Below are 230,686 nucleotides of genomic sequence, written 5' to 3'. Positions count from 1 at the left end.
TGCTGTCTGGTTCTGTATTAGCAGATGAACAGGCTGTCGATTGTGAAAATGCGATGAATACCATCGAGATCAACCACTGTGCGTCGATTGAGTTGGAATCTGCAACGGTGGAGCTTGATCAATACCTTGAAGCGAGCTTTGAACACAATGCTTATGATGAGGAATTGGTGAGTTCAATAAAGGTCGCTCAAGAGAGTTGGCAAACGTACATGACAGATCATTGTGATTCTGTGTATACCCAGTGGCGCGATGGTTCAATTCGTGGCCTGATGGCACTTTCTTGCAAAACCAAACTCACCAAGCAAAGAACACATGAGGTGTGGGAAAACTTCTTAACCTATATGGATAGCACGCCGCCCGTTTTGCCAGAACCTAAGCTAATGAAGTAGATGACCCGCTTATGAGAGTGTGCGCTTGCTTCAACCATTCGCGTTCGCGTCAGCAAGTGAGAGGGGATTTCGTTACTCTGCCGTTCTTAGTTTCAAGTTTAAGTGTTACCCAGTAAGGATTCGATTTTGGATAGTGTCAGCATTACCCTTATTCAGCTTGAGGTTGAATACAAAAATAAGCAGAAGAACATCGCGTTGGTCTCTGGGCTTTTAGAAGCCGAGATGTCAGTGGGTGATATTACCTTGCTGCCTGAACTCTTCTCGACGGGGTATATTTTTAACGATGCTGCAGAAATTCGTGAGTTGTGTGAAGACTTCACGAATAGCCCTACCATTGATTCGTTAACGGTTTTAGCTGCGAAGCATGAGACGCTAATTGTTGCTGGTATTGCAGAACAAGATAATGGTCAGTATTACAACAGTGTGGCGGTGATTGATGGATCTGGATTGCGCCATAAATACAGAAAAGTCAGCCAAACAAAGTTCGATAAGCAGTACTTTTCGAGAGGTTCAGAGGCGCTAACCTTTGAGCACAAGGGCTTAACGTTTGGTGTTGCGATTTGCTTTGATGTTTGGTTCCCAGAGATCATGAGAGCGTATCAGTCGGTAGACGTTGTTCTTCATCCTGCTAATTTTGGCGGACATCATAGCTTTGCCATTGCTCAAGCGAGAGCTTTGGAAGAAGGGTGTCACATGGTTACTTGTAATCGCGTTGGGCAAGATGTGGTTGATGCGTTTACCGCGACATACTGTGGTGGTAGTCGAGTTTATTCACCAAAAGGCGACTTGATACTTGAGCTGAATGAACAGCAGTCTGTAGAAACGATGGTGATTCAGGATTTGTCTATCGCACCTCAATACAATGGCGTCGATGTGTTAGACGAAATACAGCAAATCGCATCTGTGTTGAATCGCTAAGTAGATAAGTGAAGCGTATTAGGATCGAAAAGGGCAAGGTTATTTAACCTTGCCCTTTGTTGTTTTGATCTGTTTTTAGATGTGTAAGAAGGCACTTTAAATGGCTTTTACGCTGCTTCGTTCAACTAATGTTGGCTCTAACTCAACCACCTGCGGGTAAGCGTCTGGTGTTTGTAATCTGCTTAGCAATGTATCGACAGCCGCTTTGCCTAAACGGTGTTTTGGCTGGTGGACAGTGCTTAACGCAGGTGTCATGTATTTAGACAGGTGGATGTCATCGTAGCCAATGATAGATAGGTCATTCGGAATCGAAGTACCATCTTGAGCCGCTGCGTGAATCACGCCCATAGCCATCATGTCATTACTCACAAATAGTGCACTTGGCATTCCACCACGCGCTTTCAGTGTTTGGTAAGAATCAAAACCGCCATCACATTCGAAGTTAGATTCTACAATCCAGTTTGGGTTGATCTCTAAATTCGCTTCTTCCATCGCTTGCTTGAAACCTTGATAACGAGACGAGGCTTGATTGCGATGAAGTGGGCCTGTAATACAACCAATCTGAGAGTGCCCGTTATCTATCAAGTGCTTGGTCGCCATGTAGCCACCTTGATGCGAGTTGTCTTGAATCTTATCGCTCGCAAACAACATTGGGCCCCAGTCCATCACCACAACAGGCAGCTCTGGGTAACGTTCAAACACATCGATATGTTCGCCTTCAAGGGTAGAACACATCAGCATTAAGCCATCGACACGCTTTTGCAGCAAAGTATCGATAGATGACTTCATGCGTTCGCTGTCGCCCTCGGTGTTACACAAAATCAGGTTGTAACCTTTTTCGTAGCAACGACGCTCAACGCCTTTTACTACTTCTCCAAAGAATGGGTTAGTAGAGGTCGTCACCAGCATCCCAAGGGTTTTGGTTTGCTTCATTTTCAAGCTACGAGCCAATGCAGACGGTGCGTAGTTCAATTCTTTAGCCGCATTGTTAACACGCTCAGCTATCTCTTCACTGACAAAACGTGACTTGTTAATCACATGGCTTACGGTAGAAGTCGAAACCTTTGCAAGCCGAGCGATGTCTTTCATTGTTGCCATAAAAAATCCTTGTGGGAGTAACTTGCCACGTTGCGCGATATTCTGCCTGAAAACAGGGGCTTATGCTTGTAATTTGTTGTTAACGAATCTTAAGGTTAACCGTTAAAAATCAACTAAGAAGACAGTTGCTCTGCTAAAAACGCATCGGTTTCTGCTCGGCTTGGAATAGAGGTTTGAGCACCAAAGCGAGTCACTGAAATTGCAGCTGCGGCGTGAGCAAACTTAATTGCGCGTTCTAATGGCATGTCCTCAAGTAAGCCTGTCACTAATGCGCCGTTGAAGGTATCACCCGCCGCAGTTGTGTCTGTTGCTTCAACTCGGAAGCCAGCGATTAACTCACCTTCACCGTTTGTACTCACCCATACACCCTTCGCGCCAAGTGTGATCATCACAGTCTCGATGCCTTTAGTGTGCAGAGCCAAAGCCGCCTGATGAGCAGATGCGCTGTCGGTTACGGTAACGCCTGTCAGTACTTCTGCTTCGGTTTCGTTTGGTGTAATCACATCAACACAAGCTAATAAGGTGTCCGATAGTGGGCGAGCAGGGGCAGGGTTTAGAATCACGCGAGTTCCGCTCTCTTTTGCGGTTTTTGCTGCGTACTCAATGCCTTCAATTGGCGTTTCAAGTTGAGTCAGCAGGTACTTAGCTCCGCGAATCTTTTCTAGATGTGGTTCGATTTGATCGCAAGTCAGCTTGTTGTTCGCTTCTGGAGAAAGACAAATGCTGTTTTCACCCGCTGCTGATACTTGGATCATCGCGATGCCAGTCGGTGTGTTGTCTGCCACGATAACACTGTCGATGTTGATGCCGTCTTTAGCGAAGTCTTGACGAATGTTGATACCAAATGGGTCGTCACCGACACAGGCAATAAAGCCGATATCTGCGTTTAATCGCGCAGCAGCTACTGCTTGGTTTGCGCCTTTACCGCCAGGGATGACCTGATAGTTACCGCCAATCAAGGTTTCCCCCGGACGAGGGAACGAAGGAACTTGCAGTACGTGGTCAGCGTTAACGCTACCTAAAACAATCAGTTGAGTCATGATACGAGCCTTATGATATATCGTATTTGAAAATGCATGGGTCTTTCTCATTACGTTAATTCTCGTTACGTAAATTGCACGCCTTGTTAGCGGCTTATGAGAAACAGCGATGCACTGTCGGGTTTTGCTTTTTGTTTGAGTCAGTGAGCTAATGAGTTAATCAAAGCAGGGAGATAGGGGACTCCCTGCTTTATATCGCGTTACCTAGTAACTATTACTTAGCGATGATTTTTAGAGGTACTGGTACGTACACGTCAACTGTTTCGCCTTTCAGTACTTTGTCTGCCATTTCAATACCTAGAGAACCGATTAGGTCAGGTTGTTGTGCTACTGTAGCGCCAAGTAGGCCACGGTTAACTGCTGCGATGCCGTCGTCTGTGCCATCAAAGCCAACGATCATCACTTCTTTACCTGAAGCTTGAACTGCGCGAAGTGCACCTAGTGCCATTTCATCGTTCTGAGCGAATACTGCTTGTACATCTGGGTTAGCTGCAAGTAAGTTTTCCATTACGTTCAGACCTTTAGTACGGTCGAAATCAGCAGGTTGGCTTGCAAGAAGCTCAAGGTCGCTGCCGTTTACTGCGTTCATGAAGCCTTCACCACGTTCACGAGCTGCAGAGGTACCAGCAATACCTTCAAGTTGGATTACTTTCGCTTTTTCGCCCACTTTTTCCATGATGAAGTGACCTGCCATTTCACCACCGATTACGTTATCAGAAGCGATGTGGCTCACTACGTCACCACGGCTTGCGCCACGGTCTAGTGTTAGTACTGGGATGTTTGAACGGTTAGCCATGCGAATCGCGTTAGACACAGCATCTGAATCTGTTGGGTTGATCAGGATTGCCTTAACACCACGAATGGTTAGATCTTCAATGTTCGACAGCTCTTTGCTTGGGTCGTTTTGAGAATCCAGAACGATAAGCTTGTAGCCTAGCTCTTCAGCTTTCGCTTCTGCGCCATCTTTCATGGTTACAAAGAATGGGTTGTTCAATGTAGACAGAACGATTGCCATTGTATCTTGAGCCTGTGCAGACACAGATACCGTTGTAGAAAGAAGAGCAGCAGAAATAAGAGTCGCTAATTTTTTCATGGTGTAAGTCCTTTGTGTAGGGTGAACTAGGAGGTGAGTCCTAGCTCGTTGTTACATTATTTATAGATTCTAATATTTAAAGGTAAAACAGGGTGTTACTTGTATTAACCTAGAGTGTGAATAGGTTTTATTTGTTTTTGTTGTCGACCAATACTGCCAGAAGAATAACCACTGCTTTTGCAATCATCTGGTAGTAAGAAGATACGTCTAGTAGGTTTAGGGCGTTGTTTAGGAAGCCGATAATCAATGCACCAATCAATGTGCCCATGATGCGGCCACGACCGCCCGCTAAGCTTGTTCCGCCAAGAACCACGGCTGCGATAGCGTCTAGCTCATAACCCATACCTGCGGTTGGTTGAGCCGATGACAAACGAGATGCCACGATGATGCCTGCAACCGCTGCTAACAGACCACAGATTGCGTAAACACCGATTTTTACTTTGTCTACGTCGATGCCTGATAGGCGAGTTGCTGATTCGTTGCCGCCCAGTGCGTAAACGTAACGACCAAAGCGTGTGTGGTTAAGTAGGTACCATACCGCTGCGAATACCACGACCATGATCCATACTGGAACTGGGATGCCCATTGCGTAGCCTGTACCGAACCAAGCGAATGCGTCTGCTGTGTCGGTGAAGCCTGTTGAGATAGGACGACCATCGGTGTAAACCATGGTTACACCACGAAGTAGTGTCATGGTGACAAGCGTTGCGATGAAGGCTTGAACCTTACCCTTAGCGATAATCACACCACTGATAGCACCTAATGCTGCGCCAGCTACAAGAGCGGTTGGTACTGCGATCATCACAGGGATTTCCATGCCAATCATGCTGGCTGCGAACGCACCACAAAGCGCCAGTACAGACCCGACACTCAAGTCGATACCAGCGGTTAAGATAACCAGAGTCATACCCACAGCGATGATTGCGTTAACCGAGGTTTGACGCAGAATGTTTAGGATGTTGTCGACAGTAAAGAAGTTCGGGTTTAAGAAAGAAACGACAACAATCAAGAAGATCAAAGCAATCAATGACTTTTGATCAATCAGCCACTCTTTGCTGATTAACGGTTTCTTCTTTGGCGCTTCAGTTTCAGTTGTTTTGCTCATGGTTTTAGTACTCATGCTGCGTCCTCGTTGATCTTTTTACCGACCGCACACGCCAGTAATAATTCTTGGTTTGCTTCTTTAGCATCAAATTCACCGCTTACACGGCCTTCATGCATCACCATGATGCGGTCACTCATTCCTAATACTTCTGGCATTTCAGAGGACACCAAAATGATGCTCATGCCGTCGGCTTTAAATTTATTAATGAGTTGGTAAATTTCTTTCTTAGCACCGACATCGACACCACGGGTTGGTTCGTCGAGAATCAGTACTTTTGGTTTTGTCATCAAGCCTTTAGCGATAGCGACTTTCTGTTGGTTACCACCAGAAAGGTTGCCGATGATTTGCTCGCGAGTAGGGGTTTTGATGTTGAATAGCTTGATGAAGTCATCCACTGCGATCACTTCGTCTTTGTGTTGGATTTGGCCGCTCTTAGTCAGTAGATCCAGTGAACACAGAGACATGTTCTCTTTCACTGAAAGCCCAAGCACCAAGCCATCGCCTTTACGGTCTTCAGAGATGTAAGCAATACCATTAGCAAGACCATCTTTCGGGCTTACTGGGTTAATGGTTTTGTTTTCTAGGTTGATAACGCCGCGCTCACTTGGAAGGGCACCGTAAATCACTTTCATTAATTCAGTACGGCCAGCGCCCATCAGGCCAGATACACCAAGGATTTCGCCACGCTTTAGAGTAAAGCTCACGTCATGAACGCCAGAGCCAGTCAAGCCAATCACTTCAAGGCAAGTCTCGCCAAAGCCAGAGTGGATTCTTGGGTATTGCTCATCCAATTTACGACCAACCATCATTTCGATTAGGCCATCTTCATCGGTGTCTTTTACTTCACATTGACCAATGAATTTACCGTCACGAAGCACGGTGATGTCGTCACAAATCTCAAAGATCTCTTTTAAACGGTGAGAGATGTAAACAATGCCGCAGCCTTCATCACGCAGTTCGTTAATCACTTTAAACAGAGACTCAGTTTCAGTATCGGTTAGCGCATCCGTCGGCTCATCCATGATGATGACCTTAGATTCAAACGATAGGGCTTTCGCGATCTCTACCATTTGTTGCTCACCAAGACTTAGCTGACTTAGAGGTGTTTTAGAGCTGTGTTTTACGTTTAAGCGCTTAAGTAGCTTGTCTGCTTCTTGGTACATCTCGTTCCACAAGATGCGACCCATGGTGCCCGTGATTTCACGACCTAAGAAGATGTTCTCGGCGATGGTTAACTCAGGGATTAGGTTCAATTCTTGGTGAATGATACTAATGCCTGCTTGTTGAGAATCACGCGGCCCTTTGAATGCAGCAGGCTTTCCTTGGTAGGCGATAGTACCGCCGTCCAAGTGATAAATACCTGTCAGCACTTTCATGAGGGTTGATTTACCTGCACCGTTTTCGCCCATTAACGCCATTACGCGTCCCGGGTAAACGTTGAGGCTTGCCTTATCCAGTGCTTTCACACCAGGGAAGGCTTTCTCAATTGAGCTAAGTTCTAAAATGGCTTGAGTCATGTCGGTTCCTTTACTCGGGGCCAGTTGTATTTGATTGTTCTGTATATGTATGTTTTTCAGTGGTGACACTGAGCTGTCGTGCGTTTTACTTAAGTTAAAAGGTTACGCCAGCTTGGAAAATGACATTCGCGTAAGGCGTGCATTCACCTGTACGAATCACAGCGCGGCTATCATGTGTACGCTGCTTAAACTCTTCATGAGTGATGTAAGTAATCGAAAGTGGTTTGCCACAACGCGCTTCTTCCGTTTTGATTTGATCAATCAGCGCTGCGTGATGTTCAGGGCTGACTTCCGCGAATTCTTCTGCAATCACAACGCCTTCAATTTGAGACTCATCAAGCATGGTTTTCACTGTTTGGGCGAAGCTCGGCACACCGTGAGTCAAAGCAAGATCAATACGAGTTACATGATCCGGAATCGGCAAGCCTGCGTCACAAATCGTGATTTCATCTGTGTGGCCAAGAGTCGCCACTAGGTAAGAGAGTTCAGAGTTTATTAGAGTACTTTTTTTCATATCACGACCTATCGAAAAATAACGTTTGATGGGTTGAGAACAACTCAAGAAAAAGCCATCGAAACGTTTCGATAGTGATAATAGTGTCTGATTTATCATTTGCACTATTCACTTTCTTAGAGTGTGATAACGATCATCGAAACGTTTCGATGGGGTGTTTTTTGGTGATCTCAGTCACCGACATTGATTGCATAAATACGAACAAAACTGAGGACTACAAGGGGGATTCGTCGAACACAAGATTGAATTGAAAGTGGGGATGGTTGCGACGCGTTACTCGCACAGTGTTGTTTAAATCTGGCGTTTCCTAATCCCCAATTCTAGCTAATTAAGTGGGCTCAACCGATAACGCATAGCCAAACTTGTTGATGGTAACTATTTGGATGTTTGGGGTTCTTAATCGCGCAAAGACATTACGAAGGTTATAAACCACATTAGCCAGAGCGTGAGGTGACGAGAGTTCTCCGTCCCAACAGATATCTACGATGTGTTCTCTCGAAATGGGCTTTCCAACATTCTCTAGCAGTAAGCAGAGCACCGCCAAAAGGTGAGGGCGCAACGTTATTTTGTTTCCCTGTGGGTTGGTGATAGTTCGAGCGTCGATATCAAGGATTAAGCCGTTGAGGTTTATGGTTTGGTTCATCGTGTTTCTGTTCGTCTTATTTTGAATGGTGGAGATTGATCGGGTAGTTCGTTAGGTGTGCTAGTGATTCAAAGCGCGCGGATTATGCGAAATAACACCACTCTTGAAAGTAAGCGTTCGTAAGTCTGCGCGAGGAAAATCTAAAAATGGGATGGTTTGAAAATTGAGTGGAAGGTTTTATCTAGAAAAGACCTGTTTTTATTTCTTTATTATTCAGGTGCTTATTTGGTTATTACTGATTGTGTTGTTTGAAATGACAAAGTGATTACATTTTTATTTATTTTTTTGTTTTCTGTGAGCTTAACCTGCTTGCGAATTCGACGGGGTGTCGGATAACTCTAACAAGATTGTGCAGCAGAGGAAGGCGTGACAATCTTGATTTGCAATAAGTAAGGTCAAGCAGTAATGAACAACAAATTTATTCTAAGCATCGCGATGATGTCAGCAGTGGCAGCAAACAATGTAATGGCAGCGGACAGTGGCTTTTACCTAGGCGGTGCAATCGGTACGTCTGGTGTGGATGATGGTGGTCTATTTTCGGGAAATAACGATCCTGTGACTTTCAAAGCAGAAGACAATACTTACCGACTTATCGCAGGCTACAGGTTTAACCGTATTGTATCACTTGAACTACAGTACACGGATTTCGGTGATGTTGTTGCTAAATTCCCACGAAGCGGAGACGGCTTTACATGGACTCCTCAAATCTTTTCGGCTGCTGCAAATCTTGGCTACACATTTGATAATGGCGTGCGCCCATTTGGTACAATTGGTTTATCTTCAATCGATTTAGATATGAAGAACTCTGATGGTTCACGTCCTTCTGGCGCAGACTTCGACGATACAGGTACAGGCGTACGTTTGGGTGTTGGTGTTGAATACACACCAACAAAACACCCAGAATTTAGTTTAAGACTCGGTTACGAAGCGGATACATTTACGGTAGACACTTACGAGGGGTACAGCTGGAACCAAAGAAAAGTTGAGAAAGACGTAGTACTTGATTCGTTCTACCTTGGCGCAACATACAACTTCTAAGTTTCACACTTTGTTAAACGGTAAATCGGTTTCTAAATGGGGCGTCGGTTGGCTCAACCCGTTTAGCTAAAGTGGAAAGCCGCAGTTTGAACTGCGGCTTTTTTAATGCTTATCGTTGGTGAATCTCGAGTGAGAATGTCACAAAATCGCTAGGCGTCACGGATATGAGCGGTAACAGAAACGACAGCATGATCGGTACTGAATTGGTCGTTTTCGAAGCTTGGGTTAATCAGATGATGATCGAGTACGGTGTATTTTGATATTTCCATCAAACTTGAGGAGTTCTGGCAGTCAAACTCGTTCGACATCAATATGTAATCCAGCACAGAACCAGAAGCACCGTAGTAATGGGTTGGTTTGCGTTGTTCGAGCAAGTCTTCTTCGTGTAACTGGTGATAAAGATCCCAACTGTCTCTCAATCGAAAATGCGATAACCAATGTCTGCTCGCTTCATCTCGATTCAATGAATAGCTCAACAGCCCTTTGAACTCATCGTTGAATAGGGGCTTGTTAAAATCGCCCATCAACACAACAGGTTGATCCGTTTGGTAGCGTTGATTGGTGATGTATTGATGAAGCATTTGAGCTTCTAGACCACGTTGAACGCTAGATAACCAAGACCCAAGTTGCTCCTGATGAAGCTTAACCAAGGTGTCACTTTTTGGCTTTTGGTTGTCTGAGGTTTCCGAGGCTTTAGCTCTATCAGCGTTATCTAGAGTGTCATTTTTTGGTTCGGTTGCTCGCTGAGATTTGAAATGTACAACGTAAAAATCAGTCGAGCCCAAGTGAGGAAGCGTAATGGTCGCGTGAACCGGTGTTCGGTTGAATGAAAATTTGTCGCTAAGGTTGAAGGCTGAAAGTAGCTCTGCATCCGGTGTCACAGGCTGCACATTTTCAATTGGGTAACGCGATGCGATACCAACGACAGGAGAGGTGTACAGGTAATCATCTTCAACATGTGGGCAATCGACAACCGCAAAGTACGGATAACCCAGATCATTCATTAACTGCTCTAAAGACTGCGGGCTAAATATCTCTTGGAAGCCGATCACATCACAATCTAATGAACCAATCGCTTCAGCCATCCAGCCTTGTTTCTTCTGCCACTCCTCGAAGCTGTAGATGTTCTCAAAATCATAATAAGCATTCGGTGGTTCGAGGTAGTTCAAAAGGTTGAACGTTGAGAATGTTATTTGGTTTGGTTTGTTCAAGGTTGAATCCTATTGAAATCACTCCTTTAAGGATATCTAAAATATGAAGATATTGTTCGGGTTTAGTCAGTTATTTTCATTAGCTCTAGATTAGGGAATCACTTTCTGCTTAGATTCTCTCCGTTCGAGGCTTTTAAGGCGTCGCGTTTCTTTTTATCTACGATGCATCAATCGATTTTTAAAGGTTTCAACAATGAAAAAGTACACTTCACTTGCTCTTATGTTATTGAGTGCTCTCTTCTCAGCGTCATCACTGAGTCATTCCCTTGAGGCTAAATCTATTGCGCAAATCGAATCTCGTGTCTCGGAGCGAATTGGTGTCGCAGTGTATGACTCCGCGACTGAGCAAACATGGAGTTATAAGGGCGACGAACGTTTTCCAATGATGAGTACCTTTAAAACTTTAGCGTGCGCGAATCTTCTTTATGACCATGAGAATGAAGGATTAGATTTAGAGTCTAACGTTGGGGTTAAATCTGATGAGCTTATTGCTTGGTCTCCTGTGACTAAAGCGTTTGTCGGTAAAGAGATCTCACTCAGAGATGCATGTGCCGCCACCATGGAAATGAGCGACAACACGGCCGCTAATATAGTGTTAGGCAGTATTGGTGGACCTAACGGGTTAACTGAGTTTTTGCGTTCCATGGGAGATAGCAAAACACGTCTTGATCATATCGAACCCGATTTGAACCATGCTCGCCCGGGCGATGAACGTGACACCACAACACCAAAAACTATGGTGAAAACGTTGAATGAATTGGTGTATGGCAACGTGCTATCAGAAGAGTCTAGAGTTCAGTTAAATAATTGGATGATGGATAACAAAGTCTCTGATGGGATGATTCGTTCGATTCTGCCTGATGGTTGGAAGATTGCCGACAGATCAGGAGCGGGCGCTTACGGCTCACGTGCTATTACGGCTATCGTGTGGAGTGAAACCCGCGCCCCGTTGATTATCAGTATCTCTCTTACAGAAACAGAACTAACTATTCCAGAGCGTGACGCGGTGATTAATGAAATTGGTGAACTTATCTTTGATGAGTACCATGTTCAATAGTTAGGGCGTGTCGTATTTCTCTAGACTGAACCCGAGTAATTTGTAAATAAACCGTCAGAGATGAAGTGCTGATGGTTTTATTAGTTATTACATGATGTTAGATTTGAACCTATACTTGTTTTAACGGTGTGCATTCAAAGCCGATTAATCAAGTTGAATATCGAATTCATAACATTTGAAGGGAGAGTCAAATGGGAACAGTTTTCCGAAGCAAAGCCTCGCAGCGCACTCAGTTTTTCAGGTTAAATTTAACTTCATGTGCAGTCATGCTGCCGCTTATTGCTCTATATCCTTCCGTTACACACGCCTCTGATACCGAATCAACTCCTGCTGTCACCGTTATTGAAACCACTCAACTGGTCGGTTTTGGTGAAGCAAAATATCCAGTCGATTTCACTCACTTTGATTACGTTAATCCTGATGCGCCAAAACTAGGCAAAGTGACCTATGGCAGCATTGGTACCTACGATAGCTTTAATCGATTCGGTTCTCGTGGCGTTGCTGCAAGTTACACGGGTGAGATTTACGATACCTTGATGTTTTCTCCTAGCGACGAGATTGATGCGTATTATCCATTGATCGCCTCTAAGGTTCGTTACGCCAGTGATTTCACTTGGATGGAAATCGATATCAATCCAAAAGCTAAGTTTAATGATGGTGAGCCTATTACGGCTCATGATGTGGCATTCACCTTTAATAAGTTTTCAACCGAGGGTGTGCCTCAATACCGTGTCTATTACAAAGAAATTAAGTCAGTCACAGCGGTGTCTGATTTAGTGGTTCGTATTGAGATGGAGAAGCCAAATCGTGAGAAGTTGTTTAGCTTTGCCCAAAGCACTCGCGTATTGCCAGAGCATTATTGGAAAGACAAGAAGCTGTCTGAACCTCTAAGTGAGCCGCCAGTAGGCAGTGGCCCTTATAAGATCATCAGCTATAAATCGGGTCAAAGCGTGACTTACGGTTTAGATGAAAATTACTGGGCAGCCGACCTGCCTGTTAACGTCGGTCGTAATAACTTCAAAGAAGTACAATACGATTACTACCGTGACGACACAGTAATGCTAGAAGCCTTCAAAGCAGGGGAGTTCGATCTTCGAACGGAAAACTCGGCTAAGTTCTGGGCCAACTCTTACACAGGCGCAAACTTCGACAAAGGCTACATCATCAAAGAAGAGATCAACCATGAGAAGCCAGAAACGACTCAAGGTTTTGTCTTCAACATTCAATCTCCCGTGTTCTCTGATCCAAAGGTTCGTGAAGCGTTAACCTACGCGATGGACTTTGAGTGGATGAATAAGAACATGTTCTACGGTCAGTACAAGCGCACACGTAGTTACTTCCAAAACACCGACTATGAAGCGAAAGGCTTGCCAAGCGAAGCTGAAGTAGAGTTGCTGTCTCAATACAAAGATCAAATTCCACCCCGAGTGTTTACGGAAGAGTTTCAACCACCAGTCACCGACGGCAGTGGCCGTATTCGTAGCCAAATGCGTACAGCTTTCAAACTATTGAAGGAAGCAGGTTGGGTTCTAAAAGACAAAGTAATGACCAACGAAAAGACCGGCAAGCCGTTGTCATTTGAATTGTTGATTTACAGCCCAACCACAGAGCGTATTGCTACACCTGTTCAGAAGAACTTGAAGCGCATGGGGATCGAGATGAAGATCCGTACCATCGATACGACTCAGTACATCAAGCGTCTTCGTGATCGTGATTTCGATATGGTGTCTTCGTCATTTTCTGCAAACCCTTATCCTAGCCCGAACTTAATGATTGTTTGGAACTCTAACTACATTGATTCTACTTACAATACTGCAGGTGTGATGGATCCGGTGGTTGACGCGTTAACAGAACAAATCGCGAGCAATCAACAGAATCCAGAAAAGCTTCTTACTTTAGGTCGTTCACTAGACCGAGTATTGCAGTGGAATTTCTACAACATCCCTCAATGGCACGTTGGCGAATATCGCGTTGCAATGTGGGACAAGTTTGAGCGTCCAGATGTATTACCTAAATATGACTTAGGTATCGATACATGGTGGATTTCAGAAGAGAAGGCGGCATTGCTTCCTGAAAAACGTCGCTAGGAGTTAGTTAGCATGGCCGCGTATATATTTCGGCGTTTACTGTTGGTGATCCCCACGTTGTGGGCGATCATCACCATCAACTTTTTCATCACAGAAGAGAAGGCGGCATTGCTTCCTGAAAAACGTCGCTAGGAGTTAGTTAGCATGGCCGCGTATATATTTCGGCGTTTACTGTTGGTGATCCCCACGTTGTGGGCGATCATCACCATCAACTTTTTCATCATTCAGATCGCCCCTGGTGGCCCGGTAGAACAAGCCGTTGCCCAATTAGAAGGGCACAACTCTGGCATCATGGAGCGCTTTTCTGGTGGTGGACAAGAAGTTGATTTAAGCGAAAGTGACCAAGCGTCTGCCAGTGGCTATAAAGGCTCACGTGGGCTTGACCCTGAAGTGGTTGAAGAGATCAAAAAGCAGTTTGGTTTTGATAAGCCGATTCACGTTCGCTACTTCGATATGTTGAAAAACTACGCGACCTTTAACTTTGGTGAAAGCCTGTTTAAGGGCGGTAACGTGATTGATTTAATCATTGAGCGTTTACCTGTCTCCATCTCCTTGGGGTTGTGGAGTACGCTAATAATCTATGTGATTTCGATACCCTTAGGCATTATGAAGGCGATACATCACGGCTCTCGCTTTGATATTTGGTCTAGCGCGGTAGTGATTGTCGGTTACGCGGTCCCTGGCTTCCTGTTTGCGATCATCCTGATTATTTTGTTCGCGAGTGGCAACTACTTCAGTTGGTTCCCATTGCGTGGGTTAGTGTCGAGTAACTTTGATCAGCTCAATTGGTATCAGCAAATTGGCGACTACTTCTGGCACTTGGCATTGCCTATTTTTGCGATGGTCATTGGCGGCTTTGCCACATTGAGCATGCTGACCAAAAACTCTTTCCTTGATGAAATCAATAAGCAATATGTGGTGACTGCGAGAGCGAAAGGCTTAGACGAGAGCAGTATTCTTTACAAGCACGTTTTCCGTAACGCCATGCTGATCATTATTGCGGGTTTCCCAAGCGCATTTATTAGTATTTTCTTCACGGGTTCTATGTTGATTGAAGTGATGTTTTCACTTGAAGGCATCGGTCTGCTTGGCTTTGAATCGACCATTCAACGCGACTATCCCGTGGTGTTCAGCTCTCTCTATATCATGACCTTGCTTGGCTTGGTGCTGAGCATTATCTCCGACCTGACTTATACCTGGGTTGATCCTCGAATTGATTTTGAAGCGCGTTAATGGCGAACGAATAACAAGGTATTGATAATAAATGTTTAACAACCCTTTAGCTGAAGCTCGTTGGTTACGTTTTAAAGCAAACAAGCGTGGTTTTATCTCCCTATGGATATTTACCATCTTGTTTGGCTTGAGCCTGTTCGCTGAAATCATTGCCAACGATAAGCCACTTTTGGTTTCTTATGATAATCAGTGGTTTGTGCCTGTTATCAATGAATACGCCGAGACAGAGTTTGGTGGCGAGTTTGAAACCGAAGCCGATTACAAAGATCCGTATGTTATTGAGCTCATCGAAGACAGCGGTTACATCGTGTGGCCAATCATTCCGTTTAGCTACGACACGATAAACTTCGATATTTCAGGTGCGGTGCCATCTGAACCCGATTCGGTGAACTGGCTAGGAACCGATGATAAAGGACGAGATGTATTAGCTCGTATCATTTATGGTTTCCGTATTTCGGTTCTGTTTGGTTTTATTCTGACGATTGTATCGAGCGTGATCGGTGTCGTCGTTGGCGCAACCCAAGGCTATTACGGTGGTTGGGTTGATCTATTCGGACAGCGCTTCATTGAAGTCTGGTCTGGTATGCCGACCCTGTTCTTGTTGATTATTTTGTCGAGTTTTATTGAGCCAAATTTCTGGTGGTTGCTGGGGATTATGGTGCTGTTCAGTTGGATGAGTTTAGTCGGTATTGTACGAGCGGAATTTTTACGCTGTCGAAACTTTGATTATGTGCGAGCCGCGCAGGCCATGGGCGTTGATGACAAACGCATTATGCTTCGCCACATGTTACCCAATGCGATGGTTGCATCATTAACTATGATGCCGTTTATCCTTTCTGGCTCAGTGACCACATTGACCTCATTAGACTTCTTGGGCTTTGGTCTTCCTGCGGGCTCGCCTTCGCTAGGTGAGCTTTTGGCGCAAGGTAAAGCGAACTTACAAGCACCTTGGCTTGGTATCTCTGCTTTCGTCGTGCTTTCACTGATGCTTACGTTACTTGTCTTCGTTGGTGAAGCAGTGCGTGATGCCTTCGACCCACATCAACAGAAGTAAGGATAGGTTATGACTTCAAATACAACGCCTGCTTCTCCTGTTTTGACCATAGATAAACTGTCTGTCGGTTTCGGGCGAAAAAACTCGATAGAACAAGTGACACAAGATGTCTCTTTAGAGATATACAAAGGTGAAACGCTCGCGCTAGTGGGTGAGAGTGGTTCCGGTAAATCGGTCACGGCAAATTCGATTTTAAAGCTTTTACCCAAAGGCTCGTCTCATTACTTAAACGGTAAGATCAATTTCTCTGGCACCGATATTCTGAGTTGTTCTGAAAGAGAACTGCGTGGGATTCGTGGTGGTCGTATCGGAATGATCTTCCAAGAGCCTATGGTTTCGCTGAATCCGCTTCATCGAATTGGCAAACAGCTTGTTGAAACCCTCGCGATTCACCGAGGTATGCGAACCAACAAAGCGCAAGCCTTGGCGATAGAGTGGCTTTCAAAGGTGGGTATTCGCTACCCCGAGCAAAAGATTTCAGCATATCCACATGAATTATCTGGTGGCGAACGTCAGCGCGTGATGATTGCGATGGCTCTCATCAATGAACCAGAGTTACTGATCGCTGATGAGCCGACAACTGCATTGGATGTGTCGGTACAAGCGCAGATCCTCGAACTGTTAAAAGATCTACAGCAAGAGCTGGGCATGGCGATGCTCTTTATCACTCATGACTTGAGTATCGTTCGTAAAATTGCCGACAGAGTCGCAGTAATGAAAGACGGTCGTCTTGTGGAAAGCAACGACTGCAAAACGCTGTTTAACGCGCCTGCTCACCCTTACACGCAAAAGCTTATTAATTCCGATCCAAAAGGTTTACCTGTTCCCGTATCACCAGAAAGCAAACCTCTGCTTGATGTAAACCAACTGCGTGTTTGGTTCCCCATTACGGGCGGTTTGTTCAAGCGTACGATTTCGCATGTTAAAGCCGTCACGGATATGGAGTTCACCTTGAAGAAAGGGCATTCCATCGGCTTAGTCGGTGAGAGTGGCTCGGGTAAATCAACAACCGGTATGGCGATTTTAAAGCTGGTGGAGAGTGAAGGTTCGATTACTTATTCGAACGAACAGCTTCAAGGCTTAAACCGCCAACAGATGCTGCCGTTTCGAAGCCGCATGCAAGTTGTCTTTCAAGACCCGTTCTCGGCATTGAACCCAAGGATGTCAGTAGCTCAAGTGATTGGTGAGGGTTTACTGGTACATCAACAATTGGATGACACTGAACTCGACCAACGCATCTGTGACGTAATGAAAGAGGTCGACCTTGACCCAGAAACTCGTCATCGTTACCCGAATGAGTTTTCTGGCGGGCAGAGACAACGCATCGCCATTGCTCGTGCTTTGATTCTGAAGCCAGAGTTTATCTTGTTAGATGAACCGACATCGTCACTCGACAGAACCGTGCAAGCGCAAGTGCTGGATCTACTGAAGTCACTCCAAGAAAAGTACGACCTGACGTATCTGTTCATTAGCCATGATTTGAACGTCGTGAAGTCCCTATGTCATTACACCATCGTGATGAAAGCGGGAGAGGTGATAGAGAAGGGCGACACTGAGACTTTGTTTGGTAATCCGCAACATGAATACACCAAGCAGTTGGTTAGCCTCTCGAATGTCGGTGGGGCTTTATAACGCAGAGAGTTTATTTAAAACAAATGGGCTCTGGTTGAATTCAACATGGTCATTTACTTGTTTTACGATTACACTGCGCCCAATATTTCAGAAGTACATATTTAGGTAGAGGTCACCATGGACCAAGAACATTACGACGACGCTGATTACGAAGGTTATGAGCACGGTGAAGAAGGCGAAGAGATTGAAATTGAAGCCATTGGTATCGATGTTTCTTCTCAGCCAATTGAGCTCTACAAAGTGTTTAAAATTGCTAATCTAGTAAGCGGTGGCGGTGAAGCTAAACACATTATTTCAGAAGGCTACGTAGCGGTAAATGGTGAACTAGAAACGCGTAAGCGCCGCAAGATGTACGATGGTGATTTTTTCGAATTCAACCAAGAATACTATGTAGTGGTATGTGATCAGCCAGTACAAGAAGATTCAGAAAAGCCGAAAAAGAAAGAAGCGCCTAAACAAAATAACAAGGCGAAGAAAGGCCAATCTAAAAAGGGTTCAAGCAAGAAAGAACCACAGCGCAGTACTGCAGAGATGCTAAGCGCTAAAGCTGAACCTAAGAAACAGAAAAAAGAGAAGAAAGAAAACAAACCGAAAAAGAAAGCGGACACGCCAAAGCCAACACGTGATGGCAAAAGCGGCCGTAACTCTATCGAATTCTTCTAAACTACAGCTCTAAAACGATTCTTCGGTAGCTTAGCTTCGCTACATGTATTTTTAGCGTTTGCCAGATACCAAAAGGCTCACTGTGATAGTGAGCCTTTTTTGTTGTAGCGAGCTTAATTTGAGGATAACTCTAGCTGGTTTGTTCTACTTCATTTGACGTCTTAGATCGCTTAAATGAGTAAATCATATAACCAATGATACTTGCAGCAACAATAACCGAACAGACACGAATAAAGTTAATCAACATTGGTGCGTTCTCAATGAACTCGTTAATTCCCCAAAGTAGAACGAGCGAGAATACAAACATGACGAGTAGTCCCCAACAAGGCGCATCTACTTTACCCGGAACAACATACCAACCATCTTCTTTGATCGGCTTGTTCAAGCGTGCATACTCTGCTTGCTGACCTTTGACGGTATAAAGGTGCATTTCTGTCTGTTTGCCAGTTAGTAGCAAGCTTGCAGCGTAGGCGACAATCGCATTGACGAAAACACCGATTACACAGTACCAAGGCCAAGCAATATCAGTTGCAACCGCAACATACCAAATCGCCACGAAGCTTGCTGCGACACCAATTAATAGTCCCTTTTCTGTAATATGTTTGGAGTAAAAACCAAGCACGAACATACAAAAGTTTGCACCTACAAAATAGGAACCCGCTTTACTTAATATTTCTAAAACTGAGCCTGTACTGGTTGCAAACATGAAGGCTGGGATGATGATACATAGCGCCCACATAACCGTGAAGAAACGCGATACTTTGAGGTAATGTTCCTCTGACTCGTTTTTCTTGTAAAAGCGTTTATAGAAGTCAGTAACAGATACGGTAGCCATTGAGTTGAATGCGGAATCTAGGCTCGACATACTTGCTGCAAGGATAGCTGCGGCGATGATTCCCATAAGCCCTGGCATACCATATTCGCTGGCATAGTGCAGGATAATGGTGTTGCCATTCTCAAACTCTTTACCATCGTAGTAAGCGTTAAATAACACGCCTAATAGAATGAATACGAAGTAGATGAAGAACGCAATGTAACCCATCATTAGCATCGCTTTTTTCGCATCACCCATGCTTTTCGCCGCCATGCAGCGTTGAACCATCATTTGGTTGCCGCCATACACCGTAGTGTGGAACATTGTCATTGCGATAACGCCAGCCCATACGGTGGTAACTTGGCTCAAATCTAAATTAGTTTGTAACGCATTGGTCATGCCTTGTGACTTCAGATCTTGCATCACTTCAGTCATTGGTTGTGGCATACCATTCCACACAGCTTCGATGATGATGAATGCCCCAAGAAACAAAATGACCGCTTGAATGACATCTGTCCAAATAACTGCGGCAATTCCCCCCATTACGGTATAGATCAGCGCGATAACAGTGACAATGACGATGCAGTAAGTCACGTCGATACCGGTAATGAACTCGAGGATTAACGAGGTCGCATATAAGACCGCAGCTGAGCTAATCGCCTGTTTAATTAAGAAAATCAAAGACAGAGTGATACGCGAGGCTTTACCAAAGCGTCGCTCTTGATACTCATAAATTGAAGTGAGGCCGTTGTTGTAGAAAAACGGCATAAACACCGCAACGATGAAGAAAATAACCAAAGGGTAGTTTAGGTGGATAGCGATCACCGACAAGCCTTCTTTGTAAGACCAAGCTGGCCCACCTAAGAAAGACATCGCACTGACATAGGTACATACAACGGAAATACCAATGGCCCACCATGGAATATTTCTATCGCCTAATGCAAATTGGTTCGCGGAAGTCACACGTCTACCAACTAGTGCACCCATAACTAAAGTTAGGACGATATAGGTACCAAGAATTGTCCAGTTTAAAGCGCCAAACTCATACATGCTCACGTCCTTTTAATTGTTCTTCCATTTGCTCAAACAGATCGTAACCAAGCTGTTTTAAGATGTGTGCGATATCGATAGCGACCCAGTTCTCTTTGAGTAATTCACCTTCGCGTCGCCAGATATCCATAACGCGAAGCTCGATGTGTTTGCCTGTCGGTGCTAATCCTAACCAGCCACTACTGCCAGTATGTGTACCGTGCATGTGTGGCCAACCACCTGTGGATACGTAGTCATTTTTGGACAAAATATTGAGCTCTATATCGACACTTCGGTCAGGGAAGGCAAATACAAATGGTCCTTGATGGTGGTCTCGGAAACCTTGAATTCCACGTGTCGTACCAATTGCAGCAGGCCCGTACCACATAAAGTCGTCATGCCAGTAGTTTTCTAGGTCCATTGAATCAAGGCGTTTACCATCAAATCGACCTAAGCAAGCTAACATGTCTAGCACTAGCTTTTGGCTTTTCTCACTCTCTTCCGCTGCGATGCTGCCTGCCTGTATTCCGTCTTGAGTCGCCGGGGCAGGGACTAATCCTGCATGGCCTAGGCTCTTGCGTAACGGATTCACCCCAGCTTGGTTCATTGCATCAATAAAATCAGGGATTAGATAGGACTCAATAACTTGACCATCTTGGGTACAAACCATTTCGGTGTAGCGCAAGTAGAGCGTTTTTCCTGTTGCCGGGATACCAAATAACGGTTGAGTAAATGTACCGACAAAATAACCCGTAGAGTTTACCCAAGTGCGGCCTTCGTATTCACCTTGCATAATGATTGAAGGGCGTCGTTCAACATCAGGTAGCGAGTTTATTAGCGGCAATAGAAACGCTTGCTCAGTCGCATCGACACCAGAGACGTCGTTAATTGGATGAGCGACACACCATTTAACGTCAGCATTTAGCATCTCTTGGGCTACTTGAGTCCGTTCGGATGAGTGAGCGTTAAAATAGGTTCTGTAGAAATTTTCTATCAAGCTGTTCAACATAATACTTCCTTATATAGTTAACCGATTTGGATGAGAATCTGTTTCCAGACAGCACTTTCATCAAGTAGAGTAAATTCTCTGCGTAGGCCCCAAGGTCCAAACTCTGCATGGCTGATTCCCATGATGTAAACGTCTTTTCCTGTAGGCTTTCCAAACATGCCGTAGCCTTCATGCTTACCTTGTAGAGACCAACGAATAGCCGCACGTGGTGACATCATTTCGTCATTGCGGCCAATACGGTGGTGTATTTTGAATTCCGCGTTCGGAAATGAAGAGCGCAGTGACATCCAAAACTGGTCGATCTCGTTATGAGAGAGTGCAGTTTGACCGCCCGTGTATTCGCCGATACAAGCTCGGTCATACTCTTTTGGTATTACTGAGAACTCAGCACTCATTACGCGTCGCAGTATGTCTTCATAGCGCTGACCGTATTTATTGTCATTCCCTACACCAAGGTAAGGACCTTGAATGTCGACTTGGGGAGTGAAAGGGAAGGGGCATTGGTCAACGCCACCTTCTATTTCGATTTGTTGACGAGCGTACTCTTCTGACGTCATACCCAGTTGGTTTGCAATCGCAGCGATGTCTCGGATCATCCACTCGTCATTGATTTGGTTATTGATGGCATGGCAGTCAGCAATAATTCGAAACTTAAGTGTTTTGTTCGTGGCTTTACCAAATACACCATCATTAGTGTGAGTGGCTGTAGAAATGATTCGATGTGATGAAAGCATGCCTTGTTCAGGAGTCCCTGACCAAATAACGTCTTCACCCAATAAGGTACGGTTCGGGAACTCGGCTAGTGTGCCCATGGTCGCGCTGATGACCTGTTCGTTTCCCTTGGTGATGGAGAGTGGTGTACGGACGATAATGTCAGGTGAGTAATAGTTATGTAGGGTACTCAGACCTCGATCTTCCCAAATTTCTTTAGTGATACCTAATATGTAATCTGGAAAATCTTGCCATTTAGAATCAAAGCCAACCATAGCCATTAATCACCTCCTGATGCGTCATAAAATTAGTTATTGGATTGTTTTTGGTTACGTATCCAATATTGCCTTTTGTTATCGGTGTGTCAATGAGGTGTTTTGCATATGTTTCTTTATTGTGGGTTTGATCTGTTTTTTAACAACTCTCAAAATACAGTTATCTGTAAGATAATTGAGTGATGGTTCAGTATTTTTCGAGTGTATATGAACAAGATGATTAGGTTTGAACGTAGTGAAAATCCACATAAGTTGTTGTATTTATATGTATTGTAGGTGGTTTGGTGAGGTGAATATTAAATCGGAGAATGCTCTGTGACGATTTGTTATATCGAAGTCATGATGAGAGAAAATTTAGAGTAATTATTCTTATAAGATGGGGTTTTACTCAGATTGTTAATTTTTTGTTTGTATTTATTTAATTAGAAATGGATTCGCATGCAACGATAACTTCGGGAATGGTTGGATTGAAAAAGCCACTCAAAGATGAATATTGAGTGGCTTTGTTGATGGGGACGCTTAAGACAATAACTCTGGAAGATACAATGATATCGTTGGCACAAAGGTAATGATCATCAAGGCGACGAGCATGGCACCAATCCAGCCTAGAATCTCTCGAGATAAGGATTCAATCGGCACGTTACCCACCTGACTGGCCATAAATAAGTTGGCGCCGAGTGGAGGAGTAACAAACCCGATGGCTAGATTCACTATCATCACGATACCGAAGTGAATTGGGTCCATTCCTAATGCTGTCACGATAGGCAGCAGGATTGGAGTTAAGATAACAATCGCCGCTAATGTCTCCATGAATGTACCGACGATGAGCAGGAGCGCAGTGATACATAGCAAGATGAGCAGTTTATTTTCCGTAATAGAGAGAATGAACTGTGCGATTTCCGTTGGCAGGCGTTCAAGCGTTAGGATTCGACCAAAGGTGACCGAAGCGCCGACAATCACAAGTACAGCACCTACCAATAACGAAGATTCTAAAATGATCTTCACGACCTTTTTGTAATCCAGCTCTTTGTAGACAAACATACCGAAAAACAAGCCGTATAACACACCAATCGCAGCAGATTCAGTTGGCGTGAATATACCAGAGTAGATACCACCAAGAATGATTACGGGTAATAGCATTGCCCAAATTGCTTCTTTGAGTGCTGCCAGTCGTTCAGGCCATGTTGCTTTCTTATCGTTACCTTTGTAGCCGCGGATTTTAGATACGATCAAGCAATAACCGATAAGTACCAAGCCAACTACAAGTCCAGGTACGATACCCGCCATGAACATTTTGGTTACGGAGACTTCGGCAGTAATGGCGTACACGATCATCACAACAGACGGTGGAATAATTACCCCGATACCGCCAGAAGAAGCGATCAGTGCACCGGCAAAGCTTCGGTCGTAGCCTTTTTTAACCATAGACGGGATCATGGTTAAGCCAATCGCCGCAACGGTTGCAGAACCAGTACCAGAGATGGAAGCAAAGAACATACATGCAACGATCGCCACAATCCCTAAGCCACCAGTGAAGTGTCCAAAGAATACTTCAGCAACATGCAAAAGGCGTTTTGATATACCGCCCTGACTCATTAGGTTACCGGCCAATGTGAAGAGTACAACAGCCAATAGAGGGAAAGAGTCCAGGCCTGTCACTAAGCCCTGTACTAAAAACTCAACGTTTAAAAAAGGCAAACTCAATATAGCGAGCATGCTGGCGCCAGCGAGGGCAATACCAACGGGAACACCAATGAGAAGCAGTAATCCGAAACTACCAAATAACAAAGCAGAGGTCATAAGCTTAGCTCCAACAAACGGTTAGATGTGCGGTGTTTTGCCTTCAAGTGGCGGTAACGGTGTTGCGTGAGTCGAACCGGTTTTGGTGAATAAGCAATGACTGAGATACGTTTGTTGATGCTGACTACCAAACGTATAGAACTTAATACCGCACACACCAGAACGGATGCATACAAGCAAGCAATCGGGATTTCCATCGCGGGAGCGATTTGACCCAGTTTCAAGCTTCGACCAATCACTTTGAAGCCAAACCACGCTACGGTGCAGCTGAAGGCAAGGTAGATAAGATCAGAAAGAATCAAACTATAGTGAGTGAGATTTCCAGGTAGTTTGTCGATGAACAGACGAATACGAATATGTCGATCATCGCGAATGCAATAGCTGATGCTTAAGTACATCGCCCAAACGAAAAGGTAGCGGGCGAGTTCTTCAGCCCAAGCGATTGAGGCATCGAATAGGCGCAATGCTATCTGTAAACACAGTAGAGCGGTCATCAGCGAGATAGAAAGTACGATCAGTGTTGGTTCGAAGTATCGGTCGAACAGGCGAAACCATTTCATACGTAACTCCAAAGAGTGTTGAAAAGGGCATTAAATGCCAATGAATACACGACAGCTCAGACCTAGAACACCGTTTATAGAATGCCCTGAGATCTGAGGTAACGATTGTTAGATCGTTAAAACGGTTTGTCGGTAATAGGTGATAGATGACAAAGGTATGAACTACAGATGTTCGATCTCTGTAATCACGCTGTCGAATAGCGCTTCACCGGTTTTACTGCGCAGTTCTTGGTAGACCGCTGCATTCATCTTCTCTTTCATCTGAGCACGAACCTCAGTAGGTACGACGTTCACTGTCATGCCTTTCGCCTCAAGTTCTTTAATGACTTCTTGGTTCTGCTTTGCTGCGAGATCACGCTGTACCGCGATGGTTTCTTGGCTTACTTCATTGATAAGCGCCTGTTGATCACTCGGTAGAGAGTCCCAGAACTCTTTATTCATGAATAGCACGTAGTTAGTGTAAATATGGTTAGTTAGCGATAGGTATTCTTGTGCTTCATAAAAACGCTCAGCGTAAATAGAGTAAACCGCGCTCTCTTGTGAATTGATTAAGCCTTGTTGTAACGAAGTGAAGATCTCACCCCAAGAGAGTGGTGTAGGTGCTGTGCCCACTGATTTCCAAGCACTGATTTGTGTTGGGTTTGACGCTGAACGAATTTTTAAACTATTAAGATCTTCAATACTTTCGATAGGTTGCTTGTTGTTGGTGATGCTACGAAAACCAACCTCCATGAAACCTAAGCCGTGGAAGCCTTTCGATTCCATTGACGTAAGAAGTGGTTTACCGATCTTGTCGCTGTCCAATGCCTTGTGCGCTTGTGCTTCATCTTCAAATAGGTAGAAAACATCAAGTACGTTGAACTCAGGCACGTAAGGTGACAGCAACACCGATGCACCAAAGGTCATTTGTAAGTTGCCTTGCTGGACAAGCTCTGTGGTTTCACGAACATCACCGAGCTGTCGAGCTGGGTAGATCTCCACTTCAAGTTCGCCATTAGAGCGAGCTTCAAGTTCTTTTTCAAAGTGCAGCATCGCTTTATGTACGGGTGAAGTTTCTTGGCTATCGTGAGCAAGACGAATCACATTGCTTGCAAACGTATTCATGCTAGATAGGGTTAAGCCGAGGGCAGTTATCGAGGTAAAGATTGCGCGTTTCATTGTTCTTCCTTTTTCATCACATGACTTTTTATGTGCATTCATTAGAGTCATGTTGGTCAGTGGGTTTTTATTCCGCACTTCATATCCTTATTTTGCATACGAATCCAAAATATAAACGCACAACTAACAAGTCAATAACAAATCCATGAAAGTGATAAAGAAGTTAATTCGAATAGACGAAATTTTAGGCGAGGTCACAGAAAGAAGCCCTAATATGATATTAGGGCTTCTACTCTAAATTGAATGACGTTTTGTTTATGGGAAAACAGCGGATTTAATAAGTTGGAGATGGGACTAAGTTGGCTAAACCTTTTATGAACTTAGTGATGTACTGCCTCGTTCCACTATAATTCCGGGTTCCAATAGGTAAGCCCCTTTGGCATCGGTATTTTCATTGATACGTTGCATCAAATCTCCCACTGCACTCTGTACTATCTTGTCTACTGGTTGCGCAATAGTCGTAAGATCGTAACTCGGCCATGCGGCCATTGGGATATCATCCACGCCCATGACGGCAAAGTCTTTCGGGATATGGCAACCAAGTTTTCGCAGGCCGTCCATGACACCCATAGCAAGGATATCATTGGCACAGAACACGGCGTCAGGTTTTGATGTGTGTTCCATCAGCTCTTTCGCTGCCTCTAATCCAGCCTCAAAACTGTATTTTGCATTGATGAAGATAGGGGAAGCTGCTTCACGTGTTTTTACGGTTTCAGAGAAGCCTAACCAACGCTTGTCACTGGTCATGGAACCTGCGTCACCACTTACATAAGCCAGCTGTTTGTAGCCTTTATCAAGTAAATAATCTGCTGCTTGCGTGCCAGCTTGCTGGTTGTCTAGGCCTGCACTGTTCGCATTGATACCTTCGGTATATCGGTTGATGAGGCTTAAGTGAACACCAAACTTTTCACATTGTGCAAACGCACGAGAGGTCAGGCGGCTGGTGGCGATGATCAAGCCATCAACCTGATATTCAATTGCTCGTGAAATGGCGAGATCCAAGTCGTCTTTGTCGATAGGGCAAAGGACAACTTGACCGCCGCGCTTTTGAATTTCCATCGCGAGTGCACGAGATTGCAAGTCGTACATTGGGTTTGATTCGCTATCAAGTGCGATAGCCACTAACCCTGAACGATTGGAAATAAGGCTGCGAGCGATCGCATTTGGCGTGTAGCCAAGCTTGGTCGCGGCATCCATAACCATTTTACGCTTCTTCTCACTAATGCTCGCTGTCGGACTGAATGCCCGAGAAACAGTAGACTGAGAAACGCCAAGCATTTTGGCAACATCAATAGAGGTAACTTTCGCTTTTATGGTGAATCTCCTTATATCGCGATAAATCCAAGCGCTACCTTGATTAGGTCAACAGACTCTAATGAGCAAGGTTTGATAATTACAATACGTGTAACATTTGAAATCACAAAGAAAAATTATGATTTCATGACGGCTTGCTCATTTCGAAAGCCATCAATGATCATTTTGTGTTCAGAACCGACGCAAAAAAAGTTAACGCCGAGCTCTTTCCAGTGACGAGCCGCTTGAGCATTTGCGACAAACATTCCCACAGGCTTGTTAACCTGTTGAGCTGCTTTGATTATTTTTATGCTCGCTTCTCGCACGCATTCATCATTCACACTTTCAGCACCGTAAGACACAGCTAAGTCTACTTGGCCAATGAACAGGGCATCAACGCCTTCCACTTTTGCAATTGATTCAGCATTTACCACACCTTCTGGATCTTCAATTTGCGCAATCACTACCGTGTTGTTCTGGCTGTCTTTCAAGTGACTTGCCATTGGTTTAGTTGCGTATTTTGCTGCGCGGCTTGAGCCTGCATAGCCTCGGCCACCTTCACCATAATGGGACATCTTCACCAGTTTTTCTGCTTGCTCGGCGCTGCATACGTGAGGGATCTGGATTCCTGTCGCACCGCAATCTAACGCATTCAAAATGGTCGATGGCTGGCTATCTTGAACTCGAACTACGCAAGGGAGTTGATTTGCGCGCGCAGCCAGAATACAGCTATCCAGTGTCGATCTATCAAAAGGGGCGTGTTCCGCGTCTAGCACAATGAAAGGGAGTTCTGCCAACGCAAGCACTTCAATGATGTGTGGGTGAGGGGTTTTAACAAAAGTCCCAAGTAGCTCGGTGTTGTTCAGTGTGTACTTAAAGTTATCCATTACTTTTTTTTCTCCATTACTTTTCGTTCGCTTTTGCAAAGGTATGCAAAACTTAACATGTGTTGTTGTAAAAAAAGAGTAAAAACAATGTGATCAATGCAACATAAATTGATTGTATTTTAATTCATCAGGTATCGTATCTGGCCGTTTTGAAATGATTTTTATCTTTAAAACAATAATTTGCATTTAATTTTTCAAGTCGAGAAATGAATTTGCCAAGTGTTAAAAAAATGTTTATGTTTGTTTTGCATTCGTATCCAAAAGTATACAAAACAAAAAATAAACTCTGTTAAAACTACACACAAGCAAACACTAGGCATACGCCACAAGGAGAATTAAGCATGGCTCGCATTCTAAAACACGGCATCACTGAAGAAGCATCAGCATCAAACAACGCGCAAGTACGTCAAACGGTTGAGAACATTCTTTCTGACATCGAAAAGAAAGGTGACAGTGCAGTACGTGAGCTTTCAGAAAAATTTGATAACTGGTCTCCGGAGCAGTTTCGCTTAACAGATGACCAAATTCAGGCATGTGTGGACGCATTGGACGAATCTACTAAGCACGACATTGAATTTGCACAAACACAAGTTCGCAACTTCGCTCAGATCCAACGTGACTCAATGCATGACGTAGAAGTAGAAACCATGCCAGGTGTTGTTCTAGGTCACAAAAACGTGCCAGTAAACAGTGTTGGTTGTTACATCCCAGGTGGTAAGTACCCATTGGTTGCATCAGCGCACATGAGTGTTCTTACTGCAAAAGTGGCAGGCGTGAAGCGTGTTATTGCTTGTGCTCCTCCTTTTAACGGTCAACCAAATGTGGCAATTGTAGCGGCAATGGCGATGGCGGGTGCGGATGAGATTTATTGTTTTGGTGGCGTACAAGCGGTGGGTGCAATGGCGCTTGGTACAGAAACGATTGCTCCAGTAGATATGATCGTTGGCCCGGGTAACGCATTTGTTGCAGAGGCAAAACGTCAGCTGTTTGGTCGTGTTGGTATCGATTTGTTTGCTGGCCCAACAGAGACGCTTGTGATTGCAGACGAAGAGGGATGTGATCCTGAATTAGCCGCAGCGGACTTACTTGGTCAAGCTGAGCACGGTTACAACTCTCCTGCGGTACTGCTAACCAATAGCGAAACTTTTGCTAAAGAGACAGTAAAAGAAATTGAGCGTCAGCTAACGATTCTTCCTACTGCTGAAGTAGCTGGTAAAGCTTGGGAAAACTACGGCCAGGTTATTGTTTGTGATAGCTACGAAGAGATGGTTGAAGTAGCAGATGACATTGCTTCTGAACACGTCCAAGTAATGACAAAAGATCCTAAGTACTTCCTAGATAACATGACTAACTACGGCGCATTGTTCTTAGGTCGTGAGACGAACGTTTCTTACGGCGATAAATGTATCGGTACTAACCATACACTGCCAACAAACAAAGCAGCACGCTACACCGGTGGTCTGTGGGTTGGTAAATTCATTAAAACATGTACTTACCAGCGCGTAACTGAAGCGGCTTCGCTAAAAGTCGGTGAGTACTGTTCACGTCTATGTGCACTAGAAGGTTTCGCTGGCCACAAAGAGCAAGCAGACATTCGTGTTCGTCGCTACAAAGAAAAATCGGTAGAGGCATAACATGACAAAACTCGCCTTAGTTACAGGCGGCAGTGGCGGCATCGGTGCCGCCATATGTCACAAATTAGCGCAATCTGGCTATCGCGTTGTGTTTACCTACAACAGTAATGAGGTTGCAGCTCAACAGATCTTGGACAGCTTACAAGGTTCAGGTCATGCCATGTATCAACTTAATGTTGAAGACAGCTCTGCGATTGGCGCTTTGGCTGAACAAGTTAAAGAATCGTCGGATTCAGTAGACTTGCTAGTCAACTGTGCTGGTATGACAAAGTTTGTCGCGCACAGTGATTTAGAGTCCTTAAGCGACGATCTGATAGACAAGATCTTCCGCGTCAATGTTCGCGCTCCATTTGCGATGGTTCGCGCGTTTGAGCCTTTACTTCGTAGCGCTAAAGGTTGCGTCGTAAACATTACCTCGATTGCAGCGCAAACCGCAATGGGTAGCAACGTGGCGTACTGTGCGAGTAAGTCGGCGGTTGAAAACATGACGCGCTCATTAGGCCGTGCTTTATCTCCAGATATCCGAGTGCTCGCTGTAGCACCTGGCTTAGTGGATACCGAATTTGTCAAAGGGTTAGATGATGAATGGCGTAACGCACAAGAGCAGTCGACTCCGCTTAAACGATTAGCGAGTGACGAAGAGGTTGCCAACGCCGTTTATGCAGCCGCTGATCTACTAACATTTTCAACCGGAACTACCATCGCCGTCGATGGTGGAAGACCGCTAGGTTAGGTAAGAAGGAATTTAGAATGACCCTACAAAATAAAATAAATAACAATCTCGTTCGTTACATGGAGCTTATCCCCGGAACGAGTGCTTTCATTGATGCACGTACGCCAGGAAGCGATCTAAAAGACAACTTCTGCATCATTGGTGCTGGTGTCGCTGAAAGCAGCCGCCAACATGTTCATATCCGTGAAACTGCTGGTTTTAACATTGGTGCAGCTGGTCAGCCTCCAGGGATCAAGAACTCTCTGCACTCTCACCATACTGCTGAGCTATTCGTCGTCTTCAAAGGTCAGTTTAGATTCTATTGGGGTAACGAAGGTGAACACGAAGCAGTGTTGTCGCACGGCGATGTTATCTCGATTCCTACTAACCTGTTCCGAGGTTTTGAGGTTGTAGGGCGTGATTACGGCTTTATGTACTCCGTGTTAGGTGGTGATAACTCTGGCGGTGGCGTGGTTTGGCACCCTAGCGTGATTACAGACAGCCAAGGCTATGGTTTATACCTAAAAGCAGACGGCACATTGGTTGATACGATTGACGGCGATGCAGTGCCAAATCAATCTGATCTGATGCCACTGTTATCGGAAGAAGAGCTGAGCAAGTTCGATACGTATACGGCTGAGCAGATGATGCCTTTCGTCGCATTGAAAAAGGATTACCGAGAAATCTCAGGTGATTTTGACAAGCCTGGCGTTAAACAGTTTGCATTAACGGGTCACCCATCTGCGAGCTACGACTTCCAAGTTAAAAGCGTTGATGACGTGAGTATCATGGCGTACGAGTTAACGGAAGGTGCGAGCATCCCTGTTCATCAACGTGACGAAAAGCAGGTGTTGATTAACTTCGAAGGCGATACATTATTAAACATCGTTCAAGACGGCGAGCAAGCGCAAGTCGTCCTGACCACTGGCGACGTATTTAGTGTACCCGCAGGCGCATCGTACAGCCTTGAGAACCTAAGAGGCACCAGCTTCACTTACGTGGTATTGGGTTCTGACCAACCACAAACACTGCAGGACAATTAATGATGAAACCAGAAGTACCACTGCTATGGTTACCTGGTTTGTTATGTGATGAAGCGTTGTTTCAAGACGTCAATAAAGAGCTGCCCGATTGGGTGGCTCCTTTTACTTGTGACTTGGGAGCCGACACATCCATGCAAGCCTTGGCGAGTAAAGTGCTAGATAACGCCCCGGAAAGTTTCGTGCTTGGCGGCTTATCTATGGGCGGCATTCTCGCGTTTGAAGTCTTTCGACAAGCGCCACAACGTGTGAAAGGCTTGATCTTAATGGACACCAATTCTGCAGATGAAAAGCCAGAAGTGTCAGAGAAGAGAAACGCCTTGGTTGATAAAGCAAAAGCAGGGGAGTTTGAGTCAATAACGCCTGACATTCTAATGCCAGTGCTTATCCATCTGAACCAGCTAGCGAATCAAGAGCTGACTCAAAGAATCACACAAATGGCGAACAATATTGGCGTTGAACGGTTTGAAGCTCACGCTCAGGCATTGGCGACTCGTCCTGACGCGAGACCGCTGCTGGCCGATATTCAGGTTCCTACTTTGCTCATTACTGGCAAAGATGATCTGTTATGTCCAATCGATAATCACCTGTTAATGGCAAAACACATCAAGCAGGTATCGCTTCATGTTATTCCTGATTGCGGACACTTATCGACAATGGAGCAGCCTAAGATCGTTGCGCAGCATATTCGTAATTGGTTTGAGACCAGTCAGCTGTAATTTTTAATAGTGATCTGCCTAAGTCGCTTTTCATGTCGAGTATGCAATATAAAGTGCAGTGCGCTTTATATTGCCCTTGTCACCATGTATGCCACCGCACTTAAACACTTAAACACTTAAACACTTAAACACTTAAACACTTAAACACTTAAAGCCATCGCTGACTTACAAGCTGCTTCCTACCTGCTGAACCACAAATTCGACGAACCTATCCCTGAGTGGATTTTCACTCTCTCCATTCCATATCAATCCGATAGGCCAAGTGGTGTGCTTGCCTTCTAATGGAATGAACTCAACCTTGGTGTTGCTAATGTACTGCGCGCTGCTCGGTACTATGGTGAAGCCGATATTGGCTGATACTAACGCCAGCAGGGTAAGAATGTCGTCGGCTTCTTGTGTCTTGGATAGGTCGATATTATTGGCGAGACAATATTGTTGGATCTGCTTGTCCAGTCCGGGGCCGCGGTGTTGAGCGAGCTTTAGATAAGGCCACTTAGGTAATTCAGAGATAACCTGATCTTTGTTTGGCGCTTGCTTGAGAAGATCTTTGTGAATGGCTATCACAAGGGAATCATTGAACAGCGTTAGGCTATTTAGAACTGACGAAGTGGGTATTCGATTGAAGCTGATATCGAGTTCGTGGCTCAATAGCTCATCCGTCTGCTGCTTGGAGGGCGTGTCATTCAAGGTGATGTGAACGTCTGGGTACTGTTGTTTATAAGCGGCAACCAGCTTAGGTGCTTCATGGTATGTAGACACACCAAAACCAATGTTCAAATGTCCCTGAGTTCCATTCACTACAGAGCCTGAAAGTTGCTCAAACGCTTGCATTGAATGAACTAAGCGTTGGGCTTCAGGTAGTAAGGTTTTGCCTGCATACGTCAGCTCTGCGCCGTTCCTGCCACGAGAAAACAGACTTGCTCCTATATTGGATTCTAATCGCTGAATCTTTTTGGTGAGCGCCGATTGAGTGATGTAAAGCTGCTCTGATGCCAAGCGATAATTGCCCGATTTAGCTAACTGACAAAACGCCTTCAGTAAATCAAATTCCATTCCAAATGCTCATTGAATTGAGAATATCTTTCATTATATGGAATTGAATCGATTTTTTATACTGAGTTCATACCAAATCAGATAAAGCGGAATTTGAGGACAAATAATGAAAAGAGACATCAAAGTAGCGTCGGTTCAGTTTAACCATCATGCAGGCGACAAGGCGTATAACTTGTCGGTGATTGAGCAATACGTTCAACAAGCTGCGGAGAGCGATGTGGAGATCATCAGCTTCCCAGAAATGTGCATTACAGGTTATTGGCATGTGTCTGCACTGTCGCGATGCGAGATAGAAGCACTCGCGGAACCTGTACCAAGCGGCGAGTCGACTCAAAAGCTCGTTTCGCTAGCGACACAATTTGGCATGAGCGTTGGCGCAGGTTTGATAGAGAAGGGCTGCGATGGCGAGCTATACAACACCTATGTATTTGCCATGCCCAATGGTGAAGTACAGAAACATCGAAAGCTGCACACTTTCGTTAGCCCATACATGAGCAGTGGCGACCAATACACGGTGTTCGATACACCTCATGGTTGCAAAGTCGGTATTTTGATTTGTTGGGATAACAACTTAGTTGAGAATGTACGAATCACCGCGTTGAAAGGCGCCGATATTCTGATTGCACCGCATCAGACGGGCGGTTGCCAATCACGTAGCCCAAATGCCATGAAACGAATCGACCCAGAGTTATGGTTTAACCGAGATGAAAACCCGGAAGCGATTCGCGCTGAAATGCAGGGTAAGAATGGCCGTGAATGGCTAATGCGTTGGTTACCGGCAAGAGCGCACGACAACGGTATGTTTGTGGTGTTTAGTAATGGCGTTGGTGTGGATATGGATGAAGTTAGAACAGGCAATGCGATGATCCTAAGCCCTTATGGAGAAATTATTACAGAGACAGACAGCGTTGATAACGACATGGTAATTGCAGAGCTAAAAGCCGAAGAGTTGGAGATGTGTACCGGAAGGCGCTGGATTCGAGGTCGTAAGCCGGAGCTATATCATTCGCTCACACAACCGCTAGGTCATGAATTGGGCCCACACCAAGCACGTTTTGCAGAGAAGTAATGCTGTAAGCGCTGGCGAAAAAGGGTGTATTGGAACGGTTAAAAGGGCGGGGAAGTTGAAAGAGAAGTAAGGGTTATTGATGTAGTCTACCCACTTAAACGGTTTTTAAGTGGGTAGACTATTTACACATCAAACACTAAGCATCTAGTAGCAGCATCTAAGCTCTATTCTCAGTGACGAGTGCGAGAAGACGTTAATTCTGATGCACGAAGCTGAGCGACGGCTTTTGCCAGTTCCAGTTGAGCTTGTGCAAAATTGATGTCGACATTGCCCTTGTTGATGTTCTCTAGGGCAGCGTATTTCGCTTCTTCTGCACGAGCGCGGTCAATGTCCTTACCATGCAAGGCCGTATCGGCTAACACGGTGACCACATCCGGTTGCACTTCGACCATACCACCAGAGATGTAAAGCACTTGCTCCTCGGCTTTAAGGTCGGTAACGAACACGGACACACCCGGTTTTATCTTACTCAGAAGAGGGGAGTGACCTGGGCGAATCCCCAGTTCACCGTCTGCACCGGAGATAGCTAGGGCATGTGCCGGCCCTGAAAACAGTGTACCTTCCGCACTTACGATATTAAGTTGAAATGTATTGTCTGTAACTCCAATAGCCATGATGCACCTACCTTTTAGAGTGATTTCGCTTTGTTAAGCACTTCGTCGATAGAGCCACAGTACAAGAATGCTTGCTCTGGGATGTCGTCATATTCGCCATTTAGCAGGCCTTTAAAGCCTCGTAGCGTTTCGCTTAGCGGTACAAACACACCTTTCTGACCAGTAAATACTTCTGCTACGTGGTAAGGCTGAGTTAAGAAACGTTCAATCTTACGAGCACGAGATACGATCTGTTTATCTTCGGTTGAAAGCTCATCCATACCAAGAATCGCGATGATGTCTTTAAGCTCTTTGTAACGTTGCAGCGTGGTTTGAACCGTTTGTGCAATGTCGTAGTGCTCTTGACCAACCACGAGAGGATCCAGTTGACGAGAGGTCGAATCCAGCGGGTCAATCGCAGGGTACAGACCCAATGCAGCGATGTTACGAGACAGTACAACTGTTGCATCTAAGTGAGCAAAGGTTGTTGCTGGCGATGGATCCGTCAAGTCATCCGCAGGTACGTATACCGCTTGGATAGACGTGATAGAACCTTGTCTGGTTGATGTAATACGTTCTTGTAGAACACCCATCTCTTCGGCAAGTGTTGGTTGGTAACCTACTGCTGATGGCATACGACCTAACAGTGCAGATACCTCTGTTCCCGCAAGCGTGTAACGGTAGATGTTATCAATGAACAACAGTACGTCACGACCTTCATCACGGAAACGTTCAGCCATAGTAAGACCAGTCAGCGCAACACGAAGACGGTTTCCTGGTGGCTCGTTCATTTGGCCGTAAACCATGGCAACTTTGTCTAGTACGCCAGCTTCTTTCATCTCGTAGTAGAAATCGTTACCTTCACGAGTTCGTTCACCAACACCGGTAAATACAGAAAGACCTGAGTGGGCTTTAGCGATGTTGTTGATAAGCTCCATCATGTTGACGGTTTTACCTACACCCGCACCACCGAACAGACCGATTTTACCACCCTTAGCGAACGGACAAATAAGGTCGATAACCTTAACACCGGTCTCTAGAAGCTCTGTGCTGTTGGCTTGCTCTTCATAAGAGGGCGCTTCACGGTGAATTTCGTAGCTCTCTTTCTGGCCGATTTCACCACACTCATCGATAGGTTGCCCAAGCACGTTCATGATACGGCCTAGAGTCTCTTCACCCACAGGGACGGTGATCGGAGAACCTGTATTTTCAACGGTTAGACCGCGGCGCAAGCCATCAGATGTACCCATTGCAATACAACGAACGATGTTGCCGCCAAGTTGTTGCTGAACTTCCAATACTAGCGAGCTTGCTTCGTCGCTGGTGACTTTCAATGCATCATAAACGCGAGGGCTGTTGCCGCCGCTGAATTCGACGTCAACTACCGCGCCGATTACTTTAACTATTTTTCCAACACTCATCTCTAAATCCTCAAATTCTGTTCTGACCCACTCTCTGCTGCCTTTAGACAGCTTGAGCGCCTGAGACTATTTCACTCAGTTCTTGGGTAATGGCAGCCTGTCTCGCTTTGTTGTACACCAACTGCAAATCATCAATGAGTTGGCCTGCGTTATCGGTCGCCGCTTTCATGGCTACCATTCGGGCTGCTTGCTCACAGGCAATGCTCTCTACGATGCCTTGGTACACTTGCGATTCAATGTATCGATGTAACAGCTCAGAGAGGATATCTCTTGGCGCTTGTTCATAGATGTAATCCCAACGACGTGCTTTTCTTGCTTCACCATCAGCCTCTGTATCAGAAGGGTGGGGTAGCAACTGCAAAGCCGTGGGTGCTTGAACCATGGTGTTCACGAACTGGTTGTAAACGAGAAATAAACTGTCGATCTTTTCTTCGTCGTAATGCTCCAGCATCGCATTTACTGTGCCTAAGATGTCTTCCAATTTAGGCGCGTCACCAAGGCCTGACGTTTGCGCGATAACATTGCCGCTGCGTTGGAAAAATGAGATAGCTTTCGAACCGATTAGAGTGGTTTCTACCTCAACCCCCTTGGCCTGCCATTGCTCCATTTCTTCCAACACTTTCTTGAACAGGTTTGAGTTCAAGCCACCACATAAGCCTCTGTCAGACGAAATAATGATGTAAGCAACGCGTTTTGGTTCACGCTGTTGAAGATAGGGGTGCTGGTATTCCAGTGACCCCGATGCGACGTGAGAGATAACTTTGCGCATGTTCTCGGCATAGGGACGCGTTAACGTCATGTTGTCCTGAACCTTACGCATCTTACTTGCCGCAACCATCTCCATTGCACTGGTGATTTTCTGAGTGTTACTAACACTGCCTATCTTGGTGCGAATTTCTTTAGTATTTGCCATTATCTGCTCCTAATTTGTTTTGATTTCCAGCCAACAAACCGGAGCGTTTACCAAGCTTTCAACGCTACAAAGTCACCAAGCAGTTTTGCAAGTGCACTGTCGATCTCATCGTTGTAGTCACCGTTCGCATTGATGGTGTCGAACAACTCTGGGTTCTGAGCTTGTGCATAAGCAATTAACTCTTCTTCGAAACGCGCTACTTTGTGTAACTCTACGTCAGCCAAATAGCCTTTTTCTGCTGCGTAGATAACCGTTGCTTGCTCAGCGACAGACATCGGAGAGTATTGTTTTTGCTTCATCAGTTCAGTTACACGCTCACCATGGTCAAGCTGTTTACGAGTCATCTCATCTAGGTCAGAAGAGAACTGAGCAAACGCGGCTAGCTCACGGTATTGAGCCAGTGAAGTACGGATACCACCCGACAATTTCTTGATGATCTTGCACTGCGCAGCACCACCCACACGAGATACCGAGATACCTGGGTCAACAGCAGGACGTAAGCCTGAGTTGAATAGTTGGGTTTGAAGGAAAACCTGACCATCGGTGATTGAGATTACGTTGGTTGGTACAAACGCAGACACGTCACCCGCTTGGGTTTCAATGATAGGCAGCGCGGTTAATGAGCCTGTTTGGCCTTTCACTTCACCGTTAGTGAACTTCTCTACATACTCTGCGTTCACTCGTGCTGCACGTTCTAGAAGGCGTGAGTGAAGGTAAAATACGTCGCCAGGGAAGGCTTCACGACCCGGTGGGCGTTTCAATAGCAATGAGATTTGACGGTAAGCAACCGCTTGTTTTGATAGGTCATCGTAAATGATCAGTGCGTCTTCGCCGCGGTCACGGAAATATTCACCCATGGTGCAACCCGCATAAGGGGCTAGGTATTGAAGCGCTGCTGATTCTGATGCTGACGCCACAACAACGATGGTATTTTTAAGTGCATCGTGGTCTTCGAGTTTACGAACCACGTTAGCGATGGTTGACGCTTTTTGGCCAATCGCAACATAAACACATTTAATGCCAGAGTCTTTTTGGTTGATGATGGCATCGATAGCGAGCGCTGTTTTACCTGTCTGACGGTCACCGATGATAAGTTCACGTTGACCACGACCGATTGGCACCATGGTGTCTACCGCTTTGTAGCCGGTTTGAATTGGCTGATCGACTGACTTACGTTCGATTACACCCGGTGCAATCACTTCTACTGGGTCAAGTCGGTCACAGCTTACTGGGCCTTTACCATCGATGGGTTCGCCTAGTGTGTTCACTACGCGACCAAGTAGGCCGTTACCTACCGGTACTTCCAAGATACGACCCGTACCTTTTACTTTCATACCTTCAGATAGATCAGTGTAGGGGCCCATAACAACGGCGCCGACTGAGTGGGTATCTAGGTTAAGTGCGAGTGCGTACTTGGCGCCCGGTAGCTCAATCATCTCACCTTGCATCACATCCGCTAGGCCATTAATGGTGATGATACCGTCACGAACCGATACGATCGTGCCTTCATTGCGAGCTTCGGTGCTCACATTAAACTTCGCGATGCGATTTTTGATTAGATCGCTGATTTCATTAGAATTTAATTGCATAATTGTTACCTATCTCGCGTGAAGCTGATTAGCTAATCGGTTAATTGATGTATTTAGAGAACCATCGATAACGGTTTCACCCGCTTTGATAACAATCCCACCAACCAGCGTGTCATCAATAACCTGTTCCATTTCAACTTGACGCTCTAATTTCTTCTCAAGTGCAGCCGTTAGGGAGATAACCTGATCTTGTGTAAGCAATTCTGAACTGGTGACAGTGACAGGAATTACACGTTCATGTTCGTCCTTTAGATCGCTGAACAAGTTAAACAGGTCTCTTATCACTGCAAGACGGCCATTCTCAGCCAAGACTCGAACGAGATTAATGACGTGGTCATCAACGAGCCCTTGGCAAATATGAATGAAGAGATTGGCCAGTTCTTCAGAGTCAGTGCGAGAGCCTTCTGCTGAAGAGATCTGCTTAGCGATTGTTTCTTCTTCCGCTACCGTCACAAGAATCAACAGCATTGAGTGCCACTCTTGCAACTTGTTTTCACCTAAAGCAAAGTCGAACGATGCTTTAGCGTAGGGATGAGCAATATTGGTGTAATCTGACATATTGCCTCCGTTTAGAGTTCGCTAATCAATTGATCAACTAACGCTCGGTTCGTTTCAGAATCTAGGTTTTTGCTAATCAGTTTTTGTGCACTTTGAATAACAGCGTCTGCCATGTCCGCCTGAAGCTCACGGCGTAACTTTTGACGTTCGCCTTCGAGTTCAGCTCTACCTTGTTCTAAGATGCGTGCCTTCTCTTGCTCGGCTTCTTCGTGAGCTAAGCTGATGATTTCGTTGCGGCGCTTTTTGCCTTGTTCAATCAGTTCAGTCACGTTTCTTTTTGCATCTTCGACGAGTTGTGCGCCATTCGATTTCGCTAGTTCTAGCTCTTTCGCAGCATTCTCTGAGTGGCGTAAACCATCAGCGATCTCTTTTTGGCGCTCGTCTAACATTGCGGTGAGAGGGGGCCATACATATTTCATGCACAGCCAAACAAAAATCACGAATGATATTGCTTGTCCAAACATGCTTGCATTTAAGTTCATACCTTCCTCGCTAAATCTTGATTATTTACAAATCGATCTTTTCAAAGCTATTTAATTAAGCCACGGCAAAGATGATGTATAGACCGATACCAACACCGATCATCGGTACAGCATCCACAAGGCCCATCATGATGAAGAATTGAGTACGAAGCATTGGAGTAAGATCCGGTTGACGAGCAACACCTTCAAGGTATTTACCTGCTAAGTTACCAATACCAGATGCCGCACCCGCTGCACCTAAACCGATCAGTAATGCACCTGCTACATATAAAACTGCGCTTACGATATCCATTTGTATCTCCGATAAATAATTTGTTAGTTAATTTTTTAGTTATTAATTAATGGTGTTCTTCTGTTGCCATTGCTAAATAAACAACGGTCAGTACCATAAATATAAATGCTTGTAAGAATACGATTAATATGTGGAATAAAGCCCATGGAACACTCAGTGCCCATTGCATCCACCATGGCATTAATGCAATAAGGATGAATATCATCTCACCTGCATACATATTTCCGAATAATCGTAAGCCTAGTGATATTGGTTTTGAAATTAATGTAATTAATTCAAGAACAAAGTTAACAGGATATAAAAGAGGGTTATCAAATGGCTGTGTAGTAAGCTCTTTGATAAAGCCTTTCAAACCTTTATTTTTTAACGTATAGGTTAACAGTAAAATAAACACACCGAGTGCCATCGACATTGGGATATTTACATCCGCTGTCGGTAAGTCTCTAAAGTGTTCAAGGCCGATTACTCGAGTTAACCCTGGTATTAAATCAATAGGTAATAAATCAACCGCGTTCATTAACAACACCCAAACAAAAGTGGTTAATGCCAGTGGCCCTATTAATTTATCTTCCGCTTGAAAAATCTCTTTGACTAGGTTGTTAACAAAATCAAAGATGAGTTCGATAAAACATTGAAAACGACCTGGAACACCGCTAGTGCCTTTGGTCACGACATATCGAAACGCCCCAATGAACAGTAAACCTGTAATCCAAGATACCAGCATCGAGTCAATGTTGAACGCCCAGAAACCATCACCTGTAGTTAAGAAGGTTAAGTGATGCTCTATGTATTCGTGAGCGGTAGTTACTTGATCCATACTACGCGTACTCCGATCTATTAGAGGCAGTAATAAATGGTGTTAAGAAGTACCCAATCATTGTGAAAATGTACGCGTATAATATTACTGGGTTATCCAATTTGAAGAACTGGAATGCCAATATAAACATTAAGAACGTATAAGTTATTTTCACGACACGACTCATTTGCATTAAGTCACGTAAACTATAATTAGGATTCTTACGCACCTTTAGGCTTGCATATATAAATCCAAACAGCGGAGGTAACATCGCAATTCCGATGCCCAAAGCTGAAGATTCCATATCTACTTTATTACCAAAAAACACTTCATATAAAACTACACCGATGGCTAATACTATTTGGCAGAGAACAACTCTTTTAGCGGCAACAAGGATGTCGCTACTTATCCCATTAAGCCTCATAATAAAACCTTATGTTAAACAGTGTAAGTTAATATAAAACACAGTTTAAATTTAACTTGTTACTACATTTCACTTGTTAATAACACTTGATTTGCTTTTAAGAAAAACCCTTACTGGTTTTATATCTCCCTGACGAAATGAAACGGACATAAACTAATTCGTTATCGCTTCGACAAAATATAAATTACGCCTAAAATTATGTGATCAAAACGACAAATATCGACATCAATAATTCCATTTTTGAAAGATGTGTTTTTCATTTATGAAAGTAATAATTCAATAACTTTATTCATGAAAATTTTAGATGCTTTATTTTCAGTAAAAATAGATGTCTTTTATAAAAACTAAAGGAGTTAATTTGGCAAGTTGCGATCTTATCAATTAAGACTATTCAAACACTTAGCTTCATTTCTAAGTTAATTGTTTAACGCTATCCGACAAGGGGAGAAAGGCACTTTTAGCCAGCGATACAGGCACTCGTTTGTTGAGTGATTTATCTATACGGCGTTCTCTATCTGGAAGTGATTATTTTTAAAAATAGTTTGTCACGATGTCATTTTTGACGTCTTTCAGGCATTACGGAGCGAATAAATCGGCGCTTAAGATGAATATTATGGGAGTAATTCAGCCCTAAACATGGATGTAAAGAGCTGAAGGGCTTGGAAAAATCTGAAGCTTAGGGCAAAAAGCTCTGAATATAAGGTCAAATTATTGGGATTAGAGGTGGAATTTCTTGATGTGCTCTTCTGTTAACGGTTCTGTTAGCGACTCTATCTCGGCTTTATAAGAGAGAGAACACAGTTACATTCCCTCTATAACTCTTCTTCATAACTTAGGTACTGAATACACAAGTCGTGGAAGGCTTGAGCTTGTGGCGAAATCGTCCGATCAGACAATCTAAAAATACCGATCTGGCGCTGTAACGGCGGGTCAATCAACGGAATCCACACCAAGCGAGTCTCATTGGTAGGGAAGGCCAGTTTAGGTAACGTGGTTACGCCTATCCCAAGTTCTAATACAGAAAACAACGAAGTGATGTTCTCCACTGAATAGAGCGCTTGTTCGCTGAGCATTCGTGCGGGGGTTGGGTCAAGTAGGGTACACGTCCCGTTGCGAATGAAGGGTTGTTTTAACAAAGTTTGCCATTCGATTCCCTCTAACTGAGAGGCGATAGGGTTGTCTCTGAGGCAGACCACACCAATAGGATCGGACAGTAGTGGTGTGAAATCGATGCTCTCTTCTTCTAAATGGGAGCTATTTCCGAGGGCAACATCCACTTCTCCAGAGAGCAATCTTGCTTCCACACCAGCCGCATTATCATCAATCAAACTCACTTCTACATTCGGGTACTGCTCACAAAAAGCCCCTAAAACACTAGGGATTAATTTTGCGGCTACCGATGGCACGCTCGCTATTCGAACTCTTCCTTGTTGTCCTGCCGCGGCTGCACGTAGGTCATTGTCTAACGCTTTGTAAACATTAAGAAACTGAATGATTTTTGGAAGGCATATTTCTCCAAAAGGTGTCAGCGTGGATTTGTTGCCTGTTTCAAACAGTGGTTGGCCGAGTATTTTTTCCAACTCTTTTATCGATGTAGAAAGTGCCGCTTGCGAGCGATTTGCTCGGTGAGATGCTGCTCGAAATCCGCCTTCTTCGACCACTAAAACAAAATGTTTTAACTGTTGTAGCTTAATACTCATGGCACTGATCCTTCTCTAGCCCTTGCTATACCTTACTTTTTGAAAGGTGATAGATTTTATTTATCAAATGCACAAAATTTACCGTTAGATTTATCAGTCGTCAAGGTGCAGTATTTAACCATCTTGAAACATAGTTGTTACAAAGTTGGATGGAATCGTGAACGCACAAACTAAAAAACACCCAGTAAAAACCGCTCTTTTTGCTTCAAAAGCACCACTAGAGTGGGCAATCGTAAATAACGGCACTCTATACACCGCGCAGATTCCAATTGATGAAACGGGCGCAGTAGTAGAAGGCGGTATCGAAGCGCAAACGCGTCAGACTTTTAACAACCTTGTTCATACGTTGGAGTGTGCAGGCGAATCGATGGATTCTGTGCTGCAAGTTCTGATTTACGTGACAGACCGTGAATACCTAAAAACGGTAAACAGCGTATACGGAGAATACTTCAATGCACCTTATCCAAACCGTGCAGCGGTCGTTGTTGCAGGGTTAGCAAGAGAAGAGATGCTGGTCGAGTTCGTGGTTTATGCATCGGCGTCTCAACCTGAATAATTCGACTGTGAACTAAGGCTCTTTGCGGATCAAAACTCTTTTGAATTAAAGCGGTTTATTGATACAAGCGATCGGGTTCACTTTAGATACAAAATGTACGACTTATTTTAGCAATTAATTACCTGAATATTAACAGTTTATTAATTAACCAGATGGTTGCCAGACTCAACCGCAACCTAACCGTTACAAGGACAGAATGATGACTCAATTACAGAATGTTCAAGCAGAAAACGCACTTTACATTGGCGGCGAATGGCAAGCGGGTGTAAGCACCGTTGCGAACATTAACCCATCAGATATTTCTGAAAACATCGGTAACTTCGCACAAGCAAGTGCTGAACAAGTTCAACAAGCGATTTCAGCGGCGAAGCACGCTCAACCAGAGTGGGAAAAAACGCCAATTGAACGCAAGCAAGCTGTACTTCAAGCGATTGGTGACGAGTTGATTGCACGTTGTGATGAACTAGGCACGCTTCTTTCTCGTGAAGAAGGTAAGCCTTTTGCTGAAGGCCGTGGTGAGATTTACCGTGCTGGTCAGTTCTTCCAATACTTCGCGGCTGAAGTGCTTCGTCAAATTGGTGACAACGCGGATTCAGTACGCCCAGGCGTTTCTGTAGAAGTGACTCGTGAAGCGGTAGGCGTTATCGGCATCATCTCTCCTTGGAACTTCCCAACAGCAACAGCTGCTTGGAAAATCGCTCCAGCACTGGCTTTCGGTAACAGCGTTATCTGGAAACCAGCAAACCTAACACCAGCAAGTGCGGTTGCGCTTACAGAGATCATCCACCGCCAAGGTATCCCTGCAGGTACGTTTAACCTTGTACTAGGTAGCGGTTCAACGGTAGGTGATGCACTGATCAACTCCAAAGAAGTGAACGGTGTGAGCTTTACCGGTTCTGTTGATACGGGTCGTAAAGTAGCGGCTGCTACAGCGCCAAACTTCGTTCGTTGCCAACTAGAAATGGGCAGCAAGAACGCACTTGTTATTGCAGACGATGCTGATATCCAAACTGCGGTTGATGCAACGATTGCAGGTTCCTTCTCAGGTGCTGGTCAAAAATGTACAGCGTCTTCTCGACTTGTGGTTATGGATAGCATTCACGACCAATACGTTGAAGCTCTAATCAAACGTATGAGCGAGTTGAAAGTGGGTCACGCACTGGAAGAGGGCGTGTTCATGGGCCCTGTTGTGGACGGCAACCAACTTGAAGCAAACCTAGGTTGGGTTGAGAAAGCACGTCAAAGCGGCGGTGAGCTAGCATTTGGTGGTGAACGCTTGAGCATGAAACACGAAGGTTTCTACATGTCTCCAACGCTGTTCTTGAACACTAAAAACGATTGGGAAGTGAACCAAGAAGAAGTGTTCGCACCAATGGCAAGCGTGATTCGTGTTGCTGACCTAGAAGAAGCTATTGCGACAACTAATGATACTCGCTTCGGTCTAACGGGCGGCATCATTACTCAAAGCCTACGTACTAGCGCAATGTTCAAGCAACAAGCGCAAACAGGTTGTGTGATGGTGAACCTTCCAACAGCAGGCACGGATTACCACGTACCGTTTGGTGGTCGTAAAGAGTCTAGCTTCGGTCCTCGTGAGCAAGGTCAATACGCGAAAGAGTTCTACACAGTGGTTAAGACGGCTTACCAGCGTCCTTACTAATCCACTTTCTAAATAACAATTGGATAGCTGAAGATATTAACTTCCTAGCTATCCAGCTATCGAATTGGCCTGATTCACAGAGTCAGGCCAACATTCAAACCAAAGCAGCAAACGAACTTAGATAAGTGATTTAACCCATTTTTGAAAACATGTTATTTGAGCGTGTTTTCAAAACCGAGCTAGAACACTGAGCTTTCAATAGGAGTGGTTATGTACCAGCAACGGATTGTTATAGATGGATTGCAATACTGCAATTGGAACAGAGAATATTTCCAAACACTAAAGGCGAGCGGCATTACAGCAGTTCACGCTACCGCGGTTTACCACGAGACAGCTCGTGAAACCTTATCTCGCTTTGCAGAGTGGAACTTAAGATTCGAGCAGAACGCAGACCTTATCATGCCGATTCACTCAATGGCTGATGTTGAGACTGCAAAAGCGACTGGTAAAGTCGGCATTTTCCTTGGTGCTCAAAACTGTTCTCCAATCGACGATGAGATTGGTCTTATCGAAGTAATGCGTAAGCAAGGTCTTTTGATCATGCAACTGACGTACAACAACCAGAGCTTACTAGCGACAGGTTGCTACGAGAAGAACGACACCGGTATTACTCGCTTTGGTAAACAAGCCATCGAAGAGATGAACCGAGTGGGCATGATCATCGACATGTCTCACAGTGCCGAGCGCTCTACACTTGAAGCAATCGACTTGTCTTCTCGTCCTATTTGTATCAGCCATGCGAACCCAACGTTTGCTCATGATGCGCTACGAAACAAATCAAATGATGTGATTAAAGCTCTAACCGCACGCGGCGGCTTAATCGGATTCAGCTTATACCCATTCCACTTACCAAACGGCAGCCAATGTACCTTGGAAGACTTCTGCCAAATGGTTGCGACTACGGCTGACATGGTCGGCGTAGAGCACCTTGGTATTGGTAGTGACCTATGCTTAAACCAACCTCAAGCCGTTCTTGAATGGATGAGAAATGGTCGTTGGTCTAAAGCAATGGACTACGGTGAAGGCTCTGCGAACAACTCAGGTTGGCCAGATGCGTTGCCTTGGTTCTGCGGTAGTGCAGGTATGGAAAACATATATAACGGATTGATGCGTCATGGTTTCAGCGAGTCTGAAGCTGGGCAAGTCTTGGGAGAAAACTGGTTTAACTTTTTGAAAGATGGCCTAGAGCCTCAAAGCCAAAGTTAAGCAGCGATTCTTACTAATAAGCATCTAATGAGCAGTCTTCTAAACACGTTCACTTAGCGAGTACTGCTTCAATCAAATTCACTATTCAAAAGGAACAACGGTCTATTTCGCAACGCGGTAACCCAAACATGGATTAGCCTGCCCAACACAAAAAACAATAGGGCAGGTGTTAAATACACCCTTGTAGTCATCATTCAAATGACAGCTGCAAAGAAACCTCTGGAGTCAGAGTATGTCTGATTTAACCAATAGCGTGAAATCTTCTAGCTTAAATGCGGGTCAAGCACACACAACAATTAATGCAAAAAGCAACACAAACGAGTCTGAGTCTACGTCAGACAAATTAGGGCTATCCAACCCAGCACTTTGGTACAGCGGCGGTTTTATCGCTCTGTTCGTGGCACTTGCTCTATTTGATGGCGAGCTGTTATCAAGCCTAGTAAATACGGGTTTTGCATGGTCTGTAAAAGTATTCGGTCCTTACTGGCAAATGCTTCTTCTTCTGACTTTTCTTATTGGTCTTGGCTTGGCGGCAGGGCGAACAGGCAAGGTTATTCTGGGCGGCATCGCTAAACCTGAAATGGACGGCTTCCGTTGGATGGCGATCATCTTTTGTACGCTACTGGCAGGTGGCGGTGTATTTTGGGCCGCAGCAGAGCCTATTGCTCACTACGTTAGTCCACCACCATTGTACGGCGCACAAGAAAATGCACAGCAAGGCGCGGTGAATGCTTTATCGCAATCCTTCATGCACTGGGGTTTCTTAGCATGGGCGATTGTAGGTAGCTTAACGTCTATCGTGGTTATGCACCTTCACTACGACAAAGGCTTGCCGCTTAAACCTCGTATTCTGCTTTACCCAGTGTTGGGTGAGCGTGCACTGAAAGGTCACACAGGCGCACTGATTGATGCATGTTGTATTGTCGCAGTAGCGGCGGGCACCATTGGTCCTATCGGCTTCTTAGGCTTACAAGTGAGCTACGCACTGAACGCACTGTTTGATATTCCAGATGGGTTCACGACGCAGCTGATCATCATCTTATTCGCTATCGTTCTATACACATTATCGGCATTAAGTGGTCTTAACCGCGGAATGCAAATGCTAAGCCGTTACAACGTAATTTTGGCAATGGCATTGATGGTCTACATCCTTATCTTCGGCCCAACAAACTTCATCTTCAATGGCTACATTCAAGGTGTAGGTAGCATGATTGATAACTTCATCCCAATGGCGACTTACCGTGGTGACGAAGGTTGGTTGAGCTGGTGGACAGTATTCTTCTGGGGTTGGTTCCTAGGTTACGGCCCAATGATGGCAATCTTCATCGCTCGTATCTCACGTGGCCGTAGTATTCGCCAATTGGTATCAACCATTAGTCTTATCGCACCGTTTGTTACTTGCTTCTGGTTCACGATTGTTGGTGGTTCTGGCCTTGCGTTCGAAATCGCAGACCCAGGCAGCGTAAGTAAAGCGTTTGAAGGCTTTAACTTACCAGGCGCGCTACTGGCGGTAACGCAACAGCTGCCGTTGCCAATGCTTATCTCTATTTTGTTCTTGATCTTAACTACGATCTTCATCGTAACGACCGGTGACTCAATGACTTACACCATCAGTGTGGTGATCAGTGGTGAGACAGAGCCAAATGCAATTATTCGTACCTTCTGGGGTGTGATGATGGGGGTAACAGCGTTAATTCTGATTTCCCTAGGTTCTGGCGGTATCTCAGCGCTGCAATCCTTCATTGTTATCACAGCGGTACCGGTGTCCTTAATCTTGTTGCCATCACTTTGGAATGCGCCTCAAATCGCAATCAAGATGGCGAAAGACCAAGGTTTATAAAGAGACAGCACTTTAAAGATATTGATTTAACAAGCAACAAATCAGCCTTCGAAAGAAGGCTGACGCAAAAACTCCGAAAGGAAGAGTAAAAACCGTACTGGTGAAGATACATCGGACGGCAACTATTTAGGTGAAGAGACCTAGTCAGGACAAATAATAAGGGGCGAGTTCGCTTGCCTCGATAACATCAGTAACGATTAGAAACGTGAAAGCTAACCAACATACTGTCGCAACAATGCTTCAAATGACGGCAACGATCGGTTCTGAATGGCTAGCAAAACCCTTATAACTACAAAGGTGGTGAGCAAAATGGATGCACATCGTTCTACCTACACTGAATCAGCACTACGTGACGCAACGGTCGTCATGGCACCGGAAAGATTGGGTGCTATGCACCAAACACGAATCAGCTTCGTAAGAACTCTGATTCGTAAAATGGCACAACAGCAATGGAAAGTGACTAAGCATGAGTGGCAACTAGACGCTCAAGGTTTTGGTCATGTTATCTATAAGCTAGAGACGCCAGAGCATGTTTATCATTTGGTTGTTTTCTGCGATGAGATTGCAGACGACGAAAGAAATGACCGTGTAATTGCTGAAAAGTGGGACGTAACGTTTGCTCTTGTTCTTGGTGATGTTGATGTCACCCTACTTGAGAGACTTCGTGCGAATGTACCGCTACAAGAAGCAGGCCGTAACCCTAACAATGTGCTTGTTTTAGCGCGTGCCAACAAAAGTGTACGTGTGTTTGAACATATCGTTAGTCACTTGGCTAAAGGTGTTCAACCAACGCCAAAAGAGCTAGCTGAAGTGGGCTACATCCTACGAACCACAGCGGTTTATGGTAATGGTAAGTTTGGTATTGCTGACTTTAAAATCTTGGAAAAGAATCCCGATTTTAATCAATCGTTCAGTGCTCAAATGTGTGCTGTTTATATGTTGCGTGAGTTCAGCCTAGATTGGGTTCATTATCTAGCGGAGCAACAAGGCGGTGAACAAGCGATTACCTTGCACAGAGGCTTACAACGCTACCTAGGTGTGGGTAATGCCACAGGTTTAGGCATGGCGCCATATCTGATTAACCACCCAAGTATTGTCGATCAATGGATGACTACTCGTGAACATGCATTAGCTGACGTATTAGCTAATCACACGGATACGGCATTGATTGAGCCACTACGTACATTAGTTAAAAAAGCGATTTGTCATTTAGAACAAGTCGTTACCATCAATGAAAACCAGCAAGCGCTAAACAAAGCCGCTGTGGATGAGTTGAAACACGCAGAGCAATCGCTAGAAGAGTCTGTCAGCCAATGTGATACATGGGCGCAGTTAGTTGAACAATCTAAGCACATGAGTATGGAAGCCCAAGAAATCCTTATCTCATGCTTGATGGAATTGTACCCAGAATTAGTGGACGCCCATCAAGAGCAAATGAATTGCAGCGAAACACTGTCGCTTCCTAGTGGCAAAAAGATTCAAGATCTGTTGGTTGTATTAGAAGAAAAGTACCGCTGGGCGATCACGACCGACTTTACCAAAGCAGAGAACAACTACTGGTTCTGGTATCGCTCTCAAGACAAAGAAGAACCAAGGCTTGGAGTGCGAGGCGAGGAGCTAGGTGAAGAACGTGAACTGCCGTTGGATATAGGTCGTCAAGCTTACCGTTTGTACCATGCTTTATTGCAATTCGCGCCAGAGCTTTCATTGGCTGAGTTCCTTGTTAAACAGCCACAGCATCGTGCTATTGCACGTCGTGTATGGACGCTAGGCAACAAAGCGATGGGCGACATTCAAATGAATGTGCTGCACCAAGATTCGCCACCAATGCACTTATTGCGTTGCAAGCTTGCGATGTTTGGTGCGACTAAGTTTGATCCTCGCTCAGACCGTTGGGTACGAGTGACGTTTTTCCAAGGTGCACCACTGCTTGATGAAATTCATCAGGACGAATGGGTGTTCCCAGTCTTACCAAGTGAAGCGGAGATCGCTGACTCACAAAAAGCTACTACACATATCAACGCTCAACATGGAGGTAAATCGTTATGATCGTTTCTCACAATGAACTGGTAGCGGCCGTCAATAAAGCCTTTCTGGGTATGCGTCGTACATGTGGTGAAGCCGATGTGATAGCGAACATGGTGGCAGATTTACAAATGGTGGGTTTGGATGGTGTTCGTCATTTTAACAATGCGAGCAACTTCATTGGGCTAGAAGACGATTGCCCAGTGGACATTCAAGTGCTTAGTGACAACACGGTTGAAGTGGACCTTCACAAGGCAAGTTTGGCGTGTCACCTTCCAGTGGTGATGGATTACGCGATTGAAAAAATGGTCGGCAAGAAGACGCTGAAAATTGAGCTCAACAACTGTCATAACCGCTGGCTAGCGTACAGCGAGCTTGTGAAACTGGCCGCGAAAGGCATCGCGTGTACTGCACGTTGGGACAATGGCTCTAACCCTAAGAGCACTTTGTATGTGCTCAACCGTGGTTGCGTTGCACCAGAACTGTTTTTATCAGATTTGCCTCTGGCATCGGACGATCATATCCACAATATGACCATCGAGCTTTCCGTCCAGGATTTCGATATCGAACGTTTGTCAGATGGCTACCAAACACACATTGAATCGGAAGCGCTTTTTAAAACTCAAGAGAAGGCGTGGAACGAGGGCATTGAAGTTGACGATGGAGAGTGGGGCGCGTTGAAAGAAACAGCGACGGCTATCCTTGTTGAAAACAGCCAACGTTCAATTCAAGGTGCAGGTGAGCTAGAAGCTTCTTAGCTATAAGTTATAGAAACTAAGTTTATAGAGCATTAGTTTATAGATCTTTGGCTTATAGAAACTGAGCCGATAAAACCTGAGCTTATTGAACCTATAAGCATCACCTACAATAGATAAAACCAAAGAGCTTAACGTATCCTCACCTCGTTAAGCTCTTTTTATTTGTGCCGCATTTCTATTCTTGCTCTCAATAGAACACACCTTAAATCTTTTGTTTTGACACAAGTTGTTACGCGTTGAAGGTAAATTAAGCAATTAGATGAAGCACCTTCACAATCATGTTAAACAAACGGTTTCTTTTACAAGCCACTATGCGTATCTTGCTAACTAAAGGTGCCAACGGGCGCCGTTTTTATTCGTACCGATGACATTAGAATCAGATAAAAAAGGAATGAAGCGTGCAAGCTAACTTTATTGATGGAACCACCCTATATCGTCAGCACTCTTTTGAGTTGCCACTCGATTACCAAGCAAAAGATGGACAACAGATCCAGGTCTTCGCACGTGAACTGGTTGATCTCGCTAAAGATGCGCAAGAACTGCCGTGGTTGATCTACTTTCAAGGCGGCCCAGGTTTTCCTTCTCCACGAGTGAGCGGCCAATCAGGTTGGCTAAAGCGTGCACTGCAAAACTACCGCGTTCTGCTTCTTGATCAACGTGGTACAGGCAACAGCACGGTGATCAGCCATGAAACCTTGGCGCACCTAAATCCAGAGCAGCAAGCTGAATACCTAACGCATTTCAGAGCCGATAACATCGTTCGTGACGCGGAAGCGATTCGTGAGCAGTTCGGTGTTAAACAGTGGTCGACGATTGGCCAGAGCTTTGGTGGCTTCTGCACATTGAGCTACTTGTCGTTGTTCCCACAAAGCCTAAAGCGCTGTTATGTCACGGGCGGTATACCTTCTATCGAACGCGAAGCTGACGATGTGTATCGTGCGACCTACAAGCGTGTAGAAGACAAAAACAAAGCCTTCTTTGCTCAGTTCCCGCAAGCGCAAGCTATTTGTCGTGAGATCTCTGATTACCTACTTAACAACGACGTGAGACTGCCAAATGGTCAGGTGTTTACGGTTGAACAGTTCCAGTTGATTGGTATTAACCTTGGCGGCGGTGAAGCAAACCTTCCTATGTACTTCACACTAGAGAGTGCGTTTGTTGAAGTGAACGGTAACAAGCAGTTGAGCTACAGCTTCCTAAATCAAATGCAACAAGAGCAGGGCTACCTAACGAATCCTATCTACGCGATTCTTCATGAATCGATCTACTGCCAAGGTACAGCGTCTAACTGGTCGGCACATCGAGTACGTGAGCATTACCCGCACTTCAACTACCAATCGGGCAATGAGTTCTGGTTTACTGGTGAGATGGTTTACCCATGGATGTTCGATCAACTAGAAACGCTGAAGCCACTGCGTGAAGCAGCGAACATGTTGGCTGAAAAATCGGACTGGGGCACTTTGTACAACGCAGAGCAGTTGAGCAAGAATACAGTGCCAATGGCGTGTGCGGTTTATGCAGATGACATGTACGTTGAGTTGGTTTACAGCCGTGAAACACTGGCGAACATTCCTAACTCGAAAGCGTGGATCACCAATGAATATGAACACAATGGCTTGCGAGTAGACGGCGAAAGAATTGTCGATAAATTGATGACGATGGTTGAAGCGTTGGAAAACCTGCCAAAGTAATCAAGCTATTTACGTTAAAAGTAAGATAGCCTAGAAACAAGAAAACGCTGCATCCGTGCAGCGTTTTTTTATGTCATCGAACTATTCGATTTAAGGAACTAGGAGGGGTAGCCCTTGAAGCCATTAAGGTTGGATGACGATATCTTGATTTTCAGTGGTCGATAAGCTGGCGCGGTTTTGTTCGATAAGCTGGGCCGCATAAGAGGGAGTCACAGCTTGAATTTCGCCTTTTGAACGAATCGTTAGTGCTTCCCACACATGGTCACGATATTTGCCTGTCTGTGTATATTCAATAAGTACTCTCATGATTCTTCCATCCGATGTGTGGTTAACGTGCTACTAACATTAGCGCCATTATTGAGGTTACACACCTGTTAAAAATGGAACATAAGATTAACCAAATGAGAATGCGAGCAACTTGAAAATTGCAGCGACTTGCACTTATCGTAAAGAGTCATGCTTATCGAAAACAGCTGCATTTATCGTTAATAGTCGTACTTATCGTTAATAGCTTGCACAAAAAAACGCTGCACAATGGCAGCGTTAAAATGGAGATAGGTTGAAGCTAAATTAGCTGTTTTCTAAACCAACAATCTTGCGTGCAGACATGACTGCACTATCCAAATCGGTCAATCTACCAGCACTCGCTGGACCAAGAACTGATGAATACAAAGCCAACTGCTTCTCAAATGATAAATCTAATTGGTTATATAGATTTTGGCGGATTTGAGCGTGTTGCTGTGGCTTTGCGCTCGACAGGCCTTCCAACGTATCGTAGATGAGTGTAGTTGTATCCATATCTGTCCTTCGTACATCTTTAAAAAATTTTGCACATTATGCACTTGGTGTCATCTTTGTTCTGCGAGATTGATCGCATTATGTGCAGACCTGCTTAATTGTGTAATCAGTTAGTTATAATTGTGTTGTATGAGCAAGGGTGAAAATGACGGTCGAAAAAGAAAGGAGGCACATTGACCTCCTTTGGTTTATTGCAATTCACTGTCTAAATGAAGTGTCTGTTATCTGATGTTGATGGTGTTATCTCTACGGTCATACATGTCTGGCGTGGTATGTAAGCCACCTGCATAACCAGCGGCTTCAAGCGTCTCTCTTACTTCTCGAACATGCTCTGCGGTTACCGGCTCTTGCCTGTCTCCAAGGTGCAATCGTACGAAGGTGATCAACTCAGCCAACCTCTGATCCGATAGCACATCTTCAAAGCTTGCCATTGGCATGAAGTTTCTATCCTTGTCGAGATAGGTCGGTTGTAGACCGCGCACCGTTACTGCAATGGTGTTGAATGGATCACTGTGCATGATGATGCCGTTATTCAACAGAGTAGGGGCGATAGGATCGCGTCCTTTACCGTCGTCTCCATGACATGCTCCACACGTCTGACGATAAGTGGTGTAGATTTCAGCTGCATAAGACTCTTCATCAAATCCTTTAGGCTGCAACGGCACGGCATCGCTGCTAATGGTATTGTTGATGTCACCGCTCAGCAAGTAGTAGGACATTGACTCGATATCTTCACGAGTCATCAAACTCAGGCTGTTTTTCACTACATCTGCCATCCCTGCAAAAGCGGTGCCTTTGTCAGAATGACCTGTGTGTAAGAAGTCGGTGAGTGTTGCTTCATCCCAACCATCGATATAAAGCTCATTGGCTGTGATATCAGGCGCATTCCAACCATCAATCAAGTTACCTTGGAAAATACGTTCTGGTATCAGGGCTTGGGCAATATTTCTTGGTGTGTGGCACTCAGAACAGTGACCAAGACCCGCAACCCAGTATTTACCTTGTTGCCATTTCTCAACATTATCGACCTTGTCTGTGAGTTCCTCTGGCACTTGATAATCGACTGGGTCGGTGTCCATGAACACAATATTCCAGCCAAGCAGCCCTAGGCGAATATTCGATGGGAACATCATGCTGTTGTCGTCATTGCGTCGAGGGACAGCGGTAATCGACTGCATGTATTCCCACAAGTCGACCATGTCTTGGTCAGTCAGATATTGATAAGAGGTGTAGGGCATTGCAGGGTACAAGTAACCGTTCTTACCTTTACCATCGACTAGCGCAGCTCTGAAATCATCAAAGTCATAGGTCCCGATACCTTCGGTAGTATGAGGCGTAATATTGGTTGAATACACGGTGCCGAAAGGGGTCACGAACGGTAAGCCGCCAGCAAAGGGTTCACCACCTTCTGCACTGTGACAAGCCACGCAGTCACCGGCATGCGCTAAGTATTCCCCGCGTTCAACAGATTCTGCTTTCAGGCTGGCCAGTTTTTGTTGTTCAACTTCACCTGCATGTCGAATGTAGGCGCCGAGTGCGAGTATCTCGTTTTCGGTCAGTTGACTATCAAATGCGGGCATAAGATTGTTCAAACCATAATTTATGGTGTGTTGAATCTCTTCAATACTGCCGCCGTGTAGCCAAGTATCATCGGAAAGGTCGGGTACCCCAATCGCCGGGTTGGCGACCGTACCATCGGCATGACAAGACGAGCAATATTTGACGAATAAGGTTTTACCGAGTTCGACTTTAACCTCAGGCACATCGGTATGACGCTGGTTAAGAGACGCTAAATAGTAAGAAACCTTTGCCACTTCATCAGGACGCATGATTTCGCTCCATCCTGGCATCGCACCATTTCGCCCTTTGACAATGGAATGGATCACAGCCTCATCACTGCCGCCGTATAACCAGTCTTGGTCGATAAGGTTAGGGAAGTGTTTCTGGCCTTGTGCATTGTCTCGGTGACACGCTGCACAGTGAGTTTGAAACAGGATTTGACCGCTGTTAACGATCTCAGGAATGGCAGCTAATCCCTCTAACGTGGTTTCACTGGTTTGTGCAAATTGCTCATTGAGAGTGGTGGATGGTGAACTGAGCTTATCATCGCTCTGTTCCCAATCGACCAAGCCTTCCCATTCACCAAGTCCGGGGTAGAGCACCAAGTAACCTGCAGAGAGTAAGAACGCGACCGCATAACTGACAAAGAGCAGTTTAGGTGGTGGTGCGTCTTTCTCTTCAATGCCATCAAAGGTGCCGATGGTGTGGTCATGATCGGCCTTGTGATTGCTTCGCCAATATTTAACGACAACCGATACCATCAGAACAAAGAATATTAAGGTTAATAGTACCGCCCATAAATTCCAAAAAGTGCTCATTGTGATACCTCCTGTGACGTATCTTTACCAAGGCTTTGCAGGTAACGAATTAGCGCTTCACCTTTGGTTTTACCTCTTATTTGCAATCTCGCATCGCCAATCTCTTTGTCGGTATAAGGCACGCCTAACGTACGTAAGGCTTCCATTTTGGCGCTGATATCATCCCCAGTTAGCGTTTGCTCAAATAACCACGGGTAAGAGGGCATTATAGAGGTAGGTACAACTCTGCGCGGGTTCACGAGGTGAATGACATGCCATTGGTCAGAATATTTTCGGCCTAGGTTTGTTAGGTCAGGACCCGTACGTTTTGAACCCCACAAGTTAGGAAACTCATAGATATCATCCGCTTCTTTATTCGGGCGACCATTACGTTTCACTTCTGGTTCGAGAGGACGAACCATTTGAGTGTGACAAACATGGCAGCCTTCACTGATGTATATGTCTCGCCCTGCTAACTCAATAGGTGTGAGCGGCATCGCTAAGCTGCCTTTGGCTATATCATCTCCACGGACGATACTTGGCACTACCCAAACCAATAAAGAGAAGGAGGCGACAACAACGGTAGTCAAAATCAAAATGACGATTGAATGTGTAAAGTCTTTACTCATCATTTAAGCCCCCTCATTAACGGTGTGTTTAGCGTCGTGTACGGCGGGCATACGAACCGTTTTGTACAAGTTGAACGCCATTAAGAACAATCCGAGGACGAACAGCGCGCCACCAAAGAATCGTAAGAACAACCAAGGTGCTTTGAAGTCCATTGCCTCTACAAAACTGTAAATCAGTTCGCCGTTTTCATTTTGAGCGAGCCACATATAACCTTCACCGATGCCTGCGACCCAAAGTGCTATCGCATAGAGAGCGACGCCGGCATGGGCGAGCCAGAAGTGCCATTTAATTAGCCGTGGCGACCAAAGAGCGGTTTGGCCCCACAAGCGTGGAATGAAGTAGTAAAAGACCGCTATCCCTGACATCCCAACCCAGCCAAGTGCTGCGGAATGTACGTGACCGATAATCCATTCGGTGTTATGTGCGACCATGTTGAACCAGCGGATGGCAAGCAGCGGACCTTCGAATGTCGCCAAGCAGTAGTAAAGAATCGCTGAGAAAAAGAATAAAAGAATGTAGTCGGACTTCAGCTTTTCTTTGTTTTGAAGCAGCGTCATTGCGCTATTGAATGCACCGGCCCACGAAGGGAGCCAAAGGATCAGCGACATTACGATGCCGATATTCTGAATCCAGATCGGAACGGAAGAGTAAACGAGATGGTGTGTCCCGGCCCATGTGTAGAAGCCGACCAAACCCCAGAAATGGATCACAGACAAGCGGTATGAATAGATAGGTCTATCCGCCGCTTTAGGTATGAAATAGTAATTCATACCAATGATACCCGCAGTCAGTAGGAAGCCGACGGCATTATGTCCCCACCACCACTGAACGATCGCATCTTGAGCGCCCGCAAATACAGAGTAAGACTTCATCGCTAAAACTGGTATCGCAAGGTTGTTGACGATGAAAATCATGGCAACGACGATGATGAAAGCAGCAAAGAACCAGTTTGCCACGAAGATATGGCTGACCTTCCGCTTAGCAAGCGTGCCAAAGAACAACACCGCATAAAGCACCCAAACCAGCACAATCATTAAGTCGATTGGCCATTCAAGCTCTGCATACTCTTTTGAGGTGGTGTGGCCTGCGGGGAGGGAAATGACCGCAAGTAACAGAATGAATTGCCAGCCCCAAAACACCATCCATGAAAGGCTTTTGTTGAACAAATCACAGTGGCCAGTTCGCTGGGCTATATACAAAGAAGTACCCATTAAAATATTTACGACGAAGCCGTATATCACACCAGAGGTATGTAGCGGGCGCAGTCGACCAAATTGGAAATATTGGGAATCGAAGTTTAAGACTGGCCAATATAATTGCGCGGCGAGAATCACGCCGATGATCATACCTACAATCGCCCACACTAAGGATGCGACGATGAAGTACTTCACGACCTTAATGCTGTATTGCGTTGTCACTTGTTCCATAACAAGGCTCCTTGCCTAGAGGTTTTGAACCGCTGACTGAATTTTATTCGCTGACTTCGTTTGAATCGCCGAGCGAGCTTGAATCATTGCCCAGCATTGAATAGAAATAGGAAATATCACGGATATCTTGGTCTGAAAGCGTGTCGGCCTGTTGCTGCATGAGAATCGCCAAACCACTGGTTCTTTCACGTGTCTGATAATCTTTCAGTGACGAGATCAGGTATCCCACTTTTTGACCGCGAAGGTTCGGGTAGGGATCTTGTGTTGAGATACCATCAACGCCATGACAAGTCATACACACCTTGGCTTTCTGCTTACCCAATTCGAATTGCTCTTTGTTAACGTCAGCAGAAACAGGAAACATGACCAGCGTCATTACTAAGGTAGAAAGTGCCGTCATGGGGTTAAATCTTCGCTTATTTAAACTCATTATCGATTCCCTTGATTATGAAGTGAGTAAATCTTTTTTAGAGCGCAACGTATGTAAGCTGGTGGACTTCAAACGACTAATACCAGTTTAAAAAGCGCTTAAAACTGCTTACGTACGATTAAAGGTTATGCAGCGACAGGCATTCTCGCTACCTACAGACTCATTTTTATTGTCAATTTTATTGGTCACTACGTATTCACAAGAGGAATTGGATTACTCCTTGTACTTAAAACACGGTGTTTTTATTTGTCGCGTTTCTATTGATGGATTTTTGGAGCGCGTATTGTGGGGCTGAGGTGATTGAACAAATTAGATCATGGTTAGGGCGTGTTGACCTTTCGCGGTTAAATTTTGTTCGAGATAAAAGCGGTTTAATCGCGGCGAGGGGGATGTAGCCTAGTCATTCTAAGCAAATCTCCCTCAACAAAGAGTAAAACGCTTTTAGCCGAACCCTTTGGGCAGCATTTGCTGGTCATTTCTACTTCGTTATCGGCTTCTCATGTAGGCTAGCTACACATCGACGCCTCTGCCTTGTATAAATACCCAGCAACTCGCTGCAAAAGTCAGCTCGAAAGATCAACACGCCCTAGTTAAGTCAAATGAATAATATCGACTAGACTCAATTTAATGACCTTTTTTAAATGGAGTTAAAAATGAGAACTGCACTTCTTTTGATATTTTCATTCTGTTCATTTTCTATTTTTGCTGCGTCAGAATTAACGGTATTCGACCATTTAGGGCAAAAGCATGAGTTCAGCCGAGAGCAATTGTTGTCGCTCCCTCAACAAGAAATATCTACCACCTTACCTTGGGTCGATGGAGAATCCGTGTATAGCGGGGTTACGTTACTCGCGGTACTTGAAAGCATGGATTTACCTGTGTCAGCTCAGGTCACCTTTGTCGCGTTAAACGATTATAAAGTTGCAGTGCCAAAGGAAGATTTTTATGACTATCAGCCTATTATTGCGATAAAGCTAAATGGTGAGTTTATGTCGGTGAGAGACAAGGGACCTTATTGGTTGATCTACCCATTGTCGACTCGCCCAGACATTGATAACACAGACTTTCATGCCAAGATGATCTGGCAGATACGCGATATCCACCTATAGAGGTTCTCTATGAAAAAGCTGTTGTCACTGGCTGTGATTAAAGTCGTCGTGCTAGCTTTGGCGGCGATTGTTCTGACCGTAAATATTTATAGTGTTACCCGAATTAACGATATCAATAAGAGTTTTTCTAGCCGTCAAAATGAGGCGACATGGTTTGTTTTTCAGTTGGTAAAGGAGTACGCCAATTTCTTAATGGTCAGTCGCTCAGATAAGATCAATTATGACGAACTGTGGTTAGCTTATGATATTACGTGGAGCCGATTTGATATTCTGATTAATAGCACTGAGTCTTCCAATTTCATTCGCTCAGCTAACTTCAAACCTTATTTTACGGCTGAATTTGACAAGTTTAAGTCGTTAGAATCCTCAATTAAGTTGGTGAATCAAGGCGCCTTGCCTAAAGAATCACTGCAGAAGAAAATTGATATCTGCTACAACACACTGGTCGATTTTATTAACGAAAAGTTTCGACTCCAAAGCCCGGTTATTGAAGAAAATACCACAATGGTCGACAAGTTGGTGATGATGCATCGGATAAGCAGTGTATTTCTGGTGTTGCTACTGCTTGTGACAGGTGCGATTTTTTACGTCGATTTCTCAATCAAAAGAAAGCTTTACACGACAGACTTCATTACTGGCTTTCGAAACCGTGTTTCTTTAATGAAGTTTGTGAAAAACAATTACCCCAAAGACAACAACTTTGATTTGTACTTTGTACGAATCAGAAATCTAAGTGAAATTAACCAGAAATATGGCCCTGAATACGGAGACTTAGTGGTGAGTTCAGCGGCGAAATCGCTCACGTCTAAGATCCCAGATAGCACGATTTCATTCCGAAGCAGCGGTAGCCAATTCTTGTTCTTCATCCCCGAGCATTTGTACGCGAGTGATGAGATTCATGAGAAGTTTAATGAAGTGTTGAGTGATTACATCTCGGCGGGCAATTTAGAGCTCATGATAGACGCTGTCGTACGTCACAAGAAGAATATAAGCTCAAAGGATATGATGGAGCTACTTACTACGATACAAGGCTAAGGCTCGCTCTCGCGAGCTTTTCTTTAGAACCTTCTCTCATTCCAATCCGTTTAACCTCAGATTTTTAATGCTCACAACCCGATCCTACTTAAATGGTTAAGCTCCTTCGCTTTATATGGCCTCGCTTCAAGTAATCTCTTTCGGCAAACGAGCTCCATATAATTTGCCTTCGAACCATCTACATTTATATTGATGGATATTAAAGCTTGATGTTTTTAAGCGTTGCTGAGTTTTGTGGAAATTTAGACTAGAGGAAATCGAGACTCATGGCGAGCGGGGCTTGTGCTGTTGAGCTGTAGATAGGTGACGAGTTTTAGGGAAAGCGTCATAAGCGAGGCTGGTGGCTCAAAAGAAAGGCAAGAATATCGCCTATTTCTTCTGGTTTAGAGCCACAATTCTTTCGTTAGAATCATCGTCGCTTAGTGATGTTGTCTGATCCAGAATCGTTTGTGGGTTGTGATCGCGGATGAACTCGATGAATTGAATGTAGGTCAACGGTTCGCTGAACAGGTAGCCCTGTATCAAGTCACAGTTGGCTTCTCTCAAATACTGGTACTGCTCAATAGATTCGACGCCTTCGCCGACCACCAAGGTGTTACAGGAGTGCCCAAGGTTAACCATTGAGTCGACCATTCTACGATCGGCCTTGTCGTCTACAATTTTGTCGATAAAGCTCTTATCTATTTTAAGCTCATCAACAGGGTAGTGAAGCAGCTGATTAAAGGCAGTATAGCCAGTCCCGAAGTCGTCCAGTGATACCTTTAAACCCAAGCTTCTGATGCTTTCAATGGTCTGCACCGTCAGCTTGGTGCTTTTCACATAACTGGTTTCAGTGATCTCAATGATGATGTTGCCAGCAGGCACTTGATATCGCTCGATCACTTTTCGAATATTGTCGGCGAAATTGCGATTATAAAGCTCCATCGCGGAGATATTAATCGATAAGGTGCCTTCGTAATTGTGGATCTCAGAGAGCTCTTTATAGCACTTGATGGCCGTCGCAATTACCCACATATCGATTCGAGAGATTAAGTTACTTTTCTCTGCAACTGGGATGAACTCTTCAGGCCCTGCGTTTATATCAAACAGGGCAGGACAGCGAATCAGACATTCTGCACCATCAATATGAAGCGTCTTAGCGTTGAAGATCGGCATAAAGCGCAGCTCAAAATTGTCACTCTCACAACACTCCAGTAGCCTTTTCTCAAGCGCATCGTGTCTTTCGAAGGTATGCAGTAATTCTTCGCCATAAACGATTCGACTCTCTCCATCACTGTGCGCCTTGGCATTTATCAGCATTTCATCAATGCAGCGGTGCCAGATCTCTTCAAATTTTGGGGTGTCGACAGGTAGTACACCCGTTGCAATAGAGAGCCTGAAACCATAGTAATCAAGGAAGTTTGTGCCAGTCAGGGTGTTATTAATGTTCTCAATTTCTTCGTTGATGGATTGGTGTGGGGCGATTTCTAGGATGGCAATGAATTGGTTTCCACCAAGCCTTGCCAAAGAATAGTCACTGCAACTAAACCCTAAAGACGATTGCTGGTTTTGTAATGTCTCTCTCAGTGCTTTAGCTAGGCTGACCAATACGTTATCACCCACTTTCGCACCATACAAATCATTGATTTTTCTGAAATCGATGATGTCCCAGCAGACGAGATAACAATACGGGCTTACTGAGCTTTTTAAGCGAACATCGAGGTGTCGAATGAAGGAACGTCGGTTAGCAAGCTTAGTGAGTTGGTCGAATTCAGCTTCGAATTTTAGCTCGGTTAAGGAGTCGATATAGGCGTTCTTAAGGCCATCAATTTCACTTTGCCCGGATGAGCGCTTGAAGTACCTAAGTTTTAGCCCTCCGATGGAGATTTCGTGCAATAGATCTTTTAGTGGGCTCACCAATTGGTAGCGAACGACCATATGGACGATCAGCATGATAATAAACAGCGTCGTTAAACAACCAAAGAAGGTTTGCTGAGCAATGATGCTTTTCTCTTGGTTGAATTTCTGTTCTCGAATGTTGACCTGAGCGAGTAGATGACGGCTGGTCATTTGAACCTTGATGCTTTCTTTGCCTTGTTCAAATGACTTGATAACGAACTGGGTATTTTCAATGCTGTCTTCTTCTTCCGTTGGTTCGATCAAAAGCTGCATGTTGTCGTCATCGTTGTACTTGATCAGTAAGCTCGAAAGCTGTTTAAGTGGGCCATCAGCAATCAACATATATCGATTCTGACTGTCATTCGCGCGTTTGTCTTGAGGAAGTAAATAAGGGTCGATAGCCGCGACATAGGCATATCTGAGTTCGCCACTGATGGAAACATAAGAGAAGCCCTGATGAGAAAGCTCATCGCGTTTGATTAAGGCGGTATAAATGTCGAACACGCGCTCGTAGATGTTGTCGGGGATCTTTAGTCCTTCGAATGGGTCAGCGCGTAAGGTCGAGAGTGTAAGATTGAACTGAGGGTCAACGATGTAAATATTGCGCTGGCCAAATTGATTCACGAGGTTTTGGTTTAAAACCTGAAGTACGCGTTTTTCCAACAAAGATAGGGTGGTGTAGTCGCTCGGGTTTTGAATATAACGCAAGAATTGCAGCGAAGAGCCAATATCTTTCACCAATAGAGACAGCCCGAGCTGTTCATATTCGGCGGCAACCAAAGCGGTATTCACGTCTGACTGCACTTCGTCTAAATACATGTGCTTCACATGGTTTGAGGCGAAGTTGTAGGTGATAACCCCCACTATTGTAAATGCAAATAATAGCGTTGGCATGAGCACAAAATAGAGCTTCTTGAGTACTGGCATTGACTATCTCAAACTATCGACGATACGGTTACGAATTTGAATACTGTTGAGTTCAAGTGGCTGATATAGATAACTACGTTCTAGTACCTCTTGGTTAGGAAAAAGCTCAGGATCGTTTTGATATTCTTGAGAAGTGAGCGCTCTTGCTTTTGAGTTGGGTGTCGCAAACCAAGAATCCATGGCGTTTTGAGCGGCGATTTCAGGCTGTGATAAGAAAGATAAAATCGTGGTGGCTTGTTGAGATAATTCACCGTTGTTGATTGCCGCAATACACTCTAGCCACAACGTTGTCCCTTCTTCAGGAACGATGTAAGCCCATGTTGGATCTGGGTCGATGTCATTCAGTATGTAGCTGTCGCCAGAGTACCCGTAGGCGAGGTCGATGTTGGCTAAGTGTTCGGGGTGACGAATATAATCGACAACGTATTCATTACTTTCAAGGTGAGGCTTCTGTGCTTGTAGCGTTTTGTAAGCGACTCGGAGTTCTTGTTCGTTGTTGGTAAATGGCTCAAATTGATTCATCAGCAGCGCAGCACTCACCAAATCAGTGGGTTCATAATACATGCTGATTCGACCGCTGGTTTTGGTTTCAGGATCTAAAAGGGCACCCCAAGACTTGGGCGTCTCAACTTTTCCGCTTCGATATAAGATGCCGGATGTCCCCCAAGCGTAGGGGATGCCATATTCGCCACATCCGTCCACCCATCTTGAGTCAAAGTTACTTGAAAGGGATTGCTGTAAGTCACCCAGGTTGTGGAATAAGTTCTGCTTAGCCAGTGCTTTCAGTTTCATACTTTCAATGACAACCAATTCAAACGCACCTCGTCGTTCACTCAATAGCACTTCATCACGAATGGACTCGTTAGAAAAATATTGCTGCTTGAGAGAAATCCCGTAGGTATCGTTGAGTTTCTCAATCACACTGTCAGACAGAAACTCATCCCAGTTGTAGAGATAGATTTCATTCTGTTGGCTGTAGGCGGTGCTAGCTAAAAAGGATGATGACGCTAGAACTGAAACATAAAATGCTTTCACTGACGGATTCCTTTCCTGTCTTGCTTAACTAAATCGTAGCCCAAAAATTGCGACATGCTTCAAATTTACGCTTCTTATTTTAGTACAACCTAATGCATTGCATGCGAATCACTAGTGCTCATCTTTGAGACTAAGAGATAAAAGAGACATAACCCAAGATTTATTAATTCAGTACAAAGAGTTAGATAGCGTTTGTCATTTGGTATGCTTCTCAAGCTTATCTCTGGTTCATTGTCTTTCTTTTTAACCATAAGGTGTTCTATAACTATTTGTTTAGTATTCTGTTCTTTATTGAAAAGTATCGATAAAGTCACGGCTAATGACTTGTGGCACAGAGTGTTTGTGCTTATTGTGGTGAACAATATATAAATCATGTCGGCACAAGGAATCATTGTGGACTTAGAGATATACCAAGTAGATTCATTTACAACTCAAGCGTTCAAAGGGAACCCTGCTGGTGTTTGTATTTCTCCAGAGTTGCTGGATGAGTCATTAATGTTTTCGATTGCAGAAGAGATGGCGGTTTCAGAAACGGCTTTTCTTGCGCTTAACAGCATGACACTTAAGTGGTTTACGCCTGAAGTGGAAGTGAAGCTGTGCGGGCACGGCACCTTAGCGACTGTCCATGTAATGAAAGAGCAGGGCTTGGTAAAGGCAGGTGACAGTGTAGCGTTTAACACCTTGTCTGGAGAGTTATCTGCCACAGTTGGTGAATCGTCTATTGAGCTTGATTTCCCTAGTACCCAATTATCTTCGAACCAGCTATCTTCGAGTCAGTTATCTTCGGACTCTGAACTCAACCTCACATTGTTAGAGCATCTTGGCTTATCACTGGATCAAGCCGTTTCGTTTAGAGAGTTTGATTCTAAGCAGTTAATCGAAGTGACTGACGAACACGTGTTGTTGGCGCTGGCACCCAACTTTGATGCCTTGAAAGGTATGAAGGGACGAGGGGTTGTTGTGACGGCACTGTCGTCGAATCCTGATCTCGACTTTGTTTCTCGTTACTTTGCTCCTTGGGTGGGTGTTAATGAGGACCCGGTTACTGGCTCGGCGCATTGCGCTCTCACGCAGCATTGGGCTGAGAAGTTAAACAAACGCAGTTTCAGTGCGTATCAGGCATCACGTCGTGGCGGGTACATGTCGACCGAACTATTAGAGAACGGGCGCATAAAGCTGATTGGCTCTGCTACGACTGTGATCAGTGGTGTGTTAAAGCTTTAAGGTGTTATTGGCTGTAGCTGTTTGAGCTCATCAGCGCGCTCGTTCGATTATTGATGTTTGAACGAGGCCGTTAGGGCGTTAGTTATTATTGAAGGAATCACTGTGTCAGCGTTTTATCTATCTCAAGTCTTAGTCGCCATTGCGATTTGCTTTGATCTTCTGTCATTCCAGTTCAAGGAAAGGAAGAAAATCGTCACGTGTTTGTTCTTTGCGGGCGTGCTTATTTCAAGTCACTTTATTCTATTGGAGCAGTGGACGGCGGCAAGCTTAATGACGATTGCCACGATTCGTTATTTGACGAGTGTGTTTTCTACCTCGTCCAAGTTTAAGTATTTGTTCTGTTCGATGTCTGTGGTGGCGACAGCAGTCACATACTCTGGGCTGACCAGCATACTGAGTTGCTTTGCTTCTGTGTTTCAAACCTTTGCTGCGTTTAATAAGGATGACCGTCGATTAAGAGAGCTAATGATCATCGGAACTAGCTTTTGGTTGATTCATAACTATCTGGTTGGCTCTCCAACGGCGGTGGTCATGGAAGCCCTGTTTATTTGCAGTAACTTGGTCGGCTATTACCGATTTTACTTCAAAAAGAATGCGATAGCTTAGAGTTTGAGCCTGCTGTAATGCAGTAAACCCACCGCATGACAATGATTAAAGAACGAGGAGAGCTCGATGCCCAATATCCACGCTGATATCCCTTCATCGTTACCCAATGAGGTGTTCACAGAGCTCATTAGTAATGACAATGTTCGAATTGAGCGCATTCTGTCACATGGACACAGCTCCCCAGAAGAAGGTTGGTATGACCAAGACGAACATGAGTGGGTGATGGTGATCGAAGGACAAGGTGTGATTGAGTTTGAAGATGGACGTGTTGTTACCTTGTCTAAAGGGGATTACATCAACATCGCTGCAAGAGACAAGCACAAGGTTCAAGGAACCGATAAAGACGCTGTTACCATCTGGCTGGCTGTATTTTATCGTTAGTTAGTGAACGTAGGCAGTAATCTATTTAGCTGTCTAGCTATGTATCTTTTTGGCCAAAGGAACACGCATGTTTTTAAAATTTCAGGTCTTCCATCAAAGTATGTTGATACAACGCAAAGGCGAAGAGTGGTTACTATATCGTGAATCAGATACGTCGATGCACTCTCGAGTTTATGATGTGGTGATCCCATCAGACTTAGCTGAGGAAGAGCTCGCGCGTTATTTGGCGGATATTTACCATGAGTTTGCCTCTGAAAAATATCCATCAGTGACAAGAGTGGTATAGCCTCGATATTCGCTTATCAATGACCAATTCAGTTCGATACGTAAATGCATTTAAAATACTAAAGACATGAGAGGAGTATGTCGTGGTTAGAATTAGAAATTACCAACCTAGTGATAGCAAAGCGCTATGGGAGATCTATTTTCATACCGTTCGTAACATTAACGTTCGCGATTACTCTCAAGAACAAGTCGAAGCTTGGGCGCCAAGTGACTTTGATTCGGAACTGTGGGAGAAATGTCTTCGTCGCATACAGCCCTTTGTGGCCGAATTAGACGGGCGCGTTGTTGGGTATACTGACCTTCAACCGAGTGGACTGATTGACCATTTTTTCTGTCATCATGAATATCAAGGCAAAGGCGTAGGAAGAGCTTTGATGGAGCACGTATTTTCAGTTGGAAGAGTGCGCGGTGTTTCTCGATACTTCTCAGAGGTGAGTATTACCGCCCGACCTTTCTATGAACACCTTGGCTTCAAGGTTGTGAATGAGCAAGAAGTCGATATGCGAGGCGTAAAACTGACAAACTACGTGATGGAGAAAGTGGTTCAATAGCTTGAGCTAACCATCAATAGTGTCGGCGACTTCGAGTTATGTGCATCTTTATTGGTCTAATCTAAACTAATAAGACTACATGGAGTGTGGCTCATGAATATTGTACTTAGTAATAAAATCCTCGTCTTAGTTTCTTCTCTTTCATTGGCGGCAGGGGTATTGGCTTTGAAGTTCGGCTTCGAAGGGCTATTCCCGATCTCTGTCGTCGTTATTTCTTTTTTTTCTGTCGTTATCAATCTGTATCTGCTGTGTATCAGTCGAGAAGACAAAGATGTCTCCGATTCCTATCAATAAACGAATGCAGCTCGTCCCAAAACATTAACCAAAGGCTTTGAAAAACATAAGAAATAACCGACATGAATGACCGGTTTTTATTTCTCATAATTCTCAAATTTGCGACATTTGTTGGTGGCTTTTTTACCATATTCTTAAGAACTTTTTCTGGGTTGTATATAGTATGCAGGCTGATTTAGTTTAATTGAGGAATCCAAGTGGGAATAGAAGCTTTGGCGTTTGTAATGGATGCTTTAATCACGGCATGTTGTATGTACGTTGCCTCGAAAATGTCTTTTGTTGTTGCCGATTTTAAATCCCTTCTGACCATCGCTGTTATCGTTGCTCTAGTGTCGTTGATTCCAACTGTAGGCTGGGCTCTAGGGCTGATCCTTTTCGTATTCCTTCTCGGGAAGGCAACGCACGCGAGTATTGGTGACTGTATTTGGGTAGTGGTGTTTACCAAGGTCGTATCGATGGCGGCTTTTTTGATATTCGGGCGCTTTTTTGTCTAACTGTATTCGTAAAAGTAAGCTCACACTCTTTGATGACGAAACTCAGTTGGCTCTAAATACGAAAAGGGTGTGAATAAGTCACACCCTTTAAAGAATTTCTGAAGGCTTATTACCAACTTTAACCATTAATTATTTTGGTAGTAGGACCGCATCAATCACATGGATGACACCATTGCTTGCTTCAACGTCTGGCATCACGACTTTGGCTTTGTTGATCATCACACTGCCATGATCAATCCCCACCATTACAGCTTCACCTTGGACTGTGACTGCACTGTTCAGTTTCATGACTTCAGCCGCCATAATTTTCCCAGGTACGACATGATAAGTCAGTACTGCGACGAGCTTGTCTTTATGCTCTGGTTTCAACAGCATGTCGACCGTTCCCTCTGGCAATGCTGCAAAAGCCTCATCGGTTGGGGCAAATACGGTAAATGGTCCGTCGCCTTTCAATGTATCCACTAAGCCTGCTGCTTTTACCGCTGCAACGAGTGTGGTGAACGAGCCGTTTTCTGCTGCTACATCAACGATGTCTTTCTTCATACCATGATGATTTGCATGCGCAAAAACTGTGAAAAGAAGCGTTGCAACCAATACTGACAGAGTCTTGCTTAAATGATTAAACATATTGTAGTCCTTTGAGTTTGTCTGTTATTTCCGAGAGGTATTACGAAAGCCTAAAAGCGATAGATCAACTTATTGCACCTTGGTGACACTTACTTCAGTAGCCAAAGTCATCAGATGGATAAAAAATACACGTTAAATACTTGTTATAATTCCATTTTGATACTTATAGTTAGTGGGTGATTATTCAAATAACGGATGTGAATATGAGGTTTGTTTTACCAGTTGTGTTTTCGGCATTTGCTTCAATGCCTGCTTATAGTGGCCTTGCTCCAAGTGAAGGTTTCAGCGGTAACTTCAGTGTTTTGGCCGGTTTCTATTCAGACAGCAGTAATCTGAGTACCGAGCAAAACTCGAATCAAGCAACCAATACCATGGAAGGAGACAGTGAAAACCAAGGCTTACTTGGCTTTCTTGGAACCGTTCAATACACCTTTGGTGAATCTTTAACTCACCAAGTTTATGCCGGTACTACCCGAGAGGATATCGCCACCGGTACCATAGCGTTTGAGATTGGTTACAGACATCAACTCTCTGGCGGCACCATCTTAGATGTCTCTGTGTTGCCAACGCTTATCTCTGGTAAGGCTTGGTCGGATCCTTACGCCGTTGGTGTCAATCGAAACGAAACCGATGTGAAAGGTAATGTAGGACGACTACAACTGACCAACATTGGCGGAACGGCCTTTCAAACGGATTTCGCGATTGGTGAATCTGATGTTGATGATGAATTATCGGGCACTTTAGGTACTCAACCCATAGCGGCACAAGACGCAGCGCTGTTAGATAGGGAAAGAAGCTATCTGTACGCTAAAGCAGGTTATCGCTTTATATTGCCAAACCAATCCGGCTTGCTAGTACCTTCTATGGTGTATTTCAATTCAGATGCGGAAGGCGGTGCACTCAGCTTTGATAGCTACGGTATCGAATTGAATTATGCGAAGAGAATTGGCCGTCATGGCTTTGTTGTCACATTGGATGCCAGTGATCGTCAGTATGATGAAGCGAATCCTATTTATGGAAAAACGCGTGAAGAGAACGAATACGGTGCCTTCTTAGCGTATGAATTTGGCGGATTGATGGGCTATGAAGATTGGTCGTTTATCACCTTACTGGGTCTAAGAACGATTGATTCCAATATCGACTTCTATAACTCTGAACAGGTACTCGCGAGCGTCGGTGTCGACTATAAGTTCTAAGAGTTAGATATTCCGAAGCGCTGTATAACGCTAAGATTTCGTTGAGTTTATTATCTGTTTAATTATTTCGAGCACTTATAACCTTTAAGGTTGTAGGTGCTCGTTGCTATCCGTAGTATGAAAGTCGTTCAGTTAAAAAGATCAGATAGTAAGGAAGCGCTTTGGAAATACAAATTAGACATCTAGAACTCACAGACAATAAAGATATTTTTGATATTTATCGCTATCCATCAGTATCAGAAAACACCTCACAAAAGCCTTTCCTCAGCTCTGATCAAGTGGAGCGACTGTTTGGTCACTTAGACCATTTCACTTTAGTCGCTGAAGTCTCAGGTAAAGTCGTCGGGCACATTACCTTATTTATGACGACCAAGGTTCGAGACAGACACTGTGCTGGTCTCGGGATTGCGATTCACCCAGACAACCACGGTCAAGGGGTAGGTAAGGCGTTAATGCAAGAAGCGATCAATCAGGCCGATAACTGGCTTAACCTCGTTCGACTTGAATTAGAAGTGCATGCCGATAATCACGGTGCGATTGCTTTGTACGAACGCGCTGGCTTTCAGTTAGAGGGGACTAAGCGATTGAGTACATTCAAAAATGGCAAGTACATTGATATGTTGCTGATGTCGAGAATCAGACCTGATTACCTTTGATATTAGTGACTCGTCTGATTTGAAATGGCGAATACAATAGCGATAACATAAAGCCCGAAACTGTTCATGGTTTAGGGCTTTATGTTATCTGTGGCGTTTATTGCTCGGGAAGGCTCGTTGGATGACAGGCCTGCTTTTGATGACAGGCTTATTTATTGTCGATCCCAAAACCATTGCGTAGCGCAAATTGAATCAACTCAGTGTGATTATCGAGTTCGAGAATGTCTAACATGCGGTATTTGTGTGATTCAATGGTTCTTGGGCTCAGAAACAGAATCTCCGCACATTGTTTTGCTGTATAGCCTTGGGCCAGTTGAGTCAGAACAGTACATTGCTTTTTGGTCAGTAACAGCAGTTTTTCACTTTCATTGATGTTGTTTTCTTCATCGCTGGTGACACTGCGTGTCATTTTAGAATGCTGCCAAAAGCAGAGCCAAATATCACTGAGCAATTTGATGCGCTTCATATCTGCCGCTTCAATGGGTGTATCGTAGCGGTTGAAACGTGAGAAGCCGATAGCGCCCCATTGTTGTCCAAATAACGAAAGGCTCACAATGCCGTGCCAATGTGCACCTTCTTCATAAAGTACACGTAACGGGTCGAGCTTGTGGTTCTTAAGTGTCTCTTCTGGGAACAATTGCCAACACTCTTTTGAACGTAAAAGCTTAAGGTAATCAAGATAGTTACCTTTTAGAAAGCGTTCCATTTCAAGCGGTGGGGTATCTGTTTTAGACACTGAAATGCTCTTACCTGTGTCCAAAAGAATCATAGAGTTTGGGAATAGGGTGAGCCTGTCGAGCTTAAACCAAGTAAGCGCTTCTCTTGCCAGCAAGGCAAAAGTGCTGTCGAAGTCTTTGGGTTGGCAAGCGGTCAAAATGTTGGTTTGGTGAGAGAGCAGCTCTTCAAAGCTATCAAATTGGTTGTCTTTCATATTGACCGTCATTAGGGGTTTAAGACAAAAATAGCGGTAATAGCTAAAGCCTGTCAACCCAAGCGTCGAATGTTGTTCTGAATAAATTGGGTCTATCGCCTCAGGACTTTATTGAGTCATTGGTTAGTGAAATCCCAGCTGAGCGATGTAATTCTCCGTCGAACCCTGTAAATCTCTGTTGAACGGTGTATAGTAGCAACCGTTTGCTTCGTATAACCCCAATGATATGGTTTGGGGGTCTCTACCAGCTCCCGCAAAGTGCTGATTACGAAGGGTTTAGATCACGATTGTGTTCTTACTCTTTGTAATGGCGTTCAAAAATATCCTGTCTATTATTCAGAGTAAGTGCACACCTAAAATCCATAGTAGGTGAAATATGAACGCATTTATTCAAGGGCTTCCAAAAGTAGAGCTGCATTTACACATTGAAGGCTCACTTGAACCCGAGTTACTTTTCCAACTGGCTCAACGCAACGGCATTGACCTGCCTTATTCATCCCCAGAGCAGTTAAGGCGCGCATACGAATTTGATGACTTGCAGTCGTTTCTTGATATTTATTATCAAGGTGCTGATGCGCTGCGCACTGAACAAGACTTCTATGACCTAACATGGGCGTACTTAGAACGCTGTAAAGCTGATAATGTCATTCACACCGAAATCTTCTTTGATCCTCAGACACATACCGATCGTGGTATTGCATTCGACACGGTCATTAATGGTATTCATCGTGCACTGGAACAGGGAGAAAAAGAGCTGGGTATTACCTCTCAAATTATTGCCTGTTTCTTGCGTCACCTATCTGAAGAGAGCGCGATTCAAACGTTCGCCGATGTGTTAAAGCATCAAGATAAAATCATTGGCGTTGGACTCGATTCTTCAGAGCTAGGGCACCCACCAGAGAAGTTTAAACGCGTATTCCAACAGGCTAAACAAGCAGGCTTTTTGACTGTGGCTCATGCTGGGGAAGAAGGGCCCGCTCAAAACATCATCGATGCGATTGAGATGCTCAACGTGAGTCGTGTCGATCATGGTGTGCAGTGCATGACTGATGGTGCTTTGATCGCCGAATTGATTGAGACGAAAATGCCGCTGACCGTGTGTCCATTATCTAACATCAAATTGCGAGTGTTTGATGTTATGGAAGAGCACAACATTGTCGAACTGTTGAGAAAGGGCGTCGCTGTCACCATTAACTCTGATGATCCGGCTTACTTTGGTGGCTACATGTCGGATAACTTCAACGCAGTAAGCCAAGCTCATGAGATGACGCAACAAGAGTTGGCGCAGTTTACTTTGAATGCCATCGAAGCGAGCTTTATCGAAGAGTCATTGAAGCAGCAATATCGAGATGTCGTTCAAGCGTATCTTGAACAAGTCAGTGATCTTTAATCTATCCCTCACAAAAAATAGAAACGACCAGCCATTGCTGGTCTTTTTTGTTTCGCCTGCCCACGATTCACAAACTAAGTAAATGACTTAACCTACTAAGATATAAGATTTTATTTAAACAAAAACCTCTTACCTCCGAGAGGATGAACTACATTTAAAGGAGATCTCTAAAGATCTGGGTATACAACGTTAACCTTGTACAGCGATTGTCGGAGGAGGATTAAACCGTTGCTAGAACCAACAATCAGTGAACAAATACAGTGGCCGTGTGAGTTGCCACAAGAGTTGATCGATAGCTTAGTTGAGATTGCTGTTTTCAAAACAGGTATCCACAGCCTTGAGATCACGCAAAAGTTTCAAAACCTGCCAGGTGTTTTTTATATTCTCAGCGGTTCTGCAGGTATCTGCTTTTCAACCGAGAACATGAAGAGCCTTTCTGGTGGGGTCATCGGAAAGGGCGATTGGATGGGTGCCTTAACGATTCACGCTGAATACAACCTATTTGCCGTTGCAGAAGAGGTTGAGCCCATCTCTATGATACTTTTCCCAGCCGATAAGGTATTAGAACTGGCTGAGGAGCAATGCATGGTCTTTAAATGGCTGCTTCATTGCGGAACCCGAGCCCAATCTATTTGGATGCAGGCTTATCTCTCATCGATTCACGAGAAAGAACAGAAAACGATTTATGTGCTCTTAGAGCTTGCCGCTCGTCAAACGAACATAACGGGTGCAACGGTCAGTATTAATGTGTCACAGACTCAATTGAGCACGATTACCGGAATCTCAAGGTCGAGGTTAAATGAAGTACTGAAGGGTATTGAACAAGCGGGTTTGGTGACCATTCAAAGAGGCAAGGTCTTCATTTCGGATATCGAAGGGCTTTATGAACGAATTTCGCCAATGAACTTGATGATGCGAAACCCCGTCGAAGATATAAAGCCTTAGTCGTCTAACCCATCTCAGCTATCTCGATCACTTTGTTCAAGTAATCCCTACTTTGATGATTGAGAACAGAACATGTACAACTTTATGGGTAAACTGCAGTGTTGTGTTCCTTTTGGAACATACATGAATCCACTATCTCTATAACTTCCACTCTGTATTTATAAATTTAGATTTAAATGGAGTAAGTTGTTATGAAAATGGCCGTTTTGGAATACAAGGTATGTGGAATAGGCGACTGGATTAAAACCAGAGTATCAAGCCGTTGTGCACATTTACTGGCTGCTGAATATGGCTTATTAGGCTGGCCAACAAAAATTGATGGGGAAGCGTTCCCTGTTGAGTTGGTTTAGCGGGAACACTTATTCATTGAAACAGATACAAAAAAGCTGGCCACAATGTGCCAGCTTTTTTCGTTTGAACGAGCGATAAATCGATCTACTTGTTCACGTATTCTTTGAATTTCTGCTTGGTTTCAGCGTCAGCTTTCTCGTACCAGAAATAAAGCATTTCTTCTGCAGTATTTGATGCGTTAGCGTCGATTTTTGCTGGTAGCGTTACTGGTTGAACAACTGCCGCTGTAGCGCCTGCTGCTGTACCCATTGCTAGAGCTGCAATGCCACCTTTCTTGTTGTACTCTTTCGCTTCTTGAGGGTATTTACGACCAATCTGCATACCATCTTTCACTAGCTTGTCTTGCTTAACGCTGATTGCATTTTGGTCTTCATCAACCAATTTCCAATCAAGGTTCTCAAAACCTTTCTTCGCTTCAGCGGTATTGCGGTATTTCGGCATATCGAACGTCAGTGCGGCGTCAGCTGCGTTAAAAGTAGCAATGATCGCGTCGCTATCAACGAATTCGCGGTCGTTACCTTTATCAAAAGCCAGTTGATATCGGAATACGATCTGGTTCTGACCGTCTGGAACGGTTAGCGTTTTATGAGAAGAGAAAAGACTACCGTCAAGATCTGGCTTAGCTTCGTTAACCGCTAAGACATCTACGCTAGAAGGAACTTCAATTGTCACGTCAGCTAACACGTGTGGTGCTGCGATAATTGTGGAAAGCAGCGCGATGGATTGTAATGTTTTCATAATCATACAGTTATTTTAGTGAGATATTTTTACAGTCTCATGCAGAACGAAGTATTTCAAGTTACCTTGTCTCGATTTGGCAAAATTCACCGAAACTTAACGTAAGGCTAAATCTTGCACGTTGAAGTTGTGCTTTTTTCGGTGAAATAGAGCAAATTTTCTTCAGGCAACGCCTTTATTTGTTGAGTTATTGGATGGCGTCGAACTCTGTTGAGTATTTTCATCCAGTATTTCTGCGAGCATATGTTTATCAATAGGTTTATGAATAACGCCTTTAACGCCCAAGTCCTGAAACTGTTGTTGCACTAATTTCGAGACATCAGCGGTACAGGCAATGATCGTGGTGGGTAGCTTGTGTTCTTGTAGTAGAACATTGGTCGCATCTAAGCCTGTGATCTTCGGCATGTGATGATCCATCAATATGATGTCGTAATGCTTATCCAATGCCATATTTACTGCTTTTGAACCATCTTCGGCGTGGTCTATGCCTTGATAACCAAGCTGGTTGAGAAGCTTAGTTAGGATGATGCTATTCACGTTGTTATCTTCGGCGATCAATATTGATGTTGTGACGCCTTCGGTTAGGTTTGCTGGTGGCTCAGTATCATTACTTGAGTCTTTAGAAACTGTTGTTTTAGTTTTGCTTGTCTTGCTTTTGTTCTCACTGGTCTTGTTAAAAGACGTTTCTGCCGTGTGATTTTCTGGCTTGTTTTGAGTCACGCTATGAGCGGTGTTGTCGGGTTTATTGGTATGTCCTTTGATATTTCGCTGAACTGAGACAAAACCAACCAAGGTTATCTCTTCAAAAGTTGGAGAAATGGACTCCGCGACCCAATATGACGTGCCATCTTTACGGTATTGCAGTATTTCAGATTCGAATCGATCTCGTCGATTCAGAGCCTCTGACTTCTGCCTGATTTTAACGATGTCGGACGCTTTGCCTTGTTGAATCTCAGTCAAATTCTTTTTAAGTACATCTTCGAGAGTAAACCCAGAACTGTGTGTAAAAGCGGGATTGACCCATTTAATTCGTCCTTGGTCATCAGTGACAATAATGGCGTCTTTGGAGTCCTCTAATGACTTACTTAACATCTCCCTTGGGACACCATCTGAATCGACGTCCTCCAATGAGTCGGGCGCTTGTAGATTGATATAAATAGGAATGAACGCCGACACCCAGATGGCGTAAATGGTGATGACGCGATTCAACACGACAAACCAAGTTTCGCTGCCCGTTTGGGATAAGTAGTAGCCGAGTAGGGTGAGTATGGTGCAGACGATCGCCCACATAATGGCTGAAAACGGCTCTCGTGTTGTCGATGCAAGCAAGACAATCGTAACGTAAGGCACGGCCATCGCAATGCCTAACGGGACATGATAATCGACCGAGAAAATGATGGTCGCACCAAGGGCTAAGAACAGATGTGGACCAGTATTGGGTAAATTCCATTGCCATTTCATCTGATACCTCACTTAGCCGGTTTTGCGTTGCTGATTGAGTTTATTGATTAAGCGGGTTGCTTGGTGGCTATTGACCATTAAGCGGTTGATCAACTGTTGAAGCAACTCCGCTTCTGGCATGACGTGATGTTCAGTGATCTGCTCGGCTGAAGTCGCAAGCTCAAGCACTTCTGTCATTTCAAACCTTGAAGCGATTGCTCTGACTGCTTTCAGGGTTCTGCACAGATCATCTGTTCTGGCGCTAGAAAAGAGTTCAATCAACTCATCGATTTCATTTTCGAGCTCATCAACCAGTGACGTTAAGCATTCAAGTTTCTCGTCCATCTCTAACTTATCGTTTGTGAGTAACTTGCTGCGCGAAATCTCTTCTTCGGTGAGTGGTAGTTTGACCTTAGGGTGACGCGTTAACATGGTGATGTTGCTGTCATCTTTGTCTGAAAGCTCATGTGCGTTAGCCAATCTATGTCGGTTAACCTCAAACTGATGGTGAAACTCATTGATGGCGTTTTGTAAGCTGTTTTTCTGCAATGGTTTGGTGAGTACGAAATCAGCCCCTGAGACGATAAATTCATCGTGTGCTTCTTTGAATACATCGGCAGTACACGCAAAAATGACAGTAGTGAGTTTGAGTTCGTTTCGGATTTTTTGAATGGCTTCAATACCGCTCATGTTAGGCATGTGGTTATCCATTATGATCAAATCATATTGGTTTGAAGCCAGTTTATCTAAGGCCTGTAAACCATCGTAGGCGTTCTCTACCGTCAGGTTGATAGATTCACAGAACTTCCTAATCACCATTGCGTTTATCTTGTTGTCTTCCACCAGTAATACTGAAAAATCATCCAGCGTTTCATTCACTTTCGTTGGTGTCTGGTCGACGACTTTGTCTTCAAGTTCGTGCATTTCTAACGGCAAAGAGATAGTGAATTGTGTGCCCACATTCAGTTGGCTGAACACTGAAATGGTGCCGCCCATTAGCTCAACTAACTGCTTCACAATCGATAATCCCAGTCCAGTACCCCCAAACTTACGTGTCGTGGAAAGTTCGGCTTGTTCAAAGGCCGTAAATATATGGTCGACCTTGTCTTCAGCGATGCCGATACCAGTATCGGTGACCAAAATGTTCACGCTTGGTGGAGTGGTTGGCGCTATTAAGAATTCAACTTCTACCTTGCCTGATTCCGTAAATTTGACCGCGTTGCCTGCCAAGTTAAATAGGATCTGACGGGTACGTGCAGGGTCACCAATCAACTGAATATTGGTTGGAATATTGTCCTTGATGGTAAAGGTGAGGCCTTTGTCCGTCGCGAGTGGTGTTAGCGTTTTGTCGAGGTGTGTAACTACGTCGGTTACCGAGAACGGGCTGTATTCGAGCTCCATTTTCCCTTGTTCAACCTTAGAGAAGTCGAGAATGTCATTCAATATGGTGACGAGGTGTTGACCTGAATCTATGATGATCTGCGCTTGTTTGCGAGTATCAGCGCTTTGAGAATCTTCCTTAATGATTTGTGCGATACCTAACACGCCATTCATCGGGGTTCGTAATTCGTGGCTCATTGTCGCGAGGAATAGAGATTTAGCCTCACTCGCTTTTTCCGCTTTGTCTGCCGCCTCTTGATAGGAGAGGTTGTTTCGTTTTAGCTCAAAAACACGCAGGATAAAGAGGGCGAATGAGAAGGCGACGGTTAGGAGTGCTAATGTGATGATAAGTTTAACTATGATGCCCTTTAACAGGTCTTGAACGTCGGTAAATTGATGTTCGATCTGTTCAAGGTACTCCATACTATGCACGGAAAGGATCTGTGACAACAACTGGCTTTGTTGTTGATTCAGTTCAGTAAATGTTTTAGACAAGTTCGTTAAATCTGAATTGGTGTCTTGATACTGAATTTGGGTACCAGAAAACAGCACGCTTGCTAAAAGCTCACTTTGAATGTTGATGTTTGAAGCGGAGTTAGCTCCAGTATTCTCTGGGCTATTTGTTGAGTCTGTCAGCTGTAGAGTGAGGGATTGCAGAATGAACTGGCGAGCAACGCTTAACCCAACAAGGTTGTCTAATGTATCTACATTCGACATTGAAGCATTGTGGAAACGTTCCAGTAACTGCGTGGTTTGTAAGTCCTGAAAGAAAGCAGAATGAATGTTTTTGCCTTGATAGCTATTTCTGAGTTCCTGTAGCTCTTTTTCAAGCGTGACCAAGTTTGCCGACATTTTATACGGGTTAGAAATTCCAGCGAGAGCCGCATTGGTTATTTGGTCACGCATTTCTAGCACTTCATGCCCAAGCTCGCGAACCGACTCCGCATATTCTGTGACCCTCTCATGCTCTGAGTAGGTCAACATAATGAAACTGATCAAGCCGATAAACAGCGAGATAAACAGTAGAAAGATGAGCCTGACTTTATTCATTTTCAAACTCCACTAACATTTGAGGGCGGTTACCAGTGAGGGTTTCGAGGAAGACTTTAATGTCGCTGATGGTCTGTTCTTCAAAGGTTTTTCCAAGTTGGCTTTCACCCATGATTTTAATCGCTTCTTCTAGCGTGGCGGTTTGACCATCGTGGAAATAGGGAGCCGTTATCGCGACGTTTCTTAAGCTCGCGACACGGAATAAGTGTTTGTCTTGAGGCTGAGCAGTAAACATGAAGCGTCCTTGGTCTTCACTTCGTTCTGAACCTGTTTTCGATAATCCGAAATAACCAAATCGCATGACCATGCCGCCCCCAATGTTGGTGCCTTGGTGACAACGAATACAGCCTTCTTCTTGAAAGGTTTCCCAACCTCGTTTTGCTGCATCTGAAAGTGCGGAGTGGTCGCCTCGCAAATACTGGTCAAAAAGGGAATGAGGCGTAGTTAAGCCGCGCATGAATTCGATGAGTGCTGCCTTAATCGTGGCTGTGTTAATGGGTGTCGCTTGGTCTTCAAACATGTTGATATAAGCCTCTGAGCGCGAGACATAGTCAGTAATGTGTTGCCAGTTGGAATCCATCTCGTCGACGTTGTGCACTGGGCCATCAATTTGATCGGAAAGGTTATTTACTCGGCCATCCCAAAAGAATCGATAGTTAAACACAGCGTTAAAAACCGTGAGTGAATTACGCATTCCCGCTCCATTTACCCCAATCGATACCGGAATCACTTCTGCACCGTTGGTTTGCAAGCTGTGGCAACTCTCGCAGCTGACACTTCGATTGGATGACAAATTAGGGTCTTTGAACAACGCCCAGCCTATTTTGGCCAATTCATTGTCGATATCGGTTGAATTCGGAATGGGGAAAATTTGTTGGTCTGAAAATGCCGCCTGTTTAGGGTCTTGTGTATCAGAATGAGAAGTATCCGCTGAAGCGTGAGAGTCGTCGTGATTGCCTTGATGTGAGTGACTTTCTTTGTGCTCGAATGAGGTATGCATGTTTGACGAGGATGCGTCATAAACCAGTATGGCGATTGAAACGCAAATGACAGTTATGCTTATTCCAGCCAAATGAGAAGTTTTCATAGCGTTAGTTCCATCTAAATTTGATAGTAATGGCAACTCAGAATCCGTCTGAATTCACCTTCATTTGCCTTGTGAATGATAGGTGTATCACTATAAATCTAGTTTCATAAATTAGATGTTGCAAGATGAGGCGTCGGCATACCCGTAGGTTGGTGTCGGCATAGCAAGAGGCTGGTGGTCTTTGTGTTGAAGAGTTTTGGATGAATAGATAGACGTTTGGATTAATATACAGTCGTTTGGGTTTGATAGAGAGTAGGCTAGATAGTGAATAGTTTAGCTGGAATAGATAGGTAGCAGATACAGAAAAGCCGCGGTCACTGTATTCAGTCACCACGGCTTCGGTATTACATGTTTAGTCTAGAGTCGCTTATTTAGCTTGCGCTGCTGCCGCTTCTAGTTGCTTAAGTTTACCTTGAAGCATGTAAACATTCTGGTTGAAGTTACCTGGGTTCAACACTTGACTTTGCTGCATTGGGTAGTCAGGTAGCGTGTTCATGAACTCTTGTACTTTGCCGCCTACTGGTACGAATAGCCACATGTTGTCTGCCATCCAACGTAGGTACATGCCAGATTCGTGTGGTGCTTTTTCGAATGGGTCAGCACGTAGGTGTACAACTTGAGGCCAGTTTGTTTGGAAACGAACCGCATCTGTGATGTTACCGTCCATTACAGCGAATGAAATCTTGAAGTCATTCCAACGTACTGCGTTTAGCTCAGCGTTAGCAGAGAAGTAAAGCATGCTGTCACGAGGACCTTTCTCTTCTTTACCTTCGAAGAAAGGTAGGAAGTTGTAACCATCTAGGTGTACACGCCAGTTTTTACCGTTGTAAGTTGCACCTTTATCAGAAGCTAGCTTCTCAACCACTTTATCATCACCAGCCGCTGCTAGTAGAGTCGGGATCCAGTCTTGGTGACTCATGATGTCGTTGATCTTAGTTCCCGGTTCGATAGTGCCAGGCCAGCGAACTAGCTGAGGAACACGCATACCACCTTCGTAAGTTGTACCTTTCTCACCGTGGAAGTAAGTTGCACCGCCATCAGGCCAAGATACTGTCTCTGCACCGTTATCGGTAGAGTAGATTACGATTGTGTTGTCTGCGATCTTAAGCTCATCAAGCTTGTCTAGAAGGATACCTACTTGGTCATCGTGCTCTAACATGCCGTCAGCGTAAATGCTGATACCCGATGCGCCTTGGTACTTCTCTTGTAGACGAGTCCAAACGTGCATACGTGTGGTGTTGTGCCAGATGAAGAATGGTTTGTCAGCTTTCACTGCTTTTTCCATGAATGCTAGAGATTCTTCTAGGAACTCCTCATCCGCGTGCTCCATACGCTTACGCGTCATAGGGCCTGTATCTTCAATCTTACCGTCAGCAGTAGACTTGATTACACCACGAGGGCCGAAGTTCTTACGGAACTCAGGGTCTTTAGGGTAGTAGTATGTCTCTGGCTCTTCTTCTGCATTCAGGTGGTATAGGTTACCGAAGAACTGGTCAAAGCCGTGGTTCGTTGGAAGGTGTTTGTCTTGGTCACCCATGTGGTTCTTACCGAACTGAGCAGTCATGTAGCCCTGTTCTTTAAGAAGGTCAGCGATAGTTGGAGCCCAATCTGGGATACCGTGATCAGAGCCTGGCATACCGATAGTTAGTAGACCTGTACGGAAAGGTTCTTGACCCGTTAGGAATGCAGCACGACCAGCAGTACACGATTGCTGACCGTAGTGGTCAGTAAATAGTGCGCCTTCGTTAGCAATACGGTCGATGTTAGGCGTTTCGTAACCCATCATACCGTTGTTGTATGCACTGATGTTGAATACACCAATGTCATCACCCCAGATAGCAAGAATGTTTGGTTTTTCTGCTGCTGTTGCCGCTGAAGAAGCTGCTAATAAGCCAACACCTAATGCTAGTTTATTAATTTTAGTACCCATAAGGACTCCGATTCACTTTAAAGATTAATGCGTTAGAGCAACACATCGTTGGGCAAACATTAATCTCTAAAATCGGTCGTGTCTTTTTATAGTGGTTATAACTAATTGTTATGGGGTTATTATAACCTTCTGATTTTTAGGGTTTTGGTCTATTTTGCTCGATTTACCCTCTAACGTCATGTGTGATCCTTATCATGTTTATATACGTATTTTCCATCGTCTAGTTGTGCGCGTCGCTGTGAAGAAAAATGACAAATAGATTAATAGTTTAGCGAATCTCGCGATCGTTCAAAAAATGGACTATACGTTGTAGGGCAGGATGCAAATAACTAACGAAGAGGTTTCTATGACAGCGAAATATGGCGTCAAACGTCGATTAGCGATTTTGGGTACTGCGATGATGGCGGCTTCAACCACCACATTCGCGGGAGAAAAACCGAATATTCTCGTCATTTGGGGTGACGACATTGGTCAATCTAATGTCAGTGCGTACACCTTTGGCTTAATGGGGTATCAAACTCCGAACATTGATAGCATCGCCAAAGAAGGCATGATGTTTACCGATTACTACGCAGAGCAATCTTGTACCGCAGGTCGCTCTACGTTCATTACAGGTCAAAGTGTACTGAGAACAGGCTTAAGTAAAGTAGGCTTGCCGGGTGCCGATATTGGCCTTCAAGCAGAAGATGCAACCATTGCTGAACTGCTTAAACCTATGGGTTACATGACAGGTCAGTTTGGTAAAAACCACCTTGGCGATAAAGATGAATTTCTTCCAACAGCGCACGGGTTTGACGAATTTTTTGGCAACCTTTATCACCTAAATGCTGAAGAAGAACCAGAAAATGAAGACTACCCAACCGACCCAGAGTTTCGTAAGAAATTTGGCCCACGTGGTGTTATCAAATCATTTGCTGACGGCAAGATTGAAGATACGGGCCCATTAACACGTAAGCGTATGGAAACGGTCGATGAAGAAACGCTCGATGCCGCACTTGATTTCATGGACCGCGCTGTGAAAGCCGACAAGCCATTCTTCGTTTGGTGGAACGCAACACGTATGCACTTCAGAACGCACGTCAAAGCGGACAGTAAAGGTGTGACAGGCGTTGGTAACTACGCTGATGGTATGGTTGAACATGATCGCCACGTTGGACAGCTACTGAAACAAGTCGACGAGTTGGGTATCAAAGACAACACGATTGTTTTCTACTCAACGGATAATGGCCCACACATGAACTCATGGCCTGATGCGGGTACAACACCGTTCCGTGGTGAGAAGAACACCAACTGGGAAGGCGCATACCGCGTACCAGCCATGGTTCGTTGGCCAGGTAAGATTGAACCGGGCAGCGTTTCTAACGAAATTATGCACCACATGGACTGGATGCCAACCTTCGTTGCAGCCGCTGGTGATGATCAAATCAAAGAGAAACTGCTGAAAGGTCATACTGCGGGTGACAAAACGTTTAAGGTTCACCTAGATGGTTATAACTTCCTTCCTTACCTAACCGGTGAAGAAGAGAAGGGGCGTCGTCATGAGGTCTTCTACTTTACCGATGATGGTGATTTAGCAGCGCTTCGTTACAACCAATGGAAAGCGGTGTTCATGGAGCAGCGTGCAACGGGTACCATGCAGATTTGGTCAGAACCGTTCGTGACGTTACGTCTTCCTAAGTTGTTTAACCTACGTATGGACCCATACGAAAACGCAGATATTACATCGAACACATACTACGACTGGTTGTTAGACCATGCTTATATGTTTGTTCCTGCTCAAGCGTATGTTGGCAAATTTTTAGAAACATTTGCTGAATACCCACCACGTCAAAAAGCAGCAAGCTTTAGCCTAGATCAGGTTATGGAAAAACTCCAAGAGAACCATAACAAGTAAGCTTTGGTTTATTGAAACTGATAGTTTTATGAAACTGCTAACATCAAAGAGCTCTTCGGAGCTCTTTTTTATGCGCATATCGATGAGTAAATACCAGTCGTGAATATGAGTCACAACAATCAAGCTCACTGCCACTAAATAATTGTAAATTCGTTGTTTTTACGTCTACCTTATTAAGCATAAGGATGTATAAAAACAAGGAATGTTATGTCTGCATGGTTGTGCTTGCTAGTGAACGGATTGAAACACCAGCGAGTTGCAGTATTATCCGCAATGTTGTCTTTACCTATGTTGTCGCTGCTCAGTTTCAATGCGCATGCCAATGAACAGGCTTTATCCGTTGGATCGGAAGCTTCGCATGCGAGCTCTCGAGCAACGTATGTCGGATCTGAAGCTTGTATCGACTGTCACAGCGCAGAAGTGGAAGCGTGGCAAGGTTCTCATCATGATATGGCGATGAAGCACGCCGACGATGAATCTGTGTTGGGCAACTTCGACGATCAAACTGTGACTCATAAAGGAAAGCCAAACCGTTTTTTTCGCAAGGGTGATGAGTTTTGGGTCAACATCGAAGGGCCAGACCGCCAGTTCAAAGATTACAAAATCAGCTATACCTTTGCCTTTGAACCTCTACAACAATACATGGTTGAGTTTGAAGACGGTCGCGTACAGTTGATTCCTTTCGCTTGGGATTCTCGTACTGAAGACGAAGGCGGTCAGCGTTGGTTTCACCTCTATCCTGATACCACCAACACGGATGAATTCTACTGGACCAACAGTGGTCAGAACTGGAACTTCATGTGTGCAGACTGCCACTCAACGAACCTAGAAAAGAACTACGACAGCGCAAACAATACTTATAACACCACTTGGTCCGAGATTAATGTCGGTTGTGAAGCCTGTCATGGCCCAGCGAGCGAGCATGTTGAGCAAGCCCAGCTGGCAAGATCGAGTGGTGGAAAGGAGGATTCAGTCTCGGCGCATTATGGTTTTGACCGCGACTTGTCGAAGTCAGTAAAAGAGTGGATCTATCAAGAGGGCAACTCAACCCTTCAACCAAAAGACATCATTCATACCAACCAAGTTCAAACCTGTGCTCAGTGCCACAGCCGACGTACTCAATTGAATGAAACGGGTGATCACGTTAACGGTTCATTCTTTGATAAATACCGCTTGAGCCTGATTACCCCTGAGCTTTACCACAACGATGGTCAAATCTACGATGAAGATTACGTTTACGGATCTTTCTTACAATCAGTGATGGCAGAGAAAGGCGTCACTTGTACTAACTGTCACGATCCTCATACTGCAGAATTGAAAATTGCCGAAGAAGCCGTGTGTAGCCAGTGTCACATTGCTTCTGAATACTCACCTGAAAAGCACACATTCCATGAAGCCAATACCGAAGCTTCACAATGTACCACCTGCCACATGCCAGAAACGACGTACATGGAGGTCGACCCAAGGCGTGACCACAGCTGGCATATCCCACGTCCTGATATCAGCCAACACATTAAAACACCAAACGTGTGTACTAGCTGTCATGAAGACCAAACTGATCAATGGGCAGATCAACAAATTGGCAAATGGTTCCCAGATTCTAAGTATCGCAACCAACAACACTTTGCCGTTGCCTTTTATGCGGATTCAATAGGACACAGAGGCGCAGAAGATGCATTGGCGTATTCAGCTCAGGATTCAAGCTTAAGCAATATCATTCGAGCTTCGAGCTTAGAACGTTTGGGGGGTAATACGGGCAAGAACACGCTTATCTCATTGGCAAGAGCGGTGAAACACGATGATGAAATGATCCGCTTGGGCGTTGTGCAAGGCTCGTCTGGCTTCCCATTCACTGATCGCTGGCAGATTCTAGAGCCACTATTGAAGGACCCTGTATTGTCAATTCGTTCAGAAACCGCAGGCGCGCTAGTACGTTACTGGGGAGAAATGAATCCGCTGCAGAAAGACCAAATCAAACCTGCATTAGAAGAGTACATAGAGATACAACAATTCAATGCTGACAGAGGGTTTGGCCGCACGAACTTAGGTAACGTTTACCGAGATTTAGGTCAGCACGACAAAGCGATTAAGTTTTATCAAGGTGCTATCGAAATTGAGCCTTACTTCGAAAACAGCTATGCCAACTTGGCTGATTTGTACCGTGCGCTTGGCGATGAGCCAAAAGCGTTAGCGATATTGAAAGAAGGCATTCAAGCGCAACCAAAATCAAGTGTGCTGCCATACAGTGCAGGGTTATCAATGTTGCGAGTTAAAGATTATAAACAGGCAACCAACTATCTAAAACAAGCTGCAGAAACCGCACAAACCGACCCGCAGTATTGGTATGTGTACGGTTTGGCTTTAGAGAAGTCGGATGTACTTGCGGCAAGTAAGTCATTGCACAAGGCTTACCAATTCAGCCGCAATCCACAACACCTGTATGCACAGTGTGAAATCTTAGCGCGTAATTACCAACAACCCGGTGTGCCGAAAGCGTTCGAGCAATGTGTTTCATCATTGAGCAAAGTGGCACCGCCGGAGGCGATTAACCAATTGAAAGCTATGCTGAAATAAAGCACCAGAATTGACGTGGCTATGGTGTTTATAACTAATAGTTATGGGGCTTGTGAGTAGGATGTACGCAGCCAGATTGAATTAAGGGAAGACCTATGAACCATGCGCAACAAGCAATAAACCAACTGATTGAACAGACAGAGAAAAGTGTTATCGGTCAGAGTCACGTCGTTAGGGCTCTGGTAATCGGATTATTGACCAATGGCCATGTGCTTCTAGAAGGGCTTCCCGGCACTGCGAAAACACGTTCGGTTAAGTCGCTAGCGAATTTATTGAACACAAGCTTTGGCCGAATTCAGTTTACGCCTGACTTATTGCCATCAGATGTGACGGGTACCGAGGTGTATCAAGAGCTGGATGGTAAGCCTCAACTGCATTTCCAACCGGGTCCTATTTTCAACAGCATTGTTTTAGCAGATGAGGTGAACCGTGCGCCGGCAAAGGTACAAGCGGCACTGCTTGAAGCGATGGCAGAGGGCACGATAACCGTAGGTGGTCAAACTCACATCCTACCTGACTTGTTCATGGTATTGGCGACTCAAAACCCAGTTGAACAAGAAGGTACGTATCCGCTACCTGAGGCACAGATGGACCGTTTCATCATGAAAGTGACGGTCGATTACCCAGAAGACGAAGCGGAACGCGACATCATTCGACTAGTGCGTAGCGAAGAGTTAGGCAGCGAAACAAGCTCAGAGCTAGTCACACCGCAACACATCGAACCTGAATTGGTGCTTGAAGCGCGTCGCCAGCTTCCTGAAATAGCGGTGTCTGATTTAGTCGAAAACTACATTGTTGCCTTGGTGATGGCGACACGTAAGCCAGAGCGTTACCCAGAATCAAACTTATCAAAGTGGATTGAGATTGGCTCAAGCCCACGTGCTTCAATCGCATTGGATAAATGTGCTCGCGCTTATGCGTGGTTACAAGGGCGTGACCATGTCACGTTAGATGATGTGCGTGCAATGCTACCTACCGTATTAGGTCATCGATTCTCACTCTCTTACGACGCATTGGCCGATGGTGTTGACCATCAAAGAGTGGTTGAAGAACTGCTTGATAATGTTGAGATCGGATAATTAGGGGGCGTCATGGCGAAGCCAACACAAGCTCCCAAATCGCAAGGCCTTGATCCTCGCTTATACTGCGATTATTCAAGGTTAGTGCGAATACAGGCTCAAGCTGAGTCGTTTTCCCTGCTGCCTCATCTAAAGGCGGGCAGTGTATTGTCGGGTCGACATAATTCTCTATTCCGTGGCCGTGGGTTGAACTTCGAGGAGTTGCGCCATTACCAACTGGGTGATGATATTCGCAATCTTGATTGGAAAGTCACCATGCGAACAGGTAAGCCTCATGTTCGCAGCTATACCGAAGAGAAAGACCGAAATGTGATGATCTGCGTCGATCAGCGCAGCTCGATGTTTTTTGCATCTCAAAACACCATGAAATCCGTTGTGGCTGCCGAAGTGGCGGCATTGTGCGGATGGCGAGTACTGAAAGATGGCGACCGTGTTGGCTTCGTTTTAGCCTCACATCAAAAACTCTTTCACACCAAAGCACAGCGCTCACAATCTGATTTACTCGCTCAACTTAAACACCTTACTAAAGCGAATCAAAGCTTAGGTGTGAGTGTGAGTGACAGCGAGGGTGTCGGGTTCAGTCAATGGATTGAACTGATCAAACGAATGAGGCTAAAACAGTCGACCTTAATCTTTATTAGCGATTGGCGTGACTGCCAAGAACAGCACCTTGATCGACTCAAGCAGCTACAGCAGCACAATGACATCCTTGCCATTATGGTGACCGATCCGTTAGAACAATCACTGCCTCATGATCTCGCTAGCGCGAATTGGGTGGTGGGTGATGGTCGTTTTCAGCTCAATCTCGATAGCCAATCTAAGGTTAACCTTGCGAGCGAGAGCCTTGCTCAAAAAGCGGCACTTCAAAAACAATCCCTTGCTAAATTAATGGCGATGAAAAACCTTCCTTATATCGAATTAGATACGTCTGGTGCTCATATTTCACAGCTTCAAAAGTTAGTAGGAGGGCGCTAAATGGCCGTTGAACATACGCCTCCTAGTACTTATATCCTTCGTGAACTGCGCGATGTAACGATTCCCGACAGCGTGAGTTGGTTTCCCCAAACGGTCGGTTGGAAGATCCTCGGCGTTGCCTTGTTATTGGTTGCGCTCTATCTGGCTTATCGCTTGGCGCTAAGATGGTGGAATAATCGTTATCGTAAAGAAGCACTTAAAGAGCTGATGGTATTGGATGCTCGAGACAAAAACTCAACCGAGCGAACCTTCAAGGTGCTCAAAGTAGTGCTTCGTTATCTAGATAGCGGCAATGCCAAGTTGTTCGGTCAAGCCTATGTAAACCGCTTGAACGCTTATCTTCCTGTTAACGTAGGCACGAGTACAAAGAGCAATGCTTTCTTTACCGACGAAGTATCGGGGCTGTGGATGCAAAGCTTAATTGACCCAAAGGTACGCCTGACCTTTGAACAGCGTTTAGAGGTGATTCAAACTGCGATGATGTGGCTAAAACTTCATAAACCCGATGTACAAACAAAACCGAATGTACAAGCGGTAACAGAGGGGCAAGATAATGTTTGATAGTTTATCTGCCAGCTTTGAGTTCGCACATCCATTGTGGTTTATCGCGTTACCGTTGCCTTTGTTGGTCTACTTAGCTGTACCTGCTTATCGCACCAAACAAATGGCCATTAAGGTGCCATTTTTCAGTGAGTTGGTAGAAGCGATTGGCGAGGCGCCATCCGAGGGGGCAAGCCAGTTAACACCAAGCTGGTGGCAACGCACCACATTGATTATTACTTGGGCATTAGTGGTTTGTGCGTTAGCTAAACCAACCATCTTAGGTGAGCCACAAGTTCGTGAACAATTAGGCCGCGATGTCATGGTGGTCGTCGATTTGTCTGGCTCAATGGCTGAACAAGATTTTACTTCTAAACAAGGGGACAAAATCTCGCGTTTAGACGCAACTAAAGAGGTGTTAGCTGACTTTGCTAAAACTCGAAAGGGCGACCGATTAGGTTTGATTCTGTTTGGTGATGCAGCATTTGTACAAACGCCATTCACCGCCGACCAAGATGTGTGGCTTGAACTACTTAATCAAACCGACGTGGCAATGGCAGGGCAAAGCACGCATTTAGGTGATGCCATTGGCCTAGCGATTAAGGTGTTTGAACAGAGTGAGAAGCAGAGTGCTGCGGTTCAAGATTCAAGCATTGATGCCAACGCAAAAGAGAAGGTCGTGATTGTGCTAACCGATGGCAATGACACTGGCAGCTTTGTTGAACCTATCGATGCGGCCAAAGTGGCTAAGGCGAAAGGCGTTCGTATTCACGTTATCGCCATGGGTGATCCACAAACTGTAGGCGAGGTGGCTTTGGATATGGAGACCATCAACCGTGTGGCTCAAGAGTCTGGTGGCGAATCTTTTGAAGCACTTAACCGCGATGAATTGACTAAAGCTTACGCTCAAATTGGTGAACTAGAACCTCAGTTGTATGAGAGTACGACTTATCGTCCTAAACAGGGATTACATCATTACTTGATGGCCATTGTTGTTGTGATGTATTTGACTGCGTTTAGCTTGGCGACAATCCGCCGACGCTCACTTTTGGCTTCTTCAATGAAAAATTTGAAAGGAGAGAACGATGCCTGATTCTCTCATGTTGCAACAGTTTTTTACCCAGTTTCACTTTATTCGACCATTGTGGTTGTTGGCCTTTGTTCCGATGTTCTTTTTGCTATGGATTCGCTGGAGAGAAGAGACCAAACCTACGTGGAAAGACATCCTGCCTGCCCATTTACGTGATGCATTAACCATTGGTGAAACCGGCTGGCGCAAGCAATTACCACTGAAGTTACTGATGGTTATAGTAACCATCGCCATCATTACCTGTTCAGGCCCCACATGGCAGCGTGAAGCTTCGCCTTTTGGTGAAGACAAAGCGTCGATGTTAGTGGTGCTTGATAACAGTGACTCCATGCTGGCTAAGGACTTACCACCAAGTCGTTTGGAACGTTCTAAGCAGAAAATTAGAGACTTACTTGCAGCGCGCAAAGGCGGCAACACAGGTTTGGTTGTGTATGCAGGCAGTGCCCACGTTGCGATGCCTGTTACTCAAGACAGCAAGGTATTTAAACCGTTTCTGGCAGCTATCACGCCCGACATCATGCCTGTATCCGGTAAGTCAGCGGAAGAGGCATTGCCACTCATCAATCAACAATTGTCCGGTGAGCTAGGTTCGTCAGTGTTGTTGGTATCAGATGGTGTTAATCCGAGTACCATCAGGGCGTTCGAAACCTTTTTTAACGACAATCCGTATCAGTTGCTCATTCTGGCGGCCGGAAATAGCAATGTGGTGAGTGACAGCCCTGTTGATCTCGATTCATTGCGTAGCTTAGCGAGCAAGACGGGTGGACGACTGATCGAAGTGACCGTTGATAATTCCGATATCCAACAACTCAACAAAGCGGTTGAAAGAAACATGCAACTTAACGGTGAGTCTTCAATGCCTTGGAAAGACATGGGATACGGTCTACTTATCCCAATGGCGATCATCATGCTGTTGTGGTTTAGAAAAGGGTGGTTGGTTCAATGGTGTGTGGTTGGCGTTTTGATTACAGGCAGTGTGTATTCTCCGCATACTTTGGCTAAAACGGTGAGCTTAACCGCCGATAAACCCGTAGTTGAAGAGTCCCTGACGGTTTGGGATAAAACAGCCCAATGGTGGTGGGATTTATGGCTAACGCCTGATCAGCAAGGACAACGCTTATTGAATCAAAAGGAATACCTTGAAGCAGCAAAGCACTTTAAGGATCCAATGAGAAAGGGCGCAGCTTATTACTATGCTCGTGATTTTAAGCTCGCTCACAGTGCGTTCTTGCAAACCAAAACTGACCTTGGTTTATACAATGCAGCGAGTGCGTTAGCTCGACAACGTGAATACCTTGCTGCGCGCGATTTACTGAAATCACTGAGTGAAAAGCCCGACTTGTCACCAGAACTGAAAGCCGACATAGAAAACAATTTAGCGGTGCTGAGTGGCATTGTTGAAGAGGTTAATCGCACCAGTGAAAGCCAAGCATCTTCTTCGGTATCTGATGGGCTTGAGGAGTCCATAGAATTAGCTGATGACCAGCCACGTACGGGGGACGGTGCAGAAGAACAAACGGTAGCCGAAGTTATGTTGAAAGAAACACTTAACGCCAATGAGATTTTGGGTAGCCAAGAACTTGCCGACAAGTGGTTGAAGCGCGTTGAAGCGGATCCTAAGTTCTTCTTGAAATCGAAATTTCAAATTCAGTTAAGAGATCCTGCGCCTTCGCTCGAACAGACATCGCAACAGGAGCAGTCGTCAAAACAAGAACAGTCGCCAAAACAGGAGCAAACACAATGAGTCGATATGATTTAGCTCTTGAAGCGGTTCAAGCAGAGGTTGGGCGCATAGAGTGTTTCAAACTAACCAAGACCTTGTTTGTGTCGCTAGTTCTGCTGTTTAGCGCTTCTTTTTCTACACTTGTTTCTGCGGCTGATATTTATGACCTGCAGAGGAGTGGTGATGTCGAACTGATTGCTTGGGTAGGTGAAAAACCGAAGTCTGGCGACAAGATTACGCCTGCAAAAGTAAGCGTTAATGAACAAGTGATTCTGACCATTGAGGTGGCGACACCACGCTGGCTAACCGGGGGCACTCGAATTGGCAGCATCGAAATCCCGAATGTCATTGCTAAGCAGCGCAATCAACTCGCGACGAACTACACAGAGCGAGTAGGTGGCACAACATGGTCACGCCAACGCTGGGAAGTGACGCTTTATCCGATGACATCGGGCGAATTCGTGATTCCTACTGTGCCTGTTCGTATTCAAGTGTCCGCTCCTGATGGTTCAAACGTTGGAGGCACGCTTTATACGCAACCCATTAAGTTTGAAGCTTCATTACCTTCAGGTTTGTTAAGTGATGAATCGCCTTGGTTTTCTGCAACCGATGTGGATGTAGAACAGCAATGGCAACGTTCGAATGAAAACTTGAAAGTGGGTGATGCGGTTACACGTACCGTGACGATCAAAGCCAAAGACAGCTTGTCTGTGTTACTGCCAGATGTGTTGTCCAATGAATCGACTCAGCAATACCAAGCTTACCCACAGCCTAATCGTTTAGACGATACACAAGAACGTGGTGATTACCGATCTAGCCGTTTGGAAGAAACGGTTTATGTGATTCAACAAGGTGGTGAATTTACCTTACCGGACTTCTCATTCCAGTGGTGGGACAGTAAGAATCAACGTCTTGAAAGTGTTGTCATAAAGGGTGAGGTGTTTGAAGCAAAACACACGCTCCAATCTTTCATGAAGGCTTACATGTCTGTCTTTATCAGCGTTGGCTTGGCATTAGTGTTGTGTGTTGCGTTTGTTGTTTCTGTGAAGCGTTATTACAAGAACCGATCAACACCGAGCTGGTTGGTATTCCGTCGTTTGCTTAAGCAAGGGAATTGGTCTGCATTGAGAACCTTTATCTATCGTGAGTTGCGAACTCAAACTACTCAGCTAGAACTGGGTAAAGCGCAACTGGGTAAATTGAATGGACAAAAACGTTGGGTGGAAGACAGCGAAGCACTTCAACAAGGGCGTGAAGATAAAAACGTATTCGCTCGTTTGTGGAGAGGGTTACGCAACCTGCCCGGTGACCAATCAAACTCAAGCTATTCTCGTTCAATTTTCGCCCGCTTGAAAATCCCTAAAGCCTTGCCAGACTTAAAAGATAGAACTAAGTAGCAAACTTTAGTTATTCGCATCGAACATAATCGGCAGGTTCTCTACTATGGGGAACCTGCTTCTTTAATATGGAACTGTATGAAAAGTACCGAACTCAATTTAATTCCTATATTTGTTGCTATCTATGAAGAGCAGAACTTATCAAGAGCTGCTAATCGTATGGATATAAGCCAACCGGCTGTGAGCAAAGCGCTTGCAAGGTTGAGAGATATCTATGACGAACCACTGTTTCACCGAACTACTTCAGGCGTAGAGCCAACCACATTCGCTATTGATATCTATCCTGCAATGGCCGCGGCACTTAAAAACTTTACGTCTACCTTATCCGCATCAAGAGACTTCGATCCTAAAACCTCAGGCCGTGTGTTTTCTGTTGCCTGCGTCTCGGCGGCGAGCTATGAAATGATGCCAAGAGTGATGCAGCTAATCAGCCAAGATGCACCCGGTATCGCACTGGAAGTTCACCCTCTTTTTACGGAAGATTATGAGTCTGATTTAAGGCTCCAAAGACACGATGTGATTGTCGACATGACGCCCAAAGGAAGAACCATGCTCAAGCATGAGGTGATTTCTACAGAGGAGCTGGTGGTGGTATGCCGTGAAGACCATCCTATCGTTGGCGATACTATCGACATGGAACAGTTCCTGTCACTTGAGCATGTGGTTGTTTCTCGTTGGCATGCACGTAAAAGCTTATTGAGCTCTGAACACTACAGTGACCTAGAGAAACGCAGAATAGTCTATCGTGCTGCGGGTGTTGTAGAGATGCTACCTGTTATTGAAGGTTCTGATTACATCGGCGTGTTACCGATTTCATCGGTGCGTTGTTTTGCTAAAAAGTACGCTGTAAAAACACTGCCGTTACCGTTCGAACTGGAAGACCTCGATATGTGTATGATCTGGCATCCGAGTCGTACTAACGAACCGAGCCACAAGTGGTTGCGCGCTAAGATCAAAGCGGCAGCAAAGGACACATCAAGTTAGCCCCAAAAGGACATAACAATGGACAGTATTCGCGCGATTTTAAATGGAAAGAAAGCCAATATCCCCGAGTTAAGACAAGCAGTCTTTGCGGCAAGGGATAGGGATATCGACCTGCAAGTGAGAGTCACTTGGGAATCGTCGGATATGTTTCGTTTAGTCAGTGAGGCGATATGCGATGGTGTGAAGCGATTGATTGTGGCTGGTGGCGATGGAACGGTAAATGAAGCCGTGAATGCGCTTAACCAGTTCCGTGCTAGCGAGAGGCCACAACTGGCGATTATTCCGATGGGAACAGCGAATGACTTTGCTACCGCGACTGGAATCCCTAGCGATATTGCTCATGCGTTTACGCTTGCTTTAGAAGGGAAGGCGTTCGCGGTCGATGGTGTTCGTGCCAATGATCGTTATTTCATGAACGTTGCTGCGGCGGGCTTTGGCGCAGAAGTGACGGCTGAAACGCCCGTTGAACTTAAAGACTTTCTTGGTGGCGGCGCATACACGCTAACAGGTGTGGTCAAAGCGCTAGGGTTTAAACCTTACAGCGGCACCTTGACCATAGACAAAGGCACCTTTACTGGAGAAATTCTGGTGGGGGCGTTTTGTAATGGCCGCCTCGCGGGTGGTGGGCAAGAGCTTGCGCCCAATGCGCTTATTGATGATGGCTTGATGGATCTGACTTTGGTGAAAGCCTTTGTAGCGTCTGATTTACCGAAAGTCATCGAAGAGCTCAAACATCCTGCTGACGACGGTAAATACATTGTTCACACTCAAGCACGTTGGTTAGAGATAGATTTCCCGCAATCATTGCCGATTAACTTAGACGGCGAACCTTATCGTTCAAACCAGATTCGCTTTGAGGTTATGCCTTCGAGCATCAGTTTGGTGCTGCCTGACGATAGCCCGTGTCTGGTAAAAAATCAGTAAACCGCTTTAGTCAGGTAAACGGAGTGATGAACCGATAGGGCCATTCACTCCGCTTAGATTCGTTAGGCTTCTTTTTGTGTTTGTTCTGAGTTGAGCAAGAAGTAAGACACCCAATCATCAGTCGGCAATGGCCTTGCGAAGAAATAGCCTTGCGCGTATTTACAGCCTATTTGGCGCAGAGTCTTTACGTGGTTCTGCGTTTCAAGCCCTTCAGCAATCACCGAGAAATTCAGTATTTGTGCAAGCTTCAATACAGCACATGTGATCTCGTAATCGACTTTGGATGAGTTAATGTCTTCAATAAAACTTCGGTCGAGTTTGACGCAATCTGCAGACAAATTCTTCAACACCGACAGTGAAGAATAACCGGTACCAAAGTCATCGATCGCAATCTTGTAACCTTTAGAATGAAGTACCTCTATGGTTCTTGAACAGGTTTCGAAATCTCGCATCATGTCTCTTTCTGTGATTTCAAGAAGCAGTTGATGTGGCTGACAATCCGTCTCATCCAGTATCACTTGCAGCTGTTCTGCGAGGTCAGTCATATAGAACATTCGTGCTGAGAAGTTGATAGAGAAAATCACACCTTGTAAGTCGATACCTGAGCGTTGCCATTCGGTGATCAGGTTCGCCACTTTCTTAAATACCCACTTATCGATGTCGATAATAAGGTCACTTTTCTCTGCGACTTCAAGAAAATCGATAGGTGGCAGTAACCCGAGTTTAGGGTGACGCCAACGAATAAGAGCCTCAGCACCGATGATGTCTTGAGAATCCAAGTCGACTTTGGGTTGGAAGAATACTTCCAATTCGTCATTTGCAATGGCTTGATGAAGCCCCATATTAGTTTCGATTAAGTCATTGACTTCATGGGTCATTTCATCAGCGTAGACTCTGTATTGATCTCTACCGTTACGCTTTGCGTGATACATGGCGGTGTCTGCGTTTCGGATTAAGGTTTCACGATCTAAACCGTGAGTAGGGTATTCACATACCCCAATACTTGCTGAAACGAAGATAGAGTTATCATCAATATAGTAAGGCTTTCTTAATGCTTGGTTTAAGCGATCTGCAATGGGTTCACCTTCTTCTAAACCAACGTTCGAATACACAACTAAGAACTCGTCGCCGCCCATTCTAGCCACAAAGCCCTTATCTCCGACGAGATTGCTCAGGATGTCAGATACGTTAACCAGTAAGTTGTCCCCAGGTGCGTGACCTAACGAATCGTTGATTGTTTTGAACTCATCAATATCGAGATAAAACAGCAAAAAGGGCGCATTGTTCTCGCTCGAAAGCTTAATTTCTTTATCTAACTGCTTGGTAGCTAACAATCGATTAGCCAAATTGGTTAACGGATCGTGGTGAGCAAGAAAGTCGAAGTTCTTCTTCTCTTCCGTGAGGTCGAGATAGGCCTCAGACAGCCTTGAAGCCATGTTGTTATAGGCTTTCTCTAAGTGAGACCACTCGTCACTTCTTCCCAAATTGATTGGGTTTTTGAGGCTACCGGATTCTAAACGGTCGAAGCCATGTCGCAGTGCATTGAGCGGTTGTCGAATGTGGTGTCTCACCACATGATTAACGAGCAGCATCGATAGCACAAAAGCCGAAAAGCTCATGATGATGGCGTTCAATCGAGATAAACCGATCTCTTCTTCAAGTTGGTCAGTTAGCTCTAAAGCTTGGTTCTGTACGCGTGATTCGGTGTTCTCCACCATCTCCAATAAATCGCTTTGCGCCTCTAACAGCGAAGCCATTACCAACCAACGTTGTTCCAGATTAGCGCGAATCCGTTTTAAAGCAGCGTTGTATCGTTTCACGGTGCGGTGGATACGTTTCTTCTCTGCGATAACCGCAGCTGTTCCAATATCAACGTTTTCTAGGTGAAGTAAGAATATATCGAGCTCTTTTTCTACCTCTATCAGCAACACTTTTTCTGTTTCTGGTGTGATACGGCTATGTATGTCACCAACCATTTTCCCAGAGGTGAGAAACGACTCTCGCAACATGTTGATGAGATCTAATTCATTGTTATAACGGATGAAGTTAGGCTGATCTAAGTGCCTAAGTTTGCTGTCTGCAATCGCAAATTCGAGCTGATCCAGTTGCTCGGCTAACGCCGCGTCGATTTGATTGGTCTGTTTTAAGATTCGGTTCAGTGCTAATGAACTACCTAAGAAGCGATGGAAGTTATCGATAAAGGCGTCGATTTTTTGTGAGAAGCCTTCGTTGGTCGATAAGTCTCTCAAGCGTTGGAGTTGAAAATCCACGTTGAACGCTTCTTCAGACAAGGTGGTTTCACTGAAAAGGAAGGTTTGCTCCAGTAACTTTACCCGAGAGGTTAATGTAAATACGCGACGGCTGATTTCAGAGTTGATAATCAAATCTGAAACGTGCGTTGAGGTTTCAGTTTTGAGTGTCGACTCAACATAATACAAAGACCGAATCACCATGATCACCGCAAGACTCACGATTAATAGTGAGAGCAGGTTTGACATGATGAGTCGCTGGGTGATGTTTATCTGACGTAATTTCATTGTGGCTTCCAAATTCTCAGATACGCTTCACGGTAGCCATTTTTAGGGTCGTAAATCCCTTTGTCTGACTGGCTGATGAGCTCTTCAACATTACCCGGCGTGACGAGGTGTACAGGGGCAGAGTAGCCGCTTGGAGGCATTTGATTGAAGGCTCGGTTGAGCTCGTCGACAATCTGCCAACCTTGTAAATATAAGGGTTCAGGAACGGTCGCCAGTTGGAATTGTCCGCTATAGATTCTTTTGTAGGCCGCTTTGCTGCCATCACCTGCAGAGATGTTCTGCGGGATCATTTTTAACTCTTCAAGGCTCGACTCCAAAGAGGGGATCGCATAGTCGATGTACAGGTCGTTGATGGCCAATATGTGAGTGATTTTATCGTCGTACTTGTTATCAAGGTCTTTCAATGTCGCGGGCATTTGCTCAGCAATTTTGTCTAGAGGTAGGTAGTTGAGCTCAAGGACATCGCAACTGCTGCAACGCTTGATGGTGTTAACCATAGCGTTGGCTTTGATCATCGCGATTTCATAGTTAGGGTCGGTAAACACCACGGTTTTGGCTTGACCCTTTGAGTTAACAATGGCGAGCAGGGCAGCGACTTCTGCCACATCAAGTGGGTCTGTGGTGATATTGGTGTATAAGCCAATCTCTGGGTTTCCGCCAACAAGCTCGGTCGCGTGCCAGCCGATGACAACAATCCCGAGATCTTCCGCTTGTTTCAAAATGGTCTTATGACGCACCGCATCAATGCCACCTAAAACAATGGCATCGGGTTCAAAGCCGATCGCTTTACGGATCGCGGCACCTTGGCGCACTTCAGAACCCAAGCCATCGATGAATCTAAGGTGCCAATTGATGTTGGAAATAGCTTCAGATATGCCTTTGCCAACGCCATAGACGCCACCATTACGTAAATCAGACGCGACGAAAATAACGTTCTTTTCATGACGCACAGCTGGGCCTAGTGTTGGACCATCCCATGTTCGTTGGTTGGAAACGGCACGCATCACTTTTTCTTCAGCGTAATGGAAGAAATTGTTCTCAGGATTACCCGCAAAACTCGGTGAGTTGCAAGTAGTAGCGAGCAACAAACTCGCAAAATGCACTGTCTTATTCATAAGGCTTATAAAACGCTTTAAATTATTATCGCTCTATATTTATAATATTGTTAATAAACATTCAAACATTTGGTAACAGTTATGCCGGGTCAAATTTATAAAAACGTATTGCCAGCCCTACTGACAGCTTGTTTTATCCTTCCTTTTGACGTAATCGCTGATGGGGTAAGGTCGGACGCAGATGTAAAGAAACTCGAAAAATTTCAAGAGACTGTGAGTGGCGATCCGGTTTCGTTAGCGCCAATGTCGGTAGAAAAACCGGTCAGAATTGCCCTAATTTACCCAAGTGCAGATATTTCTGACTTTTGGACAAGAAATTACACCGCATTGAAGGAAAGGTTGATCGCTTTAGAGTTGCCATTCGAGATCAGCGAGTTTACTTCAAGACAAATTGAGCACTCATTGCAGACTCAATACACGGATCAAGTGTTGAATGCTGACACACCTTATGACTTCGTGATTTTTGGCCCTTCAGAACTGGGAATACAAGCGGAGAACATTCAAAAACTATCGGCTTCGACAGAATTCAAAACCTTTATTTGGGCATTCCACACACCCAATGAACAATGGACACACCAACCAGACAGTTGGTTTGACTTCTCAAGCGCGATGGGCGCGGAGGTGTTGTGTGACCATGTGGTGCAAGAGTTAGGGAGTGAAGTCGAGTTCTCAGCCAATCGCGGGATCCCGGGGATTACGGACACTCAACGTTCACAAGGCTTCATTGATTGTGTGGAAGAGAAAGGTGACTGGTTAACGGTGTATGAGCACTTTGGGCAATATCAAAAAATCGGCGGTGCTGATGGGATTCGCTTGGTGCTGGGTAATTTCCCTGAGGTGACCATGGTTCATAATGCTAATACGGCGATGACCATGGGCGCGGTTGATGCGTTAAACCAAGCCGACATGTTGTCAGAAATCTATGTTACGGGCTGGGGTGGCACAGCGATAGAGATCGAGAAGATTCGCTCTGACGAGTTAGATGCCACACCAATGCGCATGAGTGACGACCTTGGTGTAGCGACGGCTGAAGCGATTAAGTTTCACTTAGAAGAGAGAGAAGCGGAAGTCCCGTTGGTTTATTTAGGGCGTATTACCGTAGTGCACAATAAGATGAATGACGACCAGTTGAATCAACTCACCAGAGAAGCGTTTCGTTACTCCGGCAAGAATTAAGCACGATTCAATCCATCCTGCATGAAAAAAGAGCCGCTTATTCGTATGGAACGGAATAAGCGGCTCTTTCATGTTAGAGATTCTGCGAGCATGTTTGACTCATAACCTGAGTAGTCGTGCTTAGTCAGTAATCTCTTCCAGTACTTGCCCAATCGAACCGCTTGGTTGAGTGATGCCCAGTTTGTTCGAAAGCGTCGGTGCAATATCGTATGGTGTGATTGGACGTGAAACCTTCTTAGCATCCACATCGTATCCTGCGAAAATCACTGGCACATGCGTGTCGTACTTCCAAGGAGAACCATGAGTCGAGGCAATTTGCAGGCCTTCCATATCGTTAATGTAGCTACGCGGATCGAATACCACATACACATCGCCAGAACGAGCGGGATGGTAGTTGTTTTTGATGAGCTGCATCACGTGAGTATCGGGAACTCGATTCGCCGCAATATCACTGCTTGATACCGCAAACGCAACGCCTTTCACTTTCGCGATCTCATCGGCAATGGCTTCTTGTACCTTAGCCAAGTCCAACTTCTTCTCGGCGATTAAGTCGTGATTCAGATAGATATAAGGCTGAGCATACAAACGAATTGCGTCTTTGGTTAAGCCAAAATCATCTTTCAATCGTTTCTCTACACCACTCGATAGTAGTGCATCTTTGTCGAAGTACTGAGCTTGACTGAAACCTAGCGCATTTGCCGCAGGTGAAGATTCAGGAACACCGTGATCGGCAGACAAGACGATTAACGTGTTCTCTAGCCCAACTTGGTTGTCGACGGTTTTAAAAAGCTTGGCAAGCGTCTTATCCAGACGGATTAAGTTGTCTTCGGTCTCTAAGCTTTCAGGGCCGTACAGGTGAATCACGTAGTCATTCGAAGAGAAGCTAACCGATAGGTAATCCGTCGCATCACCTTGTCCAAGCTTCTCTTGCATTAGGAGTGTGCTTGCAAAGTTCTCGGTGATCTCATCACCAGCAGGGCTTACGGTTAATGTCGTGCTGTAGTATTTATAGCTCGCAGGGCCGTAAGGGTGAGGGAAGGTGCGTTGGAAATCACCGAGCTTAACCTTGTGATCCATGTTGTGCTCTTGCAGGGTGTACTGGTCACGCGGTAACGACAGTTCCCATCTCTGTTTTGAGTATTGAGCTGCAATTGCTTTTTCATTCCAACGAGATACCCAAGCTGGGTATTCGTCGTAGTAATAGTTACTAGTGACAAACTCAGACTGCGCTTTCGAGAACCAAAACGCTTTGCCACTGTGCCCTGCAAGCGAAATCGCGCCACGGTCTTTTACCGATACACCAAATACTTTTGATTTTCCGCTGTTGGAAATCATCAGTTCGTCGCCAAAGGTGGTGGCGAGTATTGGCTCTGGAGAGCGACCGTCACCTTGCGCTGTCTTCTGTGTTGGATCGATCTCGGTAGCTTTGTCGACACCCGCGCCAGAAGTCAGCATGGCGTAATTACCGTCTTCTACGTTATACACCAAACGTTCTTCGCTACGGTCATACCAAACATTACCTACCATGCCGTGTACGCTCGGTGGAGCGCCTGTTGCAAGGGACACATGTCCTACAATGGTTTCTGTGTTGCCGTGTTGGTAGTTGGCGTTGGTGTAGTAAGTGCCGTCATCCATTAAGTAGCGAAAACCACCTTCACCGAAGTTATGCTTATATCGTTCGATTAAATCTGCGCGTAGGCCATCAACCGTAATTTGAAGGACAAGGTCTGGCTTTTCTGCAGCCGATGCAGGAAGAGCACAGAGTAACGCGAGTGTAAGTCCTGAAAGCTTGGTGTATTGCATAGGGTGTCCTTATTCAGTGTGGCCGCAGAATTCTAATGTTTAGTCAGTGAGCTAACGTTTGGATAGCGCAACTCATGTTCATAGTATTGGTAATCGATAGCCAGTGAGTGGTGCAAGTTCGTTAGTTCGCGCTTCCCACTAATCAGCATCTTTAACTAGGCGCAGCCCCATATCTGACATGGTGATTGACTGACTAGCGAAATCACGACGGTAACTTTCAGATTCATTTTCGTCATAAGCAAAGCTGCCACCGCGCACCGATTTATGTGATAAACCTACGTCACTGTGCTTTGCATTGTTTGGGTTGTCTGTTGGACCGAATCTGTAGAAGGTGTCATCGAAAGCATCAATGACAAATTCACCAACGTTTCCTGTCATGTCGTATAAGCCTAGTTCATTTGGCTTTTTTAACCCGACAGGATGCGCGCTATTTTTCGAATTTGCTGAGTACCACGCAACATCATCTAAGTTGTTGGAACCACTGTAAGTATAGCCTTTGCTTTTGTTACCACCTTTGGCTGCAAATTCCCATTCCGCTTCAGTCGGTAGGCGGTATTCTTCGCCCGTTAGTTCATTCAACTGCTCAACGAAATAGTTCGCTTGTTGCCAGCTTAGGTTATTGACTGGAACTTGCGGGTTTGGGAAATAACTGAGAGATGAGCCCATTACTGATTCGAACAATTCTTGAGTCACCTCAAACTTCGCGATGTAGAAACTATCTACAGTTACATCACGGGCTGGTCGTTCTGCTTTGGTCGCTTCTGGGCTGTTTGAACCCATGGTGAATGTTCCGCCTTTAACCAACACCATCTCTTGGTCAATTTTTTGAGCGATAGGGTGTGTAGGCACGCTTGCACAGCCGCTTAGGAAAATAGTCATGGTGACGCCGCTAACTGCTGCTAAATGTTTGTAATTGATAAATTTCATCACGTGCCTCAAATGTTCGAAATAGGGCGTAATTCTAACGTTTCTGGTCATTCCTATTGGTTATAAAGGGTATAACATGCCACTGACTTAATTCGGAATTATGATGGGAACAAGACACTAAGATAGGTAGGTAAATCATGCACATTACTCAAGGTCCACAATATAACGGTAAAGCGTCTAAGCGCCTGCATGTTATGGCTAAGCCGATTGGCGCAGCGTGCAACATTGACTGTAAATATTGTTATTACCTAAGTAAGCAAGATTTGTTGGAGTACAAGAAAGGCAGCTCTCCAAGAATGGATGATGAGACGCTAGAGACTTACATCCGACAATACATCGAAGGTCAAAACACGCCAGAAATCATCTTCTCATGGCAGGGCGGTGAGCCGACCATGTTAGGTTTGGCTTATTTTGAACGTGTGGTTGAGCTACAGAAAAAGTATCAGCCTGAAGGTGTGTTAATTTCGAATGACCTACAAACTAATGGCACATTATTGAATGACGATTGGGGTCGATTCTTAGCTAAGAACAACTTCCTGATCGGTTTGAGTATTGATGGCCCTGAAATGCTGCACAACGCTTACCGTACCAACCGCGCGGGTCGTGGCACATTCAAACAAGTGATGGCTGCTGTCGAGCTGCTACACAAACACCAAGTCAAATTCGCCACGCTTACCTGTGTGAATAACCTGACCAGTCAAAACGCACTCGAAGTGTATCGTTTCCTGCGTGATGTGGTGAAGTCCCCACAAATGCAATTTATTCCTATCGTAGAACAAAAAACCTTTAGAACCGTTGCGCCGCAAACGTCTCAAGTGAGTGAGCAACTCAAGCAAGGTGACAAGCGTCTGATTCCGGGCCACAAAGATTCAATCATGGAATCATGGTGTGTATCGGACTTAGCGTGGGGCAACTTCCTGATTGCTGTGTTTGATGAGTGGGCCAAGCATGATATCGGTAAAGTGTTTGTTCAATATTTCGAAGCGAGCTTAGAAACGTGGATTGGTCGTCCGAACCCGCTTTGCACCCTGAATGAGATCTGTGGTAAAGGCTTAGCGATGGAGCCAAACGGTGATGTGTTCTCTTGTGACCACTACGTTTACCCTGAATATAAAATTGGCAACATCCACCACGAGAAGCTTGACGACTTAGCATACAGTGCACCGCAACAGAAATTTGGTTTCGCTAAATCACGTACGCTGACGAGCCAATGTCAGCAATGTGATTACAAGTTTGCTTGTCATGGAGAGTGTCCAAAAAATCGCTTTATCAAAACTCGTGCGGGTGAGCCGGGCTTGAACTATTTATGCGCGGGCTGGCACAAGTTCTTCTCTCATGTTGATAAATCGATGGCGTATATCGCGCGTGCGATGAGACACCCTGTTGCTCATGGTAAGTACAGCGATTCTGTGATGATGGCGCGTCGAGCAGAACTGGCAAAACAAACGACGTTTGAGACTAAGTTTTAACTCAGTGTCTAGGTCTATCGATCCTAACGAAATTTAACCAGATATGAGTCTAGGGACAGGCTAAGTTCTCCAGCTTAAGGTAATACTATGATCAAGAAGAGTTTAGCGACGGCGGTTGCTTTATTTATTTCAACGTCCGCATTGATTTCAACGTCAGCGATGGCAGCTAATGGCGTTCAACAAACCGTTGATGCACCAGCACAAAATATCAATCAAGTGCTTGAAATGACGGACAGTCAAACCCGCATCCAACAGTTGTCTTATATGGCGCAAGATCAGAATCAATCTATTGAAAACCGTACAGGTGCACTGCAAGAATTGGCAGCTTACCCAAGCCAAAACGCGCTGGTGGCTGTTGCTAGAGGCTTGAAAGATAAAGACCCTGAAGTTCGCGAAGCGTCTGTGATTGGCTCTGAACCTTATCAACTCGAACATCGCTGGGCATTGGTATCTCCGTTGCTTAAAGACAACGATACCATGGTTCGCCACACGGCAACATCGAATCTAATTCGTGACTTTAATGCCTTAGATGAACAACAAAAAGCGCAAATCGAACCACCAGTAAAAGAGCTGATCAGTTTTCTAGAGACGCAAGAATCTGAAAAGTATCAATTGTTGTTTGCTGATGTACTTCGCTGGCACAACGAGTGGGATAAGGCGGAAACGGTTTATCTAGAACTCATCAAAACGCATCAAAAAGAGCCACAAGTTTGGTTAAGCTACGCTGATAATTTCCGAGCACAGAAAAAAGACCAGCAAGCGGTCGATGTATTGGATCGCGGTTTGAAACATGTACCAGACAACGCAGCTCTGCATTACTCTAAATCTCTAACTTTGGTTCGCCTTGAAGATAAGAGCGCTGCGGCCAATGAAATTGAAGTAGCAGCTAAGTTAGCAAAAGATAACAGTTATTACTGGTACCTCAATGGGGTATTACAAGAAGAATTAGACATCGATAAATCGACCAAGTCATTCGAAAAAGCGTATCTGATTTCGGGTTCACCAGAGCAGTTGTACGCAGTCTGCGACATTTACGTGCGCTACGGTAATGAGAAAACTGACGAATGCTTAGCTGAGCTTTCGAAAGTGGCACCGGGTTATGTGATTGACCAGCTCAAAGAGAAGCGAGTAGCGCCAAGTTCATAATATTTGAATGAGTCGATAAGCTGAAAAGTAGTTATTGAAAAGCCAGTCGAATTATTCGACTGGCTTTTTTGTATTTGGAATTTTGTTTGAAATGTATCGTTAGAACAAAACACAAGCGAGAAGCGTTAAAATGGGTGAGCTTAACCGCTCACCCTTAAAATCAATTATTCGCCCATTGAGCTGGATGCACGACGACGGTCTGTTGCACCGTAGATCTTGCCATCTTTGACTTCAATCGCGTTCAAGCCACTCACCACCGGAATCACATGCACTGGATAACCAAGCTGCATGAACTCAGGAACCAACATTTCCGCATAGGTTTTCTTTTCAACCAGCAAGCCTGTTGGATCATAAGGTTTAGTTCGGTCTATCTTGGTGCCATATTGAATGTTAGGCAGATCAATCGCTTCTTGAGCAGACAGATCCCAATCGAGAACGCCAACCACGGTTTTCAGCACGTAACCCGGAATTTGCGAGCTACCCGGAGAGCCAACGACTAAACGCAGGTCGTCTTTTTTGTCCATCACCATTAATGGCGTGATGGCGGAACGAGGGCGTTTACCAGCTTCGATGGCGTTTTGAGTCGGTTTGCCGTTAATGGTTGGTTTGGTCGAGAAGTTCGCCATTTGGGCATTAAGAATCACACCATCGACCATCACTCCAGATCCCATACCCGTTCCGACTGTGCTCGTCATAGCAATTGCATTACCATCTTTATCGATGATGGAAATGTGCCCGGTATCCTGACTTTCAAAGCCTTGATATTGTGCGTAGTCGGTATCCGAAAGCTTGCCTGCTTTCGGGTTAGTCTGAGCAATACCATTTTCAGGAATCAGTTGACGACGTTTATCAATGTAAGATTTGTCGAGTAGGGCGCTCACTGGTGCTTCAACATAATCTGGGTCGCCTGCATAAGCGATACGATCGGCTTTTGCGATTCGCATCGCTTCGGTCATTAATCGCCATGGCTCCGCATCGGTTTTGGACATGTCTGCCAAGTCATAGGCTTCAAGCATTTCCAAGCTTTGAGCTACCATCACGCCACCGGAGGCTGGGTAGCCAAATGACACAATCTTATTTCCGCGGTAATCGCTCTCTATGACATCACGCTGTTTCATTTGGTATTGCTCAAAATCTTCAATGGAGAGTTTAGCGTGGTCTGAGTCGATACGGCTGTTGACCGTTTCAACGATGTGTTTACCAAACTCGCCACCATAAAGGTATTTGTCACCTTGTTGAGCAATGTTGTTCAGTGTGTCGGCAAGCTTTGGGTTGGTCATCAAAGTGCCTGTTGGTTTGATCTCATCGTTATCCCAATAGAGTGCTTTGATTTCTGGATCTTCAATCAAACGAGTTTGCTCGCGAACCACAATGTCGTAAGTGTAGCTGTTCATCGCATAGCCTTCGCTCGCCAGTTCAATCGCTGGCTGAACTAACTCAGACCAAGGCAGCTTTCCGTATTCTTGATGGGCGCTATAGAGCAAACGAAGTGTCCCCGGTACAGCAACAGATCTCGGTCCTAAAATCTCATTTCGACTGAGCGCTTTACCATCTTCCATAAACATGTCTGTAGTTGCGCTAGAAGGGGCTTCATCACGTCCATCGAGTGCGAGAAATTGGTCTTTGTCTTGTTGATAAAAGAGCGCGAAAGTGCCGCCACCAATTCCCGTCATATCCGGTTCGACAACCGACATGGTCATTTGCATCGCAACCATCGCATCAATGGCGTTACCGCCTTGCTTGAGTATCGAATACCCAGTGCTGCTTACGTATGGGTTTGTCGCACTTACCATAAACTTCTCGCCACTTTCATCGGGCGTAATTGGAAAAGGATTTGGTTCGGCCGCGAAACCGACCGCTGAAACCAAGCTTAAAGATAAAGTAGCTATTCGCATGCGTTCTCCGTTTAAGGTATCTGTTATTTGCTCTAAGATTGACCGAATTGAGGCGGTGAAGTTCTCGGGTTTGTCGGCTTCTCACACAATACTGACATAGTCATTAAATTGTAGAACACGCTGCGATATGGATTTATTACTCAGTTGAATGTAAGAAGAAATTTGGCTTGTTGACATCGATTTAATAATGAAAAGAGAGCCACTGTTTAATAATAAAAGTGGGGCGATATATGCCGAATCCCATTTAAATAATGGGCCGTTATTTTGATGATAAAAGCGCTTTTAATAAAATGGTTATTTATACACGTTGATTTATATGACAATTTTGCACACCTTAACGTTTTATAAATAATATTAACATTTTTGTCACTATTTTTGCTGTAGCAGATTGATCTACTGGTCAGATCTGTTATTGTTCGAATAATTAGTGCGGTTCATCGTACTGTTTAGCAAAGGAAGCTTATGTTCACACTATCGATCAAGAATAGAATTCTAGCGTTATGTTTAGTTTCGTTAATCGGATTTATTAGTATTCTATTTGTTGGAGGAGATACCTTAACCAACAATACCAAGCAGGTTAATAGGATTGACCAAGTAACTTATCCTGTCATGAATTCTGCGTCGTTAAATAGTGTTTTAATCTCTCAATTAGCAGAACGCTTTAATTTAGCTGTGACTCTTGGTGATGAAGAGATCTTGGAGATGAATAAGCAAACTCTTGCTGCGATTCAAAGTAACTTCAATATTCAAATTTCATTGGACCCGTCTTTACAAGGTTCATCAGCACTTCTGCAAAATCAAACCAATCAATACTTCGATCTGGCTTATCGCATCGCGCAAGGCATGATCGACGAAGAAATTAGCCTAAGTGAAGCAGGTCGTCTCGCGAAGCAAAGCACAGCAATCTTAGAAGAGCTTACTACGGGGATGAGTGAGTTTTCGTCGGCTCGTCAGTCAGAATTTGAGAACGCAGTGCAAGAGTTAGAATCAAATAATAAAACAGCTAACCAAATCATGAGTATTTCAGGTGCATTAGCCATGCTTGCAATGTGCATCTTTGGATGGTTTGTGGTTAAAGGAATACGCAAAGACTTAGCCAATATCAGTGACAAGATGCGCGATATTGCGGAAGGCGATGGTGACTTAACTGTTCGCTTACAACATGAGAAAAACGACGAACTAAAACCACTCGTCGAATCATTCAATAGTTTTGTTTCCCATCTACAACAAAACGTGACGCATACAATCGAGAACGTCACTCAATTGGACACTATTTCTAACGCTTTGGTGAGCTCTAGTCAGGTCACCAACGAACTTTCGACCAAACAACACCTTTCTATTGAAGAAGTATCTAGCTCATTAAATCAGTTGTTTGTTGCTGCCAGAGAGATCGCAACAAACGCGAATGATGCTTCGACTTCCGCTTCGAGTGCCAGTGAACAGGCGACACTAGGAGAGCAGCAGGTTAAAAGTACCATTTTAGCCGTGCAAGAACTGACTCAAGATGTCGGTAACGCTTCACAAGTGGTTAAGCAGTTGAATGACAACACTCAAAGCGCCGGCTCTATCTTAGAGGCGATAAGCGCTATTGCTGAGCAAACAAATCTATTGGCACTTAATGCTGCAATTGAAGCGGCGCGCGCAGGAGAACAAGGTCGTGGCTTTGCTGTCGTTGCTGATGAAGTTCGAACGTTAGCATCAAGAACACAAACGTCGACACAAGAAATCCAATCTGTACTTTTACAGTTACAAGGACAAGCTAAAACAGCCTCTACGATCATTTCGGATAGCGTGACGAAAGCTGAAACTTGCGTTGAAAAGTCACTGGTTGCTGAAAACTCGCTACAAAAAATCACTTCCGAGATCACTGAAATCAGTCAACGAAATGAAAGTATTGCCGCTGCAACTGAAGAGCAGGAACAAACCTCAACTCGTATAGAAACTTTTGTCGAAGAAATCAGAAAAATGGCAGAAGGGACGAGTAGCAGCGTTAAACAAGTCGACGCAGTAGCCCATGATATTCAAGAAGTTACTCGTAACATATCAACATTAACTGGCCATTTTAAGGTGAGTTAAGCCCCCCTAGAATCATTCCTTCTCTCTTTCTGGCTATGCCTCAAGGAGGTCGGGAGTATGCCCAAAATTTGGGTTAATTACATAAAAACAAGAAACAACATAACAAATTGGAGTTAGTTATGAAGAAGACAGTGGTTGCTGCCCTAGTAAGTATGGCGTTTGGAGCAAATGCTGCAAATATGGATAACCTTCGTATTAGTGGATTTGGTTCTGTAGGTATCGGTAAGTCAGATAACGCTATCGGTTATGCTGGCTATACAGATGAAAAATTGGATTGGGAGCAAGAGACACTAGCGGGCTTGCAGTTTGATTTTCAAGTTAACGAACGAGCGAAGTTCGTGACACAAGTTGTTGCAAACAGCCGTTATGACTATGAGCCAAAAATCGAAATGGCTTACGCCTCTTATGATTTTGATTCATTTACTGCCCGTGCGGGTAAGCTACGTCTACCTCTGTTTTTCTATTCTGATTACACCGATCTTGGTTATGCATACCCTATGATCAGACCTTCTCAAGAATTGTATGAAAACATTGTTTTGAAGGGTTACACGGGTGCTGATTTATTGATTCCGATTGAACTTGAAGACTCAAGTATTCTTCTTCAGCCAGTGGTGGGTATTGGCACTATTGATGAAGATGACTCAATTGTTGGTGAGGTGAAACTGGATAAACTGTTCGGTATCAGTGCCAACTGGAATGTAGATGACTTTACCTTCCGTGGTTCATATTTTGTTGCTGAATCTAACCCATCTTGTGACTTCCAAAACTCTCAGGATCCGTACTGTCAGTTGGGTGCGATTTTAGATAGTCAAGATGGTCAGTTTATCTCTCTTGGCGCTCAATATGACAACGGAGACTTGCTGGTCAATGTTGAAGCCGCTGACGTTCAATTAGAAGGTCAATTTTACGATTATCAATCGGTTTCTGGCTTGGTAGGTTATCGTATTAATGAATTTACGCCTTATGTTTCTGTAAGCTGGGTTGAGACCACGGATAACGAAGAACGTGAGAACATGATGAGCACGGCTGTAAAGGAATCTATGAATTACGAGCGTCTTTCTTACTCTGTAGGTAGCCGTTGGGATTTCGCTAAGAACATGTCTTTAAAAGCAGATGTCACCTATGTAGATTACCGCGACACAAGTGGCGGTTTCCAAAGCAATGTTGAGACAACAGCGAACCCATATATTGCGACTGGTAACTACCTTGAAGATAGCTCTATTGTTTATTCAGCACGTCTTGATTTCGTATTCTAAGGAGGCAACATGAAAAGTTTACTGACAGCAATAACTATAGCGGTTGTTTCATTTAATGCTTCTGCAGGAATGGTCGTTATTGGTAACAATGCAGGTGTTGATGCATTATCAAAATCTGACGTCAAAAAACTCTTTATGGGTAAAAAGAGCAAGCTATCAAATGGCACGAAAGCACAAATCGTCGAACTGGCTGATGGTTCTGAAGGGCGACTAGCCTTTCATGAGGTAGCGACAGGGCGTAGTGAATCACAGCTTCAATCAGCTTGGTCGCGACTCGTCTTTACAGGTAAAGCTGAGGCTCCTATTCAGGTAGCAGACTATACTGCTGCAATTACAACGGTAGCTTCTAAAACTAACGCTATTGGATATGTTGATGAAGCAGCGGTAACAGGCGACGTGAAGGTTCTCTTTAAGTACTGACCCGCGGTTACTTACTCATCATAAAAAAGCCCAAAGTTACGTGAGTACCTTGGGCTTTGTTCTATTGGATATTTGTTTGAGTCTGGAATAGACGAAATTAGAAAACGAAACTCAGCATGATGGTGTAGAGCACTGCGTCCTTATCATCAAAGCCTGTCTGGGCGTTAAAATCTTCAACAAAGGCGCCGTTTGTCTTTCGTGCTTCAAAGTACTGCACCTCACCATTGATGGAGACGTTAGGTAACACGTCGTAATCAACACCAATCAAATAGCTGTTACCTGTTAGGTGTTCATTAGAGTCAAACTCTGCGCCATAAACCACGTAGGGAGTAAACGAATTGAGTCTGTAACCCAGACTTGCGTACATTGAAGAAGAGAAGTCACTGATTTGACCTTCACTGGCCAGTATTGCTTGACCAAATTCGTACTCAGCACCTAACGACCAAAGTTGGATATGTTGGTTATCTTGTTTTGGAAGAGAACCAACGTTTTTAATTTTAACCGTCTGATCAAAGTTTGAATCTAAGAAGGATAAGTTCCAACGATAGTTTTCACCGCTCAACTGAAGGTTGGCACCGAACATTCGATTAGTTTCAAATTCCAGCTCTGTACTTGAATTAAAATCAACTTCGTTTTTGTCTTTTACACCGAAGAACGGGGAAAGCAATAAGGTAGCCTCATCACTTACATCGTGAGTCCAACTCACTTTGATACCGTTGAAAGCAGTAATACCTAATACGGCGTTATACACTTCTGTTGGTGGCCTTGCTGTCATGTAGGCTTGGCCGACATAGTAGTACTCAGAGGCAAGAAACAGTGGAAGTCTTAATCGACCAACACTCACATCGAAGTCATTAAACTCATAGCCGAGATAAGCCCATTCTAGCTGTGGATCACTCCAATCAAACTGAGGTGCTTTAACAACTTGGACCGACGCTTTAAATGAGTTGTAGAAGTAGTCGAGTTGAACACCAAACGTGGTATCACAGTCGTAGCAGTTCTCATCAGTAAAGCCGCGATTGATGATTAAAGGGTTGTCGTTGTCTGACGTTGCCCAAGAGGTTGAACCAAAGCCACTCAAGGATAAGTTATCGGTAAGTTCAATAATGGCAAAGGCTGGAGAGGCAATCGAAGCACATAGCACTGACGTAATTATTTTTTTCATATTATTTCTCCGAACTTATAACGTAGAGAACGTTGGCATTTTGAGGAACCGAAGAGAGTGGGGAGTAACCAATACGGTTTGGTTTGTCGTCTAGCCAGTCGACCAAACTGTCGGTTGAAGCCGTTTTGATTTCTCTTGGATAACGAGCTTTTCCTGAAAAAGATAAACCAGCCCAGTGTGCGTTCATTTGAGCGGCGTTCTTCCCAAGTAGAAGCTGATAAAATGCCTCTCTTTCGGCGCTGTTTTCAGGCCAATCAGACAGTTCTACACGCTTGCCGTTGAGACGTTTGGTTTTACCTCGATATAACTTTCTCGCTTTGTTGATTGATATCTCTTCAAACCCAGAGTCTAAAGAGAATATGGCGTAATCTTCTGCAGCATGAGCGGGGCTGAGAAGAAGCAAGCTTCCTAACAACCCTATTACTGTGGGTAACAGCGCTCTGCTCGAGAGTGTTTTAATTGTTTTGATCCAATCCATTGGTTTCTCCTAACAAGTCGCACTTTCTATTTGGTGGAATAGTTTTTCTTTTCTTACGGGCTTCGCTACGTACCCATCCATTCCGGAATCAAAGCACTTTTGAATATCATCATCGATAACACTGGCGGTTAACGCGATAATAGGAGTCTTGCTTAAGCCTAGGTTTTTCTCGTGTTCTCGAATCTCCTTAGTGGCGGTGAAGCCATCCATCACCGGCATCATGCAGTCCATTAAAATAATGTCGAAGCTGCTGTCATTCTGATACATATCAACAGCGATTTGCCCGTTGTCTGCAATTTCAAAGGCGTAACCGGCCTTTTTGAGCATGACTGAAGCAACTTTCTGGTTCACGCGATTGTCCTCAACCAAAAGGATTTTCTCAGACTTGCTCGGCACGACGTTAAGCTCAGCTTGCTCTGGCAGTGTTTGCTTGGCTGCTTGTGCGCTATGAATAGGGGTAACCGTTGAGCTTGTTGATGCTGCTGGCGCGTTATGTGTAGCAGGCAGTGGCATCGCTTCTACAGCGGCCAGCACTTTCTCTTTCAACATCTCGAACTTGAATGGTTTTGGTACGTAGTCGTCCATACCCACGTCGAAACACTTTTGAATATCGTCATCAATCACACTGGCGGTGAGCGCGATGATAGGGATACGGCGCGTGGCATTGGTCTCTTTTTCTACGCGGCGGATGTTGCCTGTTGCTTCGAAGCCATCCATGACGGGCATCATACAGTCCATAAGAATCGCGGCGTAATGTGGGTTTGCGGTAAACATGTCTACGGCTTCTTGACCGTTATTCGCAAACTCAAATTCGAAGCCACTTTTCCCTACGTGAAGCCCGGCAATTTTCTGGTTGATCTTGTTGTCTTCGACGATAAGGATTTTGTGTTGAATGGTCGTAGTTTGTTGGTTGGTTTCTGACAGCTCAGCTAAGCCTTGTGTATCACACAGTTCAATCGCTTTGATCAAGCGTAAGCCGAGCAGGGGCTGTGATACTTGAGCTGTAATGCAGTGGCCGATATCGGCAGGGTCACTTAGGAACGAGCGAATTAAACAAATCGTCGCGCCACTCTTGTGGAGCTTATCTAGATTGTCTGAATAGTCACTCGCTTGGAATGAATCGTCTTCAGCAAAAATGACCGTGATTGGCTTGTCGTGTTTTTTGGCTGAGATTTGCTCATTGATGGTGTCTGCACTGTTTGTTTGTTGAGTGACTTTCAAACCATACAGGTTAAGGTCGCTTTCTATGCGTTCAGAAAGCATGTTCTCGTTACCTAGAATGTAGATGTTTGCCGTTGCGGTGCTCGGTTTTGGAAGTGGTAAATCAACAGGGAGCGCTAGGTCGAAATAGAAGCAACTGCCTTCTCCTTTGACTGAATCAAGTTGAATTTGGCCACCCATAAGTTCAACAAGCTGAGTACTGATAGCAAGACCAAGGCCGGTACCACCGAATTGTCTGGTCGTTGAATCATCTTCTTGAGCGAACGGTTCGAATATCTGTTTCTGTTGTTGTTTGTCGATACCAATTCCGGTATCGCGCACTGCAAATCGAATAGTCACATTGTCGTCAGACTGTTCAAGAGTCTTGATTGATAGCGTTACACCACCTTCGGCCGTGAATTTCACCGCGTTCGACATAAAGTTCATCAAGATCTGTCTTAAGCGGTGGTCATCGATCATCACACGAGCAGGGGTATCGGGGCTAATATCGACGTTGACTGATATTTTCTGCTCTTTTGCTTTAGGTGCAACAATCGAAGCGATGTCGTAAATGGATTCTCGAATCGACGCTGAATGCGGACTAATCAATAACATGCCAGACTCAATCTTAGAGAAGTCCAAAATGTCGTTGATAAGGCTGAGTAGCAGCTGAGATGAGGTCTCAATGGTATCGACATAATCGCGTTGTGTCGGTGTCAGCGGTGTGTCCGACAGGATTTCTGAAATACCGATAACCCCGTTCAATGGGGTACGAATTTCGTGTGACATATTAGCCAAGAAGCTACTTTTGGCTTTACTGGCTTGTATCGCGTGGTCTTTCGCTTCTTCCGCGTCTTCCTTGGCGCGCTCTGCATCTTCTTTAGCAAGCGTTAACCTTTCCTTCGCGTGTTCTCTCTCAATCGTTAGGCGTTCGACTTGTTGAGCAAATAGGCTGAGTTCGTCTTTACCCTGAATCAGCTTGTCTAAAGAAGGGCGTTTTTCATCGTTTTCACTTTTTAAGAACTTAAGTACTAAGCCTAGGTTGTTAGTTACTTGTCTTGCTAAGCTCAAGGTTAACCCCATGACAATGGTAGCGAGTAGGGCAACGATGGAGATAAACAGTGTTCGTTGTACTTGTGCGTCTGAGATGGCTTGCTCAACCTCTTGTTGGAACTCTTGCTTGATAACATTGCCTAGGCTTTGTAATAAGCTGAGTCGAGCGCTCATCGCTTCTAACCCAACAGAAACTTCTTGCGGTGTCAGTTGGCTAATGGCGTTTAGGTCAAGCAGTGCGTTTCTGATCTCTTGGCTCTGAGCAAACACATCGTTTCTAAATACCTCAACCATCAATGACACTTGATGTTCGTTAGCATTCAAGGATACAAAGCGTTCGAGGAACAGTTGTTGTCTTTCACTCAAGGTTTCGATCTGTTCAGCAAGCTCTGGGTCGTATTCTTGGCTGGTTTGGAATATCTCAATCAGTGAAGTGCCCAGTTTGAACTCTTCGTTCGACCAGAACATCAACCATTCAAGTTGTTGTAATGCGGTGAGGTGTTGCTGAATTTCGCGCTTGGTATTTTCGAACGGGACTTTTTCTATCTCAAGCAACAGCTGCTTGTATAAATCACTCTGCCATTCAAGGGCGTCCAACTTATCGTAAGTGTCAGTCGCTTCCATCGTGGATAGGGTTGCTTCACTGAAGTCCGCCACCAGTTGATTCATATCATCAGAAGCATCTAAAAAAATGATGGGTGACAGCGTTTTTAACTCTGCCTTTACCTGACTGCTTTGCGTTGCGAATTCTTCAGGGCTAGAAGCTAGAGTACTCCGATATAGAACCGAAATATCTTGCAGGTATACAGATAACTGATTGGTTCGTTCAAAATCGGTTAACTGGGTCGTTAAAATGTAAGCTTGTCTGCCAGCAAGGAAGAGCAGTAATGAAATGGGAAGTAGAACTAAGCCAAAGAGTTTATGTTTGACTGAAAGGTTATTCCAGACCGTAATCGCCATATAAGGATCCATCCAACTGTTTTTATATAAAAACAGTAGAATAAAAATGCTGATATGGAAACTTTGAAACTGTAAATTTAGTGGAAGTGTGGGAGGGGTATAAGTTCTTGTGATTCCAGAGCTTATTTTGAAATAGGTTCTCTTTGTAGCAAATTATAGCGATTGATAGTCGGTTTGTTTTTTATGCTTATTGATGAATAACTTAAAAGACGCGCTAATGGGGGCGTTTTTTATCGAGACTTAATTCAAACAGAAGTTGTTCTAACACGGTTTTTGCAGAAGGTTCTAACGTCCAAACACCAAGCATTCTGTTCAATGCCGCGCGGTATACCCTGTTTTTGAGCAGGAAGGCGAGCGTGCTTGTGTCATTGCTTAATACATGCATTTGCACGACGGTCAGTTCTGCTTTGTTTTCGATATCGATTTTTTGAAGATTGAAAGCGGGTAGGAAGGCGCACTCATACCAAACCTCAACGATCTCTCGAAGTTCTATCTCTTCTTCAGGTACATCGCACTCCTGAAGCTGGTGGTTTTCAGGAATTGCGGATAAGTAGGCTACATCAAGCTTGTCTGCAACGAATGTGTACATTGGCTTCCTTGTTATGGGTGATTCTAGATCGAATCATCTCTCTCACTTATGTTTTTGTCAATTACATCCATTTATCTAACGAGTAATTTGTGAATAAGCAAGGTCGTGTTTAACTTAAACTGTTTAAGTATTTGTCTGTTAAGCCAAAATATTTCAAATTCCCATCGGGTTCGAGAACCAAACTCATGTTAGAAGTCGCGATCAAACCGGGATCATTGGTCGAAAAAATGACGGTTTTATTCAGCAACTTATCACTGAACAAGCGGTTGAAGTACTGTGCGTTTTCATTTTCAGCCCCGTTGAAGGGTTCATCAATGATTATCAGAGATTGCTCACAGTTACCTAAGCCAAGCGCCAAGCGCAGCTTTTGCTGAATGCCATTGGGAAGGCTTTTGCATTTATCGACACTTAACTGAGTTGCCAATCCCTCTGGTAGCCATTCATCTAACTCGAAGAAGCTCACCATCTCCTGCATTTTCTCTGTGGGAATGAGCCCATCATGCAGAATGAAGTTTGTTTCCAAAGAACCTTCAAAAATATGCAGATTGAAAGGGATGTAGTTAATCGATGTGCGATAGCGATAACTGTTGAACTGCTTGATGTTATAGCCATCGACAGACACAGCACCCTGATAGCGGTCTTCTAAACCAGCGATGATCGATATGAGTGTGGTTTTTCCGCAGCCAGTCGGGCCGCAAATAACGACTTTTGCACTTGGCGGTATCTTGAAACCGAGGTTAGTTAATCCGGTCGCTGCGCCTGTGTAACGATGGCTGACACCACTGCCCACAATGCTGCCTTGAAATAGACGAATAGGTGGGCTTTTCTCTAAAGTCAGCTTATCGTCATTCATCGACATCAAGTTGTTTATCTGTGCGGATGAAGCCTTGATGGATTGAAACTTAGAAATTGAGTTATAGATGCCCATTATTGGACCTAACGCTTTCCAAACCAGAATAACGGTCGCGAGCATGGCTCCCGCATCTGAGGTGCCTTCCATTACGCCAATGACGGCAGTCACGATACTTGCCGTACCAATTACCTGAATTAAACTGCCGCCCGCAGCCTGAATTTTACTGTTGGTGACGGCAACGTTCTCGGCATCGCTGGTACTTTGTGAGTGTGACGCACTGAATCGCGATTGAACGACACGTAGCAAAGGTAAGCCTTGAATGGTCTTGATACCACGGAGAATCTCATTCCATTGGTAAGAGACCATGGCGTTGGCGCGTGAGCTTTTGGATGTGGCTTGTGAGTAGATATAACGAGAGTAAATACAGAACACCAACATCAAGATTAAGCCGCCCATCACCACAAGAGCAGCGGTGCCAGACATTAGAGCAATCGCAATGATGAAGACAATAACAAACGGCATATCAAAGTAACTAAGGGTCGATTCTGCGGTCACTAAGCGGCGGAAGGTATCGATATCTTTCAGACGAGCTAATTGAGACGAAACCCCTGCGGTTGAGGTCATTGCGTAGGGCAGCCAAAGCAGTTTCGATATTACGGCTTGAGATATATGCACCGCGAGATCTTTACCGGAGGTGGCTATGATGTTGACTCGCATCTTTTTGAAGAAGTATTCCGAGAAGCCGACAATCACGGCAAATAGGGTCAGCCAATATAGCGTGGCTTGAGAGCTCGAAGTCAGTGCGAAGTTATAGACACTCATGATGAAGAATGGCTGTAATGCACCTAAGATGCTGATCACGAAGCTGAGAATAATCAGACTCTTCAATTCATTGTTGTAACGGTAGAAAGCGTATTTAATCCAGTTACTTCTGTCTTGCGACTCCGGTGGTGGTTCACGGAATAAACGAGAATATTCGCTGATCGCAATCAACAAGCACGGCTTCTTACACATTGGGTATTCAATGGTGTTGTTGTTCGTGTAGTCAAACAGAAGCAGTTTTCCGTCTTTGGTACCCAAGAAGATAGCACTGAGGTTTTCTATCTCGATAAAGCATGGGTGAGGGTGCTTATCAATCTTTTCGAGTGTTTTTAGTTTGGTTACATCACAACGGTATCCAAGGCGCTCGATGGTTGCTGTAAAACTGTCACCATCTTTTGGTTTCGGAATGAAAGCGTCACTGAGTATAGCGGGCGTACCTTCCCACTCGAGTGCTATCAAGGTGTATGCCAAACCTCTAATCAGCGGCGATTGACTGTAGCGTTCGTCATATCCGCTCGCTTCGAAATCTAAGACACGCTGCGGAACGTTATTGAAGTCAACTAGGATACTCATTGGTCACCTCCCGTAAGTTTGACACGTTTGAGGCGGTGGTTAAGTTTATCCATCTTGTTACTGGCGATGATTAAGATCTTGTCATTGGCACGATAGGCGGTACTGGTGAGTACAACGCGTGCAAACTCTTCATCAAAGACGCAATCAATGTCATCGAATATCAATACACGTTTGCTCGCGAGTAGGGCTCTTACTAATAACAGCGCGTAACCAACTTGGCGTGAGAATGGATTGCGCATGTGACCTTTGAGTTCGGTATAGAAACCTGCAGGCAGCCCATCGATTTGAGCCTTGATGTTCATAGTTTCACATAGGGCAAAAGCCGTATTGTTCAAGCTTGGTCGGAAACAAGTGAGGTTATCGATAATGGTTCCTTCTACGAACGAGCTTGTTTTATCGACCATCAGCACACTGTTACGCCAAACGTTATAGTTAACATCATCAAGAGGCGTGTCGTTAATCATGATATCGAGCTTGCTATCACTGTTTTGTCTCGTAATGCAATTGGCAAGGTGGGTCTTACCTGAGCCACTTTTCCCTGTCAGTAAATAGGCTTGGCCGAGCTCGAACTCGATGCGCTGCTTTTCCGAATACTTAACAGAGATCCGTTCAACCTCTGTTGTCTCATGTTGGTGCTCAACAGAAGCTGCCAGTTCAAGAAGCTCAGCGATACGCTGTATGTGGAGCTTGTTGAGTTCCCATCGGCTCGCAGTACGCATCACTTGTTGGTAGGGCGCGAAGTAACGGTTGGTCAGCATGATGATTGCAGCCATGATGCCTTGGCTCGATTCCATATTGATTACCGCTGTTGCCAAAACCACAACAACACAAGCAATAGAAAGCTGTTGAATCAGCGCCAATATTAGGCCGAAGTTCGATTCAATCTGCTCATATTTGATGTTCTCTACTTCACGCTCTTCAACCATTTGAGTCATTAAGCTTTCAACGCGGTATTCCATGTTTCGAGCTTTGATATCCAGCGGGCTAGAGATGATCTCAATGATTTTGGAAGTGGTTAAGCCTTCGATATCAGACTTATTCTGTAAGCTGCCAATCTTCTGTTTAGAAAGGCTCCAAGCGAAAATGGCTAAGATTAGAGAGGCAATCAGAAGTGTCACGCCAGCCCATATGTTAATTAGGCCAATAATGAGGATGGTAATAACACTGACGGCTAGGTTAATCAGCGCTCGAACCGATTCGCCACCAAAGAAGGTTTTAAGCTCTGGAATGGTTGAGATTCGCTCAAGGTATTCGCCCGGTTCTAAACGACGGAATTTAGAGATTTCAGCCAAACAGATGGATTGGAATACCTTGTTGGTTAGGTTAGTTTCAAACTGCCTCATGATGACGGAAGATATCTTCTCTTCCTGACTTTTCAGATGGTAGTCGAGGAAGATAGAAATCAAGATAATCGCGAACAATAAGAACAAGGTATCTTGTGCTTGGTTGGGTAATACTCGGTCAAAAATGATCAGAATAGAGAAGGGCAAAACCAAGCCAAACAGGGTGGAAATTATCGTAGAGAAAGTCAGATAACACTTATCTGCCATATTGATCTTTTGAGAAAACTGCTCAGTTTGCATTAAGGCCTCCTTTCTTCAATGAATCCGTCGAAAGAAGATGTTTAGGCACGAGTTCTTGATTATCGCGACCTTCGATATCGCTCATTAGTTGCATGATGCTTTCGATAGATTGAATCGAGAGTACGCCTTTTGTTTGTTCAAGCTTAATGGTCTCTATGATGTAGTCGTATCGTGCGCTTTCGTAGTCTCTTAAAGCGCTGAACAGTTTACTTTCCGCGGCAAGTAGATCGGTGATGGTACGCGTTCCTAACTGGTAAGCCCTTTGGATCCCTTTGTAAGAAGCATAGTTGGCGCGAATGATGTTTTCGTAACTGCTGATAGATTGCGAGAAATCATTAATGTTGAGCACTGCGGTATTCACGCTGTTACGTGTTGTGTAAAGAGAGTCTTGGTAAAGCAGCTCGGTACGCTCGATCGCAGTCGATGATTTTTGATAACCGTAGTAATCAGAGCCCCCAGACAAAATAGGCACGGCTAGGTTTAAGCCAACGCTGGTTGAGTTACTTTCACCTGTCGCTGTGATGTCGGTTTTGTCGTAGTTATTGGCGTCATCATGACGATAACTGGCTGAAAGCGACACAGTAGGTAAGAAGTTCGAACCGCTCTCTTTTAAGCTTCTGCGGCTTCTCTCTACGTTTTTCTTAGCCACTAACAAGTCGTTGTTGAGCTTTAACGCTTGATCCATGATTGAGCGTTGCTCGGTCTCGTTTATCTCTTTTAAAGGCACACTTTCGTAGATATCTTGTGACGGAGTGATAGGGTATTGAATCTGAATCGATAGGCCGTTGAGAATGACACGACGGTCTTTCTGTAAGGTTCTCAATCGATTCGATACGCCTTCTTTTTGAGCGATCACTTCGTAGAGCTCACTGGCGGCTGTATTGCCGAGCTCCACATTGCGTCGCATCTGATGCTCACGTGTTTTAGACGACTTAAGCTCCACCTTGGTCGCTTTAATTTGTGCATTGTTTTTCAAGTACTCAAAGTACTGAGAGCCGATTTCTGAAATCGTGCTTTGGATTTTGTTCTCGTGTTTAATCTCTTCAATATTGAAGTCTAGTTTTGCAGTCCCATACTTGAAAATATCGCCCAGATTAAAGATCGATTGAGAAAGGGAAAGGCTGTAGCTGTTCGAGTTATAGCTTGAAGTTTCATCAGGCACACTTGATAGCAAGGTTTCATTTTCATTCCATGTGGTATCGGCAGCACCATTCAGGGAAGGAAGAAATTTTGAGCGGCTGATACCAATGTTGTACTCGTTCTCTTCGACCCCTTTATCACTCGCGCGAAGAGAAAGACTGTTCTGCAAGCCGAGTTCTACCGCCTCAAGCAAGGTAGTCGCCGATGCCGAAGATATGGTGCTTAATGTAAGCGCAGCAATAATGCTGCTAGTTAAGTTTCTGTACCGCCACATACTTGTTGATCACCTTGATGATTTCGTCGCTTTTATAAGGTTTGCTGATCACGTAATCCATTCCGGCTTCAATACAAGCCTGGTGTTCGTTACTGCTGGTCAATGCGGTTGCACCTATGATGGTACAAGGGTTTTTTTCGTTTTCTTGTTCAAACTGGCGAATGCGTTTTGTCGCCTCAATGCCACCCATACCCGGCATGATGCAGTCCATGAAGATGATGTCAGAACGTTGGTTCATGAAGTGCTTCACGGCATCGGCACCGTCTCCGACAGTGTCTGGTTCGTACTCTTGTTTGGTCAAAATTCGTTTGAGTAAGATTTGTTGAACTCGATCATCCTCTACGATTAGGAACGAGCTGTTCTCCATCTGTTCTTCTGATGCCTCTGCTTCCATAATGGTGAGTAGGTTTGGAATGAACTCATAAGGAATCGCAGGGGAGTTAATGATCTTATCTACGAAGCTATGGCACTCTTGCGCTTGTTGCGTATTGGTCACCGACAGCAATAGCTTGGTATTAGGGTGATTTTTAAGCTGGGATTTGACCGTCTTGCTGAGTGAAGGCAACTTGTTGGGTTCAAAGGTATCGGTCAGCATGATTGCATCATATTCGCCAAATGTTTTCGCCGCTGAGAACAGCTCATTAGCGGTGCGAATTTCGGTGATATCCAGCCCCAAATTGCTGAGCATTTTCTTCATCACATCGATACGAACTTGAGTATTCGCGCACAGCAGTAATCGCTTGCCATCGAAGCGTGTTTTCTCTGTGTGGAAGTTCTTCGCTTTTAGGTCGAGCTCAATTTGAAAGCGTTCCTGCGCTCCCGATTGGAACCAATGGCTCTCGTAGTAACCGTAATCTTTTAAAACGCTTTTCGCTAAGTCATCGGTGTTAGCCGTGTGATCTTTGTGTGTGCTCCAGTGAAGTTTATTCAGCTTGGCAACAGAGACATCCAGCGTTGATAAGAAGTTGAGATTGATGGTGACACGGGTGTTTTCCATGTCTGAAGCCGCACCTGATTCAATCGTGACAAATAGCTTCTTATTCGACTTGAGTTGAATAGCATTCGAAAGCTGCAGAAACAGAATCCAGAACAGGCTGGTGGATTGGCCTGCAACACGGTTCGGCAAATTGTCAGAGATAAAACAATCGAGCTCGCCTTCATTTCGCTGAACTTTAGCGCTGATGTGAATCATCAATTCTGATAATACACTGAGCAGCGAGAACTCTTTCGATTTGCTTTCCGTTCCTTGAGAAATCAGTCGGTTATAGTTTTCTGCAAGTTCCGATAGGGTATTAGAAGCAGAGGTAATATCCTTCGCCATTAACACACCGCTTTCGTCGGTTTCTTGAACCAGATACTGAACGCCGCCGTTGATGGTGTTGGTGATACCGCGAATCTCATAGCCAATCAGTGCGTATAGCTGTTTGTAGAGATCGTTATTGCGTTTTTGGTCTTCCAATTTACTAAAGATCAGCTTGAGGTGAGAGTAGATCTGGCGCTGTTTTGGATTGATACTCACTTCATTGAGAAGTTCTTCAAGCCTTTGTAAATCGAGCTGTTTCAACTCTTGATACAAGGCATCGAATTCATAGTCGATTTCACGCTCGTTAGAGCTAGATTTCTTCAGCTTCAATATGGCCACTAAGTTCGAAAGAACTGCAATCACAGCCAATATCACGACCACCATAAACAACCAGACAAAGAACTCGTTTTTCTCAGACATCAGGTCGCTGGCATGATTGTTAAACATGGTGCGATAGTTGTCGTCCATTTGCAGGTAGTTGTTCGTCAGTGACAGGTATAAATCGAGTACGTCGTTGCGTGTTTTAGCGCTGTCAGAAAAGCGATTTATCGCTAGTTCAAGTTGTGTGTATTCGGTTGCACCAACCAGACTGAACTCGGTTTTGTTTAATGAGGCCAATGATCGAAACTCGTCGATTTCACTTTTTAACCTTGATAGGTTCAACTCATTGTTGCTGCAGTTGTTCGCTTTTAAACAATGCTGCAAGGTTTGGATATCAAGCTCTATGGTTTGGTTGAGTTCTTGAGCTTGTATGAGAAGTGGGGCACTTTGCACTTGTGCAACAGAATCTACTTTCGACCAAGAAAAGTATAAATAGAAAGCGAGAGCGGCCAGTACGACGCTAAACAAGATGCTGAGTCTCAAGGCCGGTACGGAAATGTTGTAAGAAGGTTTTCCGCTCATTGATTACCTCTCATCGAATGCATCTTCGATGGCAGACATCACTGGTTTCGCTGCGTATTCGATCACACGGCGTGAGCCTGTTTTCACGTCGGCAGTAAACTCCATATAAGGTGATAACTTGTATTGAGTGCCTCCTCGCTCAAGAAAGTTTTGGTCAATCTCGATCTCTGCCAAATAGAATTCGGCATCTTCTTCCTCGTATGATGAACGGCTTATTGAGGCGATGGTCCCCTCAACAAATCCATATTTGGCGAAGTTATAAGTGTCCATTTTTACTTTCACCGCTTGGCCAATCTCAACAAAGCCCATGTCTTTACGTGGAATCTTCGCTTCACCGTGTAACGAGTTATTGATTGGTGCAATATCAGCGATACTCTCGCCAGGTGGTATTACCGCAGAGCGGAAGTTGAAGTGCAGTTTGTCGACCACACCATCCACTGGTGAGTAGACAATAAGGCGGTCAACCTTGTCAGAATGCTGCGGTTGTAGGATTCGTTTTAGCTTAAGGTCTTTATTCGCTTGAATGATTTGCGCTTGATATTCAGAGTTACGATTCTCAACCAAATCTTGGTGTTGCTTTTCCAGCTTATCGAGCTGAAAACGTTCATTCATGACTGACTCATCAAGGTTTTCAATCTCACGAACCATATTGGATTCTTGTACTTTCATATTGAGAACATCGACGTAAGAGGCCATTTCTTCTTTATAGAGTGTGTTCTTGATGTTGAGTTGTTTACGAATCAAGGAAAGCTGATTTTCTGAACTCTTGCGGCGTTTCAACATAGAACTGATGAGGGAGTTCTTGTGCTTAATATCGTGCGTGATGAGTTCTTCATTTGAACGGTTCTTAGAGAACTCTTGTCGCCATGTGTTCATGTTGGTCTGTACTTGTTCTGGATACTGTTCAATGAAGTTGGCGAAATTGGGTTCCACCATGTCACGCAAACTTTCATAACGAATCTTGTCTAGCTCAAGCTGAACGATCTCCGTGTTCACGGTATCGAGCTGAGTGTTACGGTCGAGTGAGCGGATTCGCGCGATAGGTTGTCCTTCGTATACAACTTCACCTTTTCTCACTAATAACTCTTCTAAAATCCCACCTTCTAAGTGTTGAACCTTCTCTACGTCAGACTCTAATAACAATTCGCCGCGCACAGAAACGACAATATCTATGCGTGCCTGTGACGCCACAGCAATAGCAACCAAAGCAAGTAGGAATATGATGAGTAAGGTTTTATGAACGCTCGTCATGGCACTCGCAAGTACGATAGTGTCATCCGCTGTGACCTTAGACGCCTCGTTGTTCGATACGAGTGCTTTTCTGAGGTGATGCTCTATTTGGTTATTGCTCATGACCTACCTCGATGACTTCTCATCAACCACTTCCTTAATATCCAACAGGTGATTGATTTGTCGATTGACGTTTTGTAGTTCAGTTTTTACATCCTCTAAAAGCTCTTCTGGAGCAGGGAACTCGTGTTTACTTAAATGTTCCAATTTGGCCATTTTGGGCGGTAGGTCTTGGTCACATAGCAAGGTTAAGATGGTCTTCAGTTTTTTTGAGTAGTTGTTGAGTTCGTCAAAACGATTACCCTTATGAAGCGTCTCTATGTTGATTGCTGCGTCTGAAAAGTCCTTATAAAAGTCGCCTAATAGCAATTGCAGCCCTTTGTGGTTGTTGTCGATTGAACGCAACAAATTCGTCATGTCTATCATCATTCCACTGCCTTAATTGCTTTAATCACAATAACTAAGGATCTTTAAAGATAGTTTTCAAATTTTTTTTGATTCTTTATGCACAAAAATAAAAATATGAAAAATGTTGTATAAAAACTTGGTTTTCCAAAATGGTGTCCTTTAATGCCTCTAAATACGATCAGTTAGCTAGTAGCAACGGAGGCTGTAATGGCAGGCGAAAATAACCAAAACAACCAAAATGAAGATCTAAATGACGCGGTAGAACAAACGGACACGAACGACGCGGGTACACCCTCCCAGCAGCAGAATCAACAAAACCAACAGAATACAATTGCGTCTACGATAGCGACGGGTGCAGAAAACACCGACGCAGCAGACGAAATTAACCAAGCGTTAGAAGACAACCCAAGTGGCGCTGGTAATTCAGAAGAAGCAGCGGCTTCAGGTGGTGCGGTTCAAGAGGACACACCGGAAAGTGGTAGTGATTCAGATGCTGCTCAATCAAATGTTGTAGACAGTGCAGCTTCGGACGCTGGTACAGGTGATGCAGCAGGTAGTGGCGGCGGTTCAGGTGCCGGTGCACAAGCTGTAGGTGGTGGTGAAAGTACAGCTTCTGAAGGTGGTTCAGATGCTGAAGGTAATGAAGAGCAGGGCCAAGCAGCAAGAACGTCAGCTGCGCCTAGTGCGGATTCTTCTGACTCTAACGAACAACCCGTGGGCGATGATTTAGATTCACAAACGGTTGAAGAGACATTCGCCGTTGATGTTCAAGCTTCGGACGAAGAGACCATCAATGAAGTAGAAGATGACTTTGATTCAGAGACGGTAAGTGAAACGTTCAAAATCAAAGTAGAAAGCGAAAATGATGCACCAGAGGCAGAACAAGATCTGGCTTACATCATGGATGAAGATGGCTCCATTACATTCACTCAAGAACAATTACTCGAATACGCAAGTGATGTAGATGGTGATGAGCTGGTTGCTTCAAACGTTCAAGTCGGTGCTGACGCTACGGTTCAAGATAATGGCGACGGTACTTTCACCGTTGTTCCTTCCGCTGATTTTAATGGTGAACTCGACCTTACTTTCGATATCAGTGACGGCCAAGAAACCATAAGCAGCGCCATCGATTTAACAGTTCGTCCTATTAATGACGCGCCTGTACCAGAAGATAAAACCTTTGAAATTGAAGAAGATGGCACACTTGTTTTCACCGATGCTGATCTTCTAACAGGTGCGACCGACATTGAAGGCGACCACCTTTCTGTTGAAGGCGTTACCTACGATGGCGGCGATGGTATCCTTACCGACAACGGCAATGGCACGTACACTTTCGCGCCAAACGAGAACTTCAATGGCGATGTAAACTTCAGCTTCGATGTATCTGACGGTACCGATACGGTGTCTGCAAATATCGATGTGAGCGTTACCGCGGTTGATGATGCGCCAGTGTCTGGTGATTTAGCTTACTCAGTTGATGAAGACGGTTCGATTCGTTTAAGCCAAGAGCAACTGCTGTCGCAAGCATCTGACGTTGAAGGCGACGACCTAACAGCTAGTAGCTTAACCGTTGATGGTGATGCGACGGTTGCTCAAAACGTAGATGGTAGCTTCACGATTACACCAGATGAGAACTTCAATGGTGACATTGATATCAGCTTTGATATCTCTGACGGCACCAACACGGTTCAAGCATCTGCTGACCTGACCGTTAATCCAATTAACGATCTTCCAGCTCCTCAAGATCAACAGTTCAGCGTTGAGGAAGACGGCACACTCATCTTTACTGATGCCGACCTTCTAACAGGTGCGACAGACATTGAAGGTGACAACCTGTCTGTTGAAGGTGTTACCTACGATGGCGGCGACGGTATCCTTACCGACAACGGCAATGGCACATATACATTCGCTCCAAATGAGAACTTCAATGGCGATGTAAACTTCAGCTTCGATGTGTCTGACGGCACCGATACGGTCTCTGCGAACATCGATGTAAGCGTAACTGCCGTTGATGATGCGCCAGTGTCGGGTGATTTAGCTTACTCAGTTAATGAAGATGGTTCGATTCGCTTGAGCCAAGAGCAACTGCTGTCTCAAGCATCAGATGTTGAAGGCGATGACCTGACTGCAAGCAGCCTAACGGTCGATGGTGACGCAACAGTCACTCAGAACGAAGACGGCAGCTTTACCATCACGCCAGATGAGAACTTCAATGGCGACATCGATATCAGTTTTGATATCTCCGATGGCACCAATACGGTTCAAGCGTCTGCTGACTTAACCGTCAACCCAATCAATGACTTGCCAGTACCTCAAGATCAACAGTTCAGTGTAGAAGAAGACGGCACGCTAATCTTCACCGATGCTGACCTACTAACCGGTGCGACAGATATTGAAGGCGACAACCTTTCAGTTGAAGGTGTTACCTACGATGGCGGCGACGGTATTCTTACCGATAACGGTAATGGCACATACACATTTGCTCCAAATGAGAACTTCAATGGCGATGTAAACTTCAGCTTCGATGTGTCTGACGGCACCGATACCGTCTCTGCAAACATCGATGTCAGCGTAACTGCGGTTGATGATGCTCCAGTGTCGGGTGACTTAGCTTACTCAGTAGATGAAGATGGTTCGATTCGCTTGAGCCAAGAGCAACTGCTGTCGCAAGCATCTGACGTTGAAGGCGACGACCTAACAGCTAGCAGCTTAACCGTTGATGGTGATGCGACGGTTACTCAAAACGTAGATGGTAGCTTTACCATTACCCCGGATGAGAACTTCAATGGCGACATCGATATCAGCTTCGATATCTCAGATGGTACCAACACGGTTCAAGCGTCTGCTGACCTAACCGTTAACCCTGTTAATGACTTGCCAGTTCCTCAAGGTCAGCAGTTCAGTGTTGAAGAAGACGGCACGTTAATCTTTACAGATGCAGATCTGCTAACAGGCGCGACAGACATTGAAGGTGACAACCTTTCTGTTGAAGGTGTTACCTACGATGGCGGCGACGGCATTCTTACCGATAACGGTAATGGTACGTACACCTTTGCGCCAAACGAGAACTTTAATGGTGATGTGAACTTCAGCTTCGATGTGTCTGACGGTACCGATACTGTATCTGCGAACATCGATGTAAGTGTAACTGCGGTTGATGATGCGCCAGTGTCGGGTGACTTAGCTTACTCAGTAGATGAAGACGGTTCGATTCGTTTGAGCCAAGAGCAACTGCTGTCGCAAGCATCTGATGTTGAAGGCGATGACCTCACAGCAAGCAGCCTAACCGTTGATGGTGATGCAACAGTTACGCAAAGCGAGGATGGTAGTTTCACCATCACGCCAGATGAGAACTTCAATGGTGACATTGATATCAGCTTTGATATCTCAGATGGTACAAATACGGTTCAAGTATCTGCAGACCTAACCGTTAATCCAATCAATGACCTGCCAGTTCCTCAAGATCAACAATTCAGCATTGAAGAAGACGGAACGCTGCAGTTTACTGATGCAGATCTGCTAACCGGTGCAACTGATATTGAAGGTGATGACTTAACGGTTGAAGGTATCAGTTATGAAGGGACTGATGGGGTACTGACAGACCATGGTGGTGGCTCATATAGCTTCGCGCCAAACGAAAACTTTAACGGTGATGTCAACTTCAGCTTCGATGTGTCTGACGGTACAGATACCGTATCTGCAAACATCGATGTCAGCGTAATTCCAGAGAACGATCCGCCTGTTGCAGGCTCTACGTCTTACACGGTTAATGAAGACAACTCGATTACCATTTCTGATGCACAACTATTGGCAACTTCTTCTGACATTGAAGGCGATGTATCAATAGATAGCGTGACTTATTCAGGTAGTGACGGTGTTCTTGAAATCAACGGTAACGGTACTTATACCTTCTCACCAAACGAGAACTTTAACGGCGAAATTGCTCTTGATGTCGTGGTTGCCGATGAAGAGGGTGCGACAGATGCGACAACCGCGGGTATCACAGTACTTGAAGTGAACGATCCGCCAGTTGCAGGCCCAACGTCTTACACCATTGATGAAGATTCAGTGCTTACATTCAGTGAGTCACAAGTTTTGCTTAACGCTTCTGATGTTGAAGGGGATGTTGAGCTTGTCGGCATTAGCTATGACGGCCCCGACGGCATCTTCTCAGTAAATGGTGACGGGACTTGTAGCTTTGCTCCGAATGAGAATTTTAACGGCCAAGTTCAGTTAGATGTAACTATTCGTGATGAAGATGGGGCAGAAGTTGATACGGTCATCAACGTGGATGTTCTGCCTATCAACGATGCACCAGTATCGGGTGACTTGGCTTACAACGTTAACGAAGACGGTTCAATCACCTTAAGCCAAGAACAACTACTGTCTCAAGCGTCGGATGTTGAAGGCGAAGACCTAACCGCGAGCGACCTAACGGTTGATGGCAACGCGACAGTAACCGCTAATGATGACGGTAGCTTCACCATTGTTCCAGACGCGAACTTTAATGGTGACGTTGATATCCAATTCAACATCACAGATGGTACTGACACGGTTCAAGCTACTGCGGATTTAACCGTTAATCCTGTTAATGACTTACCGGTTCCTCAAGACCAACAATTCAGCATTGAAGAAGACGGCACACTGCAATTCACCGACGCTGACCTACTTACTGGTGCCACCGATATTGATGGCGATGACCTCACCGTAGAAGGCATCAGCTACACCGGTGGTGACGGTGTATTAACAGACCATGGTGATGGTACTTATACCTTTGCACCAAACGAAAACTTCAATGGTGATGTGAACTTCAGTTTCGATGTCTCTGATGGCACAGAAATGGTCAGCGCAAACATTGATGTGAGCGTGACGCCTGAAAATGATCCGCCAGTTGCGGGTTCCACTTCGTACATGGTGAACGAAGACAATGCGATTACCATCTCTGATGAGCAATTATTAGCTAACTCTTCGGATATTGAAGGTGCGGTGTCGGTCGATAGCGTGACCTATAGCGGCACCGATGGTGTGTTCCAAGATAACGGCGACGGCAGTTACACCTTCCTTCCTAATGAAAACTTCAGCGGTGATATCAGCCTTGATGTGATTGTTGCAGATGAAGAGGGTGCAATTGATGAAACCACAGCAGGCATTACCGTTCTTGAAGTAAACGATCCACCTGTTGCAGGACCTACGTCTTACACCATTGATGAAGATTCTGTTCTAACGTTCAGTGAATCTCAGATTCTTGTGAATGCTTCAGACGTGGAAGGTGACGTTGAGCTTGTCGGTATCAACTACGACGGGTCAGACGGTATCTTTACCGTCAATGGTGATGGAACATGCAGTTTCGCGCCAAATGAAAACTTCAATGGTCAGGTTCAACTGGATGTGACTATTCAAGATGAAAGTGGCGCTACGGTTGAAACGCATATCAATGTTGATGTACTACCAATTAACGATCCACCGGTATCTGGTGATCTGGCTTACACGATTAACGAAGACAGCTCAATCACGCTGACACAAGATCAATTGTTAGCACGAGCGGGTGACATCGATAGCGATAATCTAGAAGCGATTAATCTATCGACGGATGAAAATGCGACCATTCAACAAAACGAGGATGGCAGCTACACCATTACACCCGACGCTGATTACAACGGCGACCTAGACCTAAGCTTCGATATCATCGATAACGATGGTGGTGAGGTTCAAGTTGGTCTCGATATTACAGTTAATCCACTGAATGACTTGCCACAAGCGCAAGATCAACAGTTCACCATTGAAGAAGACGGCACATTACTGTTTACCGATGAAGACCTACTTGCTGGAGCATCGGATCTTGATGGTGATGAGCTGTCGATTGAAAATGTACTTTATACAGGTGCAGACGGTGTACTGAGTGACAATGGCGATGGCACCTACAGCTTTGCACCAAACGAGAACTTCAATGGTGATGTTCAATTCTCATTCGATGTCTCTGATGGTACAGGTTCAACTGCTGCCGTTATCGATGTTAGCGTAACGCCAGAGAATGATCCGCCTGTTGCCGGTTCAACCTCTTACACAGTTCAAGAAGATGGCCAAATCACTATCAGTGATGAGCAGCTATTAGCGAACTCTTCTGATGTTGAAGGCGATGTTTCACTATCAAGTGTTAGTTACACAGGTGACGACGGTTCGTTTGTTGATAACGGTAATGGTACATACACCTTCACGCCAAATGAAAACTTCGACGGTGATATTTCACTGGATGTTGTTGTCGTTGACGAAGATGGTGCAACGGCGACAACCACAGCAGGCATTGATGTTATTGCTGTGAATGATGGTCCGGAAGCCTCTGGTATTCAGGCTGAAGTTGACGAAGACAATTCAATCACTATTACTCAAGATCAGTTACTTGCGAATGCAACTGACGTTGAAGGTGATGAGTTAACGGCGTCTAACCTTCAAACCAATGACCCTGATGCGACGATTGTTGCGAATGACGATGGCTCATTCACTATCACGCATACCGAGAACTTCAATGGCGAGTTGGACTTCACATACAGCATCAGTGATGGTGACAATGAAGTTCTGACCACACTCGATCTAACCGTTAATCCAGTTAATGATGCGCCGGAAGCCGGTGAAGAGATCTTCATTCAAGCACAAGAAGACCAAACGGTTGGTGTGACGCTTCGTGAAGAGCCAGCACTACGTCTGGATCAAGCGCCAGAAAACGGCATCATCGAAGCAAATCTTGATAATGAGTGGGTAGTACTCGAAGTTGGACAGGAAGTACCAGCTGACACAGAAGTGCGCTTTGTACCAAGCGAAGACGCTTTAGCTGAAGGTACACATACTACGCAAATTGGTACCTTCGATGATAATGCGAGCGTTGATGACTGGGGCACAGAAGTTGACCCATATACTCGTGAGTTCTCGGATGGTGACTTAACGGTTACGGTTCAAAGTAACGATGATCCTCTTGGTGCGTGGAATGGTAATACGCACATTGGTCATGGTATCGGTGATACCGACCGTCAAGGCTTGAGTGGCGATGAAAAACTGACTATCTCGGTTGAAGGTCAAGATATCAATGAAATTAGCTTCCACCTAGATGGTTTGGGTGGTTGGTTCATGGAAGAGTCGCGCCACTTTACTGAAGTCGAAATTCGCGCCTTCAATGAAGACGGTGACATGATTGACTCGATGACTTACCACAAAGAAGACCGTGGGACGTTCGAGACAGACTACACGCTAACCGTTGACCAACCTGTGTCTTACTTTGAACTGGGTACAGTGCAAGGTAATGGTACTTATGTTGTGCAAAACATGACAGTGTCACAAACTTGTCATGATGAAGCCGTGTTTACATCGATTGGTGTAGACGGTTCTGAAATCACTGAAACGGTTGAGTTGAACATCCATGCGGGTGACAACGAAATCGAACTAACGGCTGATCTTCCTAATATCACTATCGATACTGAAGGTTCAGCTCAGTTTGCTTCTGTTGTGATTACTGAAGAACAACTGCTAGCTCAGGCATCAGACATTGATGGCGATGATCTTGATATTCAGAATCTAGAGTTGGTGGGTGAAAATTCAGAGCATGCAATACTAACAGATAACGGTGATGGCACTTGGACAGTAACACCGGATGAAAACTTCTATGGTGAAATTGAGCTAGGGTATCAAGTTAGCGATGGTGAGTTAACTGACGACAACATCATAAACATCAACTTCGAATCGGTGAATGATGCGCCAATCGTTTCTGGCCCAATTGTTTTATCGACAGACGAAGATCAAGGTATCACGTTCAGCGCTGATGATCTGTTGGCGAACACCACAGATATAGAGGGCGATACGCTGTCCATTTCTGACATCACTTACGGTGGTGATGACGGTGACTTAGTCGACAATGGCGATGGTACATTTACCTTCATGCCGAATGAGAACTTTAACGGTGAAATCGACATCGACTACAAGGTGTTTGATGGTACCGATGAAGTGGCAACGCACCTCGACCTAACGGTTGTGCCTGTTAACGATGTTCCAGTTCCAGGTGAACCGCTACACACCCAAATGCTTGAAAACGGCTCCATGATCATCGAAGCGAAAGACCTATTGTCTGGCGCGACGGATGTCGATGGCGACATTCTTCATGTCGAAAACCTACTGCTAGTAGACCAAACGCAAGGTACGCTAACGGACAATGGCGATAACACTTTTACCTTTGAACCGGCTGAGAACTTCTATGGTGAAGTGAACCTGACCTTCGATATCAGTGATGGTCAAGCAAGCGCGCCAAGCACAGCAAGAGTTGACGTTGAGATTGTCAACGAAGGCCCTGAAGTGAGCGGTCCAATTGAAGCGGCAGTTGATGAAGATGGCTCAATTACCATTACACAAGAGGACTTGTTAGCGAACGCGACGGATGTCGATGGCGACAACCTTGAAGCGGTTAACTTAGCGACCAATGATCCAAATGCGGTTATCGTAGAAAACTCAGACGGTAGTTTCACTATCACACCAAGCGCAGACTTCTTTGGCGAGATTGAGTTTACTTACGATGTCACAGATGCGATTGAGACAGTTGCTGCTGACCTTAACCTAACCGTAAACCCTATCAACGATGCTCCAGATGTACCGGACATGTCTTTCACTACGGAAGACGGTCAAGCGATTACTATTACCGAAGCTGAACTATTAGCACAAGCGACAGACATTGAAGGCGATGAGCTGTCTGTAGTGAATGTGACTAGCGCGAGCGACACGGTAGAAGTCACGGATAACGGTGATGGAACATATACACTAACGCCAGAACAGGGCTTCTTCGGCAATGTTGATCTAGCGTTTGATGTGAGCGACGGCACTGATGTGGTCGCGGCAAACATCGACCTGAAAGTTGAATTCGTAAACGATGCACCAGAAGCAACGTCAATGGTTGCAGATGTCGACGAAGACGGTTCAATTCTGGTTACACAAGAGATGTTGCTAGAGAACGCAAGCGACCAAGATGGCGATGAGCTGTTTGCGAGTGCACTTGAAACCAACGATCCAAATGCAAGCATCGTAGACAATGGCGATGGCACTTACACGGTGACACCTTCGGAGAACTTCAACGGTGATATCGCATTCACTTATGAGGTGAGCGATGGTGAGTTAAGTACCTCTAATGACATGACATTGACCGTGAATCCGGTGAATGACATTCCAATTGTTGCTCCAGGCATGTATCACATCGAAGAGGATGGCAGCATCCTGTTCACTCAAGAAGATCTATTGAGTGGTGCGATTGATATCGATGGGGACGACCTAAGCGTTACCAGCATCAATTACTCTGGTGATGAAGGCACAGTAACCGATAACGGCGATGGTACGTTCAGCTTCGTTCCTGAAGAACACTTTAGTGGTGATCTACAGTTCAGCTTTACAGTGACCGACGGCACAACTGAAGTAGAGCAAGATCTCAATGTTCACATTGAAGCGGTTGCGGATGCGCCGGATCTTGTGATTACCGATGGTGATGGCGTTAACGTTGATGACCAAGCTATTTTGGTTGAGCCAGGCGGTATTGTTGAACTGAATATTGCAGCGGCTCTTGTCGACCAAGACTTGTCTGAAACACTCACTGTAACGGTAGATGGTGTGCCAGAAGGCTCGGTTATCCAATACGATAACGAAGGCGTTCTGAATGACCAAGAGAACGGTATCACCAGTTACAACGATACTGAAATCACAGTAACGTTTGAAGGCGAAACCGCTGGCTACCAAAACGCAGCCGGTTACTACAAAGTTGACGAAGATGGCAACATCACTGGTGTTGAAGTTGTTTACGAAAACGCATCACAAGTCGGTGGTGGCGGTGACCTTGTCCCAGGGCAAGATCAATTCAGCTTCCAAGTTGCAGAAGGTGAAAGCTTCAACCTGTTCTTAATTCCAAACGGACATCAGCACAACGACTTTGACGCGATGCAAGAGGGTCAGTATGAGTTCCGTGCTGAAGATGGTTCGCCTGCAAACATGGATACAGTTGATCCTCAACTTGTATTTGTTGCTGCCGATGGCACTGAAACAGTAATTCAAGGTCAGAATGGTGACGCGATCTTCCACGGTGGTTCAAGCGCTCAACTAAACCAAGACGGTATCGAACATACTCGCACCACGGTTAATGAAGACGGTGAGCTGGTTTACGGCTTTGAAGATTTGTATGGAGGCGGTGACGCTGACTATACCGATTTCAACTTCACCATTGATGTGGGTGAGGTGAACAGCCAAATCTATAGCGGTGAAGTGACTGTTGGCCCAGATGGTTCTGTAACACTACCAACAACGGCTATCGCACAAGAGCTGCAAATCCAGCTACCAGAAGACTTCAATGAACAGCTTGAAGTTCATGTGACTGCAACCGCAACAGAGCTATCGAATGATGATTCTGAAACGGTGTCTCAAACTATCTACATTAATGCGACAGGCGCGCACATTGAACACGCACCTGAAGCACTTCCTGTTGCAGCAACAGTGGAAGAAGATGGTTCAATTATCATCACGCAAGAAGACTTGTTGGCTAACGCTCGCGATTTAGATGGCGACCAACTCACAGCGCTTAACCTAGCAACTGATGATGACAATGTGACCATCACGGATAACGGCGATGGTACTTACACATTAACGCCAGACGCTGACTTCAACGGGGATGTTAACTTCACCTTCGATGTATCGGATGGCGATGATGTTGTCTCTACTAACCTAGAGCTAACCGTTTCACCTGTGAATGACGGTCCAGAAGCACAAGACCAAGCGTTCACAGTTAACGAAGATGGCGTATTAACCTTCACAGACCAAGACCTATTAACGGGTGCTACGGACATTGAAGGGGATGACCTAAGCGTTGACGGTGTCACTTACACTGGCGCGGATGGTGTCCTAACTGATAACGGTGACGGTACATACAGCTTCGCGCCGAACGAAAACTTCAACGGCGATGTGAACTTCTCGTTTGATGTTTCAGACGGTACAGATACAGTCACAGCGAATGTTGATGTGAGCGTGACACCTGAGAACGATCCTCCGGTTGCTGGCAGCACGTCTTACACCGTTCATGAAGATAACTCCATCACCATCAGTAACGAACAATTGCTTGCGAACTCTTCAGATATCGAAGGTGAAGTGGCGATTGATAGCGTGACTTACAGTGGTAGCGATGGTGTGCTTGAAATCAACGGTAACGGCACTTACACCTTCTCTCCGAACGAGAACTTTAATGGCGAAGTTAGCCTAGATGTTGTTGTGACAGATGAAGATGGTGCGACTGAATCCACTACTGCAGGCATTACTGTTCTTGAAGTGAATGATCCGCCGGTTGCAGGTCCAACATCATACACAATCGACGAAGATTCAGTTCTGACATTCAGCGAGTCTCAAGTTCTACTCAATGCTTCAGATGTTGAAGGCGATGTTGAACTTGTTGAGATCAACTACGATGGTCCAGACGGTATCTTCTCAATCAATGGTGACGGTACATGTAGCTTTGCACCGAATGAAAACTTCAACGGTCAAGTTCAGTTGGATGTGACCATTCAAGATGAAGACGGTGCTCAAGTTGACACCTACATTACGGTAGATGTGTTGCCAATCAATGATGTTCCAGTATCGGGAGATTTGGCATACAGCGTTGAGGAAGACGGTTCAATTACCTTGAGCCAAGAGCAACTTCTATCTCAAGCGAATGATGTAGACGGTGATGACTTAACCGCTTCCAACTTAATGGTTGATGGTGATGCGACGGTTACCGCCAACGATGACGGTAGCTTTACCATCACACCAGATGCGAACTTCAACGGTGATATTGACCTAACGTTCGACATCAACGACGGGGCAGACACTCTTGTTGCTACCGCTGACCTAACAGTGAATCCAGTTAACGATTTACCACAACCGCAAGACCAAACGTTCAGCATTGGTGAAGACGGTGTCTTGAACTTCACTGATGAAGACCTGCTAACGGGCGCTACCGATATCGATGGGGATGACTTGTCGGTTGAAGGTGTGACTTACACAGGTGCTGATGGTGTTCTTACCGATAACGGTGATGGCAGCTACAGCTTCGCACCAAATGAGAACTTCAATGGCGACGTGAACTTCAGCTTTGATGTGTCAGATGGTACGGACACGGTTCAAGCCAATATCGATGTGAGTGTGACACCAGAGAATGATCCACCTGTTGCTGGTAGCACGTCTTACACCGTTCATGAAGACAACTCAATTACCATCAGCGATGAGCAGCTCCTAGCGAACTCTTCGGATATCGAAGGTGATGTTGCCGTTGATAGCGTGACTTACTCTGGCACAGACGGTGTCTTTGAAGACAACGGCGATGGTACTTACACCTTCTTACCAAACGAAAACTTCAACGGCGAAGTGAGCCTTGATGTTGTTGTAGCTGATGAGGATGGCGCGACTGAAGCGACAACTGCAGGCATTACAGTTCTTGAGGTGAACGATCCGCCAATCGCAGGTGTGACAAGTTACTCTGTGAACGAAGATGAAGTGATTACCATCAGTTCTGAGCAACTGTTGGCTAATGCTTCAGATATCGAAGGTGAAGTGGCGATTGATAGTGTTAACTACACTGGTTCAGACGGTATCTTCACTGACAACGGTGACGGTACGTTCAGCTTCGCACCGAACGCAAACTTCGACGGTGATGTCAGCCTTGACGTGGTCGTGACCGATGAAGATGGCGCAACCGCAACCACCACGGCAAACATTGATGTTCTGCCTGTGAACGATGCTCCGGTATCGGGTGAGTTGGCATACAGTGTTGATGAAGATGGTTCGATTAACCTAAGCCAAGAGCAGTTACTTGCTCAAGCGGGTGACGTTGATGGTGATGACCTATCGGCATCTAACCTAACCGTTGACGGCAATGCGACAGTAACAGCAAACGACGACGGTAGTTTCACTATCACGCCAGATGCTGACTTCAATGGCGACATTGATTTGAACTTCGACATTACCGACGGTGATGCGACGATTCAAGCAACGGCAGACCTAACGGTTAACCCAGTCAACGACCTGCCAACCGTCGGCGAGCCACAGTTTGTGACTCAAGAAGACACCAGCTTTACCTTCACTGAAGAACAACTTCTGCAAAACGCAGGCGATATTGATGGCGACAACTTGTCGGTCGAAAATGTTGCTTCTGATAGCGGTTCATTGGTGGACAACGGTGATGGTACTTACACATTTGCGCCGAATGAAAACTTCGATGGTAATGTGAATGTGACGTTCGATGTGAATGACGGCACGGCAACGGTACCTGCAGAAGCGACGATTGACGTTCAATCTGTGGTTGATATGCCAGAGTTGTCGATTGCGTCTGACTTATTGATTGCTTCCGATAACTTCGAGTCTGGATCGAATGGCTGGAACACAGGCACAGAAAGCTCACAAGGCTTCGAGTCGGGTGACATGCTAGGTCGAATTGGTGGCACCGGCGGCGATGAAGCGGTCAGCAAAACTTACGACATTCCAAGCGATATAAGCGAGGTTAATATCTCGTTCAGCTTCTACGAAATCGACTCTTGGGATGGTGAGTCCTTCCAAATCTTTGTTGGTGGCGAAGAGCTAACTACATTAGATAACTCTGCGTTCCGTACACAAGATGGCACAACAACGCTTTACGACTCAGCTGGTAATGAAGTCGGCGAAGTGGTTCACGGCGTATCGCAAGGTGAGGGCTTCAGTGGTTGGAACGATCAAGCACACCAAATCAACCTAACGGTTCCAGTCGAAGATGGCCAACTTGAACTTGGGTTTGGTTCAACGTTGAATCAAAGCGTCAATGACGAGTCGTTTGGTATCGACAACATCGAAATCTCAGTGTCTGACGCGGATTACCAAATCATTGGTACCGAAGACACACCAGTTCCACTGGATATCGATGCCGCACTAACGGATACCGATGGTTCAGAAAATCTCGCTATCTTGATTGAAGATGTACCAGAGGGAAGTTCGCTTTCTGCAGGTACCGACAACGGCGATGGCACATGGTCTCTACAGCCAGAAGAACTTGCAGGGTTAGAGTTTATTCCTTCAGGTGATTTCAATGGCGATGTGGTGCTAACGGTTAATGCGACATCAACAGATGTTGATACCGGTACAACTGCAACAGCAACGCAAGATGTGACGATTCATATCTCGCCTGCGAACGATGCGCCAGAGGTAGAAGGTGATATCAGCGCGGTCACTGCCGAAGACAACAGCATTACGCTAACTCAAGAGCAGTTGCTAGAGCACGCTGTCGACATTGATGGTGATGATCTATCCGCAATCAACCTAACCACCAATGATGAAAATGCGACCGTTGAAATGAACGACGATGGCAGTTTCACCATTACACCAAGTGAAAACTTCAACGGTAATATTGAATTTAGTTACGATGTCACTGATGGAGAAGACATGGTGGCAGCGGGCCTAGACTTGACGGTAACACCAGTCAATGACGCGCCAGAGCCACAAGACCAAGCATTCACCATTGGTGAGGATGGGGTTCTTAACTTCACAGACGAAGACCTACTAACGGGTGCAACGGATGTTGAAGGTGACGACCTAACAGTCGAAGGTGTGACCTACACGGGCGCTGACGGTGTGCTTACTGATAATGGTGATGGCAGCTACAGCTTTGCACCAAACGAGAACTTCAATGGTGATGTGAACTTTAGCTTTGATGTGTCAGATGGCACAGATACGGTTCAAGCTAGCATTGATGTGAGCGTAACGCCTGAGAACGATCCTCCAGTGGCGGGCAGCACGTCTTACACGGTTCACGAAGACAACTCAATCACCATCAGCAACGAGCAGCTATTGGCTAACTCTTCTGATGTTGAAGGTGAGGTGGCGATTGATAGCGTGTCTTACACTGGCAGTGATGGTGTGTTCGAAGACAACGGTGACGGCACGTACACCTTCTCACCAAATGAAAACTTCAATGGCGAAGTAAGCTTGGCCGTTGTTGTTACTGATGAAGATGGTGCCACTGAAGCGACCACCGCCGGAATTACGGTTCTTGAGGTTAACGATCCACCAATCGCTGGCTCTACAAGCTACTCAGTGAATGAAGATGAAGTCATCACCATCAGTTCAGAGCAACTGTTGGCGAACTCTTCAGACGTTGAAGGTGAAATGGCGATTGATAGCGTGAACTACACAGGCGCTGACGGCATCTTTACTGACAATGGCGATGGAACATTCAGCTTCGCGCCAAACGCAAACTTCGATGGAGATGTTAGCCTTGATGTAGTAGTTACCGATGAGGACGGTGCAACGACAGCCACAACGGCAAGCATTGATGTTCTACCAATCAATGATCCACCAGTATCGGGTGATTTGGCATACAGCATTGATGAAGATGGGTCGATTACTCTGACTCAAGAGCAATTGCTATCTCAAGCATCGGACGTCGACGGCGATGACTTAACAGCAAGCAACCTAAGTGCGGGTGATAACGCGACTGTTGTTGATAATGGCGATGGTACCTTTACGGTGACACCAGATGCTGACTTCAACGGCAACATCGACCTAAGCTTTGACATCTCTGATGGTACAGAATCGATTGTGGCGAACGCCGAGCTAACGGTTAACCCAGTCAATGATCTACCAACCAGCGATGATGTTTATGCCAACGTAGACGAAGACAACACCATCACTATCACGCAGGAGCAGTTACTTGCCAATGCCGCGGATATTGAAGGTGATGAGCTTGTGGCTTCTAACCTAACCTTGGTGGGCGACGATGCAACCATTGTCGATAATGGCGATGGTACGTTCTCTATCACTCCAAGCGAAAACTTCAATGGTTACATTGATGTCGCGTACAGCATTAGCGATGGTGACACACCGATTGCGGCTCACTTAGGTCTAACGGTTGATCCAGTTAACGATGCTCCAATTGTCTCTGCTGATGTGGCGATAACTATCGAAGAAGACGGTTCGTACACCATCACTCAAGAAGAGTTGCTGCAATTCGCGACTGACATCGAAGACGATGACATGACCGCGATTATTGGTGCTGCAGGTGATGAAACAACGGTCACAGGTACAGTGTTAGACGCTGAAACTAGTAACCCAGTCTCTGGTGCTGAAGTGACGTTAACCGACAGTGCAGGGCACAGCTACACCACAGTTACTGATGATTCAGGAAACTACTCGGTGACTGGCGCAGTCGTCGACCAAGGTACCGTAACCATTGAGCAAGAAGGCTCTATCACCAGCAGCTTCATTGTCCCTGCGGGCGAGGATGTGAATGGTGGCGTGACCGCAATATCTGAAGTGCTTGAAGAAACAGATATGCGTATTGTGGTGACCTGGGGTGAAAGCCCACGTGATATGGACAACCACCTATGGCTCTACGATACCGAGAATGGTAACGAGCTAGACCATATCTATTACCGCGACATGAGCCATGATCTTGGTGAAGGTAACGTAGTTCAGCAAGATGTGGATGATGTAAATGGCCACGGCCCTGAAACTATCACCATTCCGAACTACCAAGATGCAGACATGCACTATTCAGTACACAACTACACCAACAGAAGTTGGGATGTGGATGGTGTTGAAGATGTGCAAGTTCAGGTGTTCGTTGGCGATACGCTGGTAGAAACCTTCAGTCCAGATTTGGCGGACAACCCATCGGGTGATCACTGGCATGTATTCGATATCGTGAACGGCGTGATTGTTCCAAGCCAAGATGTCGGTACACAAAACGCGTTTGATTTGCCAACGGCAGAAGAAGCGCTTGCGGCTGAAAACGGTATCGACATTTCTGAATTGCTAACCGGCGATGAAGATGGTGATTCTGGTGATACGGATGGTAACGAACCAAGTGTTGGTGATATCTCCATCGACAACGCGCTAATCACTGATAACGGTGATGGCACTTACACCATTACGCCGGAAGAGAACTTCAACGGTGAATTCTCCATTAGCTACAACGTGGATGATGGTAACGGTGGAGTGACTCCGGCAGAGCTAGATGTGACCGTAACAGCAGTCAACGACCTTTCTGTGATTTACGATCATGACTACACCATTAATGAAGATGGCTCATTAACCTTCACTGATGAACAGTTACTGGCTGGTGCAACGGATATCGACGGCGACGACCTTTCTGTTGAATCAGTTAACTACGAAGGCACCGACGGTGTGTTCACAGATAACGGCGATGGCACTTATACCTTCGCTCCAAACGAGAACTTCAATGGCAGCGTCGGCCTCACTTACGATGTCAGCGATGGAACCGATGTGGTATCGGCAAACATTGATGTTCAAGTTGTTCCAATCAATGACATACCTGTCGCAGGCACAACCTCTTACAGCGTTGAAGAAGATGGCAGTATCACCCTAAGCGACGCACAACTTCTGGCGAACAGCTCAGACGTTGAAGGGGATGTCTTTGTTAGCGATGTTAGCTACAGCGGCACAGATGGTGTGTTCACGGATAATGGTGATGGCACTTACACCTTCTCACCGAACGAAAACTTTAACGGTGACATCAGTCTTGATGTGTCTGTTATGGATGAGGATGGTGCAACGGCTGAAACAACGGCAGGCATCGATGTTATTGCCGTTAACGACCTACCAGTTGCAGGTTCCACGACCTACAGCGTTGATGAAGATAATGTGATTGTTATCTCTGATGCTCAACTTCTTGCGAACAGCTCAGACATTGAAGGTGATGTATCCGTTAGTGACGTTTCTTACTCGGGTGCCGAGGGTATCTTTACTGATAACGGTGACGGTACTTACAGCTTCGCACCAAACGAAAACTTCAACGGAAATGTCAGCCTAGATGTGACTGTTGCCGATGAAGACGGTGCAACCGCGCAAACTACCGCGGGTATTGACGTTGTCGCAGTCAACGACGCTCCAGTCTCTGGCGACTTGGCTTACTCCGTGGACGAAGATGGTTCAATTACCCTAAGCCAAGAGCAATTGCTGGCTCAAGCTTCAGATGTGGATGGCGATGACCTTACCGCTGCAAACCTAACGGTAGGTGACAACGCAACAGTAACGGCAAACGATGATGGTTCATTTACCATCACACCAGATGCTGATTTCAATGGCGATATTGATCTAAGCTTCGACTTGTCTGACGGTACTGAAACGGTTGTCGCAACGGCAGACCTTACTGTTAACCCAGTGAATGATGTCGCGGTTGTTGAAGATGTGGCTTACACCATTGAAGAAGACGGTTCACTAACCTTCACGGATGAGCAGCTGCTAGCGGGAGCTTCTGATATTGATGGTGATGAGCTTTCAGTTGCTGATGTGTCTTACACAGGCGCTGAGGGTGTGTTCACCGACAATGGTGATGGTACTTACACCTTCGCTCCAAATGAAAACTTCAATGGCGAAGTCGACTTAAGCTTCTCAGTAAGCGATGGCACGGCAACCACTGACGCCAATATCGATATAACAGTGACCGATGTTAACGACGCTCCAGTGGCGGGTTCAACGTCTTACCAAATGAACGAAGATGGCACGATTACCATTAGCCCTGAGCAGTTGATTGCTAACAGCTCAGACGTTGATGGTGAAGTATCACTTGATAGTGTGAGCTATTCCGGTGCAGACGGTATCTTGGTTCAAAATGAAGATGGTTCAGTCACCTTCGCTCCAAATGAAAACTTTAACGGCGACATCAGTCTTGATATGACGGTTATTGATGACGATGGTGCAACGGCTGAAACAACGGCTGGTATTGAAGTGATTGCTGTCAACGACGCTCCAGTAGCCGGAAACGTGGCTTACTCGGTAGATGAAGATGGTTCAATTACGCTGTCTCAAGAACAGTTGTTGGCGAACGCTTCCGATGTTGATGGCGATGCATTGACCGCAAGTAACCTATCTGCAGGTGACAATGCAACCGTAACAGCAAACGAAGATGGTTCATTTACTATCATGCCGGATGCTGATTTCAACGGTGACATTGACTTGAGCTTCGATGTGTCAGATGGCCTTGAAACGGTTCAAGCTGGCGTCGACCTAACGGTTAACCCAGTCAATGACCTTCCAACAGCAGAAGACCAAAGCTTCACCGTTGAGGAAGATGGAACGTTAATCTTCACGGATGCAGACCTATTAGCAGGCGCTGCAGACATTGATGGCGATGACTTGTCCATTACGGATGTGTCTTACACGGGCGCAGAGGGTGTGTTCACTGACAACGGTGACGGCACTTACAGCTTTGCTCCGAACGAGAACTTCAATGGTGATGTAAACCTTGGCTTTACAGTGTCTGATGGCACTGAGACGGTCGATGCCAATATTGATGTGACCGTAACGGACATTAACGATGCACCAGTGGCGGGTTCAACGTCTTACCAAATGAACGAAGATGGCACGATTACCATTAGCCCTGAACAGTTGATTGCGAACAGCTCAGATGTTGATGGTGAAGTGTCGCTTGAAAGCGTGACTTACACTGGCTCTGACGGCGAATTGGTTCAAAACGATGATGGTTCTGTGACCTTCACGCCGAGTGAGAACTTTAACGGTGATATCAGCCTCGATGTGGTTGTAACCGACGATGACGGTGCAGCAGCGACAACAACGGCGGGTATTGAAGTTCTGGCTGTGAATGATGGACCTGAGTCAGAGGATGTGAAACTCACCACAGCCGAAGACAGCACCATTCTTATCACACAAGACATGTTGTTAGCTCAAGCTACCGACATTGATAATACTGCAGATGAGCTGTCAGCATCTGGTCTACAAATCGACCCTAGCTTGGGCGAGTTGCTAGACAACGAAGATGGTACTTGGTCATTCACGCCAAACGAAAACTTCAATGGCGATGTGCCAATGACGTTTAACGTTAGCGATGGCCAAGAGACTACCTCAGTCGACGGCAACATCGATGTTACTCCAGTGAACGACGCACCTGAAGCACCGACCATTGAGATGCAAGGCGAAGAAGATGTGGTCATGGTCATTGACCCAGCTTACATTGCGGATCAAGTTACGGATCTAGATGGTGACGAGATCAGCATCGAAAGCATCACGGTTCGTGCTCCAGCTAATGCGACCTTAACTCAGCAGCCAGATGGCATGTATCACTTAGTGACTACTCAAGACTTCAATGGCTTGGTAGAACTGGGTTATCAAGCAACTGATGGCGAAGAAGTGGTTGATGGCTCGCTGAATGTGGATGTGATTCCAGTTAACGACGCTCCATTCAATGTCGGTAACGCAATGATGACCACAGACGAAGATGGCGCGTTCACCTTCGATGCGGGCGACTTGATGAACTTGTTCGGTGACATTGATACGGCTGACCTTGTAGTTTCACGCATTATCACTGCCGACGGTGAAGATGGCGGAGAAGTCACAGATAACGGTGATGGTACTTGGACATTCACACCAACCGGTGACTTCGCAGGCGTTTCAGACCTACAAGTTGTCGTGAGTGACGGTGAGTTTGAAACGGTTCTCGATGTTCCTGTGTACGTTCGTCCTGTTGCGGATGGCGCGGTGATTACCACTGACCATGACGGTCCGTTAGTCTTCGGTGAAGATGAGACGGGTCACTTAGGGCTGAACGTTGGTCTTGTTGATGATTCAGAAACACTAAGTAACTTGGTGATGACAGGTTTCCCTGTTGGATTCGAAGTAACCGATGGTATGAATACCGTGATGATCACTGAGCCGGGTCAATACATCGACCTGTTCGACTGGGATATTTCAAACATTCAAATGACGCCTCCTGAAGACTTCCATGGTGAGTTCTTCGTAACTGTAAGTGCAACAACGGTCGATTACGGAGATGAGCCAGAAGCGTTCGAAGATGGCATCGATTCTGGTGACTTCGAAACGGTAGCGGGTGATTCCATTATCCTTACCGCGGACGACCTAATTGGTTTGGCTGAGAATGTGGATGCAGACAGCGACGATGAAGTGAAACTGGTTCATCTAGCAGACCGCAGCCAAGGTGAGATTGTCGATAATGGCGATGGCACTTGGACGTTCACACCGGCACCTGGCTTTACTGGCGAAGCAGACATTGCTTACGTGGTCGATAAAGATGGCGTGCTTCATGATGAGCAGACTGGCGTGGTCGTGAAAGAGGGCGATTCACAAGAGAATGCAGCACCAGAAGTTAACAGCATCACAACCACTGAAATTGCAGCGGACGCTACCTTGTCGTTCACTGATCAAGACATGTTAGCGAACCTGAGCGATGCAGAGGGCGATAGCATGAGCATTGAGTCAGTGAGCTTGATGGAAGGTCAGGGTGTGATAGAGAGCGATAACCAAGGTAACTATCAATTCACACCGGCTGAAGATTACACCGGAGATGTTCAAGTTGGATTCATAGCGACCGATGGCGAAAACCGCATCGAAAGCTTCTTCAACGTGGATATCCAAGGTGGCGATGAAGCAGCCGCGAGTGAAGGCTATGCCTTAGCGGATGATGGTTCACTAACTATCACAGAGTCTCAGCTGGTGGATGAGTTGGGCGTTAGCGATACAGCACAAGTTGTTGATGTTGCAGACGCGAACGATGCAGGCTTCTTCGCTGAATCTGGTGAAGGCGAATGGACATACTGGCCAAACGAAGACTTCGACGGCAACTTAGCGATCAATGTCGACGTTAACGATGGTGGTGAAGTATCGAGCCATAGCTTAAGCATCCAAGTAGCTGATGATTCAGCGCAGAGTGATGAACCACAAGTACAAGCCGCTCAAGCAACTGAAGAGCAGCAAGTGGACGTCGCACAACAAGCTGATGACCAAGCTCAAGACAGTGAAACAGAAGCCGAAGATAGCGTTGCTGACGTGACAGCGGCTCCGGGCGATACCATCTCTATCTCGATTCCAGATGAGGTGAGTGGTAACGAATCGGTTGATTACGCTGAAATGTCTGGCTTACCTGAAGGCTCTGCTGTGAGTAACGCACTGGATAATGGTGATGGTAGCTTCACAATCAGCGGCAACTTAGATCAGCCTGTATCGGTTGAACTTCCTGAGGGTTACGAAGGTACTAGCGAGATCCAATTCCAAGGTTACGACGAATTGGGTAGCTCAATAGACGGTGCAAGCGGCTCTGTTGAAGTTGAGGTTGATGATCAATACACCATGCAAGGTTCTACTCAAGAGCAGCAACCAGACATGGCCGGTATGGAATCTGGTGGCAGCGATTGGACAAGTGCGGGTGGTCAAGACCAAGGTGTTGACTTCACGGACGACTCTGGAAGCTTCGATTCAGACTCTCAAACTGGAACCGATCAAGGCAACGACTTCGATCAAAGCTCGATCTAACCAGAAAGGTTGGGTTCGTTTGCGCCAACACACAGATAGGGCAGCGTAATGTTGCCCTCATCAAAGCCATGCAGAGCGAGCTTTGCATGGCTTTTTTATTTGTGCTGTCTTGCTCGTTACTTGCTATGACAAATTGCTGTTAAAAACTGAGCATTAAAACTTGTGAACCAATAAAAATGTCCTTAATTATTAGAAGAGTCAGTTAAAAGGAGGGACGACATGTATCGATATGTCAGTTCGCCACAAGCATCCAAATACATCGTGCCACCACCTCAACATCGAGAGTTGTCTAGCGTTGATGTACCTGAATCTGAATTGGAGATGCGAGAAATTCTGAACAATTGGTTTGCCGATGGTTTAGCACCGATTATTCAAAGTGAAGACGATTATATTTCTGCAAGCGATCAGGTTCGGTTTGAGAAACTTAGCCGCACGGTCGGAATGTTATTGAGGAACAAAGATTATTACTTCGCAACCAAGCGCATTTTGTCTGTGTGGGAACAAGACCGCCTTGAGACGACCTACGTCAATTACCTCATTCTGCGCAGCGAACGTACTACTTCGTTGAGACAGTAAATACGCCGGTGCAACTCGCTAAGTTTGTTATCCAACAAAAAGGGCAAGCTTGAAAGCTCACCCTTATGATTATTCTTTAAATGTCTAATCTAGCTATTCAGCGTTCTAGCCGATCAGTTTTGTTTGCTCGTTTGCTGATCTTCCCAGTGGCTAAATTATTTAGACCCAACCATCGAATTTAAGTCGCTTTTGAATTCTCTCGACTGCTTCTTTCTGCATCTGCCTGACACGCTCATTAGACACATTCACATCCAGCATTTGTCCAACCTCAGATAACGTTTTTACTTTGTTATCGAAGAAGCCGAAACGATGAATGAGCACCTTCTGCAATTTCGGTGGCAATGTGTTGATGATCTCTTCAAGCGCGTGTGTGAATGATTGATCTTCACAGTCTTGTTGAGGGTCGGGGATGTATTCGCTTTCGCATTGTTCTAACACGAGCGGAGCATGGCTGATACTTACGGTTGTTGTTACGTCAATAAACCCGCTTAATGCGACCAGTTGATCGACACGTTCAGCTTTTACGCCAGAGCTGTTCGATAGCTCGGAGATTGAGATCTCTTTGCTCATCTTTTTGCTGACATCGAGCTTCTTTGAGGCAAGGCTATTAATCTCTTTACAGACATGAGCAGGTAAGCGGACAGTACGTCCTTTGTTCATTAAAGCGGCTTCAATGTTTTCGCGAATCCACCACACGGCATAGGTCGAAAAACGATAGCCAGGTTCTGGATCGTATTTATCAATAGCCTTAATAAGACCGATATTGCCTTCTTCGATAAGGTCGAGCAGCGTGAAGTTGTTGCCTTTACGCTTTAGGTAACTTTTCGCGATTTTTACCACAAGGCGCAGGTTCGATTCGATCATTACGTCGCGTGCTTGTTTATTTCCCGCACGATTCAATTTCGCGTAATAAAGTTCATCTTCACGCGACAACAGATCAATACCCACAATATCCTTTAGATAGTGAGCATAAGGTTCTGCGTTGGCAGAAAATGATTCTTTAATGGGTGTGTCATCCGTGAGCCCCTGAAACGCAGCAAAACTGTCATTGTTCATTTCCTTGTCCTTATCTAGCCGACTGAACGTTTTATTTTATTATTATGCCACCAAGTGATTAACGCTTGGTTTCATTAGAGTGTAGATAACACTTTCTCCTTTACCAATAAATAAAATGCAATTTCATATGTTTTTGTCACAAAAATACCTACAAATATTTAACTACGTTGCATCTTATTGAGTGGGGCGTTATTTCAACTAAAACATGAGGATGCATGGTTTATAAAGCATGTATTATGCATTGGCGCATGTAGATAAATTGAGTGAATTTATAGGTGTGAGTCAGCTATATAATTGGTAGGGGAAATGAGGCGAAAATGGCAAGAGTCGAGGTTCCATGTTTCCAAAGTCCCTCAGCTCTCAGACCTGTTCTGTGGATATTGACCGCTACACAAAGCTTAAAAAGCGGTGCTTGAAAGCTCAATGCATAGACTAGTAAGTGGCAAGTACTTCGTCGATTTGCTGGTTTATGATCTTCATCTCGCTGTAGATAACGGAGAGATCGTCGTCTTGTGGCGCAAGCTTATTGAGTGTGTTTTGTTCGACTCTTTCTAAGGCCACTGTAGCAGTCTCTTCGCCAAAGCTGGCTAATATGCCTTTCAAGGTATGCACAGTGAAATGAAGCTTGCCCCAATCTTGTTGTTGTACTAATTCTTCTATCTCTTCGAGTGAATTGCCATGGTCTTCTTGGTAAGTCGACAGCACAGCGTAAATCACTTCTCTGTCATTATCTAAGTAGGCATTTAAAGCATCAAAATCTAGCATATAGACTCCTGTCGGCTGCTTGTTGAGAATGGGCTAGGTGGCTTAGTGGAAAAACCATACCTTGATGAATCACTGATCCATTGGTTCCATCTTGGTGGAAGTTCTAGCTGTGTCAGTTCTTCTACGTATTCGTCACTAAGGTTTACCTCTATGTGAGCGTTATTGACGGCATATAGATAGTCAAGTTTAGCGGCGACTGAATAAGGGTAATTGTGAATGTAATCTTTTAATTCTTGGATCGACCCCGAATTTCCGATATTGATGCATGTGGACGGGTCGGCTGTGTTTGACGCCAGTTGTTCTTGTACTGGCTCCCCACGAGATTTGAGGCATTCCGCTACAAGGTGGTACAACGAATATTCGCCAAAGTGGCTAAGCAAAGGCAACAATTGAGCTAGCAGCGAAGTCGGTTGGTTGAAAAAATGATTCGATAACAGTTTGGTTGCTCGTATCACTTTTTGGTGGGCAACCAATGGGCTGTTTTCGATTAACAATATACTGCTCTGGAACAGGGCAAGGCTGGCTAAAACTTGTTGTTGTAGCTTTGCTGGGAGCTTTAAATTCACCAACTCAGTGAATTGGTTGGCGTGCTCAAGCAACATACGTTTGTTACTTGTCTGAGTTTCTCGTTGGTAGGTTGCTTTTAAAGAGTCGTAGTGCGTGCCAATCGAATTAATCACATCAATATCGGCAGACGAAATGTGGGTTGCATACATTTCCCCAAGCTTAATCAACATGTGCGTATTGTCGACGTTCTCGGCCAAATCGATCGCTCTGATTGCGCGATGGCTGATGCTCGGCGTCATTTCAAATGCTCGTATCGCTAGCTTAAGCGCAGGGAGCAACATCTTATGTTTTTCATAGATACAGCTTAAGCAATCAATCACGTTTAGTGACAGCGGCTGCACAATCAAATAATTGTGCAGTTTCTCTATCGCTAGGTTCGGTTTACCTAAGCTGTCTAAAATTAATGCCTCTGCAACCAACTTGGTCGGGTGCATTTTTGTTTTCGAAGTCGTGAGAACGTTTGACAGCAAGTCCCATTTTTTACCCGCAATCAAGTGCTCGATCAGTGTCGCTTCGAATTGTACGTTCACTTGGTTATTAGGAATTGCTAGCGCCTGTTTGAGCACTTCAGGTGTGTTAATCGGATAGAGGCGGTTTAGCTGATCAATTTGCTGAGATTCGAACACTGCGTTTTGGATTTTCTTACCCAACGATTGAGTGTGAATCGGTTTAGAAATGAAATGATGCGCTTCGCCGGATAGGGCGGTTAGAACTGTTTCTTGACGCATATCACCGGAAAGTAGAATCGTCGCAACCGTATGATCAATAAGTCGATTTCGGTAAAGAATGCCCAACAACTCAAACCCTGTGAATGATTGCTCTAAGTGATAATCAATGAGGAGAACGTGAAAAGAGTGCGTCTCGACCGCTTTTATGGCTTGTCGATAATCGGTTGCAATGAAGATGCAGTCGCGCGAAATGCCAAGGCTCGCCAATTGTTGCTTGATAAGTATCGTTGCACTTTTAGAGTCGTCGACAATCAAAACCCGTAGGTCTGGTGGTAAGGTCAAATCCATTTTCCTCAATACCAAATGTTATTTTTAATTTAGGTGTCAGGTTGCACATTGTCAAGACGGCATCTTCTTTAATGAGATCACTTTAAGTCCTTGTTGTTATATCGATTATTTACAGGATAAAAGTTTAATTGGATTGAGTTTTTAGCGCGTATAGCCCTCTGTTTTATCGTTGTTTTACTTTATGTATCGGTACCTAATCATAATGATAATTATTTTACCTGATGCATATTATTTACCGTACTTATGTATTTAATCGAAATTATTTGTGGTGATCATCTTTTATGTGAATTGTTGACGTGTATCCCTACAAGTATTCTTAGAAATAAAACACGGTGTATTATTCCGTTTATAAGGATATTTGATGTTTTCGCTTTCCATAAAAAATAAAGTTTTGGCTTTGTGCCTTTTTTCGTTTTCTGGCTTCAGTAGTATTTTATTTGTGGGTGAGGGGGCCTTAAGTAATAACAATGAACAAGTGAATCGAATAGATGAAGTTATTTATCCAATCATGGACTCTTCATCAATGAATAAAGTTTTAATCGATCAACTTGCAGAGCGATTCAATCTAGCTGTTACGCTAGGTGATGAAGAACTGCTAGCAATGAACGTTACAACATATAAAGCGATTCTTGCTAACTTCGAATTACAGGCTGAGTTAGACCCATCTATAGAGCATTCAATTTCTGAACTTCAAGAAAATACGAAAGCTTATTTTGATTCTGCGTACCGAATAGCTGAAGGGATGATCGAAGCGGATATTTCACTGAGTGAAGCAGGGCAACTGGCTAAACAGAGCAGTGAAATACTGGAAGTGTTGACCAAAGGTATTAACGACTTTTCCGCCGCTCGAATTTCTGATTTCGAAAGCTCAGTAACTTCTCTTGAAGAAAACAATCTTCGTTCAAACCAGATTATGAGAGTGCTTGGCATTTTAGCGTTGATTTCATTGTGTATCTTTGGTTGGTTTGTTGTCTATGCCATACGTAAAGACTTAGCCAATATAAGCGATAAAATGAGAGATATAGCGGAAGGCGAAGGTGACTTAACTATTCGGCTTAAACATGAGAAAAACGATGAACTTAAACCATTAGTTGACTCGTTTAATGCGTTCGTTTCTCATCTGCAACGTAATGTTACAGAGACCATTGAAAACGTAGTGGAGTTAGATTCTATTTCGCGTTCTTTAGTGAGTTCAAGCCAAAATACACGTACTTTATCTAAGAACCAACATGTGGCTATTGAGGAGGTATCCCAATCTTTGCTGCAACTATTTAGCGCGGCTAAAGATATTGCAAACAATGCAAGTGATGCATCGCTGTCTGCTACAAGTGCAAGCGAACAAGCGTCTATGGGCGAAGTACAGGTGAAAAGTACCATTCTAGCGGTACAAGAACTGACTACCGATGTGCGTCAAGCTTCTAAAGTGGTTGGGCAATTGGATACCAATACTCAAAGCGCAGGATCGATACTCGACTCAATCAGCGCAATTGCTGAGCAAACCAATTTACTTGCATTAAATGCAGCTATTGAAGCTGCAAGAGCGGGTGAGCAGGGAAGAGGCTTCGCTGTTGTAGCTGATGAAGTTCGTACATTAGCATCAAGAACGCAAAGCTCTACACAAGAGATTCAGTCCGTGCTTTCTCGATTGCAAGAGCAAGCAAAAATGGCGTCAAAAATTATCTCTGAAAGTGCAATCAAAGCTGAGAATTGTGTTGAACAGTCATTAGTCGCGGAGAAGTCTCTTATTCAGATCACCAAAGATGTTTTGGATATTAGTCAACGTAACGACAGCATTGCATCGGCAACTGAAGAGCAAGAGCAAACCTCGTCTCATATTGAAACGTTTGTAACTGATATTCGTGATATGGCTGAAGGTACTACTGACAGTGTTCAACAAGTTGATTCAGTCGCGCAAGATATTCAAAAAATCACACGAAATTTATCTGAATTAACGGGTCATTTTAAGATTCGTTAATCTCCCTCAATTCTTCCTGCTGTTTTTCTAAATGTTGTTTTTCTTGATTACAACCAAGAAAAACAGCGGGAGTTTGCCTCGAATTTGGGGCTACTAATTATAAAAATGAAAACATAACTGTGGAGTTCGTTATGAAAAAGACAGTAATTGCTGCTTTAGTAAGTGTTGCTTGTGGTGTTAATGCTGCAAGTATGGAAGATATTAGTATCAGTGGTTTTGGCTCCGTAGGTATTGGGAAAGCGAACAATGATGTTAATTACGCAGGATACACCAGTGAGAATCTTGAATGGGAACAAGAGACACTTGCTGGGCTTCAGTTTGATTTTAAAGTGAATGAGAGAGCGAAGTTCGTTACCCAGATCGTTGCGAACAGCCGCTATGATTATGAACCGAAGATCGAGATGGCGTATGCATCATACGACTTTGACAGTTTTACAGCTCGCGCTGGTAAGCTACGTCTGCCTCTGTTTTTCTACTCAGATTACACGGATCTTGGTTACGCATACCCTATGATTCGCCCTTCGCAAGAGCTGTACGAAAATATTGTTTTAAAAAGCTATACCGGTGCTGATCTGTTGATTCCTGTAGAGTTTGAAAACTCCAGCCTATTGATTCAACCTGTTGTTGGTATTGGCACTATTGACGAAGATGACTCGATTGTTGGTGAAGTTAAACTTGATAAGCTGATGGGTGTAAGTGCGAACTGGAACGTAGGGGATATGACGTTCCGTGGTTCTTACTTTGTTGCTGAATCGAACCCATCTTGTGATTTTAATAGCTCGTCTGATACTTACTGCAAGATGGCTCAGATGTTAGACAGCAAAGATGGCCAGTTTATTTCGATTGGCGCGCAATACGACAACGGTGATCTAATCGCAAACATCGAAGGCGCAGATGTACAGTTAGATGGTGAGTTCTATGATTACCAATCTATTTCAACATTAGTTGGTTACAGAGTGAATGAGTTTACCCCTTATATCACTATCAACTGGGTTGAAACTACTGATAACGAAGAGCGTGTAAACCTACCATCTTCGTCACTTAGAGAAGCTATGAACTACGAGCGTTTATCTTATGCGGTCGGCTCTCGTTGGGATTTTGCTAAGAATATGTCACTTAAAGTCGATGTAACTTATGTTGACTACAAAGGTACCAGCGGCGGCTTCCAAGAGAATATCGAAACAACTAGTAACCCACTTATCGCAACGGGTAATTTCTTTGAAGATGACTCAATCTTGTATTCAGCTAAGTTAGATTTCGTATTCTAAGGTATCAGTATGAAAAAGTTAGTAACGTTTATAGCAGCAACATTCATTTCATTTAATGCCGCTGCGGGTATGGTTGTTATCGGTAATAACGCAGGTGTAGATGCGTTAACCAGTGCTGATGTGAAAAGATTATTCATGGGCAATTCAAACCAATTGGGTAATGGCAGTAGAGCACAAATTGTAGAGCTTGTTGATGGCGCTGCAGGTCGAATTGCTTTCCATGAAGTAGCAACGGGTCGTTCTGAGTCTCAACTGCAATCGGGTTGGGCTCGACTGGTGTTCACTGGCAAAGCAGAAGCGCCAATCCAAGTCGCTGACTACAGTGCTGTGATCAATCAAGTCGCTTCAAACGCGAACGCGATTGGTTATGTTGATGAAGCTGCGCTTACCAGCGAAGTTAAAGTATTGCTTAAGTACTAGTATCTGATTCTATAACGCAGATTTATAAAGCCCGATAACTAAGTTGTTATCGGGCTTTCGTGTTTTTACTTTCGCTGAGTTGAATGATGAATCAATTTAGCTCTAATCACGCATATTCAGAATCAATACAGCGGCTAACGCTAAGAATGCCGTCATCATTAAGAACACATCGTTATAGGCCATGATAGCGGCGTCACGTTGCATGGTTCCAAGTAAGCTTGCCTGTGCTTGTTGCATTGCTGTCGCTGCATCACTGCCTGATTGGATAAAGAACGCTTGCTGATCTTTGAGTGTTTGCCAACCAAGTTGACTCACTGAAGGCAGCGACTCTTTGATATGTGCAAGATGCTCGCGAGTTTTGTTATCCAGTAGCGTAGCGATAATCGCTATGCTGAAAGCACCACCTAGGTTGCGCATTACGTTGGTTAAAGTCGAAGCATCCGGTGTGTCGATTTTGCTGATGTTCTTCATGGCCACCAAAGACAGCGGAACCATAATAAACGGGCTGCCAATAGCGCGCAGAATCATAGACAAAATCAACTGCTGACCACCAAAATCGATCGTCATGTGGGTGTTCACGTAACAACTGAAACCGAACATCGCGAAGCCAAAGGTCACCAAGTATTTAGGCTTAATGATTTGAGTCAGTTTGGGCACGATTGGGAATATCAGAAGTTGTGGGAAACCCATCCACATCAGAACTTCGCCGATTTCCATCGCGTTGTATTGCTGGATTTGCGTTAAATACAGCGGTAATACATAGATAGATCCGAGCAACGCCATACCTAAAATCAGATAGGCGATACAAGACATCGCAAACTGCGCATCCCGCAATAGCCGCAAGTTCACCAGTGGCTTCTTGTGTTGCAACTCGTTTATCACGAAGTAAACCAAACTGACCGCAGACACAATACTCAAGCCAACGATAAAGCTTGAGCTAAACCATTCTTCACGGTTGCCTTCTTCTAACACGACTTCCAAGCAACCTAAACCTAGTGCCATGGTTGCGATGCCGAACCAGTCGGCTTTTTTCAACGTACCAAGGTCGAGTTTTTCATCGTCCAAGCCATAGCGGATCATGGTGATCACGAGCAGAGCGGGCGGAATATTGATGTAAAAAATATAGTGCCACGAGAAGTTCTCGGTCAGCCAACCACCAAACGTTGGGCCAATAGATGGAGCAAAGGTCGCGGTAACACCAAACAGTGCCATGCCGACTGCACGTTTGTTAATAGGCAGCAGTTGAATAACCAAGGAGAACGCGAGTGGGATTAATGCACCACCACTAAAACCTTGCATCGCACGGAACACGATCATCGACGTCATGTTCCACGAGAAAGAACACAGCAGAGATGAAATGGTAAAAATTGCCGTGGTCCAAGTGAGATAACGGCGTTTACCGAGCGCTTTTGAAAGCCAACCACTGAGTGGAATGGCGATCATTTCTGCGACTAGATAAGAGGTTGAGATCCATGAGCTTTCATCCAAGGTTGCAGACAAGGCACCTTGAATATCTTTAAGGGACGAGTTGGTGATCTGGATATCCAAGATCGCCATAAACGCACCAATCAATCCGCCGAATAGGGCGATCCAATGGCGAGTTGATACTTTGTCCTCATCATGAGTTGAGGTGACAACACCAGCGCTGCTCATGATCTAGCCTCGTTTATCGATGGTCGCAACCACAGACAAACCAGGCAGCAATCGACCTTTCAACTCTTGCTGATCTGGAATGGTAATTTTCACAGGGACACGTTGAACAATTTTGGTGAAGTTACCGGTTGCATTCTCAGGTGGCAGCAGCGCGAACTTAGCGCCAGTAGCAGGGGAGAAGCTGTCTACCACGCCTTCAAGTGGCTGGCCTGGAAAGGCGTCTAACTCGACTTCAACTGTTTGACCTTTGTGAATACCGCTAAGTTGTGTCTCTTTGAAGTTTGCTTCAATCCACACTTGGTTGTTAGGCACTAGACTCATAAGCGGAGCACCGGCTTGAATCAATAAACCTTCACGCACACTGCGTTTACCAATGACGCCGTCTGTAGGTGCGTAGACTTTGGTGTAATCAAGGTTGAGCTGTGCTTGATCTTGTTGTGCTTGCGCTTCTGTTACTGAGGCTTTGGCTTGCTCAATTTCGCTCGCAATAACGATGAGTTGGTCATTGGTAGCGACAAGGTTGGCTTTCGCTTCTTCTAAGTCAGCAAGGGTCACTTTTTGTTGAGCGACCATGCTATCGACTTCATCTTGAGAAGCGTAATTGCGTTTTAATAAGCTGCGAGAGCGCTGCACTTGTTGGATCGCACGTTCATATTCTGCTTCGGCAGAGTCGACGCCACTTTCTGCTTGGTTGATTTTGCTACGTTGTAACGTTTGTTGAGCGATTAAGTTCTTTACGTCGGATTGTACGACGGATAAATGGGCATTAGCTTGAGCAAGGGCCGCTTGGTAATCACGGTCATCAATTTGAACCAATAGGTCACCTTCTTTCACCGATTGGTTATCACTCACGTAAGACTTAACAATATAGCCAGACACTTTAGGGCTAATATTGGTGATGTCGCCTTGTAGGTAGGCGTTATCGGTCGATTCAAAATACTGACCGTAGCCATACCAATATCCAGCGCCAGCTAAACCCAATGACAGCATGATCGCAGTAGCAATAAGCGGTGCTTTTTTACGTTTTTTTGTGCTTACTGATTGCGAAGCGTTGTTGTTCTCTGTCATTTCTATTTTCTCATTTTGTTTTTATTTAGATGTAACGAATTGTAAATGAAAGTCATTGATTGATAAGATAGGAAAAAAGGGAAACACTGTTGCAAAAATCTTACTAATAGCGAGTTTGGGGAGGTCGGATGGACTTAAATGCGGTCACTGTTTTTACACAAGTGGTTGATTGTGGGAGTTTTACACACGCAGCTGAAGCGTTGAACATGACGAAGTCGACCGTCAGTCGAAAATTGGCTGAGCTAGAACAGCACCTAGGTGTGAGATTGATCACTCGTTCGACACGAAGTTTGGTATTAACACCGGAAGGTGAGCGCTTCTATCAGTCGAGCATGCAAATGCACGAGATCATGAATCAAGCTGAGCTAGAGGTTTCTGCCAATCAAGACCTGATTCGTGGCCCTTTAAATGTGGTTTTGCCTGTCGAGCTGGGTCATCAAGTTCTCGCCAAATACATCCATCGCTTTTTACTTGAATACCCGAATGTAACGATGAACTTGGAACTGACTAATCGAGAAGTCGATATTATTGGTGAAGGCATCGATCTTTATGCGCAGATTGGTGAGCTGGCAGATTCCAGTTTGGTTTCTCGGTTTTTGACAACCTCTGGGCGTGTGTTGGTCGCTAGCCCTAAATATTTAGAGCAATTTGGCGAAATTAAAACGCCCAAAGATCTCAAGTCACCATTTCGTATGATTGAGGTCTCGAATAAAGCAGCACGTTTGCCCAAATGGAAGTTGCAGCTTGATGATGGAGAGTCTGAGTATATTGAGCTGCCAAGCCAACTGAAGGTGAATACCATTACCGCGTGTTTAACAGCATGTGTCGATGGGTTAGGGCTTGCAGTGCTCCCTGAGTTTATCTGTCGAGAGCATTTTAAATCAGGTCGGTTGGTGCACTTGCTGCCAGAATACGACATGCCACAAGTCTCGGTAAGCTTGGTGTACGCCGATAGGCAGCTCATGCCCAAACGAAAAAACGTGTTTATCGACTATCTACTGACAGCTTTTCAAAATAGAGCTAACGAAAACACTGAATAGAGGCATATTGCATTGGAAGCAACAGAAGTGATTGAACGATTAACCGCTGTTTAGTTATAAGTCATCGACAATGACCAATAGCATTGATAAGAAAAACGAACCTTCTCGCAAGTCCGTTTTTCTTTTTCCGATTACTCAATGTGGTTGTAGGTTAAGTACCGAACTAGCTCTTTTTCTCGGTGTACTCTAGCTTGTAGAAGTGAGCTTCACTTTGTCCATTCGTAAATTGGTTATATACGCCAGCTTTGAAGTAGCTTAATAGGTGACGCCAGTAGTCAATATCCTGCTCAACTTTACGCTCACCGTCTACGTCAACAATGAGTTTCTTATCACCAACGATTAGGTCAAATGCTGTTGGTTTGCCTTCTGGTGCTTTGCCTAAGTCGTATTGAGAATATGCTACGTCTGATTTGCACATTTCCTTGTCTTGGTTCTTCTTACCGAACGATCCTTTACAAATTACAGCGTTGTTCTTAATGATTGCCCAGAAATGCCCTTCAACACCATTATTGTCACGTTTCCATACAACACGCAGCAAAGGGTGAGGGACATTGTGAGTACCAAGATCATCTAAGCCTTTGTTGTGTACTTGTAGAAAAGTAATCTCGTCTTGCTTAGAGTCTGAGTTCTTCATCGACTCTTCAGGGTTTATGATCTCCACTTCTGAACTTAATGTGTATGTTTCATTCGCTAAGTCTGTGCGGAAGTTTTCCTGAATGCGTAACTCGTTACGCAGGTGGTCATTCTTCATGGTAAAGACTAGCGCTTCACTTTCTTTGTCGACATAGAAGTTGTTGTTCACAATGCCGTCGTAGTTATTATCGAGCGCAAAATAGTCTTTGTTGCCTTTCTTTCCGTTTGGATCTGAAATTTGAAGTTCAGACACTGACAAAACATTTTGGTATTGAGAGTAATTAGAAGGTTCGCCTAAAGCGCCTTCTGGATTCGAAAACTCAACATTAGCGATTGCCGAAGAAGAAAAGGCAAGAAGGGCACAGCTAGCGAGTAGGGTTTTATTCATCAAAATATCTCTTTTGTATTATTATCGGTCAATAAAAATATAGATATCACTTTTGAAGTTTTTGTGAAAACGCCAGTGTTTGAAATTGTGGTTGGTACCCAATTTTCTTGTATAAAAATAGAGAGAATTAGGTCTCGATTGGGATTGGTACTTGAATGTTAAAACTCGGATTTTTCTTGTTATTACAAGCATAAAGATGGCGCTTTCTGATTTTATGTAACCAAGTCATCAAAGCTAATCTTGGAAATAGTAAGTTCGTTCACAGCGCTAACTGCCAACTTGTGAACGTGAATAAAGTTGGCAGTTAGCGGCACGATCAAACTAGTTCAGCGTTGGTTTCCACTCAACGACTTGTCCATTGCTCAACATAGCTTTGATAGAAGTCGCTGTTATTGTGACGCCGTTTTGGCTAAACGCTTGGTCAGAGAAGTTCGCGATGATCTGACTTCCGTCACTGAACACGGTTTCTTGAACATCGCCGTTTTTGTCTAACCAGTCGAAATCGACCAACTGCTTATCCCATAGCTGTTTGTGTATAGGTTCAAAGCCGTCTTGATAGTGCTTCAATGCCTTAAGCCTTGGGCTTGAGCTCGATAAAGCTTCATCTCTTGTTAAGTGAACCATCGCAGGTGTGTTGTACAGCATGGCGGTTGAGTCACGATCTGCTTGTACGTTAGTGAACTTGAGACTGTCTGAATGCCAGTGGTGCGTGTTAATCACTTCATCGTGGAATACGGCTTGGTAGAGTGGAATTCGGTATTGAGGCGAAAACAGCAGAGACTTATAGGGTTCTTTCACTTTTGCCGATTTGAAGAAAAAGTCCGGTTTATGAGCAGGGTACCAGCGACCCAAGTAATAAGGCGACTTGCGGTTTTCTTTCATGTCTTTGTCTGTCCAACCAAAGCCGACCGTTTCTAAACCGTGCGCAAACGCGGTGCCTGTGGTTGTCTGGCTATTGCCATCTTCAGAACCCAACACCAAATTTGGTTGCCCACTTAACCACTGCATTCGGTTATTAAAGGCTGAAAGCATATCCGATTCATTGGAATTATCTCGATAGTCCTCACGCGCCATGGCGGTCGCATCCACATCTAAGAACAAGCTATTGAAGTGACCAAAGCTCATGATGTCTTGAGCGCGCTGTTTTACGTAATCTAAATGGCAATTCGGATTTAGATAATAACCGTTACCTCGAAATCCTTTTTTCAAGCTGCCATCCGCTAGTTCAATCGCACAACTTTGACGCATCGGCTCTGGCAATTGAGCGGTTAGCCAGTTGTCATTTAACTTGGCAGGTATGGCTGTGTTGTAGGAGTCGTAGGTTCCAACCAGATAACCAGACTGTTTACCCAGTTGTACCGCGTTCGGTTGATAGAAAGCTGGCATCCAATTATCAAAACCCAGCCAAAGCTTATTCAGGCCTGCTTTATTTAGGTTGTTGACCATGTCCGACGACAAGGCTTGTCCCCAAGTTTCAGGTGCATTGAGATAAGAAGACGCGTTCTTAATCAACCAGCTTTTCTTGTTCTGTGCAGCGGTGTGTTGAGCTTTAATGGTGTTATCAGCAAGTGTTGGCGTTGTAACTGGATACAAGTCTTGTAGTGACTGGCTGATAGAGTCCAACAACAGCTGTTTGTGATATTTACTGAACCAATCTTTGCCTTTAGACATTGAAGACAGTTCTCGCTTGGCTTCACTTGGAACAATCAGTTTTGACCTCTCTAGATACCAGGCGTTTAATCCCCACCAGTCGTCCACATCTTGGATGCTTAACGGGTCTTTACCAAACAGATAAACGTGGCTCGCGCCAATTAGCTTGCTCACGTCAGGATTACGCTTTTGCTTTTCGACAAGCGATTCAGAGAGGCCGTTCTTAACGCGCCAATCTCGGTATTGTTTGGCACCATCTAACCAAGAATCGCCAATTGTTATGCGAATCGTGAAAGGCTGAGACTTGTTCAGCGTAGTAAATTGATGTGATGCATTCATATCAATGTTGGTGCTTCTCTTAGCGGACGAGTTAGAAAAAAACAAAAGATTGTTGGTTGGGTTGACCAACTGATAACTGATGAATTGATCCTTCTGCTGCATGGTCCAAAACGGCATCTTTAAGTCTTGAGTTGTGTTACTACCAGAATGATTGTCGACTAGATAGTTTGCCCACAGCTTATTGTTGGTAGGCACTCGCATCCCTTCGCTAAAGGGTAGGAATAGGGTTTGAGTTTGTTGTTCTGCAAGGTCAAACCAAGCGAGTTCAATAGGGTGATTTCGTTTTACTTGTGTGTTTTCAGGTAAGGTGAATTGGACAAGAAGATCATCTTGCTTCAATTCAGCTTCAACATGGATTCTGCTTGGTAGGAGTGTCCAAGAAGCCTTGGTTTGTGAGTGAGCGACAAGTTTAGTGACTTGCTGAGGCTGACGATCAACCGTTAGCGCTGCGCTATTCACGCTTAAGCCATTCCAATCTATCGCTAATGTTTTTGTTGAAATCGATACTGTGTCGCTGTTGTTGGTATTCGTTAGTGTTATCTGATTGCTTTGTGCGTTTGCTGAAAAAGCACAACTGCTAAAGAGAGCCGCAATGGCGAAAGACGTAAAGTTAAGGTGGTGACGAACATTGAACATATCTAGGTTCCGTATGAGTAAGTACGGTTATTAAACCTAAGCCGTGTCGGTGCTTTGTCACCTATATGTCTCTATTCTTTCCCTTAGGGGTTTAATACCATTTTATCGTGAGCTTAACTCAGAAAGGCATTAACCTTAGAAAGGTACCGAGACACGCTGCACATATTGGACTTCAATCGAGCCTTGATATTCAAACATTTCCACCGAAGCACTTAAGTGTTTGGCTTGAGCACCCGAAGGGCTTTCTGTCGGAACGGTTGCTTCAAGTGACTTGATTGGCACCTTGAAACCTAACATGTCGTAGTTTTCATCAAACCATTGCCAGCTCACATTGGTGTTAGGGCAGTTGTCGATCACATTGGGTGGCGTTACCACGATGTGAGGGTCGTTGAGTTTGTTTTCGAGTGTTAACCATCGCTTACTGTCATCTAGCGCAACAATAATAGGGTAGTTGTTCGATCCTATAGTTAACTGATAAACACCAGATTCCGGCTTGATAAACATTTCACTGGTTTCAATCTCTTGATATTCGACATCTGAATTAAGTTGCCCGTCGATAACCACTTTCCCCTGAGGTGAAACCAAAGAGATACGCTGTGTTTGATCTTCTACTGCTTCGTTCAACTGCTCCGCAGACACTTTAATCTGATAGCCTTGTGACGAAAGACCGTGGCGTTTGATAAAGCTGACTTGGATGTGATTGTTTGGTGCAGAGCTTTGTTCAAGAGTGGTTCCACATTGAGTTCGACTCAGTATTTCCTGTTTAACGGGCAACCAAAGTTGGCTATCAAGTGTCTTCTGATTCAGCGCGATTTGTAGCTCCTGCCACGCGACTTGTGGTTGGTTATCAAGCAGTGATTGATAGGTGTGTTGCAATGGCGTGTTAGCAAACCAAGCCGCATGACACGCAAAGGGCAATGTACAGAACAGTGCTGTTAGCGAGCTTAGCTTCATTGGGATTCTCCTGCTAAACGATAACCAATGCCTCGGTGTGTTTCTAGGTGAAGTGTCGGCAGCTTCTGACGCAATCGCAGTATATGATTGTCCACGGTTCTGGTACTTGGGAAGGCTTGGTAACCCCAAATCTTGTTAAGTAATTCATCTCGGTGAAACACGCGCCTTTGGTTCTGAACAAACAAAATCAATAGCTGAAACTCTTTAGGTTTGAGTGCTATAGGACTGTCATCCAAATAAGCGATTCGTTCCGACAAGTTGACTTGGATATTGGCGTAGTTCAAGTGGCTAACACCTAATGGGCGAAGCTGAGTAATTACCCGAGCAAGCAACTCTTCATTTGAAAATGGTTTAGTCACGTAATCTTTAGCGCCAGCCATCAAGCCTTCAACACGTTGTTGAACTTCTACTTTCGCGGTTAGCACAATTACAGGCAGAGCTTTGAGCAGTAGCCAATTTGGAAGGTGCTGTAAGCTGTCGCCGTCTTCGAGTTGTCGGTCAAGCACCACAAGGTCTGCACGCAACCACAGCTTACTAGCACTCTTTGCATCTTGTGCCCAAAGGCAGTGGTAACCATTGGACTCAAAGAAGCTGACGAGGCCTTGCCCAAGCAGTTGGTCGTCTTCAATCAGCAATAGGGTGTTCATAAGTGATTTCCAAAATACATCGGGTTGGGTTACGGATAATAATGAGACGGCCATTGGCTTGCTTCATCAAGTGTTCGACAATCGTTAGGCCAATGCCCATGTTATCTTGTTTGTGTGCAGTGCTTGGCGTTAGTCGAGACATAAGGCGTTGTATCCAAGAAGGGAACTGACCTTCATCTTGCACTTCTATCGTCAGCTTTTCGGCAAGGGTGACCTTAACTAAAACCTTACCTTGACCGTGTTGCTTGGCATTCTTGATCAAGTTATCTAAACAAATGGTTAGCCAGTAATACGGTAGATTAAGTTCGACTTCGCTTGCTTCACATTGATACTCAATATTGTGCTTTTCACAGACATGGTCGAGCCACTCTTCCAATGATGCGTTTTGCTTTAGCAGGGGCTCGGACTGATCCGAACTCAAGTAAACTTTACTGTTCTGAGTGAGCTGAGAAAGCCTTTGATAGTCAGATATTAAACGCCAAACTGCCCCTTGGGTATCATCGGGGAAATCATCGTAGCGGTTTCTGAACATTTCGACGGTTAAGCCAAGGCTAGTGATTGGCGTGCGAAGTTCATGCGTGAGAAGCTGCAATACGAACTGTTTCTCTTTGCGCTCTTTCCTACGTAGATATATGGCACGAGTTAATACGCAAAGTAGCGTTAAGAGTAGTGCGAGAGTTACAAGTTTCATGACAAGCCTGTCGTTGCTCGACTCGCTCAGACACAGGTTACTGTAACGAAAAGAACAGTTTTCACCCGACAAGGTCACTTCTTGTTGCTCGGCGATAGGCTGCCAAACTTCAGATGGAATCGCTTTCCAGCCTTGCTCGCCACTTAACCAAAGCACATCACCTTGTTGCCAAGCGCGGTATCCATTAAGTAGCGCCTCTTTCCCTTCTGTCGTTAAGGCTTCTAGCTTAGTAAATAAAGGGTGCAGGGGATTGCTGATGCTCAGAAAGGGGTGAATTTGCTCACTGTTCTCTGGGTAATACGCGACATAACGATCAGCAAAACTGCCACCAGCAGGGTGTCGTTTTGAGTGTGCCGCAAACCAGATTGAATCCAACGCTTGTTGCTGACACAAAGCCAGTTCGAATTCGATGGCATCGTTCAAAGAAGGATTGGTGTTTTCAATCGCTCGGCAGCTATCTTGAATTGTGGCTAGCGCAGCGATCTCTTCCCAACTGAATTTTTTGAAATCCGGGTAGCGGGTGCTTTCCTTAAGAAGAACTTTTGGATACTGAGCTAATTCTTGTTGAGAGACAGAGATAGGAGACGACTGCCAACTGAGTTGATACAGGGTTTGCCACTTGTCTTGCAAACTTTGGGCATTGGCTAGCGTTGGGAGCCAAAGGGTCAAACAAAGGGCTAATGTCAGCCTGCGCATCCAGTCATTCTCGTTAAAAGTCATTAGGGCGAGTCTAAAGAGTTTTGGCTGAGATTTGTAACCTGAATGTCAACAAGTGTCCTTTCAATATCAAATTATGAAGCTGAGTCATGAAATAAATCATAAGCCTGAATTGAACATGCTTTCAGAGAACAAGGATAAAATACAGAAAGTATCATTTATTTGGTTTAGATTTGATTATTGTGTACTTACTGTTATTTTTGGGAAGGTGGAACCGAATATACTGGGTTCAAACCTAATAAGAGGAACCACCATGAAAACAATCATCAAATCAGTATTGGCAATGAGCATCTTGGCTGCAAGTTCAGCTCAGGCATTTGAACTCACGAGCAATGATATTCAAGAAGGTCACCCTATGGCGAAGACGTTTGAATACTCTAGCTGGGGCTGTGATGGCGATAACTTGTCACCTCAGTTAATGTGGAAAGACGCGCCAGCAGGCACTAAAAGCTTTGCGATTACCGCCTACGACCCGGACGCACCAACTGAAAGCGGCTTCTGGCATTGGGTGGCGTTTGATATCCCAGCAAGCGTAAATGAACTCCCTCGTGCAGCTGATATTGCAAAGCTAGGCGGTAAAGAAGGTCGCATCGACTACGGAACAGTTGGTTTTGGTGGCGCTTGTCCTCCAGAAAAAGATGGTATGCACCGTTACCAATTCACTGTTTGGGCATTACCAACGGACAAACTTAACCTAGATGAAAACACACCGTCTGCTGTGGTCGGTTTTACGCTGAACAGCATGGCGTTAGACAAAGCGAGATTAACCACGACTTATACTCGTTAGTTGGTTAATCAAGCAATAAGCAATTATTGCTACAAGAAATACAACTACAAGAAATACAACCAAACAAGGGGATGGGATGAATCATCAATATCAAGTGACAGTCTTTCGCGCTGAGCAATTACAGAAACTGCGCAATGTGAGGATTCTATCCCCTAGTATTATTCAGATAATCACAGGCAGTAAGCGCCTGTTTTGGAAAGAGTCGGCAGCCGAACTCACACATTCAGAGCTGTTGTTGTGTGAAGCCTCGGCATCATTGAGTTTTGAGAACATGCCTCACAAAGGACGCTTTCTTTCCCGTGTGTTCAGTTTTCAATTTCAGCCAACTCAAGCGATGCTCGATTTAAGTGAGCTTCGATCAGGTGAATTGGAATTGCCGACCATAGAAGCTGACCGGAGTTTGCAAGATTCGTTGAACGCGTTGTTTACGTTTGATCGCCAAAGCATGAGTGCAGCAACCCAGCAATTTTGGTTGCAAGGCTTGTATCAGCAACTGGCGGAGAAGGGCGTATTGCACCGGCTGTTTATTAGCTCAAACGTTTCGTTTAGCCAAAAGCTCAGCCACTACCTTTCCCACTCTCCAGACGAGAAACACCCGTTAGAGTCGGTAGCGGAACGCTTTGCGATGAGTCGTACTACGTTGATTCGCAAACTTAAGCTTGAAGGCATGCAATATCGTGAGGTTTTAGCGGAAGTCCGCTTAAGTCACGCACTGTATTTGATGCAGAATGGCCAACAGAATGTAGCGATGTTGGCTCAGTCTTGTGGTTATCAATCTGAAGGGCGTTTTAGCCAACGCTTTAAAGGTAAGTTTGGTTTATCGCCGAGTGAATACATTAAGACAGTTGCGAGTGATAGAGTCGCAACGCCTTAATAATTCTTCTACTGATTAAACGCTGACCTTTGTATCTCTTGCGGCGAGTGCGGCAAAAATCGTACATGCGAAGGCCACGCCAGCAATGAATAGAATCGGGACGCTCCAAGAGCCCGTTTGTGAATGGAGTTTACCCACCAAAGTCGGGCCCGTCGCCGCTAGGGCATAACCAATACCTTGAGCCATACCAGACAACGAAGCCGCTTGGCTGCTGTTTGATGTACGCAAGCCAACAAAAGAGAGCGCGATAATAAACGTAGAACAGTTGGCTAAACCAAAGAGTCCTACCCAAAATATCGCAAAGTCTGGTAAGTACAGCAGGCCAATCAATCCAATAAACACACTCGAAGTACAAAGGATAATCAACCATCGTTGATTATTACTCTTACCTAAGAACGGCAGTAACAGTAATCCTGGAACCATGGTTGAAAACTGAAGGAATCCGTAAATGTAACCTGCATCGATCTCGCTGTAGCCAAGATCGTTCAAGATTTGTGGTAACCAACCCGCCAAAGAGTAGAAGGTAAATGAGTTAAGTCCAAGTGCCAATGTTACTTGCCAAGCGACGCCACTCTTGATCATCTTTTTCATCGGTACCGGATTTTCTTCGTTCTGTTTAGTGCTTTTAGAAGAAGAACGCTTGGTGATTTTAGGGAGCCAAATCATCAAGGCCAATAGTGGAAATACGAGGTTCATCAACAGTGCTAACTGCCAACCCGTCAACGTGAACAAGGTCAGTTCTGAAAATGGCACCATCAAACTAGAGCCCAATGTCGATCCAATACCCATCGTAAAGATATACAAAGAGGTCACCGTTGCGATGCGTGTTGGGAAGCTAATTTTGACCACAACAGGAAGCAACACATTACCAATCGCTATACCAAGACCAATCATCACGGTGCCGATATATAAAGTCGGAATAGGTCCAAAAGACCGCAGCGTGATACCAGTGGTAATTAAGACCAAAGCCAACAGCAAGCTAGGTTCAAGCCCAATTCGCTGAGATATTTTGGTAACGAGTGGCGAGAACAGGGCGAAGGTTAATAGTGGTAAAGCCGTTAAGAACCCAGCAGCAGAAGAATTAAGGCTGAGTCCTTCCATAACCTGAGAAAGCACCGGAGCCAAGCTCGTAAAGGGCCCTCTAAGGTTAAGTGATAGGAATAGAATCCCTAAAATGACGAAAATGCTGGTACGAAGTGAGGCGCTCATAGGTTGTTCTACTGTTTGCTTATGAGAAGACAGGCTAGCCTACAGATCATTGAATGATTACACAAATACCGTTTAAATAGGGTTACTAATGATTGAACCTGCGCAGTATGCGCGTTACCAGAGAAGGTCACCCATGACTGTATTGAATGTCGACAAGCTAATCTCAGACTTCCCATTGCTTCAACGATTAATAGCTCTCGACGAAGTGGCTTGGTTTAACCCAAACATCACAACGCTAGAACAGGGTTTACCTTATGTAGGTTTGGGCGAAAAAGACATTCACGATGCAAGCCTGAGGTTACAAAGGTTTGCGCCTTATCTGGCAAAGGCTTTCCCTGAAACTCAAATCACCAATGGCATTATTGAGTCTGAGCTTATTGATATCCCAGCGATGAAATCAGTATTGGAAGCGCATTATCAGTTACCGATTAAAGGTCGTTTGATGATGAAAAAAGACAGCCACTTGCCGATTTCAGGATCAATCAAAGCGCGTGGCGGCATTTATGAAGTATTAACCCACGCCGAGAAATTAGCGCTTGAAGCGGGACTATTGAGTGAGAGCGATGATTACAGCAAGCTGCTAGAGCCTGAGTTTCTAGAGTTTTTCCAACAGTACAGCATTGCCGTAGGCTCGACAGGTAACCTTGGCATGTCCATCGGTATTATGAGTGCCAAGCTTGGGTTTACGGTATCGGTTCACATGTCTGCTGATGCGAGAGCATGGAAGAAGAACAAACTGCGTGAGCATGGCGTCAATGTGGTCGAGTACGAACAAGATTACGGTGTAGCGGTAGAGCAAGGACGTAAAGAAGCAGAGCAAGATCCCCGTTGTTTCTTCATTGATGATGAGAATTCTCAAACCTTGTTCCTTGGTTATTCTGTGGCGGGAGAGAGGCTCAAACAACAATTCGAACAACAACAGATTATCGTCGACAAAGAGCACCCATTGTTCGTTTACTTGCCATGTGGTGTTGGTGGTGGCCCCGGTGGTGTGGCATTTGGTTTAAAGATGGCTTTTGGTGATGATGTTCACTGCATTTTTGCTGAACCAACTCATTCGCCTTGTATGTTGTTGGGCGTTCACACTGGTTTGCATGATGAAATTGCAGTGCAAGATCTGGGTATTGATAACCTAACAGCTGCAGATGGTTTGGCGGTGGGGCGGGCTTCTGGTTTTGTTGGCCGAGCAATGGAACGTTTATTGGATGGTTATTGCACATTAACCGATGAACGTATGTATCAGTTGCTAAGTGAATTGAATCAATCCGAAGGTATTCAATTAGAGCCTTCTGCATTGGCTGGTATGCCGGGCGCAGTACATGTCGAACACAACCGAGAATATCTGGAAAGGTTAGGCATCGATGATTCTAAGCTAACCAATGCAACGCATCTTGTTTGGGCGACAGGCGGCGGTATGGTTCCAGAGCAAGAAATGGCAGCGTATTTAGGGAAGTCTTCGTTATAAATTGAATATAAAGCGGGTGCTAGTAGCTGTTTTATCCGTTTAAATGAAACAATAACTTGCGCAGATCGTTACCTAAAACACAGATTTTATAAATTGGGCTTCATGCTTGTTATCACTGTCAGTTAGGTTGAGTGGCAATCAACTTGATAGGGATACAGCGATGCTAGCACAACAACTAAATACACCACAAAAACTCTTACAACGGTTAGATGCCATTGGGGAATCTTTAAGATCTTCTGGTAAGGCGCATGCTTTGTTGGGGCTTGGCTCAGTTGGCATTGAAACAGAGCGACTGGATCAATACTCAGACGTCGATTTCTTTGCGATAGTGCAGACTGGACACAAGCAGTATTTCTTAGACAGTTTGCATTGGTTATCTGATATCAACCCAATCGACTACGCGGTAAGAAATACGGTCGATGGTTATAAAGTACTTTATGCCGATGGGATATTCTGTGAGTTTGCAGTATTCGAACCACATGAATTAGCGCATATTCCGTTTGCGGAGGGGCGAATCGTTTGGCAGGAAGCTGACTTTGATACTCAGTGTTGTGTGCCTCCAATAAAAGCTGCTGCACAACCCAATTCTCAGGCATGGATTATAGGAGAGGCGCTAACTAACCTTTACGTGGGTATGTCTCGCTATAACCGAGGTGAAAAGCTTTCTGGGAGCCGTTTTGTTCAATCTTACGCGCTTGATCGTTTGATCGATCTTGTGGATCAAACAGAAAGCTCACAACCTGAATTTGTCGATGAGTTTATGTCTGATAGAAGGCTAGAAGCGCGCTTCCCTAAGTTTGCTCAGCTACTGCCAACCTTTACTCAAGGCTACGAACGCACGGCGGAATCGGCTCTGGCACAGCTTGAATTTTTGAATGCTCACTTTAACGTCAATGAAGCTATGCGCTCTAGAATTATTGATTTATGTAATTAATACATTTACTTACGATATTCACCTTCAATGGTTTCTGTTTTATAACGCATCGAAAACTGGTTTCGGTACGTTAGTTTTATTACCTACCAATAAAAGGGTTGTCGTTAACCTATATTGTTGGTAGGTTTTAATAATGAAATTTACTTCTGCTTCAACTTCAATTTTCTTCTGGTGGTGCTCTATCTAGAGCAGCACGGAATACTCACATTCTTTAGCTGCTGGAAGGTAGTTAAGAATGTCACCAAGAATGTCGTCTCTTTTTATCTCCAGTAGCTTTTATTACTTGGAGATACCCCATGAAAACACCTCAAAACACGAACAAACCGGAAATCATTCTGACTGGCGACCGAGCTACCGGTCCTTTACATCTAGGTCACTATGTTGGTTCACTTCAGCAGCGTACTTCGTTACAGCATATTCACGACCAAACGATATTGGTTGCCGACATGCAAGGGCTTACCGACAACGCTCATAATCCTGCCAAGGTTTCGTCTAACATTCTTAATGTGGTGGCTGATTATCTAGCGGTAGGTATCGACCCAACAAAAACCACGATTTGTCTTCAATCACAGTTACCAGCACTGGCTGAACTCACCATGTTCTACAGCAACCTTGTTTCTATTGCTCGTTTGGAACGCAATCCAACTGTTAAAAGTGAGATTCAAAACAAGGAGTTTGGTCGCTCAATTCCAGCTGGTTTTCTGACTTATCCGATTTCGCAGGCGGCTGATATAACGGCGTTCAACGCCACCTTGATTCCTGTCGGTGACGACCAGTTGCCAATGCTAGAACAGACCAATGAGATCGTGAGAAAAGTTAACTCGCTCGCGGGCAAGCCAATCTTAAATGAGTGTAAACCCTTGCTGAGCAATGCCTCTCGTCTTCCGAGTACTGACGGCAAAAGTAAGATGTCTAAATCAATGGGCAACGCTATTAACCTTGGCGCGACCGAGAAAGAGATTCGTACCGCAGTGAAATCCATGTATACCGACCCAAATCATCTACGAATCGAAGATCCTGGCAAAGTAGAAGGGAACATCGTGTTTACCTACCTTGATGCTTTCCATACTGACGCTCGCTACGTCAATGAACTAAAAGATCACTATCGCAGAGGCGGGTTAGGGGATGGCCAAACTAAGAAGGTATTGGAAGAGTGTCTGCAAGAGATGATCCGCCCGATAAGAGCGCGCAGAGCCGAACTGTTGGATGACAAAGCGCAACTCATCGATATCTTACGCCAAGGTACGCAAGTCTCGAGAGAAAAAACGGAAGCTGTTTTGTTTGATGTAAAGGGCGTGTTTGGTCTGAATATACTCTAATTTATAGGTCAATTCTGCGTTTAAGGCTATGATTATCAATGATTTTTATGTGGACTATATGTAAATAAAGTCAATTAAATTGAATGGGAATAATAATTAATTTATAAAGTCGTTTTTATGATGGTACTTGTCCCTTGCTTGTTGTTTTTTATTCGAATACAACCGAGAGAGTGGACAAGACCTTGCCTTCAAATGATGGAAATAAATGAAAACGAAACTATTACTCCCAATTTTACTTTTACTCTCGGGCTGTTCTGACGTTGTCAGTGATGAGTACGCAACTTACGAACTGGCTCAACAGGATCGTTTGTTTGATAGAGGCTGGTTACCCGATATCTTGCCTAGCTCGACGTCGCAGATTGAAGTCAATAACGATTTAGACATCAATACCTCTGAGGGGAGTTTTGTGATCAACGAGCCTCAGCTATCTGAGTTCATCGCTAATCTGATGCCAACTTCGTCCAAGGGTGAATATCATTTTACCGAAGACGACAAAACTTGGGCGTTTAAGGTAGAGGGCAATAGCATCATCACTTACACACTCAATAAAGCTAAAGACTAAGTCTCAACCTACACCTTAACCAATACACACCGCCAACACACTTTCATCATTGTTTTGCTCGTTACCTTGTTTAGTGAATGCGGGAGTTTAATTTTATGATGGTGAGTTGGCGCTGTTATTTGAAAATCCATATCGAATCTTAATCCCGTAACGATTTGAAGCATAAAATTTCTGGATAATTTTGGAAGGTGCCAACGGGGTGTGCAAAGCCGCTGAAAAGCTAGGTTATGAGACCTCTGCAGTGAAATCTGCGTTTAACGAAGTGGGTATTGATGTGCAAAACTGTGGTTCTGATCAGCCAAATCCGAACCCTAATCCACCAACACCAACACCAACACCAACACCCGGCGTAGTGGAACTAGAGATAAACGTGCCAACACCAATTGTAAGTGGTGGTGACGACCAGCAACAGTTCGTTCTAAAGAATGTACCTGGAAGTGATGCTTGGATTCAGACTTATCATGGTTACGGTAACGTTGACTTGTATGTCGCAATCGGCCGACCTGCGTCACTAAGCGACTACGATTGCTCTTCTACCAACTCAGACAACAATGAATATTGCGGTTTTGGTGGTGTGCAAGGTGAAGATATCTACGTGCTGGTGGACGGTGTTCAAAGCTCAATGGATGCTTACGTTGCTGTTAGCGCAGAGTTTGAATTACCTCAGCCAGAGCCTCAACCAGAACCTGAGCCACAAGGCTTGTGCGATAACCTTCAAGAGTGGAATCCAAATTACTATTATCCAGCAGGAACAACCATTCAATATTATGGCAACAGATTCACAGCGTCTGCGGATAACTGGGGAGCTGACCCGTTCAACAATTATTGGTACTGGGTATTTGAAGGTGCTTGTTACTAGCTAAAACGACTTAAAGTGATTTAAGTTAGCTAAAACTGATGAGAAGGGAGCGCAGTCTGTGCTCCCTTTATTCGTTCAAAGTGAGAGGTGAAGATGTATGCTGATCTTGTGTTAGCACGTTGGACATTAGAGTATGTGGCTAAGGCTTATTCGGCAATCAGCACGCAATATTCAGTAACGATGACACAAGGATGATTAATTTGGAAATCAGTCATTTAGATCACTTGGTACTAACCGTTAAAGATATAGAGATAACGGTAGATTTCTATCAGCGCGTATTAGGTATGAAGCCTATCCAATTCGGTGAAGGTCGCGTGGCGTTGTCATTTGGTAATCACAAGATAAACCTTCATCAGTTAGGTAATGAGTTCGAACCAAAAGCAAAGCGCGTGCAAGCGGGAAGTGCTGACCTTTGTTTTATTACCAATACACCAATGATTGAGGTAATCGAACATATCAAAGCGAACGAAATAGAGATAGAAGAGGGGCCTGTGCCGCGAACCGGGGCGACGGGTAAAATTGTCTCTGTTTATGTTCGAGATCCTGATGGTAATCTGATTGAGGTTTCTAACTATTAGGTTCTAGCTTCAACCTGCACTTCTTGCTTTATCTTTCGGAACAATAAACTGCGCTCTTAACTCACTTGATACTGGATGTAGAGAGATAAATAAATTACAATCGAACAATGTTTTATTAATTCGAGCCTTATCGTCATGGTGCGAAACCTAATCACATTCATCGTAAGTCTGTTTTTCTTAACGGCTTGCTCTACAACGAGTAATGAGCAGATCGATGAGAAGACGTTGAGCAACGAACACGCTCTGTCGAACAGTGTCGAGAAGGATACGAATCTAAATGGTGTTTCGGACTCTATTGATGAGGCCAATGAGGCCTTAGTTCAAGATACTAGTGCCAACGTTAAAGCAGAAGCAGAAAATGTTTCAGAAGCGGTTGAAGAACCTGAAGTACACTCATCTCAAGTAACAGCGAAACAAGATGAAGTCGAGACCGACAATGAAAAAGGACTGGGAAGTTACCTATTGCTCAACAACGAACCGACTAAGAAAGTCATCAAATCGCTCGAGGGAGTCACAGACACCTTGAACGTTCTGACCTTCGGAATATTTGCCACAGGCCACGGTTAATCGAATAGCTCTTACTGAGTACATCCAATCATTAGAGAAGGCGAACCATATGGTTCACCTTTTTATTTCAAATGCTTATCCATCGTTATATTTTAATTCATATTCAACAAGCCCGTTGGTTTGCGTCAACAGACAGTCAATAAAGCAGGTATTTGTTTGTTCTGGAATGGAAACGCCGTATTTACGCTGTTCGACTTGTTATATGCATCGAGTGTTTTAATACTCCTCCCAAAGTAAGCAACGAAATCTAATCTTACAAAGACAGTGTCTGATATTCACTCGAGAGCATAGTAGTATGTTTGGCGTGAAATCCGTTATTTAGGTTTAGTTATCAATATTCTAGGGAAGAGATATGAAGAATAAGAGTGCATTTTTAAGCGTCGCGATGGTTATGTTGGCGGCTCAAGCAAACGCTTCTGACGTGAGCCATGAGTCGGTAGCAGACAGTGTCATCACCGAACAAAGAGCGAACCTGTCTGAAAACACGCAAGGAAAAGGTTTTGGCCCACAAGCGCCACGCGATTTAGGTTCAGCCGAAGGAACAAACGCTCGATTGTTTTCGGATGCGCCAGGTTCAACCGCCATGAACCTATGTAATATCCACTTCCATAAGAACGCAGAACACAAAGGTGGCGAGTTTACCCAATACGCAGGCAACGGCGATGGTAAGGGCTTCCAGAGTGGTTTTAAATACACAGGTAAGTTGAGTGATGCAGAGCTTAAACCATTTGAGGATGAGGTTTGTCCAAGCGAACATGGCTCTTTGCATTCGGGCGACACCATAGAAGTGCATTACGTGTACTCAACGGCACAAGTAGAACCGGGTGAAACCCTTGGTGCTTGTTTCAACGATGCGATTACCAATCCGCAACTGCGTGTTGAGACCCAAGTTTATGTGTTAGTGAATGACAACAAAGCACTCGACTTCGAAGCATTGGCTAAGCACTCAAAAGTGAATGGTTTGCACCAAGCAACCAACATCCCACAAAACACTGGCTCAGCGATTCAATACGCAGGTTCAACAACGGGTCCTGGTTATAACGAGCAAGGTTCACCTTTCCAAGTCACATGGAGCGTTCGTCCACAAGTAGCGAAAGTAAACATCGCGACAGTGGGGAACTGGTGTGAAGGTAATGACTTTAATGAAGACCACGCTCACGGTGTGCGAAACTTGGTGGTTAACCCTGAGTTGTTGTCACCAATGGCGAACTAATCTTGTTACCTTGATTGGTACTCAATATTTTGCAGAGGCGAGCCACTAGGTTCGCCTTTTTATTTGGCTAAATCTTTTGTTGGCGACGTGCCTAATTATAAATTTGGTCAACCTCTAGCTCTATCTATTCTCTCAATCTGTTTCTCTTTCTTTCTTCTGCGATTCCAACTCATCTACCGATGTGACTGCGCTTCTGCTCGATGACCTCTGATCTCATATGTTCGTGCACTTCACATTTGGATGAGTTTCGTCCGTCATATTGAATTATTGGTATTTAAAAATCGTCCATACAATGACCCCATCGCAAAGAAGCAAACCAACTTACTTAGATAAATAGAGGTCATTATGAACACTTCAACACTTACTACTAAAGCTCAATTTGAAAACGGCACAATGTTTGAAACTAGTGAGGAAATGCTATACGTTCTTCAGCTTAACGGCAGCTGGTATGAAATGGGCAAGCAGTACGGAAACCTGTCAAAAGAGCACATGCAAGCGATGTACGACGTTATTGTTCAGCCTGAGTTTGATAAAGGGTTAATCAGTCAAAAAGAAGCGTTTGAACTGTTTGGCACTCGCGTTTTCGCAGCACTTTCTTTACGTCGTAAGCAATACTTCCAAGGTGTCGCTGATGGTCTGGGCTGGCCTCTGGAAAAAGTCATCGTGCTAGACCAAAGCGGTCCAATGGCGATTTACCTTGGAAAGTTACACTCGTTCTCTGGTTGTTCTTCGTTAGCAACTTGGGGCAAAAGTACGGTCGATGGTCATTCGGTTGTTGGTCGTAATATGGACTGGAGTGATGTGTTCCTAGACTTTCCAATCTATACCACGGTTTATAATCCAACAGACGGTTCAAACGGATTAGTGAATGTGAGCTGGCCAGGTTGGCAGTGGATGGTTACTGGCTTTAACGACAAGGGTGTGTATACCGATCTGCATGACGGTACATCAATGGGCGGTAATATCGTATCGCTAGAGAAGCCATCTTTCCTAAATTCAGTTGTCGATTACATGGTGGAGTCTGATTCGATCGAAGCTCTTAGTTCACGCTTTCAAGCGTCACGTACCGATATTGCATCGATCTGGATGTTAGCGGATAAAAGCGGCCAAGCTTGCGCTTACGAGAATACAATCCAAGAAAACAGAAAGCGTATCAGCGATAAAGATGCTAGCTCGTTCGCGACGGTCAACACGTTTTTAAACCCAGATTGGGGTTTGGGTATTCGTGAAACTCAAAGCTTTTCACTGAAACGTCTTGATAACTTAAACGCACGCCATCAAGACCTGTGCGGTCACATTGACGCTGAAGTAATGCGTAACATCTTTGATTTACCACTATATAACGAGGATGGCAGCTTCAAAGATAATGGCGGTGTCACTAAGCCAATCAATCAAGATGTGGATTTAACCAACTACCAAGTCGTCGCTGACTTAAATGAGCTGCAAATGTGGGTCAAACTGCCTGCGCTTGGCAATGATACCAGCTGGGCTCATATTGATGTGAAGTCTTTGTTTAACAACAATTAATCTATCAGTGCTCAGATAATCATGCAGGTGAATACAAGCTAGTGACAAGTGACTATGTTGCGAACTTAATAAAAGGTGATCCTTGTGGATCACCTTTTTTGATTTTGTTTCTAAAGCTTGAGCTGATAAAGTCTAAACTCGTTCCGTCTATTTAGATGGGGTTTGTAACGACATAAAGTGCTCAATGTAGGCATCTGTCGCTGTTATGATCGACTTTTTGATTACCATAATTTGCTTCGAATGTGGGTTCCAAAGCGCAAACGAGAACTTCATTCCGATTTTCAATTGGTCTACTTCCAATGCTTCCAAACTTTCAGTTACATAGGGTGATTCTGACAACACTTTAGGCAACCATGCCCAACCAAGTTCGTCCTGAACCAGCTTTATAACCAAGGCAAGCTGATCAACTTCTTCATGTATGGCTGATACCAAGAGTTTATCTTTCATGCCTTCATCTTTAAAAGCACTTAAAACAAACTGGCGTGTAGTGCGTAAAGCGGTCAATGCTTCAGTCGGTGAAAGCTGGGAGAGTTTGCCTCCCTTTTTGACGAACGGCAAAAACTCGATATGGCCAATAAAGGTCGAGTCTTTACTGTACATTCCTTTGCCTTTGTCGATCATCACTAAGCCAAAGTGAATATCGCCACTTGCCAGCCCTTGTTCAATCTGACTCTTTGACCTGACTAGAAAGTTGACCTTCATATTCGGGAAGTCTTGGTCGAGTTGAGCTCGTATCGAAGAGAGTAGGCGATGTGGGGTCATACTAGGGTAGGCAAAATTGATGCTTTCTAGCCCACCGTAAGAAAGGCTTAATGCAATGTTATCGAAGATGCGAGATTGCTCAATCGCGGACTTAGCATAGTGGTAAAGAAGCTTGCCGTCTTCAGTAGGCTCCACCGTACGGCCTATGCGCTCGAATAACTCAACAGCTAACACATCTTCAAGGTTATTGATAACTTGGCCTGTGGTTGTGCGGTGCTTGTTTAATCGGGCTGCTGCTTTGCTGAATGACCGTTCTTCGTAAACGGTCACAAAGGAGAGTAACTGTTCAATACTAAAATTCATAGGCTGTACTCAATCATTAGGGCATTACATAAACCTATCAGATATTTGCAGGATTAGGTAATTCATATGTCCAACTATGATGTGCGTAATGCGTAGGATTCAGCACTTCGTCGTATCTTTTATTTGGATGTGTTTCATCCGTCCTAGCGGAGTTTTAGATAGATCAGTTCCATTCAATAATGTCGGTGTACGGAAACGAGAGCCAACGGCTCGCTTATTCATAGGAGAGTGATAACTTAACTTACACTGGTATATATAATGATTAACCGCAAAAAACTTTCTCTATCTATTCTTTCAATTGTAGCGACAACATCTTTGTTCGCAGCGCATTTATTCGCAGAAGACGCTGAACCGAACCCGTCGGACTTAACGGAAACGAGTACCTCAGCTTACTTTGGTATGAGTAACCAAGGCGCTGTAAAGGGCTCAATATCTGGAGATTTTCATTTTGATAATGGGCAAACCGGCATGCTTACCGTCGAAGGAACAATGACTAAAGAGGGGAAGTATTCCGACAGTCGAGTTCAATATTTCCATGTTTTTTCAACAGAGAACAAAATTGTTCCAAGAGCGGCTTTATCGCTAGATGTTATTGATAACTCGATGTTTACTTCAGCGTCTTTGGGCGGAGTCGCTGCGATTGATACCGGGGTTAAAGGGCTGCAGCTATTCCCACGCTTAGGCGTATTGGCTGGTGAATATTCCGATGCATCAATTTTGTCGTTTCACGCCGATAACAAAGAAGCGTTCGGCGGGTCAGCTGCTTTCTATATGATGTATCAGTTGGGGGAAGATGGTACTTATATCGGGGCATGGCCAGAGTACAATTATTTAAACGGTGATATTGAAACGTCGATGCTTAAATCAACATTAATGATCGCAACGCCTTTCTCTAATGATAAAACTCGATGGGGTCAACTGAGAGTCGATAACACCACAGGTTATATGCAGTCCGAAATTCGTTCGATTGATATAGACGATACGGTTGTTTGGGCCAACTACAAATTCTATTTCTAACTTTTAATGTATAACCGGAAAGGCAGCGTTAACAACGCTGCCTTTTTAGTTGTTGGCGTGTTCAATTAAGTAGATGGATCGCAAGCCTTCCTGCCTACCATAAGAAAGTTAAATAATTAAAAAATACTGCCACCGAGGTAAGCCGCATTGAGGTGTGGGTTCTTAATTATATCAAAGAGTTAATTGTGCTTGATGAAGTTTGGATGTGTTTCGTCCGTCTTAAGTGATTTATCAGGCTGACAAAGCTCATCAATAATGTGAGTCAAAGAGGCGGACAACGCTGACTTAATTTACTTACCTTTGGAGTCAACATCATGAACAAGCAAATCAAAGCTACTCAAATCAAACGTACGACCCTAGCAATGTTAGTGGCAATGTCACCAAGTGTCTTCGCTTACGATTTAGTGATTATGAATGGTCGAGTTATGGATCCTGAAACAGGGTTTGACCAAGTTACTAATGTAGCTGTTGAAGATGGAAAGATCGTTGCTATCACGAGTGATGCAATTGAAGGCGATAAGATGATTGATGCTGAAGGTCTGGTTGTTGCACCTGGCTTTATTGATACTCACTCACACGTTGTAGCGATTCCAGTGATGCAAAAGCTGCATCTACGTAGTGGTGTAACCACTCCATTGGCACTAGAAGTTGGTGCTTATCCTGTGAGTGATTGGTATCAAAGGCTAGAAGGTCGTTCACAAACGAACTTTGGTGCAAGCGTTTCATCTGCCGGCATTCGAACCAAAGTTTTTAATGATGATTACCACACTCGCACGGGCACAATGATCAACGATATTTTTGATAGCGAGGAAACGAAAGCATCGCAGATTAGCTCTGATGCACTGACTGAGGTTGCATCAAGGCAACAGATTGAAATGATCTCTGAAATGGTCGACAAAGAGTTAAAAGATGGCGGTTTAGGCATCGGTGTTCCAGTTGGTTACATGTCTAAAGCTGCAACGACTATCGAAACTAAAGAGTGGCAAAGACTTGCGGGTGAATACGGTGTTCCAACCTTTTTACACGGTCGATTCTCAAGCCAACTTCCACCAACATCGGGCTTAATTGGTATTGAAGAGATGCTATCTGGAGTGGGCATTTATGGTGGTGGCTTGTTAGTTCAACACGTACATCAGCAAACGCTCAATGAAACACCGGTTGCACTTAAGATGCTAGACGATGCAAAAGCAAAAGGCATGAACGTCGCGGCAGAGATCTACCCATATAACTACGGCGCAACCATTGCAGCGGCAGACTACCTAGAGCCAACAAACTACCAGCGTAATATGGCACGAGACTACTCAGACATTATTGAAACAGAAACAATGAAGCCCCTAACCAAAGAGCGATATGAGCAATTGCTAAAAGAGGACCCTCAAGCGAGTGTTATGTTCTACGGTGCAACGGATCAAGATCTTAAAAACGCGCTCGCTCATGAGTCAACAATCGTCGGTAGTGATGCTTTTCCACTGATGAAAGAGAACGGAATGATGGCTTACAGCTGGAATACGTCTTATGAAGGTCTACAAGGACACCCAAGAGCCGCAGGTACTCAAGCACGAGTATTGAAAATGGTTCGTGAAGACAACCTAATGCCATTGATGGCTGCGGTTTCTAAAATGTCTTACATGCCGGCTAAATTTCTTCAAGACAATGGTATCAATCAAATGAGTAAAAAGGGTCGCATTCAAGTGGGCGCTGACGCTGATATAACGATGTTTGATCCAGAAACGGTAACGGACAACTCGACACTTAAAGAACCAGGTTTGCCATCAACAGGTATCCCGTATGTTGTGGTTAACGGAACAGTCGTCGTAGAAGACTCTAAAGTGCTGCCCAATGTTTACCCGGGCAAAGCGGTTCGTAATAGCGTTACTAAATAAATCTACCTAAACAAACTGTCATAAAAGCAGACGCGCGAATTTTGATTTCATCTCTGCTTTTTTATCGCCAAATTAGCATCTAAAGGGTAATCAAATGTTCCTAACAACCGCGGAACTCATAAATACGATCTCTGTTCTTGGTACGGCGGCTTTCGCTTTGTCTGCGGTATTGGCCGCGAGTGAAAAAAAGACGGATATTTTCACGGTGGCGGTATTGGGTGTAATTACGGCAGTAGGGGGAGGTAGCACACGTGATGTATTGCTCGGTGTAACCGTGTTTTGGTCAGAGGAACTATATTATGTTTGGATCGCGGTTGTGAGTAGTTTAATGGGTTTTATCTGTGTTTCGTTTTTGAAGAAGCGATGGTTTCATACGATTAACCTTTACGTCGATGCTATTGCTATCGCCATGTTTGCGATTCAAGGGACCGAAAAAGCATGGAGCTTAGGTTTCGGGCTACCACTCGGTCCAATCATGTTGGGTATTATTACCGCCGTGGGGGGAGGCGTTATTAGGGACGTATTGATTCAACGTCCAACCTTACTGTTATCAAAGGAGCTTTATGCAATTCCTGTGGCGTTAGGGTGTACATTACATGCCACAACTCTGGCGTTGTTGCCATCGTACACAGATGTAAGTGCGATCGTTTCTATTGCCTCCGTGATTTACATACGTCACCTAGCAATCAGTAAAAAAATCGCCGTCCCTAGCTGGGCAATACTGAAACCTATGTAAGAGGTTTCCCTGACAATACTATCATCCCCAATGTTCTCTTTACTCTAGTCAAAACTCCATGATACGTTCGTGACCAATCATGTTGGGTTATAAGTAAGGACAAGCCAATGTCATTAGAAGGCGCAGTTACATTCTTTATTGCCATGTTTATATTTGGCATTACTCCGGGGCCAGGTGTCTTTGCGATTTTGGCTCGTGGTATGGTCGATGGATGGCGAAAATGCATCTCTCTTTCTGTAGGAATGATCTGCAGTGATCTGATTTATCTGGCGATTGCCTGTTTTGGTCTAGCGACGATTGCTGAGAACTGGTCATTGGCTTTTGAGGTGATTCGTTATGTTGGTGCCGCTTATTTGATTTACTTGGGTTACAAGATGTTTAAAAGCCTGCCTGAAGTGCAAGGTACAGCTGAGCTCGCGGCAAAACAAAGTCAGAAATCAGAACTTGCTAGTTTCGCTCAAGGCTTTTTGATTTCAGCATCAAACCCGAAAGTGATTCTGTTCTATATTTCATTCTTACCGACGTTTATTGATCTGACGGTTTTGCGTTCACAAGATATTGTCTTGGTTTCTGTTTTAGCGGCGGTTGCTCTTATGTCCGGTTTAATGATCATTGCTATGGGCGCGGGCAGAATGGCAAGTTTACTTAAAACGCCACGCGCTCATAAAAGATTAAACCAAAGTGCTGGTGGAATAATGATTGCGGCTGGCTCATATTTGGCGATAAATCGATAGATATCGTTTTTAACCAAACTATCTAGGAAGAAAGGCGAACCGAGGGGTTCGCCTTTTTCGTTATAGGTGTACGTTTTGTTGGTAAAGTTAAGCGTCTACAAAAATTACTTCACCGGTAAGGAAGCCATCGACTGAGCGCTCGAATGCTTTGCCGACTAATTTGCTTGGTACGGGTCCAAAACCTGGCATCATTTCACCGTAAACATCCCATGCTTCAGCAAGCACGGTAGGATTGATGACATTGATGCGGGTGTTTCTTGGCATCTCATACGCGACACACTTTACGAAGGTATCAATCGCGCCGCTGGTGGTCGCATCTGCAATAGCGAAAGGGATTGGCTTCACATTCAAAATACCGCTAATCAGTGTAAATGAACCACCGTCAGCGATGTACTTTTGGCCGATGCGAACAAGATTAATTTGTCCCATCATTTTGCTCATTACCGTGGTCATCCACTGTTCTTCCGTCATATCTGCAAAGGTGTTGTATTCGCATAAGCCGACTGTGTTCACAACCGCATCGAAGTGTCCCACGTTCTTGTAAAGCGCTTCAATCGACTTTGGGTCGGTGATATCAACAATATGGTCGACATCGCCAGAGCGACCCGCTGTGATTATCTGGTGATTGCCTAAGCCCATTAGTGCTGCTTGACCCATCTTGCCACGTGCGCCAATTAGAATAATTGTTTTCATGTTGTTCTCCGATCTGTATGTGTTTCGTTTCGATGGAGGAACTTTAACTAAATGACTAAACAAGTAGAAACAAAGCTTAATTGTGAGTGTTACTGGTTTTTCTTGTGCAGTGTTACACTCATGCATAATCCAATTTCACGGGTGTAGGTGAGTGTGAGCAAATTAGATCGATTAGACATAAAGCAACTCAGGGTTTTCCAAGCGCTAATACGTGAAGAGAACGCATCTAAAGCTGCCAACCAATTAGGCATGACTCAACAAGCCGTCAGTGGGCATTTAAAGAAACTGCGTGAAGTGTTCGACGATAGGTTGTTCGTGAGGAAGACTAATGGCTTTGTTCCTACGACATTTGCTCAAGAGTTGTCAGTTGGTGTGGATCGTCTGCTTATCGATTTCAACTTACTGTTATCAAAGACTAACTTTGTGCCAGAGAAAGCCAAAGGGACGTTTGTGATTGCGGCGACAGATTATGCCCAGCAGATTATTTTACCGAGCTTGATAGCAAAGCTAAGGGAGCAAGCGCCGGAATTAAAGCTGATTGTGCGTGACTTCGAAATCGATAACCTGCACGAGTTAATGGAAAGCGGTAAGGTTAATTTAGCTATCGCATTCCCTGATTATATTCCAGATAGTTATAAGGTCATTAAGCTGTTTGAAGAGCACCATGTTTGTGTCACTTCACCTCATTCCTCTATCGCACAAACCAATCCTTCGCTGCAAGAGGTCGCGAGTTATCCGACGATCATCGCTTCACCATCTCGCCCAAACTTTAAAGGTTCGATTGACGAATGGTTTGGGAAGTTCGGTTTAAAACGCAATGTGGTGGTGTCTGCTCCGTGTTTCTCCATCGTACCCATGTATCTAAATACGACTGACTCGATTGCGTTCTTACCATCAAGAGCGATAGAGGGCTTGAATTTGGTGACAATCCCAATGGAACAATCACCAGAGAGTTTCGATGTGGTAGCTGCCTGGCACCCAAGATACAACGATGATCCACTGCAAAAATGGGTCACATCTTTGTTAGAAGTGGAGTAGTGAAGAACGTTAACACCAATTAACCACCATTTTCATTTATGCGTTAGCTCAAAGAAATAGATTAAACTTTATCAGTGTCTTGCTCTCGTTTATGTTGTTGTATTGTTGGGACAACAATCGTTCAAGCCTTATGTGACAACACTTCCAGTTAATGATATGAGTTGAGGGTTCTATAAATTGTCCCATATAGGCTATTTGAGGCGAAGTGGGAGGAGTTTTATGAATCCTAATCGCGATGTATAGTTACTAATAATTCATTGAGTTATCGAATCTTTAAGTTGTCAGCTGATGTGGGTGTTATGAAGAAAAACGGCTTTACGTTAATGGAATTAATCGTTGTCATCGTGATACTCGGTGTTTTAGCCGTTACGGCAGCCCCGAGGTTTCTTAATATCCAAGAGTCAGCGAGAGAAGCAGTACTTGAAGGTGTTGCTGGCGCGATGGAAGGGGTGATCACACAAGTAACCTCTAAAGCTATTATCGCTGGACTTAATCCAGATGCATCAAATCCAGGTGATCAGAGCAACTATGTGATCGATTTTGGTATTGGTAGTGTTGAGGTTGATTGGGGAACCCTTTGCCCAGAGAGCCGAGGCGAGTCGGGCGACAAATTAACGATGATCGACTTTATGACCTTATCAGATGATGACAGCCTAACTTCTGATTTTGGTAATCGGCACACTGTGATCGGGTATGACTACGACTTTACCCAAGCCGAATTAGATAGTACGAACATAACTGACGCGGATCTAGAAACGCGCCAAGGTTGCTTTGTTCTTTATGACTCTTTTGGCCGAACAAATGGCAGCCAATGTCCTGATGAAGGATGTGAATGTACAGTCCGTATTGTTAACAACAACTGTTAAGCGAACTCATCATTAGATTTTAGAGACAGAATAAAAAAGCGCGTTATTGCCGAGTAGCAATAACGCGCTTTTTTGTATTATCTTGATGATTTGTCTTAGTTTGCCAATGGAGCACTTGCTGATGGCAAGTCACGCTTCTTAATCACGTATCGCAAACGAAGTAACATCAGAGCCGCTGACACACTCAAGCCCGTCAGAATACCAATCCAAAAGCCTTCTTCACCCATTGCAGGAACAATGTGGTCTGTTAAGCCTAATACCATGCCCAGTGGTAGTGCTAAGCCCCAGTATGAAGCGATAGCTAAGATCATCGGGATCTTAGTGTCTTTATAGCCACGCAGTGCACCGTTAGCAGACGTTTGCAATGCATCGCTGAATTGGTACATCGCCGTAAAGGTCAACAATACCGCTGCTGTCGCGCTTATTGTAAGGTCGGTGGTGTAAAGCCTAATGATCCACTCAGGGAACAGCAGGAACATCGCTACTGAAAGCAATGAAATCAACGCTGCAACCAAGATACCGACTTTACTGCGTTCAATCGCGCCAAGTTCATCTTTTTCACCCAAAGCGTGCCCAACACGAATCGTAATACCAAAAGAGATACTCATCGGAATCACGTAAGTTAGGCTCGATATGTTAAGTGCAATTTGTGCGGCTGCCACGTTCTCTGCACCAATACGGCCAATCATCAATGCGATTACCGCAAAGATGCTGCCACATACCGCGATGTTCATACCGATAGGTAAACCTAACCTTAGAAGGTGAAGCATCTCTTTTGCTTTTGGCTTAGCGTCTGCAAAGCTGATGATGGTTTTGTAGTGGTGATGACCTTTAATGTAGGAATAGAGCATTCCCGACATTAGCCAATACACTAAGCTTGTCGCCCAGCCACAACCCACAGCGCCCATTTCAGGGAAGCCGAACTTACCGTAAATAAGCACGTAGTTGACCGGAATATTCACCAACAAACCAACCACAGAAATGATCATTGGTACTTTGGTGTTGTTCATACCTTCACAGAAGCCGTTCAAGGTGTAGAACAGGGCAATACCCGGTACACCAAAGGCTAGGGCAAACGCATAATCACTGCCAATAGGAATGATCTCAGCGGCTACGCCAATCCATTCTAAGATCGGTTTCGCACTCACCAAGTAAGCGATAAGTAATACGCTAGCAATCAATGCCAACCAAACCATCTGGAAGAATTCAACAGAGATACTTTGAAAGTCACGTGCGCCACGGTGATAAGCGACAACAGGTGTTAACGCCATAATCACGCCACGCAGTAGCAGCAGCACAGGAATCCAAAGGCTGGTGCCAAGTGCAATAGCGGCGAGATCGGCAGGGCTTACTTGGCCAGCCATTGTCGTATCGACAAATCCCATCGCTTGGGTAGCTATTTGAGTCAAAATGATTGGAATCGAAAGGTGCATAAGCGCACCCGATTCACGAGTAAAAGGACGAAATTTCGTTAGCATGGAAGTTCACAACACCAATATAAATACACGAATGATGGCAGGATGGCCGGTGTGCATTTTAGGATGTGCCCCGTTGGGCGGGCGACAATATAAACACCTTACCGTATAGGGTCAAGCTTTGGATTTATAGAGTTCAATTAGCTTGGAGACAGTCAAGGGTTCTGATGGTTAAAACACAGCTCTAACGCACGTAAGTTCATGATTTATAGGAAAACATACTTGACCAGAAAATTCTATATTTGCCACGCTAATCACTAAGCTAACGGTATAAGTGATTGTTATGGAAAGACAAAGGCTAGTACAATTGGTGGCATAAGAAACTAGATAGAAAAATTCTGTATTTAAATGCAGAGTTTTTCAGTCTAAGAACTATTATATGCAGTTAGTAGGTAGGTTTATGTCAGAGAAAAAATGGTTGCAAGTAGACAAGGCTTATACATTCTTCCTTGAGAGTTTTCAATCTGGACACGAGTTCACGTTAGATGACTTAGCTGAAAAGACAGGTTGGAGCGTATCTACAGTAAAAACGTATTTACGTAAAAAATGGGTTTCATTGCTGGAGCGAAAGAACAATGGTTATAAGGTCACAGAAGTTATCACAACTTTCAACTCAACTACTTTTCGCCAACACCAAAGCCAAAAAGATGAAGTAGATAAGTACCTTCACCAGATTATGTTAGAAAAGGCTATCTCGGCGTGTATTTCAGCGATAGAAATATACAACAAACCTAATTTTCAGCATCGAGAAGAGACTTTCTCAATTCTAATGACAAATGCATGGGAGCTTCTTTTAAAGTCAAAGTTGGTAAAAGATGCTGGTGACAATCCTGAGTCCATCCATATTTTTAACAAGGCGCAAGTTGTAATATCCCCAAGTGGTAACCCTAAAACGATTTCATTGGGCGTTGCCCTGAATCGTTTATTAGCTAATGGTTCTATCCCAAACGTAGTCGGAGATAACATTCGATTGTTAATGAACATCCGAGATGATTCAGTGCATTTTGTCTGCGGTGATCTTGAATTGAGCACTAATATCCAAGAAATTGGTACAGCTTCACTGAAAAACTTCATGACTCTTGCTATGAACTGGTTCAACCATGACTTTAGTCGGTACAACTTCTACCTTATGCCTGTATCATTTTTCCATCTTTCAGATGTTGCTAGTTTTAGCGTGGACAGTGAGGTTAAGTCAAACCTCCTGAAGTATCTGAAAGATATCGAGAAAGACCATGAGCATGACAAAGATGCAAACTTTGCTATATCGTTGAAACTTCATACTAAGCTGGTAAAAACGACAAATGATGAAGCGTTACAAGTGCGTCTAACTAATGATCCTGATGCTCCGGAAATTGTTCTTTCCGAAGAAGATGCTCTGAAAAACTATCCACACGATTACTACGAGCTGCTAGAAATAATCAAGGCACGCTATACGAACTTTAAGCAAAATAAAGTCTTTCATGACCAAATGAGGACGTTAAAAGCTGAAGGTGAAAGGTACTGTAAATTGCGCCGATTAGATCCGGACAACCCTAAAAGTATTAGTAAAACTTTCTATCACAACAGGGTCATCGACCAATTTGACCAATGGTACGAAAGGGCACGGGTGAAGTAAGCATATAACAAACGACTATGGCGCCAATATCAACTTGGCGCTATCTAACCCTTACTTAACCATCACTTCTTAGTTTCCCCCTAGGGCTGTATGAGCTTCCTACTGCCACAGAGCCAGCAGAAACACGAAAAGCCCAATCCCAAGCGTGACTTTTAGAAGTAAGCCAAGAGGGGCTCCACCTTTTGGCGCTTTATTGCAACATCCCATAATTGTTTCCTCATTCATCACTGGATTCATTTCACCTTAAACCTTTCCCTTACGGTAAGGTCAATGCATTTGTTGACCTTGAATTTTAGAAAACAAAAAGGCGAACCATTTGGCTCGCCTTTGTTATGTTTCGCTGCTTAGCGCCGCTACGAATTAGTCTTCGTAGTTATCGATGCTTGGGCAAGAACAGATTAGGTTACGGTCGCCGTATACGTTGTCTACACGGTTAACTGTTGGCCAGTACTTCGAGTTCTTCGTTGCTTTCGATGGGAAGCAAGCCAGTTCGCGAGAGTAAGGGCGATCCCATTCTGCGCCTGAAAGGTCAACTTGTGTGTGCGGTGCGTTCACTAGAGGGTTGTTGTCTAATGGCCATTCACCGGCTTTCACAGCTGCCATTTCGTGGCGGATTGCGATCATCGCTTCACAGAAACGGTCTAGTTCTTCTAAGTCTTCAGATTCAGTTGGCTCTACCATTAGTGTGCCAGCTACTGGGAAAGACATAGTCGGCGCGTGGAAACCGAAGTCCATTAGACGCTTAGCAATATCTTCTTCGCTGATGCCTGTGTCTTCTTTAAGCGGGCGAATATCGATAATACATTCGTGTGCTACGCGGCCGTTAGTGCCACGGTAAAGAACAGGGTAGTGAGGACGTAGTTTTTCCATCACGTAGTTCGCGTTTAGAATCGCTACTTTCGTTGCGTCTGTTAGGCCAGGTTCGCCCATCATTGCGATGTAAGCCCAAGAGATAGGTAGGATTGAAGCACTACCTAAATCTGCTGCTGATACCGCGTAGTCAGAACCTTGTACACCGTTTTCGATGTGACCTGGTAGGAAAGGTGCTAGGTGCGATTTAACGCCGATAGGACCCATACCCGGACCGCCACCACCGTGTGGGATACAGAATGTTTTGTGTAGGTTCAAGTGAGATACGTCTGAACCGATGAAGCCAGGTGAAGTTAGGCCAACTTGAGCGTTCATGTTCGCGCCGTCTAGGTAAACCTGACCGCCCGCTGCGTGTACTTGTTCACACACTTCTTTCACTTGCTCTTCGTATACGCCGTGCGTAGAAGGGTAAGTGATCATGATGCTTGATAGGTTTTCTTTGTGCTTCTCGATCTTCGCTGCTAGGTCAGTCATGTCGATGTTGCCATCTTCATCACACTTAACAACCACTACCTTCATTGAAACCATTGATGCTGTTGCAGGGTTAGTACCGTGCGCTGAGCTTGGAATCAGACAAACGTTACGGTGAGCTTCACCGCGGCTTGCGTGGTAACGTTGAATCGCGATTAGACCCGCGTATTCGCCAGATGCACCAGAGTTAGGCTGTAGTGAGAAATCGTCGTAACCGGTGATTTCACATAGCTTTTCTTTAAGATCTTTCGCTAGTGCTGTGTAACCCGCTGCTTGATCAAGAGGTGCGAATGGGTGAATTGAACCAAACTCAGGCCATGTTACTGGAATCATCTCAGCAGCAGCGTTCAGCTTCATCGTACAGCTGCCCAGTGGGATCATGCCGTGCGTTAGTGAGAAGTCTTTGTTCTCAAGCTGTTTTAGGTAACGCATCATTTGCGTTTCGCTGTGGTGCGTGTTGAATACTGGGTGAGTTAGGAACTCTGATTCACGACGGCAGTTTTCTGGAATTGCTGCAAACTCGTTTGATGCAATGTCAGAAGAGAGTGCTTGAACGTCTTCTTTCACGTCGAAGATTGCGAATAGGGCATTCACGTCGTCGATCGTTGTTGTTTCATCTAAGCTGATACCGATCTTACCTTTAAGAAGGCGAAGGTTGATGTCTGCTGCTTGCGCTTTCGCGTACAGTGCATCTGTTTTCTCTTCAGAGTTGATTGTGATGGTATCAAAGAAACTGTTGTTCGTTAGCTCGTAACCCGCTTTAGTCAGGCCAGCCGCTAGGATAGCTGTCATGTGGTGTGTACGACGAGCAATAGTACGTAGGCCTTCTGCACCGTGGTAAACCGCGTAGAAAGACGCCATGTTTGCTAGAAGTGCTTGAGCTGTACAGATGTTTGATGTCGCTTTCTCGCGGCGGATGTGTTGCTCACGAGTCTGCATTGCCATACGTAGCGCTTGGTTACCGTGAGTATCGATAGATACACCGATTACACGACCTGGCATTGTACGCTTATGCTTTTCACGAGTACCCATGAATGCAGCGTGTGGACCGCCGTAACCCATAGGAACACCGAAACGCTGAGCTGAGCCGATTACTACGTCTGCGCCCATTTCGCCTGCAGGTTTAAGTAGGGCAGAAGCGAGTAGGTCAGTAGCAACGGTTACTAGAGTTTTGTTTGCTTGAGCCTTCGCAATGATGTCTGTTAGATCACGAACTTCGCCTGTTGTGCCAGGGTATTGAACTAACGCACCAAATACGTCTTGCTCTGGAAGTGTTTCAAGAGCGCCAACCATTACTTCAAAACCGATGTACTCAGCACGAGTTTTAACAACTTCTAGCGTTTGAGGGTGAACATCGTCAGCAACGAAGAATACTTTGCTCTTGCTTTTACCAGCACGCTTACACAGTGTCATAGCCTCGCCAGCCGCTGTCGCTTCATCAAGAAGTGATGCGTTTGCGATTTCCATACCTGTTAGGTCCATTACCATTTGTTGGTAATTTAGTAGAGCTTCAAGACGACCTTGTGAAATCTCTGGTTGGTATGGTGTGTAAGCTGTGTACCAGCCTGGGTTCTCCAAAACGTTACGTAAAATAACGTTTGGAGTGAATGTGTTGTAGTAGCCTTGGCCAATGAAAGTACGTTTCACTTGGTTTAGGTTAGCGATCTCTTTAAGAGAGGTCAGCATGTCCATTTCGCTCAGTGGCGCAGCAAGTGTCATTGGTTTTTCAAGACGGATTTGTGCAGGAACCGTTTCGTCGATCAGTGCGTCTAGGCTAGTCGCGTTAATCGCTTCAAGCATTTTTTGCTGGTCTGCTTTATTTGGGCCGTTATGACGAGCAACAAACTCGTTTTGAGTACCCAGGTCTTTCAGTAATTGGCTTTGAAGTAATTCAGTCATGATATGTTCTACTTTCTCTCTGGAGCCGTGAGCTAGCCCCTAAAATTAAGCTGCTCAAAAGAGCAGCTTTATCGTAATGAGGTTACCTATTAGTCTTCTTCGATAGAGCTTAGGTATTCTTCCGCATCTTTAAGGTTGTCTAGTTCAGACGCATCAGACATCTTCACTTTAACAATCCAGCCACCTTCATAAGGTTCTTCGTTGATTAGCTCTGGGCTATCTTCTAATTCTTCGTTGATTTCTACGATTTCGCCAGAGATTGGTGCGTAGATATCAGAAGCAGCTTTCACTGACTCAACTAGAGAGAAGCTTTCGCCAGCTTCGATTTCGTCGTCAGTGTCAGGCAGGTCAACAAACACAACGTCACCTAGCATCTCTTGAGCGTGCTCAGAAATACCGATAGTTACAGTACCGTCACCGTTGTCTTTTACCCACTCGTGGCTGTCTGCAAACTTTAGTGTATTGTCCATTGCTTATTCTCCAAAAATTTATGAGGTTTTAATTTAAATCTTAAAAACGGTCTAACGGTAAAGAGGGAAGCGCTTGCAAAGCTCTTTAACTTGCTTGCGAACACGTTGCTCAACTTCAGCGTTGCCTTCAGGGCTTTCAACTAAGCCATCAAGTACATCGCCGATCCATTCACCGATAAGTTTGAATTCTTCAGTGCCAAAACCACGACTGGTTCCAGCTGGCGTACCTAAACGAATGCCAGAAGTAATCATAGGCTTCTCTGAATCGAATGGTATACCATTTTTGTTACATGTGATCCCTGCACGCTCTAACGCTTCTTCAGTTACGTTACCTTTCAAGCCCTTAGGACGAAGGTCAACCAGCATTAGGTGCGTGTCTGTTCCGCCAGTCACAATGTCACAACCGCGAGTTTGCAACACTTCAGCAAGAACTTTTGCGTTGTCGATCACTGAATCAATATAAGTATTAAATTCTGGGCCAAGTGCTTCGCCAAACGCCACTGCTTTAGCCGCGATAACGTGCATTAATGGGCCGCCTTGTAGGCCAGGGAACACTGCAGAGTTGATCTTTTTGTTGATGTCTTCGTGGTTAGTCAGAATCATGCCGCCGCGTGGGCCACGAAGTGTTTTGTGTGTTGTTGTTGTAACAACGTGTGCATGTGGTAGTGGGCTAGGGTGAGCACCTGTCGCGATAAGACCCGCGATGTGTGCCATATCAACCATTAGGATTGCGCCAACTTCGTCAGCGATTTCACGGAACTTAGCGAAATCAATAACGCGTGGGATAGCACTACCACCAGCAATAATCATTTTAGGTTGGCTTTCGATCGCTAAAGCGCGAACCGCTTCGTAATCGATTTCAAGAGTGTCGCGGTCTACGCCGTATTGAACTGCGTTGAACCATTTACCAGACATTGCAGGGCGTGCACCGTGTGTAAGGTGACCACCAGCGTCAAGAGACATACCTAGGATAGTGTCGCCAGGTTGAAGTAGGGCAAGTTTAACTGCGCCGTTTGCTTGAGCGCCAGAGTGAGGCTGTACGTTTACGTATTCACATTTGAACAACTGCTTAGCGCGTTCGATTGCGATAGCTTCTACTGTATCTACGTGCTCACAACCACCGTAGTAACGACGGCCTGGGTAGCCTTCAGCGTATTTGTTGGTTAGGCAGGTGCCTTGAGCTTGCATTACTGCTTTAGATACGATGTTCTCAGAAGCAATAAGTTCGATTTGTTCGTTTTGACGAGTGTTCTCTGCTTGGATTCCAGCAAATACTGCGTCGTCAGTCGCAGATAGGTTCGTAGAGAAAAAACTGTCTAAGCTATGGTTTTGGTAAGCGTTCATTGTCGAGACCTTTCATTAAGCTAATGGTGATTGTTTTTATAGTCCATTAGGTCTTACGTTGATTTCTGCATCGGTATCGTTTGCGCTATATAGGTACAGATAAACGTTAATTGCGTTTTAAATATACTCTTACAGCGTCTAAGCGATCGTTGTAGGGTCAATGCAGCACGAATTGGTTCCCAAAAGTTCGGGTAAAAAACAGCTCTTACAAATGTTAAAACTATCATTTGCTACAAGCTGAAGTAGCATCTCTTCATCTAACAAGTCGATAACATAGCTCCGATAAAATCAATTTTCAACAAAAATTTCCAATAGGAAACAACTTTTCTCGTTTTGCTACAGGGAGCACGCTTTATTTCTGTGTGTGCTCTTTAATCAACAAAGCGCTTCATGCAACAATGAAATGAATAGACAGGAAGTAAGAAAATAATGAGGGACCTATGTCAGAAGACATTTATGATGAGTACCCATCTTTAACGTTGGCGAAAGAAACGTTAGACCAGAATATAGAACCACTTAGGCTTGGCCAGCGTATTAAAGACATCCGCGGCAAGCTTGGGATCACGTTAGAAGAAGCGAGCCAAAGAACTGGCTTGGCGCGTTCTACGCTCAGTAAAATCGAGAATGAACAAATCTCGCCAACCTTTCAGGCTATGCAAAAATTAGCGATGGGTTTGCAAATTGATATGCCGCAACTCTTTGAGCCGCCAAGGAAAAAAGTCGCAACAGGACGTCGTGACTTAACTAAGGCAGGCCAGGGAAAACCTCACCCGACACCGACTTATGAGCATGAACTGCTTGCGACTGAGCTTTCTAATAAGAAGATGATGCCATTCAAAAGCCGCGTAAGAGCGCGTACTTTTGAAGAATATAATGATTGGGTTCGTCACGATGGTGAAGAGTTCTTGATGATTATCTCCGGTGATGTGATGTTTTACTCAGAATTCTACGAACCCGTACCAATGAGTGAAGGCGACAGCATGTATTACGACGCCAATATGGGCCACATGTTGATTTCTACTAGTACAGAAGATGCGCTGATTTTGTGGGTGACTGCAAAATAAGTTAACAAAATTAGAATTTCTTATAGTGAATGCAAACGTTTGCTTTTGTTTCTAACGTTTGCCAAATTACGCGATATTGATGTGAAAATCATCAATATCGCGTTTTTGCATGTATCGAATAATTGTTTTTAAATTGTTAAATGTCACATTTTGAGCTGTTTTAATCTTGTTAAGGGTGTAAAACTGACTCAGGCTTGTTTACTATAGTGAACACGGTTTACTCATGTTGATTGAAGTTTACTGAAGTGAATTCTTAGAAAGTGAGTTGTAGAGCTTTTGTACAGCTATCAATTTTTATAACGCTAACTATATAAGCCTATATAAAAGACATCACTTTTTACTATCTACTGTTTCTAATGCTGAGACTTAGCGTTAGAAGCGACTCTAAATAGAGATATAAGCGGCAGATTCGATTTGGAAAGCCTGCAACGCTTCATGGAGAATAAAATGACTCAAGAACACGCTAATCAAGACCTACTAAAAACACCACTGCACGCACTTCACGTTGAAGAAGGCGCAAAGATGGTTCCTTTCGCTGGCTACGACATGCCAGTTCAGTACCCACTAGGTGTAAAGAAAGAGCACTTACACACTCGTGATGCTGCCGGTCTTTTTGATGTTTCTCACATGGGGCAACTTCGTCTACATGGTGCAAATGCAGCTGCTGTCCTAGAATCTTTGGTTCCTGTAGATATTATCGACCTTCCTTCTGGTAAGCAGCGCTACGCGTTCTTTACTAATGAGCAGGGCGGCATCATGGATGACCTGATGGTCGCTAACCTTGGCGATCACCTGTTTGTTGTTGTGAATGCAGCTTGTAAGACACAAGATATCGATCATCTAACGGCACACCTTCCTGCAGATGTAGAGATGGAAGTGATTGATGACCGCGCTCTACTCGCACTTCAAGGTCCTAAAGCATCTGAAGTTCTAGCTCGTTTCCAACCAAGCGTTGCAGACATGCTGTTTATGGATGTTCAAAAAGTAGATATCGATGGCGTTGAATGCATCGTGAGTCGCAGTGGTTACACGGGTGAAGATGGCTACGAGATCTCTGTACCGAACGATCACGCTGAAGCACTAGCGCGTAAGCTAACTGCAGAAGCGGAAGTTGAGTGGATTGGCCTTGGCGCACGTGATTCACTTCGTCTTGAGTGTGGTCTATGTCTATACGGTCACGATCTAGATACAACAACGACTCCAGTAGAAGCTAGCCTTCTATGGGGTATTCAAAAAGTTCGTCGTACTGACGGTGAACGTGCAGGCGGTTTCCCTGGTGCTGATATCATCCTTGAGCAAATCGCGACTAAAGACGTTCAACGTAAGCGTGTTGGTCTAGTAGGCCAAACTAAAGCTCCAGTTCGTGAAGGCGCTGAGTTGTTCGATGCTGAAGACAACAAGATTGGCGTTGTAACAAGTGGTACAGCGGGTCCTAACGCTGGAAAGCCAGTATCAATGGCTTATGTTCGCACTGATCTAGCGGCTATCGGTACTGAAGTATTCGCTGAAGTTCGTGGTAAGAAACTACCAATGACAGTAGAAAAAATGCCATTCGTACCTCAACGTTACTACCGTGGCTAATCTCTTTTAAGAGAAAACACCAAGTATTACGAAAGCCTATTGTTGACCTCTCTATATAGAGGGACTCAACAGTAGGCTTAATTATATGGTCCGCCTCACTCTCAAGCCCTTAAGCTTAGAGTAGGCTCTCAGAATGAGGTGAACCATATGTCTTCTATTCATATTTTAGGTATCGACCTAGGTAAACATTGCTTCCATGCTATCGCACATAACCGTTGTGGAGTGGAGGTGCTTCGTCGTAAATTTAATCGTAACCAACTCTTAATCTTTCTTAGTAAAATAGAACCAACAACTATTGCTTTCGAAGCCTGTGGCGGTGCTCATTGGCTTGCTCGAAAGTGTGGTGAACTTGGTCATCAACCCCGACTTATTCCTCCTCAGTATGTAAAGCCTTATGTCAAAGGCAATAAAAACGATTTCATCGATGCTTCAGCGATCGCAGAGGCTGCGGGTCGACCGACCATGAGGTTTGTAGCTGTAAAAAGTGAAGAGGCTCAAGTCATCGCAGCGATTCATCGAGTCAGAGATAGTTATATCAAGGAGAGAACTGCCACTATGTCGCGGATCGGCGCGATCTTACTTGAGTTCGGCCTTAGCTTTCCCAAAGGGCATGCAAAGATGAAGTCTCTGTTTCAATGGTTAGCTGAACAAACCGTCTCATTACCAAAAAGCTTGCTATGTGAATTGATATCTATCCACGAACATTACAAGTACCTTAATGAACAAATCAAAACTCAAGATAACAAGCTTCAAACTATTGTTAATAACAATGAAAGTGCTCAATTATTAAAAACTATCCCTGGAATTGGCGATCTTACCTCCACATTGTGTATAGCCGATGTAAGCTCTCCGAATAACTTTACCAATGGCCGTGAGATGGCGGCTTGGTTGGGGCTTGTGCCAAGGCAATTCTCAACGGGAGGAAAGACCAAACTACTTGGTATGAGTAAACGAGGGAATAAACACCTCAGAACTCTGTTTGTCCATGGGGCAAGGGCTGTACTCTCTAGACTAGAGACGACAGGGAAAGTGTTCGGAGAGTGGCTTGCGAACCTACGAGCCACCAAACCATTTAATGTAGTGGTAGTCGCATTAGCCAACAAGCTAGTGAGGATAGCTTGGGCGGTGTTATACCACCGCCAAGCTTTTAAGGCTGTTTAGCTATAACCAAGTTTGCAACGCCAATGAACGTGATGACAAAAACGGTCAATCGGCCAGATTAAGAACCTGACACAAAAAATAGCAATCAATGCTTTGGGCTTTTTAAGGATAATCTGGCGCGGATATCATCGTGGAGCTGGGAAGCTAGTGCTCCCAACAAGGACTCCGAATACATTAGCGCAAACCAACTCCGTTATTACTTAATTGTAGTTGCAATAACGGGGCGGACCATACATTTTTGTTTATTGCCGCGTATTGATTTGATAAGTGACCATCAAGAACTGTTACTTTGAAATTGGTTTATAAAATGAGAGATGTGGCAATATCGTTACAAATACTTACTATACTGAAGGTTGGGACGTGTTATGGTGGCTATTCATCAATATTGTAAATAAGTAGTAGGGGTTACAAGGAGTTATCTATGAATGTGAATCATACAATGAGTCCAGTTCGTAAAGCCGTTTTAGGGCTTTTAGCGCCATTGATTTACACATCAAGTGTTATGGCGACGGAAAATACGGTCGAAAGTACTCCTGACGTGGGTGTAACACCTTATATCGTAAACGGCAGCAGCGCCTCAGTAACTGATTTTCCTTCGATGGCGAGCTTATTCATCGATAGAATCGAATATGATGGCGTCTACTCAACAGGCCCATATTGTGGTGCGACAATTTTAGACCCGACTCATATTTTAACGGCTGCACACTGTATTTATGGTGATGAGAATGCTCAGTTATTTACTGTTGTCGTTCCTCAATTAGAAGACACTTCCCAATTTCCTAATAACATTGTCCAGAAAGCACGTGTGTCTGAAGTGTATTATCGTAGTGATTACTCAAATGCTTTGAGCGATCTATTGCGTAATGATGTTGCTATTCTAAAACTTGAAAGTGCACTAAATATCGATTCAATTAACGATGTTGTTCAGCGTCCCTCTGATGAAACTTATCGCAATGTCGCAAATGACTTTGTCGCCGTGGGGCACGGAGATACACGCACTGGCTTCGATGGCACTACTTTACTACAACAAGCAAACCTCAATTATGTAGACAATGCGACTTGTAAAACGGTATTCGCGGCTGGCAATGAGTTAACAGAAAATCAAATTTGTTTTGTTGGAGATGTGGGTGCATCTGGCTTGTACGGTGGCACTTGTCAGGGTGACTCTGGCGGTCCTGTTTACTGGAAAGATGGTTCAATTTACAGACAAGTTGGTATCACTAGTTTCGGTCCTGAAACGTGTGGTGCTAGCTCAAGAGTAACGTCGGTGTTTACAGAAATCTACGACTACAAAGATTGGATCGACAGTGTTATCGCTGGTACTGAAACTGCTAAGTTTGTATCAACAGACGCGAAACGTTCTGCTTCTGCAGGGACAAGTGCGTCAACTGGTTCTGGTAGCAGTGGCGGTAGTGTTTCATTTGGTTTGCTAGGTATGCTGATGTTGATTGCTGGCGTTAGAAAAGCAGTTAAACGTTAGATCTTCAATGTTTTGAACAAGTCGACGCTTTATCTAACGATAGCGTCGACTTTTTACTTTTGCAGGTTTGTATATTTACAGTTGGTTAGTTGCTTGTCGAACTAGTTACTCAGCTCGATAACCGCTTTACGGCTGTATCTTTCTAGAATCTCATCCATCTCTTTTATCGCAGCATTGATGCTTTTAATCCCACCTTGCGCTACACCTTTTTCATTTTCGTTCAATGCAGAAAAAGCCTGCTTTAATTCCTTACCTTCCAACATGTTCCCGTGCAGCAACACCTCTTTGTACGTGAGTAGCTTATGTTGTATTGCAATGATTTCTGGGCGGGGATTGTCTGATTCTAATGCGTGACTAATGCAAGGAAATGCCAATATATAGCGATTCGCAATTTCCAATTTGACGTCTTTCTTATTCGCAATATGCAATTTTTATTATTTCCCAAGACTTGAGTCTTCAAGTTTTCTAGCCTTTACGCTCACGATCGATCAAAGCGTGAAAGTTTATGATACGTAACGTTTTTTAATAATTGGATAATATGCCTTTGATAGCGTATGTAAACCGTTGCGAGTCAATATGGTCTGCTTCTTGCTGAAATTAGGTCATAACTGTCTAATGAGGATAAGCTAATGTCACAAGAGCCTATAGTCATGGCGCTGATTGAGCGCAGAAAGCAAGCTAATTTGTCGCAAGAAAAGCTGGCCTCAAGTGCAGGAATGAGCTTAAAGACTTACCAACGTATTGAGCGCGGAGAAGCGGACATCAAAATGTCTCAGTACCGTTCGATCACAAGAACTCTAAAAGTGACTGATTTGGATGTCGTGCTTGATATTGTGGGTGCATCGCAAGCGACTGCAGAAGATGTAGCAGCGGTCAGTCGCTTACTGACCAGCGAAGAGAGAATGTTGTTGATTAAACTGATTTTATCGGTGAAAAAACAGAAGTAGTCTGTTTCTAATAACAGAGTTAGAACGGTTGTTTAATGGGTGATGCGCTCACTGGGGGACATGAAACAATCAGTTCACTCTTCCGCGTAGCTGTTTGGTGGTACTTCTTTGTTTCTTACTTTCTAAACGTCTTTTCTGAGAGCCGCGTGTTGGCTTTGTTGCTCTTCTTACTTTTTGAACTTTTGTCGCTTCCAAGATCAATTCTTTCAAACGCACTAAAGCGTCATCTCGGTTTTGTTCCTGAGTTCTGTATTGTTGCGCCTTAATGATAATCACACCGTCTTTGGTGATGCGGCTATCTTTGTGTGCGAGGAGCTTTTCTTTATAGAAATCAGGTAGGGTAGAGTGCTTGATATCAAAACGTAAATGTATCGCGCTTGATACTTTATTGACGTTTTGACCGCCTGCTCCCTGTGCTCTGATCGCAGTTAACTGAAGTTCCCAGTCCTGAATCGAAACAGAGTTAGATATTTGTAACATAAACATCCATTTTGAACGGTAATATGGGGTCATGATACTGAATATTGGTTATGGTATCAGTAACTTTCTTAAAGAGTGGTAGTAGTGATGAAAATAGATTTAACGGCGTATGAAGGATTAATCTTTGATATGGACGGTACGTTGATCGATACAATGCCTGCTCATGTGAAAGCATGGCAGCAAACAGCAGAAGAGTTTGGTTTTCATTTTGAAGCGTCTTGGTTACACAGTTTAGGTGGAATGCCGAGTTATAAGATAGCGGGCGAAGTGAACAGCAAGTACGGCTTGTCGCTCGACCCACAAGCGGTTTCCACGTTCAAGATGGCGTCATTCGCTGCCATTGAAGACAAAGGTGACGTTATCCCTTGTACGCATTCTCTGTTGTTAGAACATCTCGGAAATAAGAAGATCGCAGTAGGGACAGGCAGTCAACGTAAAAGCGCAGAGCAATTATTAGATAAAACGGACATTCTAAACAAGCTTGATATCTTAGTGACAGCGACCGATGTGAAGAATCACAAGCCAAACCCTGATACTTTCTTAGATGCGTGTTTCGGTATGGGTTTACAACCTAAGCAGTGTGTAGTGTTCGAAGATACAAACTTAGGTAAGCAGGCTGCTCATGCGGCAAATATGGACTGTATTCTAGTGGTTGAAGGGAACAAGTTAGAGTTCCACCCAGCGCCTAACTGATTGGATATCGATGGAACGTTCGCCTACTGATTAGACTCGCCTAGTAGTCACATTCGCCTAGTTTTCACATTCGAGCTAGGCGATTTCGCTCATTTCACTGTCTAGGAACAGGCACACGCTGTCACGGCCTGCGGCTTTCGCTTCGTACAGCGCTAGATCGGCACATTTGTAGTTAAGGGCAGGATCGCTCGTCAGGTTCGTGATACCAGCACTGACGGTAACGATGTTGTCTAACTCAAGGCTAACGGCAATTCGTAGTCTATTAAGTACGTATTCGGCTTCTTCTGTTGTTGTGTGTGGCAGAACGACACCAAACTCTTCACCACCAATACGAGCCACAAAATCGGTTTCTCGGCATTCACGTTGCAATACCTGAGCGACGGTTTGAATCACGCGATCACCATAGTCGTGACCAAATCTGTCGTTAATGCGTTTGAAGTGGTCGATATCTAAGATAGCCAAACAAGATTGTTCGCGGGTAGGGTAACGGTTTACACGAGAACATTCGTCGCGCAGTTCAAGATCGAACTTCCGACGGTTCCAACAGCCGGCTAATGCGTCTTTCTCACTGAGGTTTCTCAGCTTGTTTTCGAGTTCCTTATGCTTACTGATATCGACAAATGATGCGACATAAAATTGAATCACATCTTTCGAGTCTTTGATGGTTTGGATACGGAGTATTTCTGTAATCAACGAGCCATCTTTACGTCGGTTGACGACTTCGCCTTCCCACATGCCTTGTTTCTTGATAATGCTCCACATCTTAATGTAGAACTCTTGATTGTAGCGACCAGACGCAAACATCGATGGTTGGCGGCCTTTAACGTCTTCTAGGTTGTAGCCACTGACTCGGGTAAATTCTTGATTTACTTTGATGATGCGGTTGTTTCTGTCAGTGATAACAAGGGCTGACATGCCGTTCATTGCGGCTTTTGCTAACTGACTTTCAATGCTGTTCTTCTTGTGGTTTTGATTCCACAGCACAAAGCCTGCTGAAATCATTGAGATCAAAATCGTTAGGGTAACTATCTGCACGAAGATCGCGTGGTTTTCACGCTGATATTGGCTATTAAACTGTTGATTTTCAATATGAAGAACCATGTAGATTGGGCCTTCGAACTGCTTTATCTTCGGGCTGATATCAGAATGGAAATACCAGTTCTTGCCGTCAAAATAACTCGAAGATGTCTTGTCTTGAATCGCTGTCCAAAGCTCTGGGTATAACTTTGCGTAAGTCTGTTCTGAACGTGACTCAATCACATGCCCGAAAGATTCCGTAGGATCCGGCCCCATAATGATGTGTCCGGTCTTGTTGAGAATAATCGGAACAGCAGCCGATGCGCCAATTTGATAGTGAAGGCGCTTGTAGATCTCAAGCATGTTCAGGTTTGCGATGAAGTAACCAATGATGCGGTTGTTTTCAGCGACTGGCGTCATAATGCGAAGCGCTGGAATCAAAGGGCGAACGATTTCTCCATTTTCAACTTCTAGGTCAATGCCGCGAGAGCTCACCTCACCAATCTTTAGTTCTTGTAGCGCTTTGTAATAATCGCGCGAAGATTTGTTCTGTAGTTCGTTATCTGGGACTACGATTGCTTTTCCGTCTTTGTAGTTAACACGGAAGACTTCGTTGCCCTTTATATCGAGGTAACGTAACTGAGAATAGTACTTTTGGCCTCGAGCGAGCATCACCCAGAGATCTTGCAGCGTTTCTTTATGGATAGTTGACGGTTCGTTGATGGCGCGGAGTAAGGTTTGCGAATCTGCAATAGAGGGAACCGAGTTTGAGATTTGCTCAACAATCACAGCGAGCTCGTGAAAGCTATACTCGATTTGGTTTTGGCTAGACTGTTTGATATTGAGCGTGTGCTGATCTTCAACTCTGTCGAGTTCAGAGTTGATATAGAGGGCAGGGACTAATCCTAGGGCAAATATGGTGCACAGAAATTGGCTGACTAGTTTCTTTATACTCGTATTCATCACTGTCCTCAAAGAATCAGCGCAATACTATATATTTTATAGGGTTTTTAATGTGATCTTCACCCAGAACTTAAAACAAGATTTGCATATTATTAAGGTTTTACTGCAACTTTTTGCAATTAAGCTTGCTAATTGAGCATCTGGATAACTAAGAATTACCACCAAAATAATGCCTACTCATGCCAGTGTTTTTCGTTATGTCATAAGTAGGCGAGTGATGAATTATGGCTAAAGGCTTGTAATCATTAACTTAACCCGATGATATTCCCTTTGTCATCGATGTCTAATGACATAAACGCAGGTTTATCAGGTAAGCCCGGCATAGTCATGACATTGCCGCATAAAGCGTAAATAAAACCTGCACCTGCACACAGTTTTAATTCTCTAACCGGAACGTCAAACTGTGTTGGAGCACCTTTTATATATGCTTCAGTTGAGATAGATAAAGGCGTTTTTGCTAAACACACGGATAGATTGGAGTAACCATGTAGTTTGAATTCAGCGAGTTGTTTTTTTGCTAGAGGTGACAGTGAGATGCTCGCTGCGCCATAACCGACTTCAGCGACCGCCATCAGCTTTTCTTCTAAGCTTTGCTCTGATTGATACAAAGGCTTAAATTCACTTTCAACTTGGCAAGCTTTTACTACTGCATTCGCTAACTTAATCGCGCCTTCGCCACCTTGACCAAACGCTTCACTGACTTCAACGCTCACGCTTGAATCGAAAGCGGCGATCATCTGTTTTAATGCGTCAAGTTCTTGGTCTGAATCTTGTGGGAATCGGTTGATAGCAACGACGGTTGGTACTTGGTATTGCTTAACGTTGTTGATGTGCCATTTGAGGTTCTCAAAACCGGCAACGAGTGCATCTTTGTCATCACTAAAGATAGAGTCTGGTAGTGGGGTGCCCGGTCTTAAATCGTATAAACCTGAGTTCGCTTTTAATCCGCGCAGTGTCGCCACAACAACGGCACAGTCAGGCTTCTTGTTGGATGCCTTAACCTTGATGTTACACGCTTTCTCGAAACCCATGTCTGAGCCGAAACCACCTTCGGTCACCACAAAATCACTCAGTTTTAAGGCAATCTTGTCGGCAATAATTGAAGAATTACCGTGTGCAATGTTCGCAAATGGCCCTGCGTGAATAAGTGTCGGAACACCTTCAAGGGTTTGCATTAACGTTGGCTCAATAGAGTCTTTCATTGTGACGGTCATCGCTCCGGCAACGCCGAAGTCATCCGCGGTTAGTGGCAAGCCTTGATGATTATAGGCGAGCACAACACGGCCAATGCGTTTACGTAAGTCTTGCAAGTCGTCAGCCAGTGCAAGAATTGCCATCAGCTCTGAGGCGGCTGAGATATCAAATCCGTCTTCGCGTTCAAAGCCATTAATTGTTTTGTTCGCTTCATTCTTGCCTACAGTGATCATGCGTAGTGCGCGGTCATTGTGGTCGAGTACACGTCGCCAAACGATTCTGCTTGGGTCAATATCCAAGGCTTTTAAGCCAGAACGCGCTTCAAATGCCTCTAAGCCTTCACGTTGTTCATGATACAAACGTGCATCAATCGCTGCAGACGCCAGGTTATGAGCGGCTGTTACGGCATGAATGTCGCCAGTTAGGTGCAGGTTCAATTGATCCATAGGAGCGACTTGAGAGTAGCCACCGCCAGCTGCGCCACCTTTAACGCCAAATACAGGGCCCATTGAAGGCTGACGAATACACGCCATCGCTGATTGGTTAATTTTGGCAAGACCTTGAGCGAGCCCAATGGTGGTCACTGTTTTGCCTTCACCAAGTGGCGTGGGTGTAATCGCCGTGACTACGACCAATTTACCATCTTGTTGGTTAGCGAGGCGTTCAAGTGATGTGAGAGACACTTTAGATTTGAATTCGCCTAATGGCTGGTGTTCGTCGTGTTGCAGGCCAGCTTGTTTGGCAACCTCACTGATGTTTTTAAGGGGAGTAGAGCGACAAATATCAATATCAGACAGCATATTTGATCCTTATATCAGAACCGAAAGGTGGTACGTAAACGTTTGCGTGGCGATACTACTGCATAAATTTGCCAAGTAAAGGCAAACCACACGAATTATGTGCTGGAAGATAACAGATCTAAAGAGTCATTGCGCGAGATCAAATCTTAAACGGGCAAAATATTTGATTCGATTACCTGAGATTGTGATTGCATTGTTGTTTGATACAAAAAGGGCTGCATATAGCAGCCCTTCAAGGATTCGTAATTCGACTTAGACGTCGTCTAAAAGATTAACGATCCCAGTATGTTTCTTCTAAGCTATCTTCGCGTTCTGGCAGTGCACGAGAAAGGCGAGGAGAGTGCTGAGTCAGTACTTCGTAGCTTACGCGGTTTGCGTACTTACAAATTTGAGACAGTGACGAGTACGTTAAGCAAGCGTGTTCGTGCTTCTCTGAGTTCGGTACGTTCACGTGGTGGTAGCTGTTCGCTGCCATGTCGTGCAGTAAAGCAGATAGCGCGCCATCGCCAGCACCGTTGGTGTTCTTAATCTCAAGTGGACCACCTAGGTAAGGGCCAATGTGAGAGTACACTTTCACTGGGTTTTGACAGTCTTGCTTGCGCATGGCGCGGCTGAACTCATACTTGTTGAATTCTGGGATATTACCCGGCAATAGCGGCAGCGTTGTTTCACGCTTCGCTAGCTCGTCTGTGTAGCCTGCCATGTAAAGGCCAATTGGACCTGCAGTACATAGTACTAGGTCAACCCACTCAAGCGCTTTGTTCGCTGCTAGTAATGGATCTTTCTCACCCGTTAGTGCTTCACCTTCGTCTTCGTTCATCGCAACGATGGTTACGTTTTCTTTCAGGTATTCTTGCCACCATTCAGCGTTACCTTCGATCACATACTTAGTACCAAGCGTCAGTACAACAGGCACATTGTGCGCTTTCGCGTATTCAATCGCTTTTTGTACCGCTTTTGGCATTGGATCTTCAGGCTTGCCACGCATTAGGTATGAAGATACAACTAGCGCAGATGCTTTCTCGAAAATCTTTTCAGGAATGCTTTCAGGAAGAAGTTGGTTCATGTGTCCTTCGTTGATCGCAAACGTACGCTCGCCATCTTCGGTAATCAGCGTGTAACAACGACCAATTGGACCATCAACAGTTTGTAGGTGGTTTAAGTTCATACGAGAAGAAGTGCGGCAAAGGTAACGGTAACCGAACGAGCCTACTTCAATTTTCTTAGACATAACGCCAAGCAGTACAGATTTGCTGTCTGCAAGTACGGAATAGTTGTGCAGTGTGTTACCGATAGTGTCGCCAGGGTATTGATGCGTGATCAAACCGCGCTCAACTAGCTCTTCATACAACGCATCTGCTTTACTTTCTTCCAATACAAGCGAGTGACCTTTACTTAGCTCGTATTTTTCTAGGAACGCGCTGTCAACACGGGCTTCGATATCAACAATAGTCTGACCCACACCGACAATCGTTGCGCGGTGAAGCTTAGGTGTTTGTTGAATTTGGTTGACCAACGGATCACGTGCGTGAGTTGGAAAGTAGTGCTTAGATTTACGCTGTCCAGGAAACTTCATATGAAAAATACAGTGAAAAAATTTTGCCGCATGATATCACATTTTGTTTCTGTTTCTTTCATTTTTATTACATTTTGAATCACCTGCACAATGTCTGTACAGATGATTCGACTAACTATCCGTTTGAAACTACTCGGTTGGTTGGACTAACGTCGCTGGATCAACGTAAGCCTCTGTACCCCATAGTGGAACAGTTGAAAGGCTATGTTTGAAGCTGCCTTCTGTTTCTTTAGTGGTGTAAGACAAGTAAAGCAGTGATTGATTCTCTGCATCATAGATACGGCGAACCTTCATTGTCTTGAAGAAGATACTTTTCGATTTCTTGAATACCACTTCACCTGACTTGCTTTTATCGATCGTAGCAATCATTTCTGGTGTGATTTCGCCAGTTTGACGACAAGAGATAGAGCTATCGCTTGGATCAGAAAGGCTAAGGTTCGCTTCGATGGATGCGATATGACAAGTCACACCTGCAATCTTATCGTCATCAAGAGAAGACATTTTGATGTCCTTCATTGTGAAGAAACCCAGAGAGACGTCACCAACCTCGTTGTCCGAACAGCCAGCTAACATTGTGATGATACCTGCTGCTATTAAGGCTTTTTTCATAAGAAGTCCTTTTTATTTATATAGTTCTGTTTACTATAAGGATATTGAAAGCATGAATACGAGTGTAGAGCTTTTCGTTAAGTTCTTAAAGGATGTTGTTGGATAATGAAAAATATGAAGCATTTAAAGTACTTGTTGGCCTTGGTCATGCTCTGTATGCTCTCTGCTTGTAGCTCGGCACCTCAGCCGACCATATGTCTTCCAAATAACTGTGATATTTGGGGATACTAACCGTAGGTACTAAAAGAATGAATAACGAAATACCTGAAATTGCACATAATAAAAACCAATGGCTATTTAGCCACCTCGATATTGCTTACCCCGCAAAAGAGAGCCTTCTCGGTTTAGATATCTATAAAAAACAACTTTCCCAAAAGACTTACCAACTTCTCCCGCAAGACCAAGCTCCCACTCAAATTGACGAACTGCATAAAGTCGATTTCCATAAGCTGACCGTACTTTTCTCATTAAACCAAGCAAGTGCTTATCAAGATGAAGCTGAAAGGGCGAATATCTTGGAGTTCTTAAGCCAGATTATGTTATCGGATGAGCATGAGCTTTATGTCGGTACAAAAAACGGCGATGTTGTCGCAAGCGCGGTAGTGACAGCAACGGATGAAGAGCTATTGATATCGGATGTTGTTAACCAAGACGATCAAAATATTGTCGGCTTTGCTAAACAGTTACATAATTTTTGGGCACAAGATCAAGTTTCTACCCATAAAGTATGGTTCGAGAACTAAAGATCTTTGAGAAAGCGTTAATCTGAGTACAATACACCGTCTTTTAAAAAGGGTTCGGTATGTACAAGCTATTGATCTCAATCGCTGTATTGTGTGTTAGCGCTTTTTCTCCTGCGATTTATGCTAACGACTGGGATATCAAACAAATCCTAGTTTTACACTCCTACGAACCTTCCTATCAATGGACCGCGGATTTCCAAAAGGGCATCGACAGCGCGTTCGAACATTCTCAATCTGAAGTAAAGCTCTCAATCGAGTATCTAGATACCAAGCGTATCCATAGCCCTGAATACTACAAATCTCTCGCCAACTACTTACAAGCCAAATACGCTGGTTATGAATTTGATGGTGTAATTGCAACCGATGATAACGCCGCCAATTTCTTAGAATCGCTGAGCACATTGATTGATCGCTCTACACCCGTTGTTGCGGCGGGTATCAACGACATTAGCACTGACATGTATGCCGTGACTGATAGAGCAACCGTGCTTTACGAGAATGACCACATCGATATTAATATTGAACTGATTTCTCAGCTAAGACCAAACATCAAGAACTTATACTTTGTAAATGATTACAGTGTCACGTCTCAACTGATTCGAAAAGAAGTCTATAAAGTGATGGCGGACTTTCCAGATATCAATCTGGTCGAAGTCAGTAATCAAACGCTTGAGCAAGCGAGCCAGTTTTTACAAACGATCTCCGCTGATGATGCCGTGTTACTCAGTCACTACAACACTGAGCTGACTCAAGGTGTTTATCACTCTTATAAAGAAGTGGCCGAAACTTTATCAGCATCAAGCGCCGCGCCTGTGTTTGCGCTTTGGCAGTTTAATATCCTAGGCGATGTGTTTGGCGGTTATGTCAATCACTCACAGAGTATGGGTGAAGAGGCAGTTGATGCGTTAGATAAGTACATACCACTGAACTTCGATACTCCGCTGGTTCCGGGGGACAATATTCGCTTTGTCTTCAACTACTCAGCTTTGGCAAAATTTGGCATCAGTGAGAGTACACTTCCAGAAGAATCGGTTGTCGTTAATGAACCTTCTTCTTTTATCCGCAAGAACTTCCAACTGTTATTAGGTTTGACCATGGTCATTGCCGGATTAAGCCTGATTATCCTGATGCAGTTTGTTACCTTGCGTCAAAAGAAAGAGTTGGCGAAGAAGAACAAGCGCATCCTCGCTCTGCAGAAGCAAACACTGAACGTTCAAAAAGACATGATTCATGTGCTGGGTGAAGCGATTGAAACACGCTCTGGAGAGACAGGGAACCATGTTAAGCGCGTTGCTAAGCTGTCAGCACTGTTGGCGAAGCATAGTGGTTTGAGCCACCGAGAAGTCGAGATGATAGAGATCATCAGCCCAATGCACGATGTGGGTAAGATCTCGGTGCCGGAATCTATTCTCGATAAGCCTGGTAAGTTAACTGAAAAAGAGTGGGAGGTGATGAAACTTCACACCACTGCTGGTTATAACTTATTGAAAAGTGGTGCAGGCGACATTACTAACCTTGCTGCAATCATCGCCAATGAGCATCATGAACGTTGGGATGGCGCTGGTTATCCGAATGGCAAGGTGGGCGAGGAGATTCACTTGTTTGCGCGCATTACCGCCGTCGCGGATGTGTTTGATGCGTTACTCAGTGCGCGTTGCTACAAAGAACCATGGTCGTTAGAGATGGTTGTCGACTTGTTTGAGCGAGAGTGCGGTTATCAGTTTGATCCTCGGTTGACCAAGTTGCTTTTAAAACACTTACCTGAATTCGTCGCGATCCGCGACACTTACCCTGACAGTGGCACATTTGAGGCTTCAAACTTAGAGAATCTCACGACTACAAAGAGCGAACCTAAAGCCATTGAAGAGTTGGCTGTTAATTAGCTTTTAAAACTGCTTAACGCACCACCGCTCTCAACCTTATTGAAATTATCCCGTGTAAATTTATATTTTTAACTGTTCATTTGCATTTTTTGTAAACCAAGCAGTATTTGGTGCTGCTCATTCCTGACCAATTCGGTGAAAACTGTTGCTTATCTTGAAGCATAAGGTGATCTACTGCATATTTCGCGAAGAGAAATAAGCAAGTCTCGGTAAAGTGTTACCTTAATCATCCCGACTACTTTCATAACCCTATAGGATAAAGCTTGGATTCAATGGGAGTGAGAGAGCTATGCGGTTAGAACAGACTAAATGTGTAATTTTCGATTGTGACGGGACACTTATCGATAGCGAGAAGCTGTGTTGCCAAGCCTTGGTGAATGTATTTGCTGGCTTTGGGGCTGAGTTAAACGTGAACGACTGCTATGCACATTTTCAAGGTGGTAAGTTGGCTGACATCTTAATGGATACTCAAGAGCGTTTAGGCCTGTCTATTTCGATTGATACACTTGAGCCACTATATCGCACTGAACTCGAAGCCTTGTTCCAACGCCACTTAAAACCGATGGATGGCGCGATAGAGCTGATTGAATTCCTCAAGGGTGAAGACATCGAGTTTTGTATTGCTTCTAATGCGCCTAAATCTCGAGTTGAATCCTCGTTAGCGATGACCGGTATGCTCGACGACTTTAAAGGCAAAGTGTTTTCGGCGTTTGATGCAAACAGCTGGAAACCAGAGCCAGACCTAATTATGTACACTGCAATGAACATGGGCTTTTTACCCAATGAGTGCATCTATGTGGATGATACTTTGAAGGGAATAGAAGCGGGCGTTCGTGCAGGCATTCAGTCATTCAGATTGCGTCCAAGCATCGATGAATCACTTGTAGATCCAGAAGCCGACTCAGCAGAGCTAGCGGCTCAGGATATCTACAGTTTGGAAGAAATTTCTGTTTGGATTAATGGCAAGCACTGCTCAAGTGGTGGTATACCGAACTCTGCAGCTTTGGTGGGTTAGTGCCTAATTGAAGGCTGACTACTTTACTAAATTGTTTGGTGTGGAAACCGCATGATGCGCAAGTAAACTTCTCTCCACTTTCTGAAAGCAGATATTCGTCGTGTTGGCATAAAGGGCATGTGATGTCGTCGGTGTTTGGTGCTTTTGTTTTATTCATTATGTGTCCACCTGCAGCAAGAGGGTAAGCGAAAATAAGACCCGCTTAAGTAGATTACTCCTAAGCTCGATTATTAGACAGTTTTGACACTTCTTAATCTCTCCTTTGCGACTTGCTTCATGGTAATGATAATCTCATCGTTAGTGACCATGATTTTTGTAATGTTATTAACACCATCCAATAAAAAAGGACTCATACGAGTCCTTATTAGTTTGATTTCTATTCACGTTAACTGTATGCCACTTTAACCTCGGCTTTGAATGTTACCACTTGCGCTTAAGTGCGATATCTAGACAAAGTTTGTGATAGTGACACTGACGCTTCCGTTAACTTAGATACGCCATTTGACGAGTTTTGAGCGACTTCTTTAATCACATCAGATTGACTACGGATATCGTTCAGCTCTGCTGCAATGGTGTTTGCTACGTTACTTTGCTCATCGGCCGATGTGGCAATTTGAATACTCATATCCATTAGCGCTTGAGCTGAATCAGCAATAGAGTTTACGTCGTCACCGATGTTCGAAATCAGCTGGCTACTGGTTTGTGCTTGATCGACCGTTTGTTCGGTGATCTTCGCAATGTTTTGGCTTTCTTGTTGTAAGCGTTCAATCATTGCTTGGATTTCTACCGTCGCGGATTGAGTTCGGCTCGCAAGCGTTCGAACTTCATCAGCAACGACTGCGAAACCACGACCTTGCTCACCTGCACGAGCCGCTTCAATGGCTGCGTTTAGTGCAAGTAGGTTTGTTTGCTCTGAGATAGCATTTATTGTGGTAATCACTTCGTTAATTTGGCTAGTGTTTACATTCAAGCTAGTCACTGAAGAGGAAGTTTGCTCAATCAAAGAAGAAAGGGTAGTGATCTCTGAAATAGCTTGCTGAACCTTCGCGTGGCTGTCGTTGATCTGCTGTGCGTCTTGCTCTGTTTGCTCTGTTGAGCGAGCAGAGATATTAGACACTTCATTGGCAGATGCGGTCATCTGGTCCATAGCAGTAGCAACAGAGTCTAAAGAAGCGTTCTGGCTCATGATTTGTGTTTCGCTGCGCTTCATCTCTGTTTCGAAAGAGGCTGACGTTTCACTTAGCGTCGTGGCATTGTGGTTTACGTTATTGACTAATTCACTCAGCGTGTCCATTGAACGGTCAAGTGCACAACCAATCGTACCAAATTCATCACGGCCAGGGTGGAAACCAAGGCGTGAAGTTAAGTCACCATCACCAATCTTTTGAGTCGTTGAGTAAAGTACCCAAAGAGCACCACCTAGGAAGGTCGCTACCCAGTAGCAGAAAATACCAAAAGGCACACACCATAAAAGACTGATTAATAAAGTGTACAGTGCTTGCTGCTTTTGGTTTTGTGTATCGTTGTTTGAGACGGTAAGAGAATAGTAATTCCCATCTTGTCCAATAGCTGTTGCGGTAACCGCGCCATTGTTCGAAATGATGGTTTCTTGAGAACGAGTTTGTTGGCTAACAGAACGAACAGAGGCAGGGGAATCAGACGCTGATAAAATGCCTTTGAGTTGATACTCAACTTGCTGTTTTGCACTTGCGTCAATTTGTTCCATTTTGTTGACGTAGTTGAGTCCAGCTAGGCTCGCCACTGCGGCGAAAAAGATCAAGAAAATGACCCAAAACTTATCGTTGATAGACATTTTAATAAACAGTTTGTCTATCGTTCGAAATTGTACTTCTTTCATAAAAACTCCACGGTAAATCCTTTACCGTGGACTCTAAATAACCGACCTCAATAAAAATGTGACTTTAATCGACTAATTGTGAAAATTAATGATAGTGACATATCAATTATGAGATCTATATCAAGTAAATTAGTTCTGTATAGGTTTATTAGCCTAAAGAAGGCAGTAACCCTACTGAAATAAGGATTTGAATCGCAATGATAAATACGCCAACACTACCCGCTAAAAATAGCGCTTTGCTCCCACCCAAGACTTGGTAAGTCGCTTCTGTACCGTGAGATTTTACTGAGAAATCTGTGTAGCGAACTTTGTAAACCATTACGGTAGGTAGAAGAATCGCTAGAACTGAAAGTGCAATCGCAGCATAGCCCAGCGCCATGATGAAACCTTGTGGGTAAAACAAGGCGAAGCCCAATGGCGGTAAGAAGGTGATAACAGCGGTTTTAACGCGCTTTGCACTGCCTAGTTTTTTGCTGAGCGAGTCACCCATAAATTCGAATAGACCTAAGCTCACGCCAATAAATGAGGTAAGAAGTGCAAGGTCAGCGAACACACCAACAATCACGCTGAGATTTGATTGATGAACGGTTTGCGAAAGCGAAACTAAAAGTGCACCCAAACTCGTGTCTGACAACAGTTGTTCTTGGCTTACTACGCCCAAAGTAACGCTCTGCCAGAATACGTAGATAACCAGAGGTAGCGCAGAACCAACAATCATTACTTTGCGTAAAGAGCGAACGTCGCCATCTAGGTATCGGACTATCGATGGGATGCTGCCGTGGAAACCGAAAGAGGTGAACACAACCGGGATAGCCGCAACAATCAGACCTTGTTGTAAAGGCATGCTCAGTAAGTACTGAGAAGTGATGTTAGGTGCTAGGAAGCTAAGTACCAGAACCATCGCAACCAGCTTTAAGCCAAATAAAACTCGGTTAACTTTATCGACACTGTGTGTACCAATCGTCACAACGCCAGCAACCAACAGGGTGAATAGAAGGGTCGTGATTTGGCCATTGAGTTCAATGCCCGCGATATCGGAAATACGTTGGTTAAACTGAGCACCACCGCCCGCGATGTAGGCAGCACATAAAGCGTAAAACAGAAACATCACTGCGAAGCTCGCAATCCATTTTCCTTTCGTCCCTAAAATTGTGTGAGCTAAAGTGTGTAGGGTGGCATCAGATTCTGCGAATTGGTGAAGCTCGACCATTAGTAAGGCAGTGAACGCCATTAAAGCCCACAAACCAAGCATTAAGAAAAGTGAAGTTGAAAAGCCAATACCTGCAGAAGCAAGTGGAAGAGCGAGCATGCCAGCACCAATCGTTGTGCCTGCAATGATCAAAGTACTACCAAAAACCTTTGATTTATTCATTGTATATAATTCTTTACGTTAGAGTGTGTTTTCATTGTAATTCTTCTAGCTTAAGCGCATAAACCCAAAGAATATCTCGATTTTGAAGTATTCTGATTGAGTTTAATTCCAAATGCAACATCTAATGTAATTTAAAGTATCCACTGTAAATATTAATTTACATGTATTTGAGGGTTAGGTGTTGAAAAGGGTGAAGCAAACGTTTGACCATGATCTGCTTCAAAATTTGTAGAGTAATTTGTTGTACTTGGTGTAAGGTGGCAGTACATATGTCGTTCGCGTATACCCCTTTAGCGTAAACAAGCGTTAATGATCGCGAGTAGCTTCAAGCTATAAATATGGAATGGGTAGAGTAGAGTGCGTTCATCAAAGTGACATAATATAAGTCCAAGATGGTGCACTAGTTAACAGGACATCATGTCCACACCAAGGAATAGAGGGGGCACAATGAGTGACCAATCTTATAATGACGAAAGTCTTGAGTTGTTAGATGCTATGGAAATTGGCATTGATTTGTCTGACTATGAGCAGACAGTTAAACAATTAGCAGAAGAACTGTTCAAATCTTCTAACTAGGGTTTTCCTTAGTTAAGATTTTAGAGTTCAATGTTCTCAAAATAGACAATTCTTAGACTGAGCAAATCTCATTCGCTCACACGTCATACCAAAACTATCCTCATTAAAGTTCGCGAAGACAAACGAGTACGTTTACCATGTTACTTAGTTCTCGATACTTTAATGAGGTTCAATGAACTTTCTCGCACACCTTCACATCGCTCAGCACTGCAACAGCAACTTAGCAGGTAACCTGTTAGGTGACTTCGTTAAAGGCGACCCAAATAAACACTACTCAGATTCACTTTCTGATGGCATTCGACTTCATCGATTTGTCGATAGCTATACTGACCGTCATGATGTGTCTCGCTCTGCAAAATCTCTCTTTTCAGATCAAACAAAACGCTTTGCGCCTATTGCACTCGATGTATTTTGGGACCACTGCTTAGCTAATCATTGGCCTCAGTTCTCGACACAATCACTTGAGCATTTTTGCTCCGACAGCCATCAGCAGATCTTTGAGCACCAAGAGCCACATTGGCCTGAGCACTTCATTTCTGTTCACCAGAAAATGGCTGAGCAGAGGTGGTTAGAGAGCTATCAAGAGATGTCATCCATAGAAATGGTATTGCAACGAATGGCTTTGAGACGGCCAAAGCTAGGGATGCTTAAATCTTGCTATGAAGACCTCGAACGTCACTATGATACGTTGCAGTGTCACTTTAATGAGTTGTATCCGAGTGTTTTAGAAGAAGCAAACCAATTTAATGCACTTCAATTGAAGAAAAATCAAAAGGAAAGGTAAACAGCGTAATGCAGGTTTGCTACAATCCGCGCCTATTTAATCTTTGAGCATCATACTATGTCTGAAACTACTAAATCTTTTAACCAACTAGGATTGTCTGAGCACCTTCTTGCTACGCTATCAGAGCTTAACTTTACGGCTCCAACCAGTGTTCAAGAACAAGCGATTCCATTGGTATTAGAAGGCAAAGACGTACTGGCGGGTGCTCAAACAGGTACGGGTAAAACGGCTGCGTTTGGTTTACCGATTATCCAAAGATTAATCGAAACTAAAGACAACGTGATTCCAAACCCTAAGTTAGTTCGTGCATTGGTATTAGTACCAACCCGTGAATTGGCACAGCAGGTGTTCGACAACCTAACTAGCTACGCGAAGGGCACTGACATTAAAGTGGTTGTAGCGTATGGCGGCGTGAGTATGAAGGTTCAAACCGACAAATTACGTGGTGGCGCAGATATCTTAGTCGCGACACCTGGCCGTTTGATTGACCACATGTTCACTAAGAACATCATGTTAAGCCAAACAGAAGTGTTGGTATTGGATGAAGCTGACCGTATGTTGGATATGGGCTTTATGCCAGACATCAAGCGCATTCTTTCGCGTATGAACGAAGTTCGCCAAACCTTGTTCTTCTCAGCAACGTTCGATACCAAAATCAAAGCGATTGCGTACCGCATGATGAAGTCGCCAAGTGAAATTCAGGTGACGCCGAAAAACAGCACCGCCGACACTGTGACTCAGATGGTTTATCCGGTTGATAAATCGCGTAAGAGTGAACTTCTGGCTTACTTGATCGGTTCAAAGAACTGGCAACAAGTGCTTGTATTCACTAAAACTAAGCAGGGTACCGATGCGCTAGTAAAAGAGCTTAAACTAGACGGCATTAAAGCGGCATCAATCAATGGCGATAAGAGCCAAGGTGCACGTCAAAAAGCACTGGACGATTTCAAGTCAGGTAAAGTTCGAGCGTTGATCGCGACGGACGTTGCAGCGCGTGGTATCGATATTCAGCAACTAGAACAAGTTGTGAACTACGATATGCCGTTTAAAGCAGAAGACTACGTTCACCGTATTGGTCGTACAGGTCGTGCCGGTAACAGCGGTTTGGCAATTTCATTGATGAGCCAAGACGAAGCTTACCTATTGGGTGACATTGAGCGACTACTGGATACGCGCCTGCCTCAAGAGTGGTTAGATGGCTTTGACCCAAGCCTTGAAAAAGACCTTGCACCTGATCGCAGTGGTCGTAGCAAGAGTCGCTCGTCAGAAAAACGTAAGATGAAAGCGAAGCTTAAGATCCACCAAAACCGTGGCAAAGCACGTCGTTAATCAGCCAGATTAAAGATCTACAATATATAAGATACTAAAAAGCGCCGTTACAGTTGATTCTGTAACGGCGCTTTTTTATATCAAGTAAATTAATTTATGGGCAGGGCAAACAAAAGCATCGGATTAATGATGTTCTTGATTGCACTTCCACACACAAGGTACTTCGTAAATCAGCTCTTCTAATGCAGTTGGATTAAGTACCCACTCATCCTCGATTCGAAACTTACTAACCATTTGTGAGTTGAAGAGTTGCCAATGCTTGAGTAGGGATTCTTCAGGTGAAGTTTTCATGTCACCTTCGTTCCATGTGCTTTCCATGAACGGGGTTAAACAAACCGCAGCGTTAGCGTAAATGATCATTTGCCATTTAACTTCGTAAATATTGATCAGATTGTCTGGATTAACGTCGTTATATTGTTTTGCTAGTTCATTAATTTCTTTCTCAACATCACCAACGTTGTCGATAAAATAATCAACCAAGTTGTCTTCTTGTCGAACAGAATCTGAAATTAGCTGCATTGGTCTGCGTGAATGAATCATGTTGGTGAAAAGACGCATACTAAACAAGTAGATAGAGATGTTCGGTGCAATATCTTTTGGCAACTCTTCAACAATCTTACTGATGTAAGACTGAAAATAGTCATGTAAACAATCACTTATTGCATGCCATATCTTTTCTTTACTACCAAAATGGTGGCGGATAAGGCTATGGGATACCCCAGCTTTTTCACTGATGTTTCGCAGTGATACACGGTCATAACCACAGTCACAAAACATATCCGCTGCAACCGCCATAATTTGAAATCGAGTTTCTTCAGCGTCTTTCGCGCTTCTTCTACCTTGTTTCTTTTCAGTCATCTTCATTTCACACATTTACCTGATTACCACATTCTACACTGTTTTTACTGAAATAAAAAATACTGCACAGGTGGAAAGTAAAGCTTGTGGAATCTAAAATTTTCAATATACTGCCCACCTGTGTAATAAATCATAATAATTAAATGGAGAAGCATCATGCAATCCAAGTTGTCTATTCAAGCCAAGACGAGTAAGCAGATAGGCGTGGCGTTTGCTGCACTATTACTCGCAGGCTCTTTGACCGGATGTAATAAGGTTCAGTCAGAAGAAACCGTTCAAGTTGTTAAGCCAGTAAAGCTGTTTGAGATCCCTCAACAGACAGATATGGAGCTTGATAGTTTTATCGCAAAAGTGGATGCGACCGATCGTGCTGCGCTTTCTTTCAATGTGGGTGGAGATATTGAAACTTTCTCTGTTCGCATGGGACAAGAAGTGAAGAAAGGGCAAGTACTCGCCGTGTTAGATGCGACGGATTACCGTATTGCAGTTGATGCAGCACAAGCAAAATTTGATCTGGCAAACAGCCAATACAAGCAAGCGTCTGAGTTGTACTCGAAGAAACTTGTGAGTACGGATTACTACGACCAAGCCGTAAACACCTTTACTGCCGCTGAAGTTGAGTTGGACCAAGCAAAAACAAACCTTGGTTACACCACATTAGTTGCTCCATTCGATGGTGTGGTATCGATGGTGTTTGGTAAGCAATATCAATTGATCGCAGAAAAGCAGCCGGTACTTAACATTTTGAATCACAGCGAAATGGATGTGACTTTCTCTATTCCGGTATCAAAGCTTGAAGACCGTTCAATTCAAGACCTAACAAGCTCAAACATGTGGGTTGTGATGGATAGCCACCGCGGCATTCGTATCCCAACGCGTTTCAAAGAGATTTCAACGCAACCAGACGAAGACACCAACAGTTATCAAGCGGTTGTGTCTATCGAAAAGCCTGAAGACATCAATCTGCTTTCCGGCATGACAGCGCAAGTGGAAGTTCAGAAAAACAGAGCGGACTACGGCATTGGTATTGTTGATTCTGCTTGGTTAAGCAAAGACGCAGACCACGGTGAACTGTGGCGCTACAACCCAAAATCGCAATTGATTTCTAAAGTACAAGTCACCCTTGATGAACAAGGTAAGGTGATCGATGGCCTATCTTCTGGCGACCTAATCGTAGAAGCAGGTGTAGATGTGTTATCAGATGGACAGCAAGTAAAAGCTTGGTTACGTGAGGGCGGTATTTAATGAACCTTTCCAAATTATCAGTTGTGGTTGCATCTGCGTTATTACTTCAAGCTTGTAATAACGAAACAGACCACCGTGAACAACCTTCACTTTTGGTTTCAACTTTTGAAGTTGGCGCACCACTTACTGATCAATTCAGAAGTTTTAACGGACAGGTGATGCCTGCAGAACTGACACCGTTGGCATTTAAGCTTGCTGGTGAGATTCAGCAAGTATTGGTTGAAGCGGGTGACAAAGTTGAAAAAGGTCAGCTACTGGCGACCCTAGACAACGCGACATACAAACAAGATCTAATAGACGCTCAATCTCAATTTAAATTGGCGAGCAAGCAATTGTCTCGCGGCACTGAGATGTTTGGTAGCAAGATGTTGTCGCAATCGGAACACGACCAACTCACCGCTAACTACAAACTGGCATCGGCTAATTTGGCTGCGGCACAACGCAAGCTGAGCTATACAGAGTTGCTAGCACCATTTTCAGGCACGGTTTCTACCGTTGATAAGCAGCGTTTTGAAAACACGACACCGGGTGAAACGCTTCTTAGTTTGTATCAGAACGATAAAGTTTACGTACGAATCCAAGTATCCGATTCAATCTTAGCGTCGATCAGCCCTGATATGCGCTCAAGTAGCTACCGTCCTGAAGCGACCTTTGGTGGTCATTCTGGAGAATATCCTCTGACGTATCTAGAGCACACCAGTGAATTGCATCCACAATCACGTACATACGAGTTTTGGATGCAGATGCAACAACCTGAAAGTGAAATTCTGCCGGGTACGAGCGTTACAGTAAATGTCGACATGGCAAAAGCAGGCCTAAGTGATGTTCAAGGCTACCAGTTGCCGATGACGACGCTACAAGCCGGCGCTGAAGCGAACCAATTTTACGTGTGGAAAATGGAAGACGGCCAAGCATTCAAAAGCGAAGTGGAAGTCGACAAGATCAGCGGCCAAGGCGCACTTATCGCTCATGGTGTTGAGCAAGGTGAGCTACTCGTAAATTCGAATCTAAGAAAACTCCGTGACGGAATCCAATTGTCAGGAAAAGCAGAATGAACATCGCAGAATATTCAATAAAGAACAAAGTAATCAGCTGGCTGTTTCTAGTCATTTTGGCCATTGGCGGTGTGACGTCTTTTGGTAATCTATCCCGTTTAGAAGACCCAGCTTTTACCATTAAAGATGCAATGATTATTTCAACTTACCCTGGCGCTACGTCTATGGAAGTTGAAGAAGAACTGACTTACCCGCTTGAAAAAGAGATAAGACAGCTCCCTTACATCGATAAGATCACATCGACCTCATCGAATGGTATGTCTCAAATTATGGTCAGCATGAAGATGGACTACGGTCCGGACGAGCTGCCACAAATCTGGGATGAAATGCGCCGTAAGATCAACGATCTACAGCCAACATTGCCAAGTGGTGTGAATTCCGTTCAAATCATTGATGATTTTGGTGATGTATTCGGTGTGATGATCATGCTGACCGGTGACGGTTACGATTACGTTGAGCTGAAACAGTACGCAGATTACCTAACGCGCGAAATCGAACTGGTTGACGGTGTCGGTAAAGTTAGCATTGCAGGTGACCAACAAGAACAACTGTTTGTTGAGATGTCACTGGAACGCTTAGCCGCATTGAACCTAGATATGTCGACGGTTACGTCACTGTTAGCACAGCAAAACAGTGTGGTATCGGCAGGCGAGGTGATGCTGAATGGTCAAAGCCTAACGATCAAGCCAAACGGCACGTTGAGCACGGTTGAAGAGCTAGAAAACCTGATCATTCATGGTCGCGATACAGGTAACCTGATTCGCTTGAAAGATGTCGCAGAAGTGACCCGTGGTATTCAAGAAAAGCCAGGCAATGTATTAACGTACAACGGCAAACCAGCAATCAACTTAGGTATTGCGTTCTCTTCAGGCGTAAACGTGGTTGAGATCGGTAAAGCACTGGATGCAGAACTGGATCGCCTAGAAAGCATTAAACCAGCGGGTGTAGAGCTGAACTACTTCTACAACCAAGCGCAAGAAGTCGATAAATCAGTGGCTGACTTCTTAATCAGCCTAGTTGAAGCGGTAGCCATCGTTATCATTGTTTTGTTGTTCGCAATGGGCTTACGCAGTGGTTTGATCATCGGTTTGGTTCTTCTATTGACGGTATTCGGTACCTTCATCCTGATGGACTACAACGATGTTGAACTGCACCGTATCTCACTGGGTGCACTGATTATCGCACTGGGTATGCTGGTGGATAATGCGATTGTTGTCGTTGAAGGTATTCTGGTTGGCTTGAAGAAAGGTAAGACCAAACTTCAAGCAGCAAAAGACATCGTGACACAAACACAATGGCCACTGTTGGGTGCGACCATTATCGCTATCACAGCCTTTGCGCCGATCGGTTTGTCGAAAGACGCAACAGGCGAGTTCATGGGCTCACTGTTCTGGGTACTGTGTTTCTCATTGTTCTTGAGCTGGGTTACGGCATTAACACTGACGCCATTCCTTGCAGAAATGATGCTGAAAGAAGAAGACAAGGTTGATGCAAACGAAGACCCATACAAAGGCATTCTGTTTGTTGTATTCGGCGCTTCTCTGAAATTTGCATTGCGCTTCAGATGGTTAACGGTAGTGAGCATGATTGCTCTGCTAGCGGCATCAATTGTTGGCTTTGGTATGGTGAAGCAACAGTTCTTCCCGCCATCAAACACGCCAATGTTTTACGTCGACATGTGGATGCCAGAGGGTACCGATGTTCGTGAAACCATTAAGCAGACTGAAAAGGTTGAAAGCTACATTCGCCAACAAGACGACGTAGAGTTTGTAACCACAACGGTTGGGCAGGGCATGCAACGTTTCGCTCTGACATACCAACCAGAGAAAAGCTACGAAGCATACGCCCAGTTACAAGTTAGAACGACTGATCGTGACACTATGTTTAAGGCTCTAGCGGCGTTAGACAAAGACTTAGCGAACGAATTTGAACAACCGACGTTCCAGTTCAAGTTGATTGAGTTTGGCCCATCACCGGCTTCAAAAATTGAAGCGCGTATCATCGGTGCCGATCCACAAGTACTGCGTAACATTGCGGTTGAAGTCGAAGACATCTTGCTTGCTGATCTAGGCTCTCGAAATGTTCGTCACGACTGGCGTGAACGCACAAAAGAACTTGTGCCGCTGTTCAACGAATCTAAGGCTCGTCGCCTAGGCATTTCAAAAACTGATCTGTCTGAGACGTTACAGATGGCGTTTGGTGGTTACAACATCGGCCTACTGCGTGATGGTACTCATATGTTACCTATCGTAGCGCGTTTACCGGAAGAAGAGCGTTTTGATTTCGAATCGCTAAACAATGTGAAGATTTGGAGCCCATCGCTACAAACTTACATCCCAGTTGAGCAAGTGATAGATGGCGTAGAGCTTCAATGGTCTGAGCCACTGATTCAGCGTCGCGACAGAAAACGTACGCTAACGGTATTGGCTGACCACGATGTACTTGGTGATGAAACACCAGCGAGTCTGTTTGCTCGTGTGAAACCAAAGGTAGAAGCATTAGATTTACCAGAAGGTTACAGCATTAGCTGGGGCGGTGAGTACGAAAGCTCTAAAGATGCGCAAGAATCTTTGTTTGGTTCGCTTCCAATGGGTTACTTGCTGATGTTTATCATCACGATGCTTCTGTTTAACTCGGTTCGTAAGCCGCTTGTGATTTGGTTTACGGTTCCACTCTCTATCATTGGTGTTTCAATTGGTCTGTTAGGTACCAATATGCCATTCAGCTTCACGGCGTTCCTAGGCTTGTTGAGTCTAAGCGGCATGATTTTGAAGAACGGCATCGTATTGCTTGACCAGATCAACAGTGAGCTATCAACAGGTAAAGACCCATACTTAGCGGTTGTCGACAGTGCGATTAGTCGTGTACGACCGGTATCTATGGCAGCACTAACGACTATCTTGGGTATGATTCCTTTGGTATTCGATGCATTTTTCGGCTCGATGGCGATTACCATCATGGCAGGCTTAGGTTTTGCTACAGTACTAACGCTAATAGTAGTACCAGTGATGTTCGCTATTCTATATAGAATCAAACCGTCCACTGCGGGTTATTAGGGATTGATATAAAACAGATTCTTTTAAGCCAGCCCAGTCATTTTTGACTGGGCTTTTTTATGCGCATGATTTAGCACAACACTGATTTAAGTAAACATCTGTATGCAGAGAAAACGATGTGACGACCGCTACACGAACAAAGCACTTCGTGAACAAAGGAGTGTGTTAAGTGACAGGTATTAAAAAGCCGCTAACCAGTGGTCAGCGGCTTTAAGAAAAGGAGGGGTGGCTTTAGATTGCTAAACGGATATCCAATTCAATCGGCTTAGGCATGGCTAGGTGGTAGCCTTGGTACATGTCGAAACCCAAGCTTTGCATTGCCGCGAGTTGATGCTCTGTTTCAATGCCTTCGATGACAGTCTTAGCGCCAATTTGCTTCGCGAGCTCTAGAACTAATTCCATTTCTCGTGTGTCACCTTGCTCAAAATCTAACATCACTGAGCGATCGATCTTAATGATATGAGGGTTGATGTGGCGTACGCGTTGTTCCGTTGATGCTTGCGTTCCGAAATCATCGACCGCGATCTGAAAACCATTCTCCGCAAGAGAGAGGGCTGCATCTTTCAAGCGCTCTTCACTTTCGGCATTCAGCTCTACCAACTCCATCACGATCTGCTCACATGAAAGGTTCAGCTCATGAAGACGTTTTGCCAGAAGGCTGTCACTGACTTTTTCTGCAGCAAATAACTCACCAACGTTTGGAAGAACGTTCAAGAATAGGTGCAAATGACGGATAGTTGACTGTGCGAAGTTACGAATGTGGATAGCGCGACTGAGTCTCTCTACATTGATTTTGTCTGTGCATGAGGTGTCATCTGAATGGAAGAAGTGATCAGGACGAACAGTATCCCCTTTGCTATTCGAAATACGCACCAAAGCCTCTACGCCTATCTGAGTCATTGAGTCGTCAAATATAGGTTGATAGACACTTCGCAGTGTTAGGTCTTGATATTTCGCAATAAACTGCATATCGGCATCCACAGATATACAGCTAATAAATTCACTTCTGTCTGATAAAATCATAGTCGCTAATAAAGGTGTTTATTCAATGACGAAAATATACGTCATGGCTGTCACAATATTGACAGGTGTTAGTAAATTGTCAATTAATAAAAACTCATTTGCAGGGTCAATATTTAAATAAATATAATTAACGAAAAATCAGCATGATAAATGATATTAACCATTAATTTAACTTATCATTCACTAGGTTTGATAGTTGCTGTGAATTTAATGGCTGAGTAACGCCTTACATATCAATCCCAACCAATATAAAGCTAGAACAGCGATACACCAGAGAAAAGTAGGGTTAAAGGCTTAGATTATGGGTGAATGTCAAAGTTAGAAAATAAAGATACTTAACTGGTTACATAGAAGTGATATCTACCTCTCAAAATCGATAGCATCGGAAGAACCGTTATTAATAAATCGATTAGAACGTTCGAATAATTAATGAACAATGACTGGATGTCTTTTATAAAATATTGGGATGAAGGTCTAACAATTTTCTTTCAATATTGAATGAAAAAGTTGACCCGTATTATCCCTACCATTGAAGTACGGCATAAAGTTGCAGGTATTTACGAACCAATTGTTGATTCCCTGACCGTTTTAGTGGGTGGCCAAATTTAATAAAGCACGGACTGATTCTAAAGTTGTTATTTAAATCAGCAGCGAATTGAGAATCACTCTCTCTTAACGTGATACCTTGTTGGCTGTATTCGGTTATCTCGTCTGGGAGCTCTCCCATCCACCAGTGCAACAACTCACCACTGTTTTTACTTCGGCTTATCCAATGGTCAGAAACAATGATCAAAACGTCATTGGGTTGAATGGCGAATCCGTACTCTTGCTGCCAGTTATGAATGTCTAGCATCAATTTTTTACGACACGTTTTTCCCGCGCTTACCATATGGTGGCTAATCATCCAAACTGTGCCGATTTCAGAAGAGATTCGGAAGTGGCGGGGCGTTTCTCGAGAGGAGAGCATTTCAAGTGGGCTAATGTTACTCGCATGATTAAAGCTTACGAAGGTGTGTTCCATTCGTCGGGCAAAGGCTTTACCGATGTGATGCTCACTGATCCCTTGGTTATGCACCGTAGGGTAATGACGCTCACAGAGTTTTAGACAATCGTCTTGAAACTGATTGACGCTTTTAATCACGAGATCTAATAACAATGAAGTCCCTTATACACAGTTACTATCTTATTGATGGGCAATAGTACGGTAATTAATGTGTCATTACCTATCGCCAAAGTGCGAGTTCTTGATCCCTCTATCAAAATTAGCGATTACGGAGCGATTTTATGGATAGCACTGGCACTTCGCTGGTCTGTATTCTAAATTATGAGGAATTCTAATCAGTTAGAAAGACTATCTTTAGCAGCAAAGTTACCAGTGAGTTAGCTAGATTATAGTTTAGTCAGCTGTTCACGATGGATTTATTTACTCTTTACTTGGAAACATTCATGACCATTCAACTAGATTCGAAGCGAAAGTCTGAGCTCACTCATACTCTTCAAAAATACCTGCAAGATGAACTCGATGTGGAGCTTGGCCAGTTCGACACGGAATTCTTGGTCGACTTCATAAGTAAAAAGTTTGGTGCGGTCTACTACAACAAAGGGATAGAAGACGCCCAAAAAGTGATGGAACGTAAAATGTTAGATATCTCAGACGAGCTTTACGAGATCGAACAAATCGTTGAAATCTAACGTTTAGCCCAAACTTGTTCAAATAATTTGAACAACTCGTTTAATTTGAAATGATGTTACCAATGTAAAGCTTGGTAAATAATATGTTACACAAACTTGGTGTAGGGTACGCTTTTCGAAACTACACTACTCGTTAACATTCGGAAGAGATGCATGGACAACAACGTTAGAAATTACAACCCTTTAGCAAGAGCGATGCATTGGATTTCAGCTCTCGCGGTATTTGGCTTATTTGGTGTAGGCCTGTGGATGGTTGATCTTTCATACTACAGCGAGTGGTACAAAACAGCGCCAGACTATCACCGTTCGGTAGGCATTCTTTTGGCTGCCGTTACCGTTATCCGCTTGGTTTGGAAACTTGTTACCGCGTCACCTAAAGTGGAAGGTAAAAGCTATGAAGTTGCAGCAGCGAAGATCGCTCACGGCTTCATGTACATCAACTTAGCGGTTTTATTTATTTCAGGTTATTTGATTTCAACATCAGATGGCCGCGGGATCGAGGTATTCAATTGGTTGACTGTACCAAGTATGGGCGAACTGTTTGCAAACCAATCTGATCTCGCAGGTACGGTTCACTACTATGCTGCATGGGTACTGATCATTATGGCATCAGTGCACGCCTTAGCGGCGATAAAACACCACGTTATCGACAAAGACGATACGCTACGAAAAATGATAGGAGCTTCAAAATGAAAAAGTCAATTATCGCTACAGGATTAGCATTTGCTATGGCAATGCCTTTCGCTGCGAACGCCGCTGATTACGTGATTGATACAAAAGGTGCGCATGCTTCAGTTAACTTTAAAGTTAGCCACCTAGGCTACAGCTTTATCCAAGGCCGTTTTAACACATTCTCAGGTGATTTCTCATTTGATGAAAGCAACGTTGAAGCATCAAAAGTAAACGTAACTATTGATACAACAAGCCTTGATTCAAACCACGCAGAGCGTGACAAGCACATCCGTAGCTCTGACTTCATTGATGCAGGTAAATTCTCTGACGCTACTTTCAACAGCACAAAAGTGGTTGATAAAGGCGACGGCAAACTTGAAGTAATGGGTGACCTTAAGCTTCACGGCGTAACTAAGCCAATCGTTATCGAAGCTGAATTCATCGGTGCTGGTCAAGACCCTTGGGGCGGTGAGCGTGCTGGTTTCGTTGGTACAACTCGTCTAGAACTTGCTGACTTCAACATTCCAGTAATGGGCGCTTCAAGCTACGTAGATATGGATCTACACGTTGAAGGTGTAAAGAAGTAATCTAGCTATTGATGATCGCTAGCTGGTATCAATCTTTTATGTAACACCAAAAGTTGAATCGATACCTGATACCTAGAAAGCAAAAGCAACAGTTAGAAAAAGAGAAAGGCGCAAAGTATTCACTTTGCGCCTTTTTATTATGGTAAATGGTAACGCGTTTAGATCTGTTTTGTGTCAAACCTTTAGTTGCGCTTTAAGCCACCATTTACTTTTAGCCAGTCAACGTTGCCATGACTGATTTTCGAGGTGAACAACTAATCCCTAATTGTTCAACCTTGTCCTAGTTAGCTAACCACTTCCTAGTAAAACAGTCGTTAGCTACACGCTTCCTAGTTAAACCGTTGCAAGTTAATCCACTTTAGATTCAGGCACTGTAGATTAAACCACTGCAAGTTAAACCCTTAGCCAGTTAAGCCGTTTCTAGTTCCGCTTTTGGAACCACGTTTAGGCGTTCACCGTAGATAGGGCGAAGTGCTTGCATCACCTCAGTGCGAGTAAGAACACCCACCATCACACCGTTTTCCAATACTGGAAGCATATGTGGCTGGCTCACTTTCATCGCTTTTGCACGCTCTTCTAGAGAAAGAGAAGTCAGGCGAGTTGCGAAGCCCATGCTTGTAGTAGGGTACAGTTGCTCTTTGTCGATACATAGGAACTCAGCGACATCAACCAGTTTGTCGTTTGCATCGATTGCCACAACGTCACGGCTCATTAGGTCTACGACTTTCTGGCCTTTAGTTGGGATGTAATCTTGGCACCAAAGGTCAACCATTACGTCGTGAACAGAGAAGATACCAACAAGACGACCTTCAACATCGCAAACAGGGGCGCTAACAAGTTGAGCGTCTAAAAGTGAATCAATCGCCACTGATGTAGGCATTTCTACGCTTAGTGTAATTGGTTGAGTGTTCATGATTTGCTTGATAGTCGTTGCTGTGTTCATAGTGATTTCCTTAACTGACGTAATTTCTGTTGTTTGTGTAATTGCAGTAATTTTTGCTGCTTTAAGTTGTGGGCGGCGGTAGATGCTCCAATTGGCTAAGCCGACCAATACCGAACCACCTACAATGTTGCCGATTGTTACAGGCACCAAGTTTGCGGTGACAAATTTCATGATGTTTAGGTCTGCGTACTGGGCTGGTGTTGCGCCAATTTGCATCCAAAAACTTTCTGGTGCGAATGCTTGAATCGTGATGCCTAGTGGAACCATGAACATATTCGCCACACAGTGTTCAAAGCCTGAGCTAACGAACATTGCCACGGGTAATACAGTCATCATGGCTTTGGTCATCGCATTAGCAGAGCTGAACGTTAACCAAATGGCTAAACACACCAACAAGTTACAAAGCACACCCAAAGCAAAAGCTTGAACAGGGCTGTGGTGTAGCTTGTGTTGAGCAATATTCAGAGCATTTAAGCCCCATTGCCCACCATCCAATTGATACAAGCCAGCTGCGCTTACTAGGGCCAAAAGGAACATGGCACCGATAAAGTTACCGACATAGACCTTGCCCCAAATAGACAGCATCTTAGTGAAGGTAATCTGCTTGTTTGCCCATGAGATGCTTGATAACACTGAGCTGGTAAACAGCTCGCCACCGCAAATCACAATCAGGATTAACCCCATACTGAATGCAAGACCGCCAGCTAAGCGACTCAATCCCCATCCAGCACCAGCGCTGCCCGTGGTTACCGTGATGTAGAATAAAAAAGCAAGCCCGATGAATGCGCCAGCCATGATTGCCAAACTCAATGTCATGCTGCTGGTTTTATTTGCTTTGCTTAATGCAAACTTCTCTGCTTCCGCCATCATTTCTGTTGGTGAGAACAGTTGATGATTTTCAGAAGTGCTGGTTGCCATATCCCCCCCTTGAACAATCCGTCATGTGTAATTCCTAGTGTTAATGACTTGGTTAATCCGTAATGGTTAATCAGTAATGTTTTGCAGGGCTCGTTGTGTCCTGCCATTCCAGATTAGGGGGTAGCGAGGTAGAGGTAAAATTGATAATTTTTAAAAACCACATCAAATTTATTGATATAGCTTGGGTTACGAGTAGAATGAAATCGATTGCTCATCGGCTTGATAAAAAACGAGCATCAGGACACAAATAATTAAAAGCATTAAGGATGAATTTTGCGTTATTCATTAAAGCAACTCGCGGTATTTGATGCAGTGGCAGATTCCGGGAGTGTTAGTATTGCCGCAGACAAGTTGGCGTTGACTCAATCAGCGACAAGTATGTCTCTTGCACAGTTGGAAAAAATGCTCGGCAGGCCTTTGTTTGAAAGGCAGGGCAAGCAAATGGCCCTTACTCATTGGGGCATGTGGCTAAGGCCAAAAGCGAAGCGTTTACTGCAAGACGCACAGCAAATAGAAATGGGCTTCTATGAGCAGCATTTATTGAGCGGAGAGCTCAAATTAGGTGCGAGCCAAACACCCGCAGAACACTTGGTTCCAGACCTCATCAGTATTATTGATAACGACTTTCCAGAGATGAGAATCTCGCTCGGTGTACAAAGTACCGACGCCGTTATCGATGGCGTATTAGATTACAAATATGACTTGGGTGTTATCGAAGGCCGTTGTGACGACAGCCGAGTTCACCAAGAAGTGTGGTGTACGGACCATTTAACGGTAGTTGCATCCGCTCATCACCCGTTTGCGAAGCGTGAAAGAGTGAGTTTGGCGCAACTAGAGCAAGCGAAGTGGGTATTACGCGAACACGGTTCGGGTACTCGCAAAGTTTTTGATAGCTCTATTCATCATTTAATTGGTGATCTTGATGTTTGGCGAGAGTATGAACACGTTCCTGTTTTAAGAAGTTTGGTAGCAAACGGCCCATATTTAACGTGTTTACCTTATCTAGACGTCGAGCAGTTTGTTGAATCAGGTCAGCTCGTTACATTGAATGTTCCGGAGCTTGAGATGGAACGTACGCTGTCATTCATTTGGCGTGCCGATATGGCGGAAAACCCACTTGCTGAATGTATTAAGCGTGAAGGCAAGCGTATGATGAAAGGCAAACCGTCAGTTCTATAACGGTAATTTGATAAAAGGCTAGGGGCTGTTGACCTTTCGTGGTTAAGTTTTGTTCGAGGTAAAATCGTTTTAGACGCGGCGAAGAGTATGTAGCCTAGTCATTCTAAGCAAATATTCTTCAACAAAGTATAAAGCGATTTTTGCGGGGGCGCCTAGCTCGAACCCTTCGGGCAGCCCTTGTGGTTCATTTCTACTGCGTTATCGCCTTTTCATGTAGGCTAGCTACACGTCAAAGCCCCTGTCTTGTATAAATTTCCCACAAAGGCTGCAAAATCAAGCTCGAAAGGTTAACAGCCCTTATAACTAAATGTGTTGAATAAGCGATTCCGGTCTCTATCTAGTGATAAATGCACATTTGCGTACATTATTAATGTGATCACGATCGGCTAAAAGAAGGCGTTCTTACCATAGTATGCTTACTTGATTTTAAGTGAGGCTAAATCCGGTTGCGTTCAATTACGTAATTAGGCTTTAGAAATAGTATGAGTACATTAGTCGCGATTTCATTAACAACAGGTATTTTGTCAGGTCTTTGGGGATGGATAGCTATCTCTTTCGGCTTAT

Annotated in this window: 179 protein-coding genes, 3 pseudogenes and 1 riboswitch (2 of these 183 cut by a window edge); of the genes and pseudogenes, 95 read left to right on the top strand and 87 right to left on the bottom strand. The window is 44.6% G+C overall.

Annotation, left to right across the window (positions count from 1 at the left end; all coding sequences use genetic code 11):
* A protein-coding gene (locus OCV12_RS23325; RefSeq protein ID WP_261886329.1) for a lysozyme inhibitor LprI family protein crosses the window boundary here: on the top strand, positions 1-389 show its 3' portion. 34 nt of this gene lie to the left of the window's left edge; only the last 389 of its 423 coding nucleotides appear in the window; the start codon falls outside the window, past its left edge; it ends in the stop codon at positions 387-389.
* A 126-nt stretch (positions 390-515) separates the two neighbouring features.
* The gene (locus OCV12_RS23320; RefSeq protein ID WP_261886328.1) at positions 516-1,307 is read left to right on the top strand and encodes a carbon-nitrogen hydrolase family protein; all 792 of its coding nucleotides are present in this window, start codon (positions 516-518) and stop codon (positions 1,305-1,307) included.
* A gap of 96 nt (positions 1,308-1,403) precedes the next feature.
* On the opposite strand, the gene OCV12_RS23315 is transcribed toward OCV12_RS23320, so the two are convergent.
* The 7 genes from OCV12_RS23315 to OCV12_RS23285 form a co-directional block, all read right to left on the bottom strand.
* Positions 1,404-2,405, bottom strand: a complete 1,002-nt coding sequence (locus OCV12_RS23315) for a substrate-binding domain-containing protein (RefSeq protein WP_132744138.1) — start codon at positions 2,403-2,405, stop codon at positions 1,404-1,406.
* A gap of 113 nt (positions 2,406-2,518) precedes the next feature.
* On the bottom strand, positions 2,519-3,445 hold the full coding sequence (rbsK, locus tag OCV12_RS23310) for a ribokinase (protein ID WP_261886327.1): 927 nt from the start codon (positions 3,443-3,445) through the stop codon (positions 2,519-2,521).
* A gap of 214 nt (positions 3,446-3,659) precedes the next feature.
* On the bottom strand, positions 3,660-4,538 hold the full coding sequence (gene rbsB / locus OCV12_RS23305) for a ribose ABC transporter substrate-binding protein RbsB (protein WP_261886326.1): 879 nt from the start codon (positions 4,536-4,538) through the stop codon (positions 3,660-3,662).
* 127 nt (positions 4,539-4,665) lie between these two features.
* Positions 4,666-5,658 (bottom strand): ribose ABC transporter permease, encoded by a 993-nt coding sequence (rbsC, locus tag OCV12_RS23300; protein WP_009844905.1) that lies wholly within the window; start codon positions 5,656-5,658, stop codon positions 4,666-4,668.
* A complete protein-coding gene (rbsA, locus tag OCV12_RS23295; RefSeq protein ID WP_261886325.1) occupies positions 5,655-7,160 on the bottom strand; it encodes a ribose ABC transporter ATP-binding protein RbsA in 1,506 nt (501 codons plus the stop codon). Before rbsA ends, rbsC begins: the two co-directional genes overlap by 4 nt.
* A gap of 94 nt (positions 7,161-7,254) precedes the next feature.
* Positions 7,255-7,674 (bottom strand): D-ribose pyranase, encoded by a 420-nt coding sequence (gene rbsD, locus OCV12_RS23290; protein WP_261886324.1) that lies wholly within the window; start codon positions 7,672-7,674, stop codon positions 7,255-7,257.
* A 328-nt stretch (positions 7,675-8,002) separates the two neighbouring features.
* Complete coding sequence (locus OCV12_RS23285) at positions 8,003-8,317, bottom strand: winged helix-turn-helix domain-containing protein (protein WP_261886323.1); 315 nt, start codon at positions 8,315-8,317, stop codon at positions 8,003-8,005.
* Between the two features lie 405 nt (positions 8,318-8,722).
* Between OCV12_RS23285 and OCV12_RS23280 the strand changes: the two genes are divergently transcribed.
* Complete coding sequence (locus OCV12_RS23280) at positions 8,723-9,355, top strand: porin family protein (RefSeq protein WP_123306016.1); 633 nt, start codon at positions 8,723-8,725, stop codon at positions 9,353-9,355.
* Positions 9,356-9,504: 149 nt separating this feature from the next.
* Here the strand turns inward: OCV12_RS23280 and OCV12_RS23275 are convergent, their stop codons facing one another.
* The gene (locus OCV12_RS23275; RefSeq protein ID WP_261886322.1) at positions 9,505-10,566 is read right to left on the bottom strand and encodes an endonuclease/exonuclease/phosphatase family protein; all 1,062 of its coding nucleotides are present in this window, start codon (positions 10,564-10,566) and stop codon (positions 9,505-9,507) included.
* Between the two features lie 193 nt (positions 10,567-10,759).
* Here OCV12_RS23275 and bla point away from each other — a divergent pair, with 193 nt between their 5' ends.
* The 6 genes from bla (at position 10,760) to OCV12_RS23245 (ending at position 18,292) form a co-directional block, all read left to right on the top strand.
* The gene (gene bla, locus OCV12_RS23270) at positions 10,760-11,623 is read left to right on the top strand and encodes a class A beta-lactamase (protein ID WP_261886321.1); all 864 of its coding nucleotides are present in this window, start codon (positions 10,760-10,762) and stop codon (positions 11,621-11,623) included.
* A gap of 191 nt (positions 11,624-11,814) precedes the next feature.
* Entirely contained in the window at positions 11,815-13,710 is a 1,896-nt protein-coding gene (locus OCV12_RS23265; RefSeq protein WP_261886320.1) for an extracellular solute-binding protein, read from the top strand.
* Between the two features lie 144 nt (positions 13,711-13,854).
* On the top strand, positions 13,855-14,943 hold the full coding sequence (locus OCV12_RS23260; RefSeq protein ID WP_004730359.1) for a microcin C ABC transporter permease YejB: 1,089 nt from the start codon (positions 13,855-13,857) through the stop codon (positions 14,941-14,943).
* A gap of 31 nt (positions 14,944-14,974) precedes the next feature.
* Positions 14,975-15,997 carry an ABC transporter permease gene (locus tag OCV12_RS23255; RefSeq protein ID WP_048608646.1) on the top strand — a complete coding sequence of 341 codons (1,023 nt, stop codon included), beginning with the start codon at positions 14,975-14,977 and terminating at the stop codon, positions 15,995-15,997.
* A 9-nt stretch (positions 15,998-16,006) separates the two neighbouring features.
* Entirely contained in the window at positions 16,007-17,629 is a 1,623-nt protein-coding gene (gene yejF, locus OCV12_RS23250) for a microcin C ABC transporter ATP-binding protein YejF (RefSeq protein ID WP_261886319.1), read from the top strand.
* Positions 17,630-17,746: 117 nt separating this feature from the next.
* A complete protein-coding gene (locus OCV12_RS23245; RefSeq protein WP_261886318.1) occupies positions 17,747-18,292 on the top strand; it encodes an RNA-binding S4 domain-containing protein in 546 nt (181 codons plus the stop codon).
* 130 nt (positions 18,293-18,422) lie between these two features.
* Here OCV12_RS23245 and OCV12_RS23240 read toward each other — a convergent pair whose 3' ends face one another.
* The 8 genes from OCV12_RS23240 to OCV12_RS23205 all read right to left on the bottom strand — a co-directional run bounded on the left by OCV12_RS23240 (position 18,423) and on the right by OCV12_RS23205 (position 27,828).
* On the bottom strand, positions 18,423-20,156 hold the full coding sequence (locus tag OCV12_RS23240; RefSeq protein ID WP_261886317.1) for a sodium:solute symporter family transporter: 1,734 nt from the start codon (positions 20,154-20,156) through the stop codon (positions 18,423-18,425).
* A complete protein-coding gene (locus tag OCV12_RS23235; protein ID WP_261886316.1) occupies positions 20,149-21,144 on the bottom strand; it encodes a nuclear transport factor 2 family protein in 996 nt (331 codons plus the stop codon). The genes OCV12_RS23240 and OCV12_RS23235 overlap by 8 nt, the downstream gene beginning before the upstream one ends.
* Before the next feature lie 17 nt (positions 21,145-21,161).
* Complete coding sequence (locus OCV12_RS23230; RefSeq protein WP_261886315.1) at positions 21,162-22,136, bottom strand: nuclear transport factor 2 family protein; 975 nt, start codon at positions 22,134-22,136, stop codon at positions 21,162-21,164.
* Between the two features lie 513 nt (positions 22,137-22,649).
* Entirely contained in the window at positions 22,650-23,930 is a 1,281-nt protein-coding gene (locus OCV12_RS23225) for a TRAP transporter large permease (protein ID WP_261886314.1), read from the bottom strand.
* On the bottom strand, positions 23,927-24,490 hold the full coding sequence (locus tag OCV12_RS23220) for a TRAP transporter small permease (protein WP_008217103.1): 564 nt from the start codon (positions 24,488-24,490) through the stop codon (positions 23,927-23,929). The genes OCV12_RS23225 and OCV12_RS23220 overlap by 4 nt, the downstream gene beginning before the upstream one ends.
* Positions 24,491-24,652: 162 nt before the next feature.
* On the bottom strand, positions 24,653-25,648 hold the full coding sequence (locus OCV12_RS23215; RefSeq protein WP_261886313.1) for a TRAP transporter substrate-binding protein: 996 nt from the start codon (positions 25,646-25,648) through the stop codon (positions 24,653-24,655).
* Between the two features lie 312 nt (positions 25,649-25,960).
* Positions 25,961-26,926, bottom strand: coding sequence for a LacI family DNA-binding transcriptional regulator (locus OCV12_RS23210; protein WP_132762879.1), 966 nt, complete (start codon positions 26,924-26,926; stop codon positions 25,961-25,963).
* Between the two features lie 152 nt (positions 26,927-27,078).
* Positions 27,079-27,828, bottom strand: coding sequence for an HpcH/HpaI aldolase family protein (locus tag OCV12_RS23205; RefSeq protein WP_261886312.1), 750 nt, complete (start codon positions 27,826-27,828; stop codon positions 27,079-27,081).
* Between the two features lie 341 nt (positions 27,829-28,169).
* Here OCV12_RS23205 and hisD point away from each other — a divergent pair, with 341 nt between their 5' ends.
* The 4 genes from hisD to OCV12_RS23185 are packed head-to-tail and all read left to right on the top strand — an operon-like array spanning position 28,170 to position 31,933.
* The gene (gene hisD / locus OCV12_RS23200) at positions 28,170-29,462 is read left to right on the top strand and encodes a histidinol dehydrogenase (protein ID WP_017631601.1); all 1,293 of its coding nucleotides are present in this window, start codon (positions 28,170-28,172) and stop codon (positions 29,460-29,462) included.
* A gap of 1 nt (position 29,463) precedes the next feature.
* Entirely contained in the window at positions 29,464-30,195 is a 732-nt protein-coding gene (locus OCV12_RS23195; RefSeq protein ID WP_176679828.1) for an SDR family NAD(P)-dependent oxidoreductase, read from the top strand.
* A gap of 17 nt (positions 30,196-30,212) precedes the next feature.
* The gene (locus OCV12_RS23190) at positions 30,213-31,217 is read left to right on the top strand and encodes a cupin domain-containing protein (protein WP_176679827.1); all 1,005 of its coding nucleotides are present in this window, start codon (positions 30,213-30,215) and stop codon (positions 31,215-31,217) included.
* 2 nt (positions 31,218-31,219) lie between these two features.
* On the top strand, positions 31,220-31,933 hold the full coding sequence (locus OCV12_RS23185) for an alpha/beta fold hydrolase (RefSeq protein WP_390904578.1): 714 nt from the start codon (positions 31,220-31,222) through the stop codon (positions 31,931-31,933).
* 165 nt (positions 31,934-32,098) lie between these two features.
* Here the strand turns inward: OCV12_RS23185 and OCV12_RS23180 are convergent, their stop codons facing one another.
* A complete protein-coding gene (locus tag OCV12_RS23180) occupies positions 32,099-32,986 on the bottom strand; it encodes a LysR family transcriptional regulator (protein ID WP_261886310.1) in 888 nt (295 codons plus the stop codon).
* A 106-nt stretch (positions 32,987-33,092) separates the two neighbouring features.
* Between OCV12_RS23180 and OCV12_RS23175 the strand changes: the two genes are divergently transcribed.
* Positions 33,093-34,055: a nitrilase family protein gene (locus tag OCV12_RS23175; protein WP_261886309.1), complete on the top strand. Its 963-nt coding sequence runs from the start codon at positions 33,093-33,095 to the stop codon at positions 34,053-34,055.
* Positions 34,056-34,225: 170 nt separating this feature from the next.
* Here OCV12_RS23175 and OCV12_RS23170 read toward each other — a convergent pair whose 3' ends face one another.
* The 10 genes from OCV12_RS23170 to OCV12_RS23125 all read right to left on the bottom strand — a co-directional run bounded on the left by OCV12_RS23170 (position 34,226) and on the right by OCV12_RS23125 (position 42,823).
* Positions 34,226-34,669: a F0F1 ATP synthase subunit epsilon gene (locus OCV12_RS23170; protein ID WP_102290737.1), complete on the bottom strand. Its 444-nt coding sequence runs from the start codon at positions 34,667-34,669 to the stop codon at positions 34,226-34,228.
* Positions 34,670-34,683: 14 nt separating this feature from the next.
* The gene (gene atpD, locus OCV12_RS23165) at positions 34,684-36,069 is read right to left on the bottom strand and encodes a F0F1 ATP synthase subunit beta (RefSeq protein WP_176679823.1); all 1,386 of its coding nucleotides are present in this window, start codon (positions 36,067-36,069) and stop codon (positions 34,684-34,686) included.
* 43 nt (positions 36,070-36,112) lie between these two features.
* Positions 36,113-36,982 carry a F0F1 ATP synthase subunit gamma gene (gene atpG / locus OCV12_RS23160; protein ID WP_017632738.1) on the bottom strand — a complete coding sequence of 290 codons (870 nt, stop codon included), beginning with the start codon at positions 36,980-36,982 and terminating at the stop codon, positions 36,113-36,115.
* Positions 36,983-37,029: 47 nt separating this feature from the next.
* Positions 37,030-38,571, bottom strand: coding sequence for a F0F1 ATP synthase subunit alpha (atpA, locus tag OCV12_RS23155; RefSeq protein WP_019820617.1), 1,542 nt, complete (start codon positions 38,569-38,571; stop codon positions 37,030-37,032).
* A 9-nt stretch (positions 38,572-38,580) separates the two neighbouring features.
* Positions 38,581-39,129 (bottom strand): F0F1 ATP synthase subunit delta, encoded by a 549-nt coding sequence (locus tag OCV12_RS23150; protein ID WP_261886308.1) that lies wholly within the window; start codon positions 39,127-39,129, stop codon positions 38,581-38,583.
* A gap of 11 nt (positions 39,130-39,140) precedes the next feature.
* Complete coding sequence (locus OCV12_RS23145; RefSeq protein WP_017632741.1) at positions 39,141-39,611, bottom strand: F0F1 ATP synthase subunit B; 471 nt, start codon at positions 39,609-39,611, stop codon at positions 39,141-39,143.
* A gap of 55 nt (positions 39,612-39,666) precedes the next feature.
* On the bottom strand, positions 39,667-39,903 hold the full coding sequence (gene atpE / locus OCV12_RS23140; protein WP_004730405.1) for a F0F1 ATP synthase subunit C: 237 nt from the start codon (positions 39,901-39,903) through the stop codon (positions 39,667-39,669).
* A gap of 46 nt (positions 39,904-39,949) precedes the next feature.
* A complete protein-coding gene (gene atpB, locus OCV12_RS23135) occupies positions 39,950-40,720 on the bottom strand; it encodes a F0F1 ATP synthase subunit A (RefSeq protein WP_017632742.1) in 771 nt (256 codons plus the stop codon).
* Position 40,721: 1 nt separating this feature from the next.
* Positions 40,722-41,123, bottom strand: coding sequence for a hypothetical protein (locus tag OCV12_RS23130; RefSeq protein ID WP_017632743.1), 402 nt, complete (start codon positions 41,121-41,123; stop codon positions 40,722-40,724).
* An 812-nt stretch (positions 41,124-41,935) separates the two neighbouring features.
* Positions 41,936-42,823 carry a LysR family transcriptional regulator gene (locus OCV12_RS23125; RefSeq protein WP_261886307.1) on the bottom strand — a complete coding sequence of 296 codons (888 nt, stop codon included), beginning with the start codon at positions 42,821-42,823 and terminating at the stop codon, positions 41,936-41,938.
* Positions 42,824-42,980: 157 nt separating this feature from the next.
* On the opposite strand from OCV12_RS23125, the gene OCV12_RS23120 reads away from it, so the two are divergent.
* From OCV12_RS23120 to OCV12_RS23090, 7 genes and pseudogenes are all read left to right on the top strand, one after another.
* The gene (locus tag OCV12_RS23120; protein ID WP_004741170.1) at positions 42,981-43,379 is read left to right on the top strand and encodes a RidA family protein; all 399 of its coding nucleotides are present in this window, start codon (positions 42,981-42,983) and stop codon (positions 43,377-43,379) included.
* A gap of 199 nt (positions 43,380-43,578) precedes the next feature.
* Positions 43,579-45,039 (top strand): aldehyde dehydrogenase family protein, encoded by a 1,461-nt coding sequence (locus tag OCV12_RS23115; protein WP_061017242.1) that lies wholly within the window; start codon positions 43,579-43,581, stop codon positions 45,037-45,039.
* 210 nt (positions 45,040-45,249) lie between these two features.
* Positions 45,250-46,245, top strand: coding sequence for a membrane dipeptidase (locus OCV12_RS23110; protein WP_176679821.1), 996 nt, complete (start codon positions 45,250-45,252; stop codon positions 46,243-46,245).
* Between the two features lie 232 nt (positions 46,246-46,477).
* Positions 46,478-48,085, top strand: coding sequence for a BCCT family transporter (locus OCV12_RS23105; protein ID WP_261886306.1), 1,608 nt, complete (start codon positions 46,478-46,480; stop codon positions 48,083-48,085).
* A gap of 244 nt (positions 48,086-48,329) precedes the next feature.
* Positions 48,330-50,134, top strand: a pseudogene (locus tag OCV12_RS23100) (hypothetical protein).
* Positions 50,131-50,868: a DUF3726 domain-containing protein gene (locus OCV12_RS23095; RefSeq protein WP_048660319.1), complete on the top strand. Its 738-nt coding sequence runs from the start codon at positions 50,131-50,133 to the stop codon at positions 50,866-50,868. Before OCV12_RS23100 ends, OCV12_RS23095 begins: the two are co-directional and overlap by 4 nt.
* Before the next feature lie 398 nt (positions 50,869-51,266).
* A complete protein-coding gene (locus tag OCV12_RS23090) occupies positions 51,267-52,559 on the top strand; it encodes an alpha/beta hydrolase (protein WP_261886305.1) in 1,293 nt (430 codons plus the stop codon).
* A gap of 123 nt (positions 52,560-52,682) precedes the next feature.
* Here the strand turns inward: OCV12_RS23090 and OCV12_RS23085 are convergent, their stop codons facing one another.
* From OCV12_RS23085 to OCV12_RS23060, 6 genes are all read right to left on the bottom strand, one after another.
* Positions 52,683-52,865, bottom strand: a complete 183-nt coding sequence (locus tag OCV12_RS23085) for a hypothetical protein (protein ID WP_261886304.1) — start codon at positions 52,863-52,865, stop codon at positions 52,683-52,685.
* A 264-nt stretch (positions 52,866-53,129) separates the two neighbouring features.
* Positions 53,130-53,357: a PAS factor family protein gene (locus OCV12_RS23080; protein ID WP_004730426.1), complete on the bottom strand. Its 228-nt coding sequence runs from the start codon at positions 53,355-53,357 to the stop codon at positions 53,130-53,132.
* A 221-nt stretch (positions 53,358-53,578) separates the two neighbouring features.
* A complete protein-coding gene (locus tag OCV12_RS23075; RefSeq protein ID WP_261886303.1) occupies positions 53,579-55,735 on the bottom strand; it encodes a c-type cytochrome in 2,157 nt (718 codons plus the stop codon).
* Positions 55,732-56,346 (bottom strand): cbb3-type cytochrome c oxidase subunit II, encoded by a 615-nt coding sequence (locus OCV12_RS23070; protein ID WP_210472876.1) that lies wholly within the window; start codon positions 56,344-56,346, stop codon positions 55,732-55,734. The genes OCV12_RS23075 and OCV12_RS23070 overlap by 4 nt, the downstream gene beginning before the upstream one ends.
* Positions 56,347-57,771, bottom strand: coding sequence for a cytochrome-c oxidase, cbb3-type subunit I (gene ccoN, locus OCV12_RS23065; RefSeq protein ID WP_261886302.1), 1,425 nt, complete (start codon positions 57,769-57,771; stop codon positions 56,347-56,349).
* 43 nt (positions 57,772-57,814) lie between these two features.
* Complete coding sequence (locus OCV12_RS23060) at positions 57,815-58,201, bottom strand: c-type cytochrome (RefSeq protein WP_261886301.1); 387 nt, start codon at positions 58,199-58,201, stop codon at positions 57,815-57,817.
* 653 nt (positions 58,202-58,854) lie between these two features.
* Here OCV12_RS23060 and OCV12_RS23055 point away from each other — a divergent pair.
* A complete protein-coding gene (locus tag OCV12_RS23055; protein WP_390904564.1) occupies positions 58,855-59,310 on the top strand; it encodes a hypothetical protein in 456 nt (151 codons plus the stop codon).
* 9 nt (positions 59,311-59,319) lie between these two features.
* Positions 59,320-60,345, top strand: coding sequence for a GGDEF domain-containing protein (locus OCV12_RS23050; protein WP_239846648.1), 1,026 nt, complete (start codon positions 59,320-59,322; stop codon positions 60,343-60,345).
* Positions 60,346-60,714: 369 nt separating this feature from the next.
* Here the strand turns inward: OCV12_RS23050 and OCV12_RS23045 are convergent, their stop codons facing one another.
* Entirely contained in the window at positions 60,715-63,150 is a 2,436-nt protein-coding gene (locus tag OCV12_RS23045) for a putative bifunctional diguanylate cyclase/phosphodiesterase (protein WP_261886299.1), read from the bottom strand.
* Between the two features lie 3 nt (positions 63,151-63,153).
* The gene (locus tag OCV12_RS23040; protein ID WP_261886298.1) at positions 63,154-64,185 is read right to left on the bottom strand and encodes an ABC transporter substrate-binding protein; all 1,032 of its coding nucleotides are present in this window, start codon (positions 64,183-64,185) and stop codon (positions 63,154-63,156) included.
* Between the two features lie 393 nt (positions 64,186-64,578).
* Between OCV12_RS23040 and OCV12_RS23035 the strand changes: the two genes are divergently transcribed.
* The 7 genes from OCV12_RS23035 (at position 64,579) to OCV12_RS23005 (ending at position 68,020) form a co-directional block, all read left to right on the top strand.
* Entirely contained in the window at positions 64,579-65,409 is an 831-nt protein-coding gene (locus tag OCV12_RS23035) for a PhzF family phenazine biosynthesis protein (RefSeq protein WP_261886297.1), read from the top strand.
* Positions 65,410-65,511: 102 nt separating this feature from the next.
* Positions 65,512-66,015 (top strand): YgjV family protein, encoded by a 504-nt coding sequence (locus OCV12_RS23030; RefSeq protein ID WP_132762861.1) that lies wholly within the window; start codon positions 65,512-65,514, stop codon positions 66,013-66,015.
* A 66-nt stretch (positions 66,016-66,081) separates the two neighbouring features.
* Complete coding sequence (locus tag OCV12_RS23025; protein ID WP_261886296.1) at positions 66,082-66,396, top strand: cupin domain-containing protein; 315 nt, start codon at positions 66,082-66,084, stop codon at positions 66,394-66,396.
* A gap of 67 nt (positions 66,397-66,463) precedes the next feature.
* The gene (locus OCV12_RS23020) at positions 66,464-66,682 is read left to right on the top strand and encodes a DUF7661 family protein (protein ID WP_261886295.1); all 219 of its coding nucleotides are present in this window, start codon (positions 66,464-66,466) and stop codon (positions 66,680-66,682) included.
* Between the two features lie 82 nt (positions 66,683-66,764).
* Positions 66,765-67,232, top strand: a complete 468-nt coding sequence (locus tag OCV12_RS23015; protein ID WP_239846643.1) for a GNAT family N-acetyltransferase — start codon at positions 66,765-66,767, stop codon at positions 67,230-67,232.
* Between the two features lie 93 nt (positions 67,233-67,325).
* Entirely contained in the window at positions 67,326-67,526 is a 201-nt protein-coding gene (locus OCV12_RS23010; RefSeq protein WP_261886294.1) for a hypothetical protein, read from the top strand.
* A gap of 197 nt (positions 67,527-67,723) precedes the next feature.
* A complete protein-coding gene (locus tag OCV12_RS23005; protein ID WP_261886293.1) occupies positions 67,724-68,020 on the top strand; it encodes a hypothetical protein in 297 nt (98 codons plus the stop codon).
* Between the two features lie 129 nt (positions 68,021-68,149).
* On the opposite strand, the gene OCV12_RS23000 is transcribed toward OCV12_RS23005, so the two are convergent.
* Positions 68,150-68,647 (bottom strand): fasciclin domain-containing protein, encoded by a 498-nt coding sequence (locus OCV12_RS23000; protein ID WP_261886292.1) that lies wholly within the window; start codon positions 68,645-68,647, stop codon positions 68,150-68,152.
* A 203-nt stretch (positions 68,648-68,850) separates the two neighbouring features.
* Here OCV12_RS23000 and OCV12_RS22995 point away from each other — a divergent pair, with 203 nt between their 5' ends.
* Both OCV12_RS22995 and OCV12_RS22990 read left to right on the top strand, forming a co-directional pair.
* Complete coding sequence (locus OCV12_RS22995) at positions 68,851-69,843, top strand: DUF2860 family protein (RefSeq protein ID WP_239846641.1); 993 nt, start codon at positions 68,851-68,853, stop codon at positions 69,841-69,843.
* Positions 69,844-70,004: 161 nt separating this feature from the next.
* Positions 70,005-70,499 carry a GNAT family N-acetyltransferase gene (locus OCV12_RS22990; protein WP_261886291.1) on the top strand — a complete coding sequence of 165 codons (495 nt, stop codon included), beginning with the start codon at positions 70,005-70,007 and terminating at the stop codon, positions 70,497-70,499.
* A 148-nt stretch (positions 70,500-70,647) separates the two neighbouring features.
* Here OCV12_RS22990 and OCV12_RS22985 read toward each other — a convergent pair whose 3' ends face one another.
* Positions 70,648-71,430 carry a response regulator transcription factor gene (locus OCV12_RS22985; RefSeq protein WP_239846639.1) on the bottom strand — a complete coding sequence of 261 codons (783 nt, stop codon included), beginning with the start codon at positions 71,428-71,430 and terminating at the stop codon, positions 70,648-70,650.
* A gap of 188 nt (positions 71,431-71,618) precedes the next feature.
* Positions 71,619-71,718: riboswitch (purine riboswitch) on the top strand.
* 88 nt (positions 71,719-71,806) lie between these two features.
* On the opposite strand from OCV12_RS22985, the gene OCV12_RS22980 reads away from it, so the two are divergent.
* The 3 genes from OCV12_RS22980 (at position 71,807) to OCV12_RS22970 (ending at position 74,115) form a co-directional block, all read left to right on the top strand.
* A complete protein-coding gene (locus tag OCV12_RS22980) occupies positions 71,807-72,820 on the top strand; it encodes an adenosine deaminase (RefSeq protein ID WP_261886290.1) in 1,014 nt (337 codons plus the stop codon).
* Between the two features lie 228 nt (positions 72,821-73,048).
* The gene (locus OCV12_RS22975) at positions 73,049-73,765 is read left to right on the top strand and encodes a Crp/Fnr family transcriptional regulator (RefSeq protein ID WP_261886289.1); all 717 of its coding nucleotides are present in this window, start codon (positions 73,049-73,051) and stop codon (positions 73,763-73,765) included.
* A gap of 191 nt (positions 73,766-73,956) precedes the next feature.
* Positions 73,957-74,115, top strand: coding sequence for a hypothetical protein (locus OCV12_RS22970; RefSeq protein WP_261886288.1), 159 nt, complete (start codon positions 73,957-73,959; stop codon positions 74,113-74,115).
* An 85-nt stretch (positions 74,116-74,200) separates the two neighbouring features.
* Here the strand turns inward: OCV12_RS22970 and OCV12_RS22965 are convergent, their stop codons facing one another.
* The 6 genes and pseudogenes from OCV12_RS22965 to OCV12_RS22940 form a co-directional block, all read right to left on the bottom strand.
* Entirely contained in the window at positions 74,201-74,854 is a 654-nt protein-coding gene (locus OCV12_RS22965) for a DUF2057 family protein (RefSeq protein WP_261886287.1), read from the bottom strand.
* Between the two features lie 162 nt (positions 74,855-75,016).
* Positions 75,017-75,946 carry a response regulator gene (locus OCV12_RS22960; RefSeq protein ID WP_261887124.1) on the bottom strand — a complete coding sequence of 310 codons (930 nt, stop codon included), beginning with the start codon at positions 75,944-75,946 and terminating at the stop codon, positions 75,017-75,019.
* Positions 75,941-76,315, bottom strand: a pseudogene (locus OCV12_RS22955) (hypothetical protein); the annotation flags it as partial. The gene OCV12_RS22960 and the pseudogene OCV12_RS22955, both read right to left, overlap by 6 nt.
* A gap of 12 nt (positions 76,316-76,327) precedes the next feature.
* Positions 76,328-78,724: an ATP-binding protein gene (locus tag OCV12_RS22950; protein WP_261886286.1), complete on the bottom strand. Its 2,397-nt coding sequence runs from the start codon at positions 78,722-78,724 to the stop codon at positions 76,328-76,330.
* Positions 78,717-79,811: a cytochrome-c peroxidase gene (locus OCV12_RS22945; RefSeq protein WP_261886285.1), complete on the bottom strand. Its 1,095-nt coding sequence runs from the start codon at positions 79,809-79,811 to the stop codon at positions 78,717-78,719. Before OCV12_RS22945 ends, OCV12_RS22950 begins: the two co-directional genes overlap by 8 nt.
* A gap of 367 nt (positions 79,812-80,178) precedes the next feature.
* The gene (locus OCV12_RS22940) at positions 80,179-81,741 is read right to left on the bottom strand and encodes an arylsulfatase (protein ID WP_261886284.1); all 1,563 of its coding nucleotides are present in this window, start codon (positions 81,739-81,741) and stop codon (positions 80,179-80,181) included.
* 346 nt (positions 81,742-82,087) lie between these two features.
* Here OCV12_RS22940 and OCV12_RS22935 point away from each other — a divergent pair, with 346 nt between their 5' ends.
* The 10 genes from OCV12_RS22935 to yegS all read left to right on the top strand — a co-directional run bounded on the left by OCV12_RS22935 (position 82,088) and on the right by yegS (position 94,921).
* Positions 82,088-83,635, top strand: coding sequence for an arylsulfatase (locus tag OCV12_RS22935; RefSeq protein ID WP_261886283.1), 1,548 nt, complete (start codon positions 82,088-82,090; stop codon positions 83,633-83,635).
* A gap of 207 nt (positions 83,636-83,842) precedes the next feature.
* A complete protein-coding gene (locus OCV12_RS22930) occupies positions 83,843-86,209 on the top strand; it encodes a tetratricopeptide repeat protein (RefSeq protein ID WP_261886282.1) in 2,367 nt (788 codons plus the stop codon).
* Positions 86,210-86,304: 95 nt separating this feature from the next.
* The gene (locus tag OCV12_RS22925) at positions 86,305-87,288 is read left to right on the top strand and encodes an AAA family ATPase (protein WP_019825004.1); all 984 of its coding nucleotides are present in this window, start codon (positions 86,305-86,307) and stop codon (positions 87,286-87,288) included.
* Between the two features lie 12 nt (positions 87,289-87,300).
* Positions 87,301-88,263: a DUF58 domain-containing protein gene (locus OCV12_RS22920; RefSeq protein ID WP_048660288.1), complete on the top strand. Its 963-nt coding sequence runs from the start codon at positions 87,301-87,303 to the stop codon at positions 88,261-88,263.
* Positions 88,264-88,824, top strand: coding sequence for a DUF4381 domain-containing protein (locus tag OCV12_RS22915; RefSeq protein ID WP_261886281.1), 561 nt, complete (start codon positions 88,264-88,266; stop codon positions 88,822-88,824).
* Positions 88,817-89,896, top strand: a complete 1,080-nt coding sequence (locus OCV12_RS22910; RefSeq protein WP_261886280.1) for a vWA domain-containing protein — start codon at positions 88,817-88,819, stop codon at positions 89,894-89,896. Before OCV12_RS22915 ends, OCV12_RS22910 begins: the two co-directional genes overlap by 8 nt.
* Entirely contained in the window at positions 89,889-91,637 is a 1,749-nt protein-coding gene (locus tag OCV12_RS22905) for a vWA domain-containing protein (protein WP_261886279.1), read from the top strand. The genes OCV12_RS22910 and OCV12_RS22905 overlap by 8 nt, the downstream gene beginning before the upstream one ends.
* Positions 91,634-93,013 (top strand): BatD family protein, encoded by a 1,380-nt coding sequence (locus OCV12_RS22900; protein WP_261886278.1) that lies wholly within the window; start codon positions 91,634-91,636, stop codon positions 93,011-93,013. Before OCV12_RS22905 ends, OCV12_RS22900 begins: the two co-directional genes overlap by 4 nt.
* A 78-nt stretch (positions 93,014-93,091) precedes the next feature.
* Positions 93,092-93,997 (top strand): LysR family transcriptional regulator, encoded by a 906-nt coding sequence (locus tag OCV12_RS22895; RefSeq protein WP_261886277.1) that lies wholly within the window; start codon positions 93,092-93,094, stop codon positions 93,995-93,997.
* Between the two features lie 18 nt (positions 93,998-94,015).
* Entirely contained in the window at positions 94,016-94,921 is a 906-nt protein-coding gene (gene yegS / locus OCV12_RS22890; RefSeq protein ID WP_261886276.1) for a lipid kinase YegS, read from the top strand.
* Between the two features lie 62 nt (positions 94,922-94,983).
* Here yegS and OCV12_RS22885 read toward each other — a convergent pair whose 3' ends face one another.
* Both OCV12_RS22885 and OCV12_RS22880 read right to left on the bottom strand, forming a co-directional pair.
* Complete coding sequence (locus OCV12_RS22885; protein WP_123301921.1) at positions 94,984-97,458, bottom strand: putative bifunctional diguanylate cyclase/phosphodiesterase; 2,475 nt, start codon at positions 97,456-97,458, stop codon at positions 94,984-94,986.
* A complete protein-coding gene (locus OCV12_RS22880) occupies positions 97,455-98,573 on the bottom strand; it encodes a substrate-binding domain-containing protein (RefSeq protein WP_261886275.1) in 1,119 nt (372 codons plus the stop codon). Before OCV12_RS22880 ends, OCV12_RS22885 begins: the two co-directional genes overlap by 4 nt.
* 81 nt (positions 98,574-98,654) lie before the next feature.
* On the opposite strand from OCV12_RS22880, the gene OCV12_RS22875 reads away from it, so the two are divergent.
* Entirely contained in the window at positions 98,655-99,749 is a 1,095-nt protein-coding gene (locus OCV12_RS22875) for a substrate-binding domain-containing protein (RefSeq protein ID WP_261886274.1), read from the top strand.
* Positions 99,750-99,869: 120 nt separating this feature from the next.
* Here OCV12_RS22875 and OCV12_RS22870 read toward each other — a convergent pair whose 3' ends face one another.
* Complete coding sequence (locus OCV12_RS22870; protein ID WP_261886273.1) at positions 99,870-101,552, bottom strand: alkaline phosphatase family protein; 1,683 nt, start codon at positions 101,550-101,552, stop codon at positions 99,870-99,872.
* A 138-nt stretch (positions 101,553-101,690) separates the two neighbouring features.
* Complete coding sequence (locus OCV12_RS22865) at positions 101,691-102,479, bottom strand: formylglycine-generating enzyme family protein (protein WP_261886272.1); 789 nt, start codon at positions 102,477-102,479, stop codon at positions 101,691-101,693.
* A 137-nt stretch (positions 102,480-102,616) separates the two neighbouring features.
* Here OCV12_RS22865 and OCV12_RS22860 point away from each other — a divergent pair, with 137 nt between their 5' ends.
* Both OCV12_RS22860 and OCV12_RS22855 read left to right on the top strand, forming a co-directional pair.
* Positions 102,617-103,948, top strand: coding sequence for an anaerobic sulfatase maturase (locus OCV12_RS22860; RefSeq protein ID WP_048663474.1), 1,332 nt, complete (start codon positions 102,617-102,619; stop codon positions 103,946-103,948).
* 87 nt (positions 103,949-104,035) lie between these two features.
* A complete protein-coding gene (locus tag OCV12_RS22855) occupies positions 104,036-105,094 on the top strand; it encodes a tetratricopeptide repeat protein (protein ID WP_261886271.1) in 1,059 nt (352 codons plus the stop codon).
* A gap of 164 nt (positions 105,095-105,258) precedes the next feature.
* Here the strand turns inward: OCV12_RS22855 and ggt are convergent, their stop codons facing one another.
* Complete coding sequence (ggt, locus tag OCV12_RS22850) at positions 105,259-106,989, bottom strand: gamma-glutamyltransferase (protein WP_261886270.1); 1,731 nt, start codon at positions 106,987-106,989, stop codon at positions 105,259-105,261.
* Between the two features lie 609 nt (positions 106,990-107,598).
* Here ggt and OCV12_RS22845 point away from each other — a divergent pair.
* From OCV12_RS22845 to OCV12_RS22835, 3 genes are all read left to right on the top strand, one after another.
* Positions 107,599-109,065, top strand: coding sequence for a methyl-accepting chemotaxis protein (locus OCV12_RS22845; RefSeq protein ID WP_261886269.1), 1,467 nt, complete (start codon positions 107,599-107,601; stop codon positions 109,063-109,065).
* A gap of 119 nt (positions 109,066-109,184) precedes the next feature.
* Entirely contained in the window at positions 109,185-110,321 is a 1,137-nt protein-coding gene (locus OCV12_RS22840) for a porin family protein (protein ID WP_261886268.1), read from the top strand.
* Between the two features lie 9 nt (positions 110,322-110,330).
* Positions 110,331-110,741 (top strand): phosphate ABC transporter substrate-binding protein, encoded by a 411-nt coding sequence (locus OCV12_RS22835; protein WP_261886267.1) that lies wholly within the window; start codon positions 110,331-110,333, stop codon positions 110,739-110,741.
* A gap of 97 nt (positions 110,742-110,838) precedes the next feature.
* Here OCV12_RS22835 and OCV12_RS22830 read toward each other — a convergent pair whose 3' ends face one another.
* The 10 genes from OCV12_RS22830 to OCV12_RS22785 form a co-directional block, all read right to left on the bottom strand.
* Positions 110,839-111,906, bottom strand: a complete 1,068-nt coding sequence (locus tag OCV12_RS22830; RefSeq protein ID WP_261886266.1) for a sulfate ABC transporter permease — start codon at positions 111,904-111,906, stop codon at positions 110,839-110,841.
* A 1-nt stretch (position 111,907) separates the two neighbouring features.
* A complete protein-coding gene (locus OCV12_RS22825) occupies positions 111,908-112,384 on the bottom strand; it encodes a hypothetical protein (RefSeq protein WP_261886265.1) in 477 nt (158 codons plus the stop codon).
* A gap of 9 nt (positions 112,385-112,393) precedes the next feature.
* Positions 112,394-115,597, bottom strand: a complete 3,204-nt coding sequence (locus tag OCV12_RS22820; protein WP_261886264.1) for a response regulator — start codon at positions 115,595-115,597, stop codon at positions 112,394-112,396.
* Between the two features lie 214 nt (positions 115,598-115,811).
* Positions 115,812-116,186 (bottom strand): hypothetical protein, encoded by a 375-nt coding sequence (locus OCV12_RS22815; RefSeq protein WP_176679772.1) that lies wholly within the window; start codon positions 116,184-116,186, stop codon positions 115,812-115,814.
* 109 nt (positions 116,187-116,295) lie between these two features.
* Positions 116,296-118,434, bottom strand: a complete 2,139-nt coding sequence (locus OCV12_RS22810) for an ATP-binding cassette domain-containing protein (RefSeq protein WP_261886263.1) — start codon at positions 118,432-118,434, stop codon at positions 116,296-116,298.
* Positions 118,431-120,017 carry an ABC transporter transmembrane domain-containing protein gene (locus tag OCV12_RS22805; RefSeq protein WP_123310176.1) on the bottom strand — a complete coding sequence of 529 codons (1,587 nt, stop codon included), beginning with the start codon at positions 120,015-120,017 and terminating at the stop codon, positions 118,431-118,433. Before OCV12_RS22805 ends, OCV12_RS22810 begins: the two co-directional genes overlap by 4 nt.
* Complete coding sequence (locus tag OCV12_RS22800) at positions 120,007-121,431, bottom strand: TolC family protein (protein ID WP_261886262.1); 1,425 nt, start codon at positions 121,429-121,431, stop codon at positions 120,007-120,009. The genes OCV12_RS22805 and OCV12_RS22800 overlap by 11 nt, the downstream gene beginning before the upstream one ends.
* Complete coding sequence (locus OCV12_RS22795; RefSeq protein ID WP_261886261.1) at positions 121,406-123,637, bottom strand: ATP-binding response regulator; 2,232 nt, start codon at positions 123,635-123,637, stop codon at positions 121,406-121,408. The genes OCV12_RS22800 and OCV12_RS22795 overlap by 26 nt, the downstream gene beginning before the upstream one ends.
* A 3-nt stretch (positions 123,638-123,640) precedes the next feature.
* Complete coding sequence (locus tag OCV12_RS22790; RefSeq protein WP_261886260.1) at positions 123,641-124,990, bottom strand: HlyD family type I secretion periplasmic adaptor subunit; 1,350 nt, start codon at positions 124,988-124,990, stop codon at positions 123,641-123,643.
* Positions 124,991-124,993: 3 nt separating this feature from the next.
* Positions 124,994-125,356, bottom strand: a complete 363-nt coding sequence (locus OCV12_RS22785) for a hypothetical protein (RefSeq protein WP_116870123.1) — start codon at positions 125,354-125,356, stop codon at positions 124,994-124,996.
* Positions 125,357-125,542: 186 nt separating this feature from the next.
* Between OCV12_RS22785 and OCV12_RS22780 the strand changes: the two genes are divergently transcribed.
* Together OCV12_RS22780 and OCV12_RS22775 are read left to right on the top strand one after the other, a co-directional pair.
* Positions 125,543-147,640 (top strand): tandem-95 repeat protein, encoded by a 22,098-nt coding sequence (locus OCV12_RS22780; RefSeq protein WP_261886259.1) that lies wholly within the window; start codon positions 125,543-125,545, stop codon positions 147,638-147,640.
* 219 nt (positions 147,641-147,859) lie between these two features.
* Positions 147,860-148,216, top strand: coding sequence for a hypothetical protein (locus OCV12_RS22775; protein ID WP_261886258.1), 357 nt, complete (start codon positions 147,860-147,862; stop codon positions 148,214-148,216).
* 159 nt (positions 148,217-148,375) lie between these two features.
* Here OCV12_RS22775 and OCV12_RS22770 read toward each other — a convergent pair whose 3' ends face one another.
* From OCV12_RS22770 to OCV12_RS22760, 3 genes are all read right to left on the bottom strand, one after another.
* Positions 148,376-149,272, bottom strand: coding sequence for a sigma-70 family RNA polymerase sigma factor (locus OCV12_RS22770; RefSeq protein WP_261886257.1), 897 nt, complete (start codon positions 149,270-149,272; stop codon positions 148,376-148,378).
* Positions 149,273-149,704: 432 nt separating this feature from the next.
* The gene (locus OCV12_RS22765; RefSeq protein ID WP_132762834.1) at positions 149,705-150,037 is read right to left on the bottom strand and encodes an Hpt domain-containing protein; all 333 of its coding nucleotides are present in this window, start codon (positions 150,035-150,037) and stop codon (positions 149,705-149,707) included.
* Positions 150,031-151,620 (bottom strand): response regulator, encoded by a 1,590-nt coding sequence (locus OCV12_RS22760; protein ID WP_261886256.1) that lies wholly within the window; start codon positions 151,618-151,620, stop codon positions 150,031-150,033. Before OCV12_RS22760 ends, OCV12_RS22765 begins: the two co-directional genes overlap by 7 nt.
* A 361-nt stretch (positions 151,621-151,981) precedes the next feature.
* Between OCV12_RS22760 and OCV12_RS22755 the strand changes: the two genes are divergently transcribed.
* The 3 genes from OCV12_RS22755 (at position 151,982) to OCV12_RS22745 (ending at position 155,283) form a co-directional block, all read left to right on the top strand.
* Positions 151,982-153,595 carry a methyl-accepting chemotaxis protein gene (locus tag OCV12_RS22755; protein WP_176679761.1) on the top strand — a complete coding sequence of 538 codons (1,614 nt, stop codon included), beginning with the start codon at positions 151,982-151,984 and terminating at the stop codon, positions 153,593-153,595.
* A gap of 131 nt (positions 153,596-153,726) precedes the next feature.
* Positions 153,727-154,863 (top strand): hypothetical protein, encoded by a 1,137-nt coding sequence (locus OCV12_RS22750; RefSeq protein WP_239846609.1) that lies wholly within the window; start codon positions 153,727-153,729, stop codon positions 154,861-154,863.
* Positions 154,864-154,872: 9 nt separating this feature from the next.
* Positions 154,873-155,283: a type 2 periplasmic-binding domain-containing protein gene (locus tag OCV12_RS22745; protein ID WP_176679759.1), complete on the top strand. Its 411-nt coding sequence runs from the start codon at positions 154,873-154,875 to the stop codon at positions 155,281-155,283.
* 102 nt (positions 155,284-155,385) lie between these two features.
* On the opposite strand, the gene OCV12_RS22740 is transcribed toward OCV12_RS22745, so the two are convergent.
* Positions 155,386-156,936 (bottom strand): DHA2 family efflux MFS transporter permease subunit, encoded by a 1,551-nt coding sequence (locus tag OCV12_RS22740; protein WP_261886255.1) that lies wholly within the window; start codon positions 156,934-156,936, stop codon positions 155,386-155,388.
* 3 nt (positions 156,937-156,939) lie between these two features.
* On the bottom strand, positions 156,940-158,004 hold the full coding sequence (locus OCV12_RS22735) for an HlyD family secretion protein (protein ID WP_017632139.1): 1,065 nt from the start codon (positions 158,002-158,004) through the stop codon (positions 156,940-156,942).
* 128 nt (positions 158,005-158,132) lie between these two features.
* On the opposite strand from OCV12_RS22735, the gene OCV12_RS22730 reads away from it, so the two are divergent.
* The gene (locus tag OCV12_RS22730) at positions 158,133-159,044 is read left to right on the top strand and encodes a LysR family transcriptional regulator (RefSeq protein WP_261886254.1); all 912 of its coding nucleotides are present in this window, start codon (positions 158,133-158,135) and stop codon (positions 159,042-159,044) included.
* 163 nt (positions 159,045-159,207) lie between these two features.
* Here OCV12_RS22730 and OCV12_RS22725 read toward each other — a convergent pair whose 3' ends face one another.
* From OCV12_RS22725 to OCV12_RS22705, 5 genes are all read right to left on the bottom strand, one after another.
* The gene (locus tag OCV12_RS22725; RefSeq protein ID WP_176679756.1) at positions 159,208-160,065 is read right to left on the bottom strand and encodes a polysaccharide lyase family 7 protein; all 858 of its coding nucleotides are present in this window, start codon (positions 160,063-160,065) and stop codon (positions 159,208-159,210) included.
* 321 nt (positions 160,066-160,386) lie between these two features.
* Positions 160,387-162,690, bottom strand: a complete 2,304-nt coding sequence (locus OCV12_RS22720; protein ID WP_261886253.1) for a glycoside hydrolase — start codon at positions 162,688-162,690, stop codon at positions 160,387-160,389.
* A 135-nt stretch (positions 162,691-162,825) separates the two neighbouring features.
* Complete coding sequence (locus OCV12_RS22715; protein ID WP_261886252.1) at positions 162,826-163,644, bottom strand: DUF2861 family protein; 819 nt, start codon at positions 163,642-163,644, stop codon at positions 162,826-162,828.
* On the bottom strand, positions 163,641-164,291 hold the full coding sequence (locus OCV12_RS22710; RefSeq protein ID WP_261886251.1) for a response regulator transcription factor: 651 nt from the start codon (positions 164,289-164,291) through the stop codon (positions 163,641-163,643). The genes OCV12_RS22715 and OCV12_RS22710 overlap by 4 nt, the downstream gene beginning before the upstream one ends.
* Positions 164,269-165,678: an ATP-binding protein gene (locus tag OCV12_RS22705; protein WP_261887123.1), complete on the bottom strand. Its 1,410-nt coding sequence runs from the start codon at positions 165,676-165,678 to the stop codon at positions 164,269-164,271. The genes OCV12_RS22710 and OCV12_RS22705 overlap by 23 nt, the downstream gene beginning before the upstream one ends.
* Before the next feature lie 274 nt (positions 165,679-165,952).
* On the opposite strand from OCV12_RS22705, the gene OCV12_RS22700 reads away from it, so the two are divergent.
* Both OCV12_RS22700 and OCV12_RS22695 read left to right on the top strand, forming a co-directional pair.
* Positions 165,953-166,486, top strand: coding sequence for a YbhB/YbcL family Raf kinase inhibitor-like protein (locus tag OCV12_RS22700; protein WP_261886250.1), 534 nt, complete (start codon positions 165,953-165,955; stop codon positions 166,484-166,486).
* Positions 166,487-166,562: 76 nt separating this feature from the next.
* On the top strand, positions 166,563-167,360 hold the full coding sequence (locus OCV12_RS22695; protein ID WP_261886249.1) for a helix-turn-helix transcriptional regulator: 798 nt from the start codon (positions 166,563-166,565) through the stop codon (positions 167,358-167,360).
* A gap of 15 nt (positions 167,361-167,375) precedes the next feature.
* Here OCV12_RS22695 and OCV12_RS22690 read toward each other — a convergent pair whose 3' ends face one another.
* On the bottom strand, positions 167,376-168,569 hold the full coding sequence (locus OCV12_RS22690) for an MFS transporter (RefSeq protein WP_261886248.1): 1,194 nt from the start codon (positions 168,567-168,569) through the stop codon (positions 167,376-167,378).
* A 133-nt stretch (positions 168,570-168,702) separates the two neighbouring features.
* On the opposite strand from OCV12_RS22690, the gene OCV12_RS22685 reads away from it, so the two are divergent.
* The 9 genes and pseudogenes from OCV12_RS22685 (at position 168,703) to OCV12_RS22645 (ending at position 177,593) form a co-directional block, all read left to right on the top strand.
* Positions 168,703-170,034, top strand: a complete 1,332-nt coding sequence (locus tag OCV12_RS22685; protein ID WP_261886247.1) for a D-serine ammonia-lyase — start codon at positions 168,703-168,705, stop codon at positions 170,032-170,034.
* Between the two features lie 160 nt (positions 170,035-170,194).
* Entirely contained in the window at positions 170,195-170,968 is a 774-nt protein-coding gene (locus tag OCV12_RS22680; RefSeq protein WP_261886246.1) for a hypothetical protein, read from the top strand.
* Positions 170,969-171,264: 296 nt separating this feature from the next.
* Positions 171,265-172,287, top strand: coding sequence for a tryptophan--tRNA ligase (gene trpS, locus OCV12_RS22675; protein WP_261886245.1), 1,023 nt, complete (start codon positions 171,265-171,267; stop codon positions 172,285-172,287).
* 205 nt (positions 172,288-172,492) lie between these two features.
* Positions 172,493-172,849 (top strand): hypothetical protein, encoded by a 357-nt coding sequence (locus OCV12_RS22670; protein ID WP_261886244.1) that lies wholly within the window; start codon positions 172,493-172,495, stop codon positions 172,847-172,849.
* Positions 172,850-173,033: 184 nt separating this feature from the next.
* A pseudogene (locus OCV12_RS22665) lies at positions 173,034-173,708 on the top strand (PPC domain-containing protein); the annotation flags it as partial.
* A 200-nt stretch (positions 173,709-173,908) separates the two neighbouring features.
* Positions 173,909-174,286 carry a VOC family protein gene (locus OCV12_RS22660; RefSeq protein WP_261886243.1) on the top strand — a complete coding sequence of 126 codons (378 nt, stop codon included), beginning with the start codon at positions 173,909-173,911 and terminating at the stop codon, positions 174,284-174,286.
* A 135-nt stretch (positions 174,287-174,421) separates the two neighbouring features.
* Positions 174,422-174,853: a hypothetical protein gene (locus tag OCV12_RS22655; protein ID WP_261886242.1), complete on the top strand. Its 432-nt coding sequence runs from the start codon at positions 174,422-174,424 to the stop codon at positions 174,851-174,853.
* Positions 174,854-175,205: 352 nt separating this feature from the next.
* The gene (locus tag OCV12_RS22650; RefSeq protein ID WP_261886241.1) at positions 175,206-176,066 is read left to right on the top strand and encodes a delta-class carbonic anhydrase; all 861 of its coding nucleotides are present in this window, start codon (positions 175,206-175,208) and stop codon (positions 176,064-176,066) included.
* 345 nt (positions 176,067-176,411) lie between these two features.
* A complete protein-coding gene (locus tag OCV12_RS22645; RefSeq protein WP_261886240.1) occupies positions 176,412-177,593 on the top strand; it encodes a C45 family autoproteolytic acyltransferase/hydolase in 1,182 nt (393 codons plus the stop codon).
* A gap of 147 nt (positions 177,594-177,740) precedes the next feature.
* Here the strand turns inward: OCV12_RS22645 and OCV12_RS22640 are convergent, their stop codons facing one another.
* Positions 177,741-178,658 (bottom strand): LysR family transcriptional regulator, encoded by a 918-nt coding sequence (locus tag OCV12_RS22640; protein WP_261886239.1) that lies wholly within the window; start codon positions 178,656-178,658, stop codon positions 177,741-177,743.
* Between the two features lie 258 nt (positions 178,659-178,916).
* On the opposite strand from OCV12_RS22640, the gene OCV12_RS22635 reads away from it, so the two are divergent.
* The 4 genes from OCV12_RS22635 (at position 178,917) to OCV12_RS22620 (ending at position 183,028) form a co-directional block, all read left to right on the top strand.
* Positions 178,917-179,675 (top strand): hypothetical protein, encoded by a 759-nt coding sequence (locus OCV12_RS22635; RefSeq protein WP_261886238.1) that lies wholly within the window; start codon positions 178,917-178,919, stop codon positions 179,673-179,675.
* 314 nt (positions 179,676-179,989) lie between these two features.
* Positions 179,990-181,558 (top strand): amidohydrolase family protein, encoded by a 1,569-nt coding sequence (locus OCV12_RS22630; protein WP_261886237.1) that lies wholly within the window; start codon positions 179,990-179,992, stop codon positions 181,556-181,558.
* A 94-nt stretch (positions 181,559-181,652) separates the two neighbouring features.
* Positions 181,653-182,294, top strand: a complete 642-nt coding sequence (locus tag OCV12_RS22625) for a trimeric intracellular cation channel family protein (RefSeq protein ID WP_261886236.1) — start codon at positions 181,653-181,655, stop codon at positions 182,292-182,294.
* Positions 182,295-182,401: 107 nt separating this feature from the next.
* The gene (locus OCV12_RS22620) at positions 182,402-183,028 is read left to right on the top strand and encodes a LysE family translocator (protein WP_261886235.1); all 627 of its coding nucleotides are present in this window, start codon (positions 182,402-182,404) and stop codon (positions 183,026-183,028) included.
* A gap of 87 nt (positions 183,029-183,115) precedes the next feature.
* Here OCV12_RS22620 and OCV12_RS22615 read toward each other — a convergent pair whose 3' ends face one another.
* Positions 183,116-183,721 carry a short chain dehydrogenase gene (locus OCV12_RS22615; protein ID WP_261886234.1) on the bottom strand — a complete coding sequence of 202 codons (606 nt, stop codon included), beginning with the start codon at positions 183,719-183,721 and terminating at the stop codon, positions 183,116-183,118.
* 153 nt (positions 183,722-183,874) lie between these two features.
* Here OCV12_RS22615 and OCV12_RS22610 point away from each other — a divergent pair, with 153 nt between their 5' ends.
* Together OCV12_RS22610 and OCV12_RS22605 are read left to right on the top strand one after the other, a co-directional pair.
* Positions 183,875-184,759, top strand: a complete 885-nt coding sequence (locus OCV12_RS22610; RefSeq protein WP_261886233.1) for a LysR family transcriptional regulator — start codon at positions 183,875-183,877, stop codon at positions 184,757-184,759.
* 323 nt (positions 184,760-185,082) lie between these two features.
* Positions 185,083-185,625, top strand: a complete 543-nt coding sequence (locus OCV12_RS22605; RefSeq protein WP_261887122.1) for a type II secretion system protein — start codon at positions 185,083-185,085, stop codon at positions 185,623-185,625.
* 95 nt (positions 185,626-185,720) lie between these two features.
* Here the strand turns inward: OCV12_RS22605 and OCV12_RS22600 are convergent, their stop codons facing one another.
* Positions 185,721-187,103 (bottom strand): MATE family efflux transporter, encoded by a 1,383-nt coding sequence (locus OCV12_RS22600; protein WP_261886232.1) that lies wholly within the window; start codon positions 187,101-187,103, stop codon positions 185,721-185,723.
* A 397-nt stretch (positions 187,104-187,500) separates the two neighbouring features.
* Here OCV12_RS22600 and OCV12_RS22595 point away from each other — a divergent pair, with 397 nt between their 5' ends.
* A complete protein-coding gene (locus OCV12_RS22595; RefSeq protein ID WP_261886231.1) occupies positions 187,501-188,715 on the top strand; it encodes a DUF3644 domain-containing protein in 1,215 nt (404 codons plus the stop codon).
* Positions 188,716-189,075: 360 nt separating this feature from the next.
* Here the strand turns inward: OCV12_RS22595 and gcvP are convergent, their stop codons facing one another.
* The 3 genes from gcvP to OCV12_RS22580 all read right to left on the bottom strand — a co-directional run bounded on the left by gcvP (position 189,076) and on the right by OCV12_RS22580 (position 193,769).
* On the bottom strand, positions 189,076-191,955 hold the full coding sequence (gene gcvP / locus OCV12_RS22590) for an aminomethyl-transferring glycine dehydrogenase (RefSeq protein ID WP_017629409.1): 2,880 nt from the start codon (positions 191,953-191,955) through the stop codon (positions 189,076-189,078).
* An 89-nt stretch (positions 191,956-192,044) separates the two neighbouring features.
* Positions 192,045-192,425 (bottom strand): glycine cleavage system protein GcvH, encoded by a 381-nt coding sequence (gcvH, locus tag OCV12_RS22585; protein ID WP_017072176.1) that lies wholly within the window; start codon positions 192,423-192,425, stop codon positions 192,045-192,047.
* A gap of 51 nt (positions 192,426-192,476) precedes the next feature.
* A complete protein-coding gene (locus OCV12_RS22580; protein ID WP_017064653.1) occupies positions 192,477-193,769 on the bottom strand; it encodes a serine hydroxymethyltransferase in 1,293 nt (430 codons plus the stop codon).
* Between the two features lie 440 nt (positions 193,770-194,209).
* Here OCV12_RS22580 and OCV12_RS22575 point away from each other — a divergent pair, with 440 nt between their 5' ends.
* From OCV12_RS22575 to OCV12_RS22560, 4 genes are all read left to right on the top strand, one after another.
* A complete protein-coding gene (locus OCV12_RS22575) occupies positions 194,210-194,833 on the top strand; it encodes a helix-turn-helix domain-containing protein (RefSeq protein ID WP_017064652.1) in 624 nt (207 codons plus the stop codon).
* Between the two features lie 447 nt (positions 194,834-195,280).
* Positions 195,281-196,414, top strand: a complete 1,134-nt coding sequence (gene gcvT / locus OCV12_RS22570; protein ID WP_048660228.1) for a glycine cleavage system aminomethyltransferase GcvT — start codon at positions 195,281-195,283, stop codon at positions 196,412-196,414.
* A gap of 147 nt (positions 196,415-196,561) precedes the next feature.
* On the top strand, positions 196,562-197,575 hold the full coding sequence (locus OCV12_RS22565; protein ID WP_261885538.1) for an IS110 family RNA-guided transposase: 1,014 nt from the start codon (positions 196,562-196,564) through the stop codon (positions 197,573-197,575).
* A 421-nt stretch (positions 197,576-197,996) separates the two neighbouring features.
* Positions 197,997-199,055: a S1 family peptidase gene (locus OCV12_RS22560; protein WP_261886230.1), complete on the top strand. Its 1,059-nt coding sequence runs from the start codon at positions 197,997-197,999 to the stop codon at positions 199,053-199,055.
* Between the two features lie 101 nt (positions 199,056-199,156).
* On the opposite strand, the gene OCV12_RS22555 is transcribed toward OCV12_RS22560, so the two are convergent.
* Entirely contained in the window at positions 199,157-199,483 is a 327-nt protein-coding gene (locus OCV12_RS22555; RefSeq protein WP_261886229.1) for a hypothetical protein, read from the bottom strand.
* A gap of 201 nt (positions 199,484-199,684) precedes the next feature.
* Here OCV12_RS22555 and OCV12_RS22550 point away from each other — a divergent pair, with 201 nt between their 5' ends.
* Positions 199,685-200,002, top strand: coding sequence for a helix-turn-helix transcriptional regulator (locus OCV12_RS22550; protein WP_017630398.1), 318 nt, complete (start codon positions 199,685-199,687; stop codon positions 200,000-200,002).
* Positions 200,003-200,071: 69 nt separating this feature from the next.
* Here the strand turns inward: OCV12_RS22550 and arfB are convergent, their stop codons facing one another.
* Positions 200,072-200,482: an alternative ribosome rescue aminoacyl-tRNA hydrolase ArfB gene (arfB, locus tag OCV12_RS22545; protein WP_017630397.1), complete on the bottom strand. Its 411-nt coding sequence runs from the start codon at positions 200,480-200,482 to the stop codon at positions 200,072-200,074.
* Positions 200,483-200,569: 87 nt separating this feature from the next.
* Here arfB and OCV12_RS22540 point away from each other — a divergent pair, with 87 nt between their 5' ends.
* The gene (locus OCV12_RS22540) at positions 200,570-201,175 is read left to right on the top strand and encodes a beta-phosphoglucomutase family hydrolase (RefSeq protein WP_123322563.1); all 606 of its coding nucleotides are present in this window, start codon (positions 200,570-200,572) and stop codon (positions 201,173-201,175) included.
* A 75-nt stretch (positions 201,176-201,250) separates the two neighbouring features.
* On the opposite strand, the gene OCV12_RS22535 is transcribed toward OCV12_RS22540, so the two are convergent.
* From OCV12_RS22535 to OCV12_RS22520, 4 genes are all read right to left on the bottom strand, one after another.
* Positions 201,251-203,155, bottom strand: a complete 1,905-nt coding sequence (locus tag OCV12_RS22535) for a diguanylate cyclase (protein ID WP_261886228.1) — start codon at positions 203,153-203,155, stop codon at positions 201,251-201,253.
* A gap of 245 nt (positions 203,156-203,400) precedes the next feature.
* Positions 203,401-205,149 carry a formate--tetrahydrofolate ligase gene (locus OCV12_RS22530; protein ID WP_261886227.1) on the bottom strand — a complete coding sequence of 583 codons (1,749 nt, stop codon included), beginning with the start codon at positions 205,147-205,149 and terminating at the stop codon, positions 203,401-203,403.
* Positions 205,150-205,420: 271 nt separating this feature from the next.
* Positions 205,421-206,725, bottom strand: a complete 1,305-nt coding sequence (locus OCV12_RS22525; RefSeq protein WP_017630393.1) for an inosine/guanosine kinase — start codon at positions 206,723-206,725, stop codon at positions 205,421-205,423.
* A gap of 129 nt (positions 206,726-206,854) precedes the next feature.
* Positions 206,855-207,334 carry a CreA family protein gene (locus OCV12_RS22520; protein WP_176679732.1) on the bottom strand — a complete coding sequence of 160 codons (480 nt, stop codon included), beginning with the start codon at positions 207,332-207,334 and terminating at the stop codon, positions 206,855-206,857.
* 248 nt (positions 207,335-207,582) lie between these two features.
* On the opposite strand from OCV12_RS22520, the gene OCV12_RS22515 reads away from it, so the two are divergent.
* The 3 genes from OCV12_RS22515 (at position 207,583) to OCV12_RS22505 (ending at position 210,975) form a co-directional block, all read left to right on the top strand.
* Positions 207,583-208,077: a hypothetical protein gene (locus OCV12_RS22515; RefSeq protein WP_261886226.1), complete on the top strand. Its 495-nt coding sequence runs from the start codon at positions 207,583-207,585 to the stop codon at positions 208,075-208,077.
* Positions 208,078-208,136: 59 nt separating this feature from the next.
* Positions 208,137-209,960: an HD domain-containing phosphohydrolase gene (locus OCV12_RS22510; RefSeq protein ID WP_261886225.1), complete on the top strand. Its 1,824-nt coding sequence runs from the start codon at positions 208,137-208,139 to the stop codon at positions 209,958-209,960.
* Positions 209,961-210,249: 289 nt separating this feature from the next.
* Entirely contained in the window at positions 210,250-210,975 is a 726-nt protein-coding gene (locus tag OCV12_RS22505; protein ID WP_176679729.1) for an HAD-IA family hydrolase, read from the top strand.
* 433 nt (positions 210,976-211,408) lie between these two features.
* Here OCV12_RS22505 and OCV12_RS22500 read toward each other — a convergent pair whose 3' ends face one another.
* Both OCV12_RS22500 and OCV12_RS22495 read right to left on the bottom strand, forming a co-directional pair.
* Positions 211,409-212,833, bottom strand: coding sequence for a methyl-accepting chemotaxis protein (locus tag OCV12_RS22500; protein ID WP_261886224.1), 1,425 nt, complete (start codon positions 212,831-212,833; stop codon positions 211,409-211,411).
* A gap of 148 nt (positions 212,834-212,981) precedes the next feature.
* The gene (locus OCV12_RS22495; RefSeq protein WP_123283946.1) at positions 212,982-214,205 is read right to left on the bottom strand and encodes an aromatic amino acid transport family protein; all 1,224 of its coding nucleotides are present in this window, start codon (positions 214,203-214,205) and stop codon (positions 212,982-212,984) included.
* A 447-nt stretch (positions 214,206-214,652) separates the two neighbouring features.
* On the opposite strand from OCV12_RS22495, the gene OCV12_RS22490 reads away from it, so the two are divergent.
* From OCV12_RS22490 to OCV12_RS22480, 3 genes are all read left to right on the top strand, one after another.
* A complete protein-coding gene (locus OCV12_RS22490) occupies positions 214,653-214,781 on the top strand; it encodes a hypothetical protein (protein WP_017059831.1) in 129 nt (42 codons plus the stop codon).
* A gap of 172 nt (positions 214,782-214,953) precedes the next feature.
* Entirely contained in the window at positions 214,954-215,565 is a 612-nt protein-coding gene (locus OCV12_RS22485; RefSeq protein WP_261886223.1) for an acyl carrier protein phosphodiesterase, read from the top strand.
* A gap of 57 nt (positions 215,566-215,622) precedes the next feature.
* On the top strand, positions 215,623-216,894 hold the full coding sequence (locus OCV12_RS22480) for a DEAD/DEAH box helicase (protein WP_261886222.1): 1,272 nt from the start codon (positions 215,623-215,625) through the stop codon (positions 216,892-216,894).
* A gap of 123 nt (positions 216,895-217,017) precedes the next feature.
* Here OCV12_RS22480 and OCV12_RS22475 read toward each other — a convergent pair whose 3' ends face one another.
* A complete protein-coding gene (locus OCV12_RS22475; protein WP_261886221.1) occupies positions 217,018-217,758 on the bottom strand; it encodes a TetR/AcrR family transcriptional regulator in 741 nt (246 codons plus the stop codon).
* A gap of 150 nt (positions 217,759-217,908) precedes the next feature.
* On the opposite strand from OCV12_RS22475, the gene OCV12_RS22470 reads away from it, so the two are divergent.
* From OCV12_RS22470 to OCV12_RS22460, 3 genes are read left to right on the top strand one after another with little or no spacing between them, the layout of a single operon-like run.
* Positions 217,909-218,997 (top strand): efflux RND transporter periplasmic adaptor subunit, encoded by a 1,089-nt coding sequence (locus tag OCV12_RS22470; RefSeq protein ID WP_261886220.1) that lies wholly within the window; start codon positions 217,909-217,911, stop codon positions 218,995-218,997.
* The gene (locus OCV12_RS22465) at positions 218,997-220,052 is read left to right on the top strand and encodes an efflux RND transporter periplasmic adaptor subunit (RefSeq protein ID WP_261886219.1); all 1,056 of its coding nucleotides are present in this window, start codon (positions 218,997-218,999) and stop codon (positions 220,050-220,052) included. The genes OCV12_RS22470 and OCV12_RS22465 overlap by 1 nt, the downstream gene beginning before the upstream one ends.
* The gene (locus tag OCV12_RS22460) at positions 220,049-223,108 is read left to right on the top strand and encodes an efflux RND transporter permease subunit (protein ID WP_261886218.1); all 3,060 of its coding nucleotides are present in this window, start codon (positions 220,049-220,051) and stop codon (positions 223,106-223,108) included. Before OCV12_RS22465 ends, OCV12_RS22460 begins: the two co-directional genes overlap by 4 nt.
* Before the next feature lie 231 nt (positions 223,109-223,339).
* Here OCV12_RS22460 and OCV12_RS22455 read toward each other — a convergent pair whose 3' ends face one another.
* Together OCV12_RS22455 and OCV12_RS22450 are read right to left on the bottom strand one after the other, a co-directional pair.
* Positions 223,340-224,077, bottom strand: a complete 738-nt coding sequence (locus OCV12_RS22455; protein WP_261886217.1) for an EAL domain-containing protein — start codon at positions 224,075-224,077, stop codon at positions 223,340-223,342.
* 577 nt (positions 224,078-224,654) lie between these two features.
* Entirely contained in the window at positions 224,655-225,287 is a 633-nt protein-coding gene (locus tag OCV12_RS22450) for a hypothetical protein (protein WP_017631160.1), read from the bottom strand.
* 290 nt (positions 225,288-225,577) lie between these two features.
* Here OCV12_RS22450 and OCV12_RS22445 point away from each other — a divergent pair, with 290 nt between their 5' ends.
* The 3 genes from OCV12_RS22445 to OCV12_RS22435 all read left to right on the top strand — a co-directional run bounded on the left by OCV12_RS22445 (position 225,578) and on the right by OCV12_RS22435 (position 227,082).
* Positions 225,578-225,823, top strand: coding sequence for a DUF2164 domain-containing protein (locus OCV12_RS22445; RefSeq protein ID WP_261886216.1), 246 nt, complete (start codon positions 225,578-225,580; stop codon positions 225,821-225,823).
* Positions 225,824-225,976: 153 nt separating this feature from the next.
* A complete protein-coding gene (locus OCV12_RS22440) occupies positions 225,977-226,516 on the top strand; it encodes a cytochrome b (protein ID WP_261886215.1) in 540 nt (179 codons plus the stop codon).
* Positions 226,513-227,082 (top strand): YceI family protein, encoded by a 570-nt coding sequence (locus tag OCV12_RS22435; RefSeq protein WP_132763107.1) that lies wholly within the window; start codon positions 226,513-226,515, stop codon positions 227,080-227,082. Before OCV12_RS22440 ends, OCV12_RS22435 begins: the two co-directional genes overlap by 4 nt.
* A 409-nt stretch (positions 227,083-227,491) precedes the next feature.
* Here the strand turns inward: OCV12_RS22435 and focA are convergent, their stop codons facing one another.
* A complete protein-coding gene (gene focA, locus OCV12_RS22430) occupies positions 227,492-228,943 on the bottom strand; it encodes a formate transporter FocA (RefSeq protein WP_261886214.1) in 1,452 nt (483 codons plus the stop codon).
* A gap of 273 nt (positions 228,944-229,216) precedes the next feature.
* Here focA and OCV12_RS22425 point away from each other — a divergent pair, with 273 nt between their 5' ends.
* Together OCV12_RS22425 and OCV12_RS22420 are read left to right on the top strand one after the other, a co-directional pair.
* A complete protein-coding gene (locus OCV12_RS22425) occupies positions 229,217-230,122 on the top strand; it encodes a LysR substrate-binding domain-containing protein (RefSeq protein ID WP_017631156.1) in 906 nt (301 codons plus the stop codon).
* 482 nt (positions 230,123-230,604) lie between these two features.
* Positions 230,605-230,686, top strand: the beginning of a protein-coding gene (locus OCV12_RS22420) for a DUF1097 domain-containing protein (RefSeq protein WP_017631155.1). 413 nt of this gene lie beyond the right edge of the window; the window shows 82 of its 495 coding nt (coding positions 1-82); its start codon is at positions 230,605-230,607; the stop codon falls past the right edge of the window.

It is taken from the genome of Vibrio pomeroyi (genome assembly GCF_024347595.1).
GTDB classification, from domain to species: Bacteria; Pseudomonadota; Gammaproteobacteria; order Enterobacterales; family Vibrionaceae; genus Vibrio; species Vibrio pomeroyi.
This window is presented reverse-complemented; position numbering and strand designations above follow the sequence as displayed.

Coding starts and splice junctions, on each gene's coding strand:
- OCV12_RS23315 (WP_132744138.1), bottom strand. CDS start 2,405: ATGGCAACAATGAAAGACATCGCTCGGCTTGCAAAGGTTTCGACTTCT.
- rbsK (WP_261886327.1), bottom strand. CDS start 3,445: ATGACTCAACTGATTGTTTTAGGTAGCGTTAACGCTGACCACGTACTG.
- rbsB (WP_261886326.1), bottom strand. CDS start 4,538: ATGAAAAAATTAGCGACTCTTATTTCTGCTGCTCTTCTTTCTACAACG.
- rbsC (WP_009844905.1), bottom strand. CDS start 5,658: ATGAGTACTAAAACCATGAGCAAAACAACTGAAACTGAAGCGCCAAAG.
- rbsA (WP_261886325.1), bottom strand. CDS start 7,160: ATGACTCAAGCCATTTTAGAACTTAGCTCAATTGAGAAAGCCTTCCCT.
- rbsD (WP_261886324.1), bottom strand. CDS start 7,674: ATGAAAAAAAGTACTCTAATAAACTCTGAACTCTCTTACCTAGTGGCG.
- OCV12_RS23285 (WP_261886323.1), bottom strand. CDS start 8,317: ATGAACCAAACCATAAACCTCAACGGCTTAATCCTTGATATCGACGCT.
- OCV12_RS23280 (WP_123306016.1), top strand. CDS start 8,723: ATGAACAACAAATTTATTCTAAGCATCGCGATGATGTCAGCAGTGGCA.
- bla (WP_261886321.1), top strand. CDS start 10,760: ATGAAAAAGTACACTTCACTTGCTCTTATGTTATTGAGTGCTCTCTTC.
- OCV12_RS23265 (WP_261886320.1), top strand. CDS start 11,815: ATGGGAACAGTTTTCCGAAGCAAAGCCTCGCAGCGCACTCAGTTTTTC.
- OCV12_RS23260 (WP_004730359.1), top strand. CDS start 13,855: ATGGCCGCGTATATATTTCGGCGTTTACTGTTGGTGATCCCCACGTTG.
- OCV12_RS23255 (WP_048608646.1), top strand. CDS start 14,975: ATGTTTAACAACCCTTTAGCTGAAGCTCGTTGGTTACGTTTTAAAGCA.
- yejF (WP_261886319.1), top strand. CDS start 16,007: ATGACTTCAAATACAACGCCTGCTTCTCCTGTTTTGACCATAGATAAA.
- OCV12_RS23245 (WP_261886318.1), top strand. CDS start 17,747: ATGGACCAAGAACATTACGACGACGCTGATTACGAAGGTTATGAGCAC.
- OCV12_RS23240 (WP_261886317.1), bottom strand. CDS start 20,156: ATGTATGAGTTTGGCGCTTTAAACTGGACAATTCTTGGTACCTATATC.
- OCV12_RS23235 (WP_261886316.1), bottom strand. CDS start 21,144: ATGTTGAACAGCTTGATAGAAAATTTCTACAGAACCTATTTTAACGCT.
- OCV12_RS23230 (WP_261886315.1), bottom strand. CDS start 22,136: ATGGCTATGGTTGGCTTTGATTCTAAATGGCAAGATTTTCCAGATTAC.
- OCV12_RS23225 (WP_261886314.1), bottom strand. CDS start 23,930: ATGACCTCTGCTTTGTTATTTGGTAGTTTCGGATTACTGCTTCTCATT.
- OCV12_RS23220 (WP_008217103.1), bottom strand. CDS start 24,490: ATGAAATGGTTTCGCCTGTTCGACCGATACTTCGAACCAACACTGATC.
- OCV12_RS23215 (WP_261886313.1), bottom strand. CDS start 25,648: ATGAAACGCGCAATCTTTACCTCGATAACTGCCCTCGGCTTAACCCTA.
- OCV12_RS23210 (WP_132762879.1), bottom strand. CDS start 26,926: ATGCTTGGCGTTTCTCAGTCTACTGTTTCTCGGGCATTCAGTCCGACA.
- OCV12_RS23205 (WP_261886312.1), bottom strand. CDS start 27,828: ATGGATAACTTTAAGTACACACTGAACAACACCGAGCTACTTGGGACT.
- hisD (WP_017631601.1), top strand. CDS start 28,170: ATGGCTCGCATTCTAAAACACGGCATCACTGAAGAAGCATCAGCATCA.
- OCV12_RS23195 (WP_176679828.1), top strand. CDS start 29,464: ATGACAAAACTCGCCTTAGTTACAGGCGGCAGTGGCGGCATCGGTGCC.
- OCV12_RS23190 (WP_176679827.1), top strand. CDS start 30,213: ATGACCCTACAAAATAAAATAAATAACAATCTCGTTCGTTACATGGAG.
- OCV12_RS23185 (WP_390904578.1), top strand. CDS start 31,220: ATGAAACCAGAAGTACCACTGCTATGGTTACCTGGTTTGTTATGTGAT.
- OCV12_RS23180 (WP_261886310.1), bottom strand. CDS start 32,986: ATGGAATTTGATTTACTGAAGGCGTTTTGTCAGTTAGCTAAATCGGGC.
- OCV12_RS23175 (WP_261886309.1), top strand. CDS start 33,093: ATGAAAAGAGACATCAAAGTAGCGTCGGTTCAGTTTAACCATCATGCA.
- OCV12_RS23170 (WP_102290737.1), bottom strand. CDS start 34,669: ATGGCTATTGGAGTTACAGACAATACATTTCAACTTAATATCGTAAGT.
- atpD (WP_176679823.1), bottom strand. CDS start 36,069: ATGAGTGTTGGAAAAATAGTTAAAGTAATCGGCGCGGTAGTTGACGTC.
- atpG (WP_017632738.1), bottom strand. CDS start 36,982: ATGGCAAATACTAAAGAAATTCGCACCAAGATAGGCAGTGTTAGTAAC.
- atpA (WP_019820617.1), bottom strand. CDS start 38,571: ATGCAATTAAATTCTAATGAAATCAGCGATCTAATCAAAAATCGCATC.
- OCV12_RS23150 (WP_261886308.1), bottom strand. CDS start 39,129: ATGTCAGATTACACCAATATTGCTCATCCCTACGCTAAAGCATCGTTC.
- OCV12_RS23145 (WP_017632741.1), bottom strand. CDS start 39,611: ATGAACTTAAATGCAAGCATGTTTGGACAAGCAATATCATTCGTGATT.
- atpE (WP_004730405.1), bottom strand. CDS start 39,903: ATGGATATCGTAAGCGCAGTTTTATATGTAGCAGGTGCATTACTGATC.
- atpB (WP_017632742.1), bottom strand. CDS start 40,720: ATGGATCAAGTAACTACCGCTCACGAATACATAGAGCATCACTTAACC.
- OCV12_RS23130 (WP_017632743.1), bottom strand. CDS start 41,123: ATGAGGCTTAATGGGATAAGTAGCGACATCCTTGTTGCCGCTAAAAGA.
- OCV12_RS23125 (WP_261886307.1), bottom strand. CDS start 42,823: ATGAGTATTAAGCTACAACAGTTAAAACATTTTGTTTTAGTGGTCGAA.
- OCV12_RS23115 (WP_061017242.1), top strand. CDS start 43,579: ATGACTCAATTACAGAATGTTCAAGCAGAAAACGCACTTTACATTGGC.
- OCV12_RS23110 (WP_176679821.1), top strand. CDS start 45,250: ATGTACCAGCAACGGATTGTTATAGATGGATTGCAATACTGCAATTGG.
- OCV12_RS23105 (WP_261886306.1), top strand. CDS start 46,478: ATGTCTGATTTAACCAATAGCGTGAAATCTTCTAGCTTAAATGCGGGT.
- OCV12_RS23095 (WP_048660319.1), top strand. CDS start 50,131: ATGATCGTTTCTCACAATGAACTGGTAGCGGCCGTCAATAAAGCCTTT.
- OCV12_RS23085 (WP_261886304.1), bottom strand. CDS start 52,865: ATGAGAGTACTTATTGAATATACACAGACAGGCAAATATCGTGACCAT.
- OCV12_RS23080 (WP_004730426.1), bottom strand. CDS start 53,357: ATGGATACAACTACACTCATCTACGATACGTTGGAAGGCCTGTCGAGC.
- OCV12_RS23075 (WP_261886303.1), bottom strand. CDS start 55,735: ATGAGCACTTTTTGGAATTTATGGGCGGTACTATTAACCTTAATATTC.
- OCV12_RS23070 (WP_210472876.1), bottom strand. CDS start 56,346: ATGATGAGTAAAGACTTTACACATTCAATCGTCATTTTGATTTTGACT.
- ccoN (WP_261886302.1), bottom strand. CDS start 57,771: ATGGAACAAGTGACAACGCAATACAGCATTAAGGTCGTGAAGTACTTC.
- OCV12_RS23060 (WP_261886301.1), bottom strand. CDS start 58,201: ATGAGTTTAAATAAGCGAAGATTTAACCCCATGACGGCACTTTCTACC.
- OCV12_RS23055 (WP_390904564.1), top strand. CDS start 58,855: ATGAGAACTGCACTTCTTTTGATATTTTCATTCTGTTCATTTTCTATT.
- OCV12_RS23050 (WP_239846648.1), top strand. CDS start 59,320: ATGAAAAAGCTGTTGTCACTGGCTGTGATTAAAGTCGTCGTGCTAGCT.
- OCV12_RS23045 (WP_261886299.1), bottom strand. CDS start 63,150: ATGCCAGTACTCAAGAAGCTCTATTTTGTGCTCATGCCAACGCTATTA.
- OCV12_RS23025 (WP_261886296.1), top strand. CDS start 66,082: ATGCCCAATATCCACGCTGATATCCCTTCATCGTTACCCAATGAGGTG.
- OCV12_RS23020 (WP_261886295.1), top strand. CDS start 66,464: ATGTTTTTAAAATTTCAGGTCTTCCATCAAAGTATGTTGATACAACGC.
- OCV12_RS23010 (WP_261886294.1), top strand. CDS start 67,326: ATGAATATTGTACTTAGTAATAAAATCCTCGTCTTAGTTTCTTCTCTT.
- OCV12_RS23000 (WP_261886292.1), bottom strand. CDS start 68,647: ATGTTTAATCATTTAAGCAAGACTCTGTCAGTATTGGTTGCAACGCTT.
- OCV12_RS22995 (WP_239846641.1), top strand. CDS start 68,851: ATGAGGTTTGTTTTACCAGTTGTGTTTTCGGCATTTGCTTCAATGCCT.
- OCV12_RS22985 (WP_239846639.1), bottom strand. CDS start 71,430: ATGAAAGACAACCAATTTGATAGCTTTGAAGAGCTGCTCTCTCACCAA.
- OCV12_RS22980 (WP_261886290.1), top strand. CDS start 71,807: ATGAACGCATTTATTCAAGGGCTTCCAAAAGTAGAGCTGCATTTACAC.
- OCV12_RS22970 (WP_261886288.1), top strand. CDS start 73,957: ATGAAAATGGCCGTTTTGGAATACAAGGTATGTGGAATAGGCGACTGG.
- OCV12_RS22965 (WP_261886287.1), bottom strand. CDS start 74,854: ATGAAAACATTACAATCCATCGCGCTGCTTTCCACAATTATCGCAGCA.
- OCV12_RS22960 (WP_261887124.1), bottom strand. CDS start 75,946: ATGTTAAGTAAGTCATTAGAGGACTCCAAAGACGCCATTATTGTCACT.
- OCV12_RS22950 (WP_261886286.1), bottom strand. CDS start 78,724: ATGAATAAAGTCAGGCTCATCTTTCTACTGTTTATCTCGCTGTTTATC.
- OCV12_RS22945 (WP_261886285.1), bottom strand. CDS start 79,811: ATGAAAACTTCTCATTTGGCTGGAATAAGCATAACTGTCATTTGCGTT.
- OCV12_RS22940 (WP_261886284.1), bottom strand. CDS start 81,741: ATGGGTACTAAAATTAATAAACTAGCATTAGGTGTTGGCTTATTAGCA.
- OCV12_RS22935 (WP_261886283.1), top strand. CDS start 82,088: ATGACAGCGAAATATGGCGTCAAACGTCGATTAGCGATTTTGGGTACT.
- OCV12_RS22930 (WP_261886282.1), top strand. CDS start 83,843: ATGTCTGCATGGTTGTGCTTGCTAGTGAACGGATTGAAACACCAGCGA.
- OCV12_RS22925 (WP_019825004.1), top strand. CDS start 86,305: ATGAACCATGCGCAACAAGCAATAAACCAACTGATTGAACAGACAGAG.
- OCV12_RS22920 (WP_048660288.1), top strand. CDS start 87,301: ATGGCGAAGCCAACACAAGCTCCCAAATCGCAAGGCCTTGATCCTCGC.
- OCV12_RS22915 (WP_261886281.1), top strand. CDS start 88,264: ATGGCCGTTGAACATACGCCTCCTAGTACTTATATCCTTCGTGAACTG.
- OCV12_RS22910 (WP_261886280.1), top strand. CDS start 88,817: ATGTTTGATAGTTTATCTGCCAGCTTTGAGTTCGCACATCCATTGTGG.
- OCV12_RS22905 (WP_261886279.1), top strand. CDS start 89,889: ATGCCTGATTCTCTCATGTTGCAACAGTTTTTTACCCAGTTTCACTTT.
- OCV12_RS22900 (WP_261886278.1), top strand. CDS start 91,634: ATGAGTCGATATGATTTAGCTCTTGAAGCGGTTCAAGCAGAGGTTGGG.
- OCV12_RS22895 (WP_261886277.1), top strand. CDS start 93,092: ATGAAAAGTACCGAACTCAATTTAATTCCTATATTTGTTGCTATCTAT.
- yegS (WP_261886276.1), top strand. CDS start 94,016: ATGGACAGTATTCGCGCGATTTTAAATGGAAAGAAAGCCAATATCCCC.
- OCV12_RS22885 (WP_123301921.1), bottom strand. CDS start 97,458: ATGAAATTACGTCAGATAAACATCACCCAGCGACTCATCATGTCAAAC.
- OCV12_RS22880 (WP_261886275.1), bottom strand. CDS start 98,573: ATGAATAAGACAGTGCATTTTGCGAGTTTGTTGCTCGCTACTACTTGC.
- OCV12_RS22875 (WP_261886274.1), top strand. CDS start 98,655: ATGCCGGGTCAAATTTATAAAAACGTATTGCCAGCCCTACTGACAGCT.
- OCV12_RS22870 (WP_261886273.1), bottom strand. CDS start 101,552: ATGCAATACACCAAGCTTTCAGGACTTACACTCGCGTTACTCTGTGCT.
- OCV12_RS22865 (WP_261886272.1), bottom strand. CDS start 102,479: ATGAAATTTATCAATTACAAACATTTAGCAGCAGTTAGCGGCGTCACC.
- OCV12_RS22860 (WP_048663474.1), top strand. CDS start 102,617: ATGCACATTACTCAAGGTCCACAATATAACGGTAAAGCGTCTAAGCGC.
- OCV12_RS22855 (WP_261886271.1), top strand. CDS start 104,036: ATGATCAAGAAGAGTTTAGCGACGGCGGTTGCTTTATTTATTTCAACG.
- ggt (WP_261886270.1), bottom strand. CDS start 106,989: ATGCGAATAGCTACTTTATCTTTAAGCTTGGTTTCAGCGGTCGGTTTC.
- OCV12_RS22845 (WP_261886269.1), top strand. CDS start 107,599: ATGAATTCTGCGTCGTTAAATAGTGTTTTAATCTCTCAATTAGCAGAA.
- OCV12_RS22840 (WP_261886268.1), top strand. CDS start 109,185: ATGAAGAAGACAGTGGTTGCTGCCCTAGTAAGTATGGCGTTTGGAGCA.
- OCV12_RS22835 (WP_261886267.1), top strand. CDS start 110,331: ATGAAAAGTTTACTGACAGCAATAACTATAGCGGTTGTTTCATTTAAT.
- OCV12_RS22830 (WP_261886266.1), bottom strand. CDS start 111,906: ATGAAAAAAATAATTACGTCAGTGCTATGTGCTTCGATTGCCTCTCCA.
- OCV12_RS22825 (WP_261886265.1), bottom strand. CDS start 112,384: ATGGATTGGATCAAAACAATTAAAACACTCTCGAGCAGAGCGCTGTTA.
- OCV12_RS22820 (WP_261886264.1), bottom strand. CDS start 115,597: ATGGCGATTACGGTCTGGAATAACCTTTCAGTCAAACATAAACTCTTT.
- OCV12_RS22815 (WP_176679772.1), bottom strand. CDS start 116,186: ATGTACACATTCGTTGCAGACAAGCTTGATGTAGCCTACTTATCCGCA.
- OCV12_RS22810 (WP_261886263.1), bottom strand. CDS start 118,434: ATGAGTATCCTAGTTGACTTCAATAACGTTCCGCAGCGTGTCTTAGAT.
- OCV12_RS22805 (WP_123310176.1), bottom strand. CDS start 120,017: ATGCAAACTGAGCAGTTTTCTCAAAAGATCAATATGGCAGATAAGTGT.
- OCV12_RS22800 (WP_261886262.1), bottom strand. CDS start 121,431: ATGTGGCGGTACAGAAACTTAACTAGCAGCATTATTGCTGCGCTTACA.
- OCV12_RS22795 (WP_261886261.1), bottom strand. CDS start 123,637: ATGAGCGGAAAACCTTCTTACAACATTTCCGTACCGGCCTTGAGACTC.
- OCV12_RS22790 (WP_261886260.1), bottom strand. CDS start 124,990: ATGAGCAATAACCAAATAGAGCATCACCTCAGAAAAGCACTCGTATCG.
- OCV12_RS22785 (WP_116870123.1), bottom strand. CDS start 125,356: ATGATGATAGACATGACGAATTTGTTGCGTTCAATCGACAACAACCAC.
- OCV12_RS22780 (WP_261886259.1), top strand. CDS start 125,543: ATGGCAGGCGAAAATAACCAAAACAACCAAAATGAAGATCTAAATGAC.
- OCV12_RS22775 (WP_261886258.1), top strand. CDS start 147,860: ATGTATCGATATGTCAGTTCGCCACAAGCATCCAAATACATCGTGCCA.
- OCV12_RS22770 (WP_261886257.1), bottom strand. CDS start 149,272: ATGAACAATGACAGTTTTGCTGCGTTTCAGGGGCTCACGGATGACACA.
- OCV12_RS22765 (WP_132762834.1), bottom strand. CDS start 150,037: ATGCTAGATTTTGATGCTTTAAATGCCTACTTAGATAATGACAGAGAA.
- OCV12_RS22760 (WP_261886256.1), bottom strand. CDS start 151,620: ATGGATTTGACCTTACCACCAGACCTACGGGTTTTGATTGTCGACGAC.
- OCV12_RS22755 (WP_176679761.1), top strand. CDS start 151,982: ATGTTTTCGCTTTCCATAAAAAATAAAGTTTTGGCTTTGTGCCTTTTT.
- OCV12_RS22750 (WP_239846609.1), top strand. CDS start 153,727: ATGAAAAAGACAGTAATTGCTGCTTTAGTAAGTGTTGCTTGTGGTGTT.
- OCV12_RS22745 (WP_176679759.1), top strand. CDS start 154,873: ATGAAAAAGTTAGTAACGTTTATAGCAGCAACATTCATTTCATTTAAT.
- OCV12_RS22740 (WP_261886255.1), bottom strand. CDS start 156,936: ATGAGCAGCGCTGGTGTTGTCACCTCAACTCATGATGAGGACAAAGTA.
- OCV12_RS22735 (WP_017632139.1), bottom strand. CDS start 158,004: ATGACAGAGAACAACAACGCTTCGCAATCAGTAAGCACAAAAAAACGT.
- OCV12_RS22730 (WP_261886254.1), top strand. CDS start 158,133: ATGGACTTAAATGCGGTCACTGTTTTTACACAAGTGGTTGATTGTGGG.
- OCV12_RS22725 (WP_176679756.1), bottom strand. CDS start 160,065: ATGAATAAAACCCTACTCGCTAGCTGTGCCCTTCTTGCCTTTTCTTCT.
- OCV12_RS22720 (WP_261886253.1), bottom strand. CDS start 162,690: ATGTTCAATGTTCGTCACCACCTTAACTTTACGTCTTTCGCCATTGCG.
- OCV12_RS22715 (WP_261886252.1), bottom strand. CDS start 163,644: ATGAAGCTAAGCTCGCTAACAGCACTGTTCTGTACATTGCCCTTTGCG.
- OCV12_RS22710 (WP_261886251.1), bottom strand. CDS start 164,291: ATGAACACCCTATTGCTGATTGAAGACGACCAACTGCTTGGGCAAGGC.
- OCV12_RS22705 (WP_261887123.1), bottom strand. CDS start 165,678: ATGCGCAGGCTGACATTAGCCCTTTGTTTGACCCTTTGGCTCCCAACG.
- OCV12_RS22700 (WP_261886250.1), top strand. CDS start 165,953: ATGAAAACAATCATCAAATCAGTATTGGCAATGAGCATCTTGGCTGCA.
- OCV12_RS22695 (WP_261886249.1), top strand. CDS start 166,563: ATGAATCATCAATATCAAGTGACAGTCTTTCGCGCTGAGCAATTACAG.
- OCV12_RS22690 (WP_261886248.1), bottom strand. CDS start 168,569: ATGAGCGCCTCACTTCGTACCAGCATTTTCGTCATTTTAGGGATTCTA.
- OCV12_RS22685 (WP_261886247.1), top strand. CDS start 168,703: ATGACTGTATTGAATGTCGACAAGCTAATCTCAGACTTCCCATTGCTT.
- OCV12_RS22680 (WP_261886246.1), top strand. CDS start 170,195: ATGCTAGCACAACAACTAAATACACCACAAAAACTCTTACAACGGTTA.
- trpS (WP_261886245.1), top strand. CDS start 171,265: ATGAAAACACCTCAAAACACGAACAAACCGGAAATCATTCTGACTGGC.
- OCV12_RS22670 (WP_261886244.1), top strand. CDS start 172,493: ATGAAAACGAAACTATTACTCCCAATTTTACTTTTACTCTCGGGCTGT.
- OCV12_RS22655 (WP_261886242.1), top strand. CDS start 174,422: ATGGTGCGAAACCTAATCACATTCATCGTAAGTCTGTTTTTCTTAACG.
- OCV12_RS22650 (WP_261886241.1), top strand. CDS start 175,206: ATGAAGAATAAGAGTGCATTTTTAAGCGTCGCGATGGTTATGTTGGCG.
- OCV12_RS22645 (WP_261886240.1), top strand. CDS start 176,412: ATGAACACTTCAACACTTACTACTAAAGCTCAATTTGAAAACGGCACA.
- OCV12_RS22640 (WP_261886239.1), bottom strand. CDS start 178,658: ATGAATTTTAGTATTGAACAGTTACTCTCCTTTGTGACCGTTTACGAA.
- OCV12_RS22635 (WP_261886238.1), top strand. CDS start 178,917: ATGATTAACCGCAAAAAACTTTCTCTATCTATTCTTTCAATTGTAGCG.
- OCV12_RS22630 (WP_261886237.1), top strand. CDS start 179,990: ATGAACAAGCAAATCAAAGCTACTCAAATCAAACGTACGACCCTAGCA.
- OCV12_RS22625 (WP_261886236.1), top strand. CDS start 181,653: ATGTTCCTAACAACCGCGGAACTCATAAATACGATCTCTGTTCTTGGT.
- OCV12_RS22620 (WP_261886235.1), top strand. CDS start 182,402: ATGTCATTAGAAGGCGCAGTTACATTCTTTATTGCCATGTTTATATTT.
- OCV12_RS22615 (WP_261886234.1), bottom strand. CDS start 183,721: ATGAAAACAATTATTCTAATTGGCGCACGTGGCAAGATGGGTCAAGCA.
- OCV12_RS22605 (WP_261887122.1), top strand. CDS start 185,083: ATGGAATTAATCGTTGTCATCGTGATACTCGGTGTTTTAGCCGTTACG.
- OCV12_RS22600 (WP_261886232.1), bottom strand. CDS start 187,103: ATGCTAACGAAATTTCGTCCTTTTACTCGTGAATCGGGTGCGCTTATG.
- OCV12_RS22595 (WP_261886231.1), top strand. CDS start 187,501: ATGTCAGAGAAAAAATGGTTGCAAGTAGACAAGGCTTATACATTCTTC.
- gcvP (WP_017629409.1), bottom strand. CDS start 191,955: ATGACTGAATTACTTCAAAGCCAATTACTGAAAGACCTGGGTACTCAA.
- gcvH (WP_017072176.1), bottom strand. CDS start 192,425: ATGGACAATACACTAAAGTTTGCAGACAGCCACGAGTGGGTAAAAGAC.
- OCV12_RS22580 (WP_017064653.1), bottom strand. CDS start 193,769: ATGAACGCTTACCAAAACCATAGCTTAGACAGTTTTTTCTCTACGAAC.
- OCV12_RS22575 (WP_017064652.1), top strand. CDS start 194,210: ATGTCAGAAGACATTTATGATGAGTACCCATCTTTAACGTTGGCGAAA.
- gcvT (WP_048660228.1), top strand. CDS start 195,281: ATGACTCAAGAACACGCTAATCAAGACCTACTAAAAACACCACTGCAC.
- OCV12_RS22565 (WP_261885538.1), top strand. CDS start 196,562: ATGTCTTCTATTCATATTTTAGGTATCGACCTAGGTAAACATTGCTTC.
- OCV12_RS22560 (WP_261886230.1), top strand. CDS start 197,997: ATGAATGTGAATCATACAATGAGTCCAGTTCGTAAAGCCGTTTTAGGG.
- OCV12_RS22550 (WP_017630398.1), top strand. CDS start 199,685: ATGTCACAAGAGCCTATAGTCATGGCGCTGATTGAGCGCAGAAAGCAA.
- arfB (WP_017630397.1), bottom strand. CDS start 200,482: ATGTTACAAATATCTAACTCTGTTTCGATTCAGGACTGGGAACTTCAG.
- OCV12_RS22540 (WP_123322563.1), top strand. CDS start 200,570: ATGAAAATAGATTTAACGGCGTATGAAGGATTAATCTTTGATATGGAC.
- OCV12_RS22535 (WP_261886228.1), bottom strand. CDS start 203,155: ATGAATACGAGTATAAAGAAACTAGTCAGCCAATTTCTGTGCACCATA.
- OCV12_RS22530 (WP_261886227.1), bottom strand. CDS start 205,149: ATGCTGTCTGATATTGATATTTGTCGCTCTACTCCCCTTAAAAACATC.
- OCV12_RS22525 (WP_017630393.1), bottom strand. CDS start 206,725: ATGAAGTTTCCTGGACAGCGTAAATCTAAGCACTACTTTCCAACTCAC.
- OCV12_RS22520 (WP_176679732.1), bottom strand. CDS start 207,334: ATGAAAAAAGCCTTAATAGCAGCAGGTATCATCACAATGTTAGCTGGC.
- OCV12_RS22515 (WP_261886226.1), top strand. CDS start 207,583: ATGAATAACGAAATACCTGAAATTGCACATAATAAAAACCAATGGCTA.
- OCV12_RS22510 (WP_261886225.1), top strand. CDS start 208,137: ATGTACAAGCTATTGATCTCAATCGCTGTATTGTGTGTTAGCGCTTTT.
- OCV12_RS22505 (WP_176679729.1), top strand. CDS start 210,250: ATGCGGTTAGAACAGACTAAATGTGTAATTTTCGATTGTGACGGGACA.
- OCV12_RS22500 (WP_261886224.1), bottom strand. CDS start 212,833: ATGAAAGAAGTACAATTTCGAACGATAGACAAACTGTTTATTAAAATG.
- OCV12_RS22495 (WP_123283946.1), bottom strand. CDS start 214,205: ATGAATAAATCAAAGGTTTTTGGTAGTACTTTGATCATTGCAGGCACA.
- OCV12_RS22490 (WP_017059831.1), top strand. CDS start 214,653: ATGAGTGACCAATCTTATAATGACGAAAGTCTTGAGTTGTTAGATGCT.
- OCV12_RS22485 (WP_261886223.1), top strand. CDS start 214,954: ATGAACTTTCTCGCACACCTTCACATCGCTCAGCACTGCAACAGCAAC.
- OCV12_RS22480 (WP_261886222.1), top strand. CDS start 215,623: ATGTCTGAAACTACTAAATCTTTTAACCAACTAGGATTGTCTGAGCAC.
- OCV12_RS22475 (WP_261886221.1), bottom strand. CDS start 217,758: ATGAAGATGACTGAAAAGAAACAAGGTAGAAGAAGCGCGAAAGACGCT.
- OCV12_RS22470 (WP_261886220.1), top strand. CDS start 217,909: ATGCAATCCAAGTTGTCTATTCAAGCCAAGACGAGTAAGCAGATAGGC.
- OCV12_RS22465 (WP_261886219.1), top strand. CDS start 218,997: ATGAACCTTTCCAAATTATCAGTTGTGGTTGCATCTGCGTTATTACTT.
- OCV12_RS22460 (WP_261886218.1), top strand. CDS start 220,049: ATGAACATCGCAGAATATTCAATAAAGAACAAAGTAATCAGCTGGCTG.
- OCV12_RS22455 (WP_261886217.1), bottom strand. CDS start 224,077: ATGCAGTTTATTGCGAAATATCAAGACCTAACACTGCGAAGTGTCTAT.
- OCV12_RS22445 (WP_261886216.1), top strand. CDS start 225,578: ATGACCATTCAACTAGATTCGAAGCGAAAGTCTGAGCTCACTCATACT.
- OCV12_RS22440 (WP_261886215.1), top strand. CDS start 225,977: ATGGACAACAACGTTAGAAATTACAACCCTTTAGCAAGAGCGATGCAT.
- OCV12_RS22435 (WP_132763107.1), top strand. CDS start 226,513: ATGAAAAAGTCAATTATCGCTACAGGATTAGCATTTGCTATGGCAATG.
- focA (WP_261886214.1), bottom strand. CDS start 228,943: ATGGCAACCAGCACTTCTGAAAATCATCAACTGTTCTCACCAACAGAA.